We start from the raw sequence: 226562 nt of genomic DNA, 5'->3' as shown, positions 1-226562 counted from the left end.
CTCGTTGTCGCCGCGACCGACGGCCCGATGCCGCAGACCAAGGAGCACGTGCTCCTGGCCCGCCAGGTCGGCGTTCCGTACATCGTCGTCGCCCTGAACAAGGCCGACATGGTGGACGACGAGGAGATCCTGGAGCTCGTCGAGCTCGAGGTCCGTGAGCTCCTCTCCGAGTACGAGTTCCCGGGCGACGACCTTCCGGTCGTGCGCGTCTCGGCGCTCAAGGCTCTTGAGGGCGACAAGGAGTGGAGCGAGAAGCTCCTCGGCCTCATGGCCGCTGTCGACGAGTTCATCCCGCAGCCGGACCGTGACGTCGACCGTCCGTTCCTGATGCCGATCGAGGACGTCTTCACGATCACCGGTCGTGGCACCGTCGTCACCGGTCGTATCGAGCGTGGCATCCTCAAGGTCAACGAGACTGTCGACATCATCGGCATCAAGGAGACCAAGACCACCACCACGGTCACGGGCATCGAGATGTTCCGCAAGCTGCTCGACGAGGGCCGGGCCGGAGAGAACGTCGGTCTGCTCCTCCGTGGCATCAAGCGCGAGGACGTCGAGCGCGGCCAGGTCATCATCAAGCCGGGTACGGTCACGCCGCACACCGAGTTTGAGGCCCAGGCCTACATCCTGTCGAAGGACGAGGGTGGCCGTCACACCCCCTTCTTCAACAACTACCGTCCGCAGTTCTACTTCCGGACGACCGACGTGACCGGCGTTGTGACCCTCCCCGAGGGCACCGAGATGGTCATGCCGGGCGACAACACCGCCATGACGGTCGCGCTGATCCAGCCGATCGCCATGGAAGAGGGCCTGAAGTTCGCCATCCGCGAGGGTGGCCGTACCGTGGGCGCCGGCCAGGTCGTCAAGATCACCAAGTGATCTGACGCTCTAGCGAGCATCACACCAAGGGCCCTGCCCCGCCGTTCGCGGTGGGGCAGGGCCCTTGGTCTTTTCCGCCGCCTGCGGGGGGAGCCGCGGGCGTGGGAGGCTCTGCCGGTTCCGGTGCCGGTGAGAACCGATTTTTACGCCGGTGAGTGGGTCTCCGGGCGCCATACCCACGGCGTCGCGGCGAAGTCCAGGCCGACCACGTACGCCCGGCCGTCTGCGCCGTGCAGCAGCGCGGGAGTGCCGACCGGGAGCGCGAAGGGCGGCCGTTTCAGCTGCTGGGCGGGGTGCGCGGTGTCCAGGAGCTTGACGGTGCCGTCAAGCTCCTTGCTGAGCAGCAGCAACCCGCCGCCCCCGCCCCCGGCTGGGGCCGGGGCAGCACCGACCGTGACATCCGCGTAGCCGCCGTAGCCGTGCAGCTGCCCGGGGTTCAGCGCGGAGTCCCGTGACATGGTGCCGTCCACCGTACGCAGGACCAGTTCGCCGCTGACGGGGCGGCGGTAGGCGACCGCGATCGTGCCGTCGGGGGCGAGCGCCGCGGACGGCGGCTCGCCGGGCTGCGGCATCCCGGTCAGGGCCTGGAAGCTCATCGGCTGTCCGGGGGCGGGCTGCGTCCAGTGGTGCACGGTGTCGCGGCCGGCGGCGAGGACATGGACCCGCGCCTGCCCGTCGAGGACCACCGAGAGGCCGTCCTGCACCTCGTCACCACCGAGGTCGAGCCAGTCGCCCCACGTGCCGCCTGCTTCCCTGACCCTGGTCCAGACGCCTCTGGCCGCGCTGCGGGCGAAGAGGTGGATCCGGCCGTCCGGGGTGGCTATCGCGACCGGGCAGCCTATCCGGCGGCCGCGGTCCTCATCGTGCTCCGGATTGCCCATCCCGGTCCAGGCCCGGTACGGGCCGTCCGGCGCGCTCTGCTCCAGCAGCACGATCTCGCGGGCGTTGTGCCCGCCCTGGCCCTCCAGGGAGGAGAACCGCAGGGCGAACAGCAGCCGGCGGCCTGTGGAGTCCTTCACCGCGGCCAGCGCCGGGGCGAGCGGCCCGCCGCCGAGGTCCAGCGGATCGCCCCACCGTGCGCTGCCGGGCCCGCTCTCCTGCCAGCGCACGGCCCGGGTGCCGAGCACAGAGAACGCCTCCAGCCGGCCGTCGGCGCCGGCGAACGTCGCGGGCCGGGCGCCCGGGTAGCGGTAGTGGGTGCTGCGGACCCAGCCCTTGGGGTTGGTCAGTGGTGTGTTCTGGCCGACGCCGTAGTCCCCGCAGCCGGAGGTGTTGCCGCAGTCCCAGCCCGGATCGCCGCCGTACGGGAGGAGGTACTCGTTCTTCTGCCGGACCACGGACTGCGGGAGATTGCGGGGCCAGCGCTGGTTGTAGTAGCCGCGGTAGGAGGTGGCCGCGAAACGCGGCACCTTTCCGTCCGCCTTGGCGCTGTCGTCCACCCACTGGGCCAGCGCCTTCCACGCGAAGAGCGCGGCGGGCGTGTGGTCGCGGTGGTCGGAGTAGCCGACCTGGTCGCTGTCCTGGTGGTGGGCGGCGTCGTGCACCTGGATGTCGGGGTCGGGGTCCAGGGTCTGCACCAGCGTCGGCCGGTACCGCTCCAGGAGCGCGGCCAGGGAGTCGACGAGGGTCCGGTGGCTGACCTTGGTGGAGGCCCGGACGGGGGACCCGGTGGCCACGACGGTGTCCAGGGTGATGCCGGGGACCGCCCACAGGTGGGGGAGGCCCAGCATGTGGGGGCTGCCCTCGCCCATGGACAGGTTGACGAAGACGAGATCCGCCTTGCGGTCGCCGTTGGACAGCTGGTCGAGCTCGACGGTGAGCCCGCCGGTCAGCGACAGCGCCGAATGGTGCCACGGTGTGAACTTGTCGAGGCCGAGCATGGTCGCGTACGCCTGGCGCAGCCCCTGGTGGCGGGACGAGGAGTAGGCCTGCCGGTCGGGCTTCGGCTTCGGCGTGTGGGGTGCGTGGTTGACCCCCACGGACTCGCCGGCCGTCACATAGACGGAGACCACCGGTACCCCGGCCTGCAGGGCGTGGAGGGTGTCGGGGTTCATGAAGTACAGGTCGTCGTCCGGGTGGGCGAGCACCTGGAAGAGCAGCGGCCCGGCGCCGGGCCGGTATGCCTGGACCGCGTTCGGGTCGGCACTGGTGACCGGCGCGCCGGCGGAGGGCGTGCTGGTGCAGCCGACGGCGGCGGCCGTTGTGGACATGGCTGTGGCGACAAGGAGTTCCCTGCGGGACAACCTTCGCCTCGTAGAGACGCTCACAACAGGTAGGAGCGATGGGAGGCCCCAGAGGTTGCGTGCGGGAACATGCACGATTCCTGACCTAGGGTGGTCTGTCGGGTGGCCGGGGTGTAAAGGGAGAGTTGCGTGTATCTGTCGGAGAGCCGGGCGAGTGACAAGGCTCGGTCCGCGGAGAGCCGCCCGGGCCGCCGGGGACTGCGCGGCCTCGTGACGGCGAATGTGTTCGCGCTCGGGATGACGAGCCTGATCACCGACATCTCCTCCGAGATGGTCACCGCGGTCCTCCCCGTGTATCTGGTCACCGGGCTCGGCCTGAGCATGCTGCAGTTCGGGTTCCTGGACGGCGTGTACTCGGGCTCGACGGCCCTGCTGCGGATCGTGGGCGGCTACCTCGCCGACAAGTTCACCGCCCGCAAGGCCGTGGCGGGCTCTGGTTACCTCATGTCGGCGGTGACGAAACTCGGATTCCCCCTGGTGGGCTCCTCCGTGCCCGGCATCGGGGTGATGATGGCCGTCGACCGGGCGGGCAAGGGCATCAGAACCGCCCCGCGTGACGCGCTGATCTCGCTGTCCACACCGCCGGAGTCGCAGGGCCGGGCCTTCGGGGTGCACCGGGCGATGGATACCGTCGGCGCCTTCATCGGCCCGGTCATCGCCTTCGCCCTGATGTCGATGATGAGCACCTCGCTGGGCACCGCGTACGACGCGGTGTTCGTGGTGAGCTTCTGTATCGGCTTGGTCGGTGTCGCGGCCCTCGTGCTCTTCGTACGGGACCCGTTCGCGCGGAAGAAGACCGCCCGGGTGGCGGTCTCGCTCCGTGCCGGGCTGGGGATGCTCGGCAACGCGTCCTTCCGGCGGGCCTGTGTGGGAGCCTGCCTCCTCGGCCTGGCCACGGTCTCCGACGCCTTCATCTACCTGGCGCTGCAGGACCGCACCGACCTGGCGATCTCCTGGTTCCCGCTGCTGCCGCTGGGCACGACGGGCGTGTACTTGCTGGCGGCGGTTCCGCTGGGCTGGCTGGCCGACCGGATCGGCCGCTGGAAGATCTTCCTGGCCGGGCACGCCTGCCTGATCGGCGCCTACCTGCTGATCGGCGGCGTCCTCGACCTGCGCGGCACGGCGTTGATCCTGGTCGTCCTGGCCCTGCACGGGCTGTTCTACGCGGCGACCGACGGGGTGCTGATGGCCCACGCCGGCCCGCTGATCCCCGAGGAGCTGCGCACCAGCGGCCTGTCCGTGCTGCAGACCACCCAGACCCTGGGCCGTGCCGTCTCCTCCGTGGCGTTCGGCGCCGCCTGGATGCGCTGGGGCCCGGAGAACACCATTCAGGGATTCACCGTCGCTCTGACGGCCGCCGTGCTGCTGTGCATGGTGCTGCTGCGGCCTGGTGCCGCCCACGGCCCCGAGGTGGCCGACGCATGAGAAAACGGATCATCATCTTCGCGGTGTGCGTCGTCGTGCTGGCCTCGGTGGCCGTCGGCTACACCCTGTACGCCCTGCACCGCGACAAGGCCCGCGCCGCGGGTGGCGAAGGAGTGCGCCCGGTCTCCGGCGCCGTCGACATCACCCCCGGCGGAAGCGCCCGGCTGGTCTTCCGGGACACCGCCAAGGGCGTCGGCTTCGGGCGGCTGGCCGAGGTGCCGATGGGCCGGCCGGGCGCCGTCCGGAAGGTCGACACCCAGGCTTGCGAGCGCAGCTACGCGGCGGCCGGCCGGCTGCTGTGCCTGGCGGGCGAGAACGGCCTGGTGGTGCACCACTACGCGGAGCTGCGCGACAGCCGGATGAAGCTGCTCAAGCGGATCCAGCTGCCCGGTCTGCCGAGCCGCGCCCGGCTCTCCGCGGACGGCCGGATGGCCGCCTGGACGGCCTTCGTCTACGGGGACTCCTACACCTCGGCCGGATTCTCGACCCGCAGCGGCATCTACGACTCCCGCACCGACACGCTGGTGCCGTCGCTGGAGGCGTTCAAGGTCCAGCGGGACGGCAAGGCGTTCGCGCCCCCGGACCGGAACTTCTGGGGGGTGTCGTTCATGAAGGACGACAACACCTTCTACGCGACGCTGGGTAGCGCCGGCAGCGGGGGCACCTTCCTGGTCCGCGGCGACTTCGCGGCCCGGACGATGACCGTGCTGCGGGACAACGTGGAGTGCCCGTCGCTCTCTCCTGACGACACCCGGCTGGTCTTCAAGAAGAAGGTCTCCGGCGATCCGTCCAAGCCCTGGCGGCTGTACGTGCTGGAGCTGGCCACCATGAAGGAGACCGCGCTCGCCGAGACCCGCAGCGTGGACGACCAGGGCGACTGGCTGGACGACCGCACGATCGGCTACTCGCTGCCGGCCGGGAGCAGCGCCTTCGACGTCTGGACCCAGCCCGCGGACGGCTCGGGCCGGCCGCGACTGCTGGTCTCCGGCGCGTACTCGCCGAGCATCGTGCGGTGACCGCCTTGGTTCGCCGGATCCGCCCGGTGGCCGGTTCGTCCTCAATCCGCCGGACGGGCTGAATTCAGCCCGTCCAGGGGGCACCTCCCAGCGGTAGCTGGGGGAGATTGAGGACAACGCGGCCGGAGGACGCGTAGGGCCCGGCCGATCGCGGCCGGGTTCAGTGGGCGAAAGACATCCGGCTCTGCGGTGAGACGTACCGGTCGTAGTTGTCCTTCGCCGGATGGTCGCGCCCCGCCGGCCCCGCGGCGAAGGCCCGCAGGATGTTCTCGGTCACCGTGCGGGCGAACTGCCCCGACGCCTCGGGGACCCGCTCGTCGCCCGGCTGCTCCAGGCAGCCGGTGTTGCCGTAGACGCTGCAGGCCCAGCTCATGGTGCCGCTGGCGAAGACCCCGGCCCCCGAAGGCACCGTGTAATAGGCCGCGTTGGCCCGGGTCTTCGCGCCGCGGCAGGTCAGCGGGGAGTCCCCGACGACCTGGATCGGGCGCGGCACCGGGACGCCCGCCGTCAGCCGGTCGGACTCCACCCCGACGAGCCCGATGTACTTGCTGCCCGCCCTGGCGCCGGTGCCCCGGAACATCCAGGCGTCCGGATCGGTGACGACGAACGGCGCGTAGACCGGATTGCACTCGTAGAGGACGCCGGTGAGGACGCTCTCGGGGCGCGGGTCGGGAGGCAGCCGCCACTGCTGGGTGGCCTGGCTGGGGTCCTTGAGGATCACCGGGTCCTCGGAGGGGTCCTTGTAGACCACCACCACGCGGTCCCTGCCCAGCGCGCTGGGTTCCAGCCGTATGTGCCGGTAGGCGGCGTTGGAGGAGAAGAAGGCGATGTTCACGCCCGCGTCGCGGATCTTGAGGGTGTTGTCGCGCATGTTCGACGACCAGTACTCGTCGTGCCCGGGGAAGATCACCGAGCGCGCTCCCCGGAACAGACCGGGCGAGTTGTCGAGGTCGAGGTCGGTCCCGTAGGCGAGCGGTATGCCCAGCTGCTCCGCGACGCTGAGCATGGGCAGCTCGTACCAGTTGAAGTACGAGCCCTTCCGGTCGTAGGGGCGGTCGAAGCTCGCCTTGCGGGAGCGCTTGGCGTAGCCGGGCCCCGAGGTGCCGCGGGCGTCGCCGTAGACGTTGGTGCCGTCGCCCCACTTGTTGTACGCGGCCCAGGTGGTGACCGCGTTCACGAAGACCGTGCGGCCGACCGTCGAGGTGGACCGTATGGTCATCGTCACCCAGCGGTCGTGGCCCTGGTCGGAGACGAGCTTGAGCAGATAGCTGCCCTGCGGCCAGTTCCTGGTGTCCACCGTCATGGACGGCTTCCAGGGCGCGGAGATCAGGTATATCCCCGGCACCGTCTTCGGGGCCGCCTGCAGCTCGCCCTTCACCGTGGCCGAAGACCAGACCTTGCGGCCCTGCTTCCCCTGGTACCAGCCCATCCGGTAGGCCTCGGCGCGGAAGTTCGCGGCGGTGGTGGAGACGAAGAGGCGAAACGTTTCTCCAGAGGTCACGCTCGTCCGGTCGGCGAAGCCCTCGATCGCGTTGTCGGGACCCGGGTCGCGCAGCCGCCAGGCGCTGGTGCCGGTCCGCCGGTTCTCGTCGGCCACCGACCAGCTGTCCATGTCGAGCGGCTGGGCGGGCTTCGGGGTCCGGGCGGGCGGCGTCACCGGACCCTTGCCCGGGGTGCTGCAGGCGCCGGCGAACAGCGCGAGGACGATCGTGAGCAGCGCCAGGCGCGGCAACCTCTTCAACGAAGACTCTTTCTCGTCGTGCTGGTCCCCGCCGTGACCGGGAACTCCGTCGGTGAGGACCATCCGGGGGAGTCTTTGGTTGCTCCGCCTGCCCGGGTGGTACTGTCACCGGCTCGATTGGCGTGGAGTGTGCCCCATATGGCACACTAGCCAAGTTGCTCGGTCGAGCGCCGATGCTGCGCGCCTCCCGTCGGGAGGACCGGAAGCGAGTCCCACAGTACTCGTCGTCATGTTCCGCCTCTGGTGGCATGGCGGACGTACGGGAATCTTCCGGGAAGCGTTAGTGCGGTTCCGATCAGGCACCCGGTGGGAGTTTTCCCCACATCCTGCGGTCAGAGCGCCGCGCCTCCTTCTCCGAGGGATTTCCGCTTGCGGAAATTTATGAGAAGGGGTGCGACACGCCCGACCGCGTGGGTCGGCGAAGAGTCACTACCGACCGGGTTCCAGAGCGTTACGAGACAAAGGACTACGGAGTAGCCATGGCGGGACAGAAGATCCGCATCCGGCTCAAGGCGTACGACCACGAGGTCATCGATTCCTCGGCGAAGAAGATCGTCGAGACGGTGACGCGTACTGGTGCGCACGTCGCAGGCCCGGTGCCGCTGCCCACTGAGAAGAACGTGTACTGCGTCATCAAGTCGCCGCACAAGTACAAGGATGCGCGCGAGCACTTCGAGATGCGCACCCACAAGCGGCTCATCGACATCCTCGACCCCACGCCGAAGACGGTTGACTCGCTCATGCGTCTCGACCTCCCGGCTGGCGTCGACATCGAGATCAAGCTCTGAGGTGACGCGCGAGATGGCTAAGAGCATTAAGGGCGTCCTGGGCGAGAAGCTCGGCATGACGCAGGTCTGGGACGAGAACAACCGCATTGTGCCGGTGACCGTCATCAAGGCCGGCCCGTGTGTCGTGACCCAGGTCCGCACCAACGACGTCGACGGCTACGAGTCGGTTCAGATCGCTTTCGGCGAGATTGACCCGCGCAAGGTGAACAAGCCCCTCAAGGGTCACTTCGCCAAGGCCGACGTAACCCCGCGCCGCCACCTGGTGGAGCTTCGTACGCCTGACGCCAGCGAGTACACGCTGGGCCAGGAGATCACCGCTGCGACCTTCGAGTCCGGTGTCAAGGTCGATGTGACCGGCACCAGCAAGGGCAAGGGTTTCGCCGGTGTCATGAAGCGTCACAACTTCAAGGGTCTCGGCGCCGGTCACGGCGTTCAGCGCAAGCACCGTTCCCCCGGCTCCATCGGTGGCTGCGCCACCCCGGGTCGTGTCTTCAAGGGCATGAAAATGGCCGGCCGGATGGGTGGAGAGCGCGTGACCACACAGAATCTGACCGTCCACGCCGTTGACGCGGAGAAGGGCCTGCTCCTGATCAAGGGAGCGGTACCTGGTCCGAACGGCGGCCTCATCCTGGTCCGTACCGCGGCCAAGGGGGCTTGAGGATATGAGCACCATTGAGATCCTGTCGCCCGCGGGCGACAAGACCGGAAGCAATGTCGAGCTTCCCGCCGAGATCTTCGACGCCAAGGTCAGCATTCCGCTGATCCACCAGGTCGTCGTGGCGCAGCTCGCTGCCGCCCGCCAGGGCACGCACAAGACCAAGACCCGCGCCGAGGTCCGCGGTGGTGGGCGCAAGCCTTACCGCCAGAAGGGCACCGGCCGCGCGCGTCAGGGTTCGACCCGCGCTCCGCAGTTCGCAGGCGGTGGCGTCGTCCACGGCCCGCAGCCGCGTGACTACTCCCAGCGGACGCCGAAGAAGATGATCCGGGCCGCCCTCCGCGGCGCCCTGACCGACCGGGCGCGTCACGACCGCATTCACGTCATTTCCGGCGTGATTGAGGGCTCGACGCCTTCCACCAAGGCCGCCAAGGCACTGCTGGGCAAGATCAGCGAGCGCAAGCACGTGCTCCTGGTCGTCGAGCGTGCCGACGAGGCCGCGTGGCTGTCCGCCCGCAACCTGCCCCAGGTACACATCCTGGAAGCCGGTCAGCTGAACACCTACGACGTGCTCGTCTCCGACGACGTGGTCTTCACGCAGGACGCCTTCGAGCGTTTCGTGGCGGGTCCCGCCGCGTCCGCCAAGGCCGTTGCCTCCGAGGATGAGCTCGAAGGGAACGACGCCTGATGAGTGAGACCAAGACCGCCGCGGTCGTCACCAGCAAGACCTTCACGGACCCCCGTGACATCCTGGTCAAGCCGGTGGTTTCCGAGAAGAGCTACGCGCTCCTGGACGAGAACAAGTACACGTTCATCGTCGCGCCAGGCAGCAATAAGACCCAGATCAAGCAGGCCGTCGAGGCGGTCTTCTCGGTCAAGGTCACCGGGGTCAACACGATCAACCGGCAGGGTAAGCGCAAGCGCACCAAGACCGGTTTCGGCAAGCGCAAGGACACCAAGCGCGCCATCGTGACCCTCGCTGAGGGCGACCGAATCGACATCTTCGGCGGCCCGGTCTCCTAACGGAGTCCGAGTCGTCCGATATCGGACGAGGACTGAGAAATGGGTATCCGCAAGTACAAGCCGACGACGCCGGGCCGTCGTGGCTCCAGCGTCGCCGACTTCGTCGAGATCACGCGGTCCACGCCGGAGAAGTCGCTGGTCCGCCCCTTGCACAGCAAGGGTGGGCGTAACAGCTCGGGTCGCATCACTGTTCGCCACCAGGGTGGCGGTCACAAGCGTGCTTACCGAGTCATCGACTTCCGTCGTCATGACAAGGACGGCGTTCCGGCGAAGGTCGCTCACATCGAGTACGACCCGAACCGCACCGCACGCATCGCGCTGCTGCACTACGCAGACGGCGAGAAGCGCTACATCATTGCCCCGGCCAAGCTGGTCCAGGGCGACCGGGTTGAGAACGGCCCCACGGCCGACATCAAGCCGGGCAACAACCTCCCGCTGCGCAACATCCCGGTGGGTACGACCATCCACGCTATCGAGCTGCGTCCCGGCGGCGGCGCGAAGATCTCCCGTTCCGCGGGTGCTTCGGTCCAGCTGCTGGCGAAGGAGGGCTCTATGGCCACCCTTCGTATGCCGTCCGGTGAGGTCCGCCTGGTCGACGTCCGCTGCCGCGCCACGATTGGCGAGGTCGGCAACGCCGAGCAGTCGAACATCAACTGGGGCAAGGCCGGCCGTATGCGCTGGAAGGGCGTCCGCCCGACCGTCCGCGGTGTCGCGATGAACCCTGTCGACCACCCGCACGGTGGTGGTGAGGGTAAGACCTCCGGTGGTCGCCACCCGGTCTCCCCGTGGGGTCAGAAGGAGGGTCGTACTCGCTCGCCGAAGAAGGCAAGCAGCAAGTACATCGTCCGCCGCCGCAAGACGAACAAGAAGCGCTAGGAGCAGGTTTAGATGCCGCGCAGTCTCAAGAAGGGGCCCTTCGTCGACGACCACCTCATCAAGAAGGTGGACGTACAGAACGAAGCAGGCACCCACAACGTCATCAAGACCTGGTCCCGCCGCTCCATGATCATTCCGGCGATGCTGGGCCACACGATCGCGGTGCACAACGGCAAGATCCACGTCCCGGTGTTCGTCACCGAGTCCATGGTCGGCCACAAGCTCGGCGAGTTCTCGCCGACCCGCACGTTCCGCGGCCACGTCAAGGACGACCGCAAGACGAAGCGTCGCTGATCGGCGGAGTGCGAAGACTATGACTGACACCGAAGGGACAACCATGGAAGCCAGGGCCCAGGCGCGGTACATCCGCGTCACGCCCATGAAGGCCCGCCGCGTGGTGGACCTCATCCGTGGCATGAATGCCACGGAGGCTCAGGCGGTCCTGCGTTTCGCCCCGCAGGCCGCGAGCGTGCCGGTAGGCAAGGTGCTTGACAGCGCCATTGCCAATGCCGCGCACAACTACGACCACAGCGATGCCGAGAGTCTCGTCATCACTGAGGCGTACGTCGACGAAGGTCCGACCCTGAAGCGGTTCCGTCCGCGTGCCCAGGGCCGTGCCTACCGGATCCGCAAGCGGACCAGCCACATCACCGTGGTCGTCAGCAGCAAGGAAGGGACCCGGTAATGGGCCAGAAGGTTAACCCGTACGGGTTCCGGCTCGGCATTACCACGGACTTCAAGTCCCGTTGGTACGCCGACAAGTTGTACGCCGATTACGTCAAGGAAGACGTCGCCATCCGCAGGATGATGACGCAGGGCATGGAGCGGGCCGGCATCTCGAAGGTTGAGATCGAGCGCACCCGCGACCGCGTCCGCGTCGACATCCACACCGCCCGGCCGGGCATTGTCATCGGCCGTCGCGGCGCGGAGGCCGACCGTATTCGCGGCGACCTGGAGAAGCTCACCGGCAAGCAGGTGCAGCTGAACATCCTCGAGGTCAAGAACCCCGAGATGGACGCTCAGCTGGTGGCTCAGGCCGTCGCCGAGCAGCTCTCCTCGCGCGTCTCCTTCCGCCGTGCCATGCGTAAGAGCATGCAGGGCACCATGAAGGCCGGCGCCAAGGGCATCAAGATCCAGTGCGGTGGCCGTCTCGGCGGCGCCGAGATGTCCCGCTCGGAGTTCTACCGCGAAGGCCGTGTGCCCCTGCACACCCTGCGCGCCAATGTGGACTACGGCTTCTTTGAGGCCAAGACCACGTTCGGCCGCATCGGTGTGAAGGTGTGGATTTACAAGGGCAACGTCAAGAACATCGCTGAGGTTCGCGCCGACAACGCTGCCGCGCGTGCGGGCAACCGCCCGTCGCGTGGTCCCGCCGGTGGCGGAACCGATCGTCCGCAGCGCCGCGGTGGCGAGCGCGGCGGCCGTGCCCGTAAGCCTCAGACGGACGGCGGCTCGGCTCCCAAGGCCGAAGCCCCCGCCGCTGTAGAGGCACCGGCTGCGGACACTCCCGGAACGGAGGCGTGACCCAATGCTGATCCCCCGCAGGGTCAAGCACCGCAAGCAGCACCACCCGAAGCGCTCGGGCATGGCCAAGGGCGGCACCGAACTCGCGTTCGGTGAGTACGGCCTGCAGGCTGTTACCCCGGCCTATGTGACGAACCGGCAGATCGAGTCCGCTCGTATCTCCATCACCCGTCACATCAAGCGCGGCGGCAAGGTCTGGATCAACATTTACCCGGACCGTCCGCTGACCAAGAAGCCTGCTGAGACCCGCATGGGTTCCGGTAAGGGTTCGCCGGAGTGGTGGATCGCGAACGTCAAGCCCGGTCGGGTGATGTTCGAGCTGTCCTTCCCGAACGAGAAGGTTGCCAAGGAGGCGCTCACCCGCGCCGCCCACAAGCTTCCGATGAAGTGCCGCATTGTGCGGCGCGAGGCAGGTGAATCGTGATGGCGGCCGGTACCACTAAGGCCACCGAGCTGCGCACGCTGGGCGACGAAGAACTTCTCGCCAAGCTGAGCGAAGCCAAGGAGGAGCTGTTCAACCTCCGCTTCCAGGCGGCCACGGGACAGCTCGAGAACAACAACCGGCTCAAGGTAGTCCGTAAGGACATCGCCCGGATCTACACCTTGATGCGCGAGCGCGAGCTGGGCATCGAGACGGTGGAGAGCGCCTGATGAGCGAGAAGAATGTGACTGAGACCAGCGAGCAGCGCGGCTTCCGCAAGACCCGTGAGGGCCTTGTGGTCAGCGACAAGATGGACAAGACCGTAGTGGTCGCCGTCGAGGACCGTGTGAAGCACGCCCTGTACGGCAAGGTCATCCGCCGCACCAACAAGCTCAAGGCGCACGACGAGCAGAACGCTGCCGGCATCGGCGACCGTGTCCTCCTCATGGAGACCCGGCCGACCTCTGCCACCAAGCGCTGGCGCGTCGTGGAGATCCTCGAGAAGGCCAAGTAATCCCTGAGGGCTTTCCCTCAGGACCGTTCCGTCAGGCTCGGTGAGGGGCCCGCGCAAGCGGCCCCCTCACCGGGAACCGACGCGACAAACAGGAGATAGACGTGATCCAGCAGGAGTCGCGACTGCGTGTCGCCGACAACACTGGTGCGAAGGAAATCCTTTGCATCCGTGTTCTCGGTGGTTCCGGTCGCCGCTACGCGGGAATCGGTGACGTCATCGTCGCCACCGTCAAGGACGCGATCCCCGGTGGCAACGTGAAGAAGGGCGAGGTCGTCAAGGCGGTCATCGTCCGGACCGTCAAGGAGCGCCGTCGCGCTGACGGCTCGTACATCCGGTTCGACGAGAACGCCGCCGTTCTTCTGAAGAACGATGGCGACCCCCGCGGCACCCGTATCTTCGGCCCGGTGGGCCGTGAGCTGCGCGAGAAGAAGTTCATGAAGATCGTCTCTCTCGCGCCGGAGGTGCTGTAACCGATGAAGATCAAGAAGGGCGACCTGGTCCAGGTCATCACCGGTAAGGACAAGGGCAAGCAGGGCAAGGTCATTGTGGCCTACCCCGTGGAGAGCCGTGTCCTGGTCGAGGGTGTCAACCGGGTCAAGAAGCACACCAAGGCCGGCCAGACCGACCGCGGTTCGAAGACCGGCGGGATCATCACGACCGAGGCCCCGATTCACATCAGCAATGTTCAGCTGATCGTGGAGAAGGACGGCAAGAAGGTCGTTACCCGCGTCGGTTACCGCTTCGACGACGAGGGCAACAAGGTCCGCGTTGCCAAGCGGACTGGTGAGGACATCTGATGACTGCCGCCACCACGCCGCGTCTGAAGACGCGCTACCGCGAAGAAATCTCGGGCAAGCTGCACGAAGAGTTCTCCTTCGAGAACGTCATGCAGATCCCGGGCCTGACCAAGATCGTGGTCAACATGGGTGTGGGCGACGCAGCCCGCGACTCCAAGCTGATCGAGGGCGCCATTCGCGACCTCGCCACGATCACCGGCCAGAAGCCGCAGGTCACCAAGGCTCGCAAGTCCATCGCGCAGTTCAAGCTGCGTGAGGGCCAGCCGATCGGCGCCCACGTCACCCTCCGCGGTGACCGCATGTGGGAGTTCCTGGACCGCGTGCTGTCACTCGCACTGCCGCGTATCCGTGACTTCCGCGGCCTGTCGCCGAAGCAGTTCGACGGCCGGGGCAACTACACCTTCGGTCTCACGGAGCAGGTCATGTTCCACGAGATCGACCAGGACAAGATCGACCGGGTCCGGGGCATGGACATCACCGTGGTCACCACGGCGACCAACGACGACGAGGGTCGTGCCCTGCTTCGTCACCTCGGCTTCCCGTTCAAGGAGATGTGACCGTGGCGAAGAAGGCTCTGATCGCTAAGGCCGCTCGCAAGCCCAAGTTCGCTGTGCGCGGGTACAACCGTTGCCAGCGCTGTGGCCGGCCGCACTCTGTCTACCGCAAGTTCGGCCTGTGCCGCGTGTGCCTTCGTGAGATGGCTCACCGTGGCGAGCTGCCGGGCGTGACCAAGAGCTCCTGGTAAATCCGGTTCCCTTCGGGGAATCCGGCTTTCCAGGAACTCTCGGTAAGCATCTGGACGGCAGGAGCCCCTCCCCGTCTGCCGTAAGGTAGAGGGGTTGGGCGCCTGCCGCCCATGACCGACTTACTACGCCGTAGGTCCCCGCGCCGCACCCGTCCCGACTTCGTTCGGGGAGAAGGATGGCGCAATGGAAACCCCGGCGAGAGAGGCCTAGGGCCAACTCATGACCATGACCGACCCCATCGCAGACATGCTGACCCGTCTGCGCAATGCGAACTCGGCATATCACGATGACGTCGTGATGCCGTTCAGCAAGATCAAGTCGCACATCGCGGAGATCCTCCAGCAGGAGGGTTACATCACCGGCTGGAAGGTCGAGGATGCCGAGGTCGGCAAGAACCTCATCCTCGAGCTGAAGTTCGGTCCGAGCCGTGAGCGCTCGATCGCCGGCATCAAGCGCATCAGCAAGCCGGGCCTTCGGGTCTACGCGAAGTCCACCAATCTGCCGAAGGTGCTCGGCGGCCTGGGCGTGGCGATCATCTCCACGTCCCACGGTCTCCTCACCGGCCAGCAGGCCAGCAAGAAGGGCGTAGGTGGGGAAGTCCTCGCCTACGTCTGGTAATCGGGAACAGGAGGCATTGCAATGTCGCGCATCGGCAAGCTGCCCATCCCGGTTCCCGCCGGCGTGGACGTCACCATCGACGGCCGTACGGTCTCGGTGAAGGGCCCCAAGGGTTCCCTTTCCCACACCGTCGCCGCCCCGATCGATGTCGCCAAGGACGAGACCGGCACGCTCATCGTGTCGCGTCCTAACGACGAGCGTGTTTCGAAGGCCCTGCACGGCCTGTCCCGCACGCTGGTGGCCAACATGATCACTGGCGTGACCGCGGGTTACAGCAAGGCGCTCGAGATCAACGGCGTCGGTTACCGCGTCCAGGCGAAGGGCTCCACGCTGGAGTTCGCCCTGGGCTACAGCCACCCCATCGTGATCGAGCCGCCGGACGGCATCTCGTTCAAGGTGGAGTCTCCGACCAAGCTGAGTGTCGAGGGAATCGACAAGCAGAAGGTCGGCGAGGTAGCCGCGAACATCCGCAAGCTGCGGAAGCCCGACCCGTACAAGGGCAAGGGTGTCAAGTACGTGGGCGAAGTCATCCGCCGCAAGGTCGGAAAGGCTGGTAAGTAGCCATGGCATACGGTGTGAAGATCGCCAAGGGCAAGGCTTACAAGGGCGCGGCTCTCAAGCGTCGCCACATCCGCGTCCGCAAGCGGATCTCGGGCACGGAGGCGCGTCCGCGCCTCGTCGTGACCAGGTCCAACCGCGGGATCGTGGCGCAGGTTATCGACGACCTCGCGGGGCACACCCTCGCGTCGGCGTCGACCCTCGACCCGTCCATCCGTGGCGGCGAAGGCGACAAGTCCTCCAAGGCGAAGCAGGTCGGCCAGCTCGTGGCCGAGCGTGCCAAGGCCGCGGGTATTGAGACTGTCGTATTCGACCGTGGCGGCAATCAGTACGCGGGGCGCATTGCCGCCCTCGCGGATGCCGCCCGCGAAGCCGGACTCGAATTCTGAGTTCGTCCCGCAGCTAGCGGATCAACGAAGAGAGGTAATTCCAATGGCTGGACCCCAGCGCCGCGGCAGCGGTGCCGGTGGCGGCGAGCGTGACCGCAAGTCTGGGCGGGGCGGCCCGCAGGCCGAGAAGACCGCCTACGTCGAGCGCGTCGTCGCGATCAACCGCGTCGCCAAGGTAGTCAAGGGTGGACGTCGCTTCAGCTTCACCGCGCTGGTCGTGGTGGGCGATGGTGACGGCACCGTCGGTGTCGGTTATGGCAAGGCCAAGGAAGTTCCGGCCGCCATCGCCAAGGGTGTCGAGGAAGCGAAGAAGAACTTCTTCAAGGTTCCCCGCATCCAGGGCACCATCCCGCACCCGATCCAGGGCGAGAAGGCCGCAGGCGTTGTTCTGCTCAAGCCTGCTTCCCCCGGTACCGGTGTGATCGCCGGTGGCCCGGTGCGCGCGGTTCTCGAGTGCGCCGGTATCCACGACGTGCTGTCCAAGAGCCTCGGCTCGGACAACGCGATCAACGTCGTGCACGCCACGGTGGCCGCGCTTCAGGGCCTTCAGCGCCCCGAGGAGATCGCCGCCCGTCGTGGCCTGCCGCTGGAGGACGTCGCGCCCGCAGCTCTGCTGCGTGCACGTGCCGGGGTGGGTGCCTGATGGCCCGCCTCAAGGTCACGCAGATCAAGTCCTACATCGGTAGCAAGCAGAACCACCGTGACACCCTGCGTTCGCTCGGGCTCAAGCGCCTGAACGACGTGGTGGTCAAGGAGGACCGTCCGGAGATTCGCGGCATGGTCCAGACCGTCCGCCACCTCGTCACGGTTGAGGAGGTTGACTGACATGGGTGCTGAGAACCCGCTGAACCCGCTGAAGGTCCACAACCTGCGGCCCGCCCCGGGCGCCAAGACCGCCAAGACCCGTGTGGGTCGTGGCGAGGCGTCCAAGGGTAAGACCGCTGGTCGTGGTACCAAGGGCACCAAGGCCCGTTACCAGGTTCCGGCTCGCTTTGAGGGTGGGCAGATGCCCCTCCACATGCGCCTGCCGAAGCTCAAGGGCTTCAAGAACCCGTTCCGCGTCGAGTTCCAGGTCGTGAACCTGGACAAGCTTGCGGCCCTGTACCCCGAAGGTGGCGTCGTCACCATCGCGGACCTGGTCGACAAGGGTGCGGTTCGTAAGAACCAGCTCGTCAAGGTGCTCGGCACCGGCGAGATCACCGTGGCGCTGCAGGTGACGGTTGACGCCGTCTCCGGTTCCGCCAAGGAGAAGATCGCCGCTGCCGGCGGCACCGTCACCGAGCTCATCTGAGTCTCGGCCGACTGCCGCTGACAGCATCTGAACCGGGCCCGTTCCTCGTTTGAGGGACGGGCCCGGTTCGGTATACCCACCAGGGGACAAACGCCGCATGCCCGACTCTGGCGGGCGCTGTTCGCCAAGTAGGGGAGACACGCGCTTCATACGGGCGGCCACGCGCTGTTAGAGTCCGTTGGGTCCACTGGCGAAACTGCCCGCAGACTGTCCTCGCGCCCCATCCCGGCCGGTGATCCGCCGTCCGTGACAGACCATCTCGACCGACCCTTCCGCCCATGCTGCGCGGAAGGTGCAGGAGGCACCGTGCTCACCGCGTTCGCCCGGGCGTTCAAAACGCCCGACCTGCGCAAGAAGCTGCTGTTCACGCTGGGCATCATGGTGCTGTTCCGGCTCGGGGCGCACGTCCCTGTGCCAGGGGTGGACTACAAGGTCGTCAACCAGTGCATCAAGGACTCGGCGGGCGGACAGGGGCTCTTCAGCCTGGTCAACCTGTTCAGCGGTGGTGCACTGCTCCAGCTGACCATCTTCGCGCTAGGGATCATGCCGTACATCACGGCAAGCATCATCCTTCAGCTGCTGACCGTGGTCATTCCACGGCTCGAGGCCCTCAAGAAGGAGGGCCAGGCGGGCACTGCGAAGATCACGCAGTACACCCGATATCTGACCGTCGCGCTGGCGATCCTGCAGGGCACCGGCCTGGTGGCCACCGCCCGCGGTGGCAGCCTGTTCTCGCAGTGCACCCAGCGCTTCGACATCATCTCCAGCAAGTCGATCTTCACCACGATCACGATGGTCGTCACCATGACCGCCGGCACCGTGATGATCATGTGGCTCGGTGAGCTGATCACCGACCGCGGCATCGGCAACGGCATGTCGATCCTGATGTTCGTCTCCATCGCCGCCGGCTTCCCGGGCGCCCTGTGGTCCATCAAGCTCGGTGGCAAGATCATGGGGGGCTGGTTCGAGTTCTTCGTGGTCATCGTGATCGGCCTGGTCATGGTCGCCCTGGTGGTCTTCGTCGAACAGGCGCAACGCCGGATCCCGGTCCAGTACGCGAAGCGCATGATCGGCCGGCGCTCGTACGGCGGTACGTCCACATACATCCCGCTCAAGGTGAACCAGGCGGGTGTGATTCCCGTCATCTTCGCCTCGTCGCTGCTCTACATTCCGGCGCTCGTCGTTCAGTTCAGCGGATCGACCGCACCGTGGGCGCAGTGGGTCAGCACCAACCTGACCAAGGGCGATCACCCGTTCTACCTGGCCGCGTACTTCCTTTTGATCGTCTTCTTCGCCTTCTTCTACGTCGCGATCTCGTTCAACCCCGAGGAAGTCGCGGATAATATGAAGAAGTATGGTGGCTTCATCCCGGGCATCCGGGCCGGTCGACCTACTGCTGAATACCTGAGCTACGTGCTGAACAGGATCACGTGGCCGGGATCGCTGTACCTGGGGCTCATCGCACTCGTTCCTACCGTTGCCATCGCCTTGTTCAACGGCAGCACCAACTTCCCGTTCGGCGGGACCAGCATCCTGATCATCGTGGGTGTCGGTCTGGAGACCGTGAAGCAGATCGAGAGCCAGCTCCAGCAGCGCAACTACGAAGGGTTCCTCCGCTGATGCGAATCGTCCTCGTCGGGCCGCCTGGGGCCGGCAAGGGTACGCAGGCTGCGTTCCTCGCCAAGAACCTGTCGATCCCGCACATCTCGACGGGCGACCTCTTCCGCGCGAACATCAGCCAGGGCACGGCCCTCGGCAAGCAGGCGAAGGCGTACATGGACGCTGGCAACCTGGTACCCGACGAGGTGACGGTCGGGATGGCGAAGGACCGGCTGGACGAGGCGGACACCGAGGGCGGCTTCCTGCTCGACGGCTTCCCGCGCAACGTCCACCAGGCCGAGGCCCTCGACGGCTACCTCACCGAGCGCGGTATCGCGCTCGACGGGGTGCTGGACCTCGAGGTCCCCGAGGACGAGGTCGTGAAGCGGATCGCCGGCCGGCGTACCTGCCGGAACGACTCGGCGCACACGTTCCACATCACGTACAAGCAGCCCAGGACCGAGGGCGTGTGCGATGTGTGCGGCGGCGAGCTGTACCAGCGTGACGACGACTCCGAGGACACGGTGCGCAACCGCCTGGAGGTCTATCACCGCGAGACCGAGCCGATCATCGATTACTACAAGCAGCAGGATCTTGTGGCGACGATCTCGGCGCTCGGCCCCGTGGCGGAGATCACCCAGCGGGCAATGGACGCGCTCAAGAGCAACAAGAGCGCGTAGCCCCTCCACGTACACAGGTCGGCCGCGGTGCCCAGGTGGCACCGCGGCCGTACTGTTTGAATGACGACTTTTCCAGAGAGGCCACAGGCATGGTCGAGATCAAGACCCCGGAGCAGATCGCCAAGATGCGCGAGGCGGGGTTGGTCGTCGCGGCCATCCACCGGGCGTGCGGCGAAGCCGCGGTGCCGGGCGTCAGCACCAAGGAGCTCGACGACATCGCCGCCAAGGTGATCGCCGAGCACGGCGCCAAGCCGAACTTCCTCGGTTACGGGGGCTTCACCGGCAACATCTGCACCTCGGTCAACGATGTCGTGGTGCACGGGATCCCGGACCGGGAGACCGTCCTGAAGGACGGCGACCTCATCTCCATCGACGCAGGCGCGATCATCGACGGCTGGCACGGCGACGCCGCGTTCACCGCCTTCGTGGGCACCGGTCACGCTCCGGAGCTCATCGAGCTGAGCCGGGTGACCGAGGAGTCCATGTGGGCCGGCATCGCCGCGATGAGGAAGGGCAACCGGCTGGCCGACGTCTCGCAGGCGATCGAGGGCTACATCCGACGCCAGCCGCGTCCGGCGTCGGGCAAGTACGGGATCGTCGAGGAGTACGGCGGCCACGGCATCGGGTCCGAGATGCACATGGACCCCCACCTGCTGAACTACGTCTCGCGCAAGCGCGGCCGCGGCATCAAGCTGGTGCCGGGCGTCTGTCTGGCGATCGAGCCGATGGTGACCCTCGGCACCCCGCACACCCACGTCCTCGAGGACGAGTGGACGGTCAAGAGCGACGACGGCTCCTGGTCCAGCCACTGGGAGCACTCGATCGCGCTGACCGAGCAGGGCCCGCTGGTCCTGACCGCCGTCGACGGTGGCAAGGCAAAACTGGCGGAGTACGGGATCACAGCGGCGCCCGACCCGTTGGGGTGAGCACGTGCCGCTGGGTGGAGTAACGATCATCTGTGGTGGGCATCTAACCCGGATTCGTCATTCCGGGGGCCCTGCCGTAGACTGACACGTCGGCTCATGTATACCCGCATGTCCGCGTGATTTACGTGAGCCGATCAAGGTAGCCGATTCGAAGGGCGAAGCGTGGCCAAGAAGCAAGGTGCCATCGAAATCGAGGGCACCGTGATCGAGTCTCTCCCGAACGCGATGTTCAGGGTAGAGCTCCAGAACGGTCACAAGGTCCTCGCGCACATCAGCGGCAAGATGCGTATGCACTACATCCGCATCCTTCCCGATGACAGGGTCGTTGTGGAGCTGTCTCCTTACGACCTGACGCGCGGACGGATCGTCTACCGATACAAGTAGATCTCGCTGCTGCCCCGCTCCCGTGGGGCGATGGCACGACCCGGAGAACCTGACATCACATGAAGGTCAAGCCGAGCGTCAAGAAGATCTGCGACAAGTGCAAGGTGATCCGCCGTCACGGCCGGGTCATGGTCATCTGCGACAACCTGCGCCACAAGCAGCGCCAGGGCTGACGTACGACCTGCAACTCGCAGTTCTTCACGCGACGCACACAAAGTAATTACGCAGTCACCCGCCCCGGCATGCCGGGGCGACACCTTCGGCGGAGGCCGGGGACCCGTACGTACCACCTCTTTCAACGGGAGAGGTCGGCGGCCGGGAATGGTACTGCGGAAGACCTCCGAATCAACAGGAGCCATGAATGGCACGCCTTTCCGGCGTTGACCTCCCGCGTGAGAAGCGCGTGGAGATCGCCCTCACCTACGTCTTCGGCATCGGTCGTACCCGTGCCCAGGAGACCCTGAAGAACACTGGTGTGAACCCCGACATCCGCGTTCGCGACCTTGCCGAGGAAGACCTCGTCAAGCTCCGCGACTACGTGGACGCCAACTTCAAGACCGAGGGTGACCTCCGTCGCGAGGTGCAGGCCGACATCCGCCGCAAGGTGGAGATCGGCTGCTACCAGGGTCTGCGTCACCGTCGTGGCCTTCCGGTCCACGGTCAGCGCACTCACACCAACGCTCGTACCCGCAAGGGTCCGCGTCGCGCCATCGCCGGTAAGAAGAAGCCGGGCAAGAAGTAGTCCTAGCGGACGCAACTGCGTGCACCCGGGGGGAGACCCCCGGATCTCCGCAGAAGAAAGCGGTCCCCGCTGTAGGACCGACCACCTCCACGGGAGTAATACATGCCTCCGAAGGGCCGTCAGGGCGCAGTCAAGAAGGTGCGCCGCAAGGAAAAGAAGAACATTGCTCATGGGCACGCCCATATCAAGAGCACGTTCAACAACACGATCGTCTCGATCACGGATCCCTCGGGCAACGTGATCGCTTGGGCCTCTGCCGGCCATGTCGGCTTCAAGGGCTCGCGCAAGTCGACTCCGTTCGCCGCGCAGATGGCCGCCGAATCGGCTGCCCGTCGCGCGCAGGAGCACGGCATGCGCAAGGTCGACGTCTTTGTGAAGGGTCCCGGCTCCGGCCGTGAGACCGCGATCCGCTCCCTCCAGGCCACTGGCCTCGAGGTCGGCTCGATCCAGGACGTGACCCCCACCCCGCACAACGGATGCCGCCCGCCCAAGCGCCGCCGCGTCTGACGACCTGAAGTAGGAGACAAGACAATATGGCGCGTTATACCGGGGCCGACTGCAAGCGTTGCCGTCGGGAGAAGCAGAAGCTGTTCCTCAAGGGCAGCAAGTGCGAGAGCGCAAAGTGCCCGATCGAGATCCGTCCTTACCCCCCGGGTGAGCACGGCCGCGGGCGCACCAAGGACAGCGAGTACCTCCTTCAGCTTCGCGAGAAGCAGAAGTGTGCCCGTATCTACGGTGTACTCGAGAAGCAGTTCGTGAACTACTACAAGGAAGCGAACCAGAAGTCCGGCAAGACCGGTGAGAACCTTCTGCGCATCCTTGAGATCCGTCTCGACAACGTGGTCTACCGGGCCGGCTTCGCCAAGTCCCGCGACCACGCTCGTCAGCTGGTTCGTCACGGACACATCACCGTGAACGGCCGCAAGACCGACATCCCGTCGGCCCGCGTGGCTGTGAACGACATTGTCGAGGTTCGCGAGCGCTCGCGTCAGATGACCCCGTTCGTGGTCGCTGCCGCCGAGGCCGGCGAGAAGACCGTGCCCGCGTGGCTCGAGTCGATCCCGTCGAAGCTCCGGATTCTCGTGCACTCGCTGCCCGAGCGTCCTGTGATCGACACGCAGGTCCAGGAGCAGCTGATCGTCGAGCTCTACTCCAAGTAGTAGTGGCTCAGCGATACGGGCGGTACGACCTCCTGGAGGCCGTACCGCCCGTATCCTTGCAGTACCCCTCGGCATCAAATAGCGGATGCCGATGACTGGAGGAACATCATGCTTATCGCTCAGCGTCCGTCGCTGACCGAAGAGGTCGTCGACGAATTCCGCTCCCGGTTCGTGATCGAGCCGCTGGAGCCGGGCTTCGGTTACACCCTCGGCAACTCTCTTCGCCGCACTCTTCTCTCCTCGATCCCCGGTGCCGCTGTCACCAGCATCCGGGTCGACGGCGTTCTGCACGAGTTCACCACCGTGCCGGGCGTCAAGGAGGACGTGACCGACGTCATCCTCAACATCAAGCAGCTCGTCGTCTCCTCGGAGCACGACGAGCCCGTCGTGATGTACCTGCGCAAGCAGGGCCCGGGTGTCGTCACCGCCGCCGACATCGCGCCCCCGGCCGGTGTCGAGGTGCACAACCCCGACCTGGTTCTGGCCACCCTGAACGCCAAGGGCAAGCTGGAGATGGAGCTGACCGTCGAGCGCGGTCGCGGCTATGTCTCCGCCGTCCAGAACAAGCAGCAGGGCCAGGAGATCGGCCGTATCCCGGTCGACTCCATCTACAGCCCGGTGCTCAAGGTCACGTACAAGGTCGAGGCGACCCGTGTCGAGCAGCGCACCGACTTCGACAAGCTGATCGTCGACGTCGAGACCAAGCAGGCCATGCGCCCGCGCGACGCCATGGCGTCGGCCGGTAAGACCCTGGTCGAGCTGTTCGGCCTGGCCCGCGAGCTCAACGTCGACGCCGAAGGCATCGACATGGGCCCGTCCCCGACGGACGCCGCTCTGGCCGCCGATCTGGCTCTGCCGATCGAGGAGCTCGAGCTCACCGTTCGTTCGTACAACTGCCTCAAGCGCGAGGGCATCCACTCGGTGGGCGAGCTCGTGGCCCGCTCCGAGGCGGACCTGCTCGACATTCGCAACTTCGGTGCGAAGTCGATCGACGAGGTCAAGGCGAAGCTGGCCGGCATGGGCCTGGCCCTCAAGGACAGCCCGCCCGGATTCGACCCGACCGCCGCCGCCGACGCCTTCGGCGCCGACGACGACGTGGATGCCGGGTTCGTGGAGACCGAGCAGTACTGAGCAGTTCAGGCTTGGTCCTCGATCGCCGGACAGGCTGAATTCAGCCCGTCCGGCGATCGAGGAACAGAGACTTCCGTCGGGCAGCAGCCCGTCGGGCACTGACATCGGTACCTGATCCGGCCGGTGCAGAAAAGAAGGAGAAAGACCATGCCTCAGCCCGCCAAGGGCGCCCGTCTGGGCGGCAGCGCTGCGCACGAGCGTCACCTGCTCGCGAACCTTGCGAAGGCGCTGTTCGAGCACGGCCGTATCACCACCACCGAGGCCAAGGCGCGTCGTCTGCGTCCGGTCGCGGAGCGCCTCATCACCAAGGCGAAGAAGGGCGACATCCACAACCGTCGCCAGGTGCTGGCCACCATCACCGACAAGAGCATCGTGCACACGCTCTTCACGGAGATCGGCCCGCGCTACGAGAACCGCCCCGGTGGCTACACCCGTATCACCAAGATCGGCAACCGTCGTGGCGACAACGCGCCGATGGCGGTCATCGAGCTGGTCGAGGCCCTGACCGTGGCCCAGGCCGCCACCGGTGAGGCCGAAGCCGCGACCAAGCGTGCGGTGAAGGAAGACACCCTCAAGAAGGACGCCGCCGTCGAGGCGAAGTCCGACGAGGTCGTCGAGGACGCCAAGCCGGCCGAGCAGGCCGACGAGGAGTCGAAGGACGCCTGATCCAGGCGTTCGGCGTACTACGGACGGGCCCGCACCCAGCTTCTGGGGGCGGGCCCGTTTCGCATGATCTGCACGAGCCGCACGAGAGGACCGCACGGTGAGCGACGAGGTGGAGCCCGGTTTCGTACGGGTACGGCTGGACCTGTCGTACGACGGGGCCGCATTCTCCGGCTGGGCGAAGCAGCGGACGCGGCGGACCGTACAGGGCGACCTGGAGGCGGCGCTGCAGACCGTGATGCGGCTGCGGGAGCCGGTGTCCCTGACGGTCGCGGGCCGCACCGACGCGGGGGTGCACGCGCGCGGCCAGGTCGCGCACCTGGACCTGGCGGAGGACGTGTGGGCCGAGCACGGCGGGAAGCTGCTGCGGCGGCTCGCCGGGAAGCTGCCGCAGGATGTGCGGGTGTGGAAGGTCTCCGTGGCGCCGCGCGCCTTCAACGCGCGGTTCTCCGCGGTCTGGCGGCGTTACGCGTACCGGGTCGGCGACCACCAGGCGGGCGTCGACCCGCTGCTGCGCGGGCACGTGCTGTGGCACGACCGGCCGCTGGACATCGATCTCATGAACGAGGCGGCCCGCAAGCTGCTGGGTGAGCACGACTTCGCGGCGTACTGCAAGAAGCGCGAGGGCGCGACCACCATCCGTACGCTGCTCGACCTGCACTGGGAGCGCACGGCGGACGGGCTGGCCGTCGCGACCGTGCGCGCCGACGCGTTCTGCCACAACATGGTGCGGGCGCTGGTCGGCTCCATGCTGCTGGTCGGGGACGGGCACCGGCCGGCCGGCTTCCCCGGCGAGGTGCTGGCCGAGGGTGTACGCAATTCCGCGGTGAACGTGGTGCGCCCGCACGGGCTGACGCTGGAAGAGGTCGGCTACCCGGCGGACGACCAGCTGGCCGCCCGCAATCTGCTGGCCCGCAATCTGCGGACCCTGCCCGGCTGCCTCTGACCGGCCGGCTGCTTCTGACCGGCCGGCCGGCGGGTCAGTTGCCCGCCGCCGTCTCGGCGGCCGCCGCGTCCTTGCCGCGCTGGACGATGCGCTCGAAGGCGAAGTTCGACGCGTCGGCGCCGGCCTGCTTGGACGCGGTGTCCGCGGCGGTGGCGCTCTGGCCGTCCTTGGGCCCGGAGATCGTGAAGTAGGCGTAGCGGCCGACCGTGTTGGAGGTCGCCCAGCAGGCCACGTTGTGGCAGAAGTCACCGACTCCTGCGCCGTTCAGCGGCAGCAGGAACCTCGAGGTGAGCTTGAGCTTCTCGGCCGACGGCTTGTCGTCGAAGAGGGCGACACCGACGGTGACCGCCGACCCGTCCTTGATGTAGGTGGCGCGGATGAGCTGGCGGCAGTTGTTCTTCGGCAGCGCCGCCGCGAGCCCGTCGGTTGCGGCCGCGGCGCAGGTCGTCGTGGAGGTGCCCGCTGCCTTGGTGTACGTGCGGCCCGCGATCGTCATCAGCTTGCCGGGGAAGAGGGTGTCGGCGCTGATCGGGGCGCTGTCCTTCTTTGCCGTGGAGATGTAGTCCAGCGGGTTCTTCGGCGGCGGCGGGGCGACCGAGGAGAACGACGGCTCGGGCGGCAGCGGCTGCTGGGAGGCCGTCGTGGTGGGACCGGCCTTCGGCTTGCCGTCGCTCTGGTTGGACATGACGACGGCGGTGGCGACGATCCCCGCGACGGCCACGGCCGCGAGCGCTCCGCCGCCGACCATGAACAGTTTCCGGCGCTTCGCGGCGGCTTCCCGCTGCTCGGCGAGCGCGCCCCAGTCGGGCGCGTTGGTCTGTGCGGCCTGCGGGAACGGGCTGGGGCCCGCTGCCGGGCCCTGGGGCTGCTGGGGGAACGACGACTGCGGCGTTCCGCCCGCGCCGAGCCCGCTCGTCGGCGGTGCCCAGGCGGGGGCCTGCGGCCCGCTGGGGCCGCCCTGCGCGGGCTGCTGCGGCTGCTGTGGCGGCGCCGTGGGCTGCGCCCCGGCCGGGGGCCAGGCCGGTGCCGCGGATCCGTACGGGTCCGGCTGGTTGGGTGGCTGCTGGGCCGCGCCCTGCGGTATCTGCGGCGGCTGCGGGGCGCCGGGCGCCGGCGGCGCGCCCTCCGGCCGCGGCTGCGCCTGGTAGGGGAGCGGCCGTGACGGGATGACACGTCCCTCCAGCACCTCGCGCTGGTCCCCGCCCTCGGGCGGGGTGGGCGCCGTGAAGCCCTGGCGCGGGTCGTGGGGAGGCGTCGGCCCATCAGTCATGCCGGGCATCATATTCGGCGAACGGGTGACGCGGACGCCCGATCCGGAGGGTCCGGGGCACCGGCGGCCCCGAGCCGTAAATCGGTTTGGGGCGGGACCCTCGCAGGGGCGAGAATCCAGAGTTATGGGACATGTAGAGGCGGCACACCTGGAGTACTACCTTCCGGATGGACGGGTGCTGCTCGGCGACGTCTCGTTCCGGGTGGGAGAAGGCGCCGCGGTCGCCCTGGTGGGGGCGAACGGCGCGGGGAAGACGACCTTGCTGCGGCTGATCTCGGGAGAGCTCAAGGCGCACGGCGGCTCGGTGACCGTCAGCGGCGGACTCGGTGTGATGCCGCAGTTCGTGGGCTCGGTACGGGACGACAGGACGGTGCGGGACCTGCTGGTCTCCGTTTCGCGGGCGCGTATCCAGTCGGCCGCGAAGGCCGTGGACGCGGCCGAGCTGGCGATCATGGCGCAGGACGACGAGCCGGCCCAGATGGCGTACGCCCACGCGCTCAGCGACTGGGCCGAGGCACACGGCTACGAGGCCGAGAACATGTGGGACATGTGCACCATGGCCGCGCTGGGCGTCCCGTACGAGCGGGCCCAGTGGCGCGAGGTCAAGACGCTCTCCGGCGGTGAGCAGAAACGGCTGGTGCTGGAGGCGCTGCTGCGCGGCAACGACGAGGTGCTGCTGCTCGACGAGCCGGACAACTATCTGGACGTGCCCGGCAAGCGCTGGCTGGAGGAGCAGCTGGCGCAGACCAAGAAGACCGTGCTGTTCGTCTCCCACGACCGGGAGCTGCTGGCCCGCTCGGCGGAGCGCATCGTCAGCGTCGAACCGGGTCCCGCGGGCTCGGACGTCTGGGTGCACGGCGGCGGCTTCGGCACGTACCACCAGGCCCGTAAGGACCGCTTCGCGCGCTTCGAGGAGCTGCGGCGGCGATGGGACGAAGAACACACCAAGATCAAGCAGATGGTCTTCCGGCTGCGGCAGCAGGCCGCGATCAGCCCGGACATGGCCTCGCGCTACCACGCGGCCCAGACCCGGCTGAAGCGCTTCGAGGACGCGGGCGCTCCGCAGGAGCCGCCGCGCGAGCAGGACATCAAGATGCGGCTGCGCGGCGGCCGTACCGGAGTGCGGGCCGTGACCTGCGCCGGGCTGGAGCTCACCGGCCTCATGAAACCGTTCGACCTGGAGGTCTACTACGGCGAGCGGGTCGCGGTGCTCGGCTCCAACGGGTCGGGCAAGTCGCACTTCCTGCGGCTGCTCGCCGGCCAGGAGGTCAAGCACACCGGTTCCTGGAAACTCGGCGCCCGGGTGGTGCCCGGCCACTTCGCGCAGACCCACGCCCACCCCGAGCTGGAGGGGCGCTCGCTCGTCGACATCCTGTGGACGGAGAACGCCCACGACCGCGGCCGGGCCATGGGCGTGCTGCGCCGGTACGAGCTGGAGCGCCAGGGCGACCAGAACTTCGGCAGCCTCTCCGGCGGACAGCAGGCCCGCTTCCAGATCCTCCTGATGGAGCTGGCGGGCACCACCGCGCTCCTGCTGGACGAGCCGACGGACAACCTTGACCTGGAGAGCGCCGAGGCCCTCCAGGAGGGCCTGGAGGCCTACGACGGCACGGTGCTCGCGGTGACCCACGACCGCTGGTTCGCCCGCACCTTCGACCGGTACCTGGTCTTCGGCTCGGACGGCATCGTCCGCGAGACCACGGAGCCGGTGTGGGACGAGCGCCGGGTGGAGCGCAAGCGGTAGCCGGGGCGTCACGGACGGGTCACGAGAAGGCCGCTGACCAGGCGGTCGGTCCCCGTTTTGACCCGTACGGTCGAAGCCGGGTATTCTGCGAGTTCGTTATGCGTATTGGCTTGCTCGTTCTCACGTGAGAGGCCCTTACGCCGGTCCGCCGGGCCGATGACCAGCGGCAGTACCGGGTTGCGTCCCCGAGTACCGCCAGGGCTGTCGTGATCGTCCGGGTGGCCTTGTCAGGACTCCACTCTCTGAAGAAGCGAAGGCTACGACCGTGCGTACGTTCAGCCCCAAGCCCGGCGATGTAACTCGCCAGTGGCACGTCATCGACGCGCAGGACGTTGTCCTGGGCCGTCTGGCCTCTCAGGCCGCGAACCTTCTCCGGGGCAAGCACAAGCCTGTGTACGCCCCGCACGTTGACACCGGTGACTTCGTCATCATCATCAACGCCGACAAGGTTCACCTGTCCGGCAACAAGAAGTCCCAGAAGATGGCCTACCGCCACTCTGGCTTCCCGGGTGGTCTGCGCTCCGTCCGTTACGACGAGCTGCTCGACAAGAACCCCGAGAAGGCCGTCGAGAAGGCCATCAAGGGCATGATCCCGAAGAACACCCTGGGCCGTCAGATGCTCTCGAAGCTGAAGGTCTACGCGGGTACCGAGCACCCGCACGCTGCGCAGCAGCCGGTCCCGTTCGTGATCAGCCAGGTCTCGCAGTAGTCCCGGCCACCAGCTACCAGCAGAAAGCATCTGAGGAGAATCGTGGCTGAGACCACTACCGAGGCCCCCGTCGTCGAGGCTGACGACACCGTCGAGACCGTTGAGGCCTTCGGGTCCGAGGAGACTCCTACGGAGTACACCTCGGAGTCCGAGGTTCCGGAGGAGTACACCTCCGAGTCGCTCGCCGGCCGCTTCGGCGACCCGCAGCCGGCTGCCGGCACCGGCCGTCGCAAGCAGTCCATCGCCCGCGTCCGCATTGTGCCGGGCTCTGGCAAGTGGAAGATCAACGGTCGCACCCTTGAGGGTTACTTCCCGAACAAGGTGCACCAGCAGGAAGTCAACGAGCCGTTCAAGCTCCTTGAGCTGGACAACCGGTACGACGTCATCGCCCGTATCGGTGGCGGCGGCATCTCCGGCCAGGCCGGTGCGCTGCGCCTGGGTGTTGCCCGTGCGCTGAACGAGGCGGACACGGACAACAACCGCGCCGCCCTCAAGAAGGCCGGATTCCTGACGCGTGACGACCGTGCGGTCGAGCGCAAGAAGGCCGGTCTGAAGAAGGCCCGTAAGGCGCCGCAGTTCAGCAAGCGCTAATCACGCTCGGCGTTCGCCCCGGAGGCACTCTGTGCGCCTCCGGGGCGTTCGCTATTTACCGCCCAGGGCGTATACCTGTCGGTAACGCCCATGGCTCCCATACTCGGAGGAATAACTGTGGGACGACTCTTCGGCACGGACGGCGTGCGCGGCGTCGCGAACGCGGACCTGACGGCCGAGCTGGCGCTGGGCCTGTCGGTGGCGGCGGCGCATGTGCTCGCTGAGGCAGGTTCGTTCCAGGGCCATCGGCCGGTGGCCGTGGTCGGGCGCGATCCGCGTGCTTCGGGGGAGTTCCTGGAGGCCGCCATCGTGGCCGGTCTGGCGAGTGCGGGCGTGGACGTCCTGCGGGTCGGTGTGCTGCCCACCCCCGCGGTGGCGTATCTCACCGGCGCGCTGGGTGCCGACCTCGGCGTGATGCTCTCCGCGAGCCACAACGCGATGCCGGACAACGGTGTCAAGTTCCTGGCCCGCGGCGGCCACAAGCTCGACGACGTGCTTGAGGACCGCATCGAGAAGCTCTACGAGACGCACCGCGCGGGTGAGCCCTGGGACCGGCCGACCGGTTCCGGCGTCGGCCGCGTGCGGGAGTACGACGAGGGCTTCGACCAGTACGTCGCGCACCTCATGGGTGTGCTGCCCAACCGGCTCGACGGACTGAAGATCGTCCTGGACGAGGCGCACGGCGCCGCCGCCCGGGTGTCCCCCGAGGCGTTCTCCCGGGCCGGCGCCGAGATCATCACGATCGGTGCCCAGCCCGACGGCCTCAACATCAACGACGGCTGCGGCTCCACCCACCTCGGCCTGCTCAAGGCCGCCGTCGTCGAGCACGGCGCGGACTTCGGCATCGCCCACGACGGCGACGCGGACCGCTGCCTGGCCGTCGACGGCGCGGGCAATGAGGTGGACGGCGACCAGATCCTGGCCGTACTCGCCCTCGGTCTGCGCGAGCAGGGCGGTCTGCGCGAGAACACCGTGGTCGGCACCGTCATGTCCAACCTCGGCTTCAAGCTGGCGATGGAACGCGAGGGGATCCACCTCGTCGAGACGGCGGTCGGCGACCGGTACGTCCTGGAGTCGATGAAGGAGCACGGCTACGCGCTGGGCGGCGAACAGTCCGGCCACGTGATCATCCTCGACCACGCCACCACCGGCGACGGCACGCTGACCGGCCTCATGCTGGCCGCCCGCGTCGCCGCCACCGGCCGCACGCTGGCCGACCTGGCCGGCGTCATGCAGCGGCTCCCGCAGGTGCTGGTCAATGTTCCCGACGTCGACAAGAGCCGGGTGCACTCCACCCCCGAGCTCACGGCCGCGGTTGCCGAGGCCGAGCGTGAACTCGGCACCACCGGCCGGGTCCTGCTGCGCTCCTCCGGCACCGAGCCGCTGGTCCGCGTCATGGTCGAGGCCGCCGACATCGACCACGCCCGCTCGGTCGCCGGCCGGCTCGCCGATGTGGTCAAGTCCACGCTGGGCTGAGCGGCTTCGGCCGCCGGCCGGTTTGCCGTGCTGCCGTGCTGCCGATATCGGGGGGGGGACGGCGCACGCCTGGTTTCAGGGGCGGTTCAGAGTTTGCGCAGCGACAGCCGCTGGACCTTGTGCTGCGGGCCCTTGCGCAGCACCAGCGTGGCGCGGCTGCGCGTCGGCAGCACATTCTGCTGAAGGTTGGGCTTGTTGACGGTCCGCCACATCAGCCGGGCGTAGTCGAGCGCCTCGGTCTCCGAGACCTGGGTGTACTTGCGGAAGTACGAGAAGGGGTTCTGGAAGGCCGTCTCGCGGAGCTTGCGGAAGCGGCCGAGGTACCACTGCTCGATGTCCTCGGTACGGGCGTCGACGTAGACGCTGAAGTCGAAGTAGTCGGCCAGGCCGACGCGGGTGCGGCCGTCCTTGCCGGGCAGCGCCGGCTGGAGCACGTTCAGGCCCTCGACGATGAGGATGTCGGGCCGGCGCACCGTCAGGCGCTCCCCGGGGACGATGTCGTAGATCAGGTGGGAGTAGACGGGCGCGGTCACCTCGTCCTTGCCCGCCTTCACATCGGCGACGAAGCGGGTCAGGGCCCGCCGGTCGTAGGACTCGGGGAAGCCCTTGCGCGACATCAGGCCGCGGCGGTGCAGTTCGGCGTTGGGCAGCAGAAATCCGTCGGTGGTCACCAGCTCCACGCGCGGGTGCTCCGGCCAGCGGGCCAGCAGCGCCCGCAGGATGCGGGCGGTGGTCGACTTCCCGACCGCGACGCTCCCCGCCACGCCGATCACGAACGGTGTGCCCGGCTGCTCGCCCTGCCCGTTCCCCGCGTCGCCCAGGAAGGTGTTCAGCGCGCCCCGCAGACCGCTGTGGGCGCCCACATACAGATTGAGCAGCCGGGACAGCGGCAGATAGACGTCCACGACCTCCTCCAGGTCGATGACATCGCCCAGGCCCCGCAGCCGCTCCACCTCGTCGGCGGTCAGCGGCAGGGGCGTCCGGTCCCGCAGCGCGCTCCACTCCGAGCGGCTGAGGTCCACGTACGGGCTGATCTCGGCGCGTCGGCGCGGCTGCTGATCGGTGGTCGGCACACGGCCCATTGTGCTGCCGCGCTGCGCCCGCCTCACCTCGGGGCCCCGTCGAGGACCCCGGAGGGCCTCTGGGACGGCGGGGCGGTACGGCCATAAGGTGGCGGGCATGTGCGGAATCGTTGGGTATGCGGGCGGCCGGTCGGCCCTCGATGTCGTTGTCGCCGGGCTGCGGCGGCTGGAGTACCGCGGCTATGACTCGGCGGGTATCGCCGTGCTCGCCGACGGAGGGCTGGCCGCCGCGAAGAAGGCCGGCAAGCTCGCCAATCTGGAGGAGCTGCTGGAGGGGCAGCCGCTGCCGGCCGGCAGCACCGGGATCGGGCACACGCGATGGGCGACCCATGGCGGCCCGACGGATCTGAACGCCCATCCGCACCTGGACAACGCGGGAAGGGTCGCGGTGGTCCACAACGGCATCATCGAGAACTTCGCCGCGCTGCGGGCGGAGCTCGCCGAGCGCGGCCACGCGCTGGAGTCCGAGACCGACACCGAGGTCGTGGCGCATCTGCTCGCCGAGCAGTTCTCCTCGTCGGCGGACCTGGCCGAGGCGATGCGGCAGGTGTGCCGGCGGCTGGACGGGGCGTTCACCCTGGTCGCGGTGCACGCGGACGAACCGGATGTGGTGGTCGGGGCACGCCGCAACTCGCCGCTGGTGGTGGGCGTCGGCCAGGGGGAGAACTTCCTGGCGTCGGATGTCGCCGCCTTCATCGCGTACACCCGTGAGGCGATCGAGCTGGGCCAGGACCAGGTCGTCGAGCTGCGCCGGGACACCGTGACGGTCACCGACTTCGAGGGCAAGCCGGCCGAGGTGCGGCCGTACCACGTCGACTGGGACGTCTCGGCCGCCGAGAAGGGCGGCTACGACTACTTCATGCTCAAGGAGATCGCCGAGCAGCCGAAGGCCGTCGCCGACACACTGCTGGGACGCATCGGGACGGACGGCCGGCTGACCCTCGACGAGCTGCGGATGCCGGACCGGCTGCTGCGCGAGATCGACAAGATCGTGATCGTGGCGTGCGGGACGGCGTTCCATGCCGGGATGATCGCCAAGTACGCCATAGAGCACTGGACGCGGGTGCCGTGCGAGGTCGAGCTCGCGAGCGAGTTCCGGTACCGGGACCCGATCCTTGACCAGCGGACGCTCGTCGTCGCGATCAGTCAGTCCGGCGAGACCATGGACACCCTGATGGCGCTGCGGCACGCCCGTGAGCAGGGCTCCAAGGTGCTCGCCATCTGCAATACGAACGGCTCGACGATCCCGCGCGAGTCCGACGCCGTGCTGTACACCCACGCCGGGCCGGAGGTCGCCGTCGCCTCGACGAAGGCGTTCCTGACCCAGGTCGTCGCCTGCTATCTGGTCGCCCTGTACCTGGGGCAGGTGCGCGGCACCAAGTGGGGTGACGAGATCACCGGGGTGATCCGTGAGCTGTCGGAGATCTCCACCCAGGTCGAGCAGGTGCTGGAGACGATGGAGCCGGTGCGGGAGCTCGCCCGCTCGCTGAAGGACAAGAACACCGTGCTGTTCCTGGGGCGGCACGTCGGTTACCCGGTCGCCCTGGAGGGCGCGCTCAAGCTCAAGGAACTGGCGTACATGCACGCCGAGGGGTTCGCGGCGGGCGAGCTCAAACACGGGCCGATCGCGCTCATCGAGAAGGACCTGCCGGTGGTCGTGGTGGTGCCGTCGCCGCGCGGGCGGTCGGTGCTCCACGACAAGATCGTGTCCAACATCCAGGAGATCCGGGCCCGTGGCGCCCGCACCATCGTGATCGCCGAGGAGGGCGACGAGGCGGTCGTGCCGTACGCCGACCACCTGATCCGCATCCCGCGGACCCCGGTGCTGCTGCAGCCGCTCGTCGCCACCGTGCCGCTGCAGGTCTTCGCCTGCGAACTCGCCACGGCCCGCGGCAACGAGGTCGACCAGCCGCGGAACCTCGCCAAGTCGGTGACCGTCGAATGATCATCGGAGTCGGGATCGACGTCGCCGAGATCGAGCGCTTCGCCGCGTCCCTCGAACGCACACCGGGTCTCGCCGACCGGCTCTTCACCAAGGACGAACTGCTGCTGCCGGGCGGCGACCGGCGCGGCATCGCCTCCCTCGCGGCCCGCTTCGCCGCCAAGGAAGCCCTGGCCAAGGCGCTCGGCGCCCCGGCCGGACTCGTCTGGCTCGACGCCGAGGTGACGACGGAGGACTCCGGCCGGCCGCGGCTCACGGTCACCGGAACGGTCGCCCGGCGGGCGGCCGAACTGGGGGTGCGGGTGTGGCACGTCTCGCTCAGCCACGACGCCGGGATCGCGTCCGCGGTGGTGATCGCGGAGGGGTGACGCGCGGCACCAGTGGTGGGCACACACCTTCGCGCCGCGGGCGCACGGAACGGAGAGGACCGCGTATGCGGCACGCACACACCGTCGAGACCGTCCGGGCGGCGGAACACGCCCTCATGGCGCGGCTGCCCGGGGGCACGCTCATGCAGCGGGCCGCCACCGGGCTGGCGGCCGCCTGCGCCGGGCTGCTCGGCCGCGTCTACGGCGCCCGCGTGGTGCTGCTGATCGGCAGCGGCGACAACGGGGGCGACGCCCTGTACGCGGGCGCCCGCCTCGCCCGGCGCGGCGCCGCGGTCACCGCCGTACTGCTCGCGCCGGACCGCGCGCACGGCGCCGGGCTGGCCGCGCTGCGGGATGCGGGCGGCCGGACGGTGAGCGCCGACTCCGACGCGGCGCTGCCGCTGATCGCAGGTGCCGATCTGGTCCTCGACGGGATCGTCGGCATCGGCGGCCAGGGCGGGCTGCGGCCGGCGGCCGTGCCGCTGGCCGAGGCCGCGCGCGCCTCCCGTGCCGCCGTCGTCGCCGTCGACCTGCCGAGCGGTGTCGACGCCGGGACCGGCGAGGTCCACGGCCCAGCCGTGCGCGCCGACCTCACCGTCACCTTCGGCACCTACAAGCCGGGACTGCTGATCGACCCGGCGGCCGGGTATGTCGGAGCGCTGCGCCTCATCGACATCGGCCTCGGCCCGGACCTCCCGGCCCCGGCGCTCGAAGCCCTGCAGTTCGCGGACGTCGCCGCGCTGCTGCCGGTCCCGGCCACCGAGAGCGACAAGTACCGGCGCGGAGTCGTCGGCGTGGTCGCCGGCTCCGACCGCTACCCGGGCGCGGCCGTCCTCGCGGTCGCGGGCGCGCTGCGGGGCGGCGCGGGCGCGGTGCGGTACGTCGGGCAGGGCGGGGAGGCCGTGCTGGCCCGCTTCCCCGAGACGCTCGTCTCGACGGGACCGCCGTCCCACGCGGGCCGCGTCCAGGCGTGGGTGGTCGGGCCGGGGCTCGGCGACGGCCCGGACGCGCGGAAGTCCGTCGACGACGTCCTCGCGTCGGACGTCCCCGTCCTCGTCGACGCGGACGGGCTCCGCCTGATCTCCCGCGAACAGGTCCGCGCGCGGTCGGCGGCCACCGTGCTCACCCCCCATGCGGGGGAGGCGGCGGCGCTGCTGGGGCGGCCCCGGGAGGAGGTCGAGGCGACCCGGCTCTCCGCCGTGCGGCAGCTCGCCGGGCTCTACGGCGCGACGGTGCTCCTCAAGGGCTCGACGACCCTCGTCGCCGACCCGGACCCGGCCGTCCCGGTCCGCGTCAACCCGACGGGCACGTCCTGGCTCGCCACCGCCGGCAGCGGTGACGTCCTCTCCGGCCTGACCGGCTCCCTCCTAGCCGCCGGCCTCGCCCCCCGCGACGCCGCCTCCGCAGGCGCCCACCTTCACGGCCTCTCCGCCCGCCTCGCCGCCACCGGCGCCCCCATCTCCGCCCAGGACATCGCCGCCAACCTCCCGGCGGCCTGGCGTCAGGTGGCCGGCGACTGAGACGTACGAGATCACGGTACGTAGACCCGTGCGATCACGGTGACGGGAATGAGGGCGCCGGCCTGAGACACTGGGCGGGATGGACGACACTGCGATGCGTGCCTGGGCGGAGATCGATCTGACCGCGCTCCGGGCGAATGTGGCGGCTCTGCGGGCGTGTGCTCCCGGGGCCGGGATGATGGCCGTGGTCAAGGCGGATGCCTATGGGCACGGGATGGTGCCGTGTGCGCGGGCGGCGCTGGAGGCCGGGGCGACGTGGCTCGGGACCGCCACGCCCGAGGAGGCGCTGGCGTTGCGCGCCGCCGGGGTCGGCGGCCGGCTGCTGTGCTGGCTGTGGACGCCCGGCGGGCCGTGGCGGGCCGCGGTCGAGGCGGACATCGATGTGACGGTGAGCGCCCTGTGGGCGCTGCGCGGGGTGTGCGAGGCGGCCCGGCTCTCGGGCCGCACGGCCAGGGTGCAGTTGAAGGCGGACACCGGCCTGGGCCGTAACGGCTGCCAGCCGGCCGACTGGCCGGAGCTGACCGCCGCCGCCCGGGCGGCCGAGACCGACGGGCTGATCAAGGTCACCGGGATCTGGTCGCACTTCTCCTGCGCCGACGAGCCGGGGCATCCGTCGATCGCCGCGGAACTGGCGGCGTTCCACACCGCGCTGGCCGGCGCGGCGGCCGCCGGGCTGGACCCCGAGGTGCGCCACATGGCGAACTCACCGGGCACGCTGACACTCCCGGAGTCCCACTTCGACCTCGTCAGGACCGGGGTCGCGATGTACGGGATCTCGCCGGTGCCGCAGCTCGGCGGCCCGGCCGACTTCGGGCTGCGGCCGGTGATGACGCTGGCCGCGCGGCTGGCGTCGGTGAAGCATGTGCCGGGCGGCCACGGGGTCAGTTACGGCCACCACTACATCACTCCGGGCGATACGACCCTGGCGCTGGTTCCCCTGGGATACGGGGACGGCGTCCCACGGCACGCGTCGGGCACCGGTCCCGTCCTGGTCGCGGGTAAGTTGCGGACGGTGGCGGGCCGGATCGCGATGGACCAGTTCGTCGTCGACCTGGGGGGTGACGCCGCCCAGCCGGGCGACGAGGCAGTACTGTTCGGGCCGGGTGACCGGGGCGAGCCGACCGCGGAGGACTGGGCGCGGGCCGCCGGCACCATCGCATACGAGATCGTCACGCGGATCGGGACCCGGGTGCCGCGCGTCTATGTCGATAACGGGGGACGCGTACCAGGGGAGTAGCGGGAACACGATGACCATGGACAGCGGAGCGAAGTGGGAGCGGGCCGGCAAGCAGGCCGGCTTCGTCGGTGCGGCGATCGGCGTGGTGGCGGCAGGCGCCGCCGCGGGCGTCGCGCTGGAGCGGCTGACCGTCGGCCGCGGCATGCGCAGGAAGGCGCGCCTCGCGCTGGACGCGGCCGGGCCGTACGGAGCCCTGCGCGGCCGTCCAGGCACCGTGGCGGCGGAGGACGGCACCGAGCTGTACTACGAGGTCGAGGACGTCGTGGAGCCGCCGGTGGCCCAGCGCCGCGGCTGGACCGGCATCTTCAAGCGGACCGGCGCGCCCGAGCCGCTCACCGTCGTCTTCTGCCATGGCTACTGCCTCAACCAGGACGCCTGGCACTTCCAGCGCGCGGCCCTGCGCGGCAGTGTCCGGGCTGTGTACTGGGACCAGCGCAGCCACGGGCGTTCCGAGCGCGGCCGTGACCAGCTCGAGGGGAAGCCCGCCACGATCGACCAGCTCGGCCGCGACCTCAAGGCGGTGCTTGACGCCGTCGCGCCGAGCGGCCCGCTGGTGCTGGTCGGGCACTCGATGGGCGGCATGACGATCATGGCGCTGGCCGACCAGTTCCCCGAGCTGGTGACCGCGCGGGTGGCCGGCGTGGTCTTCGTCGGCACGTCGGCGGGCAAGCTGGGCGCGATGACGATGGGTCTCCCGGCGGCCGGGGCGCGGGCGTTCCGGGTGCTGGCGCCCAGCGTGCTGCGGATACTCGGCACGCAGGTGGATCTGGTGGAGCGCGGGCGGCGGGCCACCGCGGACCTCTTCGCCGGGATCATCAAGCGGTACTCGTTCGCCTCGGACGTCGACGCGTCGGTGGCCCGGTTCGCGGAGCGGCTGATCGAGGGGACGACGATCGATGTCGTCGCCGAGTTCTACCCGGCGTTCATACAGCACGAGAAGGCGGACGCGCTGGCCGTACTGGACGGCAAGCCCGCGCTCGTGCTGGCCGGGGACACGGACCTCCTGACGCCGAGCGACCACAGCGCGGACATCGCGGAGCGGCTGCCCGCCGCGGAACTGGTAATCGTCAGGAACGCCGGCCATCTGGTGATGCTGGAGTACCCGGAGCTCGTGAACGGTCAGCTGGCCGCGCTGCTGGCCCGCGCGGCGGACGCGGTCCAGGCCCCGCTGCCGCAGGCGGTCAGGGAACTGGCGCTGCCGGAGGTGCAGGAGGCATAGCCTCCGCCGCTCCGCGTAGCATTCGCGGACATGGAACCGCTGCACGGTCAGCACACCGCTGACGACCCCGTATCCGTCCGAGTCACGGTCAGGACCCCCGACCGTATGCGGGAGTTGGGCCGCGATCTCGCCGCTCTGCTGCTGCCCGGCGACCTGGTGCTGCTGAGCGGCGAACTGGGCGCGGGGAAGACGACGCTGACCCGCGGGCTCGGGGAGGGCCTGGGGGTGCGGGGGGCGGTGACCTCGCCGACCTTCGTGATCGCACGGGTCCATCCGTCGCTGAGCGGCGGGCCCGCGCTGGTGCATGTGGACGCGTACCGGCTGGGCGGCGGGCTCGACGAGATGGAGGACCTCGACCTCGACGTGTCGCTGCCGGAGTCGGTGGTCGTCGTGGAGTGGGGCGAGGGCAAGGTCGAGGAGCTGTCCGAGGCCCGGCTGCAGGTCGTCATCGCACGGTCGGTCGGCGCGGTCGGGCTGGACGAGGACGCCGACGACGTACGCGAGGTGACGGTCACCGGCGTCGGCCGGCGCTGGGCGAACCAGGACCTCTCACCGCTCGGGGCATAGCCCTCCGGGGCGGTATTCCGACAACGTGTCGGGAAGATGTTGCGCGGGGGCGCCCCGGCGTGGTCGCATGGGAGTGCAGATGTTGGTCGAGGCTGCCTACATTCCCTCAGGAGGCACGCATGCCGGCTCATGGCACTACGGACGCGCCGGACGCCCGCGCGGACGCGTCGGCGCCCAAGCCCCCCGCTGTCCCCCCGGTTCCCGTCGTTCCCGCGCTGCCGTCGATGAGCGAGCTGCTGGCGGCGGGCCTGGCGGCCACCGCCGTATGCACCCCACCGGACGAGACCGCTGGTGAACGCCGCGACGCCGCGTAACGGCGCAACTGCGCCACTCACCCGAATGATGGAATCAGCGGACGACGACGACCCTCGTGTCGATCACCGCGAGCTTCCACAGCTCGTCACCGTCGGCCGGAGTCTCCCGGATGCCGCCGGTCTTCTTCTGCGGGTCGGGGCTCGGCATCGAGGCGTCCACCGCCGAGCTGAAGCCGATGACCGTATTGCCGACGGTCGCGAACCGCACCACGTGCTCGATCGGGATCCCGTCGCCGCCGGTGCCGCGCGCGGTGCGCGAGGTGACCTTGTAACGGCCGGGAACTGGATCGACGCTGCCCGGCGCGACGACGTACGCGCGCAGCACCTTGTCGTTGGCGTCCACCAGCCACACCCGCTTCGCCGCCAGCCCGTAGACGACCCGCTTGCCGCTGCCGGTGTTCGCGGGCAGCGCCGGCGCCTTGGCGGGCGGGGGCGCCTTCGTCGAGGGCGCGGTGGAGGCGGAGGCCGACGGCCGGGCCCGTACGGGATGGTCGGCCGCGGAACCGGAGGCCTGGACGGCCAGTACGGCGATGACGGCGAGCGCGGCCGCGGTAAGGCCTGTCACGAGGGTCCCCGACCCGATCCTTGCCACGGTTGGTTCGCTCCTCCGGAGGGGTTTGCGGGCTGTGGTCGACGTTAGCAGCCGGGCCCGCCGCATGACCCTGCCCTCAGGCGCCGGGCGGCCCGGTGTTGGAGCCGGGCGGGGGCCGGACGGGGGCCGGACGGGGCCGTAGGCTGTCACCGTGCTTCTGCTTGCTTTTGATACCGCCACTCCCGCTGTGACCGCCGCGCTGTACGACGGCCGGCGGGTGCTCGCCGAATCGACGGTCGTCGACGCGCGGCGGCACGGAGAACTCCTGATGCCGGCCGTCGACCGGGTGCTGACCGAGGCCGGGGCCTCGATCGGCGAGGTGACCGGCATCGTCGTCGGGACCGGGCCTGGGCCTTACACCGGGCTGCGGGTGGGCCTGGTGACCGCCGCCGCGTTCGGGGACGCGCTCGGAGTGCCGGTGCACGGCATCTGCACGCTCGACGGGATCGCGTACGCAGCCGGGCAGGCCGGGGTCGACGGCCCCTTCGTGGTGGCCACCGACGCCCGCCGCAAAGAGGTGTACTGGGCGCGCTACGACAGCCCGCGCGAGCGGGTGACCGAGCCCGCCGTCGACCGGCCGGACGAGATCGCGCAGACCGTCGCGGGCCTGCCCGCCGTCGGCGCCGGAGCCGCCCTGTATCCGGCGGTCTTCGCGGACGTGCGCGCGCCGGAGCACCAGTCCGCCGCCGCGCTGGCCGCGCTCGCCGCCCTACGGCTCGCGGAGGGCGTACGGTTCGCGCCCCCGCTGCCGATGTACCTGCGGCGGCCCGACGCGCAGGTGCCGGCCGGCTACAAGGCGGTCCTGCCCAAGTGACGGTGACACTGCGCGAGATGCGCTGGTGGGACCTGGACCGGGTGATGGAGCTGGAGCTGGACCTCTTCCCGGACGACGCCTGGTCGCGCGGCATGTTCTGGTCCGAGCTGGCCGACGCCCGCCACCCGCTGGCGACCCGCCATTACATCGTGGCCGAGGACACCGCACAGCAGAACCGCCTGGTCGGCTACGCCGGACTGGCAGCGATCGCCGGGACGGGCGATGTGCAGACCATAGCCGCCGTCCGCGATCACTGGGGCACCGGCCTCGGCGCCCGGCTGCTCGCCGACCTGATGCACCAGGCCACCGCCTTCGAGTGCCACGAGGTGCTGCTCGAGGTCCGTGTCGACAACACTCGTGCCCAACGGCTCTACGAGCGCTTCGGCTTCGAGCCGATCGGCTTCCGCAAGGGCTACTACCAGCCGGGCAGCGTCGATGCGCTCGTGATGCGAATGACCGACCCTTCCACCGTACAAGGAACCACTACTGATGGCTGACGAGCCGCTTGTCCTCGGCATCGAGACCTCCTGCGACGAGACCGGTGTCGGCATCGTCCGCGGGCACACCCTGCTCGCCGACGCGGTGGCGTCCAGCGTCGACGACCACGCGCGGTACGGCGGTGTGGTGCCCGAGATCGCCAGCCGGGCCCACCTGGAGGCGATGGTCCCCACGATCCAGCGCGCCCTGAAGGAGGCGGGGGTCGCGGCGAGCGACCTCGACGGCATCGCCGTCACCGCGGGACCCGGGCTCGCCGGCGCGCTGCTGGTGGGCGTGAGCGCCGCCAAGGCGTACGCGTACGCGCTCGGCAAGCCGCTCTACGGCGTCAACCACCTCGCCTCGCACATCTGCGTGGACCAGCTGGAACACGGCGTGCTGCCCGAGCCGACGATGGCGCTGCTGGTGTCCGGCGGGCACTCGTCGCTGCTGCTCGCGCCGGACATCACCAACGATGTGCGGCCACTGGGCTCGACCATCGACGATGCGGCGGGCGAGGCGTTCGACAAGGTCGCCCGGGTGCTGGGCCTCGGCTTTCCCGGCGGTCCCGCGATCGACCGGTACGCACGCGAGGGCGACCCGAAGGCCATCAGGTTCCCGCGCGGGCTCACCGGCCCGCGCGACGCCCCGTACGACTTCTCGTTCTCCGGGCTGAAGACGGCCGTCGCGCGCTGGGTCGAGGCCCAGCGCCGGGACGGTGTGGACGTGCCGGTCGCGGATGTGGCCGCGTCGTTCCAGGAGGCGGTGGTGGACGTGCTGACCCGGAAGGCGATCCGGGCCTGCAAGGACAACGGCGTGGACCATCTGATGATCGGCGGCGGCGTCGCGGCGAACTCCCGGCTGCGCTCACTGGCGCAGGAGCGCTGCGGGGACGCGGGCATCGTGCTACGGGTGCCGCGGCGTGAACTGTGCACGGACAACGGCGCGATGGTCGCGGCCCTCGGCGCGGAGATGGTGGCCAGGAACCGGCCGTCGTCGACCTGGGACCTGCCGGCCGATTCCTCGCTGCCCGTCACCGAGGTCTCGGTACCCGGCCACACCCATGAGCACCCGCCCCAGCCCGCTCACCAGCACCAGCATGAGCACCACGATCATGTGCACGAGCTGAGCAAGGACAACCTCTACTGATGACCGTCGCCCTGATGTGGGAGGCCCGGGCCGCCGAGGGGCGCGGTCCCGAGCTGCTCGAGTGGGTCCGGGCCCAGGAGCTGACGGGGACCCCGTTGCGCCGCGAGCACTTCACCGCACCGGGGGACCGGGTGCTCGTCATCACCTGGTGGGACGCGCCCTACGAGGCCGATCTGCCCGAACTGGCGGAACCCCCGGCCGCTTTTCTGCATCGTTCAGTACACAGATGGCGTTTTGAACGAACAGCATAGGGTTCACATATGCGCAGAAAAGCGGCAGGACTGATCCTTTCCGGTCTCTTGCTCGCCACGGGGTGCTCGGCGGGCTCGTCCTCGCCGAACGCCGCCCCGACGGCATCGGGAACGGGTCCCTCCGCCGCTCCGTCGTCGGACGGGAGCACCGCGCCGGGCGGGCCGGACGACACGTCCGGTACCGCCGACGCGTTCCGCAAGTGGAAGATCAAGCCGATGGCGCAGGCCCCGGCCGCGCCGAAGACGAAGCCGGTCAGAACGGGCTCCGGTGCGCCGCCGGTGGTCAGTGACATACCCACCAGGGAGAAGATCGTCTTCGTCACCTTCGACGACGGCGCGGAGAAGGACCCGAAGTTCGTGACCATGATGCGCGAGCTGAAGGTCCCCTTCACGATGTTCCTGACCGACGACATCATCCGGAGCGACTACGGCTACTTCAAGCCGCTCCAGGAGCTCGGCAACGCGATACAGAACCACACGCTGAGCCACCCGAACCTGCGGACCGAGTCCGAATCCGCCCAGCGCCACGAGATATGCACCCAGCAGACGAAGCTCAAGGCGGAGTACGGCACCACGCCCCACCTCTTCCGCCCGCCCTACGGCAACTGGAACGAGGACACCCGCACCGCCGTCAAGGCCTGCGGCCCGCAGGCGATCATCCTGTGGCGCGAATCGATGCAGATCAAGGGCATGCAGTACCAGCGCGGGGACAAGAAGCTGCACCCCGGTGACATCATCCTGGCCCACTTCCGCGGCCCGTCGGAGCTCAAGGGCACCTCGATGACGGAGATGACCGCCAACATGCTGCGCATGATCTCCGACCAGGGCTTCACCGTGGCCCGGCTGGAGGACTACGTCTGATCGGCCGCGGGCTGATCGACCGGGCGGGCCGGCGTACGGACCACCGGCGCCGGGCCCCCGATGAGCATCGTCGGGGCGCCCGCGACGCGCGTCATGATGACGGTCGCCGAGTGGGGTCCCTGGAGTTTGATCTTCCGGCGCAGCTCCTCGGGCTCGACGGCCGAGCCGCGCTTCTTCACCGTCAGGACGCCGATCCCGCGCTCCCGCAGCAGCGTCCTGAACTTCTTCAGGTTGAACGGCATCACGTCGGTGATCTCGTACGCCGTCGCGAACGGGGTCGGCCGCAGCTCGTCGGCGGTGACGTATGCGATCGTCTCGTCGATCAGCCGCCCGCCGACCTGCTCCGCCACCTCCGCGACCAGATGCGCGCGGATCACCGCACCGTCCGGCTCGTAGAGGTACCGGCCGACCGGCCCGACGGGCGGGTCGGGGAGCGGGGTGCCGGTCCACAGCGTGGCGGCGGCCGGCAGCAGGGTCGCGCTCACCGAGCCGGGGTTCTTCCCGAACCACAGCACACCCTCCTTCACGTCCCCCCGGTACGAGATCCACTCCACCCCGGCGTCATCGGGGACCGCTTCGTGCGGGATGCCCGGCGCGACCTTCAGGGCGGCGTGCGGGACCGCGCGGGCCGCCCCGATGGCCCAGGACAGCGACGGGGAGTACGCCTCCGGGTCGAAAATGCGGCCCCGGCCGCCGCGCCTGGCCGGGTCGACGAAGACGGCGTCGTAGCCGCTCGTGGCGACCTCGGTGACATCCGCGCACCGCACCTCGATGAGGTCGGCGAGGCCCAGCGACTCCGCGTTGGCCCGGGCGACCGCGCACGTCAGCGGGTCCCTGTCGACCGCCAGCACCTCCACCCCGGCCCGCGCCAGCGCGATGGCGTCCCCGCCGATCCCGCAGCACAGATCGGCCAGCCGGCGCACACCCAGGCCCTTGAAAGACTCCGCCCGGTACTCCGCCACCTCCGTGCGCGTCGCCTGCTCCACCCCGTCCGGTGTGAAGTACATCCGGTACGCGTCCGCCCCGAACTTCGCCTCCGCCCGCTGCCGCAGCCGCGCCTGCCCGAGCGCCGCGGACACCAGCTCCGCCGGATGCCCGCGCCGCAGCCGGGTCGCCTCCGCCAGCTCATGCGCGGGGTCGTAGTCGCGCAGCGACGCCAGCAGGGCCTGCCCGGCGGGGGCCAGCAGTGAGGAGAACGCGTCAAGATCCACGCCCCCGATTGTCCTCCAGTTCCGCGGGCCCCGGTCACCGGCGGAACCGGCGCCGGAACCGCCGGGACATGCGGCTCGTTGACCGGACCGAGACCCGCGCGGGGACCGTTACGGCGGCGCTCCGTTGGCACTCCGCTTGACCGAGTGCTAAAGCCGTCCTAGTCTCGGTTCTGGCACTCAGCACTGCCGAGTGCCAGCACAACAGCGACGGGCAGGTCCGGCACCCGCGACGACGGGCCTACCACGTCGCCACCCAGACAGACACTCCCGTTAGCCCTTTGAAGGGGGAGGTCGGAACGTGACGACCGCCAGCAGCAAGGTTGCCATCAAGCCGCTCGAGGACCGCATCGTGGTTCAGGCGCTCGAGGCTGAGCAGACCACGGCCTCCGGCCTGGTCATCCCGGACACCGCCAAGGAGAAGCCCCAGGAGGGCGTCGTCCTGGCCGTGGGCCCGGGCCGCTTCGAGGACGGTAACCGTCTTCCGCTCGACGTTTCCGTCGGCGACGTCGTGCTCTACAGCAAGTACGGCGGCACCGAGGTGAAGTACAACGGCGAGGAGTACCTCGTCCTCTCGGCTCGCGACGTTCTCGCGGTCATCGAGAAGTAGGTCTGCTTCATCACTTGCAGCAGCCGTGACCTTCCCCGGGTGATCCGTGTCTACAGACCCGGCGCCCGGGGTTTGGTCTTTGACGAGGAAAAGACGAGGTAGGACGCAGTGCCGAAGATCCTTAAGTTCAACGAGGACGCGCGTCGCGCCCTTGAGCGTGGCGTCAACAAGCTTGCCGACACCGTGAAGGTGACGATCGGTCCCAAGGGCCGCAACGTCGTCATCGACAAGAAGTTCGGCGCGCCGACCATCACCAACGACGGCGTCACCATCGCCCGTGAGGTCGAGCTCGACGACCCTTACGAGAACCTTGGCGCCCAGCTCGTGAAGGAGGTGGCGACCAAGACCAACGACATCGCGGGTGACGGCACCACCACCGCCACCGTGCTGGCCCAGGCACTGGTCCGCGAGGGCCTGCGCAATGTCGCCGCCGGCGCTTCCCCCGCCGCCCTGAAGAAGGGCATCGACGCCGCCGTCAAGGCTGTCTCCGAGGAGCTGCTGAAGACCGCCCGCGCGATCGAGGGCAAGGAAGACATCGCGGCCGTCGCCGGGCTGTCCGCCCAGGACAAGCAGGTCGGCGAGCTCATCGCCGAGGCGATGGACAAGGTCGGCAAGGACGGTGTCATCACCGTCGAGGAGTCCAACACCTTCGGCCTGGAGCTGGACTTCACCGAGGGCATGGCCTTCGACAAGGGCTACCTGTCGCCGTACTTCGTCAGCGACCAGGAGCGTATGGAGGCCGTCCTCGACGACCCGTACATCCTGATCCACCAGGGCAAGATCTCCGGGATCCAGGACCTGCTGCCGCTGCTGGAGAAGGTCATCCAGGCCGGCGCGTCCAAGCCGCTGCTGATCATCGCCGAGGACGTCGAGGGCGAGGCGCTCTCCACCCTCGTCGTCAACAAGATCCGTGGCACCTTCAACGCCGTCGCGGTGAAGGCCCCGGGCTTCGGTGACCGCCGCAAGGCCATGCTCGGCGACATCGCCACCCTCACCGGTGCGACCGTCATCGCCGAGGAGGTCGGCCTCAAGCTCGAGAACGCCGGTCTGGACCTGCTGGGCACCGCCCGCCGGGTGACCATCACCAAGGACGACACCACCATCGTCGACGGTGCCGGTGACAAGGCCGAGATCGACGGCCGTGTCGGCCAGATCAAGGCCGAGATCGAGTCCACCGACTCCGACTGGGACCGCGAGAAGCTCCAGGAGCGCCTCGCGAAGCTCGCCGGCGGCGTCTGCGTCATCAAGGTCGGCGCGGCCACCGAGGTTGAGCTCAAGGAGAAGAAGCACCGTCTCGAGGACGCCATCTCGGCGACCCGCGCCGCGGTCGAGGAGGGCATCGTCTCCGGCGGTGGCTCCGCTCTCGTCCACGCCGTCAAGGTCCTCGAGGGCAACCTCGGCCTGACGGGCGACGAGGCCACCGGTGTCGCGGTCGTCCGCCGCGCCGCCGTCGAGCCGCTGCGCTGGATCGCGGAGAACGCCGGCCTCGAGGGCTACGTCATCACCGCCAAGGTCGCGGAGCTGGAGGCCGGTCACGGCTTCAACGCCGCCACCAACGAGTACGGCGACCTCATGAAGGCCGGCGTCATCGACCCGGTCAAGGTCACCCGCTCCGCGCTGGAGAACGCCGCTTCCATCGCCGCGCTGCTCCTCACGACCGAGACCCTGGTCGTCGAGAAGCCGGCTGAGGACGAGGGCGACGCCGGTCACGGCGGCCACGGCCACTCGCACTGAGGCCAGGACACCGGGCGGCGTAGCCGTCACGGGTCATGAGAAGGCCCCTGTTCCCGCTCATGAGCGGGAACAGGGGCCTTCGGCTGTGCCGCGCCGGACAGGCCCTACCGGGTCATTGCGGGCGGCATCTCGATCGCGCCGAGCTGCTGGAGCATGCCGAGCAGATCGTAGTTCCACCAGCACTCCGCGATCTTGCCTTCGCGCATCCGGTGGGTCGTCTGGCCGGTCGCCACCACCTGCTTGCTGGTCGGCGCGAGGCCCATGAACTCCCCGGTCTGGGTTGCCCGCCATGTCCAGCGGGTGGCCACCATGTCCCCGTCGGCCAGCTGACTGTCGAGCGTGAACACCATGTCGAAGCCCGACTGGTACGTGCCGACCGTCTCCCGGAAGCCCTCGATCCCCCGGGCGTCCTGCCCGCTGTAGGGGTCGTGGTCGATGTAGTCGGCCGTGAGTATCCCGCTGAGCCCGGCGAGGTCCTTGTCGCCGGCGATGACCTCGAAGAAGCTGCCGGCGACGGCCTTGTTCAGCTGGTCGTCCCGGACGACATCCAGGTTGGTGAAGGTCGGCACGCCGTCACAGAGCGCCACCATCTCCTCGAAGATCCGGTTGGTCTCGGGCATGTTCGAGTTCCGCATCGCCTCTTCGTAGGACGGGAACTCGACGATCTCGACGAGGTGGGAATCGTCGGAACGGTCCTTGCCGATCATCGAGTGGGTGGCGGTCCTCTTGCCCTTGGTCTTCTCGACCCATGTGTCCATGAGCAGGTTCATTTCGTCGAGCCTGCTGGTCTTGCAGTCGATGATCTGTACGAATGCCATGGTGACTCCCGGCGAGCGATCCGAATGACCGATCTGAGCTACATGACACAGTTTAGTAGACTTAGCGGTTTGCCTTCGGGTCGTAGCGGCGGCCGGCCTTCGTCGAGACGCCGCTGAAGAACCGGCTGGGCAGATGCCGCGCCAGCGCGACCGCCGTCTTGTAGCGGATGTCGGGCACGCTGACCGTCTTCCCCACCGCCAGGTCCCGGATGGCGGCGGCGACCACCTTGTCGGCGTCCAGCCAGGCCCAGTCCGGCACATTGCCCGCGTTCATCCCGGCCCGCTGGTGGAACTCGGTCCGCACGAACCCCGGGCACAGGGCCATGAAACGCACCCCGCTACCGGTCAGTTCGGCCGCGACCCCCTCCGTGAAGCGCACCACCCACGACTTGCTGGCCGAGTACGTGCCGCGCGGCATGAAGGCCGCCACCGAGGCCACATTGATCACGAAGCCCTGGCCCCGCTCCCGCATCGGCCCCGCCGCCGCGCCCGTCAGCCGCAGCACCGCCTCGCAGTGCAGCTTCAGCATGGCCAGCTCGTCGGCCATCGGAGCCTCGAGAAAGGTGCCGCGGTTGCCGAACCCGGCATTGTTGACCAGCACATCGACCGGCCGCGCACGATCCACGAGCCGGGCCTCGACCGACGCGATGCCGTCCTCGTCCGTCAGATCCGCGGCCAGCACCTCCACCCGTACCTCGTACCTCTGGCGCAGCTCGGACGCGTACTCCGTCAGCCGCTTCTCGTCGCGCGCGACGAGTACGAGCGCGTGCCCGTCGCTCGCGAGCCGGCGCGCGAAGGCCGCGCCGATCCCTGCCGTCGCTCCGGTGATCAGTGAAGTCGTCATGCCGTGAAGATTAGTTACCCGCGAGCCGCTTGCGGATCGACTCCGCGTACGACGCGTTGATCAGATCGATCGCCACCAGCGTCCGCGGCAGCAGTTCCGACTCCGTCGTCATCGCCCGGAACAGGAACTCGACGGTCACCTCGTGCCCGGGCCGCGACAGCACGGTGACCGGGTCGCCCGCCCGGACCGACCCCGGCTCGACGACCCGCAGGAACGGACCCGGCCGCGCGGCCCGCGTGAAGCGCTTCACCCAGCTCTTCTCGTCCAGCCACTCCGCGAAGGTCCGGCACGGGATCCGGGGCGAGGTCACCTCCAGCACGACCTCACCGACCCGCCAGCGCTCCCCGATCAGAGCGGCGTTCACCTCCACGCCGACCGTCGTGAGGTTCTCCCCGAACACACCGTTCGGCAACGCCCGGCCCAACTCCGTCTCCCACCCATCGAGGTCCTCCCGGGCGTAGGCGTACACCGCCTGGTCGTCCCCGCCGTGAAAACGCCGGTCGAAGACGTCGTCCCCCGCCAGCCCGCTGCCCGCCACACCCTGCGGACCGGGCGCGGACACGCTCACCGGGCCCTCGACGGGACGCTTGTCGATCCCGGTGACCCCGGGATCGGAATAGTCGACCTCAAGCGGTCGGGCAAGGTTCACTGACAGGAGTCGCGACATGTAATGCACCTTACGTCTGCGACGGGCTTTGGGGCCGGGATCCGATGGCTCAGGGGCGGAAGCAAGTCGGCACCCGCCGTCCGCACGCGGAGAGCCGAGCCGGACCCCCCCACAAGCCCGCCGCAGGCGAACCGTCACATCCCGCCGAGCACGTCCAGCGCCCGGTCGACATCAGCCGACGAGTTGTACACATGGAAGGAGAACCGCAGGTTCCCCGCCCGCGCGGAGACCTGGATCCCCGCCCCCGCAAGCCGGTCCGCAGCGACCCCCGGCAGCGCCGGCACTGCAACGATGGCCGAGCCGTCGGCCCCGCCTCCGCCCGGCCGAGCCGGAATCGGCGTGTGGCCCAGTGCCGAAACCCCCGCCCGGAACCTGGCGGCGAGAGCCACGTCGTGGGCGTGGATGGCGTCGACGCCCAGTTCTTCGATGAGCGCGAGCGACTCGGCGGTGGCGACGAAGTCGAGGAAGGCGGGGGAGGTGTCGAACTGCCGGGCGGAGGCGGCGAGGTCGGTGATGGGGCCGTAGCACTCGCCCCAGGGATCCTCGCCGGCGTACCCGCCGGCGAAGGCGGGGGAGAGCCCGTCCTCGGCGCCGGGGCGGACGGTGAGGAAGGAGACGCCGTGCGGCCCGAGGAGCCACTTGAAGGCGCCGCACACGAGGTAGTCGAAGTCGTCGGCACACAGCGGCAGCCATCCGGCGGCCTGGCTGGCGTCGATGAGGGTGCGGGCGCCGTGCGCGGCGGCCGCGGCGCGGATCGCGGGGAGGTCGGCGAGGCGTCCGTCGGCCGATTGGGCGGCGCTGACGGCGACGAGCGCGGTGCCGGGCCGGACGGCACCGGCCAGTTCCGCCAGCGGGGCGATGCGGAGGGCCAGGTCCTTACGGGCGGCGAACGGGTTGACGAGGGAGCTGAAGTCGCCGTCGGCGACGAGCACTTCCGAGCCCGGCGGCAGCTGTACGGCGATCTTTCCGACGATGCCGGAGACGGTCGAGCCGATGGCGACCCGTTCGACGGAGGTGGCCAGCAGCCGGGCGAAGGACGCGCGGGCGGCGCCGACGGCGGCTTCGTACCGCGGGAAGGAGGGCCGTCCGGCGGCCCAGTCGTCGATGGCCAGCCGCAGGGCTTCGGCCGTTCGGGTGGGTGGCAGTCCCACGGAGGCGGTATTGAGGTAGGTCGTGCCCGGTGCGATCGCGGAGAACGCGTCGCCCCCCAGGCTCGGTGCGCTCTGCGCACCCTGTGCACTCTGCGGGTCGTGCGCGTCCGGCGCGTCCGGCGCGCTCAGTAGGGAGTCCATGCCTCTTGAGCCTGCCGTCCCGCGGCCTCAAAGTCCATTGCCAATATCTTCGAGGTACCTCCAAGCATCGCTTATGGTTTAAGGATGATCGAGGCACGTCATCTCAGGGTGCTCCGCGCGGTGGCGAGGACCGGTTCGTTCTCCGCCGCCGCCCGCGAGCTGGGCTGTACCCAGCCGGCCGTCAGCCAGCAGATGAAGGCGCTGGAGCTGACCGCCGGCACCACGCTGCTCATCCGTACCGGTCGTGAGATGCGGCTGACGGAGGCGGGCGAGGCGCTCGTCAGGCATGCGGCCGGGATCCTGGCGGGGCTGACAGCCGCCGAGGAGGAGGTCGCGGCCATCGCGGGGCTGCGGGCCGGGCGGGTGCGGCTCACGTCGTTCCCGTCGGGCAGCTCGACGCTGGTGCCGAACGCGGTCGCCGGGATGCGCGCGGCGCACCCCGGCACGAAGGTCTCGCTGGTCGAGGCGGAACCGCCGAAGTCGGTGGAGATGCTGCGCGCGGGCGACTGCGACATCACGCTGGCGTTCCGGTACGTGGACCTGCCGACTCCGTCGGAGGAGCAGTGGGACGACCTCGTCGTACGGCCATTGCTGACCGACCGGCTGGTCGGCCTGGTCCCGGACGGGCACCGGCTCGCGGCCGGGGACCGGCCGGTGCGGATCGAGGAGCTGGCGGAGGAGGAGTGGATCGCGGGCTGCCCGCGCTGCCGCCGCCATCTGGTGGAGGTGTGCGAGCGGTCGGGGTTCACCCCGCGCATCGATTTCGCGACGGACGACTATCCGGCGGTGGTGGGTCTGGTCGCGGCCGGTCTCGGCGTGGCGGTGCTGCCCGAGCTGGCGCTGGAGGCCGTACGCCCCAAGGGGGTCGCGGTGCTGGAGGTGCTCCCGGCCGTGCAGCGTGAAGTGGTGGCCCTCACGCTGCCCGACCTGGCTCAGGTGCCGGCCGTGGCCATGATGCTCGGACGGCTGGCGCAGGCGGGCCGACGTTAGGCGTTGCGCGCCCTTCGGCCGCGCTGTCCTCAATCGCCGGGCGGGCTGAATCCAGCCGGTCCCTGGCCCGCCGGATCAATGCGGTCACCGCAAGCCCGGGGCCGGACCGGCCCGACGACGCCACGGCCGCATGGCCGGACGCCCCAGGGTCGTAACGAGCCCTGGGCCCCGGGGTCCACAGCCCCCGGAGCCCAGGGCGGCTCTCAGCCCCGTCCGGCGCCCGTTGCAGACCGGGCCGGACGGCCCCCGGCGCGGGCGTACGTCCGACGCAGGAGAGACCCGGAGACCGGGAGAGAAACGATTCTTCAGTTGGGCTGCATGGTGAGCAGCCGATGCCGCGAGCGGCCCATCATTTCTTCGCGCTCGTCCTCCGTCAGCCCGCCCCACACTCCGTAGGGCTCCCGGACAGCCAATGCGTGCGTAGCGCACTCCGCGCGTACCGGGCAGCGCATGCAGACCTCTTTCGCAGAGGCCTCACGAGCACTCCTGGCGGCGCCGCGCTCACCTTCTGGGTGGAAGAACAGGGAGCTGTCGACGCCGCGGCAAGCCGCGACGAGCTGCCAGTCCCAGAGATCCGCGTTCGGGCCCGGAAGGCGGGAGAAGTCTGCCATTGCTCATCCCCTCGAAGGGTGTGTTGAGGAGCCAGGTGCTGTCGACCGTACATCTACTGTCGAAGTAGATGTAAATATGACTCATCACAAATTTAGCCGTGAATACCGTGTAGCGCGCCAAAGAGCATCCAAATAGTGCAAACTCCGACATGGGACCCGTTCGGCGGGATGCGTGTCCGGCAGGTGGGCGCGCGAAGTGCTTCCGGGGGCGTGTCAGTGCACCCTGTCGACCTGCGATGTGGCTGCTCCGTATCTGCTCACTCACGTAGAGTGCTGGCTACGGCAGCCAAACTCCGTAACTCTTTCGAGTGAGGGTCGTTGAGAGTGCGGAAGTGGTTGGCGGACGAACGATTCGGGCAAGTGCCCGACGCCGTCAGCCCCAACGGTGAAGTTTCGTACAGCCTGGAGGCTCAACGTGACGCGGTTCAGCTGCGGAGGGCGGTCATGACTTCCGTCCTCGTCTGTGACGACTCCCCGCTTGCCCGAGAGGCCCTGCGGCGCGCGGTGGCAACCGTGCCCGGTGTCGAGCGCGTAACTACCGCGGCCAACGGCGAGGAAGTCCTCCGCCGGTGGGGCGCCGATCGCTCGGACCTCATTCTCATGGACGTCCGGATGCCCGGCCTCGGCGGTGTCGAGACCGTGCGCCGGCTGCTCTCCGCGGACCCCGGTGCCCGCATCATCATGCTCACCGTCGCCGAGGACCTGGACGGCGTGGCGCTCGCCGTCGCGGCCGGTGCCCGGGGCTATCTGCACAAGGACGCCTCGCGCGCCGAACTGCGGGCCACCGTCACCCAGGCGCTCGCCGACCCGACCTGGCGGCTGGCGCCGCGGCGGCTGCGCTCCGCCGAGATGGGCGCCGCGCCGACGCTGACCGCGCGGGAGATCCAGGTGCTCGAAGGCATGAGCCACGGACGGTCCAACGCCGAGATCGGCCGCGAGCTGTTCCTCTCCGAGGACACCGTCAAGACCCACGCCCGGCGGCTGTTCAAGAAACTCGGCGCATCCGACCGGGCCCACGCCGTGGCGCTCGGGTTCCGCTGGGGTCTGGTCCGCTAGGCCGTGTCCGGCCGATCAGGCAGTCAAGGCGGCGTCCGACGCGGTGCATTGCAAGACGCCGAAGCGCGTGCACAGTGGTTCTATTCGGGCGTTTCGGCGACGCCGCGGGGTGCCGTGTCAGGCGGCGAAAAGGCCGTTCATGATCGGCCGGACGCGGCCTGGGTCACCGGGCCGTGAGCTGCGGGCTGACGGGTGGAGTCGCCCCGCTCGTACCGGTTTCCCGAGCGAGGACGCATGCTTGACGTATGGACTTCCTCGGGGATCGGCGGGCGGGGCAGCGGGGGGACGCGGTGAAGGCGGCCGGTGCCCCCGCTCATAACGCTTCGGTGCACAAGGACTCACGCGATGCGGCAGAAAGTCCTGCGGCCATGCACCATGGACCGATGCGAGACGAGGCCAACGGCGACAACGCAGCCTTCGGCGCCCTCGTCCGCCGTGCGGTCGATGGTGACGAGCAGGCGACCCATGACCTGCTGGCCCTGGTACACCCGTTGGCCGAGCGCTACTGCCGCGGCCGGCTGTCCCGGCTGCCCGGTGATGCTCGTCACTTCGTGGACGACCTCGCTCAGGAGGTCTGCCTCGCCGTACTGTGCGCGCTGCCGCGCTATCGCGACCAGGGGCGGCCCTTCGAGGCGTTCATCTTCGCCATCGCCGCCCACAAGGTCGCCGATCTGCAACGGGCCGCCATGCGCGGCCCCGGCAGCACCGCCGTGCCGTCCGACGAGATGCCGGAGAAGCCGGACGACTCCCTCGGCCCCGAGGAACGCGCGCTGCTCAGCAGCGATGCGGCCTGGGCCAAGAAGCTGCTCGCCAACCTTCCCGAGCACCAGCGCGAGCTTGTCCTGCTCCGGGTGGCGGTCGGCCTCACCGCCGAGGAGACCGGCCAGGTGCTGGGGATGTCCCCCGGCGCCGTACGGGTCGCCCAGCACCGCGCCCTCAGCCGGCTCCGCGCCATCGCGGAGGAGTCGGCCGAGGCCTCGGCCGGCGGCGATCCCCGCGGCCTCAGCGCGTAGACCCGCGGCTTCAGCGCGTAGACCCGCGGCTTCAGCGCGTAGACCCGCGGTCTCGGCGCGTAGACCCGCGGTCTCGGCGCGTAGACCCGCGGTCTCGGCGCGTAGACCCGCGGTCTCGGCGCGTAGACCCGCGGTGATCCGGGCGATCCCGGAGGTCTCAGCACGAAGCGGGGAATGCCGGCGAAGTCCACTAGCATTGAACAACTCGCCGGGCAAGACCATTGGGAAGGTGTCATGACTCTGAACGCCGCAGGGGTACCCGAGAAATTCGCGATGCTCGGCCTCACGTATGACGACGTGCTGCTGCTGCCCGGCGCCTCCGAGGTGCTCCCGAACCAGGTCGACACCGCCTCCCGGATCTCCCGCAACGTCCGGGTCAACATCCCGCTGCTGTCCGCCGCCATGGACAAGGTCACCGAGGCGCGGATGGCCATCGCCATGGCCCGTCAGGGTGGCGTGGGCGTGCTGCACCGCAACCTGTCCATCGCGGACCAGGTCAACCAGGTCGACCTGGTGAAGCGGTCCGAGTCCGGCATGGTCACCGACCCGATCACCGTGCACCCGGACGCGACGCTCGCCGAGGCGGACGCGCTGTGCGCCAAGTTCCGCATCAGCGGTGTCCCGGTCACCGACGCCGCGGGCAAGCTGCTCGGCATCGTCACCAACCGCGACATGGCCTTCGAGAGCGACCGCTCGCGCCAGGTGCGCGAGGTCATGACCCCGATGCCGCTGGTCACCGGCAAGGTCGGCATCTCCGGCGTGGACGCCATCGGCCTGCTGCGCCGCCACAAGATCGAGAAGCTTCCGCTGGTCGACGACGAGGGCCGGCTCAAGGGTCTGATCACCGTCAAGGACTTCGTCAAGGCCGAGAAGTACCCGCTCGCCGCCAAGGACGCCGAGGGCCGGCTGCTCGTCGGCGCCGCCGTCGGCGCCAGCCCCGAGGCGCTGGAGCGCGCCCAGGGCCTGGTCGCGGCAGGGGTGGACTTCCTGATCGTGGACACCTCGCACGGCCACAACAGCAACGCGCTCAGCTGGATCTCCAAGATCAAGTCGAGTGTCTCCGTGGACGTCATCGGCGGCAACATCGCCACCCGTGACGGCGCCCAGGCACTGATCGACGCCGGCGCCGACGGCGTCAAGGTCGGCGTCGGCCCCGGCTCCATCTGCACCACCCGGGTGGTCGCCGGCATCGGCGTCCCCCAGGTCACCGCGATCTACGAGGCGGCCGTGGCCTGTCAGGCCGCGGGCGTCCCCGTCATCGGCGACGGCGGCCTGCAGTACTCCGGCGACATCGGCAAGGCCCTCGCGGCCGGCGCCAACACCGTGATGCTCGGCAGCCTGCTGGCCGGCTGTGAGGAGAGCCCTGGCGAGCTGCTCTTCATCAACGGCAAGCAGTTCAAGTCGTACCGCGGCATGGGTTCGCTCGGCGCGATGCAGTCCCGCGGCCAGGGCTTGTCCTACTCCAAGGACCGTTACTTCCAGGCCGAGGTCTCCTCCGACGACAAGCTCGTCCCCGAGGGCATCGAGGGCCAGGTCCCGTACCGCGGTCCGCTCTCCGCGGTGCTGCACCAGCTGGTCGGCGGGCTCCGCCAGACCATGGGCTACGTGGGCGCCGCCAGCATCGACGAGATGGCGACCAAGGGGCGCTTCGTGCGGATCACCTCCGCGGGCCTCAAGGAGAGCCACCCCCACGACATCCAGATGACCGTCGAGGCGCCGAACTACCACGGCCGCTGACCGGTGACAGGACCTCTGCCGGAGCCCGCAGACCGATGGGTCTGCGGGCTCCGGCCCACGACCTGGTGCGTGATAGGCGGCGGGCCCGCGACGCCAGCTACGGCACCTCGCAGCGTTAGCGAAACACCCGAATAGAACCACTATGCGGGTGCTCCGCTGCCTTGGCGATGCACCGCATCTGACGCCGCGGTCTGATCCACCGCCTATCGCGCACCAGGTCGTGACCCGCTCGGGGATACTGGGCGGGTAGACCAGCGAAGAAGGGCCAACAGTGACTGAGATCGAGATCGGGCGGGGCAAGCGCGGCCGCAGGGCGTACGCATTCGACGACATCGCCGTCGTCCCCAGCCGCCGCACCCGGGACCCGAAGGAGGTCTCGATCGCCTGGCAGATCGACGCCTACCGCTTCGAGCTCCCCTTCCTCGCCGCCCCGATGGACTCCGTGGTCTCGCCCGAGACCGCGATCCGCATCGGAAACCTGGGCGGCCTGGGCGTGCTCAACCTCGAGGGCCTGTGGACCCGGTACGACGACCCGGAGCCACTGCTCGCCGAGATCGCCGAACTGGACGAGACGGCCGCGACCGCCCGCCTCCAGGAGATCTACGCGGCGCCGATCAGGGAAGAGCTGATCGGGCAGCGCATCAAGGAGGTGCGTGACGCCGGTGTCGTCACCGCCGCCGCGCTCTCCCCGCAGCGCACCGCGCAGTTCTCCAAGGCCGTCGTCGACGCGGGCGTGGACATCTTCGTCATCCGCGGCACCACCGTCTCGGCCGAGCATGTCTCGGGCTCGCACGAGCCGCTGAACCTCAAGCAGTTCATCTACGAGTTGGACGTGCCGGTCATCGTCGGCGGCTGCGCCACGTACACCGCCGCGCTGCACCTGATGCGGACCGGCGCCGCCGGTGTGCTGGTCGGCTTCGGCGGCGGCGCGGCGCACACCACGCGCGCCGTGCTCGGCATCCAGGTCCCGATGGCCACGGCCGTCGCTGATGTCGCGGCCGCCCGCCGCGACTACATGGACGAGTCCGGCGGCCGGTATGTGCATGTGATCGCCGACGGCGGCTTCGGCTCCAGCGGCGACCTGCCGAAGGCCGTCGCCTGCGGCGCCGACGCCGTGATGATGGGCTCCCCGCTGGCCCGCGCCACCGACGCGCCGGGCCGCGGTTTCCACTGGGGCATGGAGGCGGTCAACCCGGAGCTTCCGCGCGGCAAGCGGATGAACCTGGGCACCGCCGGGACGACCGAGGAGATCCTGCTCGGCCCGTCGCACGCGCCGAACGGCTCGATGAACTTCTTCGGCGCGCTGCGCCGTTCGATGGCCACCACGGGCTACTCGGACCTGAAGGAGTTCCAGCGCGTCGAGGTGACGGTCTCCCCGGCGCACCAGCGCTGACAGCCGGACACACGGAAGGGCCCGGACCGCATCGCTGCGGTCCGGGCCCCTTCACGTTCGCTCAGCTGTGGTCAGCCCGCGACGCGCTTGGCGACGACGAAGCCCTCCACGCCGGCAATGCCGAAGAACAGGATGTCCATGCCGCCGAGCGATTCCTTCCATGCCTGCTGCACGATGTCGAAGTGATCGGTGAGGATCGTCATGATGCCAGGGGCGTCGGGAGAGGCGCCGAGCAGCAGCGTGATGCCGAAGATCTGGCCCAGGTACACGCCGAGCAGGGCGAGCGGGATGCCGATGACCGGCAGGACCGGATTGCGGCCGCCGGCCTTGCCGAGCGCCGCGCCGACGAGCGCGCCGACGGCGAGAGCCGCGTAGCCGATCTCGTGCTCGGTCGCCTTGATGATCCCGCCGTACGCCGCCGCCGCGACAAGCATCACCACGACGCCCGCCAGGATGCCCAGGCCCACATTGCTGCGGGCCGGCGGCAGCGGTGCGGGCGGCGGGTAGCCGCCGCCGAAGCCGCCCGGCTGCTGCGGGAATCCACCCGGCTGCTGGTAGCCACCCTGCGGCTGCTGCTGCCCGTACTGCGGCTGCGGCTGCTGCTGGCCGTAGGGGTTGCCGCCCTGCGGCGGCGGTGGGTACGACTGGCTCATGGTGGGTCCCCCGGGGATGGAAGGTGTCGGATCGCACGAGAGTGCGGCGTGCGAACAATTGGCCCCGAAGGCTAGCAGTCAGGTGTGACAGTCGGACAAGCCGTTTCGAACGGCCGTTACGCGACCGCTACCCGGCCGCTACAACCGGGCGGCCGCGCCGACGGGGGTGGCGCCGCGGGTGTCGAGGAGCAACTGGGCCTTGACCGCGAGACCTTGGAGGTCGTAGGTGCGGTGGTGCTGGAGGAGCAGGGTCAGGTCCGCGTCGGCGGCCGCTTCCCAGAGCGAGTCGGCGCGGGGGATGGGGCGGTCGAGGACACGCCATTCGGGGACGTACGGGTCGTGGTAGCAGATCTGCGCGCCCAGTTCGATGAGCCGGGAGCCGATCTCCCGGGCGGGGGCGTTCTCCTGGTCGGCGAGATCGGCCTTGTAGGTGACGCCGAGCAGGAGGACGCGGGCGCCGCGCAGTGACTTGCCGTGTTCGTTCAGCAGGGCGGCGGCGCGCTGCACGACGTAGCGCGGCATCCGCCCGTTGACCTCCTGCGCCAGCTCGACGATGCGCAGCGGATAGCCGGGCGTGCGGGCCCGGGTGGCGACGTAGTTGGGGTCGAGGGCGACCCCGGGGCCGCCGACGCCGGGGCCGGGCCGGAACGCCTGGAAGCCGAACGGTTTGGTCTCGGCGCAGCGGATGACGTCCCACAGGTCCACGCCGACGTCATGGCAGAAGACCGCCATCTCGTTGGCGAAGGCGATGTTGACATGCCGGTAGTTGGTCTCCAGCAGCTTCACGGTCTCGGCCTCGCGCAGTCCGCGGGCGCGGACGACACGTTCGACGAAGCGCCCGTAGAACGCGGCGGCCGCCTCGGTGCAGGCGGAGGTGTAACCGCCGATGACCTTGGGGGTGTTGGGGATGTGGTGGTCGCGGTTGCCGGGGTCGGAGCGGCTGGGGGAGTACGCGAGGTGGAAGTCGCGGCCGGCCCGCAGGCCGGATTCCTCCAGGATCGGGAGGAGGAATTCCTCGGTGGTGCCCGGGTAGGCGGTGGACTCGAGGACGACGGTGGTGTGCGCCCGCAAGTGGGTGGCGAGCGCCCGGGCGGAGGCTGCCACGGCGGTGAGATCCAGGGCGCGGTCGGCCCCGAGCGGGGTCGGGGCGCAGATCACGGCGGTCCTGACCCGGCCGAGTACGGAGGGGTCGGCGGTGGCGCGGAATCCCGTGGCGAGCATCCGGCGGATGTCGGCGGCGGCGAGGGTACCGGCGGGCACCCGGCCTGCGTTGATGTCGGCGGCGGTGTTCTCGTCGGCGTCGTAGCCGATGACGCCGATTCCGGCGGCGGCGGCCGCTTGGGCGAGGAGGATCCCGGCGCGGCCGAGTCCAAGGACGGCGAGGTCTGCGGGCATGGGGGGTCAGTCCTCTCCCTAGGGCCTGTCCGGCCGATCACGAACGGCCCCTCCGCCGCCTGGCACGGCCCCTCGCCGCGTTGCCGAAACACCCGAATACAACCGTGTATGCGGGTGCTCCGGCGCCTTGCGAGGCACCGCACCAGACGACGTTTGGACCGCCCATGATCGGCCGGACAGGCCCTAGCGCCACGAACGTCTTCAAAACAGGCTAACCAGACATAAGGCTGATATGACTGCACGGCGCGCCGACGCCACGGACGTACTCGGACGTAGAAGGGTGGCTGTCGGACCACGTGACGGTCACTATCGACTGACGGGGCGCGCGCACGGCTCCACAACAGGAGGCACGAATGCGGACGACAACACTGGGGCCGGCCGAGCGCGAGGCGGCGCTCGCCCGGATGGCGGAAGAGGAACTCGACATCCTGGTCGTGGGCGGCGGTGTGGTCGGCGCGGGCACCGCGCTCGACGCGGCGACCCGCGGGCTGTCGACCGGCCTGGTCGAGGCGCGGGACTGGGCGTCCGGCACCTCCAGCCGGTCCAGCAAGTTGATCCACGGGGGCCTGCGCTACCTGGAGATGCTCGACTTCACCCTCGTGCGCGAGGCGCTCAAGGAACGCGGGCTGCTGCTGGAGCGGCTCGCCCCGCACCTGGTGAAGCCGGTGCCGTTCCTGTACCCGCTGAAGCACAAGGGATGGGAGCGGTTCTACGCCGGATCCGGTGTCGCGCTGTACGACGCCATGTCGTTCTCCTCCGGGCACGGGCGCGGGCTGCCCGTGCACCGCCACCTGACCCGTAAGCACGCCCTGCGGGTCGCGCCCGCCCTGAAGAAGGACGCCCTGGTCGGCGCGCTGCAGTACTACGACGCACAGATGGACGACGCGCGCTTCGTCACGACGCTGGTCAGGACGGCCGCCGGGTACGGTGCGCAGGTCGCCAACCGGGCGCGGGTGACCGGCTTCCTGCGCGAGGGCGAACGCGTTGTCGGTGCCCGGGTGCAGGATGTGGAAGGAGGAGGGGAGTACGAGGTCCGGGCCCGGCAGGTGGTGAACGCGACGGGGGTGTGGACGGACGACACGCAGGCGCTGATCGGCGAGCGCGGGCAGTTCCACGTCAGGGCGTCCAAGGGGATCCACCTGGTCGTGCCGAAGGACCGCATCCACTCCTCGTCCGGCCTGATTCTGCGGACCGAGAAGAGCGTGCTCTTCGTGATCCCGTGGGGACGGCACTGGATCATCGGCACCACCGACACCGACTGGGATCTGGACAAGGCGCACCCGGCCGCGTCCAGCGCCGATATCGACTACCTGCTCGAGCACGTCAACTCGGTCCTCGCCGTACCGCTGACCAGGGATGACGTACAGGGGGTGTACGCCGGCCTGCGGCCGCTGCTGGCCGGTGAGTCGGACGCGACGAGCAAGCTCTCCCGCGAGCACACCGTGGCGCACCCGGTACCGGGACTGGTGGTCGTCGCGGGCGGCAAGTACACGACGTACCGGGTGATGGCGAAGGACGCGGTCGACGAGGCGGTCCACGGGCTGGATCACCGCGTGGCGGAATGCATCACGGAGGAGGTGCCGCTGGTCGGAGCCGAGGGCTATCACGCGCTGTGGAACGCGCGGGCACGGCTGGCGGCCCGCACGGGGCTGCACGTCGCCCGCATCGAGCACCTGCTCAACCGGTACGGCGCGCTCGCCGAGGAGGTCCTGCAACTCATCGTGGACGACCCGTCGCTGGGCGATCCGCTGGCCGCAGCCGAGGACTATCTGCGGGCCGAGGTCGTCTACGCGGCCTCGCACGAGAGCGCCCGCCATCTCGACGACGTGCTGACCCGGCGTACCCGCATCTCGATCGAGACCTTCGACCGCGGCACCCTCAGCGCCCGCGAGGCCGCCGAGCTGATGGCACCCGTCCTGGGCTGGGACAAGGAGCATCTTGAGAAGGAGGTCGAGCACTACCAGAAGCGCGTCGAGGCCGAGCGCGAGTCGCAGCGCCAGCCCGATGACCTGACCGCGGACGCGGCACGGCTGGGGGCGCCGGATATCGTGCCCCTTTAGGGTCTGTCCCGCCTACCCGACCCGGATCGGCCGGACAGGCACCAGCCCATCGGGGGAGCAGAAGGGGCGCATGGTGTCTGATCACGCTGACGCAGGACGACTCGTGGCCGGCCGGTACCGGCTGGTGGAGCGGATAGGCCGCGGCGGCATGGGCACGGTGTGGCGCGCGGAGGACGAGCTGCTCGGCCGCCAGGTGGCGGTCAAGAAGCTGCATCCGCCGCAGCCCCATCTGCACGAGGACGAGCTCGCGACCATCTTCGAACGCACCCGCCGTGAGGCCCGCGCCGCCGCCCGGATCAGCCATCCGAACGTGATCGTGGTGCACGACGTGGTGGACGACGCGGGCCTGCCGTCCATCGTCATGGAGTACGTACCGTCCATGACCCTCGGCGAAGTGCTGAAGAAGGACGGCGCGCTGCCGCCCGAGGAGGCCGCGCGGGTCGGCCGCGGGATGGTCGCCGCGCTGCGGGCCGCGCACCGCGCCGGCGTGCTGCACCGCGATGTGAAGCCGGGGAACGTGCTGCTCGGTGAGGACGGCCGGGTGGTGCTCACGGACTTCGGCATCGCCCAGGCGTCCGGCAACTCCACGCTCACCCGCACCGGCGAGCTGATCGGCTCGATCGACTTCCTCTCCCCGGAACGCATCAAGGGCCTCCCTCCCGGACCGGAGGCCGACCTGTGGGCGCTGGGCGCCACCCTCTACCAGGCGGTGGAGGGGCGGTCGCCGTTCCGCCGGGACACCGCGATCGAGACCGCGTACGCCATCTCCCAGGACCCGGTGCTGCCCGCCCTCAACGCCGGGCCGCTGGAGCACGTCATCGCCAGGCTGCTCGCCAAGGAGCCGAGCGAGCGGATGTCGGCCGAGGACGCCGAGCGGCTGCTGCGGCTGCCGGCCGCCGAGGCGGACACGACACGGTTCGCGAGCCGCCGTTCCGCGACCCCTTCGCCTTCCTCGGGGGCTTCCTCGGCTTCCCCGGCCGGGTCCCCGACCCTGTCCCCGAATGCGCCGCACCCCGAACCGGCGCCCCTGACCGCCTCGGTGACGGTCGGCCACGGCGCGGACCACGGCGCCCACCACGGCGCGGGCCCGGGCGACGGCGCTCGCACCGGCACCCTCACCGGAGCCCGCGCCACCGCCCCTCCTCGCCGGCGGCGCAAGGCGTCCTGGCTCATCGCGGCGCTCACCGTCGTCGCCGTCGCGGCCGGCGGCACGCTGGCCTTCGCGCACTTCCGGGACGGAAGCGGCTCCACGACCGGCTCCGGGACGCACACGGCGGGGCCGCCGGTCACCGCGACGCCCAGCCCCTCGCCGTCCACGACCGCCGCCCCGCCGCCGCTGCCCAAGAACTACCGGCTGGTCACGGAGACCGGGCAGGGCTTCTCCGTTCCCGTACCGAAGGGCTGGAAGCGGTCGGTGGTGGACGGCTCGGTCAACTACATCGATCCCACCGGTCTCGTGGGGCTCAAGTTCAACGTCCTGGACTACGCGAGCCCCGACCCGGTCGCGCATTTCACGTCACTGGAGTCCGTGATGCGCACCAAGCTGGACGGCTACCACCAGGAGCGGATGCAGCCGACGTCCGTATTCGGACAGAAAGCCGCCATATGGCAGTTCACGTTCAAGGGCAGCAAACGTGACTATCGGGCTATAGACCTCGGTTTCGGGAAGGAGGGCGGACGTGAGTACGCCATCTACCTCTCCGCCCCCAAAGCCCAATGGGACGAGTACAAGCCGGTGTTCGACAACGTCGTGGCCGGATTCCGGCAGTCCACGCAGTAGCCCGGGTTCGCTTCGCAGGCCTCCGGTCGGCGATGATGGGACCCTCATCACCAGTGACCGCAGGGGAATTCATGGGCCAGGCGCAAGGCACCGACGGACGTCTCCTCGCCGACCGGTACCGGCTCGGCGAGGTCCTCGGCAAGGGCGGCATGGGTACGGTCTGGCGGGCGGAGGACGAAACGCTCGGCCGGACCGTCGCCGTCAAGGAGTTGCGCTTCCCCGGCAATGTCGACGAGGACGAGAAGCGCCGGCTGATCACCCGCACGCTGCGCGAGGCGAAGGCCACCGCCAGGATCCGGGGCACCGGCGCGGTCACCGTGTTCGACGTCGTGGAGGAGGACGACCGGCCGTGGATCGTCATGGAGCTGGTCGAGGGCCGCTCGCTGTCCGACGCGATCCGTGAGGACGGCCCGCTGACGCCCAAGCGCGCCGCCGAGGTCGCCCTGGTGGTGCTCGATGTGCTGAAGGCCGCGCACAAGGAGGGCATCCTCCACCGCGACGTCAAGCCGTCGAACGTCCTCATCGCCGACGACGGCCGCGTCGTGCTCAGCGACTTCGGCATCGCCCAGATAGACGGCGACCCCTCCGTCACCTCCACCGGCATGCTCGTCGGCGCCCCCTCGTACATCTCGCCGGAACGCGCCCGGGGCCAGAAGCCGGGCCCCCCGGCGGACCTGTGGTCGCTCGGCGCGCTGCTGTACGCGTCGGTCGAGGGCCGCCCGCCGTACGACAAGGGCTCGGCCATCGCCACCCTGACCGCGGTCATGACCGAGCCGGTCGGCCCCATGGAGAACGCCGGCGCGCTCGCCCCGGCCATTCGCGGCCTGCTCATCAAGGACCCGGAGCAGCGCCTCGACGACGCGGGCGTCCGCACCTTGCTCACGGGTGTCGCGAACGCGCCGCAGCGGCCGACCGCCCCGGCGTTCGACGAGGCCTCCGCCACCCGCGTGATCGTGCTTCCCCCCGACCCGCAGCCCACCCCGACCGACGCGCCGCCCGCCGCGCGCAAGGCCGCCGCCGACCAGGCCAGGGTCCGCAACGCGCTGCGCTCGGTGCGCGGCGCCGCCTCGGCCGCCAGACCCGCCGCGGTCGTCAAGGCGGCGAAGGGGTCCAAGCCGAAGCCGGCCGCCGAGCCGGGCGAGCCCGCCGTCGCGGCCTCGGCGCCCCGCGCCTCGATCACGGACGTCGTCCCGCGCCGGGTGCTGATCATCGCCCTCGTCGCGGTGGCCCTCGCCGTCCTCGGCACCGCGATCGGCTTCGCGCTGGCCAACGCGGGGGACGGCGGCAAGTCGCCCGACTCCAAGCCCGGTTCCTCGGCCTCCAACCCGGGCGCGGTGGGCGGCTCCAAAGCGCCGGCCTCCCCGTCGAAGGGGACCACCGGCACCCCCGGCCAGCAGCCGTCGACGAGCGCGGGTGCGGGCGGGACCGCGAACCCGCCGCCGGGCGGGACCGACAGCAAGGTGCCGGCCGGCTTCACCGTCACGAAGGCCGGCCACTTCTCCATCGCGCTGCCCGCGGGCTGGAAGAAGACCGGCAGCGCGGGCGCGGACAGCTTCATATTCAGCGCCGCCGGCGGATTCCCGCGCGTGCAGATCGACTTCACCGACCAGCCGGGCTCGGACGCGGCCGCCGCCTGGCACAGCGACGAGTCCGCCGTCAGCTCCTCCAGCCGCGACTACCGGTCGCTGGGGATCCAGAACGTGGCTTTCAACGGCTACCGCACCGCGGCCGACTGGAACTTCCTGCGGACCGAGAGGGACGGCACCAGGGCCCGCGTTCAGAACCGCGGGTTCGTCGTCGATGACCACCGCGGCTACGCCATCATGTTCTCCGCGGCCGCCGACCAGTGGGACACGGCCGCCATCGCCCAGATGCGCCAGGCGTTCTTCCTCACCTTCAAGCCGCTCTGAACCGATCCGGCCGCTCAACTGATCTGGCCCGAGCGGGTCACGGGGCACGCCTCCGGCACGTATCGTGAAAGCTCGCGGACTGTCCGCACCCAGATTCCATCCGGACCGGACCGGATCTGACGCTTTTGGGGAGGCGTCGTGGACGAATACGCGGGTCGCGTACTCGCCGACCGCTACCGCCTGCCCCGGCCGCCCGCGGATGAGTACGAACTGGTCGAAACTCGCGCCTTCGACACGTACAGCGGCCAGGAGGTGCTGGTCCGCCAGGTGCTGCTGCCGGAGATCGTCAGCGCCGAACTCGTCAGCGCGGAACCGCCCGGAGACGATCAGGGCCGCGCGCAGCGTGACCGTCCCAACGACAGCGCGCTGCGCGCCCTGGACGCCGCGCGGGCCGCCGCCGCGATACCCGACCACCCACGCCTGGTGCAGGTCTTCGACATCTTCGTCGAGGACGGCAGCCTGTGGATCGCCAGCGAGTTGGTCAACGCCCGCCCGCTCGCCGCGTTACTCGTCGACAAGCGGCTCGGCGCCTACCGCGCCGCCGAGGTCGCCTCGGACGTGCTCGCCGCGCTGCGCGTGCTGCACGCGTACGGCTGGACCCACCGCAATGTCACCGCCAGCACCGTCCTGGTCTGCGACGACGGCCGCGCGATGCTCTCGGGCCTGGCGGCCGGCGCGGCACAGGAGGCGCTCTGCGGCTACGACCCGGTCCCGGCCGAGGTGATGGCCGGGGGAGCCGGCACCGGCTGGGGCGGACCCGATTCGGCGCTGGAGCAGGAGCGGGCCCGGCAGGCCCGTATCACCGTCGTCGGCCCGGTCACCGAGCGCTGGGCGCCCGAACAGGCCACCCCCGTCCATGAGAACTGGCAGCTCGCCCCGCCCGTCGGCCCCGCGGCCGACCTGTGGGCGCTGGGATCGCTGCTCTTCCGCAGCGTGCAGGGCCACCCGCCCTTCCCCGAGGAGAGCACCCCCGAACTCGTCCAGCTGGTCTGCGCCGAGCCGCCCGCCTTCGCCGAGGAGAGCGGACCACTGCGCCCCATCGTCGAGTCGCTGCTGCGCCCCGATCCCGAGGAGCGCCCGGACTTCGAGGAACTGGAGGGCTGGCTGCGCTCGTTGATCCGGTCCGCGCCCGAGCCGGAACTGGGCCTGCGTACGGTGTCGGTGCCGACGGATCCGCGCAAGCTGCCGATCGTCCGGCGCCGGGGCGAACTGGTCCGCCGCCGCAGGTCCGCCGCTGCCTCTGCATCTGCTGCCTCCGCCGATTCGTTGTCCGGTATGAGCCACCGGCGCCATGCGCGGACGAAGCAGGACCGGCCGGCCCGGCAGTCCGGCCAGGTCAGGCAGACGCAGACGAAGACGCGGCCGAAGACTCAGCAGCGCGCCCCGCGCAGGCTGGGCGCGCGGCTGCTGATCCTCATCCTGCTGCTCCTGGCCGCGGTGGTGCTGTACGCCCTGGTGATCATGCCGCGCAACGACCCGTCCAAGGACGGCAGCCACTCCGGCACGACCACCCACACGGTCCCCGCGCAGATGCCGGGATCCGGCTCGGACAACAAACCGGACAGCACGTCCCCGACCACCCCGGCGACGAAGGCCCCGACCACGCCGCCCAGCACCCAGCCCCCGGCGACGTCCGCCCCTCCCGGCACCGATCTCGGCGGCGACTTCGCGCTCCGCAAGGACGACGCGGGCTTCACCGTCGCCGTGCACACCGGCTGGCAGCGGCTCGGCAAGAACGCCCAGAACCAGGTCCGCTACACCGGCGGCGACTTCCAGCTGATCGTGGTCCCCGGCCGCGACCCGGTCTCCGACGCGGGCGCCGACCCGATGGCCTACCAGTCGAACGAACCCGAACTGGCGCCCTTCCGCGCCTCCCAGTGGGCCTCGGCCGGCGGCCTCCGCACCCTCGACATGGGCGGCTCGGCCGCCGCCGAGGGCGAATACAGCTGGCGCGACGCCAACGGCCACCAGGTCTACGCCCGCAACCTCGCGATGATCCGGGACGGCAAATACCACCTGATCCTGGTAACCGGCCCGGACAACCAGCGAGCCGACGTCCAGCGCCTCTTCGACAAGGCCGCGGAGACCTACACCCCGACGAGCTGACCCGCTACCGTCCGAACTCGCCGTCGGCAACGCCCCGACCGAAAGCGGCCCACTCGGCGGGACTGAACCGGAGCCTGGTGCAGCACAGCTTCGCTGATCACCGCCCACACCTGAATGGGGTTGTCCCTGGTCAGCCGCTCCTGCCGTGCGATACGTGCCTCGACGAACCGGTCGATCTCGTCGGGGTCTTCCCAGGCCCCACACCCAACCGCCAGCGCACGCGCGTAGTCCAATGTCTGGAAGAGGCCGGGCAGCACGGTGAGTTGATGGGTACGCACATGAGTGGCCACGTCCTCCAGGGCGACATACTCCACTTGCTGCCGCAGCTCTGGGTGCTGGATGGCTGGGTCTCCCGTACCGCGCCGCTGGCCGTGCGTTTCACCGAGGGGTTCGAAGCGAAGTACGGCTACGAGCCGGACGACAACGAGGTCCTGCCCGGGGCGGACTCCCCCGAGACCTCCCGGTTGGAGGCGTCCGGGGTGCCGGGCGATCTCGTGACGCTCAACCGCCATGTCGCACGCGTCGATCTTCCGGACCTTGAGAACGGATACTTCATCCATCCTGCCGAGCACACAGCCCGCGGGCTCGACGGGGACCAGCCAACCCGTATCGAAGGGCCCCACGCGGACGGCATCGTCGTCTTCGGCTCGGACGGCGGCGGCGCGCTGTTCGCGCTGAGCACCAGCGACGGCTCCACCGTCTACCGGCTGCCGACCGCGCGTATCGAAGGCGCCGTGTACGAGGAAGGCCCTCTCGGCCGCGAGGTCGTCTCCTGGAGCGTGCAGGACTTCTTGGTCCATCTGCAGCGGGAGCTCGAAAGCGCGATCTGACGGGCGGAATGCGCCGGGTCGATCAGCGGACTGAGCCGCGGGCACGTGCGGCATGATGGACCGCATGGCGAACGACGGGGGAAATGCCGGGTCCTCGGCTCCGCGGATGCCCGGGCCGATCGCCGGGCGTTACCGGATCACCGGGCGGCTGGGCCGCGGCGGCATGGGGACCGTGTGGCGGGCGACGGACGAGTTGTTGGACCGGCAGGTCGCGGTCAAGGAGCTGCATTTCAGCGAGGGGCTGTCGGAGAGCGACGAGCAGCTGTACCGGGACCGCGCACTGCGGGAGGCCCGCAGTGTGGCGCAGATCCGGCATCCGCATGTCGTCGTCCTGCACGATGTGGTCGAGCAGGACGGCCGGCCGTGGATCGTGATGGAGCTGATCGACGGCCGGTCGCTGGCCGATGTGCTCGCCAAGGACGGCCCGGTGGAGCCGCGCGAGGCGGCCAGGATCGGGGCCGCGGTGGCGGGCGCGCTGCACGCCGCGCACGAACGCGGGGTGCTGCACCGGGACATCAAGCCGGCGAACGTACTGATCGAGCGGGACACCGAGCGGGTCGTGCTCACCGACTTCGGGATCGCGCGGGTGTCGGGGAGCACGACGCTGACCGAGGCCGGGGTGTTCGTCGGTTCGCCCGAGTACACCTCGCCGGAGCGGATGTCCGGGGCGACGGCGGGACCGGAGTCGGACCTGTGGTCGGTGGGTGTGCTGCTCTGCGCGTCCGTGGAGGGGCAGTCGCCGTTCCGCCGCGATTCGATCGGCGGGGTGCTGCACGCCGTCATCTACGACGACATCCGCCCGCCCGCCAGCGCGGGCCCGCTGCTGCCGGTGGTCTCCGCGCTGCTGGAGCGCGACACCGGGCGCCGGATGGGAGCGGTCGCGGCGGAGTTGTGGCTGCGTACGTACGCCGAGACCGGCGAGGCCACCGGGACGGGACACGTCCCGACCGTCACCCAGGACACCCCGATTCCACCGGATCCCACCCTGGGCCCGACCCCGAGTCCGGATCCGACCCCGCCCCTGACCCCGGCCCCGTTCCCGGCCGCGCCCCCCGAGGGCAGGAAGTCCCGCAGGGGACCGCTGGTGGGCGCGCTGCTCGCGGTCGTCGTCGGGGGCGGCGTGGCCGCCGCCGTGCTGGCGATGACCGACGGCGGCCAGGACAGCGCGAACACCGCGGCGAAGCCGGTGCCGCCGGCCTCCTCGTACCCGCCGCCGCTCTCGCGCACCGCGCCCCCTTCCACGAGCCCTGACCCGAGCTCTGCCGCGGTTCCGGCCGGATTCCGTACCGTCACCGACACGTCGGGTTTCTCGGTCGTGCTGCCCCAGGGCTATGACCGTGTCGTCGATCCGCCCCGGATCTACTACTACTCGGCGGGCAAGGAGTTCCGGTTCGGCGTCCGCAATGAGATCCCGGACCCGAAGGGCCCGCTGGCGGTGATGACCGCGCAGCACCTCGGAGGCGCGAGCGCGTACAAGGGCTACCGGGACGGGTTCATCACCCGGACCACGGAGAACGGACAGCCCGCCGCGCTCTGGGAGTTCACCTGGGACGGCTACCCGGGCGGCGGCGCGCGCCGCCCGTTCGACCTGTGCTGGACCGAGAACGGGCGGCAGTACGACATCTGGGTCTCGTCGCCGGTGGAGAAGTCGGAACAGGGGCGTCACACCTTCGATACGGCGCGGGACACGTTCACGCCGCGCTGACATGATGCGGTCATGACCATCAACGGGGGATCGGCGGACGAACCGACGAGCTTTGAGCCGACGAGCTACGGGCTGAAGCCGCCCGCGCCCACGCCACGCGAAGTGCCGGCGGCACGCGAACTACCCGCGTCCAGCGAAGTGGCGGCGTCGCGTGAAGTTCCCGAACCTCCCGAAGTGCCCCAACCCCGTACCGAGACCGTCACCCAAGCCCAAACTGACGCCCCAGCCCCAGCCTCCGCCCCCGCCCCCGCCGCCGAATCCGACGCAGGCCGGCTGGTCGGCGGTCGGTACCGGCTGCTGGAGCGGCTCGGCTTCGGCGGCATGGGCACCGTGTGGCGGGCCCGTGACGAGGTTGTCGACCGCGACGTGGCCATCAAGGAGCCACGTATCCCCGACCACTTGAGCGCGAGCGAGCGCGCCACCGTGTATCTGCGGATGCAGCGCGAGGCGCGTGCCGCGGCCCGGATCGACCACCCGTCGGTGGTGACCGTGCACGATGTGGTGACCGAGGGCGAACGGCCCTGGATCGTCATGGAGCTGGTGCGCGGCCGTTCGCTGGCCGAGGTCCTGGAGGAGGGCACGCTGCCGCCGCGGGAGGCGGCCCGGATCGGCCTCGCCGTGCTGGGCGCGCTGGCCGCCGCGCACGAGGCGGGCGTGCTGCACCGCGACGTCAAGCCCGCGAACGTGCTGCTGGGCCGGTACGACCGGGTGGTCCTCACCGACTTCGGCATCGCGCATGTGGAGGGCGAGGCCAAGCTCACCGAGACCGGCGCCTTCATCGGATCGCCGGAGTACATCGCGCCCGAGCGGGTGCTGGGGCAGCGTCCCGGGCCCGAGTCGGACCTGTGGTCGCTGGGCGTGGTGCTGTACCAGGCGGTCGAGGGCGTATCGCCGTTCCGCCGCCAGACGACTCCCTCGACGATGCAGGCGATCCTCCTCGCCGAACTGCAGCGCCCCGCCCACACGGGGGCGCTGACCGAGCTGGTGACGGGGCTGCTCCGCAAGGAGCCCTCGGCCCGGCCCACCGCCGTACAGGCGGAGGAGGCGCTGCGAGCGGTGGCGCATCCGAAGCCGCAGGCGCGCACCGCGCTGATGAGCGAGGCGGTACGGGGAGCCAACGGCGCCGGCGACGGCACCCGGCCGCTGCCCGCCCGGGTGCTGCGCACCGTGCGGACCAGCCGCAGGGCCCAGCTCGGGCTGGGCGCCGTCGCGCTGGCCGCCGTCCTGGCGGTGCTGTACACCGTCGTGGATCCGTTCGGCGGCGGCGGGCCGCCCGCGGGTTACAAGGCGTACGACGAGACGCGGATGGACGCGGCGCTCGCCGTACCGGCCCGGTACGTGCGCAGCGCCGACGACGGCGCGGTGACGTTCACCGATCCCGACAAGGTGTTCTCGGTCAAGTTCAGCAAGGCGGCCGGGGTGAAGGACAGCGCGCTGACCTCGGCGAACGCGTCGCTGGCCTGGTACAAGGCCGGCGGTCAGCAGAACTACTCCAGAACGGTCGACAACGCCGACGGAAAGGTGCTGGAGGACAAGCAGCAGGGCAGGGACGCCGCCGTGCTCGATGTCGGCTATACGGATCTCGGCGACCAGGCGAAGCCGTCGATGCGGCTCCTGGAGCTGTATGTGCTGAGCGGGAAGGGCGACCGTTATGTGCTCACGGTGGAGATGCCCGCGGCCAAGGAGCAGTCCGCCGAGGGGAAGCGGATCTTCGACAACGTGAAATCGAACCTCGAGATCACAAGTCTCTGAACCTCGACAGCGCAAATCTCTGAAGCTCGAGATCACCAGTTTCTGAGCTGCGACATCACAAGTCCCTGAGCTGCGAAAACCAAGACGACGCCAGCGATCACTGGCTCAATTGTGCGCGTCACGTGAAAAGTAGCTACTGATGGGTACCCAGCGGGTGCCCATCGGCCGTAATCTCGCCGATATGACGGACTCGCTCGGCACCACGCGCCCCACCGACGGCAACCCGGCGGCACCCACCACCGCCCGGGGAGCACAGGACGTCGTCACCCCCGACCTCGTCGCGCGGCTCACGCGTGGCGTCATCGGCAGCGGCCGGACCAGCAACCACACCCCCCTCACCGGCGAGAAGCTCGCCGACCTCCCCGAGGCCACCCCGGACGAGGTCGCCACCGCCTTCGAGCGCGCCCGCGCCGCCCAGCACGCCTGGGCGGCCACGCCAGTACGGCAGCGCGCCGCCGTACTGCTGCGCTTCCACGACCTGGTCCTCAGCCGCCAGAGCGAGGTCCTCGACCTCATCCAGCTGGAGACCGGCAAGGCGCGGCTGCACGCCCACGAAGAGGTCCAGGCCGTCGTCATGGCCGCCCGCCACTACGGGCGCAAGGCCCCCGCCTACCTCAGGCCGAAGGGCCACGGCGGCGCCATTCCCGTCCTGACCAAGGTGGTCGAGCTGCGCCAGCCGCGCGGTGTCGTCGGGCAGATCGCGCCCTGGAACTACCCCTTCGAGCTGTCGGTCGGCGACGCGCTCCCCGCCCTCGCCGCGGGCAACGCCGTCGTCATGAAGCCCGACACCGAGACCGCGCTCACCGCCCTGTGGGCGCGCGAGCAGCTCATCGAGGCGGGGCTGCCCGCCGACGTCTGGCAGATCGTCCTCGGCGAGGGCCCGGTCATCGGCCCCGCCATCGTCGAGCACGCCGACTACGTCTCGTTCACCGGCTCCACCCGCACCGGCCGCGACGTCGCGCAGCGCGCCGCCGCCCGGCTGATCGGCGTCTCGCTCGAACTCGGCGGCAAGAACGCGATGCTCGTGCTGCGCGACGCGGACCTCGACAAGGCCGCGGAAGGCGCCGTCCGCGGCTGCTTCGCCTCCGCCGGGCAGCTGTGCATCTCCATCGAGCGGCTCTTCGTGGACGAGTCGGTCGCCGACGCCTTCCTGGAGAGGTTCGCCGCCCTCACCAAGGCCGTGAAGCTCGGTACCGCCCTCGCCTTCGGCGCCGGAATGGGCTCGCTCGCCGGTGAGCGCCAGCTGGAGACCGTCAGCCGGCACGTCGAGGAGGCCCGCTCGAAGGGCGCCACCGTGCTGGCCGGCGGCCGTCCCCGCCCGGACATCGGCCCCTACGTCTACGAGCCGACGATCCTCGACGGAGTCGAGTCGCCGATGTCGGTCTGCACCGAGGAGACCTTCGGCCCGGTCGTCTCCATCTACCGCTTCCGGGACGAGGACGAGGCCGTCGAACGCGCCAACGCGACCCCGTACGGCCTCAACTCCAGTGTGTGGACCAAGGACACCCGCCGTGGCGCGCGCATCGCCGCGCGGCTGCGCTCCGGCACCGTCAACGTCAACGAGGGCTATGCCTCCGCCTACGGCAGCGTTCAGTCCCCGATGGGCGGCATGAAGGACTCCGGCCTCGGCCGCCGGCACGGCTCCGAGGGCATCCTCAAGTACACGGAGGCCCAGACCGTCGCCACCCAGCGACTGCTGCCGATGGCCCCCTCCCTGGGCATGGACGACGAGAAGTACGCAGCCTTCATGAGCCGGTCGCTGCGCGTGATGAAGGCACTGCGCCTGCGCTGACCCGCTCAGGCCGCGACCGATACCAGAAGGCAGTTCGAAGGAAGTACGCAGGCAGTTCGCTGGAGTTCGAAGGCAACATCCCCCTACGGAGGAACCCGTGTCGCGTGACCTGCCCGGCTACGACTACGACGTGATCGTCATCGGCTCCGGCTTCGGAGGCTCGGTGTCCGCCCTCCGCCTGACGGAGAAGGGCTATCGCGTCGGGGTGCTCGAAGCCGGGCGGCGGTTCACGCGTGACTCCCTGCCGAAGAACTCCTGGGACATCCGCAACTTCCTCTGGGCGCCATCGCTCGGCCTCTACGGCATCCAGCGCATCCACCTGCTCAACAACGTCCTCGTGCTGGCCGGCGCGGGCGTCGGCGGCGGCTCGCTGAACTACGCCAACACCCTGTACGTACCGCCGAAGGCGTTCTTCGACGACCGCCAGTGGGGCCACATCACCGACTGGCAGGCGGAGCTGAAGCCGTACTACGACCAGGCCCAGCGCATGCTCGGCGTACGGCTCAACCCCACCCTCACCCCCTCCGACGTGCACCTGAAGGCCGCCGCCGAGAAGATGGGCGTCGGCGACACCTTCCACATGGCGCCGGTCGGCGTCTTCTTCGGGGACGGCCAGGACGCCGGGGGCGACGCGAAGGCCGAGCCCGGCGGGGAGGTCGCCGACCCGTACTTCGGCGGCGCTGGCCCCTCGCGTCGTGCCTGCACCGAATGCGGCGAGTGCATGACCGGCTGCCGGCACGGCGCCAAGAACACCCTCAACGAGAACTATCTGCACCTCGCCGAGAAGGCCGGCGCCGTCATCCACCCCATGACCACGGTCGTCGGCCTCTCCGAGGACCCCGCCGGCGGCTACCGCGTGGCGACCGTGCCCACCGACAAGAAGCGCAGGGGCAAGCGGACGGTGCTGCGCGCCCGGCAGATCGTCGTCGCCGCCGGCACCTACGGCACCCAGACCCTGCTGCACACCATGCGCGACGCGGGCGAGCTGCCCGGGATCTCGTCGATGCTCGGCGAACTGACCCGCACCAACTCCGAAGCGCTGGTGGGCGCCCAGACCGACAACCGCCGCTACCGCAAGGCACACGGCGTGGAGAAGGTCGACTTCACCAAGGGCGTCGCCATCACGTCCTCGATCCACCCCAACGCCAACACCCATATCGAGCCGGTCCGCTACGGCAAGGGCTCCAACTCGATGGGCGCCCTCACCATTCTCCAAGTGCCGCACGGCACCCGCGCTCCCAAGGCCCTCGCCTTCGCCGCCGCCTGCGCGCGCCATCCGATGCTGACGTTCCGCTCGCTGTCCAACCGCCGCTGGTCCGAGCGCACCATCATCGGCCTGGTCATGCAGTCGCTCGACAACTCCCTGACCACCTACCTCAAGCCCAAGGGCCTGGGCAAGGGACTGCTCACCGCCAAGCAGGGCCACGGCGCGCCCAACCCCGATCACATCCCCGAGGGCGCCGAGGCCGCACGCCTCATCGCCGAGGAGATCAACGGTTTCGCCGGCAGCAATGTGGGCGAACTCATGGGCACGCCCCTCACCGCCCACTTCCTCGGTGGCTGCCCCATCGGCGAGGACGCGGAGCACGGGGTCATCGACCCGTACCACCGGCTCTACGGCCACCCGGGCATCCATGTGGTCGACGGCGCCGCCGTCTCCGCCAACCTCGGGGTGAATCCGTCGCTGACCATCACCGCCCAGGCAGAACGTGCCATGTCGTTCTGGCCCAACAACGGGGACCCGGACGCCCGCCCCACCCAGGGCGAGGCGTACGTGCGGCTGTCCGCCGTCGAACCCGCCACACCCGCCGTCCCCGAGGACGCCTTCGCCGCGCTGCGGCTGCCGCTGCTGCCCATCCCCAAGGTGCCGCCGAAGACCACCGCCTGACCGCCGGCCGCCTCCCGCCGCGTGGCGGAGCTGTGACGTATCTCATGAGCCGTCGACGGAGAGACGGGAGAGACGGGGAGAATCGAGCGGGCTGCGGGGGTAGCCCGATCGGGGGTCGGAGTTCCGCCGCGGGCGGTGCGGATGAGTAATGTGGGCTTCGCAGAGCGGCCGGATCCCAGCGTCCCGGGAGCCGACCGCCTCTTTGGAGTTGCGACCGGGCAGCTGTCCCCTGCTGCTCGGCCACGGAGCCCGGAGCGAGGTCCCACGGCATGCCGCGCGAACGGGCAGGCCTCATCGCTCCGAATTAACACCCCGCCCAGCTGCGTCTGGGCGGTGTCCTGTTGTCCACGCGTGGTTGTGGTCGACCGCCCCTGGCTGGCACGGACACCCCATCCAACGAAAGGGCCACGAGCCGGTCACGTGCCGTACGGGTGACGCACCCCGAACGGGCGATGCGCAGAAACGTCACACTCGGCCACGGCACAGCTCCAGCAGGGTCATCGCCAGGGTGGTTCCGGGCTTGCCCAGCTCGTCGCTGAAGTGGTTGAGGATCTCCATCTCGCGGGACAGATTCACCCGGCGCCCGCCCGAGGCGATCCGGGCCCGTTGGATCTCCGACGAGACGGCCATCCGTTCCATGACCAGCCCGATGATCCGGGTGTCGAGATCGTCGATCCGGCTCCGCGCCCCGGTGATGAGGGCCACGGCCTCGTCCGTACGCGCTCCGGTCTCCGCCGGGACCGCTGTCTCCGCCGCTGTCGCCGGGAGGACCGTCGCCGGAAGAACCGCCGCTGGGACTGCCGCTGCCGGGACTACCGCCGCCGGGGTCGCTGTCTGCGTGCTCATATCTGTGTCTCCTGTGGTCACGGCCCCGCACCCGGCCCGGAGACGACAGACGCCCCGGGCCGAATGGCCCGGGGCGCCTGGGAAGTCGCTTGTCAGTAGCTCAAGCAGCACGACCATGGCAGCCGGACCAGCCGGTGCCATAGGTAAACGCGAAGATCGCGTAGTGCGTGTTCGAGGACATGCGGGCCAGTATGACCACGAGTGCGCCGCGTAGCCACCCGGCGACCGGATGGTGAGACGGAAGCGCCCTCGTAGGAACGGTAGAATCAGGGTCCGATCCCTCGTACATAACGCCGGAAGGCCGCCCGTGGCATCAGCGACCCCAGCCGCCCCCGACCACAACCCGGACGTCGTCCTGGTGGTGGATTTCGGAGCGCAGTACGCCCAGCTCATCGCCCGACGCGTCCGTGAGGCCCGGGTCTACAGCGAGATCGTCCCCAGCACCATGCCGGTCGACGAGATGCTCGCGAAGAACCCGAAGGCGATCATCCTCTCCGGCGGTCCCTCGTCGGTCTATGCCGAGGGCGCCCCGTCGCTCGACACGGCGATCTTCGAGGCCGGGGTCCCGGTCTTCGGCATGTGCTACGGCTTCCAGCTGATGGCGGTGGCGCTCGGCGGCACCGTCGACGACAACGGCGCGCGTGAGTACGGCCGTACTCCACTGGCCGTCACCAAGCCGGGCTCGACGCTCTTCGAGGGCACGCCCGCCGAGCAGTCGGTGTGGATGTCGCACGGCGACGCGTGCTCGGCGGCGCCCGAGGGCTTCGCCGTCACCGCGTCCACCGACGTGGTGCCCGTCGCCGCCTTCGAGAACGACGCGCGCAAGCTCTACGGCGTCCAGTACCACCCCGAGGTGCTGCACTCCACCCACGGCCAGCAGATCCTGGAGCACTTCCTGTACCGGGGCGCGGGCATCGCGCCGGACTGGACGACGACGAACGTCGTCGACGAGCAGGTCGCGGCGATCCGCGCCCAGGTCGGCACCAAGCGCGCGATCTGCGGGCTGTCGGGCGGCGTGGACTCCTCGGTGGCCGCGGCCATCGTCCAGAAGGCCATCGGATCGCAGCTGACCTGCGTGTACGTCGACCACGGGCTGCAGCGCAAGGGCGAGTCCGAGCAGGTCGAGAAGGACTTCGTCGCGGCCACCGGCGTACAGCTGAAAGTCGTCGACGCGGAGGAGCGCTTCCTGTCCGCGCTCGCCGGCGTCACCGACCCGGAGACCAAGCGGAAGATCATCGGCCGCGAGTTCATCCGGGTCTTCGAGCAGGCCCAGGCCGAGCTCATCGCCGAGGCGGGCGCGGCCGGCGAGGCCGTCGCCTTCCTGGTCCAGGGCACCCTGTACCCGGACGTCGTCGAGTCCGGCGGCGGCACCGGCACCGCCAACATCAAGTCGCACCACAACGTGGGCGGGCTCCCGGACGACATCGAGTTCGAGCTCATCGAGCCGCTGCGCAAGCTCTTCAAGGACGAAGTCCGGATGGTCGGCCAGGAACTGGGCCTGCCCGAGGAGATCGTCCAGCGCCAGCCGTTCCCCGGCCCCGGCCTCGGCATCCGGATCGTCGGCGAGGTCACCAAGGAGCGCCTTGACCTGCTGCGCGAGGCGGACGCCATCGCCCGCGAGGAGCTCACCGCGGCCGGCCTCGACCGGGAGATCTGGCAGTGCCCGGTCGTGCTGCTCGCCGACGTCCGCTCCGTCGGAGTCCAGGGCGACGGCCGCACGTACGGCCACCCGATCGTGCTGCGCCCGGTCTCCTCGGAGGACGCCATGACCGCCGACTGGTCACGTCTGCCGTACGACGTCCTCGCCAAGATCTCCACCCGGATCACGAACGAGGTCGCCGACGTCAACCGCGTTGTGCTCGACGTAACGAGCAAGCCCCCGGGGACGATTGAGTGGGAGTGACCTCCGCTTAGCCGCCGGACAGGCCCGCCACCGCTGAACCGCGGTCGCGGGCCTGTTCATTGCCCGTACCGCGCGGTAGCTTCCGGTCCATGACCGAGACGAGGCCCGCCCCGCAGCCGATACCCACCGACCAGCTGCAGTTCGCCATGCCGCAGACGTTCACCGACACCGACGACGAGCGGCGGCACCGCAAGGAGCGGCTGGTGGCCGCGTTGCGGCTGTTCGGGCGGTTCGGGTTCGAGGAAGGGGTCGCGGGGCACATCACGGCGCGCGATCCGGAGTTCACCGATCACTTCTGGGTCAATCCGTTCGGGATGAGCTTCAAGTTCATCACCGTCAGCGATCTGATCCTGGTCAATCACGCGGGGCAGGTCGTGGAGGGCCGGTTCCACGTCAATCAGGCGGCTTTCGCGATCCACGCACAGGTGCACCGGGCGCGCCCCGACGTGATCGCCGCCGCGCACAGCCACTCGACGTACGGGCGGGCGCTGTCGGCGCTCGGGGAGCTGCTGGACCCGATCACCCAGGACGTCTGCGCGTTCTACGAGGATCACGCGCTGTTCGACGACTACACCGGCGTCGTGGTCGACGAGGAGGAGGGCCGCCGGATCGCGGAGGCGCTCGGGCCGCACAAAGCCGTCATCCTGCGCAATCACGGACTGCTGACGGTGGGGGACTCGGTCGACGCGGCGGCGTGGTGGTTCATCACCATGGAGCGGTCCTGCCAGGTGCAGCTGACGGCGAAGGCGGCCGGGAAACCGGTGCAGATCACGCACGAGAGCGCGGTGCACACCCGCGAGCAGCTCGGGAACGATCTCGTCGCCTGGATCAACTATCAGCCGCTGTACCAGCAGATCTCGCGGAGCGAACCCGATCTCTTCAGCTGACTGAGTCGGATCGGAGGGGAGTACGTATCTCCCGTTGAGAGCCGTACGTGAAGAATCGTTCCGACATTCCTTGGGGACACGTGCGGCGGGAGAGGCAGGACATCATGCTCCGAACCTGGCGGGAGACCGCCTCGCGGTATGCCCTGTTGCCGCTGCGGATCTTCCTTGGTGTGACCTTCATCTACGCGTCGCTCGACAAGCTGACGGGTGGCGCGTTCTTCACCGATTCGACGCCGGGATCGCTGGTCGGCACCCTGCACGCGGTACGCGACAGCGCGGCGATCCCGGCGATGGTCGATCTCGCGCTCAAGGCGCCGCACGCCTTCGGCTACGCCATAGCCCTCGGTGAGCTGGCCGTCGGGATCGGCATGCTCCTCGGGCTGCTGGGCCGCCTCGCCGCACTCGGCGGCGCCGCGATCTCGCTCAGCCTGTGGCTCACGGTCAGCTGGGCGACCGACCCCTACTACTACGGCAACGACCTGGTGTACCTGATGGCCTGGCTGCCGCTGATCCTCGCCGGCACCCCCCTGCTGTCCGCCGACGGGCTGATCGCCGCACGCCTCGCCTCACGCCGCCGCGCCACGGGCACGCTGCCGCCGTCGGATCAGCCGGGTGACCACCGACGTCACCGCGGCGAAAGCCAGACCGCCGCCCGCTAGGGCCACCGTCGCCGGCCGGGAGGGATCCCAGCCGCCGGCCGCGTCCAGGAAGAACACCGTCGCGAGGCCCAGCAGTACCAGTCCCATCACGAGGGACGCGGGCTCGAATCCATGCCGCTTCACCGGATCACCCTCACCTGTCCGACGCCCACCTCGACGTCGAGTTCGATCGTGCCGGCCGACGGCGTGCCCGCGGCCGGCTCGAAGACCACCTCGTTGCGCACGTCCGTGCGGATGTCCACCCCATGGTTCGTTACGCCCGGCAACTGAACCTCGCCGACGCCCAGCTGATAGTGCAGCCGCACGGTGGCGTTCTGCGGCAGCCGTACCTCCGCCAGGCCCGCGCCGACCTGCAGTTTGGTCGTGACGGTCTTGCCGCCGAGGGGCAGCGCGGTCAGATCCAGTAGGCCGTGCCCGCTGCCCTGCTCGTAGCGGGCCTGGACGTCGGTGACGGCTACCGGCCGCCAGTCCGTCGTCGCCCAGTCGGTCGTCATCGTCTTGGGCACCGAGGCGGCGCCCACCAGCAGCGCGATCGTCAGTACGGCCCAGAACGCCGTACCGCCGCGGGCCCGGCCCGCCCAGGCGCTGAGGACGAACCCCAGGCCGAAGACGGCCAGCGCGGACGCCAGCCCGATCTCCAGGGCCGTGCCGAGCGGGTGCCCCTTCCAGGCCGCGGCCGTACCGATCGCTCCCGCGACCAGCGCCACGAAGAACGTCAGCACGCCCAGCCACGACGTCTCACGGCGGGTCGCCGCCCGCCGCTCCCGCCACGCCTTACGGTCCTGCTCCTCGTACGGGCCGTCGTCGGGGCCCCAGAGGTAGCCCGTGCTGCTGCTCGCCCAGGACGGGTCCTTGGCCAGCGGCTCACGCCACCACGACGGCGTCGCGGGGCTCGGGGGTGCCTGCGCGGCGGGCGGGGCGTCGGCGGCCGGTCCGGCCGCCACCGCGTTCGCCTCGCCGTCCAGCGCGGCGCGGCGGCGCAGCTGCGACCAGTAGATGGCACCGGCCACGGCGGCCAGCAACAGGATGGAGAACGCCTGGTTGTTGCCGTTGCCGAGCATCGACGCGTACAGCCCGCAGCCGACCAGCGCGACGAGCACGGCGGTCAGCGCCGTGCCCTCGACACGGCCGGAGAGCAGCCGGTGCGCCTCGCTCTGGTCCTCGCCCTCCTGCGGGATCACCAGCCAGGCCATGCCGTACACGATCAGGCCGATGCCGCCGGTGAGCGCCAGCACGGAGAGCACCACCCGGAAGATCACCGGGTCGATCTCGAAGTAGCGGCCCGCGCCGTCGCACACACCCGCGACCACCCGGCGGCGGCTGCGAACGATGCGGCGCCGGGCCGGGGGTTCCGGGGAGTCCGGAAGGTCCGGGGTGGCGTCGGCCTCGGCCTCGTCGGCCGGCCTGCTGTCCTGCGTCATGCCTCCATGGTGGCGGTCCCCGCCCCCGCCCGGCACCAGGTGCAACCCTGGCCGACCCCTGATGCACCCCCCAGGGGGCGGTGGGGGCGGTCCCGTATCGGCCGGGACGGGGCCAAGGTTCAGCCGGGGCCTGGCCGGGCACTGGGCCGGGCTTCAGTCAGGGTGAGGTCCGGGGGCAACCCTGATGCCCGGGACGGCCGAAGCGTGTGACGATCGGGGTATGCCAGCCACCACCCCTGCTCCTGCGACGGGCGCGTCCTATCTGAAACCGCCCGATCCGGCGGATCCGCCGACGCGCAAGCTCTACCGCAGCTCCGAGGGCCGGATGATCGGCGGGGTGGCACGCGGGCTCGCCGGGCATCTCGGGCTGCCGGTCTCGTGGGTGCGCGTGGTGTTCGTGGTGCTCGCGACGTTCAACGGCCTCGGCATCCTCCTCTACGCGCTCTTCTGGTTCTTCGTGCCGCTCGGCGTCGGCGGGGTGAACGAGGCGAAGGAGCCGCGCGACGCCAAGTCCTGGCTGGCCGGACGCCGTCCCGACAAGGGCCAGATCGTGGCGCTCATCGCCCTCCTCATCGGCCTCAGCGTCCTCGTCAGCAGCCTCAACCTGGGCGCGGCCAACGCCGCCATCTGGCCGCTCCTGGTGATCGGCCTCGGCGTCGCCCTCGTCTGGCGGCAGGCCGACAACGCCCGCCGCAGCCGCTGGGTCGAGATGAGCCAGGGCAAACGGTTCTGGCCGATCGCACGCGGCGCCGCCGGTGTGCTGCTGGTCGGGGCGGGCGTCACCGGGTTTCTCGTCGTCCGCAGCTCCGGCAGCCACATCGGGGGCATCCTGCAGGCGGCGCTCGCCGTCCTGGTCGGCGTGGCACTGATCGCCGGGCCCTATCTCGTCCGGCTGACCCAGGACCTGTCCGCCGAGCGGCTGATGCGCATCCGCGCCCAGGAACGTGCCGAGGTCGCCGCCCACGTCCACGACTCCGTACTGCACACCCTCACCCTCATCCAGCGCCACGCCGAGGACCCGCGCGAGGTGGCACGCCTCGCCCGCGCCCAGGAGCGCGAGCTGCGGGCCTGGCTGTACCGGCCCGAGGGCACCGGCAAGGAGGACGAGCCGACGACGCTGGCCGACGCCGTACGCAAGGCCGCGGCCGAGGTCGAGGACGCGCACGGGGTGCCCGTCGAGGTCGTCTGCGTCGGTGACTGCCCGCTCGACGACAATCTGGTCGCACAGATGGCAGCCGCACGCGAGGCAATGGTGAACGCGGCCAAGTACGGTGGCGACGAGGCGGTTCAGGTGTACGCGGAAGTCGAGGAGCGCAAGGTCTTCGTATCCGTACGGGACCGGGGACCGGGGTTCGACCTCGAACGGGTGCCGGACGACCGTATGGGCGTCCGGGAGTCGATCATCGGCCGCATGACGCGAAACGGTGGCGAGGCGCGACTGCGCAGCGCGCCGGGCGGGGGCACGGAAGTGGAACTCGAAATGGAGAGGGCGGCGTTTTGACTTCGCCCCTCCCCGGAGGAAGAGGATTCTCCGACTCCGCGCCGCTACGCGGCGCTCTTTCGAAGCGTTTTCTGCTTCATCGGCGACTGCCCGCCCGGAGTGCTCCGTTGAGGCCTTACACCGTCTCCACAGACAGAAACCGCCAGCCCGGCGGCCAGAAGGGACCACGCCACGGAGCGGGCCTCCAGCGCCAAGTTGTAGACCTTGCGCACACAACCGAACGTGCGGGACAGCTCGGCCGCCTGCGCATCGCTCGGGTAGAAGCGGTACTTGAACGCCCGCCTCACGTGCTCGGGTTTCACCTGCCAGAAACCAGAGGATCATCGTGTGAGCTTTCAAGCGGTGCACTCGACGCTCCGTGCCGCTCACGCATGATGCGTTTCCTCTCCGGCCTGAAAGCCGGAGTATCCACGCAAGGAGTTTGCGATGACTGAGGACCGACGCGTAAGGGTCGTGCTCGTCGACGACCACCGGATGTTCCGTACCGGCGTACAGGCCGAGATCGGCGAGACCGAACGCACGGGCGTCGAGGTCGTCGGCGAGGCCGCCGACGTCGACCAGGCCGTCACGGTCATCACCGCGACCCGGCCCGAGGTGGTGCTGCTGGACGTGCATCTGCCGGGCGGGGGCGGAGTCGAGGTACTGCGGCGCTGCGCACCGCTCATGGGCGACGCGGAGCAGCCGGTGCGCTTCCTGGCGCTGTCGGTCTCCGACGCCGCCGACGACGTCATCGGCGTCATCCGTGGCGGCGCCCGTGGCTACGTCACCAAGACCATCACCGGCCCTGACCTCGTCTCCTCCATCTTCCGCGTCTCCGACGGCGACGCCGTCTTCTCCCCGCGCCTGGCCGGCTTCGTCCTCGACGCCTTCGCCTCGACGGACGCCCCGCCGGTCGACGAGGACCTGGACCGCCTGACCCAGCGCGAGCGTGAAGTCCTCCGGCTCATCGCACGCGGCTACGCGTACAAGGAGATCGCCAAGCAGCTGTTCATCTCGGTGAAGACGGTCGAGTCCCACGTCTCCGCCGTTCTGAGGAAGCTCCAGCTCTCCAACCGGCATGAGCTCACGCGGTGGGCGACGGCACGGCGGCTGGTCTGACGGTTGGTGGTGGCCGGGGTTCAGGCAGGGTGGCCGGCGTTCAGACGGAGGCGGAGTGCGTTTCCGCGTCGCTCCGCTCCTGCGGGGAGGCGGGCCGGGTGCGGGTTCGGGGTGGCTGGCGTTCAGGCAGTGCGAAGTGCTCTTCTGCGTCGCTCCGCTCCTGGCCCGGGCGGAGGGGCGGGGCCTTTCGCTGCGCGCCACTCAGCGATCCCGACCCGCTGTGCGGCTCGGGCAGAGGGATACCGGTCCGCTGCGCTTCCCGGGCGGGGTGGGGGTCAGTTGGGGCCGGCGAGGTGGCGCGGCCCGGCCTCTGGCACCTCAGTCATCCGCAACGGATCAGCCTTTGGGCCTGAGGCCCCGGTAAGTGGAGTTTTGGCCCTCCTTGGTGATCCACATCCGCTCCGAGATCGCCTCACCAACCCCATGGATCACGCTCAGTCCAACCCGTCCCATCTTCCGGCGAGAAGAGCGGATCGAAAAGGCTGGAGACCGAGAAGCTCAAGGAGTACGTCCGCTGAACGTGCCACCGTTCACAAGGCCGTGACCATTCCGCCCGGGGCGAAGGCCACCGGGATGGTGCCGACGGCCGCCTGGACCTTCTGGCGGAAGGTGGTGGAGGCGACGGCTTCCGCGGCGGCGGTGACGTTCAGGCCGGAGGAGTCGTGGGTCGGGCTCGCGCTGTAGACGAGATAGGGGAGGCTTCTCGCCTCGCTGGCCTTCATGACCCGGTCCATGGCGGCGTCGAGGGTCTTGCGCGCGTAGCGGCACTTCTTGAGGTGTACGAGGCCGGTGTCGATGTCGGGGTGGGCGGCCTTCGCCGCGCGTAACAGGGCCTGGCCTTTGTCGGTGTCGGTGACGTAGAGCACGATCAGGTGATCCTCGGATTGCACGATCTCGTCGCCGTAGACGTCGGAGCCGCGTGCCTGGTCGCCGACGGCCTGTTCGGTCTTCTGGAGGTCCAGGGGGACCGCGGGGGTGGTCGTGGCGGCTGGGGTGGCCGGGGCGGCTTTGGAGGGTGCCGGGGCGGGAGCGGCGGCACCGGCGTGTTCGGTGCCGCACGCGGCGGTCAGGGTCAGGGCGATTGCGGCCGAGGTGAGGGCGGCGATGCGGCGCAGGTCCATGGGATGTCCTTGGTCCGGGCAGAAAGTGCGGGGCACTTGCGGCGGTCGGACGTTCCGGACAGCCGGACGGTTCCTCTGGTCCGGTCGGTCAGGTCGGTCAGGACGGGCGGCTCGCGCCCGCGAAGGGCATTTCGTTGACCGGTGCGATGCGCACCGGCGCGCCCGGGTGGGGGGCGTGGATCATTTGGCCGTTGCCGATGTAGAGGCCGACGTGGCTGATGCCGGAGTAGAAGAAGACCAGGTCGCCGGGTTGGAGTTGGGACTCGGAGACGCGCTGGCCGACGTTGATCTGGGTGTACGTGGTACGGGGGAGTGAGACGCCCGCGGCCTTCCAGGCGGCCTGGGTGAGGCCGGAACAGTCGTAGGCGGACGGCCCGGTGGCGCCCCAGACGTAGGGGAGGCCGAGGGCGCCGTAGGCGAAGGCGACGGCCTGGGCGGCGCGGACGGAGGGGGCCTTGATGTCGCCGGGGGCGATCGGGACGCGATCGGCGGAGCGGTCGGCGTGCGCGGGGGCCGATGCGCTGCCGTGGCCGCTGTTGTTCACGGCAGCGTGCTGGGCGGCCGTGAGGCGGTCCAGGAGGGCCTGCGCGGCGTGGAGCTTGGTCTCGATGGTGCGCTTGTGTTCGGCGAGCTTGGTCTGGGCGTCGCGCAGGGTGGCGAGTTTGGCGTCCGCCGCGTCGTGGGTCTGCTTGACCGCCTGCTGCTGTTCGCCGAGGGTGCGCAGGGCCTGGGCCTGGCGGCCGGTGACCTGGCTGAGGATGCCGGCACGTTCGAGATACGTGTCCGGGGTGGAGTCCAGCGCGAGCTGCATCGAGGGATCGATGCCGCCGGAACGGTACTGGGCGGCGGCGATGGAGCCGATCTCGTCGCGGGTGGTGTTGAGCCTGGCGGTCTTGCGGGCCATCTCGTCCTGGAGCCGGGTCACGTCGGCGCGGGCGGTGTCCGCCGCCTCCTTGGCGCCGTTGTACTGCTCGGTGGCCTGCTCGGCCTGCTGGTACAGGGCGTCGACCTGCGTTTTGACCTCGTTGGCGCTGAGCTGCGGGTCGGCGTGGCCGGTCTCGCCGAAGGCGGTGACGGATGCGGCTCCCGCCATCGCGAGGGTGGCCGCGGTCCGTGCGGTGGTTCCGGTGAGTGAGCGCTGCTTGGGCTTTCTGTGCGACGCCACGCGGCCGTCACTCCTTCGTGCCTAGCTGGTGCCCGCCTGCTGGGACCTCGATCCGGCGGCGTCCGCACGGGGAAGCGGAACGCCGCCGGATCTTCGGCGGGGGTGACCGTGCCGACGTGGTCCGACGGCAGTGGGGTTCGGCCACCTGGAGGAGGACGCTAAACCTGAGGAGTGCGGGGCAGTACGACGTAGAGCGGGACTGGTCTCAATCGGCCATGGGTGATCGACGGTGATCACTGTTCGACGGGTGGCCTGGTCACTTCGGGACTGGCGGCGACCGATGAGGCAGTTGTTGCTCCTCAGGCCGTTCGACCCTGCTATGGGAGCTGCTGGCGGCGCTCCTACGGGCGCTGCTACGGGAGCTGCTCCGGGGCGCACGTGATCTCCGTGGCCACAGGGACAGGCCGACCGCGTACGCCGACATGCACAGGGCGCCGGCCGCGACGGCCGGGCCCCAGGCGCCGCTGCCGGCGGGGGCGAACGCGGCGAGCAGCACCAGCGCACTCGCGCCGTACGCGGCGGCCGGGACGTGCCGCGCGCGCAGTTGACGGACGCCGGCCGGGCCCGCGGCGCAGGCGTCGGCGATGAGGAGATACGTCAGCAGCAGGGCCGAGACACAGCACGCCAGCCAGGGCGGCGGGGTACTGAACGCGGCGAGGACGACGCAGCTGACGGCGAAGACCGTATTGCGGTGCGCGGACAGCAGCGCGGTCTTGCGGGCCGAGTACTGGACCGGCCGCCGGGTGACGGCGGGGGCGGCCCACCAGGCGAGCGCGGCCGCGGCGGCCGGCCGCAGCACACCGGCCACGGACAGGTCGGCGGGGAGCGCCGGGTCGCAGGACGCGACGGCCAGCGCGATGCCGAGGAGGCGCACCGGCCAGACGGGAGCCTGGAGAGCGACGGGAGCGAGGGAGGGAGCGGGGGCCGGGGTCATCGGGTCCTGCCCTGGATTCGGGTGCGGAGCAAGGGCGCGAGCGCGAGGTCGAGACTCTTGCCGGCCGCCTGGGCGACCACCGGTATACCGCGCCCCCGCAGGGCGAACCGCATCGCCGCCCGGTCCGCGAGCCAGAGCCGCCGGGCCAGTTGCCCGGCCGTGTCACCGCCCGCGATGTGCGGGGCGCCGGTCGGGATCTCGATGACGACGAGCGGGTTGCCGCGCTGCGCGAGGTCGCCCAGCACCTCCAGGATGCGTTCGTCGGCGAGCTGGGTGATCGCGTAGACCAGCGCGCCGCGGGGCAGCGCGGGCGGCGGCAGGCGCTGGAGGGCGGGGACGGAGTAGCCGAGGTCCTTGCGGACCTCCAGCACGCTCTCGACGATCCGGTAGAAGTAGGCCCCGCCGGAGCCGGGTTGCAGCCAGCGCAGGCTGCCGCCGATCGACACCAGGCCGACCCGGTCGTGGCTGCGCAGATACGCGCGGGTGAGACCGGCCGCGGCGCGTACCGTCTCATCGAGGCCGGAGGCGCCGGTCGCGGGGTCGATGAAGTCGACGAGTGCGTCGACCAGGACGACGGTGTCGGCGGTGCGTTCGGCGGCGAACTGGTTGATCTGGATGCTGCCGCGCCGGGTCGTCGAGGGCCAGTGGATGCGCCGCTGTCGTTCCCCCCACACATGCGGGCGTACGCCGACGACCTCGATGCCGTCGCCGTTCTGCCGGGCGGTGTGCTCACCGAGCCGGTCCGGCAGCCGGACCGGGATGGGGGTGAGGGCGGCCTGCGTGGGCACCGGGAAGACCTGGATCTCGCCGAGCTCCGCGCGGACGGTGCGCCGGGTGAGACCACCGGTGTCGTGGACGTCCACATCGACGGTGCCCAGGCTCCAGCGCCCCCAGCGGCGGGCGGTGAGGGTGAGTTCGACGACCGGCCCGGTCACGGTGAGGACGTTCAGCTCGATGCCGGGGCCGAGGGTGATGCCCGGGTCGAGCCAGCCCACCGCGCCGTCGAAGGCGAGCCGGATGCGGACGGTGATGTCCTCGTTCTCGAAGCAGCGGCGCGGCTCGGTCTCGACTTCGGCGCTCAGCCGGGTGGGACGGCCGGACCCGGTGTCGGACCCGGTGTCGGACCCGGTGTCGGAAACGGTGTCTGAGCCGGAGCTGGAGCCGGACCAGGACCCGGAGACCGCTCCCGGTCCGGCCAGCACGAGGAGTACGACCGGGCCGGCGGCCAGTGCGAGCAGCCATGGGTGGCCGGTGAGCAGCGCGGCGGCCGCCGCCACGGCGGCCACGGTGAGCAGTCGCAGGGCGCGCTCGGTGGCCCGCCAGCCGGGTGGCGGCGGGGCCGGCGGCTCGGCGGGTTCGGCGTTCAGGTCGGTCGGCGCGTCCGGTGAGCCGCCCAGGGCCCGCGCGATGTGCGGCGGCGGGGCCGGCCGCCGGCCGGGTGGCCTTCGGCCCACGGTCATGGCCGGACTGCCGGCCGGGGCGCGCTCTGCCCGGCGGGCAGGGTCTGTGGCGCCGGTACGGTTCTGGCCAGCTCGGCGATCAGGTCGTCGGAGTTGATCTGACGCACCCACAGCTCGGGCCGCAGCGTGACGCGATGGGCGAGGGCCGGGACCACCAGCGCCTTCACGTCCTCCGGGGTGACGTAGTCGCGCCCGTCGAGAACCGCGCGGGCGCGGGCCAGTTGGACGAGCGCGAGGCCGCCACGCGGGGAGGCGCCGACCTGGATCTGCGGATGGGCGCGGGTCGCGCCGATGAGCGCGACGACGTACGCGATCAGATCGTCGTCGACCTCGACGCTCTCCAGACTGGCCCGCATGGCGAGCACCTCGGCGGGCGTGCTCAGGGTGCGCAGTACGGCCTCGGGGGCGGCCCGATCCAGCCGGACGCGGAGCATCGAGGCCTCGTCGCGGGCCGGCAGATAGCCCATCCTGACGCGCAGCAGGAAGCGGTCCAACTGGGCCTCGGGCAGGCTGTACGTGCCCTCGTACTCGATGGGGTTGGCGGTGGCGATGACCACGAACGGGTCGGGGAGCCGCCGGGTCACACCGTCGACCGAGACCTGCGCCTCGGCCATCGCCTCGAGCAGCGCCGCCTGGGTCTTGGGCGGGGTGCGGTTGATCTCGTCGGCGAGCAGCAGATGGGTGAAGAGCGGGCCGGGGCGGAAGACCATGTCGCCGCTGCGCTGGTCGTAGAAGGGCGCGCCGGACACGTCGGAGGGCAGCAGGTCGGGGGTGAACTGGATGCGCCGGAAGTCCAGTCCGAGTGCGGTGGCGAAGGAGCGGGCGAGCAGGGTCTTGCCGAGCCCCGGCAGGTCTTCGATGAGGATGTGGCCGCCGGCGAGGACGCCGAGCATGACCAACCGGAGGGATTCGGGCTTGCCGACCACGGCGCGTTCGATCTCGTCGAGCACGTGGCGGGCGCGCTCACCGGCTTCGCGGGGTGTCATGACCGGTGCCGGTGCCGGTGCCGGTGCCGGTGTCAGGACCTCTGGCCCGGTGCCGGACGGGGTCTGCTGGACGACGGGCTGGGCCGGCTGCGTGGTGGTCACGGTGCTCCTGGGAGGACGTACGGCTCTGCGGCTTTTCGGCTCTGCGGCTCTGCGACGGTGCGGCTCTTCGGCTGTGGGGCGGTTCGGCGGTTCGGCTGGTCAGCGGGCGGCGCCTCCGGCGGTGTCCGCGCGCTACAGGTCGTCGAGGCGGTCGACGACGGCACGCAGCACCTGCGGCGGGATGGCGCCCTCCGGGGCGGGCCGCCGGGGGTCGATCCAGGGCCACAGCTCGGGGCCGACGACGACGGCTGCGCGGTCCGGCTGGGTGCGCAGCGAAATGCCGTGGCGCTCGGCGAGCCGGGCCGAGTACAGCCGCTGCAGTCCCGGGCGCAGGGTGCGCGCGTACCCGTCCCCGTCGGACAGCCCCTGGGAGACCGCCCGGCCCCAGTCGCCCAGCCGGGGCGACCGGCTGCCGAGCAGCCGGACGGGCCGCCGGTAACCATGGTCCTGCGAGTCGAACCCCGTCACATAGCGGGCGGTGAGCAGCGCGACGGCCGTGATGACGACGGCTCCGGAGCCCGCCACCGCGAACCCGCCGGCCAGTGCGAGGACGCCTTCGGTGACGACCGCGGCCGCGATGAGCACGGCCAGCGAGTGGCGCGTGGAGCCGGGGGTCACCGGCCGTCCGCCGGGGCTTGGGGGGTTACGCCCGGGGGACCGTCGCGGCCGTCGGGACCATCCGGATCATCGGGACTGTCCAGGTCATCCGGATCGTCCGGGCCCGTGACGGCGGCCAGTTGGCCCGCGATCGCGTCGAGGGCGGTGCGGGCGCGCAGCAGGTGGCCGTCGTCCATCGGGTGGCTGGAGTAGCGCGCCTCGCGGAAGAGCGCGGTCAGCGTCCGGGCCGCGTCCCCGGTCAGCGTCCCGCCGGTCACGGCCCGGTCCAGCAGGTCCGTCGGGCTGTCCGAGGCGAGCCGGGCGACGCCGGACCGGCCGAGGGTGGACTCCATCGCCGCGTAGCAGGCGATCACCGCGGTGCGGGCGTCCTCGCCGTGCAGGGCCCGGCGGCCCGAGGCGACGGCGCCGGCGAGTGCGCTCTCGGTGGTCTCCGGGACGCCGGTGATGGGCCGGGTGCCGGACTCCGACCGGCCGGCCAGGTACCACCGCAGCCACCGTACGAGCGCCACGGCCAGCACGACCGCGCTCAGTACCGCGACCACGAGGAGCAGCAGATGGAACAGATCGAAGGACGATCCGTCCGCGGCGGGCGTGTCGGCGGCGTGCTGCGCCGGGGCCTGGGTCGCGCGCGGCACGGTCGGTGCGGGGGACGGGGTGTTGCCGTCCCCCGGGGTGTCGAGGCCGTCCTGGACGCCCTGGTAGCTGAGCAGCACCGCGACGGGCACCACCACGGCCGCCGCGGTCAGCAGCACCAGCGCCGCGTCCCGCAGCCGCTCGGCCACTGGATTCGGACCGTCGATGTGCTGGACGGCCCGGCGGTAGTTCGTCACGAGCAGCGCGCCACCGGCCGCGACCGCCAGGGCCAGCAGTACGAGGAACCCGCCGTGGCCGGTCAGCGGGCCGGTGCCGTGCGGGCCGGAGTCGAGCACCGACCGGCCGGTCCCGGCCCGCAGCGCGCTCGCTGCCAGGACCAGGCCGCCCACGGCGGCCGTGGCGAGCAGGGGGACCGGCCGGCCGGTGACTTGCGCCAAGGCGTCAGGCGAGACGCACAGCGCCGGCGAACGGCATCCAGCTCATCTTGCCGACCTCGACGACGCCACCGGGGTGCGGGGCGTGCACGATCTCGTCGTTGCCGAGGTAGATGGCGACATGGCTGATGCCGGAGTAGAAGAACACCAGGTCACCGGGGCGCAGCTCGGACTGCGAGACGCGCGTGCCGTCGTTGATCTGGGTGTACGTGGTGCGGCTGATGCTGATGCCGGCCGAGCGGTAGGCGGCCTGGGTGAGGCCGGAGCAGTCGTACGAGCCCGGGCCGGTGGCGCCGGAGACGTACGGCTTGCCGCGCTGGGCGAGGGCGAAGTCGATGGCTGCGGCGGCGCGACCGCTGGCGGGGCCGTTGTACGTGTAGGTCGCGCTGTTGGAGCTGCCGGACTGCGCGGTGTCCAGCTGGGCGACCTTTTTCCTCTCGTCGGCGCTGAGGCTGTTGAGCAGCTTCTGCGCGTCGGCGAGCTTGGCCTGGACGTTCTTCTTCTCGCGGTCCAGCGTGGTCTGCGAGGCGGTCAGCTCGGCGAGGCTCGCGCCGGCCTTGGCGCCCTCGGCCGTCGACTCCGCCTGCTGGGTGCGGAACTCCTTGATGGCGTCTTCCTGCGTGGCCGACATCCGGTCCACGAGGTGCGACTGCTCAAGGAACTTCTCCGGGTTGTCGGAGAGCAGGAGCGCGGTGGTCTGGTCGACACCGCCGTTGCGGTACTGGGCGGCGGCGAACTGGCCCAGGACGCGGCGCGCGTCGTTCAGCTTCTGCGTCTTCTTCGCGACCTCGGCGAGCAGCAGATCGGCCTTCGCGCGCTGCTGGTCGGTCTTCTCCTTCGCCGCGTTGGCGTGCTCGGTGGCGACTTCGGCTTTTCCACGAAGGTCGTCGATCTGCGCTTTGACCTCGGTGATGGAGGGCTTCGCGGGCGCGGCGCTCGCGGACTCACTCATCAGGGTCACGGTGGCCAGGGCCGCCGCCGTCAGCCCCACGACGGCACGGGGGCCGGTGGACGCGAGTATTCGGGTACGCGGTTTGCGATGCGACGCCAAGGCAGACATTCCTTCCGTGGACCGCTTACCGGGTTAGCTGACGGGTTCGGGCTGGTGGAAGGCTGCCCTACGGAGTGGCGTCCATTGTACGGACGTTCGCCCCGATTCACCCCAAGTCCTGCGTGTGGGTCCCCGGCTCCGGCCTCGCGGCCGGACTCAGCGGAGGCAGCCCGCCGTCGGCTCTTCACCGGCTTGGGAACGAGCTGCCTAGCGGGCCACCGTAGTCAACTTGTGCGACTCTTGGGAAGTTTACTTCGCTACGTGACCGAAATCGCTTCGTTACGTTACCTATTGTGACCGTCGAGCTGACCTGATGTGGGCTTGGTGCGGGCTTGGTGCGGGCTTGGTGCGGGCTTGGAGCGGGCCGGTTATGGGCCGGTTCAGGCCGGGCGCGAAGCCCCGTAAATCGGCATTTCGGTGATCGGGGCGATCTTGACGACCGTGCCGGTGTGGGGAGCGTGAATCATTTCGCCATTGCCGATGTAGAGGCCGACATGGCTGATGTCGTCGTAGAAGAAGATCAGATCGCCGGGCCGCAGATCCGAGGTCGCGACGCGGCTGCCGGAATTCACCTGGTCCCAGGTGGTGCGGGGCAGGTCGATGCCGGCCGCCTTCCAGGCCGCCTGGGTGAGCCCTGAGCAGTCGTACGAAGCCGGGCCCACCGCGCCCCACACATACGGCTTGCCGAGCTGCTTGCGGGCGAAGGCGATGGCCTGCTCGGCCTTGGACGAGGTGGTGCCGGAACCCGTGCCCGTACCGGTGCCGGTCCCCGTCCCCGCGCCGGTCTTCGCGGCCTCCTTCGCGGCGGCATCCCGCGCGGCCTTCTCCTTGGCGGCGATCTCCGCGGCCTGCTTGCGGTCCGCCTCGTCCTTCTTGGCCTGGAGCGCGGCCAGTCGGGCCTTCTCCTGCACGGTGAGGCTGTTGAGGAGCGTCTTCGCCGCCGCCAGCTTGTCCTGGACGGTCTTCTTCTCCGTCCGCAGCTTCGTCTGCGACGTGTTCAGCGTGTCGAGCCCCTTGACGGCCTCGGTGCGCTTCTGCGTCGTCGTGGCCTGCTGGGTACGGAAGTTCTCGACGGCCTGCTGCTGGTTGCCGGTCATCCGCTTCATCTGGTGCGTCTGGTCGAAGAACTGCTCCGGGTTGGCGGAGAGCAGGAACGCGCTCGTCGTGTCGACACCGCCGCTGCGGTACTGGGCGGCCGCGTACTGGCCCAGGACGCGCCGCGCATCGTTGAGCGCCTCGGTCCGCTGCGCCACCTGGCTCAGCAGCGTCTCGACCTTGGAGCTCTGCTGGTCGGCCTGCTCCTTCGCGCCGTTGTAGCGCTCGGTGGCGACCTCGGCGTCATGGTTGAGCGCGTCGACCTTCGCCTTGACCTCTTCTATGGAGGGCGGCTGCGGCTGCGCGGGCGCGGCGCTCGCGGTCTCGCCCAGCAGGGTGACGGTGGCCAGCGCCGCCGCGGTGAGGCCGATGGCCGCGCGGGGGCCGGAGACGGGGAACATGCCGGCGCTTATGCCGGTGCGGGGTTTGCGGTGCGACGCCAAGACGGCATTCCTTCCGTGGACCGCTTACCGGGTTAGCTGTCGGGTTCGGGCTGTCGGAAGGTCGCCCTACGGTCCGTACGGACATTCCCGTGCGGTCCGATTCACCCCAGTGGTGCTGGTGGGTCCCCGGCTGCGGCCTCACGGCCGCACTCAGCGGAGGTGGGCCGTAACGGCGTGGGTGCCGAAGTGGAGGACGGACCGCCTGGTCGGGCACGGTAGCCAACTCCGGTGTCCGCTGGGAAGACCGGTGTCCGATAGGCCCGAAACCATTTCGTGATGTGCGCGCTGTGACCATCGTCGAACACGGAGCGTGAGGGGCGAGGCGGGGTGGGGGCCGCGCCGGGATGTGGCTCGTACGTGGCGGAGTCCGGGAAGCGGAGTGTGAGGTGTCAGTGGGGGCGCCTAGAATCAGTGGGCGATGAGCAGCCTCTTTGACGACAGTTTCCTGGCCGACCTCCAGGCCCCCGACGACGCGGCCGGATCGGCCCCGCCGCCCCCGGAGCCGGGGTCCGCGCACGGGCCGGACGATGCCCCTGACGACCTCTTCGGCGGGCGCTTCAACGAGCCCCCGAGCGGTGGCCGGGACGCGTACTACCGGGACGGCGCCGCCCGGCCCGTCGTCGATCCCGCCCAGCTCCTGGAGGGGCTGAACGAGCAGCAGCGCGCCGCCGTCGTGCACGCGGGCGGGCCGCTGCTCATCGTCGCGGGCGCCGGATCGGGCAAGACGCGGGTGCTGACGCACCGCATCGCCCACCTCCTGGGCGCGCGCGGCGTGCACTCGGGCGAGATCCTCGCGATCACCTTCACCAACAAGGCCGCGGGCGAGATGAAGGAGCGCGTCGAGGAGCTGGTCGGCCCGCGCGCCAAGGCGATGTGGGTCTCGACCTTCCACAGCGCCTGCGTGCGCATCCTGCGCCGCGAGAGCAAGCAACTCGGCTTCACGTCCAGCTTCTCGATCTACGACGCGGCCGACTCCAAGCGCCTCATGGCGCTGGTCTGCCGCGATCTGGATCTGGACCCGAAGCAGTTCCCGCCGAAGGCGTTCAGCGCGCAGGTCTCGAACCTCAAGAACGAGCTGATCGACGAGGAGGACTACGCCCGGCAGGCGGAGAACGCCTTCGAGAAGAAGGTCGCCGAGGCGTACGCGCTCTACCAGGCCCGGCTGCGGCAGGCCAACGCCCTCGACTTCGACGACATCATCATGACCACCGTGCACCTGCTCCAGGCGTTCCCCGACGTCGCCGAGCACTACCGGCGCCGCTTCCGCCATGTGCTCGTCGACGAGTACCAGGACACCAACCACGCCCAGTACACCCTGGTGCGCGAGCTGGTCGGGACCGGCGAGAACACCGCCGAGCTGTGTGTGGTGGGTGACGCCGACCAGAGCATCTACGCCTTCCGCGGCGCCACGATCCGCAACATCCTGCAGTTCGAAGAGGACTACCCGCAGGCCACCACGATCCTGCTGGAGCAGAACTACCGCTCCACCCAGACGATCCTGACGGCCGCGAACGCCGTCATCGAACGCAACGCGGGGCGCCGCGCGAAGAACCTGTGGACCGAGGCCGGCGACGGCCCGGTCATCATCGGCTATGTCGCCGATCAGGAGCACGACGAGGCGCAGTACATCGCCGAGGAGATCGACCGGCTGACGGACGCGGGCGACTCCCGGCCCGGCGATGTTGCCGTCTTCTACCGCACCAACGCCCAGTCGCGTGTCTTCGAAGAGGTCTTCATCCGCGTCGGCCTGCCCTACAAGGTCGTCGGCGGAGTGCGCTTCTACGAGCGCAAGGAAGTCCGCGACATCCTCGCCTACCTGCGCGTTCTGTCGAACCCCGAGGACACCGTCCCGCTCCGCCGGATTCTGAACGTGCCCAAGCGCGGTATCGGCGACCGGGCCGAGGCGATGATCGACGCCCTGTCGCTGCGCGAGAAGATCTCCTTCGCTCAGGCGCTGCGCCGGGTCGACGAGGCGTACGGCATGGCCGCCCGCTCCTCGAACGCGGTCAAGCGGTTCAACGAGCTGCTGGAAGAACTGCGCACCATCGTCGAATCGGGCGCCGGGCCCGCGACCGTCCTCGAGGCGGTGCTGGAACGGACCGGCTATCTGGCGGAGCTCCAGGCCTCCACGGATCCGCAGGACGAGACCCGCGTCGAGAACCTGCAGGAACTCGCCGCCGTCGCCCTGGAGTTCGAGCAGGAGCGGGCCGCCGCCGAGGACGCCGAGCCGGGGACGCTCGGGGAGTTCCTGGAGCGGGTCGCGCTGGTCGCCGACTCCGACCAGATCCCGGACGACGAGGAGGGCGGCGGTGTCATAACGCTGATGACGCTGCACACCGCCAAGGGCCTGGAGTTCCCGGTGGTCTTCCTCACTGGCATGGAGGACGGCGTCTTCCCGCACATGCGGGCCCTGGGGCAGACCAAGGAGCTGGAGGAGGAGCGGCGGCTCGCCTACGTCGGCATCACGCGGGCACGCGAGCGGCTGTACGTGACGCGTTCGACGATGCGCAGCGCGTGGGGCCAGCCGTCCTACAACCCGGCCTCGCGCTTCCTGGAGGAGATCCCGCCCACGCTGATCGACTGGAAGCGGACCGGCCCGGTGGCCGGGCCGGGGGCCGCGATGTCCGCGGCGGCGTCCTCGCTGTCCTCGTCGCAGTCCGCGCGCGCCAAGGCGGGGTCCAAGGGCTTCGCGACGCGGCGTACGACGGACCGGCCGGTGATCGCGCTGACGGTCGGGGACCGCGTCACCCACGACCAGTTCGGCCTCGGGACCGTCGTCGGCGTCAGCGGCACGGGGTCGGACGCGCAGGCGACCGTCGACTTCGGCGAGGAGAAGCCGAAGCGGCTGCTGCTGCGGTACGCGCCGGTCGAGAAGCTCTGACGCGGGGTCCGGGCGACGGAGGGGGTTGGGGGGCGACAGCGGGGGCTGGGGTGACGGCGGGGGCCGGCCCTCAGCGGGGGTCTATGCCATGCGCCAGCAGCCACGGCAGCGGATCGATCGCCGCACCGCCGTGCGGCCGGACCTCGAAGTGCAGGTGCGGGCCGGTGGTGTTGCCGGTGTTGCCGGAGTAGGCGATTTGCTCGCCGGCCTTGACCGTACCGGACCGGATCTTGGTGCTGCTCAGGTGGCAGTACCAGGTCTCGGTGCCGTCGGGGGCGGTCACTATGGCCATGTTGCCGTAGGAACCGTTCCACTGGGTGCGGATCGTGCCGTCGGTCACGGCCATCACGGGGGTGCCGTAGCTGACCGGGAAGTCGATTCCGGTGTGGACCGACATCCAGTTGACGCCGGCCTGGCCGAAGTACGCGCTCAGCCCGCGCTGCGCCACCGGCAGCAGGAACTTCGGCCGCTGGGCCTCCTTGCGCGCCGCCGCGTCGGCCTTCGTCTTCTTCGCGGCGGCCTCGCGGTCCTTGAGGTCGATCCGCTCCTGCGTACGGCTGGCCCGGGTGGCGAAGTCGTCGGCGTTGGAGGTCACTCCGGCGAGCTGCGTGTCGAGCTTCGAGGCGACGGGGTTGGTGGCGCCCGTACCGGAGGCCTGGGTCCTGCTCGTGTCATGGGCGCCGGCCGAGCCGGTGACGGCCGCGGCGGCGACAGCCGCGACGCCCATCACCGCTACGGACGGCACCGCGATGGTCAGCAGCGCGGAGCGCCGTGCGGGCCGCCGGCGGCGGCTGCCGCTTCCACCGCTGCGGGTGGCCACAGGAGTCGGGACCAGTTCGGGCTCGCGCTCGGGCTCGCGCTCGGGGTCGCGCTCGGGGTCGCGCTCGGGGTCGCGCTCGGGCTCGGGGTCGGGCTCAGCACCGGGACCGACGGCCAGGTCGTGGTCCTGAGCTGCGTCGTGATCCAGGTCGTCCGCGAGTCCGGGCTTTGGTTCGTGCGCGGGTTCGTGTGCCGGGCCGGGCTCGGGAGTGGTCTCCGGCTCGTACCCGTACGTGTTCTCGTATGAGGTCGCGTACTCGTTGCCGTACGCGTTCCCGTAGTCATTGCCGTACTCGTTGTGCCCCTGCCCGGCCTCATACTGCGGCGCGGCCGCGTATTCGGGCTCGGGAGCGTAGCTTTGCTCCACGTGCGTGGCCTGTGCGGGCACGCTGTAGGCGCCGGTGTCCCAGGACATCGCGTCGTAGCTGCCGGTCTGGTGGCTGCCGGTGTCCTGGCATGCGGCGTTGTAGCCGTACGCCGCGTACTGCGGGTATTGACCGGAGTCCCAGTCCTGCTGCTGAGGCGGTGGGGACTGCTGGGGGTAGGCCTGATAGCCCACGGTCTGGGCCTGCCAGAAGCCGCTCGCGTCGTAGCTTCCGGTCTCGTAGCCGGCCGTGTCGTAGCCGTGCTGGGCCGGCTGCGGAACGAATGCGTAGCTGCCCGTGGAGCCGGCGCCCGTGGAGTCGGTCATCGCTCCGAAGAGCGGATCGCCGTCCGCGAAGGTGGTGCCGATGTTCTGGTGCGAGCCCGTGGAAAAGGTGTCGTAGCCATAAGCACCATGGTCGGGGGAGTACCCCGACGGGTGACGATCGTTCACCGCCTACTTCTCTTTCGCCTCGGCTGCAGGAGAATTAGCGGTGACTGTAGCCCCCTACCCCCGACGGCGACAATCTTCGGCAGCGTTCGGGCCTCCGCAATGCGTTGTGTTCGAATCGAATTCGATAGCTATGCCGCATCCTCGGCGCCCATGGACCGCTCCTCGCCGACCAGGGCCTGGCGTATCCCGGCCGCCACGGTGGCGTGCACCGGCAGTGCGAGATGACCGATTCCGGCGACTTGCACATTGTGTACCGTCAGGTCGGGATGGTCGATGCGGGCGGTTTCCACCGGGATCATCAATTGGTCCAGGTCGCTCCAGAAGGCGACGAAATGCGTGCGGCAGCCGGGGGCTGCCTTTGCCAATTCGCGCATGAGATCGGAACCCGGACGCATTTGCCGGACGATCGGGTGCGGGGTCAGCAGCGGGACCGCGCGGGTCCCGGAGTGCGGGGTCCCCAGCGTGACCAGCGTGCGCACCCGGGCGTCCCCGCCGAGGCGCTGCACGTAGTAGCGGGCGATCAGGCCGCCGAGGCTGTGGCCGACGATGTCCACCTGGCGCTGCCCGGTCTGCCGGCAGACCTGCTCGACATGGCGGCCGAGCAGTGCGGCGGCGGTGCGGACGTCGCAGCTGAGCGGGGAGTAATTGAGCGCCTGGACGTGCGTCCAGCCATGCTTTCGCAGCGAACGGCGCAGCAGGGTGAAGACCGAGCGGTTGTCCACGAAGCCGTGCAGCAGCAGGACGGGCCGGTGCGCCGCCGGACCCCCGGCAGCCAGCCGGGACGCGCCGGAATCCGCGCCCGGTCCCACTCCGGGGCAGGGGCCGGGGTGAGGGTTTGGGCTGGGGTTAGGGCTGGGGCCGGTGGGCGTGCCGGGCTGGTCGCGCTCCGGAAGGATCCCGGTCGGATAGAGGAAGAGATGGCCGGTCAGGATGACGATCTCGAATACTGCGGCTCGTAGGAGAGCGGTGCTGCGCAGCAGACGGCCCGCGGCAACCGATCCGAACGACAGGGCCCCCATGGCCCACCTCCCGTACGGCACGACGGGAGGCAGCTCCGTCCCCCGTGTGCCCTAGCCCGGGGAGTCGTACATCCAGCCCGCACCGCCGCGACGTGCGGCTGACGGCGCGCCGATGCGGCTGGCCACGGCTCCCCGAGAACGCGTTGGACCCGCGAACCGACTCCCGCTGACCGGAGGCCGACGGCGGGCCCAACGCACTACGAACGTGTCCCACCGTGTGATTTCCCCCTCGGTCCGCACTGCGAAACTGTCAGGTGCGGGATGCTGGGGATAACGTTCGTTCACGCTCGGTCCCGCTTGTGGTCCCGCTCGGTCGGCGACGGTGCCGGCAATTGTCATGGAGGCAGTGATGGGAGTGTCCGGTCCGATCCGCGTGGTGGTGGCCAAGCCGGGTCTCGACGGTCATGATCGCGGGGCCAAGGTCATCGCCAGGGCGCTGCGTGACGCCGGCATGGAGGTCATCTACACCGGCCTCCACCAGACCCCGGAACAAGTGGTCGACACCGCGATCCAGGAGGACGCCGACGCGATCGGACTCTCGATCCTCTCCGGTGCCCACATGACGCTCTTCGCGAAGGTTCTCGAGCTGCTGAAGGACCGTGACGCCGAGGACATCAAGGTCTTCGGCGGCGGCATCATCCCCGAGGCGGACATCGCTCCCCTCAAGGAGCTCGGCGTCGCCGAGATCTTCACCCCCGGCACGCCCACCGGTGACGCGGTCGCCTGGGTCCGCGCCAACGTCCGCCAGGGCGCCGAAGCCTGATCCCCGCCGGGGGCCACGTGGGTCCTGGGCGTCCCGGGTGCCCGGACCTCCCGGGCGGGAGGCTCCGGAGAGCCCGGTGACCGTCTCCTGCCCGGCCGGATCATGAGGCCGGAGAGGCAGGGCCGGCCGGGGAGGCAGGGCCGGCCGGGGAGGCCGGGCTCTGCGGGTTGAGTTCCGCGAGCATCGTGGCGCGCAGCCGCAGCGTGCCGAACAGTCGCTGGAACGCCTCGGCCCAGTAGCCGCCCGCGCCGGGAGAGCCGTCGGCCTGTTCCTCCGGGACGGCGGTCAGAACGGTGACCTGGTCGGCCTCCGCCGGGTCGAGACACCGTTCGGCCAGGCCCATGACACCGCTGAAACTCCACGGATAGCTGCCCGCGTCCCGGGCGATGTCGAGAGCGTCGACCACGGCCCGGCCCAAGGGCCCGGCCCAGGGGACATCGCAGACGCCGAGCATCTGGAACGCCTCGGACAGGCCGTGCGTGGCGATGAACCGGGCCACCCACTCCGCGCGTTCGTCCCCCGGCAGGACGGACAGCAGCTTGGCCGGGTCGCCGACCGCGGCGACCGGTGACGCCGGGGCCGGCGGCGGACCGAGCAGGGCGCGGGCCCACGCGGGGTCGCGCTGCCGCACCGCCGCCCGGCACCAGGCGGCGTGCAGATCGGGCTGCCAGTCGTCCCCCACGGGCAGCGCGATGATCTGTTCCGGGCCGCGGCCGCCGAACCGGGCCGTCCAGGTGGCCAGCGGGGTCGCGTCCACCAGCTGTCCGAACCACCAGGCCCGTTCGCCGCGCCCATTGGGCGGGTGCGCGGCGACTCCGTCGCGTTCCATCGCGGCATCGCACTCGTACGGTGCCTCCACCACGATCCCGACCCCGGCCGCCTTCGCACCGCCGTCGCCCTCGCCCTCGACATGGCCGACCGATACGCAACTGCGGGCCCGTTCGGCCATGCGCGCGGCCAGCGCGGAGCCGGGCAGCGCCGACAGCAGCTCGGCGGCGGTCGCCCGGACATTGCGGCTGCGGTCCGTCAGCGCCTGTTCCAGGAACGGCTCATCGGCGGGTGACAGTCCCTCGCGCAGCGAATCGAGGAACATCAGCCGGTCCTCCGCTCGCTCGCTCGTCCAGGTGGACCGCAGCAGCGCGAGCGCGGCCTTCGCGTCGTGCCCGCGCAGCCGGGCCAGCAGCGCCACCCGTTCGGCGAACAGGCCCTCCTCCCACAATCGCTGGACCGCTGCCGGATCCCCGGCCGCCGGCTCCAGCCCCCTGACCCCGGCCCGCAGCGCGAACTTCCATTCCGGGTTCAGCTCGGCCAGCCACAGCGCGCGGGGTCCGGCAAGGGCCAGGGCGTCGGTCCGGAGGTCGGTCCGGGCGCGAGCGGCGTCGAGCAGGTCCGGCAGCAGGGCCGGCGGGGCGGCGTAGCCGTGCCGCCGTGCCGCAGCGAGCCACTGCGGGAGCAGCTCGGCGAGGTTGGGCGCCGTGCCGCGTCTGCCCCCCGAGGAGCCGCCGCCCGCCGAGCGGTCCGCCAGCAGCAGCCCCAGCCTGCGGCGCGCCGCGGCGGGCAGCATGGGCCGTACATCCGGCGCGGCGGGCGCCGGACGCTCCCGCGCCATGGCCGGCCGCAGGCCCGCTCGGCGGCTCACCGTGCCGATCGCCGCCGCGTCGAGCAGCGCTGTCGCCGGGTCCGTGCGCGGGCCCGCGGACAACGGCGGCGGCCTGCGGTCCGTGCCGAGCAGCGCACTGCCGACGAGGTCGGCCCAGCTGGCGTTCATCGTTCCCCCTCGATTTCGCCCGCCCACCCCGCCCGTTGCCCTCAATCGCCGGGCGGACTTGATGGGGAGCACTGTGCGGTTGTCGGGTGGATGGTGGGGCGTGGGTGGCCCGGCCGGGGTGGTCACTTGTGGCGGGAAGGACGGATCACGACCGGTCCCTTCGCCGCCGGGACCGCCCAGGATTCGCCGGACAGGCACTGGCCCGCTGTGGGCCGTGCCTACAGGGGGACGGGAGTGGCGTCGGAGCCCCAGGCGGTGAGGGGGCGGACGCCGGTGTGGCCGAGTTCGGCGAAGAGCGTGACGGGGTGGCCGCCCGAGACGGCGGCAAGCCGCCAAGGACCGCGCCCGGCGATCGGCAGGGCGTCCGGGCTGTCGGCGTCGGCGAGCTGCCAGCCGCTGGGGCCTGGGCCGGGTATGGGGACGACGCCGGACAGGACGACCGGCCAGGCGTCGAGCCACGGGTCGTCCGCGAGGGCGGCTCCGTAGGCGGCGAGTGCGGGACCGACCGGGACGCCGGCCGGCACGGTGCCGGGCGCGGCAGGGCCGTGGCTCTCGCCGAGGACGGCGCGCAGTGGCTGGGCCGAGGGGTAGTAGGCGACCTCGGCGTCCAGAGTCAGCCCGACCGGGAGCGCCAGTTCGGGCGCGCGGCCCGCCGCGCCGAAGGCGAGGAGCATGGCGACCCGTCCTGCGGTGGCGCCTTGCAGCCATATCCGACGGGTGGTCAGCCGGTCGTCCGACGTGTCGAGTTGGGCGAGGACGAGCCATCGGTCCCGGATCGTGGGGCCGGCCAGCAGCTCGGCGGTATCCGTGGTGAAGCCGACGCGGGAGCGCACCGTGGCGGCCAGCGGACCGGGCAGCCGCTGCTCACCCAGATACCCCTGGGTGAGCAGATGGAGCAGGGCGGACTCCTCCAGCAGCCGCGACGGCCAGTCGCCACCCGCCGACGCGACGGCCCCCAACTCCCTTACGCAGGTGGCCAGTCCTGGTGCCTGCGCATCGACCATGCGGGCGGCGATCTCATCCCATTTCTGGTAGCCCTCCCGGTCCGCACCGGCCAGGCCGCCGCGCAGCAGGTCGGTCAGCCGCTGCTCCAGCTCGGTGACGCCCGCCGTCACGCGCTGGGCGCGCCGTTCGGCGCGGCGCCGCGCCGCCTCCGGGTCGGCGGGCTTCGCCGGTCCGGCCGCGGCGGCCCTGGCCCGCTCCTGCCGGCTGTCGAGCCACTCCGTCACCCAGTCCGGCGCCTGCGCCTGCCCGACGGCCCCACTCGACGTCTCGGACCACAGGAGCAGCAGCCCGAGCGCGTGCTTGCACGGGAACTTGCGGCTCGGGCAACTGCACTTGCATCCGGGACCTTTCGTGTCCACGACCGTCTGATACGGCTTGCTGCCGCTGCCCGCGCACATGCCCCAGACCGCAGCGCCGGCGGTACCCGTACCGGACCAGGACGCGGGCATCGCGAGTCTGGATCCGGCCTTCCGTGATGCCGCGTCAGGAGCGAGTGCCAGCACCTGATCCGTAGTCCACCGTTCCTCCATGCCACGACCGTAGGTGCCGCCACTGACAATGCGTCCGACCTGGGACTTCACCCGTTGTCAGTGGCGTGGTGCATGGTGGAAATCACCGGCGGACCGCGGGGTCCGGCGGCACAGGACAGGGGGATTCATGGCAGTCATGCCCACCGACATCGAGGATGCTCCGGAAGGCGCTCTGCGGCCGCACGCCGAGGAGGCCTTCGCACATGAGCTGAAGGCCCTCGCCGCGGCCGACGACCGTCCGCGGCCGGCTCGTTGGAATCTCTCCCCGTGGGCGGTGGCCCTGTATCTGCTCGGTGGTTCGCTGCCTGACGGCACGGTCATCACGCCCAAGTACGTCGGTCCCCGGCGCATCGTCGAGGTCGCTGTCACCACCCTCGCCACCGACCGCGCGCTGCTGCTGCTCGGCGTGCCCGGCACCGCCAAGACCTGGGTGTCCGAGCATCTCGCCGCCGCGATCAGCGGCGACTCGACGCTGCTCGTCCAGGGCACGGCCGGCACACCGGAGGAGGCCATCCGCTACGGCTGGAACTATGCGGAGCTGCTCACCAACGGCCCGAGCCGCAATGCTCTCGTGTCGAGTCCCGTCATGCGGGCGATGGCCGAGGGCCGGATCGCGCGGGTGGAAGAGCTGACCCGCATTCCCGCCGATGTGCAGGACTCGCTCATCACGATCCTGTCCGAGAAGACGTTGCCGATACCGGAGTTGGGGTCGGAGACCCAGGCCGTCCGCGGTTTCAATCTGATCGCCACCGCCAATGACCGCGACCGCGGCGTCAATGAGCTGTCCAGCGCGCTGCGCCGCCGGTTCAACACGGTCGTGCTGCCACTGCCCGCCTCGGCGGAGGACGAGATCGACATCGTCACCCGCCGGGTCGACCAGCTCGGCCGGGGGCTCGATCTTCCCTCGGTCCCCGCGGGCGCGGACGAGATCCGCCGGGTCGTCACCGTCTTCCGGGAACTGCGCGGCGGGGTGACCGCCGACGGCAGGACGAAAGTGAAGTCACCGTCGGGCACGCTCTCGACGGCCGAGGCGATCTCGGTGGTGACCAACGGCCTGGCGCTCGCCGCCCACTTCGGTGACGGTGTGCTGAGAGCGGGCGATATCGCGGCCGGCATCCTCGGCGCGGTCGTTCGCGACCCGGCCGCCGACCGGGTGATCTGGCAGGAGTATCTGGAGACGGTCGTCCGCGAGCGCGAGGGCTGGAAGGACTTCTACCGCGCCTGCCGGGAGGCGAGCGCATGAGTGCGCCGGCCGTCGTGACACCCGCGATGCCGCCGTCCCCGGCACCCGCCGCGGTCCCGGCGGGAGTCGCCCTGCTCGGGGTGCGGCACCACGGGCCCGGGTCCGCGCGTGCGGTGCGCGCCGCGCTCGACGCCTACCGGCCGGGGACCGTGCTGATCGAGGGGCCGCCGGAGGCCGACGCGCTTGTCGGGCTCGCCGCGGAGGAGGGCATGCGGCCACCGGTCGCGCTGCTCGCGCACGTCCTGGACGATCCGGCGCGGGCCGCCTTCTGGCCCTTCGCGGAGTTCTCGCCGGAATGGGTGGCGATCCGCTGGGCCGCGGAACAGGGCGTGCCGGTCGCCTTCATCGATCTGCCCGCCGCACATTCCCTGGCTCTGCGAGCGACGGAAGGCCACCAGGAAACGGAAGAAACGGAAGAAACGGAAGAAGGGGGAGAAGGAGAAGGGGAGGGAGCTGTAGGCGAGGGGGCGCCGGCCGCTGATGGGGCGGCGGCCCAGGCCCTGCGCATCGACCCGCTGGCCGTGCTCGCGGAAACGGCCGGCTACGACGACCCGGAGAGGTGGTGGGAGGACGCGGTCGAACACCGGGGGACCGCCGCCGGTGCGGATCCGCTGGCGCCGTTCGCCGCGCTGGCCGATGCGATGGGCGCACTGCGAGAGATGTACGGACACGGCGGCCATGACGACGACCCGGCGCGCGAGGCTCATATGCGACTGCGGATCCGGGAGGCCCGGCGTGCCCACGACCGGGTCGCGGTGGTCTGCGGGGCGTGGCATGTGCCGGCGCTCGCCGAGCCGGTCACCGTCGCTGCGGACCGGCAGCTGCTGAAGGGGCTGCCCAAGGTGAAAGTGGAGATGACCTGGGTGCCGTGGACCCACCGCCGGTTGTCGCGGCACAGCGGATACGGCGCGGGAATCGACTCCCCCGGCTGGTACGGCCATCTGTTCGGGGCGCCGGACCGTCCGGTCACCCGGTGGATGACCAAGGTCGCGGGGCTGCTCCGCGCGGAGGACCTGCCGGTCTCCTCCGCGCATGTCATCGAGGCGGTGCGGCTCGCCGACACCCTCGCGGCCATGCGCGGCCGCCCGCTCGCCGGACTCAGCGAGACGACGGACGCGGTCCGGGCGGTGATGTGTGACGGCTCCGACATACCGCTCGCGCTCATCCGGGACCGTCTCGTCGTGGGGGACGTCCTGGGGGAGGTGCCGGACAGTGCGCCCGCCGTGCCGCTGGCCCGGGATCTGACGCGGGAACAGCGCAGGCTCCGGCTGAAGCCGGAGGCGCTGGAACGCGAACTGGAACTGGACCTGCGCAAGGAGACCGACGCGGGCCGCAGCCGGCTGCTGCACCGGCTGCGGCTGCTGGGCATCGAGTGGGGCGAGCAGGTGCGCTCGCGCGCCGGGACCGGGACGTTCCGGGAGAGCTGGCGGCTGCGCTGGGAGCCGGAGCTGGCGGTCCGGGTCGCCGAGGCCGGGGTGTGGGGCACGACGCTGCTCTCCGCGGCGACGGCGAAGGCCGAGGAGGGCGCGGTGCGCGCCTCCGCGCTGGCCGAGGTGACCGCGCTCGCCGAGCGCTGCCTGGTGGCGGGACTCCCGGACGCGCTGCCGGTGGTGATGCGGGTGCTGGCCGACCGGGCCGCGCTGGAGACCGATGTCGGCCACCTTGCCCAGGCGTTGCCCGCCCTCGTACGCTCCGCCCGCTACGGCGATGTGCGCGGCACGGACTCCGCGGCGCTCCGCAAGGTCGCCGAGGGGCTGGCGGAAAGGGTCTGCATCGGGCTGCCCCCCGCCTGTGTCGGCCTCGACGCGGACGGCGCCGCCGAGATGCGCGGCCACGCGGACGCGGCGCACCGGGCGATCGGCCTCCTCCAGTCCGACACCCTCCGCGAGCGATGGGCGGTGATGCTGCGGGCGATCGCCGAACGGGACGGGGCGATACCGGGGTTGCTGCGCGGCAGCGCCGCGCGGCTGCTGATGGACGACGGACGGCTCGACGAGACGGAGGCCGCCCGGCTGATGGGGCTCGCCCTGTCGCCGGGCACGCCGTCGGCCGAGGCCGCCGCGTGGCTGGAGGGCTTCCTCGCAGGCGGCGGCATGCTCCTCGTCCACGACGAGCGGCTGCTCGCACTGGTCGACGGCTGGCTCGCCGCCGTACCGGCCACCGCGTTCAACGACGTACTGCCGCTGCTGCGGCGCACGTTCAGCGAGTTCGAGCCCGGCGTCCGCCGCACCGTCGGCGAGCTGGTCAGGCGCGGTACCTCGGGTCCGCGCGCGGCCGCCGCCGGAGACGCGGTGCCGGGCTTCGGCGCCGGATACGACGAGGCACGGGTGGCGGCGGCGCAGCCGGTCCTGCGATTGCTGCTGGGGCTCACGGATGTCGAGGACACGGACGACGGGGACGCGTCCGGCGCGGATACGCACGACGCGAACCACACGGAGGGGGATGCCGGATGACCGACGACACGACGGCTGCCGATGAACGGCTGCGCCGCTGGCGGCTGGTGCTCGGCGGGGGAGCCGCCGACGGGACGGGCCGCGATCTCGCCGGGCGCGACGCGGCGATGGACCGCACCCTCGGCGCGCTCTACGGCGGAGGCGGAAGCGGGGCCGGCGCGGACGGCAAGGCCGACCGGGCGGCCGGTCTCGGCGGCTCCGCGCCGCAGGTCGCACGCTGGCTCGGCGACATCCGTACGTACTTCCCGACCTCCGTCGTCCAGGTGATGCAGCGTGACGCGATCGACCGGCTCGGCCTGTCGGCGCTGCTGCTGGAGCCGGAGATGCTGGAGGCCGTCGAGGCGGATGTTCATCTCGTCGGCACGCTGCTCTCGCTGAACAAGGCGATGCCGGAGACGACCAAGGAGACGGCACGGGCCGTGGTCCGCAAGGTCGTCGAGGACTTGGAGAAGCGGCTCGCCACCCGCACCCGCGCAACTCTGACGGGCGCCCTCGACCGGTCCGCGCGGATCAGCCGCCCCCGCCACCGGGACATCGACTGGGACCGCACGATCCGCGCCAACCTCAAGCACTTCCTCCCCGAGCACGGCACGATCGTGCCCGAGCGGCTGATCGGGTACGGCCGGGCGTCACAGGCGGTGAAGAAGGACGTCGTCCTCTGCATCGACCAGTCGGGTTCGATGGCCGCCTCGGTCGTCTACGCCTCGGTGTTCGGCGCGGTCCTGGCCTCCATGCGGAGCATCGACACCAGACTCGTCGTCTTCGACACCGCGGTCGTCGATCTGACCGACCAGCTGGACGACCCGGTGGATGTGCTCTTCGGCACACAGCTCGGCGGCGGCACCGATATCAACCGGGCGCTCGCCTACTGCCAGTCGCTGATCACCCGGCCGGCTGAAACCGTCGTCGTGCTCATCAGCGATCTCTACGAGGGCGGGATCCGCGACGAGATGCTCAAACGGGTGGCCGCCATGAAGGCAGCAGGGGTGCAGTTCGTGGCACTGCTGGCGCTGTCGGACGAGGGCGCGCCGTCCTACGACCGTGAGCACGCGGCGGCCCTGGCCGCTCTCGGCGCCCCGGCTTTCGCCTGCACGCCGGACCTGTTTCCCGAGGTCATGGCCGCCGCGATAGAGAAACGACCGCTGCCCGTACCAGAAGTCTGACGCGAGCCTGACAATGCACTCTGTGACCGTTCTCACCGCTCACATGTGACCTGCGATTTAGGGACCTACGGCCCACGGGGATAACCTGCGAGACGGACATGCCGCGTACTTCGGTGACCGTGTGCGCCCTCCTTGTGACCGCGTAGTCACGCTTCCCGTATCGGCACGTTCGCGCAGAAAACAAACCGCGATCACCAAGGACGGACGCGCGTGGACCTGTTCGAGTACCAGGCGAGGGATCTCTTCGCCAAGCACGGTGTACCGGTGCTGGCCGGTGAAGTCATCGAGACGCCCGAGGCGGCTCGTGAGGTGACCGAGCGTCTGGGTGGCCGTGCGGTCGTCAAGGCGCAGGTCAAGGTCGGTGGCCGAGGCAAGGCCGGCGGCGTGAAGCTCGCCTCCGACCCGGATGACGCGGTCGCGAAGGCCGACGCAATCCTCGGCATGGACATCAAGGGCCACACGGTCCACAAGGTGATGCTTGCCGAGACCGCTGACATCGCGGAGGAGTACTACGTCTCCTTCCTGCTGGACCGCACCAACCGCACCTTCCTCGCCATGGCGTCCGTAGAGGGCGGCGTGGAGATCGAGATCGTCGCGGAGGAGAACCCCGACGCGCTGGCCAAGATTCCGGTCGACGCCAACGAGGGCTGCACCCCGGAGAAGGCCGCCGAGATCGTCGCCGCGGCCAAGTTCCCGGCCGAGATCGCCGGCCAGGTGGCCGACGTTCTGCAGAAGCTGTGGACCGTCTTCATCAAGGAGGACGCCCTCCTCGTCGAGGTCAACCCGCTGATCAAGTCCGGTGACGGCAAGATCATCGCGCTCGACGGCAAGGTGTCCCTCGACGAGAACGCCGAGTTCCGCCAGCCGGACCACGCGGCCCTTGAGGACAAGGACGCCGCCAACCCGCTGGAGGCCGCGGCCAAGGCCAAGAACCTCAACTACGTCAAGCTCGACGGCGAGGTCGGCATCATCGGCAACGGCGCGGGTCTCGTCATGAGCACACTTGACGTCGTCGCGTACGCCGGTGAGAAGCACGGCGGCGTGAAGCCCGCCAACTTCCTCGACATCGGTGGCGGCGCCTCCGCCGAGGTCATGGCGAACGGCCTCGAGATCATCCTCGGCGACCCGGACGTCAAGTCCGTCTTCGTCAACGTCTTCGGTGGCATCACCGCGTGCGACGAGGTCGCCAACGGCATCGTCCAGGCCCTGGAGCTGCTCAAGTCCAAGGGCGAGGTCGTCAGCAAGCCGCTGGTCGTCCGTCTCGACGGCAACAACGCGGAGCTGGGTCGCAAGATCCTGACCGACGCCAACCACCCGCTCGTACAGCGTGTGGACACCATGGACGGCGCGGCCGACAAGGCCGCCGAGCTCGCGGCTGCGAAGTAAGGGACAAGGTCACCACACCATGGCTATTTTCCTGACCAAGGAAAGCAAGGTCATCGTCCAGGGGATGACCGGCGCCACGGGCATGAAGCACACCAAGCTCATGCTTGCGGACGGCACCAACATCGTTGGCGGCGTCAACCCGCGCAAGGCCGGCACGACCGTCGACTTCGACGGCACCGAGGTGCCGGTGTTCGGCTCCGTCGCCGAGGCCATCGAGAAGACCGGTGCCGATGTCACTGTCATCTTCGTGCCGCCGAAGTTCGCGAAGGACGCCGTCGTCGAGGCGATCGACGCCGAGATCGGCCTGGCCGTCGTGATCACCGAGGGCATCACGGTGCACGACTCCGCCTCGTTCTGGGCGCACGCCGGCGCCAAGGGCAACAAGACCCGCATCATCGGCCCGAACTGCCCCGGTCTCATCACGCCGGGCCAGTCCAACGCCGGCATCATCCCGGGCGACATCACGAAGCCGGGCCGCATCGGCCTGGTCTCGAAGTCCGGCACGCTCACGTACCAGATGCTGTACGAGCTGCGTGACCTCGGCTTCTCGTCCGCCGTCGGCATCGGTGGCGACCCGATCATCGGCACCACCCACATCGACGCGCTGGCCGCGTTCGAGGCGGACGCCGACACCGACCTGATCGTCATGATCGGTGAGATCGGTGGCGACGCCGAGGAGCGGGCCGCGGACTACATCAAGGCCCACGTGACGAAGCCGGTCGTCGGCTACGTCGCGGGCTTCACGGCCCCCGAGGGCAAGACCATGGGCCACGCGGGCGCCATCGTCTCCGGTTCGTCGGGCACCGCCCAGGCGAAGAAGGAGGCCCTGGAGGCCGCAGGCGTCCAGGTCGGCAAGACCCCGTCGGAGACGGCTCGCCTGGCGCGCGCCATTCTCGCGGGCTGACGATTGTCGGCTGACAGCTGAGTGGTTTCGCGCGACGACGCGGGCTCGTCCCCTTCGGGGGCGGGCCCGCGTTCGCGTTCAGTGACGTTCGGCTCTGCGGGACTTCGTCTGCGGCGTGCCGTCCAGCGGGCGGGGACGTTCGTCAGTTGCCCGGCGCTGCCGGCGGATGGACCGGCGGACGCGGCAGCCAGGCCGGCGGCTCAGGGGCCGGATCCTGACGGGCCGGATGCTGACGGACTGGATGCTGCGGGGTGGCGACCTCGCGGCCGATCCGGCCCGCCTCCGGTACGCCCTGCCCCGGCGTGGCGGCGGGTGGAGCTGTCATCCACATCGGCCGCGCGCGTTGCGGCGGCGCCTCGATGCCATGGCCGGACGTCACCACCATCGCGACTCCCGCGGCCCCGGCGATCACAGCCGTCAGCGCCACCGCGGCCAGGGTCCTGCGCCGCATGCCGCGTTCGCTCGCCCCGCGGACCCGGGTCGCGGGGACCGTCAGGACCGCCGGGTCAGCGGGGACGGCCGGAACAGCGGGGACCCGGGCCGACGCCGTCGCCGGGTCGGAGCCCGCCGCGAGAATCGCGTGCAGCCGTGCCGGTGCCTCCTCGCCCAGTTCCGGGACCGCCGCGATGAGCGCCGCACGTGCCCGGGTGATCCGGTTCGCCATCGTCACCGTGTTGGCCTCGCTCTCGGCGGCCGCCGCCGGCAGATCGAGCCCCAGCCCGTCGTAGAGCAGGATCGCCTGCCGGTTCGGAGACGGCAGCCGCAGCAACGCCGCCCGTAGCGCCCGGTCCTGGTCAGGCCCGAGCCGCGTCCGGGCCACCGCCCGTGGATGCGCCCGGCGTCCCGGCACCCACCGCTGCCACGGCGCGAACGCGTACTCGTACGCCGCTGCCCGCACCCAGCCGACCGGATACGGATCCACCGCGACCTCCGGCCACCGCTGCCACGCCAGATCGAACGCACGCTTCACGGCATGCCGCGCGAAGCGCGGATTCCCGGTCAGCAGGTTCATCTGCCGCACCAAGTCGCCTGCGCTGTGCGTGTAGAGGGCGTCGAAGGCGGTCTCCGCCGCCTTCGACACCCTCGCGGCCTCCTCAGCCTCCTCAGCCTTCTCGGCCGGCGCCGCCGTCGGCTCCGCCGCCGTGAGCACGGTGCCGCTCAGTGCCGCGTCGGGTCCGACGGCCTTCCGAACCTTTGCCGGCGGCTGTTCACGCCGCGCGGCGGTGGTCGCCTGGACTGTCGAGGGGGCCGCCGAGGGGGCCGCCGTGTGGGTCGCCACGGGGGCGGTCGTGCGGGTGCCGCTGGGTTTCGGTGCGGGTGCGACGACCGGTTCCGACGCTGGTACGGGGGTGGTGGCGGGTTGCGTGGGGGGCAGTGTGCTGCGCTCGGCGACTGCGCCATTCTCGGGGCCCTTGGCTGCGGGGGCGTTCGGACCGTGCGTGGGGGCGTTCCCGCCCGTACCCGTCGCGCCGGCCGCGCTCGGTGTTGTGGCCGTGCCGCCCACCCGGGGTGCCAGGCCCGCGCCTCGCTCGGCGGGTGGTTTGCGTCGCTTTCGGGGTTCGGGGGAAGTGGTGGTCGATGACGGGGTGGCCGTGGGCGGCGCTGGGCGGCGCTTCGCCGATGCGCGGGGCTCGGGGCACGGGGGCGGTTGCGGTTTGGGGGCAGCGGCCCGCTTCGGAGCCGTCACGTGCCCGACCTCACACAGCCGTCCCGACCGCCTTCGGATCCCTGTACGCACGATTGTGTGAAAAGACGCATAGAGCTATATTGCGCTACACAACGACCATTCGCGCGTTGCCGGGGCAAAACGGGTGTGTCTTGGCAGCATGGGTCGACGTGACTCAAATGACCGACCGCATCACCGCGTTGCCCGAGCGAGGAACTGACGCCCGCCGAGCGTCCGCGGCTGCCGCCGCGTTCAGCGGTGGGGTGGTCGCCGCCGCGCTCGGGCTCGGGGCGCTCGCCGTCACCGTCCTGTTCCTGTGGATCACCTCGCCGTTCCCGGACAGCGGGCTCGACGGGGCCCTCCGTATCGCCGCCGACCTGTGGCTCCTCGCGCACGGCGCCGACCTCGTACGGTCCGACACGCTGTCCGGCGTTCCGGCGCCGATCGGCGTGACGCCCCTGCTGCTGGTCGCATTGCCCGCATATCTGCTGTACCGGGCTGCCGGGCACGCGGTCGCGCGGGTGGAGGGTGACGGTGGCGAAGGCGGCGAGGGTGGTGACGCCGGTGACGTTGAGGGGGCTGCTGCCTCCGTTCGGCCGGTGTCGCGGGTCGCGGCTGCCGCCGCGGGGTGGCTCGTCGCCGGATATCTGCTGGTCGGCGTGGCCGTCGTCCTCTACGCCTCCTCCTACGGTCAGGTGCGCGGCGACCCGCTGAGCGCCGTGCTGCACCTGCCGGTCGTCGCGGTGCTCGCGGTCGCGGCCGGAGCGTGGTCCGCGTGCGGCCGGCCGATGATCGAACTGCCCCGTTTCGTGCGCCGCCGGTTCGACGAACGTCCGTTGCCGCGATGGCTGTCGCCGCCGGAGGGCGGTGTCACGGCCGCGCTCCGCGCCGGCGCGGCCGCAGCCGCCGTACTCGTCGGCGGCGGGGCGCTGCTCGGCGCCGCTTCGCTCGTATGGCACGCCCGACTGGCCGGGCACGCGTTTACGCAGCTCAGCGCGCCGCTTTCGGGCCGGTGCGCGGTGCTGCTGGTCGCTCTGGCGCTGGTGCCGAACGTTGCGGTGTGGGGTGCGTCCTACGCGCTCGGGCCCGGGTTCGTGATCGGCGCCGGCAGCGTTGTGGCTCCCGCCGGGTCGTCCGGCTACCGCGTCCCCGTCCCCGTCCCCGTCCTGCCGAACTTTCCGCTCCTTGCCGCGCTTCCGGCGCCCGGCGCCGGTACGTCTCTCGGCTGGGCGGTGCTTGGCCTGCCGGTGCTTGCCGGGGTGACGGTCGCCTGGCTGGTGGGGGGCGCCGCCGCCTCCGGGTCGTGGCGACCCGCACGAGCCGCCGTCGTCGCCGGACTCGCCGCGCTCGGTTGCGGCGCCGCACTGGCCCTTCTCGCCGGCTGGTCCGCCGGTCCGATCGGCTCCGCCACGCTCGCCGCCTTCGGACCGGTGTGGTGGGCCACGGGGGGTGCGGCGCTGGGGTGGACGGCACTGGTCGGGGTGCCGGGGGCGCTCGGGGTGCGGTGGTGGCATGTGCGGGTTCCGGACGATCCGGTGTCCTGGGGGGAGCGGTGGGTGGCCGTACGGGCGGGGGCGCGGGCCGCGTTGGTGCGGGTTGTTTCTTGGCGGCGGTCGGGGGGTGAGGCGGTGGCGGCGGTGGCGGTTCCGGTTCCGGTGCCGGTGCCTGCGACTTTGTCGGTGGTTGCGCCTTTGGGCGAGGCGGATCGGGCCGATCGCTGGATCGAGCTCATGCAGATGCCGGGTGAACTCCCGCCGGCCTGCCCGCCGATGCCGACCACCCCGCCGCTACCACCGGATCCGCCGGCCTGACGGGCTGGCGCCCGGGGGTCTTCGGTCCGGGGGCCGGGTCCTCCGGGGCGGGGGTTCGAAATCGCCTCTTTACGTTCCAGGCGGCCCATCAAATAGCTCGGCAGCATTTCGAACCCCCACCCCTACGGCCCCGTCCCCCTCCGGTCGGCTCGTTGACTGCGGGGCCGGCGGGCTCCGATGCATACCCACCGTGGGTTGACGGGTGGGCGGCGCGGCTCACCGCAGGTGCCACGGGCCGGCCGGCACCGACGCCCGGGCCGGAAATGAGCGGGCGGATGGGGAACAGCTCGCCGCAGGCGCTGGCGTGCGTTCACCCCCGCCGCGGGCGCCGACGTACCCTCGCCCGCCGCAGGCGCAGTGGCGCCGACGTGCCCCCACCCCGCCGGAGGCGGTTAGCCGCGGGTGTCGAGGATGGGGCGGAGGGGTTTGGGGAGGAGGTCGCGGCAGGCGTCGCCGGCGGGGGTGGTGAGGGCGTCGCGTTTGCAGGTGTAGTAGTCCTCGTAGACGAACTGGAAGGTGAAGCTGGTGGCGACGATGGCGAGGGCGACGCCGCTGGTGATGATGCCGCTCCAGGCGGCCGCGGCGAAGGAGCGCTGGGAGGCGGGGCCGGCGGTCGGGGTGGGGCGGGGGCCGGTGTCGGCGCCGGATTCGGCGAGGGCCGCCACGGCCTCGGCGCGGGCGGCGGCGCGGTCCTCGGGCTTCATGCGCAGGGCGCTGATCCCCCAGTAGAGGGCGAGGGCGCCGAGGAGCAGGGCGATCTCGGTCCATCCGAGGATCGCGAAGATCAGGCCCCAGCCGCCGCAGACCAGTGCGTAGCGCGAGCGGCGCTGGGCGGGGTCGGTGGGGTCGAACCGTGGGCCGGTGGGCTGCGGGCTGCCGCCGGGAGGGGTGTCCGGGCCGGTGGGGCGGTTGCCGAAGCCGTCCTGGCGGCCGGGCTGCTGGTTGCTCCACTGGCCGCCCCAGACCGGCGGCGGGGGCGGGGTGCCGTCCTCGGGCCGGTCGGATCCGTCGTCGCCTTCGGGCGCGCCGTCGGGGCGCCTCGGCTGCCACGGCTTTTCGGGGGCACCTTCGGGCGGCGGGGCGAACGGGTTGTCCTGCTGTTCGCCCTCGGGCGCACGCAGCGCGATGATGATCGGTCCGCTGCTCATGATTGGTTGCGCCATCCCCTTGCCGTCGACTCCTCATGTCGGATGCGTCACGCGCTGGGCGCGCGATTGCCGTTCCTCCGGCAGACGCTACCGTCCGCGCGCTCCCCCGTCCCGTGGGGGGACCTTCGCGTGCCGGTATCGTTGCTGACGGTCGGCGGCCTCGTAGGGTTCCCTGGAATCTCGGGGGCCCTCGGCTCGTACGATCCTCCAAATCCGCACGGACTCGAGAGAGAGCCCCGCCAGTGGCTGCGCAAACCCCGGCTCGTCTTGTCGTCCTCGTCTCCGGTTCCGGGACGAATCTGCAGGCGCTGCTCGACGTGATCGAGGGCGATCCCGCGTACGGCGCGCGGATCGTGGCCGTCGGCGCGGACCGCGAGGGCATCGCCGGTCTGGAGCGGGCCGAGCGGGCCGGGCTGCCGGTGTTCGTGGTGAAGGTGAAGGACTACGCGGACCGGGCCGGCTGGGACCGCGCGCTCGCGGAGGCCACGGCGGAGTACGAGCCGGACCTGGTGGTCTCGGCCGGTTTCATGAAGATCGTGGGGGAGGAGTTCCTCGCGCGGTTCGGGGGACGGTTCGTCAATACGCATCCCGCGCTGCTGCCGAGCTTCCCCGGCGCCCATGGCGTCAGGGACGCACTCGCGTACGGCGCGAAGGTGACGGGCTGCACCGTGCACTTCGTCGACGACGGCGTCGATACCGGCCCGATCATCGCCCAGGGGGTGGTGGTCATCGAGCCGGATGACACGGAGGAAGCGCTCCATGAGCGCATCAAGGAAGTCGAGCGAGGGCTGCTCGTCGACGTCGTGGGGCGGCTGGCTCGCGACGGGTATCGCATTGAGGGACGAAAGGTATTGCTGCAACATGTTTGAGGGCGGCATGAACTCCGAAGGTACGAAGCGGCCGATCCGCCGCGCGCTGGTGAGTGTGTACGACAAGACCGGGCTGGAGGAGCTGGCGCGCGGGCTGCACGAGGCGGGCGTCGAGCTGGTGTCGACGGGGTCGACCGCCGCGCGGATCGCCGCCGCCGGGGTGCCGGTCACGCCGGTCCAGGACGTCACCGGCTTCCCTGAGTGCCTGGACGGCCGGGTCAAGACCCTGCACCCCAAGCTGCACGCCGGGATCCTCGCCGATCTGCGTCTCGAGGACCACAAGCGGCAGCTGGCGGAGCTCGGCATCGAGCCGTTCGAGCTGGTCGTCGTGAATCTGTATCCGTTCGAGGAGACGGTCGCCTCGGGCGCCTCACCCGACGAGTGCGTCGAGCAGATCGACATCGGCGGTCCTTCGATGGTCCGCGCGGCCGCCAAGAACCACCCCTCGGTCGCGGTCGTCACCAGCCCCGAGCGGTACGCGGACGTGCTCGCGGCGGTGCAGGACGGCGGCTTCGACCTCACGCAGCGCAAGCGGCTCGCCGCCGAGGCGTTCCAGCACACCGCCGCGTACGACGTGGCGGTGGCGATCTGGTTCGCCGAGGGATACGCGGCCGACGACAGCCCGTTCCCGGACTTCACCGGCGTCACCCTCACCCGGCAGCACGTGCTGCGCTACGGCGAGAACCCGCACCAGCCCGCCGCGCTCTACAGCGATGGCAGCGGCAAGGGCCTCGCGGGCGCGGAGCAGCTGCACGGCAAGGAGATGTCCTACAACAACTACACGGACACCGAGGCGGCGCGCCGGGCCGCGTACGACCACGCGGAACCGTGCGTGGCGATCATCAAGCACGCCAACCCGTGCGGGATCGCGGTCGGCGCGGATGTCGCCGAGGCGCACCGCAAGGCCCACGCCTGCGACCCGCTGTCCGCGTTCGGCGGCGTCATCGCGGTCAACCGCCCGGTGAGCGTGGAACTCGCCGGGCAGGTCGCGGAGATCTTCACCGAGGTCATCATCGCTCCGGCGTACGAGGACGGCGCGGTCGAGGTGCTGGCCCGCAAGAAGAACATCCGCGTGCTGCGCTGCGCGGACGCGCCGAGCGGGTTCGGCGAGTACCGGCCGATCGAGGGCGGGGCGCTCGTCCAGGCCAAGGACCGGCTGCAGGCCGAGGGCGACGACCCCGCCAACTGGACGCTCGCGACGGGCGAGGCGCTGGACGCGGACGAGCTGGAAGAGCTGTCCTTCGCCTGGCGCGCCTGCCGCGCCGTCAAGTCCAACGCGATCCTGCTGGCCAAGGGCGGCGCGAGCGTCGGCGTCGGCATGGGGCAGGTCAACCGGGTGGACTCGGCGAAGCTCGCGGTGGAGCGGGCGGGCGAGGAGCGCGCGCGGGGCGCTTACGCGGCCTCCGACGCCTTCTTCCCCTTCCCCGACGGGCTGGAGATCCTGCTGGCCGCCGGCGTCAAGGCCGTGGTCCAGCCGGGTGGTTCGGTCCGCGACGAGCTGGTCGTCGAAGCGGCGAAGAAGGCCGGAGCGACGATGTACTTCACCGGAACCCGGCACTTCTTCCACTGACCCGGCGCGCGGCCGTGTGACGACGCTCGGCCGTATGACACCCGGACATGGAACGGCCCGCACTCCCTCGGGAGTGCGGGCCGTCGCCGGTTACGGGCGCTTCACCACGACCGTGTGGATGATCTTGTCGGCGAAGGTCTGGTTCTTCTCGTCCCACAGCGGCCACAAGTAGCCGATGTAGCAGGCCATGCCGTCGACCGCGTGGCACAGCCGGCGGACGAAGGCCATCCCGAAGCCGAGCACCTGGCCGTCGGCCTCACGCAGCACGTGGATGCCGACGATCTTCTTGCCCGGGGTCTGGCCGGTGGAGCCCTCCCGGTAGCACAGCCACAGGGTGCCGAGGAGGCTCAAAATGCTGCCGATGGCGATCAGCGTGAGGGCGCTGCCCGGCATGGCGGGGGTGGGGCAGTAGCCGCGGCCGCTCGCGTCGCACTGGTCGGTGGCGTCGATGAACACGCGGAGGAACTTGACGTAGCCGGCCATGAGCAGGCCGAACGGCACCAGGCCGAAGAACAGGAAGTCGAGCAGCGTCGCGCCGAGGCGCGCGCCCCAGCTCGCCAGCGGCGGCATACCGGGCGGCAGCCCGCCGCCCTGCGGGTATCCGTACTGGCCGTAGTTCTGCTGCTGCGGAAACGGCGGCTGCTGCGGATAGCCGTACCCCTGCGGGGGCTGGGGCTGCTGCGGCGGCTGGATGTACGGATTGTTGGGGCCTGGTGGATAGCTCACGTGCGGTTTCCTCCGAGCGGGGACGTGGAGCGTGGGGACGCAGGGGCACATCGTCGTGCTCGCGGCGGCAACAGCGCAAGGCGCACGGTGGCGGCGGACCTGAGCGGGGTCCGGGGCGGCCCGGTCGGCGGCCCGGATTCGTCGGTGGGACACCCCATCCGGAAAGATGGGGCCATGACTGCGCAGATTCTCGACGGCAAGGCCACTGCGGCCGCGATCAAGTCCGATCTCACGTCCCGCGTGGCGTCGCTCAAGGCCCGGGGCATCGTGCCCGGTCTTGGCACCCTGCTGGTCGGTGAGGATCCGGGCAGCAAATGGTATGTCGCGGGCAAGCACCGCGACTGTGCGCAGGTCGGCATCGGCTCGATCCAGCGCGAACTGCCCGACACCGCCACTCAGGAGGAGATCGAGGCGGTCGTGCGGGAGCTGAACGCGAACCCGGAGTGCACCGGTTACATCGTCCAGCTTCCGCTGCCCAAGGGCATCGACACCAACCGGGTCCTGGAGCTGATGGACCCCGACAAGGACGCCGACGGCCTGCACCCGATGAGCCTGGGCCGCCTCGTACTGAACGAGACCGGTCCGCTGCCGTGCACCCCGAACGGCATCGTCCAGCTGCTGCGCCACCACAACGTGGAGATCAACGGCGCGCATGTCGTGGTCGTCGGCCGCGGTATCACCGTGGGCCGGTCGATCCCGCTGCTGCTGACCCGCAAGTCCGAGAACGCCACCGTCACCCAGTGCCACACCGGCACCCGTGACCTGTCGGCGCAGCTCAGGCAGGCCGACATCATCGTGGCGGCGGCCGGTGTGCCGAACATCATCAAGCCCGAGGACGTCAAGCCGGGCGCGGCCGTGCTGGACGTCGGTGTCAGCCGGGACGGGGACGGCAAGATCGTCGGCGATGTGCACCCGGGTGTGGCCGAGGTCGCCGCCTGGATCTCGCCGAACCCCGGGGGCGTCGGCCCGATGACCCGGGCGCTGCTGCTGGCGAATGTCGTCGAGGCGGCCGAGCGTGCGGCCGAGGGCTCGGCTGCGGGCCATGCCGGCTGAGCCGGAGCACGGAGAGACGGGCGCGGGGACTCCCCGCGCCCACCGCCACGCGCTGTTCACGCGTACCACCGCGCGCCCCGAGGGCGGCGGCAGGGCGGCGGGCAAGGACGCCTCCGCCCCGGCCCGGCAGTGGCCGATCCTGGTCGTGCTCGGCGGGGTCGTGCTCGGCCTGATCCTGACCGCGGCCGATCACTTCCGGGCGGGCACGGTGCTCATCGGGGCCATGCTGCTGCTGGGCGCCGTGCTGCGGTGGGCGCTGCCGTCGGTCGGGATGCTGGCCGTGCGCAGCCGTTTCACCGACGTGATCACGTATGCGCTGCTCGGTACGACCATCGTGCTGCTGGCGCTGATGGCGCAGCCGGAGCCGATCCTGGACATCCCGTTCGTGAAGGACATCATCCGCTTCTCGGTGCGCTGATCCAGCCCTGATCCGGCCCGCTGATCCGGAGGTTGCTCCCCGTTGCGGCCGGATGACGAAGGACCTCGCGCTCCTCATCTCCGCGGACAGCCCGTGGCTGACCACGGAGGAGTTCCTCGCGGCGATCGACACGAACCTTCGGAAGAAGCTCAGCGCCTGACCGGCTGGAAATTCCAGCCCGCCCGGTGGTGAGGGCAATGCGGTGACCGCCGCCACACCGTGCCGGTGTCAGGCGCAGCCGCAGGCGCGATAGCCTGGCGGACGGATTCTCTTGATGACGAGAGATCCACGTTCCGGGGCTAGGGACGCTGCCGGGGCGGCCAGATTTCCCGCAGGAAAAGGCCAGGAGAAGGCAATGACTCGCACCCCCGTCAACGTCACCGTCACCGGAGCGGCGGGCCAGATCGGCTACGCGCTGCTCTTCCGTATCGCCTCGGGCCATCTGCTCGGCGCGGACGTGCCGGTGAACCTCCGCCTCCTGGAGATCCCGCAGGGTCTCAAGGCCGCTGAGGGCACCGCCATGGAACTCGACGACTGCGCGTTCCCGCTGCTGCGCGGCATCGAGATCTCCGACGACCCGAACGTCGCCTTCGCCGGCGCGAATGTGGCCCTGCTCGTCGGCGCCCGCCCGCGCACCGCCGGTATGGAGCGCGGTGACCTGCTCTCCGCCAACGGCGGCATCTTCAAGCCGCAGGGCAAGGCGATCAACGACAACGCGGCGGACGACATCAAGGTCCTCGTCGTGGGCAACCCGGCGAACACCAACGCGCTCATCGCGCAGGCCGCGGCCCCGGACGTACCGGCCGAGCGCTTCACCGCGATGACCCGCCTGGACCACAACCGCGCGATCTCGCAGCTGGCGAAGAAGACCGGCGTGCCGGTCACCGAGATCAAGCGGCTGACGATCTGGGGCAACCACTCCGCGACCCAGTACCCGGACGTCTTCCACGCCGAGGTCTCCGGCAAGAACGCCGCCGAGGTCGTCAACGACGAGCAGTGGCTCGCCGACACGTTCATCCCGACCGTCGCCAAGCGCGGTGCCGCGATCATCGAGGCCCGTGGCGCCTCCTCGGCCGCCTCCGCCGCCAACGCCGCGATCGACCACGTCCACACCTGGGTCAACGGCACCGCGGACGGCGACTGGACCTCGATGGGTATCGTCTCCGACGGTTCCTACGGCGTTCCGGCCGGTCTGATCTCGTCCTTCCCGGTCACCACGAAGGACGGCGCCTTCGAGATCGTCCAGGGCCTGGACATCAACGAGTTCTCCCGCGCCCGCATCGACGCTTCGGTGAAGGAACTCGAGGAGGAGCGCGACGCGGTCCGCGCCCTCGGCCTCATCTGAGACCCGGCCCTTCGCTTCCGCGGTACGCGACGGCCCGTCGCCGGCTCCCCGACAGGGGAGCGGCGGCGGGCCGTCGCGTTGCCGCCCGGGCGGCGGGTAAAGGAATATGACCCCGGAACGGTCCAGCCGTCGCCCCCTTCCCTTATCATGAGATCTCCGAATTCAGTCAACTCGCCCTGTTCGGGCATGAGTTCGACGATCGGGGGGCGAATGTCCGTTCCCGTGCAGCGTTACTCCCGCACGGAGGCCACCCGGCTGCTGTGCGCGGGCGTCTATCTCGATATCGACTTCCGCAGCCAGGTCATCGAACAGCTGGTCCAGCACGAGGAGCGCCCCGTCGCGCCGTCCCTGGGCGTCGATGCCGTTCCGGTCCTGGCGTACGCGCTGCGCGCGCGCAGCCAGGAGGTGCAGACCGCGCTGCTGTTGCTCCTCGTCTGGGCGGTGTTCGTCGCCGTCGACTTCGGTGACGGCGGTTCAGTGCCCGTCATGTGGTCCCTGATCTACGCCGTGCTGTGCATGGTGCTGTGGTCCGCGCGGGCCGCCACCGGGCTCGGCACCGCCGTCTACACCCTCGACCGGGCCACCCTGCGCAAAGCCCTGATGGGACGCCGCAAGCGGCTCAGGGTACTGGTGCCGCTGGGTCCCCGGCTGCTGCTGGCGGGGTACTGGCTCGGCGCCCTGGTGGTCTTCTTCACCAGCGGCGGGGGCAACTGGCCGGCGGTGTTCTTCCCGCTGCTGCTCGTGGTGCCCATCTGGATGCACCGCGCCCATGTCTCGGGCGTGATGCGCCATGAACTCACCCGCGCGCCGTTCGCCGGCCTGCCCCGTGCCCGACTGCCCGCCGGCGAGCGCTACCGGCGCATCGGGGCGGCCATAGCGCGCGAGCAGCACGCCGAGCTCACCATCTACGACCCGTTCCGGCCCTTCATCGGCGCGGGAATCCCGTACGAACCCTGGTCGTTCGCGCTGGAGCTGAAACGCCGCGCCTCGGCGGAGCCCGGCCGGGCCCCGCTGACCAGCCGCATGGTCATCGAACTGATCCGGCCCCGGCTCGAGGCGCTGCGCCAGTCGGCGGCCGCGACCAGCCGGGACCGGCTCAAGGACCTGGAGATCGAGGAGTTCGTGTATCTGCCGGTCGGGGTGGGGCGCGGCGAGGTCTCCTACGAGGGTCAGACCGTCCGTCAGCACCTGCTCGACGCGGTCGACGAGGGCGGCGAGGCGCGCCGGCACTTCCTGCGGATCAGGGTGGGCGCGTGGGACGAGCAGGTCGTGGTGTCGGTACTCGTCCGGGTGCACACCCAGGGCGGGATGCTCGTCCTGGAGGTCGTGCCGCACATCCTGACCCCGGTCCGGCCGGCGTACCGGGCGGTCGACGTGATCGCCGGGCGCGGTGGTGAGGACGTGCTCCGCGACGGCGTACGCGCCCTGCTGACCGGCCCCACCGCCAGCTTCGCCGCCGCGGTCTCCACCGTCCGCACGATCGGGATCACGTTCAGGACCTGGCTGGCCGACGCGCAGCATGCGCTGCCGGACGGGCCCGTGACCTCGGTGCGGGAACTGGGCAGCTCACCGGACGTCTCGCTCTTCCAGGAAATGGACATCAGCCGGTACGTGAAGACGATCCAGGATCGGATCGCCAGCGGGGTGCGGGAGGCGCTGAGCAGCCAGGGCTACGAGACGGACACCTTCGAACAGCAGATCGTGCAGGTGAGCGAGGGCGGCGTCTTCATCGGGTCGATGAGCGGCGGAGCGGTGGCCGTCGGCAGCGGGTCACAGGCACGACACACGGCAGGGGGAACCGGAAAATGACGACCGACCGTAGCGGGCGCGAGACCGACGAGCAGAGGGACGGGGCCGGGGAGGCCGCCGCGCGGGACGCCGGAGGCGGTGTCTCCATCGGCCGGCTGACGGGCGGGGCTGTCGCCAGCGGCCACGGGTCCTCGGCCGAGGACCGGTCCGAACGGATCGGATCACCCCCGGCGGACGACGGGCCGGCGGGCGCGCCGGCGGTGCCGCCGCCCGGCGCGGGCGGGATCAGCGTCGGGTCGATGACGGGCGGCGCGGTCGCGGCCGGGCGGGAGTCCCGGGCCGTCGACGCGTCACGGCAGTTGATCTCCGCGTCCCCCGAACTGGCGACGGCCGTCAGGCTGCTGCGCGCACAACTGCCGCTGCTGACCCGGTCTGAGGACGACGGAATCGACGAGCTCGACGGGGAACTCGCCGACGTCGCGGGAGAGATCGACAGGACCGGGCAGGCCGAGCGCGGCCGGCTGGAACGGCTGCGGGCGCTGCTGACCGGCGGCAGCGCCGCGGTCGGCGGACTGGCGTCGGCGTTCGCCGTCGTCCAGGCGATCGTCCAGCTGCTGGGATGAGGAGGCGGCCGCGATGAGCTACTGGGACGCGGACCGGCAGCAGTGGGTGCGGGGTCCGCAGGCCGGGCAGCCGCCGGAACCGCACCCGTCCCCCACGCCGGACCGGTCGGAGCCGCCGCCCTGGCCGCCCCAGCCGCCGGTGCACGATCCGACGCGGTACGAGCCGTTCCACGGGCCGTCGTTCGGGCCGCCGCCGGAGCCGCCTCGGCGCTGGTCGCACGCGGTCGTGCTGACGGCCGTCGTCGTGTCCGTGGTGCTCGCGGGCGGGCTCGGATTCGGCGGCTGGGCGCTGCTGCGCGACCACGGCGGCAAGGGCGGCCACGACGGCGCCCAGCCCGGAACGAGTTCCACGCCCTTCAGGCAGCCGACGGACGACCCGACCGCCACGCCCACGGACACCGCCACACCCACGGACACCCCGAGCGTGACGGCCTCGGACACCACCGGCGCGAGCGGGCAGAACACCGCGCCGCCCGGATTCGTCAGGACGCAGGACCCGGCCGGCTACACCCTCGATGTGCCGCAGGGCTGGCAGCGCAGCACGGAGGGCCCCAGCGTCTTCTACAAGACGCCGGACGGAATCAGCCTGATCCAGGTGTTCGCGCTGAAGGGCCCCGAGACGACGCCGTACGAATCCCTGGTGGCGACGGAGAAGACGGTGTCGCAGAATCGCGGCTACCGGAAGATCCGGTTGGAGCAACTCACCTCGGGCGGGAGCGACGCGGCCGGACTCGAATACACCTACGTCCGCACCGACGACACCGTCCGGCATGTCTTCGTCCAGGCGTACACCGACCCCGACACCACGCAGTACGCGCTGCTGGTGGCGGGTCCGGACAGCGCCTGGTCCGCCCACCTGGAGATCTTCCGGACGCTCCTGTCGTCGTTCTGCACGACAGGTCACTGCCCCTCAGGCAACGGCTGACGGGGTTCTAGCCACCGTCAAGAAGTGCGCAGAGGGCGTCGAGTGCTCCGGTGAAGGCGTGCTCGGGCGGGGTGCCGTAGCCGACGACGAGGGCGCCGGGTCCGTCGGCCGCGCCGTCGTAGGCGTCCAGGCCCGCGAGGGCGAGGCCCGCGCGGCTCGCACGGGCGACCAGCTCGCCCGTAGGGGGCGAGCCCGGGGGCAGTTCGAGTACGGCGTGCAGCCCGGCCGCGATGCCGGAGACCCGCACCTGGGGCGCGTGTACGGCCAGCGCCGCGACCAGCCGGTCGCGGCGCCTGCGGTAGTGCAGCCGCATCCGCCGCACATGCCGGTCGTAGGCGCCCGAGCGGATCAGTTCGGCGAGCGTCAGCTGGTCCATGACGGGGGAGTGGCGGTCGGCGGTCCGCTTCTCGCTCATGACCCCGTCGAGGAGCTGCGGCGGCAGTACGAGCCAGGCCAGCCGTACGCCGGGCGCCAGGCTCTTGCTGGCGGTTCCGGCGTAGACGACCTGACCGGGGGCCAGCCCCTGGAGCGCGCCGACCGGCTGGCGGTCGTACCGGAACTCGCCGTCGTAGTCGTCCTCGATGACGATCCCACCGGTGGCGCGCGCCCACTCCACCACCGCGGTGCGCCGCTCGGGCGATAGCGGCGCACCGGTCGGGAACTGGTGCGCGGGTGTCAGCAGCACCGCCTCCGCCGCGGGGCGGGGGTGCGGGCCGAGCCCGTCGAGCCGGGCGCCGCCCTCGTCGACGGGTAGCGGGACAGTGGTGAGACCCGCCGTGCGCAGGATGCGCCGGGTGTCGGGGAAGCCGAGCGCCTCGACCCCGATCCGGCGCGCGCCCCGGGCGCGCAGCGCGCGGGCCAGCAGCCCGGTCCCCTGCACGAACCCCGAGCAGACCAGGATCAGTTCGGGATCGGTCCGCACTCCGCGCACCCGCGCCAGATACTCCGCGAGCGCCTGCCGCAGCTCGGGCCGGCCACGCGGATCGGCGTAGCCGAAGGCTTCGTTGGGCGCGGTCGCCAGCGCCCTGCGGGCCGCCGTGAGCCAGGCGGTGCGCGGGAACGCGGACAGGTCGGGGGTGCCGGGCCGCAGATCGTAGGCGTGGTCGCCGACGGCCGCCGGGCCGCCCAACGGCCCCGCCTGCTCGGGGGCCGCCCGGCAGCGGGCACGGCGGGGTGGCGGCGCGCTGCCCGCGACCCGGGTGCCGGAGCCCTGGCGGGCGGTGAGCCAGCCCTCGGCGACCAGCTGGCCGTACCCGTCGGCGACCGTGTTGCGGGCCAGGCCGAGGTCCTTGGCCAGCGCCCGCGACGACGGCAGACGGGTGCCGGCGACGAGCCGGCCGTCACGCACCGCCTCGCGCAACGCCCGCTCGAGACCGGCCCGCGCGCCGGTGCCGGCGGTCAGGTCGAGATGGAGGTCCACTCCTGAAATGGCCCAGTCATTCATGTCCCAAGTGGACCATGGAGCAGGGCCACTGGATCGATACCGTGGATCACATGACCTCGACGACTTCGACCGACACGCCCACCGTTCCCGCACCCGCACAGCGCATCAACCTGATGACGGCCGCCACCGACGTCTACGAGGCGATGCGGGCCCTCAACAAGGCCGCCGCCCACGGCCTCGACCCGGTGATCGGCGAACTGGTCAAGATCCGCGCATCCCAGCTCAACAACTGCGCCTACTGCCTGGACATGCACGCGCGCGACGCCCGCGGTCTCGGACTCTCCGAGCAGAAGCTCTACGGCGTCGGGGTCTGGCGCGAGACGCCCTTCTTCACCGCCCGCGAGCGCGCCGCCCTCGCCCTGTCCGAGGCCGTCACCCTGCTCGGCGACCACGGTGTCCCGGACGCGGTCTTCGACGAGGCCGCCCGGCTCTTCGACGAGGACGAACTGCCGCGTCTGATCGCCATGTGCGTCACCATCAACGCCTGGAACCGGATCGGCGTCACCACCCGGATGTCGCCCGCGGCAAGCCACGCCTGAGCGGCGGCTCAGTTCGTCCGTGTGCAGACGAAGCAAGGGGTCGTCAGGTGTTCGAACGGCCGGAGGGGACTTGGCGGGGTGCCCCCGCAGGCGACGAGCACTGGAGTGCGGTCACCCTTGGAAAGACGGTAGGTGCGAGCGCCGAGGAGGTGCCCCGGCGCGGCACCGACCCCCCGCTCCGACCCCCCGCTCCGACCCCCGGCACCGGGCCGCCGCACCGGGGCGCCGCACCGGGCTCAGGCCGGCTCCGAGGGCGCGCCCTCCCCGAAGCGGGCCAGCGCCAGCGCGCCCACCACGGCTAGCGCGAAGCCCGCGATCGCCAGCGGAGCAAGCCCCGGCCGGGTGCGGTCGCCGAGCGCGACGACCCCGACCAGGGCCGGGCCGACCGTCTCGCCGATCACCATCCCGGCGGTGGCGGCGGTCACCGAGCCGCGCTGCAGCGCCGAGGTGAGCAGCAGGAACGCCGCGCCGCCGCCGATGAGCAGCGCGTAGGCCGCCGGATTGGCGACCACGGCGCGCGGTGACAGGTCGTTGACCAGCCGGACGGCGACTTCGACGACCCCGAAGCCGATCCCCGCGCCGAACCCCAGCGCGGAGGCTCGCGCCCGGTCCGGCAGCCGCCCGGCCACCACGCCCATGCCCAGCACGGCGAACGCGGTGGCCAACACGCTCCAGCGCAGCGCCGTGCCGCCTACGCCGTCGCCCTCCCGGCCGGAGGAGAGCCCGAGCATCGCCAGCCCGCCGCAGACGGCGGCCACCGCGCCCCATTCGGCGCCCGACAGCCGCACGCGCAGGATCCGCGCGGCGGCGACCGCGGTGACGGCGAGGCTCGCCGCGAGCGCGGCGCCGACCGCGTAGATCGGCAGCGCCCGCAGTGCGACGAGTTCGAGCCCGAAGCCGGCGGTGTCGAGCCCGAGCCCCGCCACGTAGCGCCATTGGCGCAGGGCGCGCATCAGTAGCCGGGTGTCGACCCCGGAACCGGTTCCGGGCTCGGCGGCCCGGGTCGCCGCGGCCTGTAGCACCGACGCGACCCCGAAACACACGGCTGCGCCGAGCGCACAAATCATTCCCACCACCATGCGCCGACCCTAGCCTTGGCCTCAAACGGCGGCCGGGCTGAACGCGGCCTCAATCGCCGGCCGGGCTGAAAGATCGCCTCAAGGCTGAAAGATCGCCTCAAGCGCCGGCCGGGCTCAAGGGTCGCCTCAAGCGCCGGCCGGGCTCAAGGATCGCCTCAAACGCCGGCCGGGCTCAAGGATCGCCTCAAACGCCGGCGGGGCTGAAATTCAGGCCCGCCGGCGCCGGGCAAGCACCCAGCCCGCTCGGCGTCCGAGGGCAGAAGATCAGCCCGTCAGGACATGGCGGAGTTGGTCGAGGCCCCAGTCCAGGTCCTCCTTGGAGATCACGAGCGGCGGCGCCAGCCGGATCGTGGTGCCGTGGGTGTCCTTCACCAGGACCCGCCGGTCCAACAGCCGCTCCGACACCTCGCGCCCCGTCCCGTGCCCCGGGGCGATGTCGACACCCGCCCACAGGCCGCGGCCGCGGACGGCGGTGACCGGGCCGGTGCCGGTGAGGAGGTTGAGTTCGTGGTGGAGGTGGTCGCCGAGTTCGGCGGCGCGCTGCTGGTATTCGCCGGTGCGGAGCATGGCGATGACTTCGAGGGCGACGGCGCAGGCCAGCGGGTTGCCGCCGAAGGTGGAGCCGTGCTCGCCGGGGTGGAAGACGCCCAGCACGGCAGCCGAGGAGACGACGGCCGAGACCGGCACCACGCCCCCGCCGAGTGCCTTGCCGAGGACGTACATGTCGGGCACGACGTCCTCGTGCTCGCAGGCGAAGGTGCGGCCGGTGCGGCCGAGGCCGGACTGGATCTCGTCGGCGATGAAGAGGGTGTTGCGCTCGGTGGTGATCCGCCGGACGCCGGCCAGATAGCCGGGCGGCGGCACGAGGACGCCCGCCTCGCCCTGGATCGGCTCCAGCAGGACGGCGACCGTGTGCTCGTCAACGGCGGCCTCCATGGCGGCCAGGTCGCCGTACGGGACGATCTCGAAGCCGGGGGTGTACGGGCCGAAGTCGGCCCGGGCCTCGGGGTCGGTGGAGAAGCTGACGATCGTGGTGGTGCGGCCGTGGAAGTTGCCGTCCGCGACGACGATCTTCGCCTTGCCGTCCGGCACGCCCTTGACCCGGTACCCCCACTTGCGGGCGGTCTTGACCGCCGTTTCGACGGCCTCGGCGCCCGTGTTCATCGGCAGCACCATCTCCATGCCGCACAGCTCGGCCAGCTGGGTACAGAAGTCGGCGAAGCGGTCGTGGTGGAAGGCGCGCGAGGTCAGTGTCACGCGTTCGAGCTGGGCCCTGGCGGCGTCGAGCAGCCGCCGGTTGCCGTGGCCGAAGTTGAGGGCCGAGTAGCCGGCCAGCATGTCCAGGTACCGGCGGCCTTCGATGTCCGTCATCCACGCGCCTTCCGCGGTGGCGACGACGACTGGCAGCGGATGGTAGTTGTGAGCGCTGTGGGCCTCTGCGGCGGCGATGCTGGTGTCCGTTGTCGTCACGTACGTGCTCCGTTCGTGGTGCGTCAGGAGTTGTTGCCTCGGGGCGGGGTGGTGCCCCTTTCTATCGTCGGTCGGGCGCGATGCGATGAAACCTGCGGCACTCGGGGTTCGGGGCGCGGTGCCGGAGCAGTGCCGGGAAGGGGGCGATCGCGGGTGGGGGACCTGAGAGAATAGCGGCATGGCCACTGACAGACCGCGCGCTCTCTCCGGTATCCAGCCCACCGCAGGTTCGTTCCACCTGGGGAACTATCTGGGTGCGATCCGCCAGTACGTGGCGCTCCAGGAGAGCCACGACGCGTTCTACATGGTCGTGGACCTGCACGCGATCACCGTTCCGCAGGAGCCGGCGGAGCTGCGGGCCAACACCCGGCTCGCGGCGGCGCAGCTGCTCGCGGCGGGCCTGGACCCGGACCGCTGCACGTTGTTCATCCAGAGCCATGTGCCGGAGCACGCGCAGCTCGGCTGGGTGATGAACTGCCTGACCGGTTTCGGTGAGGCGGGCCGGATGACGCAGTTCAAGGACAAGTCGGCGAAGCAGGGTGCGGACCGGGCGACGGTCGGGCTGTTCACCTACCCGATCCTGCAGGTCGCGGACATCCTGCTGTACCAGGCCAACGCGGTGCCGGTCGGTGAGGACCAGCGGCAGCACATCGAGCTGACCCGCGACCTCGCGGAGCGCTTCAACACCCGCTACGGGCAGACGTTCACCATCCCGGCGCCGTACATCGTCAAGGAGACCGGGAAGATCTACGACCTGCAGGACCCGACGTCGAAGATGAGCAAGTCGGCGTCGTCCCCGAAGGGCCTGATCAACCTCCTCGACGAGCCGAAGGTCTCGGCGAAGAAGATCAGGAGCGCAGTCACGGACACGGACACCGTGATCTGCTTCGACGAGAAGGACAAGCCGGGCATCAGCAATCTGCTCACCATCTACTCCACTCTCACCGGTACCGGAATCGCGGAACTGGAGCAGCGGTACGAGGGCAAGGGCTACGGTGCGCTGAAGACCGACCTCGCGGAGCGTTTTGTGGAGTGGGTCACACCGTTCCGGGAGCGCACGGAGGAATATCTGGGTGACCCGGAGACGTTGGACGCGGTCCTGGCCAAGGGCGCGGAGAAGGCGCGCGTCGTGGCGGCGGAGACGCTGGCCAGCGCGTATGACCGAATGGGCCTCCTGCCCGCGAAGCACTGACGCACCGGCGCAGCGCCGTCCAGGAGGTGCGGAACCAGGGTCCGAGGTCCCGTCCGGGTGTGTCCGACGACGCTCGCGGCGGGACCCGCGCACGCGTCACACTGAGAGCAGACCGAATGGCGCCCATGAGGCGCCCGTGATCCGGGGAAGAGGGTGAACCGCAGTGGGGACCAGCACGATCGGAGTGTCGATCGCGGTCCCGGAGCCCTATGGCCGCCTGCTCCAGGAGCGGCGCGCGGGCTTCGGCGACCCGGCCGCGTACGCCATCCCCACTCACGTCACGCTGCTGCCCCCGACGGAGATCGACTCCGGTGACCTGCCGGCGCTGCGCCGCCACCTCGCGAAGGTCGCGGCGGCCGGCCGGCCCTTCGCGATGCGGCTGGACGGCACGGACACCTTCCGTCCGCTGTCCCCGGTCGTCTATGTGCACCTGGCCGACGGCACCCCCGAGTGCACCGAGCTGCAGGGCGAGGTGCGCTCAGGACCGGTCGTGCGCGAGCTGCAGTTCCCGTACCACCCGCATGTGACCGTCGCGCACGGCATCGCCGATGAGGCGATGGACCGGGCATACGAGGAGCTGGCGGACTTCACCGCGAGCTGGACGGCGACCGGTTTCGCCCTGTACGAGCAGGGCGGGGACGGGGTCTGGCGCAAGATGCGCGAGTACCCCTTCGGCGTCGGCGCCCGCGGAGCCGTCCCCCATCAGCAGGGTGTGCGCGCCACGACGACGCCCTGCTGAGTCCCTCGCGAGAGCCGTCCGGCGATCGAGGACTCTCAGACCGGCAGTTTCCTGAAGAGCGGGCGCGGCACGTGCCGCAGCGCCGACATGACGAACCGCAGAGCGCCCGGCACCCACACCGTCTCCGAACGGCGCCGCAGACCGGTCTCGATGGCCTCCGCGACCGCCTCGGGAGTGGTGGCCAGCGGCGCCTCCGGCAGTCCTGCCGTCATCTTCGTGCGGACGAAGCCGGGCCGGACGATCATCACATGCACGCCAGAGCCGTGCAGGGAGTCGCCTAGCCCCTGCGTGAAGGCGTCCAGGCCGGCCTTGCTCGACCCGTAGATGAAGTTGCTCCGGCGGGCGCGCTCGCCGGCGACCGAGGACAGGACGACCAGCGAGCCGTGCCCCTGCCGCTGGAGCGCGCTCGCGCACACCAGGGAGGCCGACACCGCGCCCGTGTAGTTGACCTGGGCGACGTGCACGGCCGACGGGGGCTGCTGCTCGTCGTGGGCCTGGTCGCCCAGCACACCGAAGGCGAGCAGCACCATGTCGATGTCACCGTCGACGAAGAGCTTGCCGAGCGCCTCCTCGTGGGATTCGGTGTCCAGCGCGTCGAAGGGCACGGCGCGCACGTCCGCGCCCAGCGACCGCAGGTGTTCGGCGGCGGCGTCGAGGGCGGGGGAGGGGCGGCCCGCCAGATGGACGGTCCTGGTGCGGCGGCCGATGAGGCGGCGGGCGGTGGCGAGCGCGATCTCGGAGGTGCCGCCGAGGATCAGCAGGGACTGGGGGGTGCCGAAGGCGTCTTTCACTGCGTGGACTCCTGGTGGGACCTGGTGGGACCTGACCCGGGCCTGCCAAGGCCAGGGCCGGGGCTTAGAGGGGCTTAGAGGGCGAGGCGGCGGGCGAGGTCCGAGGTGAAGACCCCGCCGGGGTCCAGTTCGGAGCGCAGCCGCCGGAAGGCGTCGAGGCGCGGGTACATGCCGGGCAGCAGTTCGGGGCGCAGCCGGGAGTCCTTGGCGAGGTAGACACGGCCGTCGGCGGTGGCGACCTCGTCGTCCAGGAGGTCGAGGAACGTGTCCAGGCCCGGCATGGTCGCGGGGATGTCGAGGGCGAGGGTCCAGCCGGCCATCGGGAAGGACAGCCAGCCGGGATCGGCCTCGCCGAACCGCTTCAGCACGGCGAGGAACGACGGGCAGCCGCGGCGGCTGATCCGCTCCACGATGCGGCGCAGCGCGCTCTCCTGGCCGTAGCCGACGACGAACTGGTACTGGACGAAGCCGCTGCGCCCGTAGATCCGATTCCAGTCGGGCAGCCCGTCGAGCGGGTGGAAGAACGTGGAGATCTTCTGCAACTCGCCGAGCCGCTCGCGGGGCGCCTTGTGGTACCAGAGGGCGTTGAACAGCCCGACGCTGTGCCGCCCCAGCAGCCCCTCCGGTACGAAGCGCGGGGCGGACGGCAGCCGGCCGGGCCGGAAGTCGAGCGGCGCCCGGCGGGCGCGCTGCGGGAGGGCGTCGAGCGGGGCGTGGTCGCCGCGCGTCAGGACGGCGCGGCCGGTCCTGGAGCCGCGGGCGAGCAGATCGATCCAGGCGACGGAGTAGCGGTAGCGGTGGTCGTTCCCGGTGAGCCTGGCCATCAGGTCGTCGAGGTCGGTGGCGCGCTCGGTATCGACCGTCATCAGCGAGGTCTCCACGGGCAGCAGCTGGATCGTCGCGGCGAGTACGACACCGGTCAGCCCCATGCCGCCGGCCGTCGCCCAGAAGAGCTCCGGCTCGTCCTCGGGTGTGACCAGCCGGGTCTCGCCGTCCGCCGTCAGCAGCTCGATGGCGCGTACGTGCCGGGTGAACGAACCCGACAGATGGTGGTTCTTTCCGTGGATGTCCGCGCCGATGGCCCCGCCGACCGTGACGTACCGGGTTCCCGGGCTGACGGGGACGAACCAGCCGAGCGGCAGCAGGACCTGCATCAGCCGGTGGAGGCTCACTCCGGCGTCGCAGACGACCAGGCCGTTGATGGCGTCGATCTCGTGGATCCGGTCCAGGCCGGTCATGTCGAGAACGGAGCCGCCGGCGTTCTGCGCCGCGTCGCCGTAGGCCCGGCCGAGCCCGCGGGCGATGGCACCGCGGCCTCCGCAGTCCCGGATCGCTTCGGCCGCCTCCTCGTAGGTGCGCGGCCGGAGCACGTGCGCGGTGGTGGGCGCGGTGCGGCCCCAGCCGGAGACGGGGGTGGTCAGGGCGGAGGGTACAGGCATAGGGGTGACCGTATCGCCCGACAGGAGGGGAATGCCATGTATGCCGGCTCTCTCACTGAAACGGGTGACTAGTGATGAATCATTAGCAATTAGGGGACATATGCACTTGTTGTCCCCCTCGTGCTGGAGGGGCGGAATCACGAACGAGGGAGATACCGCCGGTGCGAACTCCGGACTCCGCCGCGTCACGCGCGTCTGACGTGGACCACCAGCTCCTCACCGCGCTGCGCCAGTGCGGCGCCGACCCGCGCGTCGCCCACGCCGCGCGGACCCTCTCCCGGAGCGGCGAGCACGGCGCGCTCTGGCTCGCCGCCGGACTCGCGGGCGCGTGCGCGGACCGCGCGCGCCGCCGCGCCTGGCTGCGGGCCACCGCCCTGGTCGGCGCGGCGCACGTGGCGAGCATGGGCGTCAAACGGGTCGTACGCCGCCCCCGCCCCCGGCTCCTCGGCGCGGAACCGCTGGTGCGCACCGCGGGCCGACACAGGTTCCCCAGCTCGCACGCCACATCGGCGGCGGCCGCCGCCGTCGCGTTCGGCGTGCTGCTGCCGAGCGGCCCGCTCCGCTCGTTCAGCCCGTTCCCGCCGCTGGCCGCCGTCATGTGCGTCTCCCGGCTGGCGGTGGGTGTCCACTACCCGAGCGATGTCGCCGCGGGCGCCGTGCTGGGTGCCGTCACCGCCCGGCTGGGCCGCGCCTGGTCGCTGCGCGCCCCGAGAGGCGGCGTCGATGACTGAGCCCACCTCGGCGCTGACCGAGCCCACCCCGGCGCTGCTCGACGCGGCGCACCGCCCGCGGAGCGGCGCCCCGGCCGCCGGGGTGCTCCGTACCGTGGTGGGACTGGCGGCGGGCGTGGTGCGCACGGCCCGCCCTCGCCAATGGGTCAAGAACGGCCTGGTCCTCGCCGCTCCCGTCGCCGCCGGACGGATCCTGTCCAGAGACGGGCTGATCCAACTCGCCATCGTGTTCGCGCTCTTCACCGCCTGCGCGTCCGCCGTCTACCTGATCAACGACGCGCGCGACGCCGAGGCCGACCGCGCCCATCCCGTCAAGTGCCGCCGCCCCGTCGCCTGCGGCCAGCTCCCGGTGCCGGCCGCGTATGCCGCGGGCGGGCTGCTCGCCGTCCTCGCCCCGGCCGCCGGGGCGGTGTTCTGCAACGCGGCGACCGCCGAGCTGCTCGCCTTGTACATCGTCATGCAGCTCGCGTACTGCCTCTGGCTCAAGCATGTGCTCGTCGTGGACCTCGTGGTCGTCACCACCGGGTTCCTCATGCGCGCCATGGCCGGCGGGTTCGCCCTCGACATCGACCTGTCGCGCTGGTTCCTGATCACCTCGGGATTCGGCGCGCTGTTCATGGTCGCCGCCAAGCGGTACTCGGAACTGGTCCTGATGTCCGCCGCCGAGGGCGAGGCCGGCGCCTCGCGCGCCCTGCTCAGCACCTACACCACCGGCTATCTGCGGTTCGTCTGGCAGCTCGCCGCCGGGGTCGCGGTCCTCGCGTACGGCATGTGGGCGATGGAGACGGGCGGCATCGTCACCGGCTCACTGCCCTGGCGGCAGCTGTCCATGATCCCGTTCATCCTGTCCGTGCTGCGCTACGCGGTCTTCGCCGATGCCGGCGCGGCCGGCGCTCCGGAGGACGTGGTGCTGCACGACCGCCCGATGCTGGTCATCGCGCTGGGCTGGGCCGTCCTCTACGCCCTCGCGGTGGCCGATCTGTGAAGCGCGGCCCGTTCGCCTCCCGGACGCCGCGGTCCGCGCTGCGCTCCGAGATCCTCGGGTTCGCGGTGGCCGGCGCCGCCGCCTACGCCACCGACCTCGGTCTGTTCATCTGGCTGCGCGGCCCCGGCGGCTTCGGGCCGCTCACCGCCAAGGCGCTGTCCTTCCTCGCGGGCTGCACCGTCGCGTACGCCGGGAACGCGCTCGGCACGTACCGAGGCCGCGCACCCGCCGTGAGCCGCGCCCGGCAGTACGGGATCTTCCTCGCGTTCAACGTGGCGGGCGCGCTGGTACAGCTGCTGTGTCTCGCCCTGTCGCACTACGTACTCGGATTCACCGGTCCGCGCGCGGATGTGATCTCGGGAGCGGGTATCGGCATGGCACTGGCCACCGCGCTGCGCTTCTGGGGAACGAGGACCTTCGTCTTCGGACGGAGCGGCTCCTCCGCGCCCCAGGAGTGGGCGCGCTGACAGAGGGAAGGCGCGGGCCATGGATTGGCTGACGAAACTGCGGTGGATCGGGCCGTGGATCGCCCGGGTGATGAGGACCCACGCCTGGCGCTCCTTCGAGCACCTCCAGCGGGTGCACTGGACCCGGCTGGCCGCGGCCGTCACCTTCACCAGCTTTCTCTCGCTCTTCCCGCTCATCACCGTCGCGGCGGCGATCGGCGCGGCCCTGCTGTCCGAGCACCGGCTCCAGGAGATCGAGCAGAAGGTCTCCCAGCAGGTACCCGGCATCTCCGACCAGCTGAACATCAACGGCCTGGTCGACAACGCCGGCACCGTCGGCCTCATCGCGGGCGCACTGCTGCTCTTCACCGGATTCGGCTGGGTCGCCTCGCTCCGGGACTGCCTGCGAGCCGTCTGGGACAAGGACGACGAGGACGAGAACCCCTTCCTCCGAAAGCTCAAGGACGGCGGGATTCTGCTCGGCCTCGGCGGCGCCGCCGTCGTCTCCCTGGGCGCGTCCGGCTTCGCCACCGCCGCCGTCGGCTGGGCCGCCGACCGCATCGGCTTCGAACACAGCACCCCCGGCCGGTTCCTCCTCACCGCCGCGGGCTTCTGCATCGCCGTCATCGCCGACTTCGTGCTGATGGTCTATCTGCTCACGCTGCTGCCCGGCGTCGAACCCCCGCGCCGCACCGTGGTCGTCGCCGGCCTGATCGGCGCCATCGGATTCGAACTCCTCAAGGTCCTCATCAGCAGATACCTCCAGGACGTCGCGGGCAAGAGCATGTACGGCGCCTTCGGCGTCCCCGTCGCCCTGCTGCTCTGGTTCAACTTCATGGCCAAGCTGCTGCTCTACTGCGCCGCCTGGACGGCGGTGCCACGCGAAGGGGACCCCGCCACGGAGGCGGAGTCCCCGGCGACCGCGAGGTGAACCGGAACGCACCGGTCAGTCGGTGATACCGCCACGCGACCTGCGGCGCCGCGAGATACGGGAGCCGCCGGGCAGACCCGGGATGGGGTGGCGGCGGTGGATGAGGAAGGTGATGACGGCGACGAGGGCGAGGGCGCCGGCCGAGAGGGCGACGGTGGTCCAGATGCCGCCGGAGCCGGAGGCCGCGGTGACGGCCGCCTGTGCGGGGTCCTTGGTGCCGTCGGCGGGGGTGTTGGAGTTGGCGGCGCTCCTGGCGGGGACGAGGGTGCCGACCGGCTTGACGGTCGGGGCGGCCTTGAAGCCCCAGTCGAGGAGGGCGGCCGTCTCCTTGTAGACCTCGCTGGCGCCGGTGGCCGGATGCATCACGGTGACCAGCAGTTTGCGCCCGTCGCGTTCGGCGGCGCCGGTGAAAGTGTTGCCCGCGTTGGTGGTGAAGCCGTTCTTCACCCCGATGAGACCGGGGTAGGGGCGCACGCCGTCGGCGCCGGTCAGCAGCCGGTCGGTGTTCTGTATGCCGAACGCGCCGCGCACCTTGGTCGGCTTGCCCGCTTTGTCCTTCTCGTAGTCGCCCGGGAACTTGGCGCTGACCGTCGCGCAGTACTCGCGGAAGTCCGGGTTCTTCAGGCCGGACCGGGCGATGAGCGTGAGGTCGTAGGCGCTGCTGACCTGCCCCGGCATGTCGAAACCGTCGGGCGAGACGACATGGGTGTCGTCGGCCTGCAGTTCCTTGGCGTGAGCGTTCATCTCCTGGACGGTCTTGTCGACACCGCCGTTCATGGCGGCGAGTACGTGCACCGCGTCGTTGCCCGAGTGCAGGAAGACCCCGAGCCACAGATCGTGCGCGGTGTAGCTGAGCTTCTCCTTGACCCCGACGAGACTGCTGCCGTCACCCATGCCGCGCAGGTCGGCGTCGGCGACCGTGTGCTCCTGGGTTTTGGCGATCTTGGGCAGCACGGTGTCGGCGAACAGCATCTTCAGGGTGCTGGCCGGGGCCAGCTGCCAGTGCGCGTTGTGCGAGGCGAGCACCTGCCCGCTCTCCGCGTCCGCGACGATCCACGAGCGGGCGGTGAGCTTCGGCGGGAGCGGCGGGCTGCCGGCATCCTGCTGCACCTGGGTGCCGGGCAGACCGAGCCGGTCGCCGCCGACAGTCGACATGCCGGGAGGAGGTGTCGGCTCCTTCGTTCTGTCGTCCGCGTGAGCGGGTGACGCGAACGCGGCGCCGCACGCCAGCGACGCGGCGCACAGGGCAAGCAGAGGACGGCGGACGGCGGGTGAAGGCTTCAGCACCAGCAGAACGTACAGGTCCGACGGCGGAACGCGCGCCCTCTGTTTGCGCTCCGGACGGGTGAGGATTCGCACGCCCGGGACACGGAACCATCGGGACCCCGTCGCCCGTTGTCCTGCAGGGAGTCTTCATACTGGACGCATGAAGCTCAACCGTCCCGTCTCCTGGTTCCTGGTCGCCTTCGGTGTGTGGTCCTGGATCGTCTGGACCACGTTCGTCAAGAACCTGTGGAAGGACGTCAGCGGACTCGCCTTCGACAACGGCTCCCCGACCACGTACTTCTGGGTGCACCTTGCCCTCGCGATCACCTCGTTCCTGCTGGGGACGGCGATCGGCGTGCTCGGGCTGCGGTCGCTGCGGGTCCTGCGGCGGGAAGCCGCTGCCGGCACGTCCTCCGACCCGGCCTCCGACCCGGCCTCCGTGTAGTGATCGTCGTCTTCGTCCTGGGCGGGCTGGCTGTGCTGGCCCTGCTCGCCGGTGTGCACCGGTATCTGTGGCGGCGCCTGGTCCGCGATGTCTCCGCGCCGGGCGGCTGGTACCGGCGGACCGGGACGGTGCTCGCCTTCGTCCTCCCGCTGACCAGCCTCGGCGCGCTGATCGGCGGCCGCGATCTGCCGCTCGCGGCCGAACGGTGGGTGGCCTGGCCGGGCTATATGTGGCTCGCGCTCCTGCTGTATCTGACGTTCGCGCTGCTGGTCGGCGAGGCGGTACGGCCGCTGCTGCGGCGCGCCGTCAACCGGCGTCCGGCCCCGGCAATGGCGGAGCCGGCAGTGGCGGCGAACTCCGGTGAGCCGGCCCCCGATGACCCCGCGGCACCGCACGAGCCGGGCGCGATCCCGACGGCGACCGCAACCGGGCCCACGACCCCGGCCGTGGCCGTTGACACCACCCGGCGGCAGTTCGTCGCCCGCACCGTCGCCGTCGCGGCCGCCACCGCGGCGGTCGGGACCGTCGGGTACGGCACGTACGGAGTGCTGCGCGGTCCCCGGCTGAAGAATGTGACCGTGCCCCTCGCGAAGCTGCCCGCCCGGGCGGACGGGTACCGGATCGCGGTGGTGAGCGATATCCACCTCGGACCGATCCTGGGGCGGTCGCACACCCGGAGGATCGTCGACACGATCAACGGCGCGCGCCCCGACCTGGTGGCGATCGTCGGTGACCTGGTCGACGGGACCGTGTCCGATCTGGGTCCGGCTGCCGAGCCGCTCGCACAGCTGCGGGCCCGGGACGGCTCCTACTTCGTCACCGGCAACCACGAGTACTACTCGGGCGCGGCCCCGTGGGTCGACTTCGTACGGGAGTTGGGCGTGCACCCGCTGGAGAACGCCCGCGTGGAGCTGTCCGGCTTCGATCTCGCGGGCGTCAACGACATCACCGGCGCGGACCACCATGCCGCGCCGGACTACGGCAGGGCGCTCGGCGACCGGGACCGTACACGGGCCGCCGTCCTGCTGGCGCACCAGCCGGTGATGATCCACGAAGCGGTGAAGCACGGCGTGGACCTGCAGCTCTCGGGGCACACCCACGGCGGCCAGCTGTGGCCGGGCAACTACATCGCGGAACTCGCGAACCCCACGGTGGCGGGTCTTGACCGGTACGGCGACACGCAGTTGTACGTGACCCGGGGCGCGGGCGCCTGGGGGCCGCCGGTACGGGTCGGGGCGCCGTCGGACATCACGATCGTGAAGCTGGTGTCACTGCGCGCGTGACGCGCGCTTGGCGGCGCGTTTCGCCGCCCGCTTGGCGGGAGCGGGGACCGGAGCGGGAATCGTGGCGGGTACCGGTGCGAGGGCGGCGTCCGCCGCCGGGGTCTTCGGGTCCGGGCCGGAGGCCGACGCCTTCCGGGCCGAGATGAAGGTCGGCAGGATGCAGTCCTGGATGAGCCCCTTGGCGTCCCTGACGAGCGGCCGGAACACCCGGTAGCGGGAGAGGCTGACGACCTTCGCCACCAGCGGGGTGCAGCGCTTGACGAACGCCCGGGTGCGTTCGGTGTCCTCGGTGCGGTCGAACACCCAGTACAGCACCACGATCATGAGGTGCAGCCAGAGCAGGTCGGGAAGGAGTCCGGCCAGTTCGGCGTCGAGCTTCGGGGACAGCTCCGAGCCGTTCAGCACCTCGTCGAAGATGGCGACGGCGGTGGCGCGGGCCGGGTGCGACTCGTTCGAGAACGGGCTGAGCGGGCTCTCCGGGTCGGCGGCCGTGCGGAAGAACTGGGACGCGAACTCGTGGTAGGGCGCCGCGCAGTCCACCCAGGAGGTCAGGGCGATCTCAAGACGCTTGGAGAAGTCGGTGGTCCCGGCCATCTTGGCGGGGGCGTCGAGCGCGTGCTCATGGGTCATCCGGTCGTAGAAGCCCTGGATCAGGAATTCCTTCGACGCGAAGTAGTAGTAGGCGTTGCCGACCGATACCCCGGCTTCGGTGGCGATCGCCCGCATCGTCGTCTTGTTGTAGCCGCGCTCCTGGAACAGCCGCATCGCGGTGTCCAGAATGAGCGCCCGGGTCAGCTCGCTCTTGTCGGTCTTCGGACGTGCCCGGCCGCCCGGCAGTTCGGTGGCCGGGGCGTCCTCGGCCGGGCTCCGGTCGGTTTCTTCCACGAGGCTGAGCCTAGGGCCTGTCCGGCGGATCATGGGCGGTCCCCGGACAGGCCCCGGAGCCGGACAGAACGCCGGGCGGACCTGAGGAATCAGGTCCGCCCGGCGTTCGAGAGCCGTGCTCGGATCAGTCGCGCGAGTGGCTCAGCTCCAGGTCGAGGTCGTCGCCGCCCTCGCCGTCCCGGTCGCCGCTCACGGTGACGGTGGCAGGGAAGGGCGGGTAACCCATCGTCAGCAGGGTGTAGCGGCCCGGATAGAGGTTGGCGAAGGCGTAGCCGCCGTCCTTGCCGGTGTGGACGACGCCGACCTCCTTGCCGTCCGCGTCCTGGAGAACGACGCGGGCGTCGTCGACCGGGTCGCCCTTCGCGGTGCGTACCGTGCCGGTGAGGGTGCCGGTGCCGCTGAGCCGCAGATCGCAGTCGACCGGGCGGTCGGAGGTCATGACGCTCGCGGTCTGCGGGTGGTGGCCGTCGGCGTTGGCGACCAGGACGTACGAGCCGCTGCCGGGCGTCGGCAGGGTGTACGTACCGTCGTCGGCCGCCGTGATCCTGCCGACCTGACGGCCGTCGGCGGCGATCAGGGTGAGCTCGGAGCGCGGGATCGGCAGCCCCGCGGAACCGCGGACGGTGCCGCGTACGGCCGGACCGCCGTTCGCGGAAGCCGGGGAAGCCGCGGAATGCACGGGGGCGCTGCCGGGAGCCGCCCCGGCCGGTCCCTCGACCGGGTCCTCCGCCGCCTCGACCGCGAGGTGCGGCAGCCGCTTGTCGAGCCAGCCCGGCAGCCACCAGTTGGCGTTGCCCGACAGGTGCATCAGCGACGGGACGAGCACCGTGCGCAGGATGAACGCGTCGAGTGCGACCGCACCCGCCAGCCCGATGCCGAACATCGCCAGCACCCGCTGCCCGCTGAGCATGAACGCGCCGAAGACGCAGATCATGATGACGGCCGCCGAGTTGATCACCCGGCTGGTCTCCGCCAGCCCGACCCGTACCGCCCGTGCGTTGTCCTTGGTGTGCACCCACTCCTCGTGCATCCGGCTCACCAGGAAGACCTGGTAGTCCATGGACAGACCGAAGAGCAGCGACAGCATGATGACCGGGAGGAACGCCTCGATCGGGCCCGCGCGGCCGGCGGCGAGCGCTTCGCCGCCCCAGCCCCACTGGAAGATCGCGACCAGCAGCCCGAAGGACGCGGCGGCCGCGATCAGGTTCATCAGCGCGGCGGTCAGCGGCACCAGCAGGCTGCGGAAGGCGACCAGCAGCAGGACGAAGCCCAGCGCGATGATCACGCCGATGAAGAGCGGCAGCTTGCCCATCAGCACCGAGGCGAAGTCCTTGAACATCGCCGTCTGGCCGCCGACGTACGCCTGCATCGTGCTGCCCTTCTCGGCAGCGGGCACGACGTCGGCACGGAGATGGTCGATCAGGTCCGAGGTCTCCGCGGCCTGCGGGGACGTGGTCGGTACGGCCTTGATGACGGCGATGCCGGGACCCGGCTTCATCGGCATCGCGGCGGCGAAGGCGATGCCCTTGGTCTGCCCCAGCGTGACCACCAGGTTCCGCACCGCGGCCTGGTCGGCGTCCGACTTCACCTCGGCGAGGATCGTCAGCGGGCCGTTGAAGCCCTCGCCGAAGCCGCCGGCGAGCAGGTCGTACGCCTGGCGGGTGGTCGTGGTACTCGGGTTGTTGCCCTGGTCGGACGAGCCGAGCCGCAGCGAGAACGTCGGCACCGCGAGGGCGCCCATGATCACGACGGCGACCACCGCGAGCGACCTGGGGTGGCGTTCCAGGAACGACGACCAGCGGGCCGCCGTGCCGGTCTCCTCGGCCGGCTCGGGGCCGTTCGCGGCGAGTTTGCGGCGCTGGCGGCGGCTGAGGACGCGGATGCCGAGCACCCCGAGCATCGCCGGGAGCAGGGTGATCGCGGCGGCGACGCTCGTGACGACGGTCAGCGCGGCCGCGACGGCGACCCCGTTGAGGAAGCTCAGGCCCATCGCGAACATGCCGAGCAGCGCGATGCAGACCGTGCCGCCCGCGAACAGCACGGCGCGCCCCGAGGTGTTGACCGCCGTAACGGCGGCGTCCTCCGGGGTCCGGCCGCGCAGGATGCCCTTGCGGTGCCGGGTGACGATGAAGAGCGCGTAGTCGATGCCCACACCCAGACCGACCAGCATCGCCAGCATCGGTGCGAACTCCGCCACGTCCATCCCGTGGCTGAGCAGCACGATCGCGGACGAGGCGGTGCCGATGCCGAAGAGCGCGGTGACGATCGGCAGCAGCATCCCGTACAGCGAGCCGAAGGCGAGGAAGAGGACGACGGCCGCGGCCGCGATGCCCACCAGTTCGCTCAGGCCCTGCTGGGGCGCCTCGGTGTACTGCGCAACGGAGTTGCCGCCCACCTCGACCCGCAGGCCGGCGCCGCCCGCCGCCCGAGCCGTGTCGACGAACTTCTGCACCTCCTCCTTCTTGAGGAGGTTGCCGAGCTTGGTGAAGGTGACCGTCGCGTAGGCGGTCCTGCCGTCCTTGCTGATCTGGGCCGCGCCCTCCGGCGCGTACGGGCTGCCGATCGTGCCGACGTCCGCCACACCGCTCTTGATCCTGTCCAGCGTGGCGGTCATCTTCTGCTGGACGGCGGCGTCGCGCACCGAGCCCTGGTCGACGTGCCACACGACGCTGTCGGACTCGCCGGACCGCTCGGGGAACGCCTTGTCCATGAGTTTCAGGACCTGCGCGGACTCGGTGCCCGGCAGCTCGAAGACATTGGCGTACTTACTGCCCGCCACACCGCTCCCGGCCCCCAGGCCGACCAGCGCGAGCACCCACAGCACGATCACCAGCCATTTGCGCCTGTAGCACCAGCGTGCCAATGAGGCCACGGTCCCAGCTCCTTCTCTCGCCGCCGACGTGCACGTCCGACGTGCACTTCCGACTCGCACCGCGGAACGCGGATATCCAGTCGGCTCAGCCTCTGTGCCGGGGAACTCCGGTTACAAGGCGAAACTGGATCTCTCAAGGAACTCCCAAGTTCCCTCCAGTGGGTCTGTGGGGCGTCACTGCTGATACTTGAGGCATGGAGAACCCCGAACGCCCGGCCACCGTGCTGATTGTCGAGGATGAGCCGGGCATCGCGGACATTCTCCGAATTACCCTGAAATACCATGGCTTTACTGTGCATACCGCGGCCACCGGCAGACAGGCCGTGGCCGCCGCCCGCGAGCACCGGCCCGATCTGGTGCTGCTCGATGTGATGCTGCCGGACGGCAACGGCTGGGAGGTCTGCCGCACCCTGCGCGCCGAAAGCGACGACCTCGCGGTGATCTTCGTGACCGCCAGGGACGCGCCGCGCGACGTCGTCGGCGGACTCGCCCTCGGCGGCGACGACTACATCACCAAGCCGTTCGGCGTGGACGAGGTCGTCGCCCGGGTGCACGCGGTGCTGCGCAGGACCCGGCGCGAGACGGAGCCCGCCGACCCGGTACTGCGCCATGGCGATCTGGAGATGGACGAGACGACCTACACCGTCCGCCGGGCCGGCGAGCCGGTCGATCTGACCCCCACCGAGTACAACCTGCTGCGGCACCTGCTGCGCAACGCCGGGCGGATCGTCACCAAGGAACAGCTGCTGCAGCACGTCTGGCAGTACGACACCGTCGTCGAATCGACCGTCGTCGAGACCTACATCAGCTATCTGCGCCGCAAACTCGACCGGCTCGGACCGCCGCTGATCGAGACCCGCCGCGGTATCGGCTACGGCCTGCGGGCACTGGCATGAGACGCGTGGGCAGTGGCATGAAACGTCTGGGTACGGGACGCGTGGGTACGGGGCTCGCCGCCATGAGGCGCGAAGGCAAGAAGGCGTGTTTCTGGCCGCGTCCGCAGTCCCTTCGCGGCCGCTTCACGATCGCCAACGTCACCTTCCTGGCCATCGGCCTGGTGCTGGCCGGCTGCGCCAGCCTCATCGGCATGTACACCATGCTGATCGGCGAGATCGACGACTCGCTGAAGACCTCCCAGAAGGCGCTGGCCGCCACGCCGTTCACCAGCGGCGGGGTGCGGCAGCTGTGCACCGTGGCCGGGATCCTGCAGGCCTCCAGCGGCGGCAAGGTGGTCGCCCAGGTCTTCGAGCAGGATCTCTTCCTGGTGCTCGACGACCGGGGCCGGATCTCCACGGTGTGCGGGGGTGACGTGGCGAACCTGGGCGAGGAGCGCCGCAGCCTCGCGACGGCCCTGCCGGACCCGAAGGCGCTCGCCGCGTCCGGCGGCGCCGCCACCGTGCAGAGCGACGGCAGTTACTACCGGGTGGTCGTCTCCCGCCTCAACGACGGCACCATGGTGGTCAAGGGCATGCGGCTCAACGGGGTGCGGCGCGCGGTCGGCCACCTCTTCATCGTCGAAGTCGTCGTCGGCGTCGTCCTGCTGGCCCTGCTCGCCATGGGATCGCTGACCGCCGCCCGGCGGCGGCTGCAACCGCTGGAGGACATGGTCGAGACCGCGTCCGCGATCTCCGAGGGGGACCTGTCCCGGCGGATCGCCACCGCCTCGCACGGCAGTACCGAGGTCGAGCAGCTCAGCTCCGCCCTCAACGCCATGCTCCAGCAGATCGAGACGGCCCTCACCAGCAGCGAGCGCGCCACCGCCCAGCTCCGGCAGTTCCTCGCCGATGCCTCCCACGAGCTGCGCACGCCGCTCGCCTGCGTGCGCGGCTACCTCCAGCTCTACGAGAAGGGCATGCTCGACCCCGACGAGAAGGACCGCGCCCTGCGCCGGGTCTCCGCCGAGGCGGTGCGGATGAGCCGCCTCGTCGACGAACTCCTCGCCCTCGCACGGCTGGAGGACCGCCCGGCGCTCGCGCCGCGCCCCGTCGATCTCTCGCAGCTGGTCCGTGACGGCGTCGCCGACCTCGCCATGCAGCAGCCGCAGCGGCCCATCGCCCTCGTCGTGCCCGACGGCGTGGAAGTGCTGGGTGACGAGCCGCAGTTGCGGCAGATCATCGGCAATCTGCTGAGCAACATCCGGGTCCACACCCCCGCCGACTCCCCGGTCACCCTTGAGGTCGCCTCCCAGGACCAGGACGTCCTGCTCCGCATCACGGACTCCGGGCCCGGCCTCACCCCACAGGACGCCGCCCGCGCCTTCGACCGCTTCTTCCGCGCCGACCCCGACCGCGCCCGTGACACCGGCGGCGCGGGTCTCGGCATGTCCATCGTCCAGGCCGCCGTCGACGCCCACCACGGCTCGGTCCGCCTCGACACCACACCGGGCACCGGCCTCACGGTGAGAGTGACGCTCCCGTCGGCTCTTTCCAGCCCGCCCGGCGCTTGAGGGGCGATGTTCTTTTGTTCAAGGCCGCCCCGCGATTGAGGGCACAGCCTGCCCGGCGATTGAGGGCCCCCGCCGCACCCGCCGTACCCCCGGCACAAGCGCCGTCCCCAGGCGCGGCTTGGCGCGGCCGGCCAGCAGCGAGCCGAGGAGGAAACCGACCGCGCCCGCTTGGAGCATGAGGACCCAGGCGCCGTCGCCGCCGAGTCTGTCGCGGGCCACGATCGGGCCGAGCGTGGCGAGGACGGCGGCGACGCCGTTCCAGGTGGCGTGGGCGATCAGGCTCGTCCAGTACCACTTGCCCCAGCCCCCGACGAGGTCGGCGCGCGGGAGCGGACCTTGCTCCAGCCCCCGACGAGGTCGGCGCGGAACGAACGGCGCGGTATCGGGGTGCGGCGGACCCGGATCGTGGCGAGGAGCGCCGCGCCGGCGGCGAACGACACGGCGTCGAGTACGAAGGCCCAGCCGGGCCCCGCGGTGAAGACCAGCAGACCGGCGACGGCGGGGCCGCCGAGGAAGGCGGCGTTCCGCGCGGAGGCCATCACGGCACTCTCGACGCGGACGAACGCCGGACCCTCTCCGACCTGCTGCGCCGGGTGATGCTCGTGGCGGAGCGGTAGTACCTCGGCGGGGGCTTGCGTTGGAGCCAACTCGAAGTCACGGTCGATCTCATGACCACCGCACCGCAGTCCCACGACAACGACCGCTACACGCGCGGCCTCGCCGTCCTCCAGAAGATCGCCGGCACCCCGCGCCCGGCCGTCCTCGACAGCCTCGCCGACATCGCTCCCGACCTGGCCCGCTTCACCGTCGAGTTCGGCTACGGCGACATCATCTCCCGGCCGGGACTCACCCTCCGCGAACGGCAGCTGGCCACCGTCTCCGCGCTCGCCGCGCTGGGCAACGCTGCCCCGCAGCTGCGTTTCCACATCGACGGAGCGCTCAACGTCGGCTGCACCCGCCGCGAAATCGTGGAGACCTTCATCCACGCCAGCGTCTACGCGGGCTTCCCGGCCGCGCTCAACGCTCTGACCGCCGCCCGCGAAGTGTTCACCGTCCGCCCGGACACCGCGCCGGACGCCGCAGCCGACACCGCCTCTGACACCGCCCGGGACGCGCAGCCCGACGACGGCACCGCCGTAGATCCCGCCGCCGCCGTCGACCCCGACTGCTACCGGCGCGGTCTGGCGGCTCTCACCCGCATCGACGGCCACGCGGGAGAACAGGTCGTCGCCTCGCTGCAGGACATCGCCCCCGATCTGGCCGTCTACCTCATCGAGTTCGCCTTCGGCGACGTCTACTCCCGCACGGGCCTCGACCTCAAGACCCGCGAGCTCACCACTATCGCGATGTGCACCGCCCTCGGCACCGCCGGGCCTCAACTCCGTTTCCACATCCACGGGTTCCTCAACGTTGGCGGCACCCGGCAGGAAGTCGTCGAGATCCTCACCCAGATGGCGGCCTACGCCGGATTTCCCGCTGCCCTCAACGGCATCGCCGCCGCCCGCGAGGTCTTCGCGGAGCGAGCGGCCACCGCCTGACGGGTCGTTGTCAGTGCCCCCGTCTACGCTCTGCGGATATGGGAATGGTGACGTTCGTCGACGAGACGACATCAGGGGAACGGCGCGACTCGTGGGGACTTGAGATCGCGGAGGAACGGCTCGCGCTGCGCGAGGTGATCCGGCGGCGGGTCTTCCAGGAGGTGGCGGAGTACAACGCCCGGCAGCTGGGGGAGTTCCAGGGCCTGGTACAGCCGACGGACACCGAGCGGACGCTCAACGGATACACCCTGCGCACCACGCGCCGGATAGACGCCGAGCAGCAGTGCGCGCTGGCCCTCACCGCCTTCGGGCGGAACGGATTCCTGGTGCTGGTCGGGGACCGGCAGGTCGAGGACCTGGACGAGGAACTGGATCTGCGGCTCGGCACCGAAGTCGTCTTCCTCAAGCTGGTACCCCTGGTGGGTGGCTGATGACCGACCCCGGCGCGGAGGACCTGCGGACCGTCGAGCGCCTCGCGGCCGATGGTGACATCGGCAAGCTCGCCAAGAAACTCGTCAGGGCCGCGACCCTGAGTGGCCTGCGGAACCCCTCGGTGGCCGAGCAGGTCGCCGCCGTGGCGAAGCGGCCGGAGGACGAGCGACTGCGGCTGGTGACGGCGTGGGCCGACCGGTGCCGGCGGGGGACCGACACGGAGGAGGTGCAGGATCTCCTGCTGATGCTCGCGGACCTCGTCGGCCGCGGACTCGGCGGGGAGCTGCTGGCCGATATGCGCATCGCCCGGCTCGAGGCTCTTGGCCGGCGTCATTCCTACTGGTACGCGGAACGGCTGGACGTACTCGCCGAGGCCGAACTGGCCTCCGGCCGGGCGCTGTCCCCGGCGGTCGTCGCCGTCTTCCGGCGGACCGCCGTGGGCACCTACCGGGACCCGGCGGTCGTCGCGCTGGCCAAGAAGCTCACCGAACCGGTGCTCAACGCGGGGGAGGAGTGGGCGGACCGTGCGATCGCGGGATTGCCGGAGCCGGCCGAGGCCTGGCAGCGGCTGCTGCGGTTCTCGACGACGGCCACCGCCGCCAGGCCGTCGGCCCAGTGGGAGACGGCCGGGCGGGCGCTGATCGAGGAGATCGGCGCGGATGCCGTGCGCGAGACGGTGCTGCCGTGGATCGCCCTCGTCGGGCGCCCCAGGACCCTGCCGCTGGAGCGTGCCGAGTACGAGCCGGACGTCAACGCCGCGTACGACCCGTACAACGCCAACGCCCTGCGCGGACTGGCCTGGCTGCTGTCCATACTGCCGCCGCACCAGGACACCGCCCGTGGGCTCGGCGTGCTGGTGGAGACCTCGCTGCGGAAGGTCGCCGGGCTCGGGCCGCGCAATCCCAAGGTCGCCAATGCGGCGGTGCTGGCGCTGTCGCGGATCGAGGGCGAGGCGGCGTTGGCGGAGCTGGCCCGGCTGGCGAGCCGCGTCGTCTTCAAGGGCACGCTCAAGCAGATAGACGCCGCGCTGGAGACCCGGGCCGCCGCCATGGGGCTGAGCCGGGAGGAGATCGAGGAGCTGGCGGTGCCCGGCTACGGGCTCACCGGGGTCGGCCGCCGGGCACATGCCCACGGGGAGTTGACCGTACTCGGCTCGAAGGCCGTGCTGAGCTGGCGCAACGCGGCGGGCAAGGCGGTGAAGGCCGTTCCGGCGGCGGTGAAGCGCGACCATGCCGAGGAGCTGAAGGAGCTCAAGGCGGCGGCCAAGGACATCGACAAGATGCTCAGCGCCCTGGGCGAGCGGCTGGACCGGCAGTTCCTGGCGCGCAGGACCTGGACGTACACCGCGTGGCGGGAGCGCTATCTCGACCATCCGCTGGTCGGCACACTCGCTCGCCGGCTGCTCTGGACGGTGGACGGGCAGGCGTGCGGGTACGCGGACGGCGAGTTGCGTACGCTGACCGACGATCCGGTGCCGGCCGGCGCCGAGGTCGAGCTGTGGCATCCGGTCGGGCGGGAGCCGGCCGCGATCGTCGCGTGGCGGGACTGGCTGGAGCGGCATGCCATCACCCAGCCGTTCAAGCAGGCGCACCGCGAGGTGTATCTCCTCACCGACGCCGAGCGGAACACCCGCACCTACTCCAACCGCTTCGCGGCGCACATCCTGCGCCAGCACCAGTTCCACGCGCTGGCCGCCGCTCGCGGCTGGCAGAACAAACTGCGGCTGATGGTGGACGACAGCTATCCGCCCGCCACCCGTGAACTGCCGCAGTGGGGGCTGCGTGCCGAGTTCTGGGTCGAGGGCGTGGGCGACGACTACGGCGAGGACACCACCGAGTCGGGCAGCTATCTGCGGATCGGCACCGACCAGGTGCGTTTCTACCCGATCGGCGCTCCGGAGAACTGGGCCCACGCGGGCGGCGGAGGGTATGAGCAGGGCTGGCGCGGCGCCCCCGCCGAGGGACTGCCGATCGCGGAGATACCGGCGCTGGTGCTCAGCGAAGTGCTGCGGGACGCCGATCTGTTCGTCGGGGTGGCGAGCGTCGGCAACGATCCGACCTGGCAGGACGGCGGTCCGCGGGGCCACTTCCGCGACTACTGGCACTCCTACGGCTTCGGTGAACTGTCGCAGAGCGCCGAGACCCGGCGCGATCTGCTCACCCGGCTGATACCCCGGCTGGCGATCGCGAGCCGCTGCACGATCGACGGCCGCTTCCTGCACGTGAAGGGCGAGCTGCACACGTACAAGATCCACCTGGGCTCGGGCAACATCCTGATGACGCCGAACGACGCCTATCTCTGCATCGTGCCGAAGGGGGGCGGCACGGATCCGGCCGCGGACGGGGGCTATCTGCCCTTCGAGGGCGACCGCACGCTCGCGCTCATCCTCAGTAAGGCCATGATGCTGGCTGATGACACCGGGATCACGGACCGGACCATCATCAGCCAGCTGTAGGGCCCCCGGCCGGGCTGCCGGCCGCTGGGCCGCAACGGGGATGTGCGAGGGCCCCCCCTCCCACGGGGGGAGACGGGGCCCTCGCACAACCGACCGTCAGGTCAGAAGCGGCGCGTGATCAGTGCGCGCTTCACTTCCTGGATCGCCTTCGTGACCTCGATGCCGCGGGGGCATGCGTCGGTGCAGTTGAAGGTGGTGCGGCAGCGCCAGACGCCGTCCTTGTCGTTCAGGATCTCGAGGCGCTGCTCGCCGCCCTCGTCGCGCGAGTCGAAGATGAAACGGTGCGCGTTGACGATGGCGGCGGGGCCGAAGTACTGGCCGTCGTTCCAGAAGACCGGGCAGGACGACGTGCACGCGGCGCAGAGGATGCACTTGGTGGTGTCGTCGAAGCGCTCACGGTCCTCGGCGGACTGCAGGCGCTCGCGGGTCGGCTCGTTGCCCTTGGTGATCAGGAAGGGCATCACGTCGCGGTAGGCCTGGAAGAACGGGTCCATGTCGACGATCAGGTCCTTCAGGACCGTGAGCCCCTTGATGGGCTCGACCGTGATCGGCTTCTCCGGGTTGAGGTCCTTGATCAGGGTCTTGCACGCCAGCCGGTTACGGCCGTTGATGCGCATGGCGTCCGAGCCGCAGATGCCGTGGGCGCAGGAACGCCGGAAGGTCAGCGTGCCGTCGAGTTCCCACTTGATCTTGTGGAGGGCGTCGAGGACGCGCTCCTTGGGGTCGATCGGGAACTGGTAGTCGACCCACTCGACCGCTTCGGAGACCTCCGGGTTGAACCGGCGGACCCGCATGGTGACCGTGATCAGGTGACCCGCGGCGGCCTCGGCGGCGTCCAGGGCCGATGAATTGTGTCCGGCGGACTTGTCGAGCGTCGGGGTGCTCATCAGTACTTACGCTCCATCGGCTGGTAGCGGGTCACCACGACCGGCTTGTAGTCGAGACGGATCGACTCGTTGCCGGCGGAGTCCGTCTCGCGGTACGCCATGGCGTGCCGCTGGAAGTTGACGTCGTCGCGGTTCGGGTAGTCCTCGCGGTAGTGACCGCCGCGGGACTCCTTGCGCGCCAGCGCGGACACGGCCATGACCTCGGCGAGGTCGAGCAGGTTGCCCAGCTCGATGGCTTCCAGCAGGTCGGTGTTGAACCGCTTGCCCTTGTCCTGGACGGACACATTCCGGTAGCGCTCGCGCAGGGCGCCGATCGTCTCGACGGCCGTCTTGATCGTCTGCTCGGTACGGAACACCATCACATTGGTGTCCATGCACTCCTGCAGTTCCTTGCGGATGTCGGCGACCCGCTCGGTGCCGGTGTTGTTGCGCAGGCCCTCGACCTGGGCGACGACCCGGGAAGCCGGGTCCTCCGGCAGCTCGATGTGGTCGGTGGTCGCCGAGTACTCGGCGGCCGCGATGCCGGACCGGCGCCCGAAGACGTTGATGTCGAGCAGCGAGTTGGTGCCGAGGCGGTTGGCACCGTGCACCGACACGCAGGCGACCTCGCCGGCGGCGTACAGGCCCGGGACGACGGTGGTGTTGTCGCTCAGCACCTCGCCCTGGACGTTGGTGGGGATGCCGCCCATGGCGTAGTGCGCGGTCGGCTGGATCGGGATCGGGTCCGTGTAGGGCTCGATGCCGAGGTACGTCCGCGCGAACTCGGTGATGTCGGGCAGCTTGGCGTCCAGCTGCTCCGGCGGGAGGTGGGTGAGGTCGAGGTAGACGTGGTCGCCCTCGGGCCCGCAGCCGCGCCCCTCACGGATCTCGGTGTAGATGGCGCGGGAGACGACATCGCGGGAGGCGAGGTCCTTCATGACGGGCGCGTACTTCTCCATGAAGCGCTCACCGTCCTTGTTACGGAGGATGCCGCCCTCGCCGCGGGCGCCCTCGGTGAGGAGGATGCCCATGCGCCAGATGCCGGTCGGGTGGAACTGGAAGAACTCCATGTCCTCCAGCGGCAGACCGCGCCGGTACGCGACGGCCTGGCCGTCACCGGTGAGGGTGTGCGCGTTGGAGGTGACCTTGAAGAACTTGCCGGTGCCGCCGGAGGCGAAGATGACGGCCTTCGCCTGGAAGATGTGGATCTCGCCGGTGGCCAGCTCGTACGCGACGACGCCGGAGGTCCGCTGGACCCCGTCGACCTCGACGAGGAGCAGGTCCAGGACGTAGAACTCGTTGAAGAATTCCACACCCTCCTTGACGCAGTTCTGGTACAGCGTCTGGAGGATCATGTGGCCGGTGCGGTCCGACGCGTAGCAGGCGCGGCGCACGGCGGCCTCGCCGTGGCTGCGGGTGTGCCCGCCGAACCGGCGCTGGTCGATCTTGCCCTCGGGCGTCCGGTTGAAGGGCAGGCCCATCTTCTCGAGGTCGAGGACCGCGTCGATGGCCTCCTTCGCCAGGATCTCGGCGGCGTCCTGGTCGACCAGGTAGTCGCCGCCCTTGATCGTGTCGAAGGTGTGCCACTCCCAGTTGTCCTCCTCGACGTTCGCGAGGGCGGCGGCCATGCCGCCCTGGGCGGCGCCGGTGTGGGAGCGGGTCGGGTAGAGCTTCGTCAGCACGGCGGTGCGGCTGCGCTTCGTCGACTCGATGGCCGCGCGCATGCCGGCGCCGCCGGCGCCGACGATGACGGTGTCGTACTTGTGGATCTGCATGGGGTTGCTTCCCTGTCCGTCCCTGGCCTAGCGGATGTTCGGGTCGAAGGTGAAGATCACCAGCGTGCCGAGCACGATGGTGAACGCCGTCGCGGTGAACAGCAGCGTCTTCAGCCAGAACCGGGTGTTCGCCTGCTCGGCGTAGTCGTTGATGACGGTGCGCAGACCGTTGCCGCCGTGCAGCATGGCCAGCCACAGCATGACCAGGTCCCAGCCCTGCCAGAACGGCGAGGCCCAGCGGCCGGCCACGAAGGCGAAGCCGACCTTGGTCACACCGCCGTCGAGGACCAGCTGGATCAGCAGGTGGCCCAGCACCAGGACGACGAGCACGACGCCGGACAGGCGCATGAACAGCCAGCCGTACAGCTCGAAGTTGGTGCGGGTGGCGCGCGGGCTGCGCTTGGTGCGGGCGCGCGGGGCCTCGATGAACGGCGCCGGGTTGTCCGGGCTGATCGCGGCACTGGAGGAGCTGAGCTCCACGGAGTCAGTAGACATTCTCAGCTCCCGAACAGAATGCGTGCGGCGTGCCCGAGAACCGGGTAGACGGCTCCGATCAGGAGCACGACCCAGATGCCGACGACAGTCCACAGCATCTGCTTCTGGTACTTCGGGCCCTTGGACCAGAAGTCGACGGCGATGATGCGCAGGCCGTTGAGAGCGTGGAAGAGGATGGCCGCGACGAGGCCGTACTCCAGCAGGCTGACAGGCCAGGTCTTATAGGTCGCGACGACCTTGTCGTAGTCCTCGGGGGAGACCCGCACGAGTGCGGTGTCGAGGACATGGACGAACAGGAAGAAGAAAATGAGGACACCGGTGACTCGATGAGCCACCCATGACCACATGCCTTCCCGGCCGCGGTACAGCGTTCCAGCCGGCACGGAAAACCCTCCGGGAGCGGTTTGGGGCCAGCCGGCGTCGGTGTCGGACGGGCCCGGCCGGGTACGGTCCACCGGCCCTGGCCATCGTAGCGACGCGTTGTCGGCTCCGTACGCCCGGGTAGGCCAGGTGTGATTGATCCCGCACGACTGGGTGAACGAATGGGTGAACGCACGGGTGAGCGTACGACCGGATGTGCGGGTGAAAGTCCGGTGGGCGTACGGGAGGACGCGGCGGCCGCCGCGCGGCCCGGCCGGGCTAGCGGTGGAGGCCCGCGGTGGTCTGGTCGTCCGATCGTTCGGAGGCGAGCCGGGCGAGCCGGGCGCGGGTGATCCTGCGCAGCTGGTCGGCGGTGACGACGCGCTCCTCGTCCTCGTCGTTTCCCAGCCGGGCGTAGATGCCGGTGAGTACCTGGTTGAGGAGGTCGCCGGGGTCGTGGCCGTCCAGGGCGATGACGAAGACGTTCCCGAACTTGTTCTCGTACTCGGCCTGCGCGGCGCTCAGTGCGGTGTGCGAGGCGAGCCCGCCGCGGTGCGGCAGCGGGGTGGTGACCTCGCAGGCCAGCGCCTCGGAGACATCGCCGGGGGTGAGGTCGTACGCCGCTTCGTCGGCTGCCGCGAGCAGGGTGTCGAGGTCCGGATACGGGCGGTGGACGGCCATCCGGCGGGCCCAGCGGTGGCTTCCGCAGCAGTCGCGCAGGGCGGCTTCGGCGGCGCAGAACGGGGCTTCGTTGAGCCGGGAGAGCCCGGCGGGCGTGGCGGGTCCCTGGGCCGGAATGTCGGGGAACAGCTGTGAGCTCCTGTCGGGAAAGCGAGGGAAGCGGTACACGTTAGTGGGGCATGTTCGACTCTGTCCGACGGATGAGTGGATTTCACCCGTACGGGAGCGAAATATGTCACGGAGTAGACGGCGGAACGCCGACGATTTGCCATAACGTCCGGTATGGGGAAAATCTGGGCAGGGGCGGCACTGCTGCTCGCCGCACTCACGCCGGCCGTCGGCACGCCCAACGAGGCGCCGGCCGCGCGGACACTGCCGGGCATCCCCGAGATCCGGGAATTCCAGCCGGAAGGGGCCGGAGTCTTCCACATCGGGCCGGGCACGCGGGTGCGCGCCGGGCGCGGCACCGCCGTCGAGGACGAGGCGCGGCTGCTCGCCGCACAGCTGCAGGTCCCGTTCGGGTTCGACGACGCGAAGGCCGACGGGGACGGGCCCGCGGGACCGGGTGACATCACCCTGCGGCTCGACGGCGCCGCCGGGACGGCCCCGGGGAGCGCCTCGGGCGCCGCCACCGTCGCCGCCGACGAGTCGTACGTCCTCACCGCCCGGAACGGGCAGGTCACCATCGGCGCGGCCACGGACGCCGGCGCGTTCTACGGCACCCGCACCCTCCTGCAGTCGCTGCGCGCCGGCGGCGGCCTCCCCGAAGTCGTCGTCCGGGACGCGCCGGACCGGCCGCAGCGCGGCCTGATGCTCGACATCGCGCGCAAGCACTTCACGCGCGACTGGATCGAGGCGCGGGTCCGGGAGATGGGCGACCTCAAACTCAATCAGCTGCATCTGCACTTCAGCGACGACCAGGGCTTCCGTATCGAGAGCACCGGCCACCCCGAGATCGTGTCGCGGGATCACCTCAGCAAGGCGGACGTCACCGGCATCGTCACGCTCGCCGCGCAGCGCCACATCACCGTCATCCCGGAGATCGACAGCCCCGGGCACCTCGGCGCCGTCATCGCGGCGCACCCGGATCTGCAGCTCAGCAGCGCCTCCGGCACGCCGACGCGCGGCGCGGTCGACATCTCGAATCCCGGCTCCGCCCGCATGGTCGACGATCTGATCCGCGAGTACGCGCCGCTCTTCCCCGGCCCCTACTGGCATCTGGGCGGCGACGAGTACCAGGCGCTGACCGTCAGCGACCCGGAGAGCTCCTACCCGCAGCTCGTCCGCCCCGGCCACACCGTCGCCGACGCGGCGACCCGCTGGCTCAACGACCGCGCGGCGCTGGTGCGCAAGCTCGGCAAACGTGCCAAGGCGTGGAACGACGGCTTCATCTCCACGCCCCGCGTCTCACCCGACGCCGACCGCGAGGTCGAGTACTGGACGGGAAAGGAGCTGGGCGCCCGCGAGCCCGAGGAGTACCTCGACGCCGGCCGCAAGGTCGTCAACCTCAATGACGAGTACCTGTACTACGTACTGGGCGAGCCGAACGAGTTCACGTATCCGACGGGCGAGCGCATCTACCGGGAGTGGACCCCCGCCGTACTGCGCGGCACCCGCGCGGTCGCTCCCGCGCTGGCGGGCAGCGACCGGGTGCTCGGCGGCCGGTTCGCCGTCTGGTGCGACCTCGCGGACGCGCAGTCGCAGGACGAGGTGGCGCGGGGCATCCGGCTCCCGCTGCGCGCGCTGGCCCAGAAGCTCTGGGACCCCCGGCCGCCGGCCCGCTCCTGGGCCGGGTTCACGGCCCTGGCCGACGAGGTGGGCTGACTGCCCGTCGGTCCGCCTGCCGGACAGGGCCCTCGGACAGGCCCTAGTCCCACCAGAAGGACCACAGCCGCTCGCCGCGCAGCGCCTCGGCGTAGTCGGGGAAGGGGAAGGTGCCGTCGTTGAGGTTGGAGGCGCCGGTGAGGACGTGTTCGAGGGCGACGTGGGCGGCGTGCTCGGACGTCAGGGGCGGGGAGGCGACGGAGAGGAAGACCGAAGAGCCCTCGAAGCCGATGACGCGGGCGCCGAACCGCGACTCCCAGGTGCGCAGCAGGGCGGACAGCTCCAGGGCGGGGGCGTCGCCCTCCCAGCCGAGGAGGGCCGGTACATCGGCGCTGCGCCGGGTGGGGACCAGCGCGATATGGGCGATGAAGCGGGTGGTGAAGTAGTGCAGCATCTGACCCACCGTCTGGCGGGCGACCGCGTCGGGCGGGGGCCCGGGGTGCGGGGGCGAGGCGGCGGCGAGTCCGGGCCAGCGGGTGAACGGCGGGCCGGGGTCGTCCAGCAGGCAGGCGATGTCGTCCGGCCAGACCTCGTCGATCGCCGGGTGCGGCGGCCGGAGTGAGCGCAAGTCCTGGTAGGACCGCCAGGAATCCGTCATCGTGGCTTCGACGTCCACTCCGTCGATGTCCTCGGTGCGGTGGCCGCGGCCGGTCGCGCAGGGCCAGGCCATGAGCACGGGGCACCAGCCCGTCTCGTCCTGCTGCGCCTGATAGCGGGCCCAGAGCCGTCCGGGAGCGACGACGGGTTCGTACGAGAGCCACAACCCGGGGGAGCCGCCGGGCAGAAACCGGCCGGGCGGGAGGCCGTCGGGGAGACGGACCAGGGTCATCGGTGTGCTCCATCGATGGGGGGCACGAGCGAAGACGGCCGGGGGCCGCCTCCCCCCACAGGAGCGTCCCCGGCCGCCGTCTATTACAGCGCCGGGAGAGCCGGAAGTGTCACTGCACGCGATGGGGCAGGATGGTCCGTGTGTTCGAGGGGGTGGGGCGACAGGTGGATCTGGGGACCGCGGTCAGCGCCGCGCAGGAAGGCGACGACGCGGCCTTCCGCGAGGTGTACCGGGCGATACACCCGCAACTGCTGCAGTACGTACGGACCCTGGTCGGGCCGGCGGACGCCGAGGACGTGGCCTCGGAGGCATGGCTGCAGATCGCCCGCGACCTGCCGGCCTTCCGCGGCGAAGGGGATGCGGTGCGCGGCTGGGCGGCCCGTATCGCCCGCAACCGCGCGCTGGACCACTTGCGGGCGTGCAGCCGGCGGCCGGTCGCGGGGGCCGGGATCGACGTGCTGCTGCACATGCCCGCGCGCACGGACACCGCGGGTGAGGCGCTGGACGCGGTGGCCACCGACCGCGCGCTCGCGGCCATCGCGTCGCTGCCACGCGAACAGGCCGAGGCGGTGCTGCTGAGGGTCGTCATGGGACTGGACTCCAGCAGCGCGGCACAAGTGCTGGGCAAGCGCGCGGGGTCGGTGCGGATGGCCACCCACCGCGGTCTGCGGCGGCTGGCTGAGCTGCTGGAAGACGACAGCCGCTCCGCCGGTGTGACGTTTTCGACGGCGAAGACGCTTTGAGGATATGAGATGACGGAATTCCGGCGATGCGACGGGCATCGTGACGATGACTGGCCCGACGAGGCCGCCGCGGAGCGGCTGCTGCGCGGCGAGTCCGTCATGTCCGGCGACACGCGGGCGGCCCGGCTGGCCCGGCTGATCGCGGCCGCCGCCATGCCCGCCGCCGTCGACCCGGTCCGCGAGGAGGCGGCGGTCGCGGCCTTCCGGGATGCCTTCCGGGGCGCCTTCCGGGGCGCCTTCCAGGGGAGTTGCGGAGAGGCCGGGACCGCCGGACTTCTTCCGGTGGTCCGGCTGGGAAGGCCGGCCGTGCCGTCCGGGCCGGCACAGACCGGCAGGGCTGCGGGGGCGCGGAGATCGGTGAAGGTGTCGGTCGGTGCGCTGGTGGCTGCCATGGCACTGGGCGCGGCGGCGGTGGCCGCGGTTCCCGGCGTACTGCCGGTGCCGTTCGAGGGCGGCACTGCCGGTTCCGCGCCGGCGCGCGGCGGGGCCGCGGGCTCCGGCGCGCCGGACACCTCCGGTACCGACGGAACCGACGGCGGGTCCTCGACGCCCCTCACCGGCGGAATGTCGGCGGCGCCGCCCGGTCAAGGCACCTCGTCGGGCCCGGGGCGCGGAATGACGCCGTCCCAGGGCCGCCCGGTCTCGCCCGCGACTCCGCCCGCGTCCTCGCCGCAGCCTTCCCACTCGGCCGCCCCGAAGGCGAAGGGCGGCGAACAGGACCAGCAGAACGTGGCGTTGTGCCGTGCCTACGTCAAGGCGGGCGGACGGATGGACGCCGCGTCCTCCGACCGGCTCGCGGCGGCGGCGGGCGGCAAGCGTGAGGTGCCGAAGTACTGCGCGCGGGTGCTGGCCGCCGCGTACACCGGCAGCACGGTTGACGGTGACAGTGACCACCGCCAAGTCCGGCGGCCCGGGTGACGGCGACGGTCAGAAGGACAAGGGTGACAGCCGGCGCAGCACGGCGTCGCGAGCGCTGGTCCCGGGCTCCGGGGTGACCGGAACCGTCTGACCCGCGAGTGGCCGGAAGACACCGGAAGACAACCGCAGGCCGGCCGGAGAACAGTCGGTGACACTTCCTGGCTTGTTGACGCTTTAAGTAGCGGGTCGACTGGTCATCGGCCCTGCGGACCCCGGTGCTTCCCGCACCGCTGGGTTCGCTCAGGGCGCGGCCGGGTGCATTCCCCCTACCCGGCCGCGCCCGCGCAGCGTGCGCCGGCGGCGGGTCCCGGCCGTCGGGCAGAAACTCCCGGCCGGATGTCAGTGCCGTGGTGCAGACTCCTGGAGAGAGCAAAACCGGGGGAGGTACGCCATGTTGGCAGGACTGTACGAGATCGACTGGGCGGCTATGGGGCATGCCTATGGATCGGCGGAGGAGGTCCCCGAGCTCTTGCGCGGGCTGGCCTCCGCGGACGCGGGGGAACGGGAGACCGCGCTCGACGCGATGTACGGGGCGGTTCATCACCAGGGCGATGTCTATGACTCGACGCTCGCCTGCATTCCTTTTCTCTTCGAACTGGCAGCGGATCCCGCGGTGCGGGACCGGGGGCGGATCGTCGTGCTGCTGACCAGCATCGGGGGCGGGGACGAGGTCGCGGAAGAGTTCTTGGACGAGATCGTGATCGAGGCCGGGAGCACGATCATGGATGACACGTGGAGTGCCGCGGGGGGCACTTCCGGAAACGCTCCCGGTGCCGATGGCAACGATGGCATGGATGCGACCGGGACCTTCGGCGCCATCGGCGCTCCCGGTGCCGAGGACATCCTGGGCCTGCTGGACACCACGGGAGCCGCGGCGGCCGAGGACGCGGAGACGGCCGCCTGGCGGGCCAACTACGCGATGGCCGTCACTGCGGTGCGTGCGCAGGCGGAGGGCTTCGTCGCGCTGATCACCGATCCCGATCCTGACGTGCGGCGCGCCGTGCCGGTCGCGCTGGGCGCGCTGCACGGCGAGACCGCGCGGATACTCGACATCCTGCGGAAGCGGCTGCCGGCCGAGGAGGACACCGAGACCCGGCTGGCACTGGTCGAAGCGGTCGGCACGCTCGCGCTGAGACCGGGCGGTCACGCGGCCGATGCCGCCGACTGGCTCGCCCGGCTGGCCGGCGGCCGGTCCGGCGGCCCGTTCGACCCGGGCCTGCGGCTGGCCGCGCTGGCCCAGCTCGCCCGCTGCGCGCCCGCGCGGCTGCCGGAGGACATCGTGCCGACCGCCGTCACCCTGCTCCGTGAGGTGCGCGGCGAGGTGCCCGCCGCGCGCAGCCCGCAGGCATCGTCCGCCGAGCGATCGGCGCCCGCCACCTTCGTCGGTCATCTGCGGGAGCTGCGCGAGCGGGCCGAGGCCGGACGCTCCGCGCCCTGGGCCGCCGACCTCCTGCGCACTCTGCACACCGCGCTCGACGACCGGGTGGACGACCGCATCGCGCTCGTCATCGACCAGCTGCGCAGCCCGGACTGGGGCCAGCGCATCGATGCCGTCTGGATGAGCGGCGGTCTGGTGCGCGGCTGGCGCGGGCCGTACGAGGAGCTGGTCGTGCTGCTCGGACAGCAGCTCGCCGACCCCGAGTACCGGCTCCGCGAAGGCGCCGCGTCGGTGCTGGAGAACCTCTACGAGCTGGCCGCGCCCGCCGCGGACGCGCTAGCCGAGGCGGTCGCGGCGCATCCGGAGAGCTGGGTCCAGGAGTGGTCGCAGGGGCGTCCGAGCCTCGGCGGCATGGTGAAGACCCTCGCCCGGCTCGGTGACGCGCGCGCCCTGCCCGCGCTGGTATCGGCCCTGGACCGGCCGGACATACCGCAGGACCTGGGCTATGCCATCGAGCACCTGGGCGAGGCGGCGGCGCCGCTCGCGCCGCTGCTGCGCCGCCGGCTCGCCGAAGTCACGCTGGACGATGAGGTGTACGACCAGGCGGAGCCGCTGCTCAGGGGCCTGGCCGTGGTCTCCGCCGCAGAGGCGATGCCCGAGGTGCTGCGGCTCCTGCGCGGTGCGCCGAAGGCCCGCCGGGACTGGCTGCTGTGCTCGGCGATCCGCGCCCTCGCCCGGTTCGGCCCGGCGGCCCGTGAGGCGCTGCCCGATCTGCGGGCCCTGGTGGCCGATCCCGGCTCCTGTATCGCGCTGGAGGCCGCATCCGCGCTCTGGGCGATCGAGCGGAACACCGCGGTTCTGCCGGTGCTGATCGCGCACCTGGACTGCGACAGCCCGCACACCCGGCGCTCCGCGGCCGAGGTGCTCGGCGAGATCGGCCCGGCGGCGGCCGGGGCGGCGCCCCGGCTGCGGGAACTGCTCGCGGACTCCGCGGTGTGGATGCGGGTGGATGTCGCCGTCGCCCTGTGGCGGATCACCGGCGACGCAGGACCGGTGCTGCCCGTCCTGCGGGCCGCCTGGGCGGAGAACGTGCACACCCGCGCGGTCATCGCCGGCTGTCTCGCGGAACTGGGCCCCGCCGCGGCCGCCCCGCTGTTGCGCGCCGAACTGGCCGCCGTCCGCCGTCACAACAACGAGGGCGACCACTACGGCACGCTCGATGTGTGCGCCGACGAGAAGCTGCTGCTGGCATGCCGACGGGCCCTGGCCCGGATATCCGCGCCAGAGCCCGTCGCCGGTGACGGCCGGTAGCCGTCCGGCCGTCACCGGTGGTTACTGGTGACTACCAGTAGACGACGACCTTGTCACCGGCCTTGACCTGGTCGAAGAGGGAGGCGATGGCGGCCTTGTCGCGCACGTTCACACAACCGTGGGAGGCACCCGCGTAGCCGCGGGCCGCGAAGTCCGACGAGTAGTGCACGGCCTGGCCGCCGCTGAAGAACATCGCATACGGCATCGACGTGTGGTAGATCGTCGAGACGTGGTCACGGCTCGTGAAGTCCACCTTGAACTGGCCTTCGCGGGTCGGGGTGTACTGCGAGCCGAAGCGCACGGCCAGCGTGGTCTGCACCTTGCCGTCGATCACCCAGGACAGCGTCCGGGTGGTCTTGCTGATGCACAGCACGTGGCCGGTCAGGCAGCGCGGGTCGAGCTTGGCACCGGCCGGCTCGACGGTGGGCGGGTACATCGCCGCGTGCGTCGGCTGCTTGGTGACGCCGCGCAGCTTGCTCCAGGTCTCGGCGGAGACGCTGCCGGTCATGGGCAGGTTGTACCGCTCCTGGAAGTCGTTCACGGCGTTTTCCGTGACCGAGCCGTAGGTGCCGGTGGGGGTGCGGCTGAAGAGGTTCAGCTGGCCCAGCCGGGCCTGCAGCTCGCGGACCTGCTCGCCGTTGGAGCCCGTTTTCATGACGGCGGGCACGACCGGCGGCTTGGGCGTGGAGGAAGAAGTGCTGGTCGCACTCGCGCTGGGGCTGACCGTGGTGGACGAGCCCGCTGAGGGCTTCGCGTCAGCGGCCGGCTTTCCCTGCGGGCCGCAGCCCGCCAGTGCCGCCGCTGCCAGAGCGGCCACCACGATGGTTATCGGAGTTCTCACAGTCACCCTTTGCCCCCCAGAATCTGCAGTTACCCGCCTAGACACCTATCCCGCCCGTGCAGTTGCACGAATCCGGGGGAACACTGTGAGGAAACCCCAGCGCCTGCCTCTCCACGGCACGCACTCCCACAACTACGGTCCGTGGCGAAGACAGGATATTACTCACCAGTAAAGCGGAGGCGTGAACCATGGCGCGCGAGACCGACACCGCTCGATCCACCGAGAGTGGACTGTCCATCGAGCCGGTCTACGGACCGGAGGCGCTTGACGGCTGGGACGCCGTCGCGAAGCTCGGCGAGCCGGGCTCGTATCCGTTCACGCGCGGTGTGTATCCGTCGATGTACACCGGCCGGCCCTGGACCATGCGGCAGTACGCCGGTTTCGGTACAGCCACCGAGTCCAACGCCCGCTACCGGCAGCTGATCGCCAACGGCACGATGGGCCTGTCGGTCGCCTTCGACCTGCCGACGCAGATGGGCCATGACTCGGACGCGAAGATCGCCAGTGGTGAGGTGGGCAAGGTCGGAGTCGCCATCGACTCCGTCGACGACATGAAGGTGCTCTTCGGCAACATCCCGCTGGACAAGGTGTCCACGTCGATGACGATCAACGCCCCCGCCGCGCTGCTGCTGCTGATGTACCAGCTCGTCGGCGAGGAGCAGGGCGTCCCGGCGGACCGGCTCACCGGCACCATCCAGAACGATGTGCTCAAGGAGTACATCGCCCGCGGCACGTACATCTTCCCGCCGAAGCCGTCGCTGCGGCTGATCGCCGACATTTTCAAGTACTGCCGCACCGAGATCCCGAAGTGGAACACGATCTCGATCTCCGGCTACCACATGGCCGAGGCCGGCGCCTCGCCCGCGCAGGAGATCGCCTTCACGCTCGCCGACGGCATCGAGTACGTCCGCACCGCCGTCGCGGCGGGCATGGATGTGGACGATTTCGCGCCCCGGCTGTCGTTCTTCTTCGTCTCGCGCACGACGCTCCTCGAAGAGGTCGCCAAATTCCGCGCGGCGCGGCGGATCTGGGCGCGGGTGATGCGGGACGAGTTCGGCGCGAAAGATCCCAAGTCGCAGATGCTGCGCTTCCACACCCAGACCGCCGGTGTGCAGCTCACCGCCCAGCAGCCCGAGGTCAACCTCGTCCGGGTGGCCATCCAGGGCCTGGCCGCCGTCCTCGGCGGCACGCAGTCCCTGCACACCAATTCCTTCGACGAGGCCATCGCCCTCCCCACGGACAAGTCGGCCCGGCTGGCGCTGCGCACCCAGCAGGTCCTCGCCTACGAGACCGACGTCACCGCGACCGTCGACCCCTTCGCGGGCTCCTATGTGGTCGAGACGATGACGGACGAGGTCGAGGACGCCGCGCTGGAACTGATGCGGAAGGTCGAGGACCTGGGAGGCGCCGTCAACGCTATCGAGCACGGCTTCCAGAAGGGCGAGATCGAGCGCAACGCCTACCGCATCGCCCTGCAGCAGGATTCGGGCGAGCGCGTCGTGGTCGGTATGAACCGCTTCAAGCTCGACGAGGAGGACCCGTACGATCCGCTGCGCGTCGACCCGGCCATCGAGGCCCAGCAGGCCGCCCGGCTCGCCACGCTGCGCTCAACCCGGGACCGGGAGGCCGTCGACGCCGCACTCGCGCAGCTGCAGAAGGCGGCCCATGGCACGGACAACGTCCTCTACCCGATGAGGGACGCGCTGCGCGCGCGGGCCACGGTGGGGGAGGTCTGCAACGCGCTGCGCGAGGTGTGGGGGACGTACGTCGCGACCGACGCGTTCTGATCGGCGGCCCCCGGGCGGGCCGGGCGGGCCCGGCGGCCGCAAGCCGGGAGTAGGCGCTCACCTCGGCCGGATCGAGCGTGGCCTCAAGGATGCGGCTCGCGGGCGGCAGCCGAGGGCACCGCCGTCAGGAAGCGCTTGAGCCGGGGCGCGAGCGGCCGTTCGACCAGCCGGTGCAGCAGCCAGGCCAGCACCAGCATGGACCCGGCGGTGAGCGGCAGGACGGCGTACGGGGACAGGTGCAGCCGCTGGTGCAGCTGGAAGATGACGACCCAGCCCAGATGCTCGTGGACCAGGTAGAACGGGTAGGTCAGGGCGCCCGCCATGGTCAGCCAGCGCCAGTTGACGCCCGACACCCGTGGGAGGAGGGTGACCGCCGCGACCGCCGCGAAGCCGAGGGTCACGATGACGATGACCACCGTCGCGGACCGGTGCTGGAAGACGTGCGCGGCATGCGCGTTCGGGATCAGCCCCTTGACCGCGTAGTGCTGGCCGAACAGCCAGCCGACCGCGACCACGCCCCAGGCCAGCGGATCGTTCCCGTAGCGGTGCACCAGGTAGAGCCCGATGCCGCCGATGAAGAACGGCGCGTACTCCGGCATCAGGACGGTCTTGAGGAACGCCTCGCCCGACGCGTCCGCGAGGACCGCGCCCGCCGTCCACAGCCCGCAGAACGCCAGTACCCGGCGGCGGGTCGCGCCGGGCCACACCACGGCCAGCGCGAAGAGCAGATAGAAGCGCAGCTCCACCCACAGGGTCCAGCACACGCCCAGCACCCGGTCGGCCCCGACCGGCTGCTGAAGCATCGTCAGGTTGGTGAGCAGATCGCTGGGCGAGACCGTCTTCCACGCCACTCCTGGCAGCGCGAAGACGGCGGTGACCAGCAGCACGGCCGCCCAGTAGGCCGGGTAGAGCCGGGTCGCCCGGGAGACGGCGAAGCCCTTGAGGGTGCGTCCCCAGCCGCTCATGCAGATGACGAAGCCGCTGATCACGAAGAAGATCTGGACGCCGAGCGGCCCGTAGACGGCCACCTTCGACAGCGCGGGGAAGACCAGCGCGGGGGTCTGGCCCCAGGCCTTCCAGGCGTCGCCGCCGCGCCCCGCGTAGTGGTAGAGGCACACCATCAGCGCGGCCACGAGCCGCAGCCCGTCGAGTGCCCGCAGCCGGCCGTGCCGTGGAGCCGCCGGCTCTGTGCCCGGTACGGCGTCCGGCGCGCTCTTCTGCGCTGCGTCCTGTGCGGCGTCCGCCGCGGCCGGCGGTGTGTCGTTCCGGGACAGGGCGGGAGCGGGGAGTTTGAGACTCATCCGATGGCAGCCTTCTTCAAGGCGCGTGCGCGGCGGGCGACGCGACGGAGCAGGGGATTGCGGGGCAGGAACGCCAGCTGCGACGGGACCGCGCCCGGCAGCGCCAGCGAGGCGAGGCGGCGGCGCTTGAAGTAGCGCCAGGTGCGGGCGTTCAGCCGCTTCGACAGATAGCCGACGGTCTCCTCGCGCAGCTCCGGGTACAGCTGCGCCTGCATGCAGAATCCGACGGCCCGCAGCAGCGGCGTGAGGTCACCGGCGACCCGCTCGGGCAAGGGCGGGGACCAGCTGCGGACGGCTTCGGCGTCGTCGAGATCGGGCAGCAGGTCGTCGACGATGGTGACCGGGACGCGATTGCTGTTCTGGTACGGGGAGAGCCGCTCCAGCAGCATCTCCGTACCGGTGCGCGCCACCGGGATCCCGTAGAGCACGGCGGCGGTGAGCAGCGCCGTGGAGTAGCAGCCGACCACCAGCGCCGGACGCACCCGCTGGTAGAGCACCTCGGCCAGGACGGGGGAGTCCAGCACGGTCAGCTCCACGCCGAGCGCGGCCGCCTCCCGCTCCAGCGGGTCCGACCAGTGCGCGGGCGCGACGGGATGCGGCTTGAAGATGATCCGCCGGTGACCGAGGGCCGCGGCGCCGCGCAGCATCCGCAGGTGCAGTTCCTCCTCCTCGGCGGGGGTGAGGATCCCCAGCGCGGAGAGGTACTGCCCGAGCAGCAGGGCCGCGCCCTCGGGCAGCGCGGCGGCGGCAGCCGCGTCATCACCGGCGGCGGAACCGACTCCGGCCCCGCCGCCCAAGTCGCCGCTGGCGTCGGCGAGTTCCGCCAGCACCTTGGTGAACTCCGCGGCGGGCACGATGTGCGGCTCGACGCCGTACTCGGTCAGCAGCAGCGGGCGCAGCCCGGCCACCAGGTCGAGGTGGAGCAGCCGGTTGATCCGGGTGGTCACCAGCGGTTCGATCTTGTCGCGGGTCGGGCCGTACGACATCAGCCCGTCCGCGTACACATCGATCGTCGCGGCGGGGAAGAGCTTGACCAGGGCGAGAGCCGGCTTGACCTGGATCGACTCGACGACCAGTTCCAGATCGTCGTCGCCGAGCTCCCACAGCATCCGCAGATGCCGCTCCCACATGGGCACGTCGTCCGGGCGCGGCGCCCAGTCGCTGGGATGCATGGGCGAGATCGCCTCGTTCCACGACAGCACGTCGTCGAACCTGGCGCGCAGCGCGCCGAAACCGGGCGCGGCGTCGACGGCCGGGGTGGTCTCGGGAACGGGGGCGTTGTTGCTGATCAGCAGCAGGCGCCGGTCCGCCGGTGCGAACAGGCCGGCATCCAGCGCCGCCGCGAGGGTGGCGGCGCCGTACAGCGTCGACGCCACGTAGATCTGCGTATGTGCGCGTGCCATCAGACGGCCACCGTCCCGTGCGAGGTGGTGAGCCGCCTTCGCAGACGGCGCAGCGGCACGCTTCGCTCCACGCCCATCGCGTCCAGCGCCTCCGTGAGAATGTCCTGCGGCATCCGCTTCAGGGCGGCGGAGCTCAGCGTCTTCAGCTGCCGCGCGACCTGCGGTTCGAAGCGTTCGATCGAGTTCAGGTGGTGGGCGATGATCGCGCAGTAGGTACGGACCGCCTTCGGCATGAACCGGTCCGCTTCCGGGTCGGCGGCGGTCTCCGCGAGCACCTGGTCGAAGGAGCGGATGAAGTCCAGCTGCCGTACGTCGCCGATCTGAGTGAGCGAGGTGGCGACACCGCGCCGGTAGAAGACTCCGAGCAGGCCCACCACCGCGAAGGACGCGGCCTCCCGGTGCAGCCGCCAGATCCACGGCCGGTCCTCTGCGGTCCGCAGCCCGTCGGGGAAGTGCAGCAGTCCGGCGTCGGCGAGCCTGCGGTGGTAGATGCCGGCCCAGGCGAACGGGTAGTCGACGGAAGTCGGCCTCCCCGCGGGCAGGATCGCCTCGCGCGGCTTCAGTACGACTCCGCGGCGGCCGTGCGGGACGCGGGTGATGACGCGGGCCGGGCCGGTGCACTGCACATGATCGGTGCGTACGAAGTCGGTACCGAGCTCCTCGATGGCCGCCAGCAGCTGGGGAAGGTAGCCGGGGGCGAGCCAGTCGTCGCCGTCGAGGAAGGTGAGGAACTCGCCGCGTGCGGCGTCGATTCCGGTGTTGCGGGCGGTGGCCAGGCCGCCGTTCGTCTCGCGCGCTACGAGTACGGAGCCGGAAAGGGTGCGTGTCGCCCGTTCCAGGAGTTTCGGAGTGTCATCGGTCGAATGATCGTCGACCAGGATGAATTCGAAATCCGGACGGGAGTTCGCACGAAGACTTTGGAGCATGTCGGGTGCGAATGCCTGCACGTTGTAAAACGGCACAATGACGGAGAGCTTGACCACCTGCTGAACGTTAGGTGCCGGGCGGACTCGGCGGCCGACATTGCGCGGACCCTCAGGTGAACGGCGTATGTCGGGACCATGAAGCAGTCGCCCCCATGGGCCGGTTGGGCAATTCGCGGCACGCTGTTTACCGTCCGTTGGCTTAACGTTGGAGCGCCGCTCGGAACGGATTCCTAGCGTCTGCGTCGTGCCGAAAAGTTCCTCCGATCCCTTGCGGATCACCGTTCTCGCCGATTCGGACACCCGTTGGAAATGGGGTGCGCTGACAGCGCGTCGTATTTCGCCAGATGTCCGGCTCGATGCCCGTCTGCTCCGTGGCCGGGCCACCCCGACCACCCGTCAGCTCGCCGAGATCGGCATCCCCGCGGAATCGATGCGCGAGGTCACCGCCGCCCAGTTCCTGAACGAGACCGGCCGCGCCGGCCGTGACGGGCGGGGCGGAACCGAAGCGAGCGCCCGAACCGACGGCTGCGACGTGGTCGTGCTCGCCTGCGTCGGCGGCACCGTCCAGGCCATGCTGCACGGCCTGGCCCGCGCCTGGGAGGGCTCCGCCCGCCGCCCGGTGGTCGTCACCGGATACGTCGGCGTGGTCTACGAGAAGCTCGCCGACGGTCTGCTGCTGCGGGCCGGCGCGGATGTGGTGCTGGCCAACAGCGCGCACGACGCCCAGCGGTTCCGCGACACCTACGCGGGTGTCGGCGCCGACACAGCGGGGATCGTCGAGACCGCGCTGCCCTTTCTGGAGGGCGCGCCCTACGAGCCGTCCGCCGACCGGCCGTTCACCGTCACCTTCGCCGTCCAGCCGTCCGCGCCCGAGGGCCGCGCCGACCGTACCTACCTGGCCCGCCGCGCCGTGGAGCACGCGCGCCGCCACCCGGAGCGCGAGGTCCTGGTCAAGCTGCGCAGCAAGCCCGGCGAGCACACCACCCACATCGAGGAACACCCGTACCAGAAACTCGTGGCCAGGCTCGGCCCGCCCGCCAACCTGCGGCTGGCCTACGGGCACATGGGCGAGGTGCTCGACCGCACCGACCTGCTGGTGACCGTCAGCTCCACCGCCGCCCTGGAATCCCTGCACCGCTCCATCCCCACCGCCGTCCTCACCGACCTCGGTATCCGCGAGGCGCTCGGCAACCACCACTTCCTCGGCTCGGGCTGCTTCGCCTCCTGGGACCAGCTCGACGAGGGCCGCGTCCCGCGCGCCGACCCCGGCTGGCTCGCCGCCCAGGGAGTGACCGCGAAGGAACGGTTCGGGGCGCTGCGCGAGCGCGTCACCGCACTGGCCGCGGCCGACGAACTCCCGCCGCCCGCCCCGTACTACACACCACTCACCGCACCCGGCTATCTGCCCGGCGTCCTGGCCCGGCACGGCCTCGACGCCAAGGGCGAGCCGCTGCCCGGCGCGGTCACCGAGCGCGAACCCAGCGCGCTGCGCCGCGCGCTGCGGGACGTAGCGCGCAATTCAGCCCGTACCGCCTACCGCCAGGGCGTCCAGCGGGTCGCGCCCGTCATCCGCCGCTGGGGCCAGCTGTGACGAACCAACCGACCGGAGCTTCTGTGACCACCGCACAGTCCGTGACCACCCCACCGCCCGTGGCCACTCCACCGGCCGCCCGCGTCCTCGCCGTCATCCCCGCCCGGGGCGGCTCCAAGGGCGTCCCCGGCAAGAACCTCGCGCCCGTCGGCGGTGTGCCGCTGGTGACCCGCGCGGTGCGCGAGTGCCTCGCGGCGCGGCTGGTCACCGACGTGGCCGTGTCCACCGACGACCCGGCCATCGCCGAGGCGGCCCGCGCCGCCGGAGCCGACGTCGTGCTGCGGCCCGCGGACATCGCGGGTGACACGGCGACCAGCGAGGCCGCCGTCCTGCACGCGATGGACGTCCACGAGGCGCTGGCCGGCACCGCCGTGGACGTCGTCCTGCTCGTGCAGTGCACCAGCCCCTTCCTCACCCGCGAGGAGGTGGACGGTGTCGCCGCCGCCGTCATCGAGGACGGCGCTGACACCGCGCACACCGTCGCCCCGTTCCACGGCTTCGTCTGGCGCGAGGGTGACGGCGAGGACGGCGGCCACGGTGTCAACCACGACAAGGCCACCCGCCCCCGCCGCCAGGACCGCCCCCAGGACCTGCTGGAGACCGGCGCCGTCTACGCCATGCGCGCCCCCGGCTTCCGCGCCGCGGGCCACCGGTTCTTCGGCCGCACCGCGCTGGTGCGCACCGAGCCGGCCCGCGTCCTGGAGATCGACGAGCCGGACGACCTCAGCCGCGCCCGCGCCCTCGCACCGCTCCTCGACGCCGGTTCCACTCCCACCCTCGACGACATCGACGCGGTGGTACTCGACTTCGACGGCACCCAGACCGACGACTCGGTGCTGGTCGACTCCGAAGGACGGGAGACCGTCGCGGTGCACCGCGGCGACGGGCTCGGCATCGCGGCCCTCCGCCGCGCCGGGCTGCCCGTACTGATCCTGTCCTCGGAGACCAACCCGGTCGTCGCCGCACGGGCCAGGAAGCTCCAGGTCCCCGTGCTCCATGGCATCGACCGCAAGGACCTCGCCCTCAAGCAGTGGTGCGAGGAACAGGCGATCGCTCCCGAGCGGGTCCTCTACGTCGGCAACGACGTGAACGACCTGCCCTGCTTCGCGCTCGCCGGCTGGCCCGTCGCGGTCGCCAACGCCCATGACGTCGTACGGGCGTCGGCCCGCTCCATCACCTCCACCCCCGGCGGCCGCGGCGCGATCCGCGAGATCGCCGTCTGGATTCTCGGCCCCACTCTCTCCGCACCCCTCCCCGTAAAGGACCTCTCCCAGTGACCAGCACCCCCACGACCCCGAAGAACCTCCGTCCGGTCGGCACCCGCCACATCGGCACCGGACAGCCCGTCTACGTCACCGGCGAGATCGGCATCAACCACAACGGCGACCTCGAGAACGCCTTCGCGCTCATCGACTCCGCGGTCTCGGCCGGCTGTGACGCCGTCAAGTTCCAGAAGCGCACCCCCGAGGTCTGCACCCCGCGCGACCAGTGGGAGATCGAGCGCGACACCCCCTGGGGCCGGATGACGTACATCGACTACCGGCACCGCGTCGAGTTCGACGAGAACGACTACAACGCGATCTCCGACTACTGCCGCAAGCGCGGCATCGACTGGTTCGCGTCCCCGTGGGACGTCGAGTCCGTCGCCTTCCTGGAGAAGTTCGACCTCCCGGCCCACAAGGTCGCCTCCGCCTGCCTCACCGACGACGACCTGCTGCGCGCGCTGCGCGCCACCGGCCGGACGATCATCCTCTCCACCGGCATGTCCACCCCGAAGCAGATCCGGCACGCCGTCGAGGTGCTCGGCAGCGACAACATCGTGATGTGCCACGCCACTTCCACGTACCCGGCGAAGCACGAAGAGCTCAACCTGCGCGTGATCAACACCCTGCAGGCCGAGTACCCGAACGTGCCCGTCGGCTACTCCGGCCACGAGGTCGGTCTGCAGACGACGCTGGCCGCCGTCGCCCTCGGCGCGGTCTTCATCGAGCGCCACATCACCCTCGACCGCGCCATGTGGGGCTCCGACCAGGCCGCCTCCGTCGAGTCCCAGGGCCTGGAGCGCCTGGTCCGCGACATCCGCATCATCGAGACCTCCCTCGGTGACGGCGTCAAGAAGGTCTACGAGGGCGAGCTCGGCCCGATGAAGAAGCTCCGCCGTGTCGCGGGCGTCGTCGCCGAGGCCGAGTCGGCCGACGCCGACCGCGCTCCCGCTGTGGTCTGACGGGACGACGTCCCGGGTACCGCGAGCCGCCGCCACCGCGAACCACGAGAACGAGGAGTACCGGGATGACCGCGCCAGCACCCGGCCGGGGACCGCTCGCACTGGTCGAGTCCCCTGTCCAGCTCCTCAACGTCCTTGAGTGGGCGCACATACACCCCCCGACGGCGATCCCCGCGCCGCGTTCCGGGGCGGCTCCGGCCGCCCCGGGCGGCGGTGCGGCGGTCTCACCGCTCACCGTCGTCGTGCTCTCCCCGCGGGACCCCATGAGCCGCGGGCAGCTGCGCCGGATGGCCGAACTCGCCCGCGAGGACGGCGTCACCGTCCGCTGGTACGAAGCGCGCAGCAACCGGCTCGGGCTGCTGCGTACCGCCCTGACCCTGGCGCCGCTTCTGCTGAGCGTCCGGCACCTCGTCCTCGGTGACCCGTTCTCCCGGCTGGTGCAGGTGCTGCTGCCGCTGTGCCGGGCCCGGGAGATAACCGTCGTGGACGACGGCACCGCCACCATGGAGTTCACCGAGATCCTGGGAAACGGCGGCCGCCTCGTCCGCTGGCACCGCGCCGGCCGGCGGTCACCCGTCGACGCGGCCTTCGCGGTCTTCGCCCTGGCCGCCCGGCGCCGGCTGACCCCCGGCCGCCGCCGCACCATCGAACTCTTCAGCGCCATGCCCGCGACGCCCCCGCCCGGGATGACTCTGCGCGCCAACCGCTTCGCCTGGACGCGCTCGCGCTTCGGGCCGCCACGCATCAGTGCCGGCACCGACATCATCGGCACCTCCCTCGTCGAGACCGGTGTGGTCGACCTCGACCGGTACCTCGCCGCGGTTGCCGCTCTCGCCGAGTCCCACGGCGCCACCCGCTACTTCGCCCACCGTCGTGAGGACACGGCCAAGCTCCACCGCCTCGCCGTCGAGACCGGCCTGGAGGTCGTCCGCCCCGACCTGCCCCTGGAGCTGGTCGCCCGCCGGGGGCCGATCGGCCACACCGTGCTGAGCTTCCCCTCCACGGTCGTCCACACGCTGCCGCTCGCCCTGGCCGGTACGGGTGTCCGGGTGCTCGTCCGCGACATCGACGACGCGTGGCTCACCCACACCGCCTCACCGCGCGCGCAGGGATTCCTCTCCGGCATCTCCGGCACGGCCCGGGACCTCCACGGCCTCACCTCGGCCACGGCCCAGGCCACCGCGTAACGGCGTCGTGCCGGTTCCAGGCGGCCCCGATACCGGGCCCCTACGCTGCGGCCGACGGCCCCGGAACGCTGCGGCCGGCGGCCCCGGATGTTCCGGGGGACCCCCCTGGAAGGGAGCCGTTGCCTCGCGGGCGGTGAATCGTTGAGCGAGGATGGGTGGTGAAAGGCCCAAAAGGCCGTGATACCCCCGAAGGGACTGGGTATGCGCTGATGGGGCGACTTCTTCTCCTTCGACAGGACTGAATTTCTCTCGATCAACGCTGGAGGAGCTCTCATGGGGCCTACGCTGTCGGAGGTGAACGACTCACCCGCAGTGCCATCCGGCGCGCTGCCCGCCGGGCTGCGCGCCGAACTGACCGCGTTCCGGCGGGACATGAGCCACCGCCCCGGGACCGGTCGCCAGGACTCCCGCACCGCAGAAGCCGCCGCAGAAGCCGCCAAAGCCGCCGCCGAGGCCGTCACCTCCCGGCTGGAGCAGGCCGGTCTGCGGCCCCGGGCGCTGCCCGGCGGGACCGGGGTCGTCTGTGACATCGGGGCCGCGGACCCGGCGCGCCCGCGGCTGGCGCTGCATACCGACATCGACGTGCTGCTGCTCGGCGCCGGCCTGGTGCTCGCCGGTCTGGAGCGCGAGGGACGGCTGCCGCGACCGGTCCGGCTGATCCTCCAGCCCGCGGGGGACGCGGCGATGGGCGGCGCGCTCGACGCGATCGAGGCGGATGTGCTGGAAGGCGTCGGCCGGATCCTCGCGGTGCACGGCGACCCGGGGACCGCGGTCGGGCGGATCGGCCTGCGGCAGGGCCCCATCACCTCGGCCGCCGACCGCCTGGTGCTGAAGCTCGACGGCGCGGGAGGCCACAGCGCGCGCCCGCATCTGACCACGGACCTGGTGATGGCCACGGCCAAGATGGCCACCGAGCTGCCGGCCGTGCTGGCCCGCCGGATGGACCCGCGGTCCGGCGTGAAGGTCGTGTGGGACCGCATCGAGGCGGGGCACGCCTGCAATGTGATCCCGCAGCACGCCGAGCTGGAGGGCACCGTCCACTGCCTGGACCGCGCGGCCTGGGGCGACGCGCCCGACCTGGTGCACGAGGTGATCGACCAGGTGGCCGGGATGTACCGGGCGAAATGCGAGATCCAGTACCAGCGCGTCGTGCCCCCGGTCGTCAACGAGATGGCGTCGACGGAGCTGCTGCGGAAGGCGATGACGCTGCGCCACGGCGCGCTCGCCGTCGAGGACACCGAGCAGAGCCTCGCCTGCGAGGACTTCGCCTGGTATCTCGAGCAGGTGCCGGGAGCACTGGCCAGGCTCGGCCTGCGGCCCGCGGACGGTGCGCCGCGACACGACGTCCGATCGGGTGAACCGGACGGCGTCGAGGACGCGGTCACGACCGGTGTGGAGCTCCTCACGGCGGCTGCGCTGCTGGTCTGACGGTGGGTGGCGTGTCCCTCACGGGTGGTTGACCTGGCCGAAAGGCGTCGATCCGATAACAGGTCTTCATTCAGCCTTTACCTGACATCTACGCGCGTTAAGCTCCCGAATTAGCCAGCGCCGGACGGGGCGCTTTCGAATGAAGGGGACCCTCGTGCGCCGGGTTACCAAGATCGTTGCTGCGGGTGTCGCGTCCGCGGCCCTCGCCCTCACCGCCACCGCTTGTGGCAGCAGCAGCAGCTCCGACACCAGCAAGGCCAAGGGCGTAGGCATCGCCTATGACGTCGGCGGCCGAGGTGACCACTCCTTCAACGACTCCGCCGCGAAGGGCCTGGACAAGGCCAAGGCGGACTTCAGCCTCGGCACCAAGGAGCTGACGGCCAAGAACACCGACACCGAGGCGGACCGTGAGCAGAAGCTCAACGACCTCGCCAGTGCCGGTTACAACCCGGTCATCGGTGTCGGCTTCGCCTACGCCGACTCGGTGAAGGCCGTCTCGAAGAAGTACCCGAAGACGACCTTCACGATCGTCGACTCGGTCGTGGACGGCCCCAACGTCGACAGCGTCACCTTCACGGAGGAGCAGAGCTCCTACCTGGCGGGTGTCGCCGCCGCGCTGAAGACCAAGACCAACAAGATCGGCTTCATCGGCGGCGTGGACATCACGCTGATCAAGAAGTTCGCGGGCGGCTTCCAGCAGGGTGTCAAGGACACCAAGCCGAGCGCCACCGTCGACATCGAGTACATCACCCACGGCGGCGACCTCTCCGGCGTCGCGAAGCCGGCCGAGGGCAAGGCCAAGGCCAAGGGCATGCTCGACCGCAACATCGACGTGATCTACGCGGCCGCGGGCAGCTCCGGCGCCGGCGCCATCGAAGCCGTCGCGGGCAAGCAGGGCACCTGGGCGATCGGTGTCGATGGCGACCAGTACCTGGACAAGGGCCTGGCGCAGTGGAAGAACTCGATCCTGACCTCGGTCATCAAGAACGTCGACGGCTCTGTCTACGACGTCATCAAGAGCGTCAAGGACGGCAAGCCGATGGTCGGCAGCCACACCTACGACCTCAAGGCCGGTGGCGTCGGCCTCACCACCTCCGGTGGCTTCATCGACGACATCAAGACCCAGCTCGACGCGGCCAAGAAGAAGATCGCTGACGGCACGGTCACGGTCCAGAAGACCCCCACCAGCTGATCATCGACGCGAGGCCCGGCGGGGAGGGTGACTTTCCCCGCCGGGCCTCGCGCCTGTCCCGTTGCGGCTCTTCGGCCACCAGCGCCGGTTGTGCCGCGACAACTGTGGATCTGACGGCGCTACGCGCGTAGAGTCCGATCCTCGCGATACGTTCGCCCCCACCGCTCCGCTCTGCCCGCGAGGAGAGTGCGTCATCAACGCGTCCAGCAGTCCCCCCGCCGTCGAACTGCGCGGCATCACGAAACGCTTCCCGGGCGTCGTCGCCAACCGGGACATCGACATCACCGTGCGCCGCGGAACCGTTCACGCCCTGGTGGGTGAGAACGGCGCGGGCAAGTCGACCCTGATGAAGATCCTCTACGGGATGCAGCGTCCCGACGAGGGGACCATCACCCTCGACGGCGAGAAGGCGGAACTGCACACCCCGGCCGACGCCATCCGGCTCGGCATCGGCATGGTGCACCAGCACTTCATGCTCGCCGACAACCTCACCGTCCTGGAGAACATCGTCCTCGGCGCCGAGCGGCTGCACGGCATCGGCGGCAAGGCCCGCGCCAGGATCGCGGAGCTCTCCGACGCCTACGGGCTCGGCGTACGCCCCGACCTCCTGGTCGAGGACCTCGGCGTCGCCGACCGCCAGCGTGTGGAGATCCTCAAGGTCCTCTACCGCGGCGCCCGCACGCTGATCCTCGACGAGCCGACCGCCGTCCTCGTGCCGCAGGAGGTCGAAGCGCTCTTCGCCAACCTGCGCGAACTCAAGTCCGAGGGCCTGACGGTCATCTTCATCTCGCACAAGCTGGGCGAGGTGCTCTCGGTCGCCGACACGATCACGGTCATCCGCCGCGGCACGACCGTGGGGGACGCGGACCCGAAGACGGTCACCGTCAAGCAGCTCGCGGAGCTCATGGTCGGCAGTGAACTGCCGTCGCCGGAGACTCGCGAGTCGACGGTCACCGCCGAGCCGATGCTGGAGGTCAGCGGCCTCTCGCTGATCGACCAGGGAATGCAGTCGACCAAGCCCGCAGGCCGCCACACGGTCGTCAGCCTCGTCGTCGACGAGATCAAGGTCGCCGACGCGCGGCTTGTTCTCGATGACATCTCCCTCACGATCCACAAGGGCGAAATCCTGGGAATCGCGGGTGTGGAAGGCAACGGCCAGGCCGAGCTGGTCGAAGCCCTCATGGGGATGCGCGGTCTCGATGCCGGCACGGTAAAGCTGGACGGCGCCGACATCACCACCGCCCCCACCCGCAAGCGGCGTGAGGACGGCATCGGGTACATCCCCGAGGACCGCCACCGCCACGGTCTGCTCCTCGAAGCGACGCTGTGGGAGAACCGCATCCTCGGCCATGTCACCGAGAAGCCCAACAGCAGGGGCGCACTCCTGGATCTGACCGCGGCCCGCCGTGACACCGAACGGATCGTCAAGGAGTACGACGTCCGTACGCCCGGCATCGAGGTCACCGCGGCCTCGCTCTCCGGCGGCAACCAGCAGAAGCTGATCGTCGGCCGTGAGATGAGCCACCTGCCCAAGCTGCTGATCGCCGCCCACCCGACCCGCGGTGTGGACGTCGGCGCTCAGGCGCAGATCTGGGACCAGATCCGGCAGGCCCGCCGGGAGGGTCTGGCCGTACTTCTGATCTCCGCCGACCTGGACGAGCTGATCGGCCTGTCCGACACCCTGCGGGTGATGTACCGCGGCCGCCTGGTCGCGGACGCCGACCCCGCCACCATCACTCCTGAGGAGCTGGGTTCCGCCATGACCGGCGCCGCTTCCGGCCACCTCGAGCACACGGACGCCGGAGGAGAGGACCGATGAAGAAGTTCGACAAGGACCGGCTGATCCTCGGCCTGGCCGCTCCTGTACTCGCGATCGTCGCCGCCTTCGTACTCACCGCGCTCGTGCTCCTGGCCACCGGCAAGGAGCCCTTCCACGCGTTCAACGTGATGTTCGACAAGGGGCTGACGAGCGACAGCCAGGTCTTCATCCTCAACAAGGCGACGACGTACTATCTCGCCGGCATCGCGGTGGCCATCGGCTTCCGGATGAATCTGTTCAACATCGGCGTGGACGGCCAGTACCGTCTCGCGGCCTTCTTCGCGGCCGTCGTGGGCGGTGCGGTGAATCTGCCCTCCTTCATCCAGATCCCGCTGATCATCGTCACCGCGATGCTCGTCGGCGCGATGTGGGCGGGGCTCGCGGGGGTGCTCAAGGTGACCCGGGGCGTCAGCGAGGTCATCACCACGATCATGCTGAACGCCATCGCCACCGCGGTGATCGGCTACTTCATGATCCCCGGCCGGCTCGCCCAGCTGCATGCGGACACCAACTCGGTCTCCACCAAGGAGCTCCCCGCCTCGGGCCACTTCTTCGGCTTCGACATGGGCGCCAACGGCACGATCTGGGGCTTCATCGTGATCGCGGCCGTGGTCGGCGCGCTCTACTGGTTCGGGCTCTCCCGCACCCGCTTCGGCTTCGACCTGCGGGCGGTCGGCCGCTCCGAGTCAGCGGCCGAGGCCAGCGGTGTCAACGTCAAGCGCATGGTGATCACCAGCATGCTGCTGTCGGGTGCCGTCGCCGGACTGGTCGGTATGCCGGTGCTGCTCAATGACGCGCACCAGTTCAGCACCGAGTTCCCGGCCGGTATCGGCTTCACCGGTATCGCGGTGGCGCTGCTCGGCCGCAACCACCCGATCGGCATCGCGCTGGGCGCGCTGCTCTGGGGCTTCCTCGAAATCGCCTCCAGCAAGCTGGAGTTCGAGAACTACGACAAGGAGATCGTCGGCGTCATCCAGGGCATCATCGTGCTCTGCGTCGTCATCGCCTACGAGCTCGTCCGCCGCTACGGAATCAAACGCCAGCAACAGAAGGTCGGCGAGGAACTCGCCGCCCAGGCCCGCGACGCCCAGCAGGAGGTGGCAGCGTGAGCGCCACGGCTACCCCCGGCAAGACCGCACAGAGCCCGACGGGCACGTTCCGCGGCAGGCTCACCCTGTCCCGCGTCCTGCTGATCGTCGCGGGCGCTCTCATCGCGCTCTCCGCCGTACGCGCCATCACCGGCGCCAACGACATCACCTCGTCCGGCCAGATCTCGGGCGCCCTGACGATGGCCGTGCCGATCGGCCTCGCCGGGCTCGGCGGTCTGTGGTCGGAGCGGGCCGGCGTGGTCAACATCGGCCTCGAGGGCATGATGATCCTCGGCATGTTCTTCGGCGGGTGGGCGGGCTGGCAGTCCAACCCGTGGCTCGCCGTCGTCGCCGGCATCCTCGGCGGCGCGCTCGGCGGCCTGATCCACGCCATCGTGACCGTGACCTTCGGCGTCGATCACATCGTCTCCGGTGTGGCCATCAACATCCTGGCGCTGGGCGCCACCCAGTACCTGGCCAAGATCTGGTTCAGCGTCGGCAAGGCCGCGGAGAAGGGCGGCAGCCCCAAGCAGTCGCCGCCGATGGCCGACATCAAGTCGTTCACCGTCCCCGGGCTCTCCAGCTGGATGCACACCGTCGAGGGCCACCACTGGTTCCTCGTCTCGGACATCGCCGGGATCATCGGCGGTGTGGTCACCGACCTGTCGTCGCTGACCATCCTGGCCGCGGTGCTGTTCGCCGCCACCTTCTTCGTCCTGTGGCGGACCGCGTTCGGCCTGCGGCTGCGCTCCTGCGGCGAGAACCCGATCGCCGCCGAGTCGCTCGGCGTCAATGTCTACAAGTACAAGTACCTGGCGGTCATGGCCTCCGGCGGCCTCGCCGGCTTCGGCGGCGCCTTCCTCGCCATCGTGCCCTCGCACATCTACAACGAGGGCCAGACCGCCGGCCGCGGCTACATCGGCCTCGCCGCCATGATCTTCGGCAACTGGCGGCCCGGCGGGCTCGCCATGGGCGCGGGCCTGTTCGGCTACTCCGACAGCCTCCAGCTGCGCAACGGCGGCGAGACCGTCCACGCGCTGCTGCTCGCGCTGGCGGTGCTGCTGGTCGGGCTGGCCGCCTGGCGGCTCTACCAGAAGAAGTTCGTGCCGGCCGTGGTGGGCGGCGCCGCCGCCGTGCTGCTGGTGGTCTGGTACGCGCTGACCGACACCGTTCCCGATCAGCTCGTGGGCGCGACACCGTACATCGTCACGCTGCTGGTGCTCGCCCTCGCCTCGCAGCGGCTGCGGATGCCGAAGGCTGACGGCATGCCGTACCGGAAGGGCCAGGGCAAGTGACGATTCCTCCTGCCGAGGGCTTTGACGGCTTTGACGGCGCGACCGTCGGCGACGACGCCGGTCCTGTCGACGCCATCGACTGGGAGGGCCTGCGGAAGCACGCCCGGGACGTCATGTCCCGGGCCTACGCCCCGTACTCCCACTTCCCGGTCGGCGCGGCCGCCCTCGTCGACGACGGTCGTGTCGTCGTCGGCTGCAACGTAGAGAACGCGGCCTACGGCGTCGCCCTGTGCGCCGAGTGCGGACTCGTCTCCGCGCTGCACGCCTCGGGCGGCGGCAGGCTCACCGCCTTCACCTGCGTGGACCTGCGCGGCAACCTACTGATGCCGTGCGGTCGGTGCCGCCAGCTGCTCTGGGAGAACGGCGGCCCCGGACTCCTCGTCGACACGGCGCGCGGCGTCGTCCCGATGAGCGAAGTCCTGCCGGACGCCTTCGGCCCCGAAGACCTGAACCGCTAAGGAATCCCCTCTTATGGACGTCATTTCCGTCATCCGCACCAAGCGCGACCGCGGCCGCCTCAGCGACGAACAGATCGACTGGGTCATCGACGCGTACACCCGCGGCCACGTCGCCGACGAGCAGATGTCCGCGCTCGCCATGGCGATCCTGCTCAACGGCATGGACCGCGCCGAGATCGCCCGCTGGACCGCCGCGATGATCAACTCCGGTGAGCGGATGGACTTCTCCTCGCTCCCGCGCCCCACCGCCGACAAGCACTCCACCGGTGGCGTCGGCGACAAGATCACGCTGCCGCTGGCCCCCCTCGTCGCGGCCTGCGGCGCGGCGGTGCCGCAGCTGTCGGGACGCGGCCTCGGCCACACCGGCGGCACCCTGGACAAACTCGAGTCCATCCCGGGCTGGCGCGCGTCGCTGACCAACGCCGAGATGCTCGACGTGCTCAGCAGCGCCGGTGCCGTCATCTGCGCGGCGGGCGACGGTCTCGCCCCCGCCGACAAGAAGCTCTACGCGCTGCGCGACGTCACCGGCACGGTCGAGGCGATTCCGCTGATCGCCTCCTCGATCATGTCCAAGAAGATCGCTGAGGGTACGGGGTCGCTCGTGCTCGACGTGAAGGTCGGCTCCGGCGCCTTCATGAAGACGCTTGAGGATGCGCGCGAACTGGCCTCCACGATGGTCGGTCTCGGGACCGACCACGGTGTGCGGACCGTCGCTCTCCTGACGGACATGTCCACGCCGCTCGGCCTCACGGCCGGTAATGCGCTGGAAGTGCGTGAGTCCGTCGAGGTGCTGGCCGGTGGTGGGCCCGCGGACGTCGTCGAACTCACGCTGGCGCTGGCCCGCGAGATGCTCGACGCGGCGGGTCTGCGCGATGCGGACCCCGCCAAGGCCCTCGCGGACGGCTCGGCCATGGACGTCTGGCGCCGCATGATCGCCGCCCAGGGCGGCGATCCCGACGCGGAGTTGCCGGTGGCGCGGGAACAGCACGTCGTGCATGCCTCCACCAGTGGCGTCGTCGAGGTGGTCGACGCATACGCCGTCGGCATCGCCGCGTGGCGGCTCGGCGCCGGGCGTGCGCGCAAGGAGGACGTCGTCCAGCTCGGTGCGGGGATCGAGCTGCACGCCAAGCCGGGAGACTCCGTCGTGGCCGGGCAGCCGTTGATGACCCTTCACACGGATACGCCGGAGAAGTTCGCGTACGCGTTGGCGGCGCTGGACGGCGGGGTGCTGGTGGGTGCGCCGGGCGCGTCGTTCGAACCGAAGCCGATCGTGCTGGACCGTATCGCCTGACGATGCGGTGCGTTGGCGGGCCGGGGCGGTCAGCCCGTGCGGGGGCGTTGGCGGGCCGGGGTCCGGTGGCTCCGGGGGAGGGGTTCGAAATCGACTATTTACGGGCCTGGCGGCCCACAAATAGCTCGGCAGCATTTCGAACCCCTCCCCCTCCGCCCCCGTACCCCTCCGTCGAGTGTCCTGCCGCCGCCCTCGCTCAGGCGCCTGCGGCGCGCCGGGCGGCCCTGCCGCCTCTCCGCGCTGCGGCCTGGCGGCCGGTCCCGTCGGGCGGCAGCCGCCCGGAAACCGGGGCGACCTTGGGGCCGTACGAAAGTCGGCCGACGAGATCGGTCCAACTCTCCTGTACTTGTCTTGACGGCGGCCCCGGCCGCGGTCAGGGCGGTGCGGCCGGGGCGGACGGCACTGCGGGATTTTAGGCAGCCACCATGGGGCGAGCCTCTAACGAGTAGCCGCACGATAGTGGCGCGATCTTGATCGCCGGATCTCTGCATGCTTCACCGGTCGTCCCGTGGCCAGCGTGGCAAGCACTGACGTTGGCCTGGCTCGCCTGCCCGATAATCTCTGGTTCGGATCGCAACTGCAGCCGACGATTGGAGTACTCACACATGGTCAGCGTTAGTGTCGAAAACCCGGAACAGACCGATGCGCGTCTGGGCCGGGTGATCGCGGCGGCCGACTTCGTGGTCCATGACGGCGTCTGGTGTTTCCAGGAGTTCCCGGGCGACCGGCCTCCCACGCTCACCAGCGACACGCTGGCCATGGTCCGGGACCAGGACAGTTGGAGTCGACTCGTCCCGGCAACCGCGGAAGGCGAGGGCGAGCGGTTCGGGGTGTTCTCCTTCCACTTCCCGCCGGACCTGGACAACAGCGGCTTCGTCGGCTGGTTGGCCACCCGTCTCAAGACACGGTTGGGAACGGGTGTCTTCGTCGTCTGTGGCAGCAATCGCGCCCGCGGCGGCATCTACGACTACTGGGGCTGTCCCACCGACCTGTTCGACGACGCCATCGAAGTCATCGAAGCGCTACGACGCGCCAGCTGATCAGCCGCGCCGTGCCCATCCAGCGCAACCTGGTGTCAGGACACGAAGAGCCGCGCGGGACTATCAGAGCGTGAAGTCAGATTGGGCCCGCGCGGCTTGCTCCGATTCTGCCCTGTGCGGGATCTCGAAGGAACACCTGGGTGCCCTGATCGCCGAGCTGGCCGGGCCCTGGGCCGCGGCCAGGGAGGCTGAGCAGCGCGAACGGCGTGGTCACGCCCGGTTGCGGGCCGCCGGTGCGGGTCCGGGCCATCAGCTGGTCTTCGTCGACCGGGTGCTGGTGACCTTGGTGGCGCTGCGCTGGGGGCTGTCCCACAAGGTGCTGGCCGTCCTGTTCGAGGTGTCGGCCTCCACGGTGGACCGGGCGGTGGCCGAGGTCCGCCCGCTGCTGGCCGCGCGGGGTTTCGCGATCCCGGACCGGCCCGGGATTCGGCTGCGGACCCTGGCCGACGTGTTCGCCTACGCCCAGGCCGAAGGCATCACGCTGCGGATCGACGGCACCGAGGTGCAGGTCCGCCGCCCCAAGGCGCACCGGCCCGGTCGCAAGGCGTTCATCTCGGGCAAGAAGAAGCAGAACACCGAGAAAGCCACGATGATCAGCGACCGGCAGGGCCGGGAGCTGTGGCTCGGCGCGATCCGCCCGGGCCGGATGCACGACGCCACCCAGGTCCGCACCGAGGGCGTCGAGGAACAACTCCGGTTGCACCCGAATGTCCGCGCCGAGGTCGACTCCGGCTACGCCGGCCTGGCCCGCGACTTTCCCGGCCAGGTCAGTGCCCCGCCGAAGAAACCTGCCGCGGACGCGGGTCCGTCCGAGCGCAACTTCTACGACTACACCCGCCGCCGACAATCCCAGCGTCGGATCATGGTCGAGCACGCCATCGCCGAGCCGAAACAGTGGCGCAGCCTGCAACGCTGGACCGGCAACCGCGATGACCTGCCTGAAGTGATCGCCGCGATCGGCGCCCTGGTCTCCGACCGGAGCGCGAAGCGCCCGACCCGCAGCAAGCCGAGCACCGCACTCGTCCTCGCCGGATCGACGGCCTTCTGATCAACCCCGAGCCGAACCGCCAGGCCGACCCGTCCCGACCCTTATCGTGCGGCTACTCGTAAGACCAGGGGGCCACTCGGTCGCATTGCGGGCAGGGGTGAAGCCTGCCCGAGTCGCGGGTCAGCGTACGGCCCCCCGTTCTCTCGCCCCATGGCAGCTCCCGCCCAAAATCCCGCAGCGCCGGCCGCTCGTTCACGCTCGCCACCAGACGCCGCGCCAAGAGGCAGCGTTGGCAGCACGATCCCCGTCATCTGCCGCTAGTCGTGCGTCAGCGTGATCACTTGGTCGGGTTCGGTGGTCCATTCGCGCCCGCCGCCCAGCGGGAGCAGATCGGCAAGGCAGCCGGTGCAATGCTCGGGATGGTTGCCGTACGGGTCCCCGGGGTCCATGACCGCGCGCAGGGTGCCGATGCGGCCGGTCGCCAGGTCACGCACTACCGTGCCCCGGGGCGGAAGGACGACCGGCGGCGGCTTGCCGCTCACGGCCTGGCCTTCCCACGCGTGTCACGGAGCGCCTGTCGCAGCTGGAGGGCCGTTTCGCAGTCAGCGCCATCCGTCCGGCACTCCACCTCGCAGCCCGTGACGTGATCGAGCCACGCGCGGTACGCGAACTGCGCACGCCCCTGGGCCACGCTCACGCGCACGGGGATCCTCCCGGGCGGGCCGGAACCTACCTCCAGCCAACGGACGCTGTGATCATTCACCGCGCACGCCTCCCAGACACCGGACCGCACCGCGTCCGGGACTGCGTCCTTCCGGGTGTTCAGGGCCATCGCGCCGACTTCGGGCGAGGAATGTTCGTGCTGTGCGTCCGGACTCACCGCACACGCTCCTGAATCCACCGAGCCAGCCGAAGGGTTTCCACGGCCGACAGCCCGCCCAACTCCACCTGGGCCGTGCCCATCAGCGGGAATCCACCGCTCAGCGACGGCAACGAGAAGCCCGCCGCATCCAGAGCTTCGGCCAGGGCATCAGCCGCGCGCCTGCCGACAGCGAGCGCCGTTTGCTGCGAATCTCTCTGCTCCGTCGTCATGACAGCAGGTTCGCGCGTAAGCGGGGGCGACCCCAGGGACGTAACGTCCCACTTTCAGCCCTAGTTGGAGATCCCCAAGAACTCACTCAGCTTGGGCAGGCCAGGCGGATTGGCAGGACCCGATCTCAAGTCGTTCACGATGGCCACGGCCAGCGTGTGATGCCGCATCCAGGCCGGGGACATGCGTTGCAGCCGCTCCAGTGTCCTGACCGCCCCCTCAGCGTCCCCTACATCGGTGTAGGCCCGTGCCACGTCCAGGAGCAGCCACGTACGCCACGAGGGCGGAGTGTCGCGGCTGAGCCGCATCCCGTGCGCGAGGTTCAGCGCTTCATCGGGGCGCGCGTGCTGGACTGCGAGGCGTACCCGTTCGATGCGTACCGACGACTTGTTGAAGATGCTCAAGAGCTTGCTGTCTGCCGGAGGTGGCATGGTGGCCAGCCGCCCCGCAGCTTGCTCGGCCGTCCGCATCATGTCGTTCGCTGTGTCGTAGTCGCCGGACCGGGCGGAACTCGTGGCAGCGGACATCAGCAGTCCGCCCCACACGCGGATGCCCTCCGCCGTCCGCACGTTGCTCTGCTCCACCTTGGCAGCGGCGTGAACGGCGACATTTTGTGCGTCGTCCAACCGGTTCTGCCGTTGGTACGCCCATGCCACCGAGTTGTAGATCATCGGAGCCAGCAGGGGATCACCCGACAGGTCGGCTGCCGTTGCCGCGCGCTCAAGGCTGCTCAGCGCGAGATCCGTCTTGCCCATCCGGATGGCCAGGTGTCCGCCAAGCTGAAGGGATTTACCCAAGGCAGCTTGTCCGGCGGCCCGTTCAGTGTCGGTACCTACGGAAGCGACAAGCCGTGCGTCCGCGAGGATGCCAGGCAGCACGTCCATGACGCGACTGAACTCAGCACCGTGGTAGAGCGTCCACGCGTCAGCGATCTCCGCCCACAGCACAGACAGCGACAGCGCCTCAGCGTCGCGAGGCTCTGGGGGAGCGGTGAACAGCGGCGGCATGATGGCCCGCCGCACGGCGATGAGCGCGGGAGGCTCCGCCTCACCGTTGGAGGGCACACCGGGCGGATCACCCAGCAGCGATGTGACTTCTACCCCAAGGCCCTTGGCGAGGGCGTGGAGTGTCGGCAGGCGTGCGGAATGCTTCCGCTTCTGCTCAAGCTTGCGCACCACGTCCACGGATACGCCGGACCGTTCGGCCAGCCCCTCTTGGGTAAGGTCGGCCATGCGGCGCAGTCGGCCGATACGGTCGCCCAGGTGGTCATTCGCCATGACTCGAAGTTACGCCGTCGCTGGCCGTTTGCGGAGCGATCAGGCCCAACCGGGCCGCCTTCATGACGACAACCGTGACGGCAACGTCGGCACGAAACTCCATCCGATCACTCACCCCGGCGCACGGCCCAGTCCGTCACGTCAAGTGTCGATCACCGTTCTGACCAGGCATCCCCACACTGCGTAAGGACGTACTTTCGCAAGTAGCTTGCGAACTGATGACGAACGCCGTGGTGCACGGCCAGGTGCCGGGGCGGCGGGTCGAGACGCGCATCATTCGCCTGGAGGGCGGCGTGCGCATCGAGGTCCATGACGCGAACGGGAAGCCGTCGGAAATGCGGCAGGCGTCCGAGGATGACGAGAGGGGGCGCGGTCTCGCCCTGGTGCAGGAGCTGACCTGTGGACGCTGGGGTGTGGACGCGCGCGAGGGGGTCGGCAAGCTCGTATGGGCCCACCTGACCGCCGACGACAGCCACGGGATGTGATCCGGCCGGAGGGGGACGGGGGCGCAGGGGTGGGGGTTCGAAATGCTGCCGAGCTATTCGATGGGCCGCCCGGAACGTAAAGAGGCGATTTCGAACCGCCGCCCCGGAGAACCCGGCCCCCGCACCCGACAACCGCCCGAACGCAAACCCCAAGCCCGCCGCAGGCGAACCGTCGTTCCCCGTCAGCTGACCAGCGCGGTTCGGCGTTCTACAACCGCGCGGCGGGTTGCGTAGAGGGTGATCGACGCTACGCCGATCAGGGCCGCCAGTGCGAACGCGACGGTTCCGTCCCAGCCCGCCGCGTTGAAAGCGGAAGCGCCCACCGTGCCGCCGAGGCTGTTGCCGATGTAGTAGGCCGTCAGGTACAGCGCGGAGGCCTGGGCACGGCCCGTCGTCGCTGTGCGGCTTACGGAGGACGACGCTACGGCGTGGCCGGTGAAGAAGCCGGCGGTGATCAGGACGAGTCCCGCGAGAACCAGGGTCAGGGACGCCGACAAGGTCAGCAACAACCCGGCGCCGGCGAGGGCCACCGCCACGTACAGCGCTCCGCGCCGCCCGAGGCGGCCGAGGAGGGCGCCGGATCCGGCTGATGCGGCGGTGCCGACGAGGTACACGAGGAAGATCAGGCCGACGGCCGTCTGGGAGAGCCCGAAGGGCTCGGCCATCAGACGGTAGCCGAGCACGGTGTAGACGGCGCCGAAGACGGCCATGAAGAGCAGGCCGATGGCGTACAGCCGCCGCAGGAGCGGGTTCGACAGATGGCCGGTGATGGTGCGCCACAGTGCGCGCGGGTTCACCGGGCCGGGCTGGAAGTGGCGGGCCCTCGGGATGAGGAGGCGGAAGGCGGCGGCGCAGGCGATGGCGACGAGGCCGACGACGAAGAGCGCCGTGCGCCAGCCGAGTGCCTCGGAGACGATGCCGGAGAAGACGCGTGAGCTCATGCCGCCGATGCTGTTGCCCGCCACGTACAGGCCGATCGCGGAGGCGACGGCCTTGGGGTGGATCTCCTCGGCGAGGTAGGCCATGGCGGTGGCGGGGAGCCCGGCGAGCGCGACGCCCTGCAGGGCTCGCAGCACCACGAGCGTGGTGAGGTCCGGGGCGAAGGGGATCACGAGGGCGAGCAGCGCGGCGCTGAAGACGGACGCGGTCATGACCGCCGTACGGCCGTACTTCTCACTGAGCGCGCTCACCGGCAGCAGCGCGATGGCGAGCGCCGCGGTGGTGGCGGTGACCGTGAGGCTGGCCTGCGCGGGGGTGAGCGCGAGGTCGGCGGAGATCGCGGGGAGGAGCGCCTGCGTGGAGTACAGGAGCGCGAACGTCGCCAGACCGGCGGCGAAGAGCGCGAAGTTGGCGCGGCGGTAGCCGGGGCTGCCGGGGCTGAGCTTGGCGGTGGTGTCGGGAGACAACGGGGTGGCGGCGCCCGCGCGCGGTGCGGCGGACGCCTTCGTATCGGCGGGAGGCATGCCACGAACCTACGGCCGCCGGTTTTATGCGTCCAATGCACAAACAGTGCAGTATTGATCCCATGGTGCATGAGCAGAGGTCAGCGGGGGTTGTGTCACCGCCTCGTAACGGAAAAGACATGTCCGTAGCAGGGCGGCAGCCGGCTGTCGCGGATCTTGACGGCGAGTCCTGGGCGGCCGTGCTGGCGCCGCGGCTCGCCCAGTTCGCCGCCGTGGCCCGGCATGAGCATGTGACGCGTGCGGCCCAGCAACTCGGAATGCCGCAGTCGACGTTGAGCCGCGCCATGGTCCGGCTGGAACAGGACCTCGGGGTCGCGCTGTTCGCCCGCCGGGGCCGCAACGTGCAACTGACGGTGGCGGGGCGGACCTTCCTGGCGTCCGCCGAGCGCGCGCTCGGCGAGGTCGAGCGGTCCGCCGAGGCGGTACGGGTCGACACCGATCCGCAGACCGGCAAGGTCGCGTTCGGCTTTCTGCACACCCTCGGTTCCGAGACCGTCCCGGCGCTGCTGCGCGGCTTTCGCGCGGACTATCCGCGCGTGCAGTTCCAGCTCGTGCAGAACTACGCGGAGGCGATGCTGGAGCGGCTGCGGGCGGGCGAGCTGGACATGTGCCTGACGTCACCGCCGCCCGACGCGCCGGACCTGGTCGTACGCCGCCTGGACGAGCAGCGGCTGCGGCTGGTGGTCCCCGCCGACCACCGGCTGGCGACCCGTAAGCGGGTGCGGCTGGACGAGGCCGCGGGGGATCTGTTCGTCGCCCTCGAACCGGGGTACGGTCTGCGGCGCATCACCGACGATCTCTGCGCGGAGGCCGGGTTCGTGCCGAAGGTCGCGTTCGAGGGCGAGGAGGCCGAGACGCTGCGGGGTCTGGTGGCCGCGGGGCTCGGCGTGGCCCTGCTTCCGCCCCCGGCGGTGCCGCGGCCCGGCGTGGTCGAGCTGACCGTCTCCGCGCCGCGCGCGGTCCGCTACATCGGGGTCGCCTGGCTCGACGGCCATCCGGACACCGCGCCCGTCGCGGCGTTCAAGAAGTTCCTGCTGAGCCGGCGGGGTCAGCTGTTGCCGCGCTGACTCCTCACGTCCGCAGCGATTGTCCGAAACCGGCCGCCAGTGGCATGCGCAGACCGAGCGGCGGCGGCGCGGCGAGCGCGTCGGCGACGGGGCGGGCGTAGGGGCGGCCGAGCAGGGAGCCCAGGACGAAGTCGGTGGTGAGGGCGGAGATTTCGGCGCGGTGCTGGTGCAGGCTGTGGCCGTCGGTGTGGACTTCGAAGCGGCAGACGTCCCGGTTGACCTTCTTGGCGCGTTCGGCGAGCCGGTAGGAGAGCTCGGGGTCGGTGTCGTAGTCGTCGGTGCCGTGGGCGATGAGGACCTGGCGTCCGATGAGCTGTTTCACCGGATCGGGTTCTCCGCCGGAGGGCAGCCAGGGGGACAGCGCGACCACGGAGTTGACGGCGGGATGGCCCGCGGCGTGCAGGGCGGCGCGGGCGCCCATGTCCATGCCGACGAGGCAGACCGGCACGTCACCGTAGCGGCGGACGGTCTCGCCGACGGCCCACTCGGCGTCCGCCGCGGGGTGGGCGTGGCCGCCGTTCCAGCCGCGGAAGCGGTAGTGGACGACATGCGCGGCGAGACCCTCGGCGCGGCCCTCGCGCACCAGATGGCGGGCGAGGGGCCACATGAGGGCGGCGGCCAGCGGAGAGCGGCGCCGGGTGCTGAGAGGATCCCCGCCGGGAAGGATGAGGATCGCGGCGTGGACCGTGTGCCCGGTCTCGCGACGGGGGGCGGGGACGAGTCCCGGCGCGACCGGCCTGCCGAGCCGGGCGCCCCGCGCCGGTAATGCTTGCGAAGCCATGGCCCAACGATGGCAGACGCAGTGGTGTGCGCTACATGGCGGGACGGAAAATAATCGGTCACGACAGGTGATCTACGCGCGTAGGCGGTATCGTTCGTGAATGCAGAGCCAGAAAACGAGCACCACGACCCCGGACCAGATCCGTCGTTCGCCCAAGGTGCTCCTCCATGACCACCTCGACGGCGGGCTGCGCCCCGGCACGATCGTCGACCTCGCCCGCGAAACCGGCTACGCCGGTCTGCCCGAGTCCGATCCGGACAAGCTCGGCACCTGGTTCCGCGAGGCCGCCGACTCCGGTTCGCTGGAGCGGTACCTGGAGACGTTCGCCCACACCTGCGCGGTCATGCAGACCCGCCAGGCGCTGGTGCGAGTCGCAGCCGAGTGTGCCGAGGACCTCGCGGCCGATGGTGTCGTCTACGCCGAGATCCGTTACGCCCCCGAGCAGCACCTCGAAGCCGGCCTGACCCTCGAAGAGGTCGTCGAGGCGGTCAACGAGGGCTTCCGCGAAGGCGAGCGACGAGCGCGCGAGGACGGCAACCGCATCCGCGTCGGCGCCCTGCTGACCGCGATGCGGCACGCCGCCCGCTCGCTCGAGATCGCCGAACTCGCCAACCGCTACCGGGACATGGGCGTGGTCGGCTTCGACATCGCGGGCGCCGAGGCGGGCTTCCCGCCCACCCGGCACCTGGACGCCTTCGAGTACCTCAAGCGGGAGAACAACCACTTCACGATCCACGCGGGAGAGGCCTTCGGCCTGCCGTCCATCTGGCAGGCACTCCAGTGGTGCGGCGCCGACCGGCTCGGCCACGGTGTCCGCATCATCGACGACATCCAGGTCGCCGAGGACGGCACGGTCAAGCTCGGCCCGCTGGCCAGCTACGTCCGCGACAAGCGGATCCCGCTGGAGATGTGCCCGACGTCCAACCTGCAGACGGCGGCCGCCGTCTCGTACGCGGAACACCCGATCGGGCTGTTGCGCCGGCTGCACTTCCGCGTCACGGTGAACACGGACAACCGGCTGATGAGCGGCACGAGCATGAGCCGTGAATTCGAGCACCTGGTCGAGGCCTTCGACTACACCCTCGACGACCTGCAGTGGTTTACCGTCAATGCGATGAAATCAGCATTCATCCCTTTCGATGAACGTCTCGCGATGATCAATGACGTAATCAAGCCCGGATACGCCGAGCTGAAGGCGGAGTGGCTGTTCCAGCAGACCATCGCCACACCGGCCCTGGCCAGCGGATCTGCCGCGTCGCAGGACTGATCGGGGGACGTGCGGGCGCGGCCGGGAACCAGGGGTTACGGCCGCGCCCGCACATGTTTTCCCCGCTTGCACCCTTCGTGACGTCATGACTACGTTCCGGAGCCATGACGACCCGAACCATGAAGACCCTTGGTGCCGCCGCTCTCGGCGTCGCCTTCGTTGCTGCCGCCGCCGGTTCCGCCTCGGCCGCCGCCCTCCCGGCCGTCGACGGCCTCGCCTCGGCGACCTCCCTGCTCGGCGGGCTGCCGCTCGCCGACGCCGCCAAGACCCTCCCGGTCGCCTCCCAGATCACCGGGAACAACACCGCGACCCCGAACGCCCAGAAGGACCCGGTGGGCGGTCTCCTCGGCGGCCTGCCGACCGGTGGCCTGCCGACCAGCGGACTGGCCACCAACAGCCTGCCCACCAGCGGCCTGCCCACCAGTGGCCTGCTCGGCGGCTGATCCACCCCACCGCGGACCCGTCCGCGATCAACCCGCGCATCGTGTCGCGACCCATGGGCCGTACCCCGCCTGCCACGGCGGGGTACGGCCCGTCGCGCTTGCTACGCTCCGCGCGTGCACACACCCCAGAGGATCGCCGGGATCGCGCTGCTGGCGCCCCTGCTGCTGGTCACGGCCTGTGGCGGATCGTCCGGCAGCGACAGAACCGGCGTCACCCCGGGGCCGAGCGTCACCACCCCGTCGCCGCTGCCCACCCGCACCGCCCTGGAGCGGGCGGCGCTCCGTCCGGGGGACGTGCCGGGGTTCACGGTGACCGGCGCCGTGCCCGGCGGTTCCGCGGCAGACGCCACGGTGTCCGACAAGCGCCAGTGCCAGCCGCTCGCCGACCTGCTGTCCGGCCGTCCCGCGGCCGGTGCCAAGGAGACGGTCGCCAGGACACTCGCCTCGGCCGACCCGAAGGCGGTCGGCCGGGGTGTCACCGTCACTCTCTCCGTCTACGGCACCGGGGGAGCCCAGAAGGCGCTCGCGGGTCTGCGTACCGCGGTGCGCGCGTGCGGATCGGGCTTCAAGCCCGTCATCGGCGGCGTCACCGGAGCGACCGTGGCGGTCGCCGGGCGGCCCGCGCTCAAGACGGGCGATGACGATCTGCGCTTCGCCCTGGGCTTCGCGGCGGGCGGACCGGGCGCGCGGCAGGACTTCGTCGTGATCCGTACCGGCTCGACCGTCAGTTGCTTCCGCGGGGCGGACAGCACCCTGGCGCACAGCTTCGACGTCCCGAAGGCGGTCGTCACCGCGCAGCTGGGGAAACTGGGCGCGCCGCTCAGCAAGCGGGGCTAGCGCCGTGGCCGGCACGGTTCACCGGGCCAGGGCCGCTCTACGGGGCGATCCCGACCCTGGTGGCTCTCGGGGACGACCCCTGGGACCGGGAGCGCGTGAGCGCGCCGAACCCGCGGCGGCGCAGCATCCGCCGCGCCGCGGGGACGATCGCCAGATACGCCAGCGCGACGCCCGCGGTGTTCAGCAGCAGGGCGTCGACGTCGAAGATCTGGCCCGGCACCACCGTCTGCAGGAACTCCAGCGACAGCGACACCATCAGGCCCGCGAAGACCGTACGGGCGAAGGACCCGGCACTGGGGGACCGGATCCGGCCCCCTGCCATCGGCAGCAGGACGCCGAGCGGGGCGAGCAGCAGCAGGCCTTCGAGGAGCCGCCGGGCGGCCTCGAAGGGCTCCATCTGCAGATCGGCGCGGATCGTGCCGAACGGGCGCAGATTGGGCGCCGCCACCCAGGGGACGTAGTGCGGCCGGAGCATCAGCCATCCGACGAAGGACAGATGCGCGGCGGTGAGCACCAGGCCCATCGCGCGCACCTTCGGAATCGAGGCTTCAGGCTGCACGTCGGGAATGACGCCATTCAGCGCACGGCGGTTCCCGCCGTGTCCGTCGCGTCCGGCCTGGTGCGCAGCGAGGACGTGCAGGTGTAGCGCTTGACGGGATCCCCGGTGATCCGACCGGGGCCGCCGAGGAGCACCGAGCGGCCGTCGGCGCTCACCACGGGTGAGGCCGCGAAGGTGCACACGATCTGGGCGAGGGCGAAGGACGGCAGTTCGTCGAGGGCCTGGCTCAGCCGCAGAGCGTCCTTCGGGTCGCCGGGCGCGGGACCGGTGACATCCAGGCTCCCGGGCACCTCGGAGGCGAACCCGGAGTCCGTCTCCGCGGCGGACGGGCGGCGCTGCAGCTGGCCGAGCAGCTCACGGGCGCCGGCCAGCCGGTCCACCGGTGCGGGGTGCACTCCGGCGAAGCCGGTGGTGACGGTGCGCGCGACCTCCGCGGCCAGCGCGCTGCACACCAGATACACCTTCATGACGGTGGTGCCGGGCGTCCCCGGCGGATCGGTCGCCACCGGTGCCGCGCACGACACCCGGGTGGGCGCGGGGCCCGCGTCCACCGGCACGCTGGTCGTACGGATGCCGCAGCCGCACGTGACGGCCGTGACGAGGGCCGCGAGCAGCGCGGCGGCCCGGAACGTACTGGCCCGGGAAGCGCGGGCACGGTGCCTCAGAGGAGGCGTCAGGGTTCTCATGGCCGGCCGCCGTCCTCGTCGCCCTCGGGCAGCGCCTCTGCCGGCCGCACCGGCAGGTACAGCGTGAACAGGGCCCCGCCGCCGGGAGCGTTCGCGGCGGTGATGTCGCCGTCGTGGATGTGCGCGTTCTCCATCGCGATCGACAGGCCGAGTCCGCTGCCCTCCGAGCGGGCGCGCGAGGCGTCCGCCTTGTAGAACCGGTCGAAGACATGCGGAAGTACGTCCTCCGGGATGCCGGGACCGTTGTCCGCGACCTCGATGACCAGCTGGTCGTCGACCGTACGCACCGACACCCGGACCGGGGAGCCGCCGTGCTTGAGCGCGTTCCCGATCAGATTCGCCATGATCACGTCGAGGCGGCGCGGGTCGAGGCGTACGAAGATGCCGCGCGGCGCGTCCAGCTCGACGGAGTCCAGCCAGGCGCGGGCGTCCATGCACGCGGTCACCATGTCGGCCACGTCGACCTCGTCGAGCAGCAGCCTGGCGGTGCCCGCGTCGAAGCGAGTGACCTCCATCAGGTTCTCCACGAGTTCATTGAGCCGGCGGGTCTCGCTGACCACCAGGCGCACGGCGGGCGCGATCATCGGGTCGAGCGAGTCTGCCTCGTCCTCCAGCACCTCGGTGACGGCGGTGATCGCGGTGAGCGGGGTCCGCAGTTCGTGCGACATGTCGGCGACGAAGCGGCGGCTGGCGGCCTCCCGGTCGCTCAGCTCCTCCACCCGGGTCTCCAGGGCCTCCGCCGCCTTGTTGAACGTCCTGGACAGCTCCGCGAGCTCGTCCGTGCCCGACACCTTCAGCCGGGTCCCGAGCTGCCCCTCGCCGAGCTGCTGAGCCGCGTCACCGAGCCGCTTCACGGGCCGCAGCACCGTGGATGCGGCGGCCTGGGCGAGCAGCGCGGAGCCGATCAGGGCGAGCAGCGTGGCGATCCCCAGCGACCAGGCGAGGGAGTTGAGGTCCTTGCGCTCGGCGTCCAGCGACTTGAGCATGTAGCCGGTCGGGCCGTCGTCCATGATCTTCGCGCCGGCCACGAGGTACGGCGTGCCGCGCAGCGAGATCCGCAGCCAGTGCAGGTGGTACTTGTTGTCCTGCGCCTTGTGCCGGGTGTTCACCGCTTCCTGCAGCGCCTTCGGCACATCGTCGAGGGTGAAGAGGTCCCGGCTGGACGGCGCCGCGCACGGCCCGTTGTCCGGCGTCTTGTCGATCAGCAGGACCGCGTAGCTGCCGGGTCCGCCCATCGCGTCGGCGGCGTTCTTCAGCCCCTCGCACGGCGGATTGACCGGCAGCGAGGCCGCGTTGCGCCGCAGCGAGTCGCGGAAGTCGTTGAGCGCGGAGTTCTGCGCACGGGTCAGCACCGCGTCGCGGTTCAGCCAGTACGCGATCCCGGAGGCCGACACCGCGGCCGTCAGCGCCACCGCGGCGAACACCGCCACCAGCCGCAGTCGCAGGCTGGTCCAGTGCAGCAGACCCGAGGCCCAGCCGAAGAACCGGTCCGTCACTGCGGCGTGTCCAGGCGGTATCCGACACCGCGGACCGTGCGGATGAGGGTCGGGGACGACGGAACGTCCTCGATCTTCGCGCGGAGCCGCTGAACACAGGCGTCGACCAGCCGCGAGTCACCGAGGTAGTCGTGCTCCCACACCAGCCGCAGCAACTGCTGCCGGGACAGGGCCTGGCCCGGGCGGCGGCTCAGCTCCAGCAGCAGCCGGAGCTCGGTCGGCGTCAGCTGCAGGTCCTCGCCGTCCTTCGTCACCGTCATCGCGGAACGGTCGATCACGATGGAGCCGAAGGCAGCGGAGTCCGTGCTGTCCCGCTCGCCGCGCCGCAGCACGGCGCGGATCCGGGCGTCCAGCACCCGGGGCTGGACGGGTTTGATGACGTAGTCGTCGGCCCCCGACTCCAGGCCCACCACGACGTCGATGTCGTCGCTGCGCGCGGTCAGCAGAATGATCGGCAACTGGTCGGTACGCCTGATCCGCCGGCACACCTCGAAGCCGTCGATGCCGGGAAGCATCACATCCAGCACGATGAGGTCCGGGCGCTGCTCCTTGAGCAGCTTCAGGCCGTCCTCGCCCGTCGCCGCGGCCACCACACGGTGGCCCTGGCGGGACAGACCGAGTTCAAGGCCCGTACGGATGGCGTCGTCATCCTCGATAAGCAACAGGAAAGGCACGCCGGTCATTGTGACCTACCGGAAGCCCAGGTATCGAGCACGGGGCGATCTCACCTCGCCGATCACTCCCCGGCTCACTCTGCGTGAACCGGAAGTCTCTGTGACGGGCCTGTGACACTCGGCGGACAGCGCCATGAAACTGACCCGGCAGTCTTTGGACCCAAGGCAGGCGTCCACACGGATTCCGACGCCGGATATCACCAAGACGGTTCCACCGACGGGGGCGCGACATGAACGCACTGCACAGCACCACCACCACCGCAGTCCTTCAGCCGCGCCCGCACACCGCCGGCCGGAACGAAGGGAAGTCCGGTGCCGCGGGCGGGCGGGGGTGCGCTCGCGGCACCGGACGACAGCAGGGCCAGCCGGCCGGCCAGGTGGTCCGCAACCGGCCGCCGTACATGACGGCGATCGAGGGCGGCGCCGCGAGTGCCACGAGCACCGCGACCGTTACGGGCACCGCGAACGTGACGGGCACCACGACCGCCACGCAGACGATTCCGGTGCAGCGGCACGACAGCCTGGCGGAAGCGGAGTTCACCGCCTACGTCCAGCAGCGCCGCGCCTCCCTCTACGCCACCGCCTACCACCTGACCGGTGACCGCTACGAGGCCGAGGACCTGCTGCAGAGCGCGCTCTTCTCCACCTACCGCGCCTGGGACCGGATCAGCGACAAGGCGGCCGTCGGCGGCTACCTGCGCCGCACCATGACCAACCTGCACATCAGCGCCTGGCGCCGTCGCAAGCTGAACGAGTACCCGACGGAGGAACTGCCCGAGACGGTCGGCGAGTCCGACGCGATGGGTGGCACCGAACTGCGCGCCGTCCTGTGGCAGGCGCTCGCCAAGGTTCCCGAGACCCAGCGCACGATGCTGGTGCTCCGCTACTACGAGGGCCGGACCGACCCGGAGATCGCCGACATCCTTGGCATCAGCGTCGGCACGGTGAAGAGCAGCATCTGGCGCTCGCTGCGCCGGATGCGTGAGGACGAGGCGCTCAGCTTCGGCCGCGACGCGGACGAGTCGTTCGGCGAGCTGGTGGCCTGACGGTTCGGACCGTCCCAAGAGACACCGGTGGGGGGACCGGTTGGGGGGAACGGGGGAGAAACCGGGGGGTACGGGGGAAACCGCGGTCGGGGGAGCGCGGTGGGTGCGGGGCTGGGCAATCCGGGGGGAGTGCCTGGCCCCGCACCTTTGCGTTGAAGCGTTTACGCGTCCACCGGCATCTCCGCCGGGCTCGGCGACACCACCGGCAGCGCGATGATCCGCCGCATCGCCTCGTCCTGTGCGCACGCGAACGCGCCCAGCGCCGTCTGCCGGGCCACGATCGCCCGCTCGCCGCGCATCAGCCGCCAGCCCCTGCGCAGCAGGACCGGCACCGACTTGCGGCCCTCCGCCAGATCACGCCGGAACCGCCGCCAGGCCGTGACCGCCGGACGGCCGCGCAGGCACAGCGTGTCGGCCAGCAGTCCCAGCTCGCGGCACCGCTCCGTGATGTCGGCCGCGAAGATCCCCTCGGCGACGAAGAGCGGCGAACCGTCCAGCGCCACATGGATCTCGCCGGTGTTCGAGGTGACATGGGCGGCGACCTGGCGGCCGAACACGGCGATCGAGGTCACCGGTACGGCGCCGAGCAGCGCCACGACGCCCAGGACGGCGCACCAGACCGGCAGCCGCGCGGGAAGCCGGCGTGGGGCGGGCCGCCCGGTGGGACGCGCCTGGAGGGCGGCCCGCAGGGCGCGGCTGTCACCCCGGGCCGTCTCGATCCGCAGGCTGCCGCCCGACGGCGTCCGGTGGACGAGCGCGGTACGCACGATCCGGCGGCCCGACCAGGGCCCGTAACCGGACCCGGGCTCGGCGCGGGCGTACAGGGTGCGTTCGAAGGTGCCGCCGGGTGGCAGTTCCAGCACGGGACCGCCGCGGGACAGGAAGTACAGCGGCCCGCCGGACAGGACCACCAACTCGCCGCGCTCGTACTCCCCGGCGTACGGGGGCTCGTCACCGAGCAGCTGGCAGGGGATCCGCACCGGCCGCCCGGCGGCGATCGCGCGGGCCTTGCCACGCCCGAGCCACACCGGCACGGACAGCACCAGGAAGCACAGGAACGCGCTGAAGGCCGCGTAGGGAAGAACCCCGGTGAAGCCGTCCCACACAGGGATCCTCCGACGGTGGCGCGCCGGCGCGGGGAGAGCCGCCGGCCCGGTGAACGGGTACGTGACAACGGAACACCCCCCGCGGGAGAAGCCTGCCCCGCGAGGGGCGCCGGTGGATGGAGACGTTCCTCACATGCCGATCGGGTGCCGACCTCGGCCGCCGGTCGGATGCGGCCTCACATGCCGATCGGGTGCCAGACGGTCTTGGTCTCCAGGAAGGCCGTGAGGCGGTCGGTACCGGGGTCGGCGGACCAGTCGCCGTCCTGCGCGGCGCGGGGCCGCAGGACGCGCTTGAGGTTGTCGGCCGCGGCGATCTCCAGCTCCTTGGCCAGGCCGGCGTCCGCGCCCGTCAGGTCGATCGCGTTGACGTCCTGATGGGCGGCGAGCGACGGGGTGATCTCCGCCGTGCGCCCCGACAGGATGTTGACGACGCCGCCGGGCAGGTCCGAGGTGGCGAGCACCTCGCCCAGCGACAGCGCGGGCAGCGGCGACTTCTCGCTCGACACGACGACGACCGTGTTGCCGGTGGCGATCGCCGGGGCGATCACGGAGACGAGACCGAGGAAGGATGACGCCTGCGGGGCCACGAGCACCACGACGCCGGTCGGCTCGGGGGTGGAGAGGTTGAAGAACGGTCCGGCGACGGGGTTCGCGGAGCTGACGATCTGGCCGATCTTGTCGGTCCAGCCCGCGTACCAGACCCAGCGGTCTATGGCCGCGTCCACCTGGGCGGCGCCCTTGGACTTCGAGATGCCCTCGGCGGCGGCGACCTCCGCCGTGAACTGCTCGCGGCGGCCCTCCAGCATCTCGGCGACGCGGTAGAGGATCTGGCCGCGGTTGTACGCGGTCGCGCCCGACCAGCCGCCGAACGCCTTGCGGGCGGCGACGACCGCGTCACGCGCGTCCTTGCGCGACGACAGCGGCGCGTTGGCGATCCAGTTGCCCTTGGAGTCGGTCACCTCGTACACCCGCCCGCTCTCGCTGCGGGGGAACTTGCCCCCCACGTAAAGCTTGTACGTCTTGAACACGCTCAGCCGAGTATCAGACATCGAGGTACGCCTCCAGGCCGTGACGGCCGCCTTCGCGGCCGAAGCCCGATTCCTTGTAGCCGCCGAAGGGCGAGGTCGGGTCGAACTTGTTGAACGTATTGGCCCAGACGACGCCCGCCCGGAGCTGGTTCGCCATCCACAGGATGCGCGAGCCCTTCTCCGTCCAGATGCCTGCCGACAGCCCGTACTGCGTGTTGTTGGCCTTCTCGACGGCCTCGGCCGGGGTACGGAAGGTCAGCACGGACAGCACCGGGCCGAAGATCTCCTCGCGGGCGATGCGGTGCGCCTGGGTGACGTTCGTGAAGAGCGTCGGGCGGAACCAGAAGCCGGCGGCGGGGAGCTCGCAGTCCGGCGCCCAGCGCTCGGCGCCCTCGGCCTCGCCGGCCGCGGTGAGCTCGGTGATCCGGGCCAGCTGCTCGGCGGAGTTGATGGCGCCGATGTCGGTGTTCTTGTCCAGCGGGTCACCGACGCGCAGGGTCCGCATCCGGCGCTTGAGCGCGTCCAGCACCTCGTCGGCCACGGACTCCTGGACCAGGAGGCGGGAGCCGGCGCAGCAGACGTGGCCCTGGTTGAAGAAGATGCCGTTGACGATGCCCTCGACGGCCTGGTCGACCGGTGCGTCGTCGAAGACGATGTTGGCGGCCTTGCCGCCCAGCTCCAGCGTCATCCTCTTGTCCGTGCCGGCGATGGAACGCGCGATGGCCTTGCCGACCTCGGTCGAGCCGGTGAAGGCGACCTTGTTGATGTCGGGGTGCTCCACGAGCATCGCGCCGGTGGAGCCGTCGCCGGTGATGATGTTGACGACGCCCTTGGGGAGACCGGCCTGGCGGCAGATGTCCGCGAAGAACAGGGCGCTCAGCGGGGTCGTCTCGGCGGGCTTGAGCACCACCGTGTTGCCCGCGGCGAGCGCCGGGGCGATCTTCCAGGCGAGCATCAGCAGCGGGAAGTTCCACGGGATGATCTGGCCGGCGACTCCCAGCGGGCGCGGGTCGGCACCGTAGCCGGCGTGGCCGAGCTTGTCGGCCCAGCCCGCGTAGTAGAAGAAGTGCGCGGCGACCAGCGGCAGGTCGGTGTCGCGGGTCTCGCGGATCGGCTTGCCGTTGTCCAGTGATTCCAGCACGGCCAGCTCGCGGGAGCGCTCCTGGACGATGCGGGCGATCCTGAAGAGGTACTTGGCGCGCTCGGCGCCCGGCAGTGCGGACCACTTCTCGAACGCCTTGCGGGCGGCCTTCACGGCCCGGTCGACGTCCTCGGCCCCGGCGTGCGCGACCTCGGAGAGGACTTCCTCGCTGCTCGGCGAGACGCTCTTGAAGACCTTGCCGTCGGCGGCCTCGCTGAACTGGCCGTCGATGAAGAGCCCGTACGACGGGGCGATGTCGACGACCGCGCGGGACTCGGGTGCGGGTGCGTATTCAAATGCCATGTCGGTCAGTCCACCGTCACGTAGTCGGGACCGGAGTAGCGGCCGGTGCTGATCTTCTGACGCTGCATCAGCAGATCGTTGAGCAGGCTGGAGGCTCCGAACCGGAACCAGTGGGGGGACAGCCACTCCTCGCCGAGCGTCTCATTGACCATCACGAGGTACTTGATGGCGTCCTTGGTGGTGCGGATGCCGCCGGCCGGCTTCACGCCGACCTGCACACCGACCGCCTCGCGGAAGTCGCGCACGGCCTCCAGCATGAGGAGGGTGTTGGGCGGGGTGGCGTTCACCGCGACCTTGCCGGTGGACGTCTTGATGAAGTCGGCGCCCGCGAGCATCGCGAGCCAGGAGCAGCGGCGGATGTTGTCGTACGTCGCCAGCTCGCCGTTCTCGAAGATCACCTTGAGGTGGGCGGCGCTGCCTCCCCCAGCCTCCGGGGAGGTGCCCCCTGGACGGACGCAGGCCGCCTTGACGGCCCTGATCTCCTCGAAGACCTGCATGTAGCGGCCGGAGAGGAAGGCGCCGCGGTCGATGACCATGTCGATCTCGTCCGCGCCCGCGGCCACCGCGTCGGCGGTGTCGGCGAGCTTCACGGGCATCGCGGTGCGGCCGGCAGGGAAGGCGGTGGCGACGGACGCGACATTGATGCCGGATCCGTGCAGTGCCTCCTTGGCGGTCTTCACCATGTCCGGATAGACACAGATCGCGGCGACCTTGGGGGTCGTGCGGTCGGTGGGATCCGGATGGATGCCCTTGGCGCACAGCGCCCGGACTTTGCCGGGGGTGTCCGCGCCTTCGAGCGTGGTCAGATCGATCATGGAGATCGACAGGTCGATGGCGTAGGACTTCGCCGTCGTCTTGATCGATCGGGTGCCGAGAGTCGCGGCACGGGCTTCGAGGCCGACGGCATCGACACCGGGCAGTCCGTGCAGGAAGCGGCGGAGCGCGGTGTCCGAGGCGGTCACGTCCGCCATCGTCGCCAGCCGGGCCGCGGCTTCTGGGCCGAAAGCGGGAACAGTGGGCATGGTCACCACATCAGCATATCTACGCGCGTAGCGGCCTGTCACCACCACCCCGGGTATTCGTTCGCCGCCGGGCGCTCGGCGCGTGCCGTCGGCGGGGAGGTGTGGGTGGGTGGTGGGCCGGGGGCCGGTCGCTCCGGGGCAGGGGTCCGAAATCGACTATTTACGGGCCTGGCGGCCCACAAATAGCTTGGCTCGGCAGCATTTCGGACCCCCACCCCTGCGCGCCCGTCCCCCTCCGTCCGCTCTCCGCCGCGCGACGGGTGGGACGGAGGGGCGGGTAGGCGCGGAGGGTGGGTGTGGAGGGGCGGGTACGCGCGGGAGGGCGGGTACGGAGGGGCGGGTCCGCCACCCGATGCCGTACCGCAATGTGTGCGCGACCTGGCGCGGGGCGCCCGTCAGGCAGAATCGGGCCTTATGACGAGTTCCGACAATCCCGCGCCGACCCCGCAGCCCGACCGGCCGAAGTACGACGACCGCTCCTACCGGTCGATGGCCGGCATCGTCACCGGTGTGCTGCTGCTGGCACTCTCCCTGTGGCTCGGCGGCGACGCGGTGCTGAGAGGCTCGGGACGCACCCCGTGGCTGACGCTCGCCGGACTGCTGGCGGCCCTGCCGCTGCTGGCGGCCTTCACCATCCGGCCCGCCGTCTACGCGGGCGAGGACCGGCTGCGGATCCGCAATCCGTTCCGGACGATCACCGTGCCGTGGGCGGCGGTGGAGCACCTGCGGGCGGGCTACTCGACCGAGGTCTTCGCAGGTGGCAACCAGTACCAGATGTGGGCGGTCCCCGTGTCCCTGCGGGCCCGCAAGCGGGTCGCCCGGCAGGCGGCCCGCTCGGCGACGGAGACCTCCCGGAAGTATTCCGGAACCGGCGCCCAGGACGGACCGGTGCGCGCCTGGTCCGACCAGGTCGTCGACGAGCTGCGCGAACTCGCGGAAACCAACGCCACCAGGCCAGGCGCACAGGGCGAGGTCAGCGTCCGCTGGGCCTACGAGGTCATCGCCCCGATCGTGACCGGAGTGATCGTCCTCGCCGTCCTGATCGCCATCGGCTGAGCCCATCCGAGCCCATCCGAGCCCGCTGGGCCCCCGGCCCGTCGGCCGCGTCAGGTCGCGGACAAGCGGTATTCGAGTTCGTAGAGGTGCCCCGCCTTCACCATCACGGAGACCTCGATGGGGCGGGCCTCATCGGAGTAGACGACCCGGAAGGTCCGCAGTACACACACCTCGGCAGGCAGCTCCAGAGCGGTGAATTCTTCGGTGGTCGGGGGACGCGCGGAGACTCGGTCGACGAACTCCCGGGGCGGGTAGCCCAGCTCGGCGAGGAGCGTCGGTGATCCGCCGCGGACGCGTCGGCGGTCGGTGAGACGCGTCCCGCGGGCCAGCTCGACCGGGTAGTACGAGTGCACGAGCTCGGCGGGTTCGTCATCGAGCAGCATGAGCCGGGACCGGAGTACGGCGATGCCGCCGTCCGGCAGCCCGAGGGCCCGCGCGACATCACGCGGCGCCGGGACCTCGGCGACGTCGAGGATCCGGGTCGCACCGGTCCGCGACCGCGCTGCCGCCTGCTCCATCCAGCGATCGGGCGCGCCACGTTCCGACGGCGGCATGTACGAGGCCGGGACGATGGTGTGGTTCGGCTGCTCACGGACGAAGACCCCCTTGCCGGGGTGCCCCACGGCGAAGCCCTCGGCCTTCAGGACCTGGAGCGCCTTCTGCACAGTGGTGCCGACGACGCTGAACTCCTCCATGAGCTGCTGGGTCGAGGGCAGCTTGCTGCCCGGCTCCAAGCGGCCCGCCATGATCCGGTCGCGCAGTTGTGCGGCGATCTGCTGGTGGGCGGGCCGGGGGTCACTCCAGCGGGGCATGCGTCAGCCGAGCCGAAGCCGGTAGCGCAGCACCCGATCGCTTGCGGTCATGGTCATCACGCAGGCCTCCATCGGTTCACCGTCACCGGAGAGGATAAGCCGCGACAGAAGCATCACCGGCTCCCGGTCGTCGAGTTGAAGCGCCTCCCGTTCGGCTGCGGTCGGCATGCGCGCGATGACCGCCTCCTCGACGCGCCCCGCCATGTAGCCGAGCCGGGCGAGCAGCGTGACCGCTCCTCCAGGCACCTTCTTCGGCTCGGCGAGCCTGGTGCCGGCCGCGATACCGGCCGGGTAGTACGAGTCGGCGGGTTCTACCTCTGATCTTGCGCGGTGCTCCGCCCTTTGGGGCGGGGGTGAAGCGCATCCTTGGCCTGGAGGCGCGAGGCGCCGGAGTTCCGTGTGCCTCCGGGGTAACGGTCAGGATGTTGGGCGTTGCTGGTTCTCGATGTACTGGCGGACGACGGTGAGCGGTGCGCCGCCGCAGGACCCGGCGAAGTAGGACCCGGACCAGAAGTGTCCGCCCCACAGGTACCGGCGGACGTGGCTGTCGTACTCCTGGCGCAGGCGTCGTGAGCTGACGCCCTTGAGGGAGTTGACGAGCTTGGAGAGCTGGACCTTGGGCGGGTAGTGCACCAGTAGGTGGATGTGGTCCTGTTCGCCGTTGAACTGCTTCAGCTCGGCTTCGAAGTCGGCGCAGACCTCCCGCATGATCTCCTCGCATCTGGTCAGCATGGCGTCGGTGAACGCCTTGCGTCGGTACTTGGTGACGAAAACCAAGTGGACATGCAGGTTGTAGACGACGTGGCGTCCAGTGCGTACATCGGGATTTGGATTCCACCGTGGTGACATAAGCCAACTGTAGTACGATCATGGGTATGCAGCTCCGGTACTCGTTCCGGATATACCCGACCGCAGGTCAGCGTTCGTCGCTGGCCCGCGCGTCCGGATGTGCCCGGGTCGTTTTCAACGATGCGCTTCGCATCCGTGAGGACGCCCGTGCGGAGGAGTTGCCGTTCGTCACCGCAGCCGGGCTGTCCAAGCGGCTGACCGCGAGCAAGAAGACTCCCGAGCGTGCTTGGCTCGGTGAAGTGTCGTCCGTGGTCCGGCAACAGTCCCTTCGGGATCTGGAAACCGACCTGCGGGTTCAGGGACGGCCCCAAGCCCCTGAACGTCCGCGAATGGACGTGCCAGGAATGCGGCACCGTCCACGACCGGGACGTGAACGCGGCCCGCAACATCCGAACCGAAGGATCCAAGGCCGCCGCCGGACAGGCGGAGACCCAAAACGCCCGTGGAGCACAGGTAAGACCGGAACCTGTTCCGACACAGCGCGATGAAGCACGAACCCACCCAAACACCGCGCCATCCGTGCGCGGCACGGAGGGAATCACCGCCCTTTAGGGCGGAGAGGATGTCAAAGGGATGTCGTCGAGCAGGATCAGGCGTCAGATCCCGGCCGCCGCCGCCAGGTCCGTCTTGAGGGCGGCGAGCACCGCGTCCGCCGTGGCACGGGCGCCGGTGAGGGTGTTGGCGGAGGTGACGGGGACGACGACCTCCAGGTAGCACTTCAGCTTGGGCTCGGTGCCGCTCGGGCGCACGATCACCCGCGCGGACTCGACACCGGACGCCGCGTCGCCCGCCAGCGAGTAGCGCAGCCCGTCCGTGGGCGGGAGCTGCTCGGTGCCTTCGGCGAGGTCCTCGGCGGAGACGACGTCGAGTCCCGCGAGGACCGTCGGGGTCTTCTCGCGCAGCCGCGTCATGGCGTCGCCGATCAGCGAGAGGTCGGCGACCCGCGCCGAGAGCTGGTCGGTGGCGTGCAGGCCGTGTTCCAGGGCGAGGTCGTCCAGCAGGTCGTCGAGGGTGCGGCGGGTCTCCTTCAGGCTCGCGGCCAGCTCGGCGATCATCAGGGCGGCGGTGATGCCGTCCTTGTCGCGTACGCCGCCGGGGTCGACGCAGTAGCCCAGCGCCTCCTCGTAGCCGTAGCGCAGGCCCTCCACACGGGCGATCCACTTGAAGCCGGTGAGGGTGTCCTCGTAGGGCAGCCCGGCAGCGGCGGCGATCTTCGAGAGGAGCGAGGACGACACGATGGAGGCGGCGAACGTGCCGGCCGCGTGCTTGTGCACCAGGTGGACGGCGAGCAGCGCGCCGACCTCGTCGCCGCGCAGCATCCGCCAGCCGGACGCCGAGGAACGGTCCGGGACGGCGACGGCGCAGCGGTCGGCGTCCGGGTCGTTGGCGATCACGATGTCGGGGCCGATCGACCGCGCGGTCTTGAACGCCAGGTCCATGGCCCCCGGCTCCTCCGGGTTGGGGAAGGCCACGGTCGGGAAGTCCGGGTCGGGCTCCGCCTGCTCGGCGACGGGCGTCGGCGCCGGGAATCCGGCCCGCGCGAAGGCCGCCGTCAGCACCTCTCGGCCCACGCCGTGCAGCGGTGTGTAGACCACGGACAGGTCGCGCGGCCCGTCCGGCGCCACTACGCCTGCCGCGCGCTCCAGGTACGCGTCGATGACGTCATCGCCGAGGACGTCCCAGCCGTCCGTGCCGTCCGGGGTCAGGGGTACGTCGGCGAGCGCGCCGATCGCCTCGATCTGCGCGGCGATCTCCGTGTCGGCGGGAGGCACGATCTGGGAGCCGTCGCCCAGGTACACCTTGTAGCCGTTGTCCTGCGGCGGATTGTGGCTCGCGGTCACCATGACCCCCGCCACCGAGCCGAGATGTCGTATGGCGAACGCGAGCACGGGGGTGGGCAGCGGACGCGGCAGCAGCGCCGCCCGCAGGCCCGCGCCGGTCATCACGGCTGCCGTGTCGCGCGCGAAGTCGTACGACTTGTGCCGTGCGTCGTAGCCGATGACGACCAGGCCGCCGGTCTGTCCCTGGGCCTTCAGATAGCCCGCGAGACCGGCTGCGGCCCGGATCACGACCGAACGGTTCATGCGCATCGGGCCGGCCCCGATCTCGCCGCGCAGCCCGGCCGTGCCGAACTGGAGGGTCCCGGCGAACCGGTCCTCAAGACCGGCCACCGCCGCCGCGTCGCCGGCCTCCGCCGCCGTCAGGAGTGCCTCCAGCTCGGCCCGGGTGTCCGGGTCCGGATCCTCGCTCAGCCAGGTGCGCGCGGCGTGCGTGAGCTGAGTCCTGTCGGTTCCCATGTGAGCTCCTGATCGGGGAGGGGAGGGTTGCGTACGGAACGGGCCGGGTCGGCCACAAGCCTGCCCAGCGGCGGGGGGAATTCGCTGCTCGGCCGCAGTTGAGGCCGGTTGCAGGCTGGATGTCCAGCCCGGGCGGACTGGTTTTCAGCCCCGCCCGCGGTTTGGGGCGCCGGACAGTCCGGCCGGCGTTTGAATCCGCCTGCCGGACGCCGTCCTACAGGCGGCCGAGGACCTGGCCCAGGAGGCTGCCCATGCGCGTAGCGGATTCGCGGCCGGCTTCGAGGACTTCTTCGTGGTTGAGCGGAGCGCCCGTCATGCCTGCTGCCAGGTTGGTGACGAGGGAGATGCCGAGCACCTCGGCACCGGCCTCGCGGGCGGCGATGGCCTCCAGGGTGGTGGACATGCCGACGAGGTCGCCGCCGATGGCGCGGACCATGCCGATCTCTGCCGGGGTCTCGTAGTGCGGGCCGGGCAGCTGTACGTAGACGCCCTCCTCCAGGGTGGGGTCGACCTCCTTGCACAGGGCGCGCAGCCGCGGGGAGTACAGGTCGGTGAGGTCCACGAAGTTCGCGCCGACGATCGGCGAGGTGGCCGTCATGTTGATGTGGTCGCTGATCAGGACCGGCTGGCCGGGGCGGAAGTTCGGGCGCAGCCCGCCGCAGCCGTTGGTGAGGACGACGGTCTTGCAGCCCGCGGCGACGGCGGTGCGGACGCCGTGCACGACGGTGGCCACGCCGCGGCCCTCGTAGAGGTGGTTGCGGCCGAGGAAGACGAGGGCGCGGACGCCGTTGATCGTGACCGAGCGGACCTTGCCGGAGTGTCCGGCGACGGCGGGGGGCGGGAAGCCCGGCAGCTCGGTGATCGGGAATTCGGCGTCGGCGCTGCCGAGCTCATCGGCGGCGGGGACCCAGCCCGAGCCCATGACAAGGGCGACGTCGTGGGTCTCGGCGCCGGTGAGCTCGCGCAGGCGGGCGGCGGCGGCGTCGGCGGCGCCGTAAGGGTCGGGGTTAGCGAAAGCGTTCACGCGGACGAGGGTATCCGGTTCCGGCCTACGCGCGTAGACGTCCCAGCGGAGCGCCCCCCGGATTTCGGATGATCCGCTGATTGACGTCCCTGCCGGAGGTAGGTCAGGACGGCGGCGGGTCGGCGGCCGGGAAGGGCTGTGGCGGCTCAGCAGGGCCGCTTGCGCAGCTCCATCACATAGTCGTGGGGCGCGCCGCACGATTCGGCGGCGTCCGCGATCTCACCGAGATAGCGGGCATTGGGCAGGCCGCCCTCGTAATCGTTCAGCACATATGTCCAGGCGGCGACCTCGCCGTCCAGGGTGTGCACGCGCACGGTCGTGCGCCGGTAGATGCTGAGCGGTACGCCCTCCCAGCGGTCCATCGACTCCTCGTCGATGGGCGCGATGTCGTACAGCCCGACGAAGACCTGCCGCAGCGGGTCCTCGACAAGGGTCGCCAGGGCGCCTTCCCAGCCCATCTGCTCACCGCCGAAGGTGAGCCGCCAGCCGTCCAGCCAGCCGGTGCCGCGCAGCGGGGAGTGGGGGGCGCGGCGGGTCATGAGCCGCGCGTCGAGGTTGCCGGCGTAGGCGGCGTAGAGCGACATGATGACGAGAGTACGGGAGGGAGGTGAGCCCCCTGTAAGTGAACGCTTGGCGCGTGCGGGACAATGGGGTACGTGACTCGGATCGTGATCATTGGCGGCGGACCCGGCGGATATGAGGCGGCGCTTGTCGCGTCGCAGCTCGGCGCGGAGGTGACCGTCGTCGACTGCGACGGTCTGGGCGGGGCGTCGGTGCTCACCGACTGCGTCCCGTCGAAGACTTTGATTGCCACCGCTGAGGTGATGACCACCTTCGACTCCTCGTACGAAGAGCTGGGAATCATCGTCGCGGACGACACCCCGCCGCTGGAGCAGGCGGCGCGTGTGGTGGGCGTGGACCTGGGCAAGGTGAACCGGCGGGTGAAGCGGCTCGCGCTGGCCCAGTCGCACGACATCACCGCCTCCGTCACCCGTGCGGGTGCACGGGTGATGCGCGGTCGCGGCCGGCTGGAGGGCTGCCAGACCGCAGGCGGCACCCGGTGTGTCGTGGTCGAGGCCGCGGACGGCACGTCGGAGACGCTGACGGCCGACGCGGTGCTGATCGCGACCGGCGCCCGCCCCCGCGAGCTGGCCGACGCGCTGCCGGACGGCGAGCGGATCCTGAACTGGACGCAGGTCTACGACCTGGAGGAGCTCCCCGAGGAGCTCATCGTGGTGGGCTCCGGCGTGACCGGTGCGGAGTTCGCCGGGGCGTACCAGGCGCTCGGCTCCAAGGTGACACTCGTCTCATCGCGCGACCGCGTGCTGCCGGGCGAGGACCCGGACGCCGCCGCCGTGCTGGAGGACGTCTTCCGCCGCCGCGGCATGAACGTGATGGCGCGCTCGCGCGCCGAGTCCGCCAAGCGGGTCGGCGACCGGGTGGAGGTCACCCTGGCGGACGGCCGGGTCATCACCGGCTCGCACTGCCTGATGGCCGTCGGCGCGATTCCGAACACCACCGGCATGGGTCTGGAGGAGGCGGGCGTCAAGCTCAAGGACTCCGGCCACATCTGGACCGACAAGGTCTCCCGCACCTCCGCGCCCGGCGTGTACGCGGCCGGTGACGTCACCGGCGTCTTCGCCCTCGCCTCGGTCGCCGCCATGCAGGGCCGGATCGCGATGTACCACTTCCTGGGCGACGCGGTCGCGCCGCTCAACCTCAAGACGGTCTCCTCGAACGTCTTCACCGACCCGGAGATCGCCACCGTCGGCTACACCCAGGCAGACGTCGACAGCGGCCGGATCGACGCCCGCTGCGTCAAGCTGCCGCTGCTGCGCAACCCGCGCGCCAAGATGCAGGGCATCCGCGACGGCTTCGTCAAGCTGTTCTGCCGGCCGGGCACCGGGATCGTCGTCGGCGGGGTCGTCGTGTCGCCGCGCGCCAGTGAGCTGATCCACCCCATCTCGATCGCGGTCGACAACAACCTGACGGTGGAGCAGATCGCGAACGCGTTCACCGTCTACCCGTCCCTGTCGGGTTCGATCGCCGAGGTGGCCCGCCAGCTCCACACCCGCAAGACCGCCAGCGAGCTGTAGGGCCTGCCCGCTGCTACCACTCAGTGGTCTCTTTTGTGCACGACTTCGGTTAAGTGGCGCAAAGTGCTGAAAGCAGACGGTCGTTGGCGTTACTGTCAGTTTCGTGTTCGCAGCAGAACGTCGTCAACTGATCCTCGAAATGGTGCGGGCTAACGGAGCGGTATCGCTCCGGGAGCTCGCCCGTGTCGTCCAGACCTCCGAAGTGACCGTGCGGCGGGACGTGCGCGCGTTGGAGGCCGAAGGACTGCTCGACCGCCGGCATGGCGGTGCGGTGCTGCCGGGTGGCTTCACCAGGGAATCCGGCTTTCCGCAGAAATCCCATCTAGCGACCGCGGAGAAGACGGCCATCGCCGATCTCGCGGCCGGGCTCGTCGAAGAGGGCGAGGCCATCGTGGTCGGCGCCGGGACCACCACGCAGGAGCTGGCCCGCCGGCTCGCGCGGATTCCCGGACTGACCGTCGTCACCAACTCCCTGCTGGTGGCGCAGGCGCTGGCGCACGCGAACCGGGTCGAGGTCGTCATGACCGGTGGCACGCTGCGCGGTTCCAACTACGGCCTGGTCGGGAGCGGTGCCGAGCAGTCCCTCCAGGGGCTGCGGGTGTCGCGGGCCTTCCTGTCGGGCGCGGGGCTGACCGCGGAACGCGGTCTGTCGACGTCCAACATGCTCTGCGCGAGCGTCGACCGGGCGCTGGTGCAGGCGGCGGCTGAGGTCGTCGTCCTGGCCGACCACACCAAACTGGGCTCGGACACCATGTTCCAGACCGTGCCCACCGATCTGATCACTCATCTGGTGACGGACGAACCGCCGCCCGGTGACGATCGCAGCGCGACCGAGCTCCAGGCGCTCGCCGACCGGGGCGTGCAGGTCGCCGTCGCGTCCCTTGTCGGGGCCGACGCCATCGCGGCCGGGCGGCCGCGCCGCGAGATGCCCGCTCCCCGGCGGCGTCAGCACCCGGGGCAGCCGTCGCTGCGCGCCGCGCCGATCGTGGCCGACCAGCAGGCTGCCAGGATCGCCGACCTGCGGCGCCGTTAGGGGCGGCCGCAGGGGAGAGCCGGGCCCGCCAGGGCCCGGTGGTCAGCTCCGGTGGTCAGCTCCGGTGGTCAGCTCCGTGCGGCGGTCGCGGGGGTGCGCAGGCCGTACAGGGCCAGTTCCATCAGCCGGTCGAAGATCGCCCGGTCCTGCGGGTCCTTCTCGGCCACCAGCACAATCGCGTTCGTCAGCTTGAGCAGGTCGGCGATGGTGGCGTCCTCGCGTACCTCACCGGCCCGCTGGGCGCGTTCGAGCAGCGCCCCGCCCGCCGCTCGCAGCGGGTACTTGCACGCGGCCATCTTCGTGTCGTCCGCGGCCATGATGGCCGCCGACAGCCCGCGGTACGCGGTGGAGTGGACGGCGACCATGCGCAGCCACCGGATGAGCGCCTCGGTGGGTGAGTCCGCCGTCAGCAGCTCCTTGGCGCGCACCGTGAGCAGCTCGACCTCCTGCTCGAAGACCGCGTTCATCAGCGCGTAGCGGTCGGGGAAGTGCCGGTAGAGGGTGCCGATGCCGACGCCGGCGTGGCGTGCGATGTCCTCCAGCGACGCGTCGGTGCCGTGCACGATGAAGGCCTGTCGGGCCTCCACCAGCAACCGGTCGTAGTTGCGCTGCGCGTCTGCCCGCATCGCCACCTGCCTCCCAAGGTCCGGATCCCGGAATCCCAGGATCCCAGAATGACATTGTAGAACCGGAGGTGCCCTCCGCATAGTTTACGGAGGCACCCTCCGCTTCTGCTCTCCTTCTGGAGGCCTCTTCATCATGTCCACGTCCCTGCGCACGGCCCCCGTCATCGCCCCGGCTCCGCCCCGCCGGCATCTCCTCGCGCTCTCCGCCATCGTCGGCACCCAGCTGATGCTGCTGCTGGACGCGACGGTGGTGAATGTTGCCCTGCCCGGCATAGGCTCCGACCTGGGCTTCTCCTCCACCAGCATGTCTTGGATACTGAATGTCTACATCCTCGCCTTCGGTGGCCTGCTGCTGCTCGGCAGCCGGATCGGCGACCTCATCGGGCGCCGCCGCGCCCTGATCATCGGGGTGCTGGCCTTCACCGCCGCCTCGGTCGCCGGGGGGCCACCGACGCGACCCTGCTGCTCGTCTCCCGCGGCGCTCAGGGCGCCGCCGCCGCACTGGCCGCTCCCAGCACTCTTGCCCTGCTGACCACGACCTTCACCGAGGGAACCGAGCGCAACCGCGCGCTCAGCGTGTTCTCCGCGATCTCCGGCGCCGGATCCGCCGTCGGCCTCATCGTGGGCGGCATGCTCACCGAATGGGGCTCCTGGCGGTGGGTGTTCTTCATCAACATCCCCGTCGGCATCGCCATCGCCGCCCTCGCCCCGCGCTACGTCGCCGAGACGGCACGCCATCCCGGCGGCCGGCGTCGACCGGCGCCCTGCTCTCCCTCAGCGGGACGCTGTGGCTCACGCAGCTCGGCGCCGGAACCGGCTACGCGGGAGCGCTGCTCGGGCCGCTGGCGCTGATCGGGGTGGGCGTCGGCTTCACGATGATGCCGCTCAGCACCCTCATCCTGTCCGGGGTCCAGGCACGGGACACCGGGTCGGCCTCGGGGCTGCTGCAGACGATGCAGCAGATCGGCGGCAGCCTGGGCCTGTCGATCCTCGTCACCGTATTCGGCACGGCGTCCCGGCACGCCGGCGGCGATGCCGGGGAGGTCTTCACGGCGGGCGCCACGGCGGCCTTCGCGGCCGCCGCCGTCTTCACCGGCCTCGCCCTGCTGCTCGTCCTGGCTGTACGGACACCCCAGCGGCAGTCCGGGCGCCGGTCCGCGCTGCGGTCCGCGGGCCGCGGCTGAACCCGGCGCGGCCGGACGCGGCCGGGGCCGGCGTGGCTGAGCGCTGAGCAGCGAAATGCCGGGCGGGCCCACTGGGCCCGCCCGGCATCGTCAGTTCACCGACCCTGCGGTCAGTCCTTGATCTCGCAGATCAGCGCGCCGGAGGTGACCGAGGAGCCGACCTCCGCCGTCAGGCCCTTGATGGTGCCGGAGCGGTGCGCGTTGAGGGGCTGCTCCATCTTCATGGCCTCCAGGACGACGACGAGGTCGCCCTCGTTGACCACTTGGCCCTCCTCGACCGCGACCTTCACGATCGTGCCCTGCATCGGAGATGCCAGGGAGTCACCGGAAGCGGCCGAACCGGCCTTCTTGGTGGCGGCGCGGCGCGGCGCCTTCTTGTTCAGGCCGATCGGCATGGACGCGACACCGAGCGAGGCCGGGAGAGAGACCTCCAGGCGCTTGCCGCCGACCTCGACGACCACCGTCTCGCGGGCCGGGGCCTCGTCCTCGTCGCCACCGACCGGTGCGAACGCCGTGATGGTGTTCGCGAACTCCGTCTCGATCCACCGGGTGTGGACGGTGAACGGCTCGGTGGATCCGCCCAGTTCGGGGGCGAACGCCGGGTCGGTCACGACCGCGCGGTGGAACGGGATGGCCGTGGCCATGCCCTCGATCCGGAACTCCTCCAGCGCACGGGCCGCACGCTGCAGCGCCTGCTGCCGCGTCGCCCCGGTCACGATCAGCTTGGCGAGCAGCGAGTCCCAGGCCGGGCCGATGACCGAGCCGGACTCCACGCCCGCGTCGAGCCGCACACCGGGGCCCGAGGGGGGCTGGAAGGTGGTGACGGTGCCGGGTGCGGGCAGGAAGCCGCGGCCCGGGTCCTCGCCGTTGATGCGGAACTCGATCGAGTGACCCCGCAGCGGCGGGTCGTCGTAGCCGAGCGCCTCGCCGTCCGCGATCCGGAACATCTCCCGGACCAGGTCGATACCGGAGACCTCCTCGGTGACCGGGTGCTCGACCTGCAGACGGGTGTTGACCTCCAGGAAGGAGATCGTGCCGTCCACGGCCACCAGGAACTCCACGGTGCCCGCGCCGATGTAGCCGGCCTCCTTGAGGATGGCCTTCGACGCCCGGTACAGCTCGGCGTTCTGCTCTTCGGTCAGGAACGGCGCCGGAGCCTCCTCCACCAGCTTCTGGTGGCGGCGCTGCAGCGAGCAGTCACGGGTGGATACGACCACGACATTGCCGTGGCTGTCCGCCAGGCACTGCGTCTCGACGTGCCTCGGCCGGTCCAGGTAGCGCTCGACGAAGCACTCGCCGCGCCCGAAGGCGGCGACCGCCTCGCGCACCGCGGAGTCGTACAGCTCCGGGATCTCCTCAAGCGTGCGCGCGACCTTCAGACCGCGCCCACCACCGCCGAAAGCGGCCTTGATGGCGACCGGCAGGCCGTGCTCCTCGGCGAACGTCACGACCTCGTCCGAGCCCGTCACCGGGTCCGGGGTGCCCGCGACCAGCGGGGCACCGGCGCGCAGCGCGATATGACGCGCCGCCACCTTGTCGCCGAGATCGCGGATCGCCTGCGGCGGCGGGCCGATCCAGGTCAGCCCGGCGTCCAGCACCGCCTGGGCGAACTCGGCGTTCTCGGACAGGAATCCGTAGCCGGGGTGGATCGCGTCCGCCCCCGATTCCGCTGCGGCGGCCAGCACCTTGGCGTAGTCCAGATAGCTGGACGCCGGGGTGTCACCGCCCAGCGCGTAGGCCTCGTCGGCCGCGCGGACATGCAGCGCGTCCCGATCCGGGTCTGCGTAGATGGCTACGCTGGCGATCCCGGCATCCCGGCAGGCGCGGGCGACGCGGACTGCAATTTCACCGCGGTTGGCGATGAGCACCTTGCGCACGATGGCTCCCTCCTTGAAACAAGCCGAGTTTAGTTACTGACGACACTTCATGCCGAGTCATCCCTACAGGTGAGCTTGCCCACACGGAGGGTGATTCGAGTGCCGGTTGAGCGGCCGGGTGCCTGCTAAATCCACGGTACGACCCCATTCGTCCAGGTGTCCCAAGGCACCCGGTGTGGCCGATGTCTCTCTGTGTAACCGTGGCCAGAGTGCCGGATCCTTTGTGGGTTCCCCACGAATAGGGGGTGGAATCTTTGCTCGTCCGCCACCCCGAAAGGGTGGCGGGGTCACGGACCTTGCCGCGGGACCTACCCGTTAGTAGCGTTCGCGATGCGTGATACCCGGGGTAACGGTTGCAGGTTGAAGGGGGCAAGGTGCGCAGAGGTGTGGCCGCTACCGCGGCTGTAGTGCTCATCCTTGAGGCGATGGGCATCGCCTTCATCAACATGGTGCTCGGCCTCGCCGTGCGCCACCAGAACATGTCGCTCGCCGGACTCGACCCGAACGCCATGGCCATCGGAACCTGGGTCGGCGGTGTCCTGTTCGCGCTCTTCCTCATCGGCTGTGCCCTCGTCCCCGCGCGGATAGCGCTGCGTGGCCGCCCGCCCGGCAGGTTCGGACGGATCCTGATCATCGTGTGCGCGGTCGGCCACGGCATCCTGGGCGCGGTCGTCGTCGGCCTGGTCGGCTGGCCCGCCTTCGTCCTCATGATGGCCGTCCTGGCGCTCCTTGTCGGCACATTGCTGCTCTACGGCGACAACAACCCCGTCGACAACCCCGTCGACGCCGACGGTGGCGGTGGCGGTGGTGGTGGCGGCGAGAGCGCCGCCGAGGTCAGGGGCAATGAGGCCTCGCCGCCGGGCGCCACGGCCGCCGCCTAGGACGTACAGGGAGCCACGGGGCCAACGGGACTTATCGCCGCCTACCGGATGTTCCGGTGCCTACCGGACCTACCGCTGGCTACGCCGTCCAGAGGTCGGTGATCCGCACGTCCAGGTCGGCCAGCAGGCGCCGCAGCATCGGCAGCGACAGGCCGATCACAGTGCCCGCGTCGCCGTCGATGCCGTCGATGAACGGGGCCGAGCGACCGTCGAGGGTGAACGCTCCCGCGACGTAGAGCGGCTCACCGCTCGCGACGTACGCGGCGATCTCGGCGTCGTCCGGCGACCCGAAGCGCACCGTGGTCGACGCGGTCGCCGAGACCTGCTTGCCGATCGCGGTGTCGATGACGCAGTGGCCGGTCCGCAGCACGCCCGACCGGCCGCGCATCGCCTGCCACCGGGCGGTCGCCTCGGCGGCGTCCGCCGGCTTGCCCAGCGCTTCCCCGTCCAGTTCCAGTACGGAGTCGCAGCCGATCACCAGCTCCCCGCCGGTCAGTTCCGCCGCGACCACCGTCGCCTTCGCCTCGGCCAGCACCTTCGCCAGCTCCGCCGGGTTCGCGGCCGTCAGCGCGTCCTCGTCGACCCCGCTGACCACGACCCGGGGGTCGAGTCCGGCCTGCCGCAGCAGAGCGAGACGGGCGGGGGAGGCGGAGGCCAGGACGAGGGGGCGGCGGGTGCTCATCGGGCCATCGTAATGACGGCGCCGGGCGCGGACGCCGGGCGGGCCGGCCGCACGCGCCGGGCGGCGGTACGGGTACGCCGCCGGCCGGCCGGCGGCACGGGTCAGCCGCGCCAGCCGACCATCAGGATCAGCAGCGGCAGGGTCAGCGCGATGACGAGCATCGCGCGCCGCACCATCGCCTGCACCTGCCGCATGTCCTCCGGCGGCTCGTCGCGCCGGTCGCGGTCCGACCACAACATGTCTTCCAGGTTGCGCCCGGGAAAAGGCCCGCGCCTGAGTACGGGTACTCAAGCGCGGGCCGGAAGATGACTATTTCAGCGGGACCCGTTCAGCGGGGCCAGAAGGTCGTGCGCCAGGCACCGGGACCCGGGCCGGGGACAGGGCGGGGCACGTTGTGGGCCGGGTCGGCCCACTCGTCCGTCCGCTGCGGGCCGTCGGCGCTGCCCGCCGTGGCGGCGGCCCGCGCCTGGACCAGTGCCACGACGGCGGCAAGCTCCTCCGGGGTCGGATTTCCCCGCTCTACCTTGATCACCACGTGACGGCTCCTTCAGTGGTTGGGGGCGGTTGCGGACGGCTGGGGACTGGAGGGGACCAGCCGGGATCAGCCGGGACTAGAGGGGGATGTTGCCGTGCTTCTTCGGCGGCAGGCTCTCGCGCTTGTTGCGCAGCGTCCGCAGCGCCTTGACGAGATGCGAGCGCGTCTCGGACGGCATGATCACCGCGTCGATGTAACCGCGCTCTGCCGCCACATACGGATTCAGCAGCGCGTCCTCGTAGTCGGTGATCAGCTGCTGCCGCAGCTCCTCGACCGCCTCCGGTGTCTTCGCCTCGGCGAGCGTGCGGCGGTGCAGGATGTTCACCGCGCCCTGGGCGCCCATGACCGCGATCTGCGCGGTCGGCCACGCCAGGTTCAGGTCCGCCCCCAGGTGCTTGGAGCCCATCACGTCGTAGGCGCCGCCGTACGCCTTGCGGGTGATGACGGTGATCAGCGGGACCGTCGCCTCCGCGTAGGCGTAGATCAGCTTGGCGCCGCGCCGGATGATGCCGTTCCACTCCTGGTCGGTGCCGGGCAGGAAGCCGGGCACGTCCACGAAGGTCACGACCGGGATGTTGAAGCTGTCGCAGGTGCGGACGAAACGCGCGGCCTTTTCGGACGCGTCGATGTCCAGGCAGCCCGCGTACTGCATCGGCTGGTTGGCGATGATGCCGACCGGACGGCCCTCGATCCGGCCCAGGCCCGCGATGATGTTCGGCGCGAACAGCGCCTGCGTCTCCAGGAACTCGCCGTCGTCCAGCACGTGCTCGATGACCTTGTGCATGTCGTACGGCTGGTTCGCGGAGTCCGGGATCAGCGCGTCCAGTTCGAGGTCCTCGGCGCTGGTCTCCAGATCGGCCTCGACCGGATAGGCCGGTGCCTCCGCCAGGTTGTTGGACGGCAGGTACGACAGCAGCGCCTTCACGTACTCGATGGCGTCCTTCTCGTCACCCGCCATGTGGTGGGCGTTGCCGGACGTCGTGTTGTGGGTACGGGCCCCGCCCAGCTCCTCGAAGCCGACGTCCTCGCCCGTCACGGTCTTGATCACGTCGGGCCCTGTGATGAACATGTGCGAGGTCTGATCGACCATCACCACGAAGTCCGTGATGGCCGGCGAGTACACCGCGCCGCCCGCACACGGGCCCACGATCAGCGAGATCTGCGGGATGACGCCGGAGGCGTGGGTGTTGCGGCGGAAGATCTCGCCGTACATCCCCAGCGAGGCCACGCCCTCCTGGATCCGGGCGCCGCCGGAGTCGTTGATGCCGATGACCGGGCAGCCGGTCTTCATCGCCCAGTCCATCACCTTGACGATCTTCTCGCCGTAGACCTCGCCCAGGGCGCCGCCGAAGACCGTGAAGTCCTGCGAGAAGACCGCCACCGGGCGGCCCTCGACCGTGCCGTAGCCGGTGACGACACCGTCGCCGTACGGGCGGTTCTTCTCCAACCCGAAGTTGGTCGTGCGGTGCCGGGCGAGCTCGTCCAGCTCGACGAACGAATCCTCGTCCAGGAGCAGTCCGATGCGCTCGCGGGCGGTCAGCTTGCCCTTGGCGTGCTGCTTCTCCACCGCGCGCTCGGAGCCGGCGTGCGTCGCCTCGTCGATACGGCGGCGCAGATCCGCGAGCTTGCCCGCGGTGGTGTGAATGTCGTGCTCCGGCTCGGCCATGGAGGCGGCTCTCCTGCTCTCGTGGGTCCTGTCGGGTCCTACTTGACTGGCGAGTAACGCTGTTTCGTAGCGTAACGGCGCGACTGCTTCCCGAGCAGTGCGGCGTTGGACACACTCCGCTCTTAGGCTGGGCGAATGACGACTCCCAACCGCTGGTCCGACCTGGAGCGGCCTCCGCTGAACGAAGCCGCGCTCCGGCGCGCGGTCATCGCCCCGGACAGTCCCTGGACCTCCCTCGATGTCGTCGAGGCCACCGGGTCCACCAACAGTGACCTCGCCGAACGCGCCACCGCGGGCGCCCCCGAAGGCGCCGTACTCGTCGCGGAGGAGCAGACCGCAGGACGCGGCCGGCTCGACCGCACCTGGACGGCGCCACCGCGCTCCGGCCTGTTCTTCTCCGTGCTGCTGAGGCCCACCGAGGTACCGGTCGCGCGCTGGGGCTGGCTGCCGCTGCTCGCCGGCGTCGCCACCGCCACCGCGCTGTCCCGGGCGGCCGGGGTCGACACGGCCCTCAAATGGCCCAACGACCTGCTCGTCACCATCGACGGCGAGGAGCGCAAGACGGGCGGCATCCTCGCCGAGCGCACCGGGGAGGACGGTGTCGTCATCGGCATCGGCCTCAATGTGTCGCTGCGCGCCGACGAACTGCCCGTTCCCGCCGCGGGCTCCCTCGCCCTCGCGGGAGCGAAGGGCACCGACCGCGACCCCCTGCTGCGCGCCGTCCTGCGCTCCCTCGCCGACTGGTACGGCGAATGGCGCAAGGCGGGCGGCGACCCCGCCGCCTCCCGTCTCCAGCAGACGTACGCGGCCGGCTGCGCCACGCTCGGCCGCGAGGTCCGCGCCGAGCTGCCCGGCGGACGCGAGCTGACCGGCACGGCGGTCGGCGTGGACGACGACGGACGGCTCGTGATCGCCACCGCGGACGGGGAACAGCCGGTCGGCGCGGGCGACGTGGTCCATGTGAGGCGCGCGTAAGTGGTGTGACCGGCAGGTTCGCCGGTCCGCGCCGTCGGGCTGGGCCGGAGGTCGGGCCGGGAGCCGGGTCCTCCGGCGGGGGTCCGAAATCGTGTATTCACGGGCCTAACGGCCCACAAATACACGGCAGCATTGCGGACCCCCCGCCTGCGGCCCCGACCCCCTCCGCCGGATGCGCGCCGCAGGCGACCCGGTCGCGACGTGAGCCACGGCACACCTGCCGTATCGTTGAGGCGGCGCGTCGGCTTGATGATCGGAAGGGCTCGGACGGGCATTGCGCAGGGATCTGACAGGGGGCGGAGGGTGAGCGTGGACGACGCGGGCCTTCCCCCGTACGCGACGGATCCGGGCACCGGCCCGGACCCGGACGGTGTCGACCCCGCGGCACCCGACAAACTCATGGCCACCACCGACACCGACGCGGGCGCTTCCGGGGACTCGACCGACCCCGCCGAGCACCCGCTCGCGCTGCGCCTGGAGCACCTCATCCTCGGCGCGGGCCGCCAGTACACGCCCTTCCAGGCGGCCCGTACGGCCGGTGTCTCCATGGATCTGGCCTCCCGCTTCTGGCGCGCCATGGGATTCGCGGACATCGGGCAGGCGAAGGCCCTCACCGAAGCCGATGTCCTCGCCCTGCGCCGCCTCGCCGGACTCGTCGAGGCCGGGCTGCTGAGCGAGTCCATGGCCATCCAGGTGGCCCGTTCCACCGGCCAGACCACCGCACGGCTCGCGGACTGGCAGACCGACTCCTTCCTCGAAGGGCTCACCGAGCCGCCCGAGCCGGGTATGACGCGGGCCGAGGTCGCCTACCCGCTGGTGGAACTGCTCCTTCCCGAACTGGAGGAGTTCCTCATCTACGTCTGGCGGCGCCAGCTGGCCGCCGCCACCAGCCGCGTCGTCCAGTCCGACGACGAGGAGGCCGTCGACCGGCGGCTCGCCGTCGGCTTCGCCGACCTCGTCGGTTTCACCCGGCTCACCCGGCGGCTGGAGGAGGAGGAGCTCGGCGAACTCGTCGAGGCCTTCGAGACCACGGCGGCCGACCAGGTCGCCGCGCACGGCGGACGCCTCATCAAGACCCTCGGCGACGAGGTGCTGTACGTCGCCGACGACCCCGGCACCGCCGCCGAGATCGGTCTGCGCCTCATCGAGACCATGACCGGCGACGAATCCATGCCCGCGCTGCGCGTCGGCATGGCCTTCGGCACCGTCACGACGCGGATGGGCGATGTCTTCGGCACCACGGTGAACCTCGCGAGCCGCCTCACGTCGATAGCGCCACGCGATGCCGTCCTCGTCGACGGCGACTTCGCCCAGGCCCTCGGCGCGGCCGGCGACGCCCCGGTCTCCGAGGTCGACGCCACCGAGGACGACAAGTACCGCTTCGCCCTCCAGCCGATGTGGCGCCGCCCGGTGCGAGGGCTCGGCGTCGTCGAGCCGTGGCTGCTGACCCGCCGCAGCTGATTCGCGCACGACCCCTGGACCGTGGGCCGTCTCCCGCGCCGCGGGCCCGGCTGGCATGATCCGGGGCATGACGGAGTCGGAAGTGCGGTTCGGGGAATGGGTCGTGGTGCGCCGCCATGGGGCGCGGGTCGCGGAGCTGGTGCTGGATCGCCCGAAGGCGATGAACGCCATCTCGACGGAGATGGCGGGGAATGTGGCGGCGGCGTGCGCCGCCCTCGCCGCCGACCGGACAGTCAGCGTGGTGGTGCTGACGTCGACCCATGAGCGGGCGTTCTGCGTCGGCGCGGACCTGAAGGAGCGCAACTCCTTCACGGACGCGGATCTCGGCCGGCAGCGGCCCCACACCAGGGCCGCGTACACCGCGGTGCTGGAACTGCCGATGCCCGCGATCGCCGCGGTGCACGGCTTCGCGCTCGGCGGCGGCTTCGAACTGGCGCTGTCCTGTGATGTGATCGTGGCGGACGCGACGGCCGTGGTGGGTCTGCCGGAGGTATCGGTGGGCGTGATCCCCGGGGGCGGCGGCACCCAGCTGCTGCCGCGCAGGGTCGGCGCGGCGCGGGCCGCTGAACTGATCTTCACGGCGCGCCGGGTGCCGGCGGTGGAGGCTCTCGCGCTGGGGCTCGTCGACGCACTGGCGGCGGCGGGCGAGGACCGCACCGACGCGCTGGCGCTCGCGGAGCGCATGGCGGGCAATTCGCCGGTGGGCCTGCGGGCTGCGAAGCGGGCACTGCGGCTGGGACACGGCCTGGACCTCCGTGCCGGTCTCGACGTCGAGGACGCGGCGTGGCGGACGGTGGCCTTCTCCGGGGACCGGGCGGAGGGCGTGGCGGCGTTCAACGAGAAGCGGACGCCGGAGTGGCCGGGGGAGTGACCGGGGCGGTGTTCGGGGAGGGGTGACCGGGGCGGTGTTCGGAACAACCGGGACATTCAGGGAGTAGTCAAACATCCCCATTGGCGTCATTTGTTCTTAACCTGGTGGGATGGGTGACGGGACGGCCGATCGACGGCTGCGAGCGGTCGTGGAGTTGGCGCAGGCGATGGCGGCCGCTCAGGAACCGCGCGAGGCGGTGCGGGCGGCCGCCACGAAGGCGCGGATCGCGATGGGCGGTTCGTTCGCGGCGCTGTCGTCATGGGAGCGGGGGTCGGGGCAGCTCCGGGTGCTGGTGAACGACGGAGACCTGGCGCCGGGGGAGGACCCGGAACCGCAGGACGAGACGTATCCCGTGCACGACTTCCCCGAGATCGTGGAATTCCTGCACGGGAAGTGGGCGGGCGGCGGGGAACCGCACGCGTGGGTCGAGACGGCGGACGGCGCGCCGCGGGGGCCGGGCGCGTACTGCCACCAGCGGGTCGCCGCGCTCCGGCGGCGCGGGCGCGGCTGCTGCGTCGTGGCGCCGATCGTGCTGCACGGGCGCGCCTGGGGCGAGCTGTATGTGGCGCGGGGTGCGGGCGAGCCGGTCTTCGACCGGGCGGACGCGGACTTCGCAACGGTGCTGGCCGCCGTGATCGCGGCCGGGATCTCGCAGACCGAACGGCTCGCCGAGGTCCAGCGGCTGGCTTTCACCGACCCCCTGACCGGGCTCGGGAACCGGCGCGCCGTCGACGTCCGGCTCGACGAGGCGCTGGAGCTGCACCGGGAGACGGGGGCCGTGGTGAGCCTGGTGGTCTGCGACCTGAACGGTCTGAAGAAGGTGAACGACCGGCTGGGGCACGCGGTGGGGGATCAGCTCCTCGAACGTTTCGGCTCCGTCCTGTCGCTGTGCGGCGCGCTGCTGCCGGGGAGCCTGGCGGCCCGGCTCGGCGGCGACGAGTTCTGCCTGGTCGCCGTCGGGCAGGAGTCGGACGAGGTGGTGCGGGCGGCGGACGAACTGTGCCGCCGGGCCACCGAGCTGGAGGTGGGCGAGGGGGTCGCGTGCGGGGTCGCCTCGACGGGCGATCCGATCGGGCCCGTACGGTCCGCCCGGCGGCTCTTCCGGCTCGCGGACGCCGCCCAGTACCGGGCCAAGGCGCTGCGCTCGGCCACGCCGGTGGTCGCGGGACGCGAGGGTCCCGACGACCCAGTCGTCCGCCTCGCGGACCAGCCGCCCGCCCCCGACGGCGAACGCCGCCGCATCCGTGGCCGCCGGCTCTGAGCGCCGGGCCCCGGCCGGGCCGCCCCACCGGCACCGATGGCCGGGCCGCCCGGCCTCGTCGGGGTCCGGGCGGCTTCCGGGCCCACCCCGGCGTCCCCGCCGCGACGACCACCGCCCGGCCGGCAGGCCCCCGTCCGACCGTCCGTCCGGGACCGACCGGCAAGGTAAGGAGTGACAGGCGGCGATTCACTCTCTATGGTGCGTGAATATGAATATGCAAAACGTGGTCATCGGCGCCGAAGGCGCGAGCGCGGACGACGTCCTGGCCGTGGCTCGCGGCGGCGCGAAGGTTGAACTGTCGCAGCGGGCGCTGGCCGGGATCGCCGCATCGCGGCAGGTCATCGAGGCTCTGGCGGCGAAGCCCGAGCCGGTCTACGGCGTCTCCACGGGCTTCGGAGCCCTGGCCGTCCGCCACATCAGCCCCGAGCTGCGCGCACAGTTGCAGCGCTCCCTGGTGCGCTCGCACGCCGCCGGCATGGGCCCGAGCGTGGAGCGCGAGGTCGTGCGGGGGCTGATGTTCCTGCGGCTCAAGACGCTGGCGTCGGGCCGTACCGGCGTGCGGCCTGTCGTCGCCGAGACGATGGCGGCGATCCTCAACGCCGGGATCACCCCCGTCGTGCACGAGTACGGCTCGCTCGGCTGCTCCGGCGACCTCGCCCCGCTCGCGCACTGCGCGCAGGTTCTGATGGGCGAGGGCGTGGCGGAGGGCCCTGACGGAACGGTTCGCCCGGCCGCCGAGCTGCTCGCCGAGGCCGGTATCGAGCCGGTGGAGCTGCGCGAGAAGGAGGGCCTGGCCCTCATCAACGGCACCGACGGCATGCTCGGCATGCTGGTGATGGCCTGCGCGGACCTCGCGCAGCTGTTCACCGCCGCCGACATCACCGCCGCGCTCTCGCTGGAGGCGCTGCTCGGCACCGAGCGGGTCCTCGCGCCCGAGCTGCACGCGATCCGCCCGCATCCGGGCCAGGCCGCGAGCGCCGAGAACATGCGCCGTGTGCTGGAGGGCTCCCACTTCACCGGGCACCACCAGGACGACGCCCCGCGCGTGCAGGATGCCTACTCGATCCGCTGCGCGCCGCAGGTCGCGGGCGCGGGCCGGGACACCCTGGCGCACGCCCGGCTGGTGGCCGACCGCGAGCTGATCTCCGCCGTCGACAACCCCGTGGTGCTGTCCGACGGCCGGGTGGAGTCGAACGGCAACTTCCACGGCGCGCCCGTCGCGTACGTCCTGGACTTCCTGGCGATCGCCGCCGCCGACCTGGGCAGCATCGCCGAGCGGCGTACGGACCGGCTGCTCGACAAGTCGCGTTCGCACGGGCTGCCGGCCTTCCTCGCCGACGACCCGGGCCTCGACTCCGGTCTGATGATCGCTCAGTACACGCAGGCCGCGCTGGTCAGCGAGATGAAGCGGCTCGCCGTCCCGGCCTCCGTGGACTCCATCCCGTCGTCGGCGATGCAGGAGGACCATGTGTCGATGGGCTGGTCCGCGGCCCGCAAGCTGCGTACCGCGGTCGACAACCTGACCCGGATCATCGCGGTCGAGCTGTTCGCGGCCACCCGCGCCATCGAGATGCGCGACAAGCTCACCGGCGACAACCTGCGGCCCGCTCCCGCGACCCGCGCGGTGGTGGCGGCAGTCCGTGCGGCGGGCGTTGACGGTCCCGGCCCGGACCGTTTCCTGTCACCGGACCTGGAGGCGGCCTACGCGTTCGTCCGCGCCGGGAAGCTGACCGAGGCGGCCGAGTCGGTGACCGGCCCGCTGGCCTGACGGCGTATCAGCCTGACGGCATATCAGGGGGCCTCTTGGCGGGCGCGGCGGCCGGCGTTCAGGACCAGCCCCGCACCGCCGACGAGGAACGCGGCCCCGCCGATCAGGTAGGGCGTGGTGTCCACAGTGCCGGTGGCCGCCAGATGGAGCGTGCCCCTCGTCGAAGTCGTTGCTCCCGATCCCGTCGCCGGTGGCTTGACCTGCGAAGCAGGCGCCGGCGACGGGCTGGCGGTGGCGGACGGCACGAAATACAGCGCTGCCAGCACGGATGCCGCGGCAGCGGCGACGAAGGGGCGTGGAGAGGCCAGAGGCGAGGTCAACGGATCCCCCATTGGGTGCGGCGACTTGACCGTAGACGCCGATGCTAGTGACCTGGTGTGCCTGGTGGGAAGCTGACGCTCCGGCGTTTACGCTCCGTCGCATGAGCACTACTGAGATTCCCCGTGGCGAGAGCGGCCCGCGCTATGTACGACTCCAGGTCGAGCTCGTTCTCGAGGTCACCGGACAGCAGGAAGTGACCGCCGCCGCGCTCGAGCACATCGCCGCCGACGCGGAGATGCCCGCCGAGGAGCGGACGCACGCCGAGGCGGCCGTGAAACAGGACGAGTCCGAGGCGCTGGCCTATCTGGTCGACCCGTTCGACCTGGTCAAGACGGTCCCCGGGATCGAACTCGTGCAGGCCTCCTGGTCCTGCGCGCACACCGAGTACGACCCCGACTCCGAGGAGTGGGACATGTACGGCGATGACGACGCCGCCGAGGAGGACAGCGAGGAGGTCCCCACGACGGCCTGACCCGACCTGGTCCCGTCCGGTCTCATCGGATCCAGTCCGACCTGCACGTTTCCCTGCCCCGGGCCGTTCTCGGCCCGGGGTTTCCTGCGTGGCCGTCATCTGAGGCCGAGACGTGGGCCTCGACACACTTTCCGGACAAAGGGAACGGACCTTTGGCCCTGGATGTTCCTTTGGTTATGGATGAGGCTCGTTTCCGGAGCCAGCGCTCGCGGGGACGCGAGCAGGGAACGTGCGCCCACAGGCATTGGAGATTCGTGTGAAGTCGCCCGACACCGGCCCCGTCAACGGCATGACGCCCGACCAGCACCCGCGCGCGCACCGCAGGCGGCGCACCGGCCTGACGGCCGTAGCGGTACTGCTCGGCGGAGCGATCACGCTGACCGCGTGCGGCGGTGGCGGCTCCGGCTCCGGCGGCGGCGCGGACAAGCCGAAGACGCAGGCGGACGTCGATGCGGCGGCCGCCAAGGACGCCTCGGACGCGAAGATAGCCATCACCCCGAAGACGGGCACCAGCAACGCGAGCATCACCAGCGGCGCCAAGGTCGCGGTGACCGACGGCAAGCTCACCGCCGTCACGATGACGGATGTCGCGAGCGGCAAAGCGGTCAAGGGCGCGATCACCACCGACGGCAGAGGCTGGAAGCCGGACGCGTCCCTCGACCGGGGCAAGAAGTACAAGGTCGCGGCGACCGCGCAGGACGCGAAGGGCCGCACCGTCACCGAGACCTCCGACTTCGGCACGGTCTCCGCGAGCAACAGCTTCATCGGCTACTTCACGCCGGAGGACGGTTCCACCGTCGGCGTCGGCATGCCGGTGTCGATCAAGTTCGACAAGGCCGTCACCAACAAGAAGGCCGTCGAGTCCGCCGTCAAGGTGGCCTCCAGCAGCGGCCAGAAGATCGTCGGCCACTGGTTCGACTCCACCCGGCTCGACTTCCGTCCCCAGGAGTACTGGAAGGCCGGCTCCAACGTCACGGTCAAGCTGAAGCTCGACGGTGTCGAGGGTTCCAGCGGCGTCTACGGCGTCCAGAACAAGGACGTCAACTTCACCGTCGGCCGCTCCCAGGTCTCGACGGTCGACGCCAAGACCAAGATGATGACGGTCGTCCGTGACGGCAAGACCATCAAGACCGTTCCGATCTCCGCGGGCTCCGCGGACCACCCGACCTACAACGGTCAGATGGTCATCTCCGAGAAGTACAAGCAGACGCGGATGAACGGCGACTCGGTCGGCTTCGCGGGTGAGTACGACATCCCCGACGTGCCGCACGCCATGCGGCTGAGCTCCTCGGGCACCTTCATCCACGGCAACTACTGGGGCGACAAGTCGATCTTCGGCTCGGCCAACACCAGCCACGGCTGCATCGGCCTGAGCGACGCCAAGGGCGCCAATGATCCGAACACCCTGGGTGGCTGGTTCTACGACAACTCGATGATCGGCGACCTCGTCGTCATGAAGAACTCGCCCGACAAGACGATCAAGGCGGACAACGGGCTCAACGGCTGGAACATGTCGTGGAGCGAGTGGACCGCCGGGTCCGCGCTGGGTTCCGCGCCGGGTTCCGCGCTCTGAGCGCTTCCGCCTGCGGCTCGGCTTCTTCCGGGCTTAGACCGACCGGCAATAGGCAGCCGCTGTCGAGTGATCAGGTGGGGTGGATGCGGTGCGGGCACGGGTCCAGGCGATCATGGAGTTCTCTACGCTCAGTGATCACGAAGGACGGCCGTGCCCGCGCTGCCATCTTGCCTGCTCGAACCCCTCTGGGACCAGTTCGCTGCGCTCCTGCCCGCCCGTGAAGAGTTCGCCGCGGACCACCCGCTGGGCTGTCACCGGCGCCGGATCCCGGACCGGACGGTCTTCGAGCACAT

General features: G+C 70.7%; 216 protein-coding genes, 5 pseudogenes and 2 riboswitches (1 of these 223 running past the window's edge). Of the genes and pseudogenes, 143 read left to right on the top strand and 78 right to left on the bottom strand.

Annotation, left to right across the window (positions count from 1 at the left end; translation table 11 throughout):
- On the top strand, nt 1-879 hold the 3' portion of the coding sequence (tuf, locus tag QMK24_RS03705) for an elongation factor Tu (protein WP_283463614.1). The gene continues 315 nt to the left of window position 1, outside the view; the window shows 879 of its 1194 coding nt (coding positions 316-1194); its start codon lies off the left edge, out of view; it ends in the stop codon at nt 877-879.
- Between the two features lie 143 nt (nt 880-1022).
- Here the strand turns inward: tuf and QMK24_RS03700 are convergent, their stop codons facing one another.
- Nucleotides 1023-3089: a PIG-L family deacetylase gene (locus QMK24_RS03700; protein ID WP_283463613.1), complete on the bottom strand. Its 2067-nt coding sequence runs from the start codon at nt 3087-3089 to the stop codon at nt 1023-1025.
- 162 nt (nt 3090-3251) lie between these two features.
- Here QMK24_RS03700 and QMK24_RS03695 point away from each other — a divergent pair, with 162 nt between their 5' ends.
- Both QMK24_RS03695 and QMK24_RS03690 read left to right on the top strand, forming a co-directional pair.
- A complete protein-coding gene (locus QMK24_RS03695) occupies nt 3252-4547 on the top strand; it encodes an MFS transporter (protein ID WP_283463612.1) in 1296 nt (431 codons plus the stop codon).
- Nucleotides 4544-5563: a TolB family protein gene (locus QMK24_RS03690; protein ID WP_283463611.1), complete on the top strand. Its 1020-nt coding sequence runs from the start codon at nt 4544-4546 to the stop codon at nt 5561-5563. Before QMK24_RS03695 ends, QMK24_RS03690 begins: the two co-directional genes overlap by 4 nt.
- A 160-nt stretch (nt 5564-5723) precedes the next feature.
- Here the strand turns inward: QMK24_RS03690 and QMK24_RS03685 are convergent, their stop codons facing one another.
- A complete protein-coding gene (locus tag QMK24_RS03685) occupies nt 5724-7304 on the bottom strand; it encodes a N,N-dimethylformamidase beta subunit family domain-containing protein (RefSeq protein WP_283463610.1) in 1581 nt (526 codons plus the stop codon).
- A gap of 479 nt (nt 7305-7783) precedes the next feature.
- Between QMK24_RS03685 and rpsJ the strand changes: the two genes are divergently transcribed.
- The 32 genes from rpsJ to truA all read left to right on the top strand — a co-directional run bounded on the left by rpsJ (nt 7784) and on the right by truA (nt 25735).
- The gene (gene rpsJ / locus QMK24_RS03680; RefSeq protein WP_138352895.1) at nt 7784-8092 is read left to right on the top strand and encodes a 30S ribosomal protein S10; all 309 of its coding nucleotides are present in this window, start codon (nt 7784-7786) and stop codon (nt 8090-8092) included.
- A 13-nt stretch (nt 8093-8105) separates the two neighbouring features.
- Nucleotides 8106-8750, top strand: coding sequence for a 50S ribosomal protein L3 (rplC, locus tag QMK24_RS03675; RefSeq protein WP_164297319.1), 645 nt, complete (start codon nt 8106-8108; stop codon nt 8748-8750).
- A 4-nt stretch (nt 8751-8754) separates the two neighbouring features.
- Entirely contained in the window at nt 8755-9435 is a 681-nt protein-coding gene (rplD, locus tag QMK24_RS03670) for a 50S ribosomal protein L4 (protein WP_283463608.1), read from the top strand.
- Complete coding sequence (rplW, locus tag QMK24_RS03665; RefSeq protein WP_138352898.1) at nt 9435-9770, top strand: 50S ribosomal protein L23; 336 nt, start codon at nt 9435-9437, stop codon at nt 9768-9770. The genes rplD and rplW overlap by 1 nt, the downstream gene beginning before the upstream one ends.
- A 39-nt stretch (nt 9771-9809) precedes the next feature.
- Nucleotides 9810-10646, top strand: coding sequence for a 50S ribosomal protein L2 (gene rplB, locus QMK24_RS03660; RefSeq protein WP_283463607.1), 837 nt, complete (start codon nt 9810-9812; stop codon nt 10644-10646).
- 12 nt (nt 10647-10658) lie between these two features.
- Nucleotides 10659-10940, top strand: a complete 282-nt coding sequence (gene rpsS / locus QMK24_RS03655) for a 30S ribosomal protein S19 (protein ID WP_138352900.1) — start codon at nt 10659-10661, stop codon at nt 10938-10940.
- A gap of 43 nt (nt 10941-10983) precedes the next feature.
- The gene (gene rplV / locus QMK24_RS03650) at nt 10984-11331 is read left to right on the top strand and encodes a 50S ribosomal protein L22 (protein ID WP_138352992.1); all 348 of its coding nucleotides are present in this window, start codon (nt 10984-10986) and stop codon (nt 11329-11331) included.
- On the top strand, nt 11331-12170 hold the full coding sequence (rpsC, locus tag QMK24_RS03645; RefSeq protein ID WP_283463606.1) for a 30S ribosomal protein S3: 840 nt from the start codon (nt 11331-11333) through the stop codon (nt 12168-12170). The genes rplV and rpsC overlap by 1 nt, the downstream gene beginning before the upstream one ends.
- 4 nt (nt 12171-12174) lie before the next feature.
- On the top strand, nt 12175-12594 hold the full coding sequence (gene rplP, locus QMK24_RS03640) for a 50S ribosomal protein L16 (RefSeq protein ID WP_138352902.1): 420 nt from the start codon (nt 12175-12177) through the stop codon (nt 12592-12594).
- On the top strand, nt 12594-12821 hold the full coding sequence (gene rpmC, locus QMK24_RS03635; RefSeq protein ID WP_138352903.1) for a 50S ribosomal protein L29: 228 nt from the start codon (nt 12594-12596) through the stop codon (nt 12819-12821). Before rplP ends, rpmC begins: the two co-directional genes overlap by 1 nt.
- Entirely contained in the window at nt 12821-13105 is a 285-nt protein-coding gene (rpsQ, locus tag QMK24_RS03630) for a 30S ribosomal protein S17 (protein WP_138352904.1), read from the top strand. The genes rpmC and rpsQ overlap by 1 nt, the downstream gene beginning before the upstream one ends.
- 101 nt (nt 13106-13206) lie before the next feature.
- Nucleotides 13207-13575 carry a 50S ribosomal protein L14 gene (rplN, locus tag QMK24_RS03625; protein ID WP_103886911.1) on the top strand — a complete coding sequence of 123 codons (369 nt, stop codon included), beginning with the start codon at nt 13207-13209 and terminating at the stop codon, nt 13573-13575.
- A 3-nt stretch (nt 13576-13578) separates the two neighbouring features.
- Complete coding sequence (gene rplX, locus QMK24_RS03620) at nt 13579-13902, top strand: 50S ribosomal protein L24 (RefSeq protein WP_283463603.1); 324 nt, start codon at nt 13579-13581, stop codon at nt 13900-13902.
- Complete coding sequence (gene rplE / locus QMK24_RS03615) at nt 13902-14459, top strand: 50S ribosomal protein L5 (RefSeq protein ID WP_283463601.1); 558 nt, start codon at nt 13902-13904, stop codon at nt 14457-14459. Before rplX ends, rplE begins: the two co-directional genes overlap by 1 nt.
- A gap of 2 nt (nt 14460-14461) precedes the next feature.
- Nucleotides 14462-14647: a type Z 30S ribosomal protein S14 gene (locus QMK24_RS03610; RefSeq protein WP_073492416.1), complete on the top strand. Its 186-nt coding sequence runs from the start codon at nt 14462-14464 to the stop codon at nt 14645-14647.
- Nucleotides 14648-14867: 220 nt separating this feature from the next.
- The gene (rpsH, locus tag QMK24_RS03605) at nt 14868-15266 is read left to right on the top strand and encodes a 30S ribosomal protein S8 (RefSeq protein ID WP_138352907.1); all 399 of its coding nucleotides are present in this window, start codon (nt 14868-14870) and stop codon (nt 15264-15266) included.
- Nucleotides 15267-15287: 21 nt separating this feature from the next.
- Nucleotides 15288-15827, top strand: coding sequence for a 50S ribosomal protein L6 (gene rplF / locus QMK24_RS03600; protein WP_283463600.1), 540 nt, complete (start codon nt 15288-15290; stop codon nt 15825-15827).
- A 2-nt stretch (nt 15828-15829) separates the two neighbouring features.
- On the top strand, nt 15830-16213 hold the full coding sequence (gene rplR, locus QMK24_RS03595; protein ID WP_138352909.1) for a 50S ribosomal protein L18: 384 nt from the start codon (nt 15830-15832) through the stop codon (nt 16211-16213).
- Between the two features lie 43 nt (nt 16214-16256).
- Complete coding sequence (gene rpsE / locus QMK24_RS03590) at nt 16257-16856, top strand: 30S ribosomal protein S5 (RefSeq protein WP_283463599.1); 600 nt, start codon at nt 16257-16259, stop codon at nt 16854-16856.
- Nucleotides 16856-17038: a 50S ribosomal protein L30 gene (rpmD, locus tag QMK24_RS03585; RefSeq protein ID WP_138352911.1), complete on the top strand. Its 183-nt coding sequence runs from the start codon at nt 16856-16858 to the stop codon at nt 17036-17038. The genes rpsE and rpmD overlap by 1 nt, the downstream gene beginning before the upstream one ends.
- Before the next feature lies 1 nt (nt 17039).
- Nucleotides 17040-17504, top strand: a complete 465-nt coding sequence (gene rplO / locus QMK24_RS03580; protein ID WP_283463598.1) for a 50S ribosomal protein L15 — start codon at nt 17040-17042, stop codon at nt 17502-17504.
- A 306-nt stretch (nt 17505-17810) separates the two neighbouring features.
- Nucleotides 17811-19124, top strand: coding sequence for a preprotein translocase subunit SecY (gene secY, locus QMK24_RS03575; RefSeq protein ID WP_283463596.1), 1314 nt, complete (start codon nt 17811-17813; stop codon nt 19122-19124).
- Nucleotides 19124-19783 carry an adenylate kinase gene (locus QMK24_RS03570; RefSeq protein ID WP_283463594.1) on the top strand — a complete coding sequence of 220 codons (660 nt, stop codon included), beginning with the start codon at nt 19124-19126 and terminating at the stop codon, nt 19781-19783. Before secY ends, QMK24_RS03570 begins: the two co-directional genes overlap by 1 nt.
- A gap of 89 nt (nt 19784-19872) precedes the next feature.
- Entirely contained in the window at nt 19873-20709 is an 837-nt protein-coding gene (gene map / locus QMK24_RS03565) for a type I methionyl aminopeptidase (protein WP_283463593.1), read from the top strand.
- A 162-nt stretch (nt 20710-20871) separates the two neighbouring features.
- On the top strand, nt 20872-21093 hold the full coding sequence (gene infA / locus QMK24_RS03560; RefSeq protein WP_014047798.1) for a translation initiation factor IF-1: 222 nt from the start codon (nt 20872-20874) through the stop codon (nt 21091-21093).
- A gap of 59 nt (nt 21094-21152) precedes the next feature.
- Nucleotides 21153-21266 (top strand): 50S ribosomal protein L36, encoded by a 114-nt coding sequence (gene rpmJ / locus QMK24_RS03555; RefSeq protein ID WP_003956441.1) that lies wholly within the window; start codon nt 21153-21155, stop codon nt 21264-21266.
- A gap of 188 nt (nt 21267-21454) precedes the next feature.
- A complete protein-coding gene (gene rpsM, locus QMK24_RS03550; protein WP_138352916.1) occupies nt 21455-21835 on the top strand; it encodes a 30S ribosomal protein S13 in 381 nt (126 codons plus the stop codon).
- A gap of 102 nt (nt 21836-21937) precedes the next feature.
- Nucleotides 21938-22342, top strand: coding sequence for a 30S ribosomal protein S11 (gene rpsK / locus QMK24_RS03545; RefSeq protein WP_283463591.1), 405 nt, complete (start codon nt 21938-21940; stop codon nt 22340-22342).
- A 26-nt stretch (nt 22343-22368) separates the two neighbouring features.
- Entirely contained in the window at nt 22369-22995 is a 627-nt protein-coding gene (gene rpsD, locus QMK24_RS03540) for a 30S ribosomal protein S4 (protein ID WP_283463589.1), read from the top strand.
- 108 nt (nt 22996-23103) lie between these two features.
- Nucleotides 23104-24126, top strand: coding sequence for a DNA-directed RNA polymerase subunit alpha (locus tag QMK24_RS03535; RefSeq protein WP_033177813.1), 1023 nt, complete (start codon nt 23104-23106; stop codon nt 24124-24126).
- Nucleotides 24127-24273: 147 nt separating this feature from the next.
- Nucleotides 24274-24792: a 50S ribosomal protein L17 gene (gene rplQ / locus QMK24_RS03530; protein ID WP_283463584.1), complete on the top strand. Its 519-nt coding sequence runs from the start codon at nt 24274-24276 to the stop codon at nt 24790-24792.
- 97 nt (nt 24793-24889) lie between these two features.
- Nucleotides 24890-25735 (top strand): tRNA pseudouridine(38-40) synthase TruA, encoded by an 846-nt coding sequence (truA, locus tag QMK24_RS03525; protein WP_283463582.1) that lies wholly within the window; start codon nt 24890-24892, stop codon nt 25733-25735.
- Between the two features lie 34 nt (nt 25736-25769).
- Here the strand turns inward: truA and QMK24_RS03520 are convergent, their stop codons facing one another.
- Nucleotides 25770-27005, bottom strand: coding sequence for a hypothetical protein (locus tag QMK24_RS03520; RefSeq protein ID WP_283463579.1), 1236 nt, complete (start codon nt 27003-27005; stop codon nt 25770-25772).
- Nucleotides 27006-27129: 124 nt separating this feature from the next.
- Between QMK24_RS03520 and QMK24_RS03515 the strand changes: the two genes are divergently transcribed.
- The 4 genes from QMK24_RS03515 (at nt 27130) to glmM (ending at nt 31525) form a co-directional block, all read left to right on the top strand.
- The gene (locus QMK24_RS03515) at nt 27130-28749 is read left to right on the top strand and encodes an ABC-F family ATP-binding cassette domain-containing protein (RefSeq protein ID WP_283463577.1); all 1620 of its coding nucleotides are present in this window, start codon (nt 27130-27132) and stop codon (nt 28747-28749) included.
- A 265-nt stretch (nt 28750-29014) separates the two neighbouring features.
- The gene (gene rplM, locus QMK24_RS03510; protein ID WP_283463575.1) at nt 29015-29458 is read left to right on the top strand and encodes a 50S ribosomal protein L13; all 444 of its coding nucleotides are present in this window, start codon (nt 29015-29017) and stop codon (nt 29456-29458) included.
- Nucleotides 29459-29500: 42 nt separating this feature from the next.
- Entirely contained in the window at nt 29501-30049 is a 549-nt protein-coding gene (rpsI, locus tag QMK24_RS03505) for a 30S ribosomal protein S9 (protein WP_283463573.1), read from the top strand.
- A 117-nt stretch (nt 30050-30166) separates the two neighbouring features.
- On the top strand, nt 30167-31525 hold the full coding sequence (gene glmM / locus QMK24_RS03500; protein WP_283463571.1) for a phosphoglucosamine mutase: 1359 nt from the start codon (nt 30167-30169) through the stop codon (nt 31523-31525).
- Nucleotides 31526-31611: 86 nt separating this feature from the next.
- On the opposite strand, the gene coaA is transcribed toward glmM, so the two are convergent.
- Nucleotides 31612-32607: a type I pantothenate kinase gene (gene coaA, locus QMK24_RS03495; RefSeq protein ID WP_283463570.1), complete on the bottom strand. Its 996-nt coding sequence runs from the start codon at nt 32605-32607 to the stop codon at nt 31612-31614.
- 97 nt (nt 32608-32704) lie between these two features.
- Between coaA and glmS the strand changes: the two genes are divergently transcribed.
- From glmS to QMK24_RS03460, 7 genes are all read left to right on the top strand, one after another.
- Nucleotides 32705-34552: a glutamine--fructose-6-phosphate transaminase (isomerizing) gene (gene glmS / locus QMK24_RS03490; protein WP_283463569.1), complete on the top strand. Its 1848-nt coding sequence runs from the start codon at nt 32705-32707 to the stop codon at nt 34550-34552.
- Entirely contained in the window at nt 34549-34917 is a 369-nt protein-coding gene (locus QMK24_RS03485) for a holo-ACP synthase (RefSeq protein WP_283463567.1), read from the top strand. Before glmS ends, QMK24_RS03485 begins: the two co-directional genes overlap by 4 nt.
- 65 nt (nt 34918-34982) lie before the next feature.
- Nucleotides 34983-36437 carry an NAD(P)H-hydrate dehydratase gene (locus QMK24_RS03480; RefSeq protein WP_283463566.1) on the top strand — a complete coding sequence of 485 codons (1455 nt, stop codon included), beginning with the start codon at nt 34983-34985 and terminating at the stop codon, nt 36435-36437.
- A gap of 79 nt (nt 36438-36516) precedes the next feature.
- Nucleotides 36517-37674 (top strand): alanine racemase, encoded by a 1158-nt coding sequence (alr, locus tag QMK24_RS03475; RefSeq protein WP_283463565.1) that lies wholly within the window; start codon nt 36517-36519, stop codon nt 37672-37674.
- A 10-nt stretch (nt 37675-37684) separates the two neighbouring features.
- Nucleotides 37685-38893 (top strand): alpha/beta fold hydrolase, encoded by a 1209-nt coding sequence (locus tag QMK24_RS03470; protein ID WP_283463564.1) that lies wholly within the window; start codon nt 37685-37687, stop codon nt 38891-38893.
- A 30-nt stretch (nt 38894-38923) separates the two neighbouring features.
- Nucleotides 38924-39460 carry a tRNA (adenosine(37)-N6)-threonylcarbamoyltransferase complex ATPase subunit type 1 TsaE gene (gene tsaE, locus QMK24_RS03465; RefSeq protein WP_283463563.1) on the top strand — a complete coding sequence of 179 codons (537 nt, stop codon included), beginning with the start codon at nt 38924-38926 and terminating at the stop codon, nt 39458-39460.
- A 119-nt stretch (nt 39461-39579) separates the two neighbouring features.
- Nucleotides 39580-39774, top strand: a complete 195-nt coding sequence (locus tag QMK24_RS03460) for a hypothetical protein (protein WP_283463562.1) — start codon at nt 39580-39582, stop codon at nt 39772-39774.
- Nucleotides 39775-39808: 34 nt separating this feature from the next.
- On the opposite strand, the gene QMK24_RS03455 is transcribed toward QMK24_RS03460, so the two are convergent.
- Nucleotides 39809-40366: a hypothetical protein gene (locus QMK24_RS03455; RefSeq protein WP_283463560.1), complete on the bottom strand. Its 558-nt coding sequence runs from the start codon at nt 40364-40366 to the stop codon at nt 39809-39811.
- A gap of 151 nt (nt 40367-40517) precedes the next feature.
- Between QMK24_RS03455 and tsaB the strand changes: the two genes are divergently transcribed.
- The 5 genes from tsaB to QMK24_RS03430 are packed head-to-tail and all read left to right on the top strand — an operon-like array spanning nt 40518 to nt 43915.
- The gene (gene tsaB / locus QMK24_RS03450) at nt 40518-41180 is read left to right on the top strand and encodes a tRNA (adenosine(37)-N6)-threonylcarbamoyltransferase complex dimerization subunit type 1 TsaB (protein WP_283463559.1); all 663 of its coding nucleotides are present in this window, start codon (nt 40518-40520) and stop codon (nt 41178-41180) included.
- Nucleotides 41181-41197: 17 nt separating this feature from the next.
- The gene (rimI, locus tag QMK24_RS03445) at nt 41198-41677 is read left to right on the top strand and encodes a ribosomal protein S18-alanine N-acetyltransferase (protein WP_283463644.1); all 480 of its coding nucleotides are present in this window, start codon (nt 41198-41200) and stop codon (nt 41675-41677) included.
- Nucleotides 41670-42803, top strand: a complete 1134-nt coding sequence (tsaD, locus tag QMK24_RS03440) for a tRNA (adenosine(37)-N6)-threonylcarbamoyltransferase complex transferase subunit TsaD (RefSeq protein ID WP_283463557.1) — start codon at nt 41670-41672, stop codon at nt 42801-42803. Before rimI ends, tsaD begins: the two co-directional genes overlap by 8 nt.
- Nucleotides 42803-43054 carry a hypothetical protein gene (locus QMK24_RS03435; RefSeq protein WP_283463555.1) on the top strand — a complete coding sequence of 84 codons (252 nt, stop codon included), beginning with the start codon at nt 42803-42805 and terminating at the stop codon, nt 43052-43054. The genes tsaD and QMK24_RS03435 overlap by 1 nt, the downstream gene beginning before the upstream one ends.
- 9 nt (nt 43055-43063) lie before the next feature.
- On the top strand, nt 43064-43915 hold the full coding sequence (locus tag QMK24_RS03430; RefSeq protein WP_283463553.1) for a polysaccharide deacetylase family protein: 852 nt from the start codon (nt 43064-43066) through the stop codon (nt 43913-43915).
- Here QMK24_RS03430 and QMK24_RS03425 read toward each other — a convergent pair.
- A complete protein-coding gene (locus QMK24_RS03425; RefSeq protein ID WP_502962498.1) occupies nt 43906-45135 on the bottom strand; it encodes a THUMP-like domain-containing protein in 1230 nt (409 codons plus the stop codon). The two genes, QMK24_RS03430 and QMK24_RS03425, sit on opposite strands and share 10 nt — an antisense overlap.
- A gap of 289 nt (nt 45136-45424) precedes the next feature.
- Between QMK24_RS03425 and groES the strand changes: the two genes are divergently transcribed.
- Both groES and groL read left to right on the top strand, forming a co-directional pair.
- Complete coding sequence (groES, locus tag QMK24_RS03420; RefSeq protein WP_138352939.1) at nt 45425-45733, top strand: co-chaperone GroES; 309 nt, start codon at nt 45425-45427, stop codon at nt 45731-45733.
- A gap of 108 nt (nt 45734-45841) precedes the next feature.
- On the top strand, nt 45842-47467 hold the full coding sequence (gene groL / locus QMK24_RS03415; protein WP_283463550.1) for a chaperonin GroEL: 1626 nt from the start codon (nt 45842-45844) through the stop codon (nt 47465-47467).
- A 104-nt stretch (nt 47468-47571) separates the two neighbouring features.
- Here the strand turns inward: groL and QMK24_RS03410 are convergent, their stop codons facing one another.
- The 4 genes from QMK24_RS03410 to QMK24_RS03395 all read right to left on the bottom strand — a co-directional run bounded on the left by QMK24_RS03410 (nt 47572) and on the right by QMK24_RS03395 (nt 51088).
- A complete protein-coding gene (locus tag QMK24_RS03410; RefSeq protein ID WP_283463548.1) occupies nt 47572-48285 on the bottom strand; it encodes an ester cyclase in 714 nt (237 codons plus the stop codon).
- Between the two features lie 61 nt (nt 48286-48346).
- Complete coding sequence (locus QMK24_RS03405; RefSeq protein WP_283463546.1) at nt 48347-49129, bottom strand: SDR family NAD(P)-dependent oxidoreductase; 783 nt, start codon at nt 49127-49129, stop codon at nt 48347-48349.
- 10 nt (nt 49130-49139) lie between these two features.
- A complete protein-coding gene (locus tag QMK24_RS03400) occupies nt 49140-49796 on the bottom strand; it encodes an MOSC domain-containing protein (protein WP_283463544.1) in 657 nt (218 codons plus the stop codon).
- 134 nt (nt 49797-49930) lie between these two features.
- Complete coding sequence (locus QMK24_RS03395) at nt 49931-51088, bottom strand: aminotransferase class V-fold PLP-dependent enzyme (RefSeq protein ID WP_283463542.1); 1158 nt, start codon at nt 51086-51088, stop codon at nt 49931-49933.
- An 84-nt stretch (nt 51089-51172) separates the two neighbouring features.
- On the opposite strand from QMK24_RS03395, the gene QMK24_RS03390 reads away from it, so the two are divergent.
- On the top strand, nt 51173-52078 hold the full coding sequence (locus QMK24_RS03390; protein WP_283463540.1) for a LysR family transcriptional regulator: 906 nt from the start codon (nt 51173-51175) through the stop codon (nt 52076-52078).
- Nucleotides 52079-52383: 305 nt separating this feature from the next.
- Here QMK24_RS03390 and QMK24_RS03385 read toward each other — a convergent pair whose 3' ends face one another.
- Complete coding sequence (locus tag QMK24_RS03385) at nt 52384-52689, bottom strand: WhiB family transcriptional regulator (RefSeq protein ID WP_283463538.1); 306 nt, start codon at nt 52687-52689, stop codon at nt 52384-52386.
- A 444-nt stretch (nt 52690-53133) separates the two neighbouring features.
- Between QMK24_RS03385 and QMK24_RS03380 the strand changes: the two genes are divergently transcribed.
- The 4 genes from QMK24_RS03380 (at nt 53134) to QMK24_RS03365 (ending at nt 57888) form a co-directional block, all read left to right on the top strand.
- Nucleotides 53134-53745: a response regulator transcription factor gene (locus QMK24_RS03380; RefSeq protein WP_003948568.1), complete on the top strand. Its 612-nt coding sequence runs from the start codon at nt 53134-53136 to the stop codon at nt 53743-53745.
- Between the two features lie 383 nt (nt 53746-54128).
- On the top strand, nt 54129-54758 hold the full coding sequence (locus tag QMK24_RS03375) for a sigma-70 family RNA polymerase sigma factor (RefSeq protein WP_283463536.1): 630 nt from the start codon (nt 54129-54131) through the stop codon (nt 54756-54758).
- A gap of 234 nt (nt 54759-54992) precedes the next feature.
- Nucleotides 54993-56495 (top strand): IMP dehydrogenase, encoded by a 1503-nt coding sequence (guaB, locus tag QMK24_RS03370; RefSeq protein ID WP_283463534.1) that lies wholly within the window; start codon nt 54993-54995, stop codon nt 56493-56495.
- 271 nt (nt 56496-56766) lie between these two features.
- Nucleotides 56767-57888, top strand: a complete 1122-nt coding sequence (locus QMK24_RS03365) for a GuaB3 family IMP dehydrogenase-related protein (protein WP_283463533.1) — start codon at nt 56767-56769, stop codon at nt 57886-57888.
- Nucleotides 57889-57959: 71 nt separating this feature from the next.
- Here QMK24_RS03365 and QMK24_RS03360 read toward each other — a convergent pair whose 3' ends face one another.
- Together QMK24_RS03360 and QMK24_RS03355 are read right to left on the bottom strand one after the other, a co-directional pair.
- Nucleotides 57960-58541 carry a hypothetical protein gene (locus QMK24_RS03360; RefSeq protein WP_283463532.1) on the bottom strand — a complete coding sequence of 194 codons (582 nt, stop codon included), beginning with the start codon at nt 58539-58541 and terminating at the stop codon, nt 57960-57962.
- Nucleotides 58542-58679: 138 nt separating this feature from the next.
- A complete protein-coding gene (locus QMK24_RS03355) occupies nt 58680-59936 on the bottom strand; it encodes a nucleotide sugar dehydrogenase (protein ID WP_283463531.1) in 1257 nt (418 codons plus the stop codon).
- 353 nt (nt 59937-60289) lie between these two features.
- On the opposite strand from QMK24_RS03355, the gene QMK24_RS03350 reads away from it, so the two are divergent.
- The 4 genes from QMK24_RS03350 to QMK24_RS03335 all read left to right on the top strand — a co-directional run bounded on the left by QMK24_RS03350 (nt 60290) and on the right by QMK24_RS03335 (nt 67792).
- Entirely contained in the window at nt 60290-61996 is a 1707-nt protein-coding gene (locus QMK24_RS03350) for a glycerol-3-phosphate dehydrogenase/oxidase (protein WP_283463530.1), read from the top strand.
- A gap of 70 nt (nt 61997-62066) precedes the next feature.
- Complete coding sequence (locus tag QMK24_RS03345; protein WP_283463529.1) at nt 62067-63776, top strand: serine/threonine-protein kinase; 1710 nt, start codon at nt 62067-62069, stop codon at nt 63774-63776.
- A 71-nt stretch (nt 63777-63847) separates the two neighbouring features.
- Complete coding sequence (locus tag QMK24_RS03340) at nt 63848-65686, top strand: serine/threonine-protein kinase (RefSeq protein ID WP_283463528.1); 1839 nt, start codon at nt 63848-63850, stop codon at nt 65684-65686.
- A gap of 138 nt (nt 65687-65824) precedes the next feature.
- Nucleotides 65825-67792 (top strand): serine/threonine kinase C-terminal domain-containing protein, encoded by a 1968-nt coding sequence (locus tag QMK24_RS03335; protein WP_283463527.1) that lies wholly within the window; start codon nt 65825-65827, stop codon nt 67790-67792.
- On the opposite strand, the gene QMK24_RS03330 is transcribed toward QMK24_RS03335, so the two are convergent.
- Nucleotides 67774-68049, bottom strand: coding sequence for a Scr1 family TA system antitoxin-like transcriptional regulator (locus QMK24_RS03330; protein ID WP_283463643.1), 276 nt, complete (start codon nt 68047-68049; stop codon nt 67774-67776). The two genes, QMK24_RS03335 and QMK24_RS03330, sit on opposite strands and share 19 nt — an antisense overlap.
- A gap of 9 nt (nt 68050-68058) precedes the next feature.
- Between QMK24_RS03330 and QMK24_RS03325 the strand changes: the two genes are divergently transcribed.
- The 5 genes from QMK24_RS03325 to QMK24_RS03305 all read left to right on the top strand — a co-directional run bounded on the left by QMK24_RS03325 (nt 68059) and on the right by QMK24_RS03305 (nt 75759).
- Complete coding sequence (locus QMK24_RS03325) at nt 68059-68622, top strand: hypothetical protein (protein ID WP_283463647.1); 564 nt, start codon at nt 68059-68061, stop codon at nt 68620-68622.
- 64 nt (nt 68623-68686) lie between these two features.
- A complete protein-coding gene (locus tag QMK24_RS03320) occupies nt 68687-70327 on the top strand; it encodes a serine/threonine-protein kinase (RefSeq protein WP_283463526.1) in 1641 nt (546 codons plus the stop codon).
- 12 nt (nt 70328-70339) lie between these two features.
- Nucleotides 70340-72079, top strand: a complete 1740-nt coding sequence (locus QMK24_RS03315; protein ID WP_283463525.1) for a serine/threonine-protein kinase — start codon at nt 70340-70342, stop codon at nt 72077-72079.
- Between the two features lie 181 nt (nt 72080-72260).
- Nucleotides 72261-73871, top strand: coding sequence for a succinic semialdehyde dehydrogenase (locus QMK24_RS03310; RefSeq protein ID WP_283463642.1), 1611 nt, complete (start codon nt 72261-72263; stop codon nt 73869-73871).
- 97 nt (nt 73872-73968) lie between these two features.
- Nucleotides 73969-75759, top strand: a complete 1791-nt coding sequence (locus QMK24_RS03305) for a GMC family oxidoreductase (RefSeq protein ID WP_283463524.1) — start codon at nt 73969-73971, stop codon at nt 75757-75759.
- Nucleotides 75760-76224: 465 nt separating this feature from the next.
- Here QMK24_RS03305 and QMK24_RS03300 read toward each other — a convergent pair whose 3' ends face one another.
- Nucleotides 76225-76605 carry a chorismate mutase gene (locus tag QMK24_RS03300; protein ID WP_283463523.1) on the bottom strand — a complete coding sequence of 127 codons (381 nt, stop codon included), beginning with the start codon at nt 76603-76605 and terminating at the stop codon, nt 76225-76227.
- A gap of 307 nt (nt 76606-76912) precedes the next feature.
- On the opposite strand from QMK24_RS03300, the gene guaA reads away from it, so the two are divergent.
- The 3 genes from guaA (at nt 76913) to QMK24_RS03285 (ending at nt 80054) form a co-directional block, all read left to right on the top strand.
- Nucleotides 76913-78508, top strand: coding sequence for a glutamine-hydrolyzing GMP synthase (guaA, locus tag QMK24_RS03295; RefSeq protein ID WP_283463522.1), 1596 nt, complete (start codon nt 76913-76915; stop codon nt 78506-78508).
- Between the two features lie 89 nt (nt 78509-78597).
- Nucleotides 78598-79395 carry a class II aldolase/adducin family protein gene (locus QMK24_RS03290; protein WP_283463521.1) on the top strand — a complete coding sequence of 266 codons (798 nt, stop codon included), beginning with the start codon at nt 78598-78600 and terminating at the stop codon, nt 79393-79395.
- 104 nt (nt 79396-79499) lie between these two features.
- Nucleotides 79500-80054: a DoxX family membrane protein gene (locus tag QMK24_RS03285; protein ID WP_283463520.1), complete on the top strand. Its 555-nt coding sequence runs from the start codon at nt 79500-79502 to the stop codon at nt 80052-80054.
- A 119-nt stretch (nt 80055-80173) separates the two neighbouring features.
- On the opposite strand, the gene QMK24_RS03280 is transcribed toward QMK24_RS03285, so the two are convergent.
- A complete protein-coding gene (locus QMK24_RS03280; protein ID WP_283463519.1) occupies nt 80174-81475 on the bottom strand; it encodes a PspC domain-containing protein in 1302 nt (433 codons plus the stop codon).
- A 220-nt stretch (nt 81476-81695) separates the two neighbouring features.
- Here QMK24_RS03280 and QMK24_RS03275 point away from each other — a divergent pair, with 220 nt between their 5' ends.
- Nucleotides 81696-82976, top strand: coding sequence for an ATP-binding protein (locus tag QMK24_RS03275; protein WP_283463518.1), 1281 nt, complete (start codon nt 81696-81698; stop codon nt 82974-82976).
- A gap of 161 nt (nt 82977-83137) precedes the next feature.
- Here the strand turns inward: QMK24_RS03275 and QMK24_RS03270 are convergent.
- Nucleotides 83138-83263 (bottom strand): annotated as a pseudogene (locus QMK24_RS03270) (helix-turn-helix domain-containing protein); the annotation flags it as partial.
- Nucleotides 83264-83402: 139 nt separating this feature from the next.
- Between QMK24_RS03270 and QMK24_RS03265 the strand changes: the two are divergent.
- On the top strand, nt 83403-84074 hold the full coding sequence (locus QMK24_RS03265) for a LuxR C-terminal-related transcriptional regulator (protein WP_283463517.1): 672 nt from the start codon (nt 83403-83405) through the stop codon (nt 84072-84074).
- A gap of 530 nt (nt 84075-84604) precedes the next feature.
- Here QMK24_RS03265 and QMK24_RS03260 read toward each other — a convergent pair.
- From QMK24_RS03260 to QMK24_RS03220, 9 genes are all read right to left on the bottom strand, one after another.
- Nucleotides 84605-85195, bottom strand: coding sequence for a hypothetical protein (locus QMK24_RS03260; RefSeq protein ID WP_283463516.1), 591 nt, complete (start codon nt 85193-85195; stop codon nt 84605-84607).
- 97 nt (nt 85196-85292) lie between these two features.
- A complete protein-coding gene (locus tag QMK24_RS03255; RefSeq protein ID WP_283463515.1) occupies nt 85293-86360 on the bottom strand; it encodes a C40 family peptidase in 1068 nt (355 codons plus the stop codon).
- Between the two features lie 256 nt (nt 86361-86616).
- Nucleotides 86617-87294 carry a hypothetical protein gene (locus QMK24_RS03250; protein ID WP_283463514.1) on the bottom strand — a complete coding sequence of 226 codons (678 nt, stop codon included), beginning with the start codon at nt 87292-87294 and terminating at the stop codon, nt 86617-86619.
- Nucleotides 87291-88754 carry a DUF58 domain-containing protein gene (locus QMK24_RS03245; RefSeq protein WP_283463513.1) on the bottom strand — a complete coding sequence of 488 codons (1464 nt, stop codon included), beginning with the start codon at nt 88752-88754 and terminating at the stop codon, nt 87291-87293. Before QMK24_RS03245 ends, QMK24_RS03250 begins: the two co-directional genes overlap by 4 nt.
- Entirely contained in the window at nt 88751-89740 is a 990-nt protein-coding gene (locus QMK24_RS03240; RefSeq protein ID WP_283463641.1) for an AAA family ATPase, read from the bottom strand. Before QMK24_RS03240 ends, QMK24_RS03245 begins: the two co-directional genes overlap by 4 nt.
- A 234-nt stretch (nt 89741-89974) precedes the next feature.
- Complete coding sequence (locus QMK24_RS03235; RefSeq protein WP_283463512.1) at nt 89975-90460, bottom strand: hypothetical protein; 486 nt, start codon at nt 90458-90460, stop codon at nt 89975-89977.
- Nucleotides 90457-91491: a DUF4129 domain-containing protein gene (locus tag QMK24_RS03230; RefSeq protein ID WP_283463511.1), complete on the bottom strand. Its 1035-nt coding sequence runs from the start codon at nt 91489-91491 to the stop codon at nt 90457-90459. Before QMK24_RS03230 ends, QMK24_RS03235 begins: the two co-directional genes overlap by 4 nt.
- 4 nt (nt 91492-91495) lie before the next feature.
- Nucleotides 91496-92548: a C40 family peptidase gene (locus QMK24_RS03225; protein ID WP_349307835.1), complete on the bottom strand. Its 1053-nt coding sequence runs from the start codon at nt 92546-92548 to the stop codon at nt 91496-91498.
- Nucleotides 92547-92711: riboswitch (cyclic di-AMP (ydaO/yuaA leader) on the bottom strand. Its footprint overlaps the gene before it by 2 nt.
- A gap of 208 nt (nt 92712-92919) precedes the next feature.
- Nucleotides 92920-94077, bottom strand: a complete 1158-nt coding sequence (locus QMK24_RS03220; RefSeq protein WP_283463508.1) for a C40 family peptidase — start codon at nt 94075-94077, stop codon at nt 92920-92922.
- A gap of 6 nt (nt 94078-94083) precedes the next feature.
- A riboswitch (cyclic di-AMP (ydaO/yuaA leader) is annotated at nt 94084-94243 on the bottom strand.
- Nucleotides 94244-94495: 252 nt separating this feature from the next.
- Between QMK24_RS03220 and pcrA the strand changes: the two genes are divergently transcribed.
- Nucleotides 94496-96958 carry a DNA helicase PcrA gene (pcrA, locus tag QMK24_RS03215; RefSeq protein ID WP_283463507.1) on the top strand — a complete coding sequence of 821 codons (2463 nt, stop codon included), beginning with the start codon at nt 94496-94498 and terminating at the stop codon, nt 96956-96958.
- Nucleotides 96959-97028: 70 nt separating this feature from the next.
- Here pcrA and QMK24_RS03210 read toward each other — a convergent pair whose 3' ends face one another.
- Both QMK24_RS03210 and QMK24_RS03205 read right to left on the bottom strand, forming a co-directional pair.
- A complete protein-coding gene (locus QMK24_RS03210) occupies nt 97029-98594 on the bottom strand; it encodes a peptidoglycan DD-metalloendopeptidase family protein (protein ID WP_283463505.1) in 1566 nt (521 codons plus the stop codon).
- A gap of 128 nt (nt 98595-98722) precedes the next feature.
- The gene (locus QMK24_RS03205; RefSeq protein WP_283463504.1) at nt 98723-99613 is read right to left on the bottom strand and encodes an esterase/lipase family protein; all 891 of its coding nucleotides are present in this window, start codon (nt 99611-99613) and stop codon (nt 98723-98725) included.
- 349 nt (nt 99614-99962) lie between these two features.
- Here QMK24_RS03205 and icmB point away from each other — a divergent pair, with 349 nt between their 5' ends.
- On the top strand, nt 99963-100376 hold the full coding sequence (gene icmB, locus QMK24_RS03200) for a coenzyme B12-dependent isobutyryl CoA mutase small subunit (protein WP_283463503.1): 414 nt from the start codon (nt 99963-99965) through the stop codon (nt 100374-100376).
- Nucleotides 100377-100476: 100 nt separating this feature from the next.
- Here icmB and QMK24_RS03195 read toward each other — a convergent pair whose 3' ends face one another.
- Both QMK24_RS03195 and QMK24_RS03190 read right to left on the bottom strand, forming a co-directional pair.
- A complete protein-coding gene (locus QMK24_RS03195) occupies nt 100477-102144 on the bottom strand; it encodes a DUF5691 domain-containing protein (RefSeq protein ID WP_283463502.1) in 1668 nt (555 codons plus the stop codon).
- Between the two features lie 218 nt (nt 102145-102362).
- On the bottom strand, nt 102363-103679 hold the full coding sequence (locus tag QMK24_RS03190) for an SWIM zinc finger family protein (protein WP_283463501.1): 1317 nt from the start codon (nt 103677-103679) through the stop codon (nt 102363-102365).
- Between the two features lie 127 nt (nt 103680-103806).
- Between QMK24_RS03190 and QMK24_RS03185 the strand changes: the two genes are divergently transcribed.
- The 5 genes from QMK24_RS03185 to sucD all read left to right on the top strand — a co-directional run bounded on the left by QMK24_RS03185 (nt 103807) and on the right by sucD (nt 110828).
- Nucleotides 103807-104922, top strand: a complete 1116-nt coding sequence (locus tag QMK24_RS03185) for an ATP-binding protein (RefSeq protein WP_283463500.1) — start codon at nt 103807-103809, stop codon at nt 104920-104922.
- A 26-nt stretch (nt 104923-104948) separates the two neighbouring features.
- Complete coding sequence (locus QMK24_RS03180) at nt 104949-107375, top strand: DUF5682 family protein (RefSeq protein WP_283463640.1); 2427 nt, start codon at nt 104949-104951, stop codon at nt 107373-107375.
- On the top strand, nt 107372-108538 hold the full coding sequence (locus QMK24_RS03175; protein WP_283463499.1) for a VWA domain-containing protein: 1167 nt from the start codon (nt 107372-107374) through the stop codon (nt 108536-108538). The genes QMK24_RS03180 and QMK24_RS03175 overlap by 4 nt, the downstream gene beginning before the upstream one ends.
- Before the next feature lie 210 nt (nt 108539-108748).
- Nucleotides 108749-109924: an ADP-forming succinate--CoA ligase subunit beta gene (gene sucC / locus QMK24_RS03170; RefSeq protein WP_283463498.1), complete on the top strand. Its 1176-nt coding sequence runs from the start codon at nt 108749-108751 to the stop codon at nt 109922-109924.
- A 19-nt stretch (nt 109925-109943) separates the two neighbouring features.
- Nucleotides 109944-110828, top strand: coding sequence for a succinate--CoA ligase subunit alpha (gene sucD / locus QMK24_RS03165; protein WP_283463497.1), 885 nt, complete (start codon nt 109944-109946; stop codon nt 110826-110828).
- 142 nt (nt 110829-110970) lie between these two features.
- Here sucD and QMK24_RS03160 read toward each other — a convergent pair whose 3' ends face one another.
- The gene (locus tag QMK24_RS03160) at nt 110971-112107 is read right to left on the bottom strand and encodes a sigma factor-like helix-turn-helix DNA-binding protein (protein WP_283463496.1); all 1137 of its coding nucleotides are present in this window, start codon (nt 112105-112107) and stop codon (nt 110971-110973) included.
- Between the two features lie 566 nt (nt 112108-112673).
- Here QMK24_RS03160 and QMK24_RS03155 point away from each other — a divergent pair.
- Nucleotides 112674-114305 carry a cell division protein PerM gene (locus tag QMK24_RS03155; protein WP_283463495.1) on the top strand — a complete coding sequence of 544 codons (1632 nt, stop codon included), beginning with the start codon at nt 112674-112676 and terminating at the stop codon, nt 114303-114305.
- Nucleotides 114306-114697: 392 nt separating this feature from the next.
- Here QMK24_RS03155 and QMK24_RS03150 read toward each other — a convergent pair whose 3' ends face one another.
- Complete coding sequence (locus tag QMK24_RS03150) at nt 114698-115453, bottom strand: hypothetical protein (RefSeq protein WP_283463494.1); 756 nt, start codon at nt 115451-115453, stop codon at nt 114698-114700.
- Nucleotides 115454-115695: 242 nt separating this feature from the next.
- Here QMK24_RS03150 and purN point away from each other — a divergent pair, with 242 nt between their 5' ends.
- On the top strand, nt 115696-116322 hold the full coding sequence (gene purN / locus QMK24_RS03145) for a phosphoribosylglycinamide formyltransferase (RefSeq protein ID WP_283463493.1): 627 nt from the start codon (nt 115696-115698) through the stop codon (nt 116320-116322).
- A 7-nt stretch (nt 116323-116329) separates the two neighbouring features.
- A complete protein-coding gene (purH, locus tag QMK24_RS03140) occupies nt 116330-117892 on the top strand; it encodes a bifunctional phosphoribosylaminoimidazolecarboxamide formyltransferase/IMP cyclohydrolase (protein ID WP_283463492.1) in 1563 nt (520 codons plus the stop codon).
- A 90-nt stretch (nt 117893-117982) separates the two neighbouring features.
- Here the strand turns inward: purH and QMK24_RS03135 are convergent, their stop codons facing one another.
- Nucleotides 117983-118618 (bottom strand): RDD family protein, encoded by a 636-nt coding sequence (locus QMK24_RS03135; RefSeq protein ID WP_283463491.1) that lies wholly within the window; start codon nt 118616-118618, stop codon nt 117983-117985.
- A 174-nt stretch (nt 118619-118792) separates the two neighbouring features.
- Between QMK24_RS03135 and QMK24_RS03130 the strand changes: the two genes are divergently transcribed.
- The 6 genes from QMK24_RS03130 (at nt 118793) to QMK24_RS03105 (ending at nt 124731) form a co-directional block, all read left to right on the top strand.
- Entirely contained in the window at nt 118793-119671 is an 879-nt protein-coding gene (locus tag QMK24_RS03130; protein ID WP_283463490.1) for a bifunctional methylenetetrahydrofolate dehydrogenase/methenyltetrahydrofolate cyclohydrolase, read from the top strand.
- Nucleotides 119661-120089, top strand: a complete 429-nt coding sequence (locus QMK24_RS03125; protein WP_349307834.1) for a DUF3017 domain-containing protein — start codon at nt 119661-119663, stop codon at nt 120087-120089. The genes QMK24_RS03130 and QMK24_RS03125 overlap by 11 nt, the downstream gene beginning before the upstream one ends.
- A 355-nt stretch (nt 120090-120444) precedes the next feature.
- On the top strand, nt 120445-121434 hold the full coding sequence (locus tag QMK24_RS03120; RefSeq protein ID WP_283463488.1) for a malate dehydrogenase: 990 nt from the start codon (nt 120445-120447) through the stop codon (nt 121432-121434).
- Between the two features lie 210 nt (nt 121435-121644).
- Nucleotides 121645-123243 carry an AbeC-like domain-containing protein gene (locus tag QMK24_RS03115; protein ID WP_283463487.1) on the top strand — a complete coding sequence of 533 codons (1599 nt, stop codon included), beginning with the start codon at nt 121645-121647 and terminating at the stop codon, nt 123241-123243.
- Nucleotides 123240-123806 (top strand): hypothetical protein, encoded by a 567-nt coding sequence (locus QMK24_RS03110; RefSeq protein ID WP_283463486.1) that lies wholly within the window; start codon nt 123240-123242, stop codon nt 123804-123806. The genes QMK24_RS03115 and QMK24_RS03110 overlap by 4 nt, the downstream gene beginning before the upstream one ends.
- Before the next feature lie 13 nt (nt 123807-123819).
- Nucleotides 123820-124731, top strand: a complete 912-nt coding sequence (locus QMK24_RS03105; protein WP_283463485.1) for a serine/threonine kinase C-terminal domain-containing protein — start codon at nt 123820-123822, stop codon at nt 124729-124731.
- Between the two features lie 7 nt (nt 124732-124738).
- Here the strand turns inward: QMK24_RS03105 and pdxR are convergent, their stop codons facing one another.
- Nucleotides 124739-126175 carry a MocR-like pyridoxine biosynthesis transcription factor PdxR gene (gene pdxR / locus QMK24_RS03100; protein WP_283463484.1) on the bottom strand — a complete coding sequence of 479 codons (1437 nt, stop codon included), beginning with the start codon at nt 126173-126175 and terminating at the stop codon, nt 124739-124741.
- Between the two features lie 50 nt (nt 126176-126225).
- Between pdxR and QMK24_RS03095 the strand changes: the two genes are divergently transcribed.
- Nucleotides 126226-126714, top strand: a complete 489-nt coding sequence (locus tag QMK24_RS03095; protein WP_283463483.1) for a carboxymuconolactone decarboxylase family protein — start codon at nt 126226-126228, stop codon at nt 126712-126714.
- A 236-nt stretch (nt 126715-126950) separates the two neighbouring features.
- Here QMK24_RS03095 and QMK24_RS03090 read toward each other — a convergent pair whose 3' ends face one another.
- Both QMK24_RS03090 and rocD read right to left on the bottom strand, forming a co-directional pair.
- Nucleotides 126951-127793: a DMT family protein gene (locus QMK24_RS03090; RefSeq protein ID WP_283463482.1), complete on the bottom strand. Its 843-nt coding sequence runs from the start codon at nt 127791-127793 to the stop codon at nt 126951-126953.
- Nucleotides 127794-128057: 264 nt separating this feature from the next.
- The gene (rocD, locus tag QMK24_RS03085; protein WP_283463481.1) at nt 128058-129263 is read right to left on the bottom strand and encodes an ornithine--oxo-acid transaminase; all 1206 of its coding nucleotides are present in this window, start codon (nt 129261-129263) and stop codon (nt 128058-128060) included.
- A gap of 178 nt (nt 129264-129441) precedes the next feature.
- Between rocD and trpS the strand changes: the two genes are divergently transcribed.
- Complete coding sequence (gene trpS, locus QMK24_RS03080) at nt 129442-130455, top strand: tryptophan--tRNA ligase (RefSeq protein ID WP_283463480.1); 1014 nt, start codon at nt 129442-129444, stop codon at nt 130453-130455.
- A 163-nt stretch (nt 130456-130618) separates the two neighbouring features.
- The gene (locus QMK24_RS03075; protein WP_283463479.1) at nt 130619-131194 is read left to right on the top strand and encodes a 2'-5' RNA ligase family protein; all 576 of its coding nucleotides are present in this window, start codon (nt 130619-130621) and stop codon (nt 131192-131194) included.
- Between the two features lie 35 nt (nt 131195-131229).
- Here the strand turns inward: QMK24_RS03075 and dprE2 are convergent, their stop codons facing one another.
- Together dprE2 and dprE1 are read right to left on the bottom strand one after the other, a co-directional pair.
- A complete protein-coding gene (gene dprE2 / locus QMK24_RS03070) occupies nt 131230-131985 on the bottom strand; it encodes a decaprenylphospho-beta-D-erythro-pentofuranosid-2-ulose 2-reductase (RefSeq protein WP_283463478.1) in 756 nt (251 codons plus the stop codon).
- Between the two features lie 74 nt (nt 131986-132059).
- A complete protein-coding gene (gene dprE1, locus QMK24_RS03065) occupies nt 132060-133424 on the bottom strand; it encodes a decaprenylphosphoryl-beta-D-ribose oxidase (RefSeq protein ID WP_283463477.1) in 1365 nt (454 codons plus the stop codon).
- 161 nt (nt 133425-133585) lie between these two features.
- Here dprE1 and QMK24_RS03060 point away from each other — a divergent pair, with 161 nt between their 5' ends.
- Genes QMK24_RS03060 through QMK24_RS03045 form a run of 4 tightly spaced genes read left to right on the top strand, consistent with a single transcriptional unit; the run spans nt 133586 to nt 136517 of the window.
- Nucleotides 133586-134155, top strand: coding sequence for a phosphatase PAP2 family protein (locus tag QMK24_RS03060; RefSeq protein WP_283463476.1), 570 nt, complete (start codon nt 133586-133588; stop codon nt 134153-134155).
- Nucleotides 134148-135140, top strand: coding sequence for a decaprenyl-phosphate phosphoribosyltransferase (locus QMK24_RS03055; protein ID WP_283463475.1), 993 nt, complete (start codon nt 134148-134150; stop codon nt 135138-135140). The genes QMK24_RS03060 and QMK24_RS03055 overlap by 8 nt, the downstream gene beginning before the upstream one ends.
- Nucleotides 135137-135607: a GtrA family protein gene (locus QMK24_RS03050; protein ID WP_283463474.1), complete on the top strand. Its 471-nt coding sequence runs from the start codon at nt 135137-135139 to the stop codon at nt 135605-135607. Before QMK24_RS03055 ends, QMK24_RS03050 begins: the two co-directional genes overlap by 4 nt.
- A 19-nt stretch (nt 135608-135626) precedes the next feature.
- Nucleotides 135627-136517 carry a YihY/virulence factor BrkB family protein gene (locus tag QMK24_RS03045; RefSeq protein ID WP_283463472.1) on the top strand — a complete coding sequence of 297 codons (891 nt, stop codon included), beginning with the start codon at nt 135627-135629 and terminating at the stop codon, nt 136515-136517.
- A gap of 15 nt (nt 136518-136532) precedes the next feature.
- Here the strand turns inward: QMK24_RS03045 and QMK24_RS03040 are convergent, their stop codons facing one another.
- Entirely contained in the window at nt 136533-137672 is a 1140-nt protein-coding gene (locus QMK24_RS03040; protein ID WP_502962497.1) for a D-alanyl-D-alanine carboxypeptidase family protein, read from the bottom strand.
- Between the two features lie 271 nt (nt 137673-137943).
- Here QMK24_RS03040 and QMK24_RS03035 point away from each other — a divergent pair, with 271 nt between their 5' ends.
- Together QMK24_RS03035 and QMK24_RS03030 are read left to right on the top strand one after the other, a co-directional pair.
- Complete coding sequence (locus QMK24_RS03035; RefSeq protein ID WP_283463471.1) at nt 137944-138228, top strand: SCO4848 family membrane protein; 285 nt, start codon at nt 137944-137946, stop codon at nt 138226-138228.
- Nucleotides 138228-139511 (top strand): metallophosphoesterase, encoded by a 1284-nt coding sequence (locus QMK24_RS03030; protein ID WP_283463470.1) that lies wholly within the window; start codon nt 138228-138230, stop codon nt 139509-139511. Before QMK24_RS03035 ends, QMK24_RS03030 begins: the two co-directional genes overlap by 1 nt.
- Here the strand turns inward: QMK24_RS03030 and QMK24_RS03025 are convergent.
- Complete coding sequence (locus tag QMK24_RS03025) at nt 139497-140429, bottom strand: TetR/AcrR family transcriptional regulator (protein ID WP_502962496.1); 933 nt, start codon at nt 140427-140429, stop codon at nt 139497-139499. The two genes, QMK24_RS03030 and QMK24_RS03025, sit on opposite strands and share 15 nt — an antisense overlap.
- Nucleotides 140430-140520: 91 nt before the next feature.
- A complete protein-coding gene (locus QMK24_RS03020; protein ID WP_283463637.1) occupies nt 140521-143259 on the bottom strand; it encodes an MMPL family transporter in 2739 nt (912 codons plus the stop codon).
- Between the two features lie 203 nt (nt 143260-143462).
- Between QMK24_RS03020 and QMK24_RS03015 the strand changes: the two genes are divergently transcribed.
- Entirely contained in the window at nt 143463-144164 is a 702-nt protein-coding gene (locus tag QMK24_RS03015) for a response regulator transcription factor (protein WP_283463469.1), read from the top strand.
- Between the two features lie 62 nt (nt 144165-144226).
- The gene (locus QMK24_RS03010) at nt 144227-145714 is read left to right on the top strand and encodes a sensor histidine kinase (RefSeq protein ID WP_283463468.1); all 1488 of its coding nucleotides are present in this window, start codon (nt 144227-144229) and stop codon (nt 145712-145714) included.
- 275 nt (nt 145715-145989) lie between these two features.
- Here QMK24_RS03010 and QMK24_RS41415 read toward each other — a convergent pair whose 3' ends face one another.
- Nucleotides 145990-146253: an MFS transporter gene (locus QMK24_RS41415; protein WP_349307833.1), complete on the bottom strand. Its 264-nt coding sequence runs from the start codon at nt 146251-146253 to the stop codon at nt 145990-145992.
- Between the two features lie 129 nt (nt 146254-146382).
- On the opposite strand from QMK24_RS41415, the gene QMK24_RS03000 reads away from it, so the two are divergent.
- Genes QMK24_RS03000 through QMK24_RS02990 form a run of 3 tightly spaced genes read left to right on the top strand, consistent with a single transcriptional unit; the run spans nt 146383 to nt 150139 of the window.
- A complete protein-coding gene (locus tag QMK24_RS03000; protein WP_283463467.1) occupies nt 146383-147252 on the top strand; it encodes a carboxymuconolactone decarboxylase family protein in 870 nt (289 codons plus the stop codon).
- A gap of 38 nt (nt 147253-147290) precedes the next feature.
- Nucleotides 147291-147683 (top strand): hypothetical protein, encoded by a 393-nt coding sequence (locus QMK24_RS02995; RefSeq protein WP_283463466.1) that lies wholly within the window; start codon nt 147291-147293, stop codon nt 147681-147683.
- The gene (locus QMK24_RS02990) at nt 147683-150139 is read left to right on the top strand and encodes a DUF4132 domain-containing protein (protein WP_283463465.1); all 2457 of its coding nucleotides are present in this window, start codon (nt 147683-147685) and stop codon (nt 150137-150139) included. Before QMK24_RS02995 ends, QMK24_RS02990 begins: the two co-directional genes overlap by 1 nt.
- Before the next feature lie 101 nt (nt 150140-150240).
- Here the strand turns inward: QMK24_RS02990 and QMK24_RS02985 are convergent, their stop codons facing one another.
- From QMK24_RS02985 to QMK24_RS02965, 5 genes are all read right to left on the bottom strand, one after another.
- On the bottom strand, nt 150241-151026 hold the full coding sequence (locus QMK24_RS02985; RefSeq protein WP_283463464.1) for a succinate dehydrogenase iron-sulfur subunit: 786 nt from the start codon (nt 151024-151026) through the stop codon (nt 150241-150243).
- The gene (gene sdhA, locus QMK24_RS02980) at nt 151026-152780 is read right to left on the bottom strand and encodes a succinate dehydrogenase flavoprotein subunit (protein ID WP_283463463.1); all 1755 of its coding nucleotides are present in this window, start codon (nt 152778-152780) and stop codon (nt 151026-151028) included. The genes QMK24_RS02985 and sdhA overlap by 1 nt, the downstream gene beginning before the upstream one ends.
- A 27-nt stretch (nt 152781-152807) precedes the next feature.
- A complete protein-coding gene (locus tag QMK24_RS02975; RefSeq protein ID WP_283463462.1) occupies nt 152808-153275 on the bottom strand; it encodes a succinate dehydrogenase hydrophobic membrane anchor subunit in 468 nt (155 codons plus the stop codon).
- 2 nt (nt 153276-153277) lie between these two features.
- Complete coding sequence (sdhC, locus tag QMK24_RS02970; protein ID WP_283463461.1) at nt 153278-153658, bottom strand: succinate dehydrogenase, cytochrome b556 subunit; 381 nt, start codon at nt 153656-153658, stop codon at nt 153278-153280.
- Between the two features lie 256 nt (nt 153659-153914).
- On the bottom strand, nt 153915-154484 hold the full coding sequence (locus tag QMK24_RS02965; RefSeq protein ID WP_283463460.1) for a 2-oxo-4-hydroxy-4-carboxy-5-ureidoimidazoline decarboxylase: 570 nt from the start codon (nt 154482-154484) through the stop codon (nt 153915-153917).
- 114 nt (nt 154485-154598) lie between these two features.
- Here QMK24_RS02965 and QMK24_RS02960 point away from each other — a divergent pair, with 114 nt between their 5' ends.
- Nucleotides 154599-156140: a beta-N-acetylhexosaminidase gene (locus QMK24_RS02960; protein WP_283463459.1), complete on the top strand. Its 1542-nt coding sequence runs from the start codon at nt 154599-154601 to the stop codon at nt 156138-156140.
- Nucleotides 156141-156183: 43 nt separating this feature from the next.
- On the opposite strand, the gene QMK24_RS02955 is transcribed toward QMK24_RS02960, so the two are convergent.
- Nucleotides 156184-156969 carry a DUF4253 domain-containing protein gene (locus tag QMK24_RS02955; RefSeq protein WP_283463458.1) on the bottom strand — a complete coding sequence of 262 codons (786 nt, stop codon included), beginning with the start codon at nt 156967-156969 and terminating at the stop codon, nt 156184-156186.
- Nucleotides 156970-157133: 164 nt separating this feature from the next.
- Between QMK24_RS02955 and QMK24_RS02950 the strand changes: the two genes are divergently transcribed.
- The 3 genes from QMK24_RS02950 to QMK24_RS02940 all read left to right on the top strand — a co-directional run bounded on the left by QMK24_RS02950 (nt 157134) and on the right by QMK24_RS02940 (nt 161319).
- A complete protein-coding gene (locus tag QMK24_RS02950; RefSeq protein WP_502962495.1) occupies nt 157134-157712 on the top strand; it encodes an RNA polymerase sigma factor in 579 nt (192 codons plus the stop codon).
- 9 nt (nt 157713-157721) lie between these two features.
- A complete protein-coding gene (locus QMK24_RS02945) occupies nt 157722-158630 on the top strand; it encodes a hypothetical protein (RefSeq protein WP_283463456.1) in 909 nt (302 codons plus the stop codon).
- Nucleotides 158631-159021: 391 nt separating this feature from the next.
- Entirely contained in the window at nt 159022-161319 is a 2298-nt protein-coding gene (locus QMK24_RS02940; RefSeq protein WP_283463455.1) for a HEAT repeat domain-containing protein, read from the top strand.
- A 31-nt stretch (nt 161320-161350) separates the two neighbouring features.
- Here QMK24_RS02940 and QMK24_RS02935 read toward each other — a convergent pair whose 3' ends face one another.
- Nucleotides 161351-162160, bottom strand: a complete 810-nt coding sequence (locus QMK24_RS02935; RefSeq protein WP_283463453.1) for a L,D-transpeptidase family protein — start codon at nt 162158-162160, stop codon at nt 161351-161353.
- A 188-nt stretch (nt 162161-162348) separates the two neighbouring features.
- Between QMK24_RS02935 and QMK24_RS02930 the strand changes: the two genes are divergently transcribed.
- A complete protein-coding gene (locus QMK24_RS02930; protein WP_283463452.1) occupies nt 162349-163947 on the top strand; it encodes an acyl-CoA mutase large subunit family protein in 1599 nt (532 codons plus the stop codon).
- 83 nt (nt 163948-164030) lie between these two features.
- Here the strand turns inward: QMK24_RS02930 and QMK24_RS02925 are convergent, their stop codons facing one another.
- Genes QMK24_RS02925 through QMK24_RS02915 form a run of 3 tightly spaced genes read right to left on the bottom strand, consistent with a single transcriptional unit; the run spans nt 164031 to nt 167634 of the window.
- A complete protein-coding gene (locus tag QMK24_RS02925) occupies nt 164031-165248 on the bottom strand; it encodes an acyltransferase family protein (protein ID WP_283463451.1) in 1218 nt (405 codons plus the stop codon).
- Nucleotides 165245-166651 (bottom strand): polysialyltransferase family glycosyltransferase, encoded by a 1407-nt coding sequence (locus tag QMK24_RS02920; RefSeq protein ID WP_283463450.1) that lies wholly within the window; start codon nt 166649-166651, stop codon nt 165245-165247. The genes QMK24_RS02925 and QMK24_RS02920 overlap by 4 nt, the downstream gene beginning before the upstream one ends.
- Nucleotides 166651-167634 (bottom strand): glycosyltransferase family 2 protein, encoded by a 984-nt coding sequence (locus QMK24_RS02915; protein ID WP_283463449.1) that lies wholly within the window; start codon nt 167632-167634, stop codon nt 166651-166653. The genes QMK24_RS02920 and QMK24_RS02915 overlap by 1 nt, the downstream gene beginning before the upstream one ends.
- Nucleotides 167635-167821: 187 nt before the next feature.
- Between QMK24_RS02915 and QMK24_RS02910 the strand changes: the two genes are divergently transcribed.
- From QMK24_RS02910 to QMK24_RS02850, 13 genes are all read left to right on the top strand, one after another.
- Nucleotides 167822-169168: a DUF6716 putative glycosyltransferase gene (locus tag QMK24_RS02910; RefSeq protein WP_283463448.1), complete on the top strand. Its 1347-nt coding sequence runs from the start codon at nt 167822-167824 to the stop codon at nt 169166-169168.
- A gap of 59 nt (nt 169169-169227) precedes the next feature.
- Nucleotides 169228-170445 (top strand): acylneuraminate cytidylyltransferase, encoded by a 1218-nt coding sequence (locus QMK24_RS02905; RefSeq protein ID WP_283463447.1) that lies wholly within the window; start codon nt 169228-169230, stop codon nt 170443-170445.
- Nucleotides 170442-171392, top strand: a complete 951-nt coding sequence (locus tag QMK24_RS02900; protein WP_283463446.1) for an N-acetylneuraminate synthase family protein — start codon at nt 170442-170444, stop codon at nt 171390-171392. Before QMK24_RS02905 ends, QMK24_RS02900 begins: the two co-directional genes overlap by 4 nt.
- 65 nt (nt 171393-171457) lie before the next feature.
- The gene (locus QMK24_RS02895) at nt 171458-172579 is read left to right on the top strand and encodes a hypothetical protein (RefSeq protein WP_283463445.1); all 1122 of its coding nucleotides are present in this window, start codon (nt 171458-171460) and stop codon (nt 172577-172579) included.
- A gap of 273 nt (nt 172580-172852) precedes the next feature.
- On the top strand, nt 172853-174007 hold the full coding sequence (locus tag QMK24_RS02890; RefSeq protein WP_283463444.1) for an amidohydrolase: 1155 nt from the start codon (nt 172853-172855) through the stop codon (nt 174005-174007).
- Between the two features lie 154 nt (nt 174008-174161).
- Nucleotides 174162-175199, top strand: a complete 1038-nt coding sequence (locus QMK24_RS02885; RefSeq protein WP_283463443.1) for a BMP family lipoprotein — start codon at nt 174162-174164, stop codon at nt 175197-175199.
- 193 nt (nt 175200-175392) lie between these two features.
- A complete protein-coding gene (locus QMK24_RS02880; RefSeq protein WP_283463636.1) occupies nt 175393-177018 on the top strand; it encodes an ABC transporter ATP-binding protein in 1626 nt (541 codons plus the stop codon).
- A complete protein-coding gene (locus tag QMK24_RS02875; RefSeq protein ID WP_283463442.1) occupies nt 177015-178127 on the top strand; it encodes an ABC transporter permease in 1113 nt (370 codons plus the stop codon). Before QMK24_RS02880 ends, QMK24_RS02875 begins: the two co-directional genes overlap by 4 nt.
- Nucleotides 178124-179401: an ABC transporter permease gene (locus QMK24_RS02870; RefSeq protein ID WP_283463441.1), complete on the top strand. Its 1278-nt coding sequence runs from the start codon at nt 178124-178126 to the stop codon at nt 179399-179401. The genes QMK24_RS02875 and QMK24_RS02870 overlap by 4 nt, the downstream gene beginning before the upstream one ends.
- A gap of 74 nt (nt 179402-179475) precedes the next feature.
- The gene (locus QMK24_RS02865; protein WP_283463635.1) at nt 179476-179859 is read left to right on the top strand and encodes a cytidine deaminase; all 384 of its coding nucleotides are present in this window, start codon (nt 179476-179478) and stop codon (nt 179857-179859) included.
- A 13-nt stretch (nt 179860-179872) separates the two neighbouring features.
- Nucleotides 179873-181150, top strand: a complete 1278-nt coding sequence (locus tag QMK24_RS02860; protein ID WP_283463440.1) for a thymidine phosphorylase — start codon at nt 179873-179875, stop codon at nt 181148-181150.
- Between the two features lie 605 nt (nt 181151-181755).
- Entirely contained in the window at nt 181756-182190 is a 435-nt protein-coding gene (locus tag QMK24_RS02855; protein ID WP_283463439.1) for a DUF6196 family protein, read from the top strand.
- Between the two features lie 70 nt (nt 182191-182260).
- Entirely contained in the window at nt 182261-183238 is a 978-nt protein-coding gene (locus QMK24_RS02850) for a transposase family protein (RefSeq protein WP_283463438.1), read from the top strand.
- Nucleotides 183239-183495: 257 nt separating this feature from the next.
- Here QMK24_RS02850 and QMK24_RS02845 read toward each other — a convergent pair whose 3' ends face one another.
- The 3 genes from QMK24_RS02845 to QMK24_RS02835 form a co-directional block, all read right to left on the bottom strand.
- Entirely contained in the window at nt 183496-183720 is a 225-nt protein-coding gene (locus tag QMK24_RS02845; RefSeq protein WP_283463437.1) for a hypothetical protein, read from the bottom strand.
- Between the two features lie 334 nt (nt 183721-184054).
- Nucleotides 184055-184270 (bottom strand): hypothetical protein, encoded by a 216-nt coding sequence (locus QMK24_RS02840; RefSeq protein WP_283463436.1) that lies wholly within the window; start codon nt 184268-184270, stop codon nt 184055-184057.
- Between the two features lie 60 nt (nt 184271-184330).
- Entirely contained in the window at nt 184331-185545 is a 1215-nt protein-coding gene (locus tag QMK24_RS02835) for a helix-turn-helix domain-containing protein (RefSeq protein WP_283463435.1), read from the bottom strand.
- Between the two features lie 170 nt (nt 185546-185715).
- On the opposite strand from QMK24_RS02835, the gene QMK24_RS02830 reads away from it, so the two are divergent.
- The gene (locus QMK24_RS02830; RefSeq protein WP_349307837.1) at nt 185716-186030 is read left to right on the top strand and encodes an ATP-binding protein; all 315 of its coding nucleotides are present in this window, start codon (nt 185716-185718) and stop codon (nt 186028-186030) included.
- 182 nt (nt 186031-186212) lie between these two features.
- Here QMK24_RS02830 and QMK24_RS02825 read toward each other — a convergent pair whose 3' ends face one another.
- Nucleotides 186213-187493 carry an MFS transporter gene (locus QMK24_RS02825; protein ID WP_283463434.1) on the bottom strand — a complete coding sequence of 427 codons (1281 nt, stop codon included), beginning with the start codon at nt 187491-187493 and terminating at the stop codon, nt 186213-186215.
- Nucleotides 187494-187612: 119 nt separating this feature from the next.
- Between QMK24_RS02825 and QMK24_RS02820 the strand changes: the two genes are divergently transcribed.
- The gene (locus QMK24_RS02820) at nt 187613-188560 is read left to right on the top strand and encodes a LysR family transcriptional regulator (protein ID WP_283463433.1); all 948 of its coding nucleotides are present in this window, start codon (nt 187613-187615) and stop codon (nt 188558-188560) included.
- A 4-nt stretch (nt 188561-188564) separates the two neighbouring features.
- Here the strand turns inward: QMK24_RS02820 and QMK24_RS02815 are convergent, their stop codons facing one another.
- Nucleotides 188565-189341: an alpha/beta hydrolase gene (locus QMK24_RS02815; protein ID WP_283463432.1), complete on the bottom strand. Its 777-nt coding sequence runs from the start codon at nt 189339-189341 to the stop codon at nt 188565-188567.
- A gap of 100 nt (nt 189342-189441) precedes the next feature.
- Here QMK24_RS02815 and QMK24_RS02810 point away from each other — a divergent pair, with 100 nt between their 5' ends.
- The 3 genes from QMK24_RS02810 to QMK24_RS02800 all read left to right on the top strand — a co-directional run bounded on the left by QMK24_RS02810 (nt 189442) and on the right by QMK24_RS02800 (nt 191888).
- Complete coding sequence (locus QMK24_RS02810) at nt 189442-190608, top strand: adenosine deaminase (RefSeq protein ID WP_283463431.1); 1167 nt, start codon at nt 189442-189444, stop codon at nt 190606-190608.
- Nucleotides 190609-190712: 104 nt separating this feature from the next.
- A complete protein-coding gene (locus tag QMK24_RS02805; protein WP_283463430.1) occupies nt 190713-191051 on the top strand; it encodes a hypothetical protein in 339 nt (112 codons plus the stop codon).
- Nucleotides 191052-191165: 114 nt separating this feature from the next.
- On the top strand, nt 191166-191888 hold the full coding sequence (locus tag QMK24_RS02800) for a hypothetical protein (RefSeq protein WP_283463429.1): 723 nt from the start codon (nt 191166-191168) through the stop codon (nt 191886-191888).
- A 37-nt stretch (nt 191889-191925) separates the two neighbouring features.
- Here the strand turns inward: QMK24_RS02800 and QMK24_RS02795 are convergent, their stop codons facing one another.
- The 4 genes from QMK24_RS02795 to QMK24_RS02780 are packed head-to-tail and all read right to left on the bottom strand — an operon-like array spanning nt 191926 to nt 195303.
- Nucleotides 191926-192411 (bottom strand): VanZ family protein, encoded by a 486-nt coding sequence (locus tag QMK24_RS02795; RefSeq protein WP_283463633.1) that lies wholly within the window; start codon nt 192409-192411, stop codon nt 191926-191928.
- A 53-nt stretch (nt 192412-192464) separates the two neighbouring features.
- A complete protein-coding gene (locus tag QMK24_RS02790; RefSeq protein ID WP_283463428.1) occupies nt 192465-193133 on the bottom strand; it encodes a hypothetical protein in 669 nt (222 codons plus the stop codon).
- A complete protein-coding gene (locus QMK24_RS02785) occupies nt 193130-194629 on the bottom strand; it encodes a sensor histidine kinase (RefSeq protein WP_283463427.1) in 1500 nt (499 codons plus the stop codon). Before QMK24_RS02785 ends, QMK24_RS02790 begins: the two co-directional genes overlap by 4 nt.
- Complete coding sequence (locus tag QMK24_RS02780; RefSeq protein WP_187144990.1) at nt 194626-195303, bottom strand: response regulator; 678 nt, start codon at nt 195301-195303, stop codon at nt 194626-194628. Before QMK24_RS02780 ends, QMK24_RS02785 begins: the two co-directional genes overlap by 4 nt.
- 230 nt (nt 195304-195533) lie before the next feature.
- On the opposite strand from QMK24_RS02780, the gene QMK24_RS02775 reads away from it, so the two are divergent.
- Nucleotides 195534-196349: a SigE family RNA polymerase sigma factor gene (locus QMK24_RS02775; protein ID WP_283463426.1), complete on the top strand. Its 816-nt coding sequence runs from the start codon at nt 195534-195536 to the stop codon at nt 196347-196349.
- 161 nt (nt 196350-196510) lie between these two features.
- Here QMK24_RS02775 and QMK24_RS02770 read toward each other — a convergent pair.
- From QMK24_RS02770 to deoC, 4 genes and pseudogenes are all read right to left on the bottom strand, one after another.
- Nucleotides 196511-196927 (bottom strand): annotated as a pseudogene (locus QMK24_RS02770) (uridine kinase); the annotation flags it as partial.
- A gap of 704 nt (nt 196928-197631) precedes the next feature.
- A complete protein-coding gene (locus QMK24_RS02765; RefSeq protein ID WP_283463425.1) occupies nt 197632-198504 on the bottom strand; it encodes an aldehyde dehydrogenase family protein in 873 nt (290 codons plus the stop codon).
- Nucleotides 198497-199927 carry an aldehyde dehydrogenase family protein gene (locus tag QMK24_RS02760; protein ID WP_283463424.1) on the bottom strand — a complete coding sequence of 477 codons (1431 nt, stop codon included), beginning with the start codon at nt 199925-199927 and terminating at the stop codon, nt 198497-198499. Before QMK24_RS02760 ends, QMK24_RS02765 begins: the two co-directional genes overlap by 8 nt.
- A 5-nt stretch (nt 199928-199932) precedes the next feature.
- The gene (gene deoC, locus QMK24_RS02755) at nt 199933-200949 is read right to left on the bottom strand and encodes a deoxyribose-phosphate aldolase (protein ID WP_283463632.1); all 1017 of its coding nucleotides are present in this window, start codon (nt 200947-200949) and stop codon (nt 199933-199935) included.
- Between the two features lie 414 nt (nt 200950-201363).
- Here deoC and QMK24_RS02750 point away from each other — a divergent pair, with 414 nt between their 5' ends.
- On the top strand, nt 201364-202005 hold the full coding sequence (locus QMK24_RS02750; RefSeq protein ID WP_283463423.1) for a PH domain-containing protein: 642 nt from the start codon (nt 201364-201366) through the stop codon (nt 202003-202005).
- Between the two features lie 50 nt (nt 202006-202055).
- Here the strand turns inward: QMK24_RS02750 and QMK24_RS02745 are convergent, their stop codons facing one another.
- The 3 genes and pseudogenes from QMK24_RS02745 to tnpA all read right to left on the bottom strand — a co-directional run bounded on the left by QMK24_RS02745 (nt 202056) and on the right by tnpA (nt 203666).
- The gene (locus QMK24_RS02745) at nt 202056-202817 is read right to left on the bottom strand and encodes a GntR family transcriptional regulator (protein ID WP_283463422.1); all 762 of its coding nucleotides are present in this window, start codon (nt 202815-202817) and stop codon (nt 202056-202058) included.
- A 3-nt stretch (nt 202818-202820) separates the two neighbouring features.
- Nucleotides 202821-203108 (bottom strand): annotated as a pseudogene (locus QMK24_RS02740) (UTRA domain-containing protein); the annotation flags it as partial.
- Nucleotides 203109-203234: 126 nt separating this feature from the next.
- The gene (tnpA, locus tag QMK24_RS02735; RefSeq protein ID WP_283463421.1) at nt 203235-203666 is read right to left on the bottom strand and encodes an IS200/IS605 family transposase; all 432 of its coding nucleotides are present in this window, start codon (nt 203664-203666) and stop codon (nt 203235-203237) included.
- Between the two features lie 20 nt (nt 203667-203686).
- On the opposite strand from tnpA, the pseudogene QMK24_RS41660 reads away from it, so the two are divergent.
- Both QMK24_RS41660 and QMK24_RS41655 read left to right on the top strand, forming a co-directional pair.
- Nucleotides 203687-203764: pseudogene (locus QMK24_RS41660) on the top strand (helix-turn-helix domain-containing protein); the annotation flags it as partial.
- A gap of 124 nt (nt 203765-203888) precedes the next feature.
- On the top strand, nt 203889-204218 hold the full coding sequence (locus QMK24_RS41655; protein ID WP_502989138.1) for a zinc ribbon domain-containing protein: 330 nt from the start codon (nt 203889-203891) through the stop codon (nt 204216-204218).
- A gap of 44 nt (nt 204219-204262) precedes the next feature.
- On the opposite strand, the gene QMK24_RS02725 is transcribed toward QMK24_RS41655, so the two are convergent.
- The 3 genes from QMK24_RS02725 to QMK24_RS02715 all read right to left on the bottom strand — a co-directional run bounded on the left by QMK24_RS02725 (nt 204263) and on the right by QMK24_RS02715 (nt 207571).
- The gene (locus QMK24_RS02725) at nt 204263-205963 is read right to left on the bottom strand and encodes a phospho-sugar mutase (protein WP_283463420.1); all 1701 of its coding nucleotides are present in this window, start codon (nt 205961-205963) and stop codon (nt 204263-204265) included.
- Nucleotides 205964-206177: 214 nt separating this feature from the next.
- Complete coding sequence (locus tag QMK24_RS02720) at nt 206178-206987, bottom strand: purine-nucleoside phosphorylase (protein WP_283463419.1); 810 nt, start codon at nt 206985-206987, stop codon at nt 206178-206180.
- A gap of 146 nt (nt 206988-207133) precedes the next feature.
- A complete protein-coding gene (locus QMK24_RS02715) occupies nt 207134-207571 on the bottom strand; it encodes a gamma-glutamylcyclotransferase family protein (RefSeq protein WP_138352192.1) in 438 nt (145 codons plus the stop codon).
- Between the two features lie 63 nt (nt 207572-207634).
- On the opposite strand from QMK24_RS02715, the gene QMK24_RS02710 reads away from it, so the two are divergent.
- Nucleotides 207635-209083, top strand: a complete 1449-nt coding sequence (locus QMK24_RS02710) for an NAD(P)H-quinone dehydrogenase (RefSeq protein WP_283463418.1) — start codon at nt 207635-207637, stop codon at nt 209081-209083.
- Between the two features lie 103 nt (nt 209084-209186).
- Entirely contained in the window at nt 209187-210116 is a 930-nt protein-coding gene (locus QMK24_RS02705; RefSeq protein WP_283463417.1) for a DeoR/GlpR family DNA-binding transcription regulator, read from the top strand.
- Nucleotides 210117-210184: 68 nt separating this feature from the next.
- Here the strand turns inward: QMK24_RS02705 and QMK24_RS02700 are convergent, their stop codons facing one another.
- A complete protein-coding gene (locus QMK24_RS02700; RefSeq protein WP_283463416.1) occupies nt 210185-210742 on the bottom strand; it encodes a TetR/AcrR family transcriptional regulator in 558 nt (185 codons plus the stop codon).
- Between the two features lie 133 nt (nt 210743-210875).
- Here QMK24_RS02700 and QMK24_RS02695 point away from each other — a divergent pair, with 133 nt between their 5' ends.
- From QMK24_RS02695 to QMK24_RS02685, 3 genes are read left to right on the top strand one after another with little or no spacing between them, the layout of a single operon-like run.
- Nucleotides 210876-211274 carry an MFS transporter gene (locus QMK24_RS02695; protein ID WP_283463415.1) on the top strand — a complete coding sequence of 133 codons (399 nt, stop codon included), beginning with the start codon at nt 210876-210878 and terminating at the stop codon, nt 211272-211274.
- Nucleotides 211202-211594, top strand: a complete 393-nt coding sequence (locus QMK24_RS02690; protein ID WP_283463631.1) for an MFS transporter — start codon at nt 211202-211204, stop codon at nt 211592-211594. The genes QMK24_RS02695 and QMK24_RS02690 overlap by 73 nt, the downstream gene beginning before the upstream one ends.
- A 5-nt stretch (nt 211595-211599) precedes the next feature.
- A complete protein-coding gene (locus QMK24_RS02685; protein ID WP_283463414.1) occupies nt 211600-211926 on the top strand; it encodes a hypothetical protein in 327 nt (108 codons plus the stop codon).
- A 110-nt stretch (nt 211927-212036) separates the two neighbouring features.
- Here QMK24_RS02685 and QMK24_RS02680 read toward each other — a convergent pair whose 3' ends face one another.
- On the bottom strand, nt 212037-213803 hold the full coding sequence (locus tag QMK24_RS02680; RefSeq protein ID WP_283463413.1) for an acetyl/propionyl/methylcrotonyl-CoA carboxylase subunit alpha: 1767 nt from the start codon (nt 213801-213803) through the stop codon (nt 212037-212039).
- Nucleotides 213804-214189: 386 nt separating this feature from the next.
- Between QMK24_RS02680 and QMK24_RS02675 the strand changes: the two genes are divergently transcribed.
- Complete coding sequence (locus QMK24_RS02675) at nt 214190-214684, top strand: hypothetical protein (RefSeq protein WP_283463412.1); 495 nt, start codon at nt 214190-214192, stop codon at nt 214682-214684.
- A gap of 79 nt (nt 214685-214763) precedes the next feature.
- Here the strand turns inward: QMK24_RS02675 and QMK24_RS02670 are convergent, their stop codons facing one another.
- The 4 genes from QMK24_RS02670 to QMK24_RS02655 form a co-directional block, all read right to left on the bottom strand.
- Nucleotides 214764-215366: a Maf family protein gene (locus QMK24_RS02670; RefSeq protein WP_283463411.1), complete on the bottom strand. Its 603-nt coding sequence runs from the start codon at nt 215364-215366 to the stop codon at nt 214764-214766.
- Nucleotides 215367-215467: 101 nt separating this feature from the next.
- Nucleotides 215468-215605: a morphogenic membrane protein MmpB gene (mmpB, locus tag QMK24_RS02665; protein ID WP_283463410.1), complete on the bottom strand. Its 138-nt coding sequence runs from the start codon at nt 215603-215605 to the stop codon at nt 215468-215470.
- Nucleotides 215606-215694: 89 nt separating this feature from the next.
- The gene (locus QMK24_RS02660) at nt 215695-215898 is read right to left on the bottom strand and encodes an acyl-CoA carboxylase subunit epsilon (RefSeq protein ID WP_283463630.1); all 204 of its coding nucleotides are present in this window, start codon (nt 215896-215898) and stop codon (nt 215695-215697) included.
- A gap of 79 nt (nt 215899-215977) precedes the next feature.
- Nucleotides 215978-217567, bottom strand: coding sequence for an acyl-CoA carboxylase subunit beta (locus QMK24_RS02655; RefSeq protein WP_283463409.1), 1590 nt, complete (start codon nt 217565-217567; stop codon nt 215978-215980).
- Nucleotides 217568-217702: 135 nt separating this feature from the next.
- Here QMK24_RS02655 and QMK24_RS02650 point away from each other — a divergent pair, with 135 nt between their 5' ends.
- The 5 genes from QMK24_RS02650 to hutH all read left to right on the top strand — a co-directional run bounded on the left by QMK24_RS02650 (nt 217703) and on the right by hutH (nt 223903).
- Nucleotides 217703-218542 (top strand): biotin--[acetyl-CoA-carboxylase] ligase, encoded by an 840-nt coding sequence (locus tag QMK24_RS02650; protein WP_283463408.1) that lies wholly within the window; start codon nt 217703-217705, stop codon nt 218540-218542.
- Nucleotides 218543-218941: 399 nt separating this feature from the next.
- Complete coding sequence (locus tag QMK24_RS02645) at nt 218942-220003, top strand: adenylate/guanylate cyclase domain-containing protein (RefSeq protein WP_283463629.1); 1062 nt, start codon at nt 218942-218944, stop codon at nt 220001-220003.
- A gap of 67 nt (nt 220004-220070) precedes the next feature.
- A complete protein-coding gene (locus QMK24_RS02640) occupies nt 220071-220874 on the top strand; it encodes an enoyl-CoA hydratase/isomerase family protein (RefSeq protein WP_283463407.1) in 804 nt (267 codons plus the stop codon).
- Between the two features lie 109 nt (nt 220875-220983).
- Nucleotides 220984-222135, top strand: a complete 1152-nt coding sequence (locus tag QMK24_RS02635) for a GGDEF domain-containing protein (protein ID WP_283463406.1) — start codon at nt 220984-220986, stop codon at nt 222133-222135.
- Nucleotides 222136-222349: 214 nt separating this feature from the next.
- Nucleotides 222350-223903, top strand: coding sequence for a histidine ammonia-lyase (gene hutH / locus QMK24_RS02630; protein ID WP_283463628.1), 1554 nt, complete (start codon nt 222350-222352; stop codon nt 223901-223903).
- Nucleotides 223904-223926: 23 nt separating this feature from the next.
- Here hutH and QMK24_RS02625 read toward each other — a convergent pair whose 3' ends face one another.
- The gene (locus QMK24_RS02625; protein ID WP_283463404.1) at nt 223927-224223 is read right to left on the bottom strand and encodes a hypothetical protein; all 297 of its coding nucleotides are present in this window, start codon (nt 224221-224223) and stop codon (nt 223927-223929) included.
- 101 nt (nt 224224-224324) lie between these two features.
- Here QMK24_RS02625 and QMK24_RS02620 point away from each other — a divergent pair, with 101 nt between their 5' ends.
- The 3 genes and pseudogenes from QMK24_RS02620 to QMK24_RS02610 all read left to right on the top strand — a co-directional run.
- The gene (locus tag QMK24_RS02620) at nt 224325-224696 is read left to right on the top strand and encodes a hypothetical protein (RefSeq protein WP_283463403.1); all 372 of its coding nucleotides are present in this window, start codon (nt 224325-224327) and stop codon (nt 224694-224696) included.
- A 289-nt stretch (nt 224697-224985) separates the two neighbouring features.
- Nucleotides 224986-226269 carry a L,D-transpeptidase gene (locus QMK24_RS02615; RefSeq protein ID WP_283463627.1) on the top strand — a complete coding sequence of 428 codons (1284 nt, stop codon included), beginning with the start codon at nt 224986-224988 and terminating at the stop codon, nt 226267-226269.
- 150 nt (nt 226270-226419) lie between these two features.
- A pseudogene (locus QMK24_RS02610) lies at nt 226420-226562 on the top strand (IS5/IS1182 family transposase); the annotation flags it as partial.

It is taken from the genome of Streptomyces sp. PH10-H1 (assembly GCF_030063355.1).
GTDB lineage: Bacteria > Actinomycetota > Actinomycetes > Streptomycetales > Streptomycetaceae > Actinacidiphila.
Note: the sequence above shows the minus strand (reverse complement) of the source record. Positions and strands in the feature narration are given on the sequence as shown.

Bases quoted from the DNA above. Each gene is read 5' to 3' on its own strand.
- QMK24_RS03700 (WP_283463613.1), bottom strand. From the start codon at position 3,089: ATGTCCACAACGGCCGCCGCCGTCGGCTGCACCAGCACGCCCTCCGCC.
- QMK24_RS03690 (WP_283463611.1), top strand. From the start codon at position 4,544: ATGAGAAAACGGATCATCATCTTCGCGGTGTGCGTCGTCGTGCTGGCC.
- rpsJ (WP_138352895.1), top strand. From the start codon at position 7,784: ATGGCGGGACAGAAGATCCGCATCCGGCTCAAGGCGTACGACCACGAG.
- rplC (WP_164297319.1), top strand. From the start codon at position 8,106: ATGGCTAAGAGCATTAAGGGCGTCCTGGGCGAGAAGCTCGGCATGACG.
- rplD (WP_283463608.1), top strand. From the start codon at position 8,755: ATGAGCACCATTGAGATCCTGTCGCCCGCGGGCGACAAGACCGGAAGC.
- rplW (WP_138352898.1), top strand. From the start codon at position 9,435: ATGAGTGAGACCAAGACCGCCGCGGTCGTCACCAGCAAGACCTTCACG.
- rplB (WP_283463607.1), top strand. From the start codon at position 9,810: ATGGGTATCCGCAAGTACAAGCCGACGACGCCGGGCCGTCGTGGCTCC.
- rpsS (WP_138352900.1), top strand. From the start codon at position 10,659: ATGCCGCGCAGTCTCAAGAAGGGGCCCTTCGTCGACGACCACCTCATC.
- rplV (WP_138352992.1), top strand. From the start codon at position 10,984: ATGGAAGCCAGGGCCCAGGCGCGGTACATCCGCGTCACGCCCATGAAG.
- rpsC (WP_283463606.1), top strand. From the start codon at position 11,331: ATGGGCCAGAAGGTTAACCCGTACGGGTTCCGGCTCGGCATTACCACG.
- rplP (WP_138352902.1), top strand. From the start codon at position 12,175: ATGCTGATCCCCCGCAGGGTCAAGCACCGCAAGCAGCACCACCCGAAG.
- rpmC (WP_138352903.1), top strand. From the start codon at position 12,594: ATGGCGGCCGGTACCACTAAGGCCACCGAGCTGCGCACGCTGGGCGAC.
- rpsQ (WP_138352904.1), top strand. From the start codon at position 12,821: ATGAGCGAGAAGAATGTGACTGAGACCAGCGAGCAGCGCGGCTTCCGC.
- rplX (WP_283463603.1), top strand. From the start codon at position 13,579: ATGAAGATCAAGAAGGGCGACCTGGTCCAGGTCATCACCGGTAAGGAC.
- rplE (WP_283463601.1), top strand. From the start codon at position 13,902: ATGACTGCCGCCACCACGCCGCGTCTGAAGACGCGCTACCGCGAAGAA.
- rpsH (WP_138352907.1), top strand. From the start codon at position 14,868: ATGACCATGACCGACCCCATCGCAGACATGCTGACCCGTCTGCGCAAT.
- rplF (WP_283463600.1), top strand. From the start codon at position 15,288: ATGTCGCGCATCGGCAAGCTGCCCATCCCGGTTCCCGCCGGCGTGGAC.
- rplR (WP_138352909.1), top strand. From the start codon at position 15,830: ATGGCATACGGTGTGAAGATCGCCAAGGGCAAGGCTTACAAGGGCGCG.
- rpsE (WP_283463599.1), top strand. From the start codon at position 16,257: ATGGCTGGACCCCAGCGCCGCGGCAGCGGTGCCGGTGGCGGCGAGCGT.
- rpmD (WP_138352911.1), top strand. From the start codon at position 16,856: ATGGCCCGCCTCAAGGTCACGCAGATCAAGTCCTACATCGGTAGCAAG.
- rplO (WP_283463598.1), top strand. From the start codon at position 17,040: ATGGGTGCTGAGAACCCGCTGAACCCGCTGAAGGTCCACAACCTGCGG.
- QMK24_RS03570 (WP_283463594.1), top strand. From the start codon at position 19,124: ATGCGAATCGTCCTCGTCGGGCCGCCTGGGGCCGGCAAGGGTACGCAG.
- map (WP_283463593.1), top strand. From the start codon at position 19,873: ATGGTCGAGATCAAGACCCCGGAGCAGATCGCCAAGATGCGCGAGGCG.
- rpmJ (WP_003956441.1), top strand. From the start codon at position 21,153: ATGAAGGTCAAGCCGAGCGTCAAGAAGATCTGCGACAAGTGCAAGGTG.
- rpsM (WP_138352916.1), top strand. From the start codon at position 21,455: ATGGCACGCCTTTCCGGCGTTGACCTCCCGCGTGAGAAGCGCGTGGAG.
- rpsK (WP_283463591.1), top strand. From the start codon at position 21,938: ATGCCTCCGAAGGGCCGTCAGGGCGCAGTCAAGAAGGTGCGCCGCAAG.
- rpsD (WP_283463589.1), top strand. From the start codon at position 22,369: ATGGCGCGTTATACCGGGGCCGACTGCAAGCGTTGCCGTCGGGAGAAG.
- QMK24_RS03535 (WP_033177813.1), top strand. From the start codon at position 23,104: ATGCTTATCGCTCAGCGTCCGTCGCTGACCGAAGAGGTCGTCGACGAA.
- rplQ (WP_283463584.1), top strand. From the start codon at position 24,274: ATGCCTCAGCCCGCCAAGGGCGCCCGTCTGGGCGGCAGCGCTGCGCAC.
- QMK24_RS03520 (WP_283463579.1), bottom strand. From the start codon at position 27,005: ATGACTGATGGGCCGACGCCTCCCCACGACCCGCGCCAGGGCTTCACG.
- QMK24_RS03515 (WP_283463577.1), top strand. From the start codon at position 27,130: ATGGGACATGTAGAGGCGGCACACCTGGAGTACTACCTTCCGGATGGA.
- coaA (WP_283463570.1), bottom strand. From the start codon at position 32,607: ATGGGCCGTGTGCCGACCACCGATCAGCAGCCGCGCCGACGCGCCGAG.
- glmS (WP_283463569.1), top strand. From the start codon at position 32,705: ATGTGCGGAATCGTTGGGTATGCGGGCGGCCGGTCGGCCCTCGATGTC.
- QMK24_RS03485 (WP_283463567.1), top strand. From the start codon at position 34,549: ATGATCATCGGAGTCGGGATCGACGTCGCCGAGATCGAGCGCTTCGCC.
- QMK24_RS03480 (WP_283463566.1), top strand. From the start codon at position 34,983: ATGCGGCACGCACACACCGTCGAGACCGTCCGGGCGGCGGAACACGCC.
- alr (WP_283463565.1), top strand. From the start codon at position 36,517: ATGGACGACACTGCGATGCGTGCCTGGGCGGAGATCGATCTGACCGCG.
- QMK24_RS03470 (WP_283463564.1), top strand. From the start codon at position 37,685: ATGACCATGGACAGCGGAGCGAAGTGGGAGCGGGCCGGCAAGCAGGCC.
- tsaE (WP_283463563.1), top strand. From the start codon at position 38,924: ATGGAACCGCTGCACGGTCAGCACACCGCTGACGACCCCGTATCCGTC.
- QMK24_RS03460 (WP_283463562.1), top strand. From the start codon at position 39,580: ATGCCGGCTCATGGCACTACGGACGCGCCGGACGCCCGCGCGGACGCG.
- rimI (WP_283463644.1), top strand. From the start codon at position 41,198: ATGCGCTGGTGGGACCTGGACCGGGTGATGGAGCTGGAGCTGGACCTC.
- tsaD (WP_283463557.1), top strand. From the start codon at position 41,670: ATGGCTGACGAGCCGCTTGTCCTCGGCATCGAGACCTCCTGCGACGAG.
- QMK24_RS03435 (WP_283463555.1), top strand. From the start codon at position 42,803: ATGACCGTCGCCCTGATGTGGGAGGCCCGGGCCGCCGAGGGGCGCGGT.
- QMK24_RS03430 (WP_283463553.1), top strand. From the start codon at position 43,064: ATGCGCAGAAAAGCGGCAGGACTGATCCTTTCCGGTCTCTTGCTCGCC.
- QMK24_RS03410 (WP_283463548.1), bottom strand. From the start codon at position 48,285: ATGGCATTCGTACAGATCATCGACTGCAAGACCAGCAGGCTCGACGAA.
- QMK24_RS03405 (WP_283463546.1), bottom strand. From the start codon at position 49,129: ATGACGACTTCACTGATCACCGGAGCGACGGCAGGGATCGGCGCGGCC.
- QMK24_RS03400 (WP_283463544.1), bottom strand. From the start codon at position 49,796: ATGTCGCGACTCCTGTCAGTGAACCTTGCCCGACCGCTTGAGGTCGAC.
- QMK24_RS03395 (WP_283463542.1), bottom strand. From the start codon at position 51,088: ATGGACTCCCTACTGAGCGCGCCGGACGCGCCGGACGCGCACGACCCG.
- QMK24_RS03390 (WP_283463540.1), top strand. From the start codon at position 51,173: ATGATCGAGGCACGTCATCTCAGGGTGCTCCGCGCGGTGGCGAGGACC.
- QMK24_RS03385 (WP_283463538.1), bottom strand. From the start codon at position 52,689: ATGGCAGACTTCTCCCGCCTTCCGGGCCCGAACGCGGATCTCTGGGAC.
- QMK24_RS03380 (WP_003948568.1), top strand. From the start codon at position 53,134: ATGACTTCCGTCCTCGTCTGTGACGACTCCCCGCTTGCCCGAGAGGCC.
- QMK24_RS03375 (WP_283463536.1), top strand. From the start codon at position 54,129: ATGCGAGACGAGGCCAACGGCGACAACGCAGCCTTCGGCGCCCTCGTC.
- guaB (WP_283463534.1), top strand. From the start codon at position 54,993: ATGACTCTGAACGCCGCAGGGGTACCCGAGAAATTCGCGATGCTCGGC.
- QMK24_RS03360 (WP_283463532.1), bottom strand. From the start codon at position 58,541: ATGAGCCAGTCGTACCCACCGCCGCCGCAGGGCGGCAACCCCTACGGC.
- QMK24_RS03355 (WP_283463531.1), bottom strand. From the start codon at position 59,936: ATGCCCGCAGACCTCGCCGTCCTTGGACTCGGCCGCGCCGGGATCCTC.
- QMK24_RS03350 (WP_283463530.1), top strand. From the start codon at position 60,290: ATGCGGACGACAACACTGGGGCCGGCCGAGCGCGAGGCGGCGCTCGCC.
- QMK24_RS03345 (WP_283463529.1), top strand. From the start codon at position 62,067: ATGGTGTCTGATCACGCTGACGCAGGACGACTCGTGGCCGGCCGGTAC.
- QMK24_RS03340 (WP_283463528.1), top strand. From the start codon at position 63,848: ATGGGCCAGGCGCAAGGCACCGACGGACGTCTCCTCGCCGACCGGTAC.
- QMK24_RS03325 (WP_283463647.1), top strand. From the start codon at position 68,059: ATGGGTACGCACATGAGTGGCCACGTCCTCCAGGGCGACATACTCCAC.
- QMK24_RS03320 (WP_283463526.1), top strand. From the start codon at position 68,687: ATGGCGAACGACGGGGGAAATGCCGGGTCCTCGGCTCCGCGGATGCCC.
- QMK24_RS03315 (WP_283463525.1), top strand. From the start codon at position 70,340: ATGACCATCAACGGGGGATCGGCGGACGAACCGACGAGCTTTGAGCCG.
- QMK24_RS03310 (WP_283463642.1), top strand. From the start codon at position 72,261: ATGACGGACTCGCTCGGCACCACGCGCCCCACCGACGGCAACCCGGCG.
- QMK24_RS03300 (WP_283463523.1), bottom strand. From the start codon at position 76,605: ATGAGCACGCAGACAGCGACCCCGGCGGCGGTAGTCCCGGCAGCGGCA.
- QMK24_RS03290 (WP_283463521.1), top strand. From the start codon at position 78,598: ATGACCGAGACGAGGCCCGCCCCGCAGCCGATACCCACCGACCAGCTG.
- QMK24_RS03285 (WP_283463520.1), top strand. From the start codon at position 79,500: ATGCTCCGAACCTGGCGGGAGACCGCCTCGCGGTATGCCCTGTTGCCG.
- QMK24_RS03280 (WP_283463519.1), bottom strand. From the start codon at position 81,475: ATGACGCAGGACAGCAGGCCGGCCGACGAGGCCGAGGCCGACGCCACC.
- QMK24_RS03275 (WP_283463518.1), top strand. From the start codon at position 81,696: ATGCCAGCCACCACCCCTGCTCCTGCGACGGGCGCGTCCTATCTGAAA.
- QMK24_RS03265 (WP_283463517.1), top strand. From the start codon at position 83,403: ATGACTGAGGACCGACGCGTAAGGGTCGTGCTCGTCGACGACCACCGG.
- QMK24_RS03260 (WP_283463516.1), bottom strand. From the start codon at position 85,195: ATGGACCTGCGCCGCATCGCCGCCCTCACCTCGGCCGCAATCGCCCTG.
- QMK24_RS03250 (WP_283463514.1), bottom strand. From the start codon at position 87,294: ATGACCCCGGCCCCCGCTCCCTCCCTCGCTCCCGTCGCTCTCCAGGCT.
- QMK24_RS03245 (WP_283463513.1), bottom strand. From the start codon at position 88,754: ATGACCGTGGGCCGAAGGCCACCCGGCCGGCGGCCGGCCCCGCCGCCG.
- QMK24_RS03240 (WP_283463641.1), bottom strand. From the start codon at position 89,740: ATGACACCCCGCGAAGCCGGTGAGCGCGCCCGCCACGTGCTCGACGAG.
- QMK24_RS03225 (WP_349307835.1), bottom strand. From the start codon at position 92,548: ATGTCTGCCTTGGCGTCGCATCGCAAACCGCGTACCCGAATACTCGCG.
- pcrA (WP_283463507.1), top strand. From the start codon at position 94,496: ATGAGCAGCCTCTTTGACGACAGTTTCCTGGCCGACCTCCAGGCCCCC.
- QMK24_RS03205 (WP_283463504.1), bottom strand. From the start codon at position 99,613: ATGGGGGCCCTGTCGTTCGGATCGGTTGCCGCGGGCCGTCTGCTGCGC.
- icmB (WP_283463503.1), top strand. From the start codon at position 99,963: ATGGGAGTGTCCGGTCCGATCCGCGTGGTGGTGGCCAAGCCGGGTCTC.
- QMK24_RS03195 (WP_283463502.1), bottom strand. From the start codon at position 102,144: ATGAACGCCAGCTGGGCCGACCTCGTCGGCAGTGCGCTGCTCGGCACG.
- QMK24_RS03190 (WP_283463501.1), bottom strand. From the start codon at position 103,679: ATGGAGGAACGGTGGACTACGGATCAGGTGCTGGCACTCGCTCCTGAC.
- QMK24_RS03185 (WP_283463500.1), top strand. From the start codon at position 103,807: ATGGCAGTCATGCCCACCGACATCGAGGATGCTCCGGAAGGCGCTCTG.
- QMK24_RS03180 (WP_283463640.1), top strand. From the start codon at position 104,949: ATGCCGCCGTCCCCGGCACCCGCCGCGGTCCCGGCGGGAGTCGCCCTG.
- QMK24_RS03175 (WP_283463499.1), top strand. From the start codon at position 107,372: ATGACCGACGACACGACGGCTGCCGATGAACGGCTGCGCCGCTGGCGG.
- sucD (WP_283463497.1), top strand. From the start codon at position 109,944: ATGGCTATTTTCCTGACCAAGGAAAGCAAGGTCATCGTCCAGGGGATG.
- QMK24_RS03155 (WP_283463495.1), top strand. From the start codon at position 112,674: ATGACCGACCGCATCACCGCGTTGCCCGAGCGAGGAACTGACGCCCGC.
- QMK24_RS03150 (WP_283463494.1), bottom strand. From the start codon at position 115,453: ATGAGCAGCGGACCGATCATCATCGCGCTGCGTGCGCCCGAGGGCGAA.
- purH (WP_283463492.1), top strand. From the start codon at position 116,330: ATGAACTCCGAAGGTACGAAGCGGCCGATCCGCCGCGCGCTGGTGAGT.
- QMK24_RS03130 (WP_283463490.1), top strand. From the start codon at position 118,793: ATGACTGCGCAGATTCTCGACGGCAAGGCCACTGCGGCCGCGATCAAG.
- QMK24_RS03125 (WP_349307834.1), top strand. From the start codon at position 119,661: ATGCCGGCTGAGCCGGAGCACGGAGAGACGGGCGCGGGGACTCCCCGC.
- QMK24_RS03120 (WP_283463488.1), top strand. From the start codon at position 120,445: ATGACTCGCACCCCCGTCAACGTCACCGTCACCGGAGCGGCGGGCCAG.
- QMK24_RS03115 (WP_283463487.1), top strand. From the start codon at position 121,645: ATGTCCGTTCCCGTGCAGCGTTACTCCCGCACGGAGGCCACCCGGCTG.
- QMK24_RS03110 (WP_283463486.1), top strand. From the start codon at position 123,240: ATGACGACCGACCGTAGCGGGCGCGAGACCGACGAGCAGAGGGACGGG.
- QMK24_RS03105 (WP_283463485.1), top strand. From the start codon at position 123,820: ATGAGCTACTGGGACGCGGACCGGCAGCAGTGGGTGCGGGGTCCGCAG.
- pdxR (WP_283463484.1), bottom strand. From the start codon at position 126,175: ATGAATGACTGGGCCATTTCAGGAGTGGACCTCCATCTCGACCTGACC.
- QMK24_RS03095 (WP_283463483.1), top strand. From the start codon at position 126,226: ATGACCTCGACGACTTCGACCGACACGCCCACCGTTCCCGCACCCGCA.
- QMK24_RS03090 (WP_283463482.1), bottom strand. From the start codon at position 127,793: ATGGTGGTGGGAATGATTTGTGCGCTCGGCGCAGCCGTGTGTTTCGGG.
- trpS (WP_283463480.1), top strand. From the start codon at position 129,442: ATGGCCACTGACAGACCGCGCGCTCTCTCCGGTATCCAGCCCACCGCA.
- dprE1 (WP_283463477.1), bottom strand. From the start codon at position 133,424: ATGCCTGTACCCTCCGCCCTGACCACCCCCGTCTCCGGCTGGGGCCGC.
- QMK24_RS03055 (WP_283463475.1), top strand. From the start codon at position 134,148: ATGACTGAGCCCACCTCGGCGCTGACCGAGCCCACCCCGGCGCTGCTC.
- QMK24_RS03045 (WP_283463472.1), top strand. From the start codon at position 135,627: ATGGATTGGCTGACGAAACTGCGGTGGATCGGGCCGTGGATCGCCCGG.
- QMK24_RS03040 (WP_502962497.1), bottom strand. From the start codon at position 137,672: ATGTCGACTGTCGGCGGCGACCGGCTCGGTCTGCCCGGCACCCAGGTG.
- QMK24_RS03035 (WP_283463471.1), top strand. From the start codon at position 137,944: ATGAAGCTCAACCGTCCCGTCTCCTGGTTCCTGGTCGCCTTCGGTGTG.
- QMK24_RS03025 (WP_502962496.1), bottom strand. From the start codon at position 140,429: ATGATCCGCCGGACAGGCCCTAGGCTCAGCCTCGTGGAAGAAACCGAC.
- QMK24_RS03015 (WP_283463469.1), top strand. From the start codon at position 143,463: ATGGAGAACCCCGAACGCCCGGCCACCGTGCTGATTGTCGAGGATGAG.
- QMK24_RS03010 (WP_283463468.1), top strand. From the start codon at position 144,227: ATGAGGCGCGAAGGCAAGAAGGCGTGTTTCTGGCCGCGTCCGCAGTCC.
- QMK24_RS41415 (WP_349307833.1), bottom strand. From the start codon at position 146,253: ATGGCCTCCGCGCGGAACGCCGCCTTCCTCGGCGGCCCCGCCGTCGCC.
- QMK24_RS03000 (WP_283463467.1), top strand. From the start codon at position 146,383: ATGACCACCGCACCGCAGTCCCACGACAACGACCGCTACACGCGCGGC.
- QMK24_RS02995 (WP_283463466.1), top strand. From the start codon at position 147,291: ATGGGAATGGTGACGTTCGTCGACGAGACGACATCAGGGGAACGGCGC.
- QMK24_RS02990 (WP_283463465.1), top strand. From the start codon at position 147,683: ATGACCGACCCCGGCGCGGAGGACCTGCGGACCGTCGAGCGCCTCGCG.
- QMK24_RS02985 (WP_283463464.1), bottom strand. From the start codon at position 151,026: ATGAGCACCCCGACGCTCGACAAGTCCGCCGGACACAATTCATCGGCC.
- sdhA (WP_283463463.1), bottom strand. From the start codon at position 152,780: ATGCAGATCCACAAGTACGACACCGTCATCGTCGGCGCCGGCGGCGCC.
- QMK24_RS02975 (WP_283463462.1), bottom strand. From the start codon at position 153,275: ATGTCTACTGACTCCGTGGAGCTCAGCTCCTCCAGTGCCGCGATCAGC.
- QMK24_RS02960 (WP_283463459.1), top strand. From the start codon at position 154,599: ATGGGGAAAATCTGGGCAGGGGCGGCACTGCTGCTCGCCGCACTCACG.
- QMK24_RS02955 (WP_283463458.1), bottom strand. From the start codon at position 156,969: ATGACCCTGGTCCGTCTCCCCGACGGCCTCCCGCCCGGCCGGTTTCTG.
- QMK24_RS02945 (WP_283463456.1), top strand. From the start codon at position 157,722: ATGACGGAATTCCGGCGATGCGACGGGCATCGTGACGATGACTGGCCC.
- QMK24_RS02940 (WP_283463455.1), top strand. From the start codon at position 159,022: ATGTTGGCAGGACTGTACGAGATCGACTGGGCGGCTATGGGGCATGCC.
- QMK24_RS02930 (WP_283463452.1), top strand. From the start codon at position 162,349: ATGGCGCGCGAGACCGACACCGCTCGATCCACCGAGAGTGGACTGTCC.
- QMK24_RS02925 (WP_283463451.1), bottom strand. From the start codon at position 165,248: ATGAGTCTCAAACTCCCCGCTCCCGCCCTGTCCCGGAACGACACACCG.
- QMK24_RS02920 (WP_283463450.1), bottom strand. From the start codon at position 166,651: ATGGCACGCGCACATACGCAGATCTACGTGGCGTCGACGCTGTACGGC.
- QMK24_RS02895 (WP_283463445.1), top strand. From the start codon at position 171,458: ATGACCGCGCCAGCACCCGGCCGGGGACCGCTCGCACTGGTCGAGTCC.
- QMK24_RS02890 (WP_283463444.1), top strand. From the start codon at position 172,853: ATGGGGCCTACGCTGTCGGAGGTGAACGACTCACCCGCAGTGCCATCC.
- QMK24_RS02875 (WP_283463442.1), top strand. From the start codon at position 177,015: ATGAAGAAGTTCGACAAGGACCGGCTGATCCTCGGCCTGGCCGCTCCT.
- QMK24_RS02860 (WP_283463440.1), top strand. From the start codon at position 179,873: ATGGACGTCATTTCCGTCATCCGCACCAAGCGCGACCGCGGCCGCCTC.
- QMK24_RS02855 (WP_283463439.1), top strand. From the start codon at position 181,756: ATGGTCAGCGTTAGTGTCGAAAACCCGGAACAGACCGATGCGCGTCTG.
- QMK24_RS02840 (WP_283463436.1), bottom strand. From the start codon at position 184,270: ATGACGACGGAGCAGAGAGATTCGCAGCAAACGGCGCTCGCTGTCGGC.
- QMK24_RS02835 (WP_283463435.1), bottom strand. From the start codon at position 185,545: ATGGCGAATGACCACCTGGGCGACCGTATCGGCCGACTGCGCCGCATG.
- QMK24_RS02825 (WP_283463434.1), bottom strand. From the start codon at position 187,493: ATGCCTCCCGCCGATACGAAGGCGTCCGCCGCACCGCGCGCGGGCGCC.
- QMK24_RS02820 (WP_283463433.1), top strand. From the start codon at position 187,613: ATGTCCGTAGCAGGGCGGCAGCCGGCTGTCGCGGATCTTGACGGCGAG.
- QMK24_RS02815 (WP_283463432.1), bottom strand. From the start codon at position 189,341: ATGGCTTCGCAAGCATTACCGGCGCGGGGCGCCCGGCTCGGCAGGCCG.
- QMK24_RS02810 (WP_283463431.1), top strand. From the start codon at position 189,442: ATGCAGAGCCAGAAAACGAGCACCACGACCCCGGACCAGATCCGTCGT.
- QMK24_RS02805 (WP_283463430.1), top strand. From the start codon at position 190,713: ATGACGACCCGAACCATGAAGACCCTTGGTGCCGCCGCTCTCGGCGTC.
- QMK24_RS02795 (WP_283463633.1), bottom strand. From the start codon at position 192,411: ATGGGCCTGGTGCTCACCGCCGCGCATCTGTCCTTCGTCGGATGGCTG.
- QMK24_RS02790 (WP_283463428.1), bottom strand. From the start codon at position 193,133: ATGAGAACCCTGACGCCTCCTCTGAGGCACCGTGCCCGCGCTTCCCGG.
- QMK24_RS02775 (WP_283463426.1), top strand. From the start codon at position 195,534: ATGAACGCACTGCACAGCACCACCACCACCGCAGTCCTTCAGCCGCGC.
- QMK24_RS02765 (WP_283463425.1), bottom strand. From the start codon at position 198,504: ATGTCTGATACTCGGCTGAGCGTGTTCAAGACGTACAAGCTTTACGTG.
- QMK24_RS02760 (WP_283463424.1), bottom strand. From the start codon at position 199,927: ATGGCATTTGAATACGCACCCGCACCCGAGTCCCGCGCGGTCGTCGAC.
- deoC (WP_283463632.1), bottom strand. From the start codon at position 200,949: ATGCCCACTGTTCCCGCTTTCGGCCCAGAAGCCGCGGCCCGGCTGGCG.
- QMK24_RS02750 (WP_283463423.1), top strand. From the start codon at position 201,364: ATGACGAGTTCCGACAATCCCGCGCCGACCCCGCAGCCCGACCGGCCG.
- QMK24_RS02745 (WP_283463422.1), bottom strand. From the start codon at position 202,817: ATGCCCCGCTGGAGTGACCCCCGGCCCGCCCACCAGCAGATCGCCGCA.
- tnpA (WP_283463421.1), bottom strand. From the start codon at position 203,666: ATGTCACCACGGTGGAATCCAAATCCCGATGTACGCACTGGACGCCAC.
- QMK24_RS02725 (WP_283463420.1), bottom strand. From the start codon at position 205,963: ATGGGAACCGACAGGACTCAGCTCACGCACGCCGCGCGCACCTGGCTG.
- QMK24_RS02715 (WP_138352192.1), bottom strand. From the start codon at position 207,571: ATGTCGCTCTACGCCGCCTACGCCGGCAACCTCGACGCGCGGCTCATG.
- QMK24_RS02710 (WP_283463418.1), top strand. From the start codon at position 207,635: ATGGGGTACGTGACTCGGATCGTGATCATTGGCGGCGGACCCGGCGGA.
- QMK24_RS02700 (WP_283463416.1), bottom strand. From the start codon at position 210,742: ATGCGGGCAGACGCGCAGCGCAACTACGACCGGTTGCTGGTGGAGGCC.
- QMK24_RS02695 (WP_283463415.1), top strand. From the start codon at position 210,876: ATGTCCACGTCCCTGCGCACGGCCCCCGTCATCGCCCCGGCTCCGCCC.
- QMK24_RS02670 (WP_283463411.1), bottom strand. From the start codon at position 215,366: ATGAGCACCCGCCGCCCCCTCGTCCTGGCCTCCGCCTCCCCCGCCCGT.
- mmpB (WP_283463410.1), bottom strand. From the start codon at position 215,605: ATGTTGTGGTCGGACCGCGACCGGCGCGACGAGCCGCCGGAGGACATG.
- QMK24_RS02655 (WP_283463409.1), bottom strand. From the start codon at position 217,567: ATGGCCGAGCCGGAGCACGACATTCACACCACCGCGGGCAAGCTCGCG.
- QMK24_RS02650 (WP_283463408.1), top strand. From the start codon at position 217,703: ATGACGACTCCCAACCGCTGGTCCGACCTGGAGCGGCCTCCGCTGAAC.
- QMK24_RS02645 (WP_283463629.1), top strand. From the start codon at position 218,942: ATGGCCACCACCGACACCGACGCGGGCGCTTCCGGGGACTCGACCGAC.
- QMK24_RS02640 (WP_283463407.1), top strand. From the start codon at position 220,071: ATGACGGAGTCGGAAGTGCGGTTCGGGGAATGGGTCGTGGTGCGCCGC.
- QMK24_RS02635 (WP_283463406.1), top strand. From the start codon at position 220,984: ATGGGTGACGGGACGGCCGATCGACGGCTGCGAGCGGTCGTGGAGTTG.
- hutH (WP_283463628.1), top strand. From the start codon at position 222,350: ATGCAAAACGTGGTCATCGGCGCCGAAGGCGCGAGCGCGGACGACGTC.
- QMK24_RS02620 (WP_283463403.1), top strand. From the start codon at position 224,325: ATGAGCACTACTGAGATTCCCCGTGGCGAGAGCGGCCCGCGCTATGTA.
- QMK24_RS02615 (WP_283463627.1), top strand. From the start codon at position 224,986: ATGACGCCCGACCAGCACCCGCGCGCGCACCGCAGGCGGCGCACCGGC.